The sequence below is a fragment of the Cupriavidus sp. 01L45 genome (genome assembly GCF_056399885.1).
The window spans coordinates 1-191249 of sequence record NZ_JBFTSG010000004.1 but is presented as its reverse complement, the minus strand read 5'-3'; the positions used below and the strand labels follow the sequence as shown (position 1 = coordinate 191249).

Here is a 191249-nt window from a genome sequence, read left to right as displayed (position 1 = left end):
ACACCGGACACGGAAGTGATGACGTTGTCCGGCTTGCCAGTGGATTCGACCCGGATGGCGTGGCCTCCGCACGCGCAGTGCTCACGCCAGATAGTGACCAGCGTTGCAAGGAAATAAGCTTTGATCCGCGCTCGCCCATTCCGGTCATCTTCCTGCCTGGCGTGATGGGCTCGCTACTGGCCAACAAGGACACCGGTGAAGAAGTGTGGTACCCGCCCAACATGGATGGCGTGGTTTCGGGCATTTCGGGTGCGATTTCTGTCATTGCAGGCTGGTTCGCCAGCGCCGCCGGGCGCGCGAGACGCTTCGACCCCGTACCGGCCGTGGTTGATCCCCGCGGTCCAGTCAAAGTAGGTAACAGCGGCTTGAGCGAGAAGGAGGCGAGGCGGCGCGGCTGGAGCACGGTGCACCGCTGGAGTTATCAGGCCACGCTGGCCTGGCTGGAGTACACACTCAACCACCCCATGCTCGATGGCAAGCTCCACGGCGAATGGGCACACGGTGATGCAGAGGGCGAGAAGGCCGCGCTGAAAGCCGTGCTTGGCACGCACCCATCCGATTACGGCGCCTATGGTCCTGGCGGACCGATTGACGCGTGCTCCGACGTGTTCAAGTCACTAATCAACTATCGCTATCCCGTCTACGCCATTGGCTACAACTTTCTGCAGTCGAATCAGGTCTCAGGCCAGCAAGTGCTGGACGGCATGGATTTCAAGGATCCCGAGAGCCAGGAGGTCACGCGCATCATGGGCATCCGGGAGATCTGCCGGGAAAACCGGACGGACAAGGCCATCATCATCACGCACTCGATGGGCGGCCTAGTGGCGCGCATGGCCTCGCAACTTTGCGGCGGCGCCAACGACATGCTCGGCGTGATCCACGGCGCGCAACCTGCCACCGGGGCGCCGCTGTTTGCCAAACGGTTCCGCACGGGGGGAGAGGATTTCATCAACAAGAGCCTGATGGGCCGCTGCGCGGCCGAGTTCGTGGCGATTGCCAGTAACGCGGAAGGTCCGATGGAGTTGTCGCCGATGCCGGATTACCACGATCGCAAGCCGTGGTGGATCTTTGTGGATAAGGCCGGCGAAGTACGTATGGCCTTGCCCAAGCAAAGCGCACTGGACGAGCTCTACATCAACGACGCGTGGTACGGGTTGTTGCCCGATAGTTAGTTGTTAGATCCGGCAGGGATTGTGAAGAAGCGCCTGGAAGAGGAAATGGATTCTTCCACTGTGCATGAACACTTTAAAAAAATGATGAGTAATGTAGTGGATCGGCAAAAGGAGCTGATGAACAACTACCACGCCAACACCTATGCGCTGTACGGAGACGGCGCGCTCGATCCACAACGCTCCGATGGCACGCATGAGCCTGACAAGCTGGAATTCAGTGAACCGGCGAAAAACCTGCAAACCTGGGGCAGGGTGGTGTGGCGGGGCGACCTTCCCGAAGGTGTCGGGGAAGCTGAGCTAAGAGCCGCTAAATGGGTGGGCGACGATCAGCACGGCGTACTCAGGATCGTGGTCGGGGGAAGAACTGTCACACTCACCGTGCAACAACAAGCGGTCGCGCCAAAGCCGGGAGAGAAAGACAACGGCATCATCCCAGGCGATGGCACCGTGCCGGCATGGTCTGCCGCAGCGCAAGGCCGTGGGGTGATACCGGATCTGTCGGAAACTAAAGCCACGGGCGTGCAGATGGCCTTTGTGCAAGGTGGCTATGAGCATCAGAAGTGTTTCGATCATCCCTGGACACGCTGGGCCACCCTGTACAGCGTGGCGCAGATTGTGCACAGCACCAAGGTGGCCTCCCAATGAATCCCAATCGGATCAGTTCACGCGTACTGCGCGCGGCCCTCTTCCTGTCGATATGTAGCCTGTCCGCCTGCGTGCGGACGGTTCCCGTGGAGCCCGAAATGACCAACAACCCCTTGCTTGCCGATCCGCGTCCGTGGTGCATTGGCCGACTTGTGATGGATCGCCCTGCTCGTAGCGGACTCAGCTACGAGAAATACGAATACTGGGGCAACAAGATTGATATTGCCAGAGATGTCAGCCCGGGAACGTTCCACTACAGAGTCGATGCGCGCGAAAGCGAGTTGCGAGCCAACAAGCGAATCATGTCCATCCCGCTCACCGATGAAATGATGAGAACGGGGGACAATGGTCTTCATAAGACCGATGCTCCTTGGCTGGAGCAAGCCGTTTCGCCCACACCCAATTCCCGTCTGTTGATTTTCAAAACGAAGGTGAGAGAGGATTACCCTTTCACCGCCGAGGGTTACGTGCTCGCCGGCAGCACGATGCTGACCATGAAGTTCGACGTTCAGCGCAGCAGCGGGATACAGAAGGTCACGCAACGCTCAACCGATGTATACCAAAATATCACTTACCGCGATGACTGGACGGTTCCAACGGAACGCGGCTTTTGCATTCCGGGTGCACTGATCGGCGGGCCTTCGCGCAACAGCGAACTGGCCGAGCAAACCATTGTCCTGCAACCCGGCCGAGCGTCCGCGTTTGTCATCAAGATGCGCGATGCGGTGGATGTGGATCAGCAATCGTCGCTGCTCAAAACCCTGCCCGATCTACGTCGGCAGTTGCGCGCGCAAGGCAGCGTCCAGATTCTGCGCGAAGGCAAGCGCCCGGTCGCGGGCATGGAGGCGGAAGAAGTGCTGTTTTCCATCAAGGAGGGTGGGAGCCAGCTATACCGTTTCTATCTTCTGGCGCCAGGGGTCCACCATTCGATGGCGCAACCGCACACCGAGATCCAGTTGAGGCTGGGAAGTGCACTGACCGATGCTGACAAGGATCGCGGGGTGAAGCCGGAAGAAGTATCTTCGCTCGTCGACGAGGCCGGCGCGATCCAGGCGTGGGATACGCTGCTCAACAGCATGCATTTGCGACCCGGGGCGATGTGATGAGTCGTCACGGAAAACCGGAGTATCGCTTCGATGCTGCCAAGGCTTGCAAACAGCAGTCGATTTAGTACGCAACGCATTCATCAAAGCCGTGAAAACAACATAGCAATGAGGCGTTACGATAACTCAAAGGGTGACTGGACAACAACGGTCGGCAGCAGCGTCGAGGGCCGTGACGCCAACAGGGGAGTGAGGCTTCGCGGCAGCGATTGATGGAACGTCTTCGGGAGCATCGCGGCTCCACTTCATGCGCCAACCGAGTTTTCAGCGAACAGGGGCTCGCGCCCATGTCACCCGCTTTCGCAGCTTGCCACCCGAGCGGTGACCTGAAGGGGGGCAGGCTACTGCGCTCAACTGGCGTGCGACCGGCCTTTTCTTGGCGGCCGGTCGACGCCTGCACACTAACTCGATACGAATCACGTTGCGGGCATGCCTGCCAATGGCCGCTGGGGTCACGCAGGACTTGGCGTGCCGACTGCAATTGATGCAGTTGAGTTTCTGAGACACGCTGTTCACGATCCGGCGCGGCCAGAAGATGCGCCGCCTCCTCGAACTACCTGCGGATGAGGTTACGCATGGAAGGCGAAAATAGCGCCGGCCCGTTCCCGGGCCGGCAGGAATCCCTTGCTACCTCTATTTCTCAGGGTCTTCGGCCCGAGCCGTGGTTCTCCCCCGGTCAGTCACGCATCGCCGGCATGGCGTTGCCCGTCAGCAGCACCGCCGCTTGTTCACCATACGTGACCACGTAACCGCCGTTGGACGCTTGCCATGCCTGGGCGCCTTGCCGGTCGGCGAACCAGAGTTGCTGGTAGTCGCCGAACTCGCCGAGGTCGAGACGGTAGCGGTCCAGTACCCTGGCGGGGCGGCCGTCGATGTCGCGTTTGCACGCGGACCAGCCGGCGTAGCCCAGTTCGGCCGCCAGCAGTTGCAGGCAGTGCTTGAGCTGTAGTGTGTGGCGCAGCCGGTAGAGTTCCGCGACGCTTTGCGCGCGTACCTGCTCGCGGTGGATGCGCCGGATTACCGGTAGCGCCTGCATGGCTTCTCCGGCGTGGAGCTGGCGCAACAGCCTGCGTGCATGGCGGCGCAGGAAATCGCTATTGGGAAGGCGGGATGGAGCGTTGAGCGTTGTGAGCCACATGTCATGTCCTTGCAATGCCGTTTCCCGCGGCGGCAAAAAAGGTCAACGTTGTGGTTCTTGCAACGAACTGGCGGTGCCGGGCTGGATCGCTCGGCGCCGTACGGTACGGGCAGGCAGGTGCGCTGGCTTTTGCGGGAGCGGGCGCCCTGCCGGCGCCCGGACGGGATTATATGCCAGCACCGGATGCCTTTGGCAAGCGTTGGCTGAATCAGGCTGCGCGTGCCCTTGGCCGGATGCCGGCCGGCTAGGCCGCCTGCGCCTCGGTCTCGGCCGTCAGTCCGAGTTCCTCCACCAGCCGTGCCGCCAGCGCTGCGGCCTGGTTGCGCACGTCGATGATGGTGCCCGACTCCCACAATGCCCCGCGCAGCGGTGCGCCCAGCGTGCTGAGGCCGGGCACGAGGCGGCCGCCGCGATCGAATACGCGGCCGCGCGCGTCGCCGTCGAGGCCAGACCCGGCTGCCGCCGGCCGCACCAGGCCGCGCGCCAGCAGGCTGCGCACCAGGGGCCGGGTGTTGCCTGCGTGCCAGCCGTACTCCGCGCCGGTGCAGTTGATGGCCGCGTCCACAGTGGAGGGCGCGGGCAGCGGGCGCGACAGGTGCAGGGCCACGCGGTGGCTTCTTCCCTCGCTCCCGTGACCGCCACGCYGCCAGCCGCTCGCGGTGTTCCCGTCATCGGCCGGCGCCAGTGCGGTGACGCGGGCGGCGTGTACGTGCAGGCGTCCCTGTGCGCGCACCGCCTCGAATACCGCATGCGTGGGCGGCGCGGCGCGGTGCAGCAGGTTGTCCCAGAAGGGCCGCACATGGCGCAGGAAGCGCTGGCGCTCCGGCACGCTGGCGGCCGCCCACAGCGGGCCGATGTAGGTACGCAGCGCGGGCGGCACGCTTTGCCAGTCGAGGCCTTGCGCCGTCAGTGCAGCGCTTTGCCGGCGCACCCGCCGGACCACGTCGCGCGCGGTGGGCGCGGCCAGCGCTACAGGTCCCGCTGCGGCCAGGAAGTCGTCGCAGGGGCCGGCGTTGTGGCGCAGCCAGGGTACCAGCGCACGCCGGGAGAACGCGTGGTAGGTGCCGGTGAAGCCGAGGCGCTCCAGCGTGGCGACCACGTCGAGCATGGTCAGGCTGGTGCCGATCAGGGCGATCTCGCGTGCGTTCGCGAGCCGGGCCAGTGCTTCGGGCTGCCAGGGGTCCGGCACGTAGCGGCCATCGGCTTCGAGCGCGTCGTCTTGCGCCAGCGCCGGCCGCGCGGGCTGCACGCCGGTGGCCAGCACGATGTGGTCCGTATCCCAGGCGCGGCCGTCGGCGCTGCGCACGCGGTGCGGCACGCCGATGGTCACGTCGGTGATTTCCGCTCGCACATGTTCCAGCGTGGCGTGCCCGGCCGCGCCTGCCAGCGCGCGCGCCAGGGTGTCTTGCAGGTAGTCGCCGTACACGCCGCGCGGAGCGAAGGCGTTGTCGGCCTCGGCGGGGGCGGCGTGACCATGGCGCACCAGCCATTGCGAGAAGTCTTCCAGCGCATCGGGGTGAAGGCTGAAGTTCAGCGCGGGCCCGTTGAGGTAGTGCGCCGGGTCTTGCGTGCTGTAGGCCAGCCCGCGCCCCGGCTCGGCACGCGGCTCGAACAGGTGGATGGCGAGCGGTGCGCTGCTGTCGCGCAGCAACCGGATGGCGGTCAGGGTGCCGGCCATGCCGCCTCCCACGATGGCGATGCGGCGTGGCTGGGAATCGGGTCGGGTCATGATGGTCTCAGGCGTTGGTGCCGGGCGGGTTGGCGTGTGCCGCGGCGCGCAGCGCCTGCTCGCCGGCGCTCACCAGGATGGCGTCGTTCTGCGGGGTATGGATGCGGCTGCACAGCACGTTGCGGTAATGGCGCTCAAGCGGGTTGCCGCGCGACAAGGCGGGGTTGCCGGCGAGCCTGACCGCAAGCTCGACGGCGGCGATGGCGTTGTCGGTGATGTTGAGCTTGAGCAGGTTGCTGTCCGTGGCGCTGGCCGGCGCGCCGGCATCGGCATCGGCGCTGAAGCGGTCCAGCAGGATGCGGTTGGCCAGCAGCCAGCTGTCGATGCGGCCCACCGCTTCCTGGAAGCGTGGCAGCGTGGCCAGCGGCGCGCCCAGGCTGCCGGGGGCGCGCAGGTTGAGCCACGCGACAAACCAGTCGCGGGCGCTGTGCGCCACGGCGTTGTACAGCGTGCCGAGCAGGGTGGATGTCCACACGGCCCAGGCCGGGTCATGGCGTTCCGCCCAGGCTTCGGGCAGGCGCAGGTCGACCGCATGGGCGGMGGACAGCGGGGTGTTGTCGAAGACCACGTCGTGGCTGCCGGTGGCGCGCATGCCGAGATGGTCCCAGGTAGGCAACACGGTGATGCCGGGCGCGTCGCGCGGCACCAGGAACACACCGGTGCGCGGGCTGGGCTCGTCGGTGCGGCCCCATACGGCCAGCCAGCTCAGCGCCGGGATGCCGGTGGAATAGATCTTGTGGCCCGACAGCAGCCAGCCGTCGCCCTGCCGGCGCGCCACCGTGGCCGGCAGGCCGCCGCGCGCGGGAGAGCCCAGCGCGGGCTCCACGCGCAGGGAATTGATCAGCGCGCCTTGTTCCACCGCGCTGCGTTGCACCTGTTCGCGGATGTCAGCCGGCCATTGCGTGTCCTGCGCCAGGTTGCGATGGCCGAGGATCTGCATCACCAGCACCAGTGCCGTGGACGGATCGCCCGCAGCCACGTGATGGACCACGCGGCGCGCTTCCGCCAGCCCGGCGCCGGCACCGCCGAGCGCGCGCGGCACGGTGAGGTCGAGCAGCCCGAGCTGGTGGAGTTCGGCGATGTTCTCGAAGGCAAAGGTGGCGTCGCGGTCATGCGTGGCGGCGCGTGCGGCAAAGCGCGCGGACAATGCGCGCAAGGCTTCGTCCGTGCGCAGGGGACGCGCCGCGCCGGCCGTACCGGTGGCATCGGGGGTTGGCGCGGCGGGCGTGAAGCCGCTTTCGCGATGCCACTCCGAAATCCGCTGCCGGCTGGTCGTGCCGGTGGGTTTCAAATGCATTCTTGCTCCTGTTTTGTCTGGTGGATGTTCAATGGCAGATCAGCCCGCTCTCGACCAGCATCATGTTGAAGGCGGCGTCGCCGGCGGCTGCATCTCGCAGCCGTGCAAGCCGCCCGTCGCGTTGCCAGCGCGCCAGCCAGTGCTCCAGGTAGCGCGCCGATTGCGCGTCAGGCTGGCGCAGCGTCAGCGTCGCGCCCTCGCCATCGAGCAGCAGCGGCGCCGCCGCGAAGAAGCGCCATTCCGGCAAGCGCATCACGCGCGCGATCAGCGCGGCATCTTCCGCCACCGCCGCGCACTCGCCACGGCGGAACGCCAGCAGCGACTGCAGCGGCGAGGGGTAGCGGCGAAGCCCGGCGCCAGCTCGGGTCAGGAGCGCCTGGAAAGGGCTGCCTTCGCTCACGCAGGCGGTCTTGCCGTCGAGCGCATCGAGCCGGCTTACCGGCGCGAAGCGCAGGGTCAGCAAAGTGCCGCGAGGCGTGCCTGGTGCCCGTACCGAGGCTGCGCGAGGATACGCGCCGTCCGCCGCCGCGCCAAAAGCGAGATCGATAGCGGGGTGCTCGTTGCCGCCGGCGCTGGCTACCGGCAAATGCCGCAGCCTGACCGGGACGCCCAGTGCACGGCCCAGTTCCGCGGCCAGCCCGGCTTCACCCGGATCGGGTTTTGCCACCAGCGGCCGGCCCGGCGGCGTCGGGCGCGGATACACATGCACGCCCACCACCAGTTCGCCACGCGCCTGGGCTTGGCGCAGCAGGGGACCGGGTTCGGCGTGCGATTGCCACGGCGTGCCGGCGAAGAGCCAAAGCGGCAGGGCGATCGCGCAAGCCGCCAGGGCGATCACGCCCGCCATGCGCCTTGTCGCCGCCGGGATGCCAGAGGGCAAGCGCGGCAGGCTACGCGTACGCATGCCGTCCGCCATGCCGCCTGGTAGCGGGTCGGGCCCCAGCCACCAGGTGCCGTGCAGATGCCAGAGCTCATCGGGCATGGCCGCCTCGCCTGCGTTGGCTTACCATCCCTGGCCCAGCCCCAGCAGGCCGAGGATCTCGCGGCGCAGCCGGATCAGTTCGGGGTCGTCGCGATGGCGCGGATAGTCGCGGTCGATCCTGAGTTCCGCCGTGATGCGGGCGGGGCGTTCGCTGAACACGATCACGCGCGTGGCCAGCAGCAGCGCTTCCTCCACGTCGTGCGTAACCAGCAGCGCGGTAAAGCGCGAGCGCTGCCACAGCGCTACCAGCTCGCCCTGCATGCTCAGGCGCGTCAGCGAATCGAGCTTGCCCAGCGGCTCGTCGAGGATCAGCAGGCGCGGCTCGTTGACCAGAGCGCGCGCCAGCGCGGCGCGTTGCGCCATGCCGCCGGACAGCTGGCGCGGATAGGCGCGGGCGAAGTCGGTCAGGCCCACGCGTGCCAGCGCATCGTCCACGCGGGCGCGCTGGCTGCCGAGCAAGCCGCGCGCTTCCAGGCCGAGCGCGGCGTTGTCCCATACGGTGCGCCACGGGTAGAGCGTGGGGTCCTGGAACACCACCACCCGGCTCGGGTCAGGCCCGCCGATCGGTACGCCATCCACCGCCAGCGTGCCGCGCCGTGGCGGCTCCAGCCCGGCCACCAGCCGCAGCAGGGTGGACTTGCCGCAGCCGCTGGGACCGAGCAGGGCAACGAACTCGCCCGGCTCCGCAGTCAGGCTGACGCGGCTGAGCACCGGCAGCACCTGGTCGCGCAGCGTGAAATGATGGCTGACCTGGTCGATGGTCAGGCGCACGCCGTTGCCGGCGGCGCCGGCCGTGTCGATGGCAGCTTGCGCAGGCTGGGCCCGGGCGGGTTCGTCGAGCACGGCGCTTACCATTTGACCACTCCTTTTTGCCAGGCCAGCAGGCGGTCCCGCGAGCGGAACAGCAAGGTGATGAGCCCTGAGAACAGGATCGCCATCACCAGCAGCGCGCCGTACATGCTGGCGTAGGCGGCCCAGCCCTGGGCCCATTGCAGGTACCAGCCCAGGCCGGACTTGACACCCAGCATCTCGGCCACCACCAGCACCGAGAACGATGCGCCCAGGCCCATGAACAGGCCGACGAACACGCTCGGCAGCGCCGCGGGCACGGCGACTTTCAGCACCAGGAAGCGCTCTTTGGCACCGAGGGTGCGGGCCACGTCGTAATACGCCGGGTCCACCGCCGCCACGCCAGACCACGTCAGCACCGTGACCGGGAACCAGGTCGCCAGCGCCACCAGGAAGGTGGCCGCGCTGGCGCTGCTGGGAAAGGCGAAGAACACGATCGGCAGCCATGCCGTGGCCGGCAGCGGCCCCAGCAGGCGCAGCACCGGGTGGACCCAGTAGCCGGCGCGGCTCGACCAGCCGATGGCCACGCCGGTCAGGAAGCCCGCCAGCGCGCCCAGCAGGTAGCCGGTGGCCAGCAGGCGCAGCGAGTGCGCCACCGCGTCGGCCAGCCGCGCATAGTCCTCGAGAAACACTTCAAGCAGCGCTTGCGGCGGCGCGAAGAAGGGGCGCGGCAACAGGCCCAGCTTGGCGGTCACCAGTTCCCAGATCAGCGTCAGCGCCGCGAGCACCAGCAGCCACGGTCCGGCACGGCGCAGCGCGGCGCCGATGCCGCCCAGCCGGTGCTGCACGAATGCCAGCACCAGCAGCACGGCGGCGATACCCGCGAACAGCGAGGCGGTTTCATGCGTCAGTGGCCAGTCTTCCGGCTCGGGCCAGAACTTCACCACGGCGGCGACGGCCAGCCAGGCCGCCGCGGCCAGTGCGCCGGCCAGCCAGACACGCGGGATCGCGGGCGCGGGCAAGGCCAGGAAGTCATCGGGCGCGTCGAAGGCATCGTGTCCGGCAAGCGCCTGTGCGCTGTCCAGCGCACCGCGCTGCCCGTCAGCCGAGAACGTTGGCATAGATGCGCTCCGCGAATTTGCTGGAATCGGTGCCGGGCCGGATCACCGACACCAGCTTGAGTTCGTCGGTGTATTGCGCCAGCTCCTTCTTCAGGTCCGCGCCCACCGGATGGTGGCCGTGCGTATGGCTCTTGAGCATGGCCACCACATCGGCCTGCGGCACCTTGGCGAACTCGGCGAAATGCCGCGCCGCGCCTGCGGGATTGGCCACCGTCCAGTCCTGCGCCTGCAGCACGGCGTGGGTGAGCGCCGAGGCGGTCTGCCTGTCCTCGCGGATCAGGCTGCCGCGAATGCCGAGCACGCAGCAGGCGCGGTTGGCGTATTCGTCCGACAGGTTGGTGGCGACCTCGACCAGGCCGCGCTCCTTGCGCAGCAGGTAGGTGCGCGGGTCGCCGTCGGCGGCGGCCTGGGCTTCGCCTTTTTCCAGCGCGATGCCGAGCAGGTCGGCCGGGTACTGGCGCCACTGCACATCGCGCACGGGGTCGATGCCGCGCTTGGCCAGCAGGATGGAAAAGAAGTTCTTGGCCGGGCTGGCCATGTCGCTGACGGCCACGGTCTTGCCCTTGAGGCTCTTCAGGTCGGTCACGCCCGAGTTGCTCAGGGTCAGCAGCCGCATGCAGCCGCCGTGGGTGGCCGCCGTCAGCTTGACGTCGAAGCCTTGCTCGAGCGGCTTGAGCCAGCGCAGCGCCATGCCCACGCCGGCGTCCGCTTTCCTGGTGGCAATGGCTTCGAGCAACTGGTCGGTCGAGCCGCCAAAGTTGATCAGCTCCACGTCCAGCCCGTGGTTGCGGAAGATGTTTTCCTTCAGCGCCGCGGCAACCGGCGCCAGGCACACGGAACTGGCGTTCCAGGCCAGCTTGACCGGCTTGAGCTGGCCGGTGGCGGCGCTGGCCCTGGAGGTCCAGATAAAGGGCGCGACGCCGCCGGCGATGGCGAGCGCGCCGGCGGCCTGCAGCCAGCCGCGGCGGTTCAGGGCGCCCGTGCTGCGCGGATTGCCCTCGGGCGAGGAACGGTTGACTGCGGACGGCTGCTCTGGCTCTTGGTGCATGACACTCCTCGGTAGGCTGCGGGATGTGGACGATATGCACCATGCTAAGAACTGGTTCACTGCAACAGAACGAATTTGTTGGCACAAGCTTGCACGCCCACCGACTAATGCGGCGGCTGCATATGCTTGTACCGGCGCGAGGGCGTGGCCGGCAGTGGGGTAAGATCGCCGCTTTCCATTCCGGTCAGATCGATGCAAGCGCAGGCAGTCGCCGCCCCACGGCGGGTGGATATCGTGGTGTACCCCGGATTCAAGGCCATGGAGGCGGTCGGCCCCATGACGGTGTTCGACTACGCCAATGTGCGCCTGGCCCAGCGCGGGCAGCCACCGGCCTACGCCACCCGGATCGTCGCGCTGGAAACCGGCCCGGTGCGCTCCGACACGCTGATGACGCTGGAGGCCACGGCCCGGCTCGATACCGTGCTGCTGCCGGACATCGCCCTGATCGTGGGCGCGCGCGATATCGAGCGCGCCATGGACGAAGCCCAGGGCATCGTGCCCTGGGCGCGCGCGGTGGCGCCGCGCATCGGGCGGCTGATTGCGCTGTGTTCGGGCACCTTCTTCCTGGCCGCCGCGGGCCTGCTCGACGGGCGCCGGGCCACCACGCACTGGGGCGTGGCCGCGCTGCTGCGCCAGCGCTTTCCGGCGGTGGAAGTGGATGCGGACGCCATCTTTGTGCGCCAGGGCAACCTGTGGACCTCGGCCGGGGTGACTGCGGGCATCGACCTGGCGCTGGCCGTGGTCGAGGAAGACCTTGGCCGCGAACTGGCGCTAGACCTCGCGCGTGAACTGGTGGTCTACCTCAAGCGTCCAGGGGGGCAATCGCAGTACAGCCTGCATCTGGCCAGCCAGGCCACCAGCCACGCCGGCATTCGCGGGGTGCAGGACTGGATACTCTCGGATTTGACGCACGACTTCACGATGGCGGAGATGGCGGGCCGGGTGGCGATGAGCGAGCGCAATTTCCGGCGCGTGTTCGCGCGGGAGACGGGTAGCAGCCCGATGGCGTTTATCGAGTCGGCGCGCATCGAAGGGGCGCGGCGGCTGCTTGAACAAGGCGAGCTGCCGCTCAAGTCCATTGCCGCGCGCACCGGATTTGGTTCGGACGAGGGGCTGCGGCGCGCGTTCCTGCGCCAGATGGGCATTACGCCGCGGGACTACCGCGAGCGTTTCGGGGTGGCGCAGCGATAGGCGCGGCTTTACTGGTTGCCTGAAGCCGCCGCGGCCGCCTGCGTAGCGCCCGGCGCGTTGGCGTGCAGCCCCGTATCCTGGCTTGCTGGCGTATCGGCCGCAGTGCCGCCCGGGCCGTTCTGGGCGCTGTCCTGCGAGCGCTGGCGGCCCCGGCCGCGGCTGCCGCCACGTCCGCTGGCGCCGATCGGCGCGGCATGGTTCTGCTTCAGTTCCTGATTGATGCTGTCCACCGTGCGCGGCGCAGGCGTCATGCGCGCAAAGTTGCTCTGGATGGCGTTCATGGCTTCGTCGCCAGCCGCGGGTGAACCCTGCGCGAAGGCGGCGGGTGACAACAATAGCGTGGCCACCACGGGAATCAGGCGAAAAGCGCGGGCGCTGCGGGTCATGTTGAAGTCCTTCGGCTGGCCGCAAGCCGCGTTCGGATGACGCGGTGACAGCGATCCAGGACACTACCAGCGCGGCCCGCCGCAACGCAAGGCGTCGCACGGCGGATTCCGTTTCATCGGGCGCCGGCGTGTTTCAACGTATTACCAGGCGGCGCCGCCTGCACCGGCGCTTACTCCAGGTTCTGCCCGATACGCCACAACACCCCGGACGGATCGAGCAGCACGAAGTCGCGCATCTGCCAGGGCTGGTCCTGTGGCGGCACGAGCCTGACGCCGTAGCGCCCGCCGATATCCTGTGCATTGACCTTGTCCCACCAGGCCTGCACATCTTCCACCAGCAAATGCATCATCAGGTTTTCGGCCAGCTCTTTCACATAGAAGTTCTGCAGCATGAAGCAGCACTTTCCGTGATGCAGGTAGGCCAGGTTGTCGTCGCTCCATGGCATGACGAAACCCAGGTCCTGGTAAAACTGCCTGGATAGCGCGAAATCCCGGGCGGGCACAAAGGCCTTGAGTTCGATGGTGGTCAGGTTGCTCATGATGCCTTGTTCAGGCGGACGGGCGGGGTCCAGCCCGTCCGCACATGGTCAGAGTTGCGCTACGTGATGCCGGATATGGTTCTCGATGAAGGTCGAGATGAAGTAATAGCCGTGGTCGTAGCCCTCGTGCCGGCGCAGCAGCAGCGGCTGCCCGACGGCGGCGCAGGCGGCCTCGAAGGCTTCGGGGTAGAGCTGTTCGGCGAGGAATTTGTCGGCCAGGCCCTGGTCGACCAGGATGCCGCGTGGGAAGGGCGCGCTGGCCTGGCGCCGCATCAGCGCCGAGGCGTCGTACTGCTCCCAGCTTGCGCGGTCCTCGCCCAGATAGCCGTTAAAGGCCTTCTCGCCCCACGGACAGCGCATGGGCGCGGCGATGGGCGCGAAGGCCGACACCGAGCGGAAGCGGCCGGGATGGCGCTGCGCCAGCACCAGCGCACCATGCCCGCCCATCGAATGGCCGAAGATGCCGACACGCTGCGGATCGGCGGGCAGCGCGGTGGTGACGAGGTCGAACAACTCCTGCGCCACATAGCTTTCCATGCGCCAGTGCTGGCTCCAGGGCGCCTGCGTGGCGTCCAGGTAGAAACCCGCTCCCGCGCCGAAATCCCATGCCTGCGCCTCGCCGGCGATGCCGGTGTCGCGCGGACTGGTATCGGGCGCCACCAGGATCAGGCCATGCTCGGCGGCAACGCGCTGGGCGCCGGCCTTGATCATGAAGGTTTCCTCGGTGCAGGTCAGGCCGGCCAGGTAGAACAGCGCGGGCAGGCGCCGTTCGGGCTGGATCAATGCCTGCGCCGGCAGGAATACCGAGAACCGCATCGGCAGGCCGATGGTCGTCGAGGCGTGCCGATAGAAGCGCTGCACGCCGCCGAAGCAGCCGTGCTCTGAGAGTAGTTCGAGCATGGCGGGCCTCAGTACAGGACCACGGAGCGGATCGACTCGCCGCGCTTCATCAGGTCGAAGCCCTCGTTGATGCGCTCCAGCGGCAGGGTGTGGGTGATCAGGTCGTCGATATTGAGCTTGCCGTCCATGTACCAGTCGACGATCTTCGGCACATCGGTGCGGCCGCGCGCGCCGCCGAAGGCCGAGCCCTTCCATTCGCGGCCGGTGACCAGCTGGAACGGGCGGGTGGAGATCTCCGCGCCGGCCTCGGCCACGCCGATGATGATCGACTTGCCCCAGCCCTTGTGGCAGCACTCCAGCGCCTGGCGCATGACCTTGGTGTTGCCGATGCATTCGAAGGAATAGTCGGCGCCGCCATCGGTCAGCTGCACGATATGGTCCACCACGTTCTCCACCTCGTTCGGGTTGATGAAGTGGGTCATGCCGAACTTGCGGGCCATGGCCTCGCGGCCSGGGTTCAGGTCCACGCCGATGATCTTGTCMGCGCCSACCATCYTGGCCGCCTGGATCACGTTCAGGCCGATGCCGCCCAGGCCGAACACCACCACGTTGGCGCCGGCTTCCACCTTGGCGGTGAACAGCACCGCGCCCACGCCGGTGGTCACGCCGCAGCCGATGTAGCAAACCTTGTCGAAAGGGGCATCCGGACGGATCTTGGCCAGGGCGATCTCCGGCACCACGATGTGGTTGGCGAAGGTGGAGGTGCCCATGTAGTGGAAGATCGGCTTGCCGTCGATGGAGAAGCGCGAGGTGCCGTCGGGCATCAGGCCCTTGCCCTGCGTGGCGCGGATGGCCTGGCACAGGTTGGTCTTGCGCGACAGGCAGAACTTGCACTGGCGGCATTCCGGCGTGTACAGGGGGATCACATGGTCGCCGGGCCTGAGCGAGGTCACGCCGGGGCCCACGTCGGTAACGATGCCTGCGCCTTCGTGGCCCAGGATGGCCGGGAAGATGCCTTCAGGATCGGCGCCGGACAGCGTGTAGTAGTCGGTATGGCAGATGCCGGTGGCCTTGATCTCCACCAGCACTTCACCGGCGCGCGGGCCGTCCAGGTCGACTTCTTCCACGGTCAGCGGGGCACCGGCCTTCCAGGCGATGGCGGCTTTGGTCTTCATGATGTTGTCCTTGGTAGTGGTGGCAACTTGCGTGCCGGCCCGATGTCTGGGGACGCATACCAGTGCCGTGCGGGACGAGCCAGGCACGGCACCGTTGGTCAGCGACGACTATACGCCCACGCGGTTGGCCGCGGATGCCCGAGGCGGCGGATTTGGCCTCGGGCGCCCCTTGTTTGGCCGAAATCGTGGGTTGCGCGGGGCGGGACGGCTGACCGGGCGGCTGCAGTCCGGATGCCGGYTCGGCCAGGGTTTTGGCATCGGCCCGGAGAGATTCCGACTGGCCGACGCGGCCAGCGCAGGGTCGACCAGCGCGCGCTGCCGCCCCTTGCCTGGATCGGGGCAGGGTCAGGGCAGGGTCATGGCAGGGTCAGGGCATATCGAATTGATCCGATGGCTTGCTCTGATCCAGCTCCGGCAAACCTGCGGAATACATCACCGCCCAGTTGTCCGGACCTAGCCCTCCGTCACGGCAGGGTAAGCTGCCGACGCGCTTGCCGTCCTTCTCGACGACAAGCCCTTCCTTTTCCCAGCCCTTGCCGCTGCCGGCGTAGACCACATAGTCGTAGCCCCCGTTGGAGAACCGGAAGTAATCGGTGCCGCCACCTGAGTAAGCGGTGACGCCCCACCGGAAGTGCTTGCGCGGATCATCCGTGAGTTTCGGGTAAGCAAGCTCGACGGCCCCCTTTTTTCCAAAGCGGTACTGCACGTACCCTTTCGTTTTGGAAAGATCCGGCGAAGCGCAAAGCGATACAACCTTGTTGCCTTTGACCGTGCATGAGAACGCAACATTCTCGGCCGCCGCGCACAGCGATTCATGTGCCAGTGCGGTAAGCGAAAACATCGAAAGCAGCAGGGCGCCAACGACGCGATGCGGGTGGGACATGAATGACTCCAGTTGAATGACTCCGGTCAATCGAGCAGGGCGCCCTGCTCGAACGCGACAAATTCGCAGCCGTAGTGGTGTACCGCATCGCCGTCGGTATGCACCGACTGGTAACGTACCACGCGAACCCCCATCTCCAGGCTTGCCAGCGTGCCAAAGCGCAGCCTGCCTTTGGGCAGCAACGTCCCGACGGCCAGGGCATTCGTACCTGGTGTGCGCGAGCGCAGGCCCACCCCGGACGCCGAAAGATCGGCAATGTCCAGGATGAGTCCGGTGCCGTCAGGCAACTCGGCCTCGAATGTGTACTGGTAATCCAGCGTCTCCGCCCTGTAGTCCCGCCGCCGTTGCACCTGGGACAGTTTTTCCGGGAACGGCACCGAGAACGCGGCGGCGCCGGAGAACAGGGAGCGGGCCGGGGCGCCCAGGCAAAGCGTGAGCGACACATCATCCAGGACAGTCGAAAGTTCGCTTTGCGCGCAGGCCAGTACTGCCTCATTGTCAGGCTCGCTGACGTATCCCTGGAGCGTAAACGTGCGGGCTGGCCCATCCACGGACAGTACTTTCGTGTGCAGTGTGCGCCCGTCCGGCAAGCGCAAGTCGAGGCTGCGCTCCTGCATGGCCAGGATGTCCAGTATCGCGTGGATCTCACCCTCAAGGGCGTACTGGAACCCGTCCGATGACGGCGGGTTGGTCGAAGCGGAGTCAAGTCTATTCATGGATTGGAATGGCTGGTGAACGATCTGACGCGAGGCGTCGGCCCGGCGCGGAGTCAGGCCCAGGCTGGCAAGCGAAAGCGGAAAGAAATGTGACCGCGAAACGACTCCTAACGGCGGGAGCGATCAAATCTTTAGCCCGCCGGGGAAGGGCGGAATGGCGCCGAATGGAAAAGATGGGGAAGAGAGCGCTGGATTTCTCAAGAACCTGTCTGGCAATGCCGTTAGAGCGGTCGGCATGCAACGGAACATGCGATGCAACGAATATGCCCTCGAAGCTGGAAAGTCGCGAGAAACGTCCGATCGAATACCTTGAATGAGTTAGTCCCGATGAATCGTAGCGCTAGCGCCGCAGTGTTCCCGGACCAGTCTGCAATACCATCATGGCCTCGAACGCCTTAGGCGCGCCTTTGCCGCTCCCGTGGGCTGCTGGCAGCCATATCGAACGGCTCAGCGATCCGGGCCGGATACTTCAGATCCTGCAGGATCTGGCCCGCGTGCGTACCCGGCTCCATCTTCAACCTGTGCAGGAGTGGCGGGTTGCTTCGTGCTTTCTGTCCGTCGACCCATCCAGAGGCACCTGCGTGCTTGCCTGGTGCCGCAACGGCCTGGAACTGGAAGCGATCCTGAACGCCAGCGAACTGGCCGCCTCGGCATCGCTGGGCGATATCACGTTCCACTTCCGGTTCGCCACGCCGGCAGTCACCCGCTTCGACGGCGGACCGGCGTTTCTCGCTTCCTTGCCGGCCGGGATCTATATGGTTCCGCGCCGCAGGCATTTTCGCGTCCGCCTGCAGCAGGACAGGGACTTTCGCTGCCAGATCCTGTTAAGCGACGGCCAGCTTGTGGAAATGGAAGTCGCGGACCTGTCCGTATCCGGGGTGGGCTTGCGCTCCATGCGCATCGGACCGGGTCAGTTGCCGGTCGGGACCAGCATCGCGCAATGCTGCCTGGATCTTGGCGACCTGGGTGCGATGAAGCTTGCGCTGCAGGTGGTGCGGCATCGAAAGGCATGGCACGGCAACGAGGCGTACAACCATTTCGGCTGCCGCTTTGGCCAGATGGATGCGCAGAGCGGCAAGTGGCTGCAGCGCATGGTGTTTGCCCTGGAGCTGGCGGGCCGCCCGTGAGCAAGGCGCCCGGCAGGATCGCCATGCCGCCCGGAGACGGGCCAGCCTGCGCCGGTCCCCGCAACAACGGCGCCACTGCATCCGGCACCGCCATCTCGAAACGCAGTTCCGCACCAGGGAGCGCCTGGCTCGGCTTTTGCGCCAGCGGGCGCGCGAGGATGCCGGTGGTGCCATGGCCCGCCGGATCTGACGGGCCGTCGCGCTCAGTATCCTGGGTATCGAGGCTGCGGCGCTTCCTGATAGTAATAGGGCGCCGGCTGTGGCGCGCATGGCACATAAGCGCGATCGTAATCGCGATAGCAATATCCCGGCGGCGGCCCATAAGCCGGCCCATAAGCCGGCGCGGGCGGGGCGGCCATGACGACCGGCTGGCTGGCCACGGCGGTACCGACCACGGCCAGCCCGACGAGGGCGCCGATGGCCAGCGCGACAGCGCCGGCTGAGTCGCCGTCACCGTGGCCGCGTCCGCGTGCGGAGGCAGGACCCGCGGCCAGCAGCGCGGCGGTGAGCAGGCCTGCGCCGACGATGCGGGCGGCACGATTGGGTTTGCGCATGACTGACTCCTTGTGGCTGCATGTGAGGGCCAGCGACAGTGACAGCGGCTGGCCTTGCAGGCATCTTAGGGGTCAGGCGTCGCCGGAATCTGTCCACACGGTTAGCAGATGTAACGCTGGAGCCATGGCGATCAGGGCGCCGGACTCGGCGGCGACGGAGGTGGCGAAGCGTCGGGTACCGGGGCAGCCTGCGGCGCCGGGGCCTGCCTGTCAGGAGCCTTTTGCTTGTGCTTCCTGTGTTTCTTGTGCCGCGGCGGCTGTGGCGGCAGGGGCTTTTGCGTGGCGCGCTCGCCTTGCGGCGTTTGCGGCTCGGGCGGCGGCAGCGCGGCGCAGGCCATGCCACTGATGGCCAGGGCGGTAAGCAGGGCGGCTGCCTTGTACATCGAAATTCCGGACTTCATCAGGACTCCTCGAAAAATAATCCGTCACAATCGTCACAACTCTCGGCAAATGCGGGGGCTGAAGTGCAGGAAAACACCTGAACCGTGTATCGCATTTGCCTCCCGGCGTATCTGGCGAGCGTACTCAGGCACCGCCCCGGTCGCGAGGCGCCGCCGCCAGGCGGGCGGTGGACGCCGGCGATGCGGTCCCGTGCTGGCCTTCATGCTGGCGGCCAAGCCACCATCCCAGCCAGGCCCATCCCAATGCCAGCGCAGCCCCGGTGAGCGCCACCACGGCCGGGTGGCCGGATAGCCCGTCAATGGCGGTCTTGATCCAGGCGCTGACCGCATCGCCGGCGCGATAAACGGCGGTGTCGATCACGTTCTTGGCCTTGTATTTGGTTTCGGCATCCACCACCGTGAACAGCATCTCCCGGCCCGGCCGCAGCAATGCATATTCGCCCACCCGGCGCAGGATCATCACGCCGGCCAGCACGCCGAAGGCTGGCCATAGCGCCAGCACCAGGAAGCCCGCCGCCACCGCCAGCGGCACCGCGCTGAGCAGGGAAGTCACGCCATAGCGCCTGGCGACACGGCCCGAGAAGAACACCTGCACCACAATGGTCAGTGCCTGCACGATGGCGTCGATGGCGCTGAAGACCTGCGTCTGCTGCGTGCGGCTGGGAAAGGTCTGTGCCACCAGCCTGGCCTGCTCGAAGTAGAGAAAGGTGCTGGCGGTGGCCAGCAGGATCACGAACAGGCTGATGCCCAGCAGGTAGCGCGAACGCGCCACCAGCGTCAGGCCGGCCCAAAGCCCGCCGCCTATGGGCCGGGCCGGGTCCTGAGCCGGGACCGGATCGTCCGCCGCCGGCACACCGGCACCGGCGCGCCGGCGCCAGCCGAACAGGTAGCCCACGCCGGGCAGCGTGGCCGCCAGCAGCGCGGCGGACAGCAGCATCAGCCCGGTCAGGCCGATGCGCGGCACCAGCCAGCCGCCGAGCAACGGCCCGGCGAGTCCGCCCGCGCTGGCGCCGGCGGCCAGCAGGCCGAACAGGCGCCGCGCCTGGCCGGGACGGAATACATCGGCCATCAGGCTCCACGCCACCGACACCACGAACAGGTTGAACACCGACAGCCAGACGTAGAACACCCGCGCCAGCCAGATACTGTCTGGCGCGGCGCGCGTGGCCAAGGCAAAGCCCAGCAGGTTGGCGATAAAGAACGCATAGACCCACGGCACAAAGCGCCGGCGCGGCAGGCGCGCGCTGCACAGGCCATAGCAGGGAATCGCCACCAGCATGACCACGAAGGTGGCGGTGAACAGCCATTGCAGGTTCTGCACACCACCGGCGATACCCATGGTCTCGCGCACCGGACGCAGCATGAAGTAGCTGGCGAACAGGCAGAAGAAGAACAGGAAGCCGGCCGCCACCGCGCTGCCTTCGCCGGGCTGGATGCCGAGGCCGTGCCGGGCCGCTTGCGTGGTGCTGGCCATGACCGGCTCAGGCCAGCAGCGCGGCGATGCGCTCGCGCTGGCGGGCATCGGGCATGCGGCCCAGGCCCGCGCCGAGGTTGTCGCGCATGTTCCTGGGCTTCGACGTGGCGGGGATCGCCGCCGTCACGGCGGGATGGCTGACAATGAATTTCAGGAAGAGTTGGCCCCAGGAGTCGCAGTCGATCTCGCCGGCCCAGGGTGGCAGCGGGCGGTCCTTGACCGCGCGGAACAGCCGGCCGTCCTGGAACGGGCGATTGACCAGCACCGCCACGCCGCGCTCCTGGCACAGCGGCAGCAGCGTGCGTTCGGCATTGCGCTCGGCGACCGAGTAATTGAGCTGGACAAAATCCACGCGTTCGCTGCGCACGATCTGGGCCAGCGCCTCGTGCGCGTCCTCGCGGTAGTGGGTGATACCGGTATAGCGCGTCTTGCCGCGTTCCTTCAACTGGCGGATAAAGCGCAGGTTGTCGCGCCAGTCGATCAGGTTGTGCACCTGCAGCAGATCGACGGTTTCGCTACGCAGGTCGCGCAGCGACTGCGCCCACTGCGCCGGCGCGTTGGCGGCCGACGCCGAGATCTTGGTGGCCAGGAAGACCTTGGCGCGGGCGCTGGCATCCAGCAGCAGGTCGCCGGTAACGGCCTCGGCGCTGCCGTAGCTGGGCGCGGTGTCGATCACCGGGCCGGCCGTTTGCAGCAGCAGGGCCATGACCTCGGCCAGCGGCGCGCGCTCGCCGGGCCCGGTACCCACGTTGAAGGTATCGGCGGTGCCCATGCCGATCACCGGCAGCGTTTCGCGGCCGCCGGGCAGCGCACGGCGCAGGGGGGGCGGGGAGGGCGGGGCAGCGAGCGCGGCGACGGGCAAGGCCAGGCCGGCGGCAAGCAGCATGCTGCGGCACAGGAAGCTGCGTCGATCAGATGGCATGACGGTCTCCTTGCTGGTGGGCACGGATTCTGGCGGCCGGGATTCCCGGTGCTGCGGCATATCGTCACGGCTTCGCATCGCGCACTCCGGCTGGATTAAGCTGGATGCCCCGGTCCGGGGCATCTTCTCACAGATAGGAATCCTGCTGCCATGGTCGCTTTGGTCGCTCTTCTGCTGGTCTGCATCTACCTGTTGCTTGCCGGCGTGCATGTCTACTGGGCGTTGGGCGGCTCCCTGGCCAAGGATGCGGCGGTGCCCCGCATTCCGCGCAAGGTATCCCCAGGCGAAGGGGCTGCCGCGGTGCCTGCGATGGTTCCCGCTTTCACGCCTTCGCGCACCGGCACGCTGATGGTGGCCGTCGGGCTGGCGGTGGTGGCATCGATGGTGGCCGCGCGCGCCGGGCTGTTCGCCGCGCCATCCACGGGGCCGCTCCTGCAATGGGCCATCGGCCTGGTGGCGGTGGCCATGCTGGCGAGGGCGGTGGGCGATTTCCGCCTGGTTGGTTTCTTCAAGCGCATCACCGGCTCTCCGTTTGCGCGGCTGGACACGCGGGTCTATTCGCCCCTATGCGCAGTCCTGGCCGCCGGCCTGGCGTACGTGGCGATCCTGCCAGCCTGATCGTCCTTCCTGCTTCCGCCGGCGGCCCGCGCGGTATCGCCGGAACCCCCGATTGCAAATTGGGGGCGAGCGCCTGAAAATGCCCCTCATCCAAGACCGGGCGCCGCGGCCAGGGGCCGTGGCAAGAGGCTGAACGGGAGACGGGAGACCACGATGCGCACCCAGGTAGCGATCATCGGTGCCGGGCCGGCGGGCCTGCTGCTGGGGCATCTGCTGCGCCGCGCCGGCATCGATGCCGTGGTCATCGAGGACCGCAGCCGCCAGCACGTCGAGGCGCGCATCCGCGCCGGCGTGCTGGAGCAAGGCACCGTGGACCTGCTGGTGGCCTGCGGCGCGGGCGAGCGCCTGCAGCGCCAGGGCCTGCGCCACCACGGCATCGACCTGCTGTTCGGCGGACGCCGCCACCATATCGACCTGTCCGGGCCGACCGGGGGCCGTGCCATCACCGTGTACGGCCAGCACGAGGTGGTCAGGGACCTGATCGCCGCGCGCCTGGCGGATGGCGCGCCGTTGCTGTTCGAGGCCAGCGGCGTGGCGCTGCACGGCATCGATGGCAAGGCGCCCGGCGTCACGTTTGCACACGGGGGGCGGCGCCACACGCTGCATTGCGATTTCATCGCCGGATGCGATGGCTTTCGCGGCGTCTCGCGTGGAGCGATTCCAGCATCCGCGCTGCAGGTGTTCGAGCGGACCTATCCCTTTGCCTGGCTCGGCATCCTGGCCGAGGCCGCGCCAGCCGCGCGGGAGCTGATCTATGCCAGTCATGCGCGCGGCTTTGCCCTGTTCTCGATGCGTTCGCCGCAGATCACGCGGCTTTACCTGCAATGCCGTCCCGGCGAGGATCTCACCCTGTGGCCAGATGCGCGGATCTGGCAGGAGCTGCACGCCCGCCTGGAGACCGGCGACGGCTGGCGGCTCAACGAAGGCCCGGTGCTGCAAAAGGGCATCACGCCGATGCGCAGCCATGTGGTGGAGCCCATGCAATATGGCCGGCTGTTCCTGGCCGGCGACGCGGCGCATATCGTCCCGCCGACCGGCGCCAAGGGCATGAACCTGGCGGTGGCCGACGTGCGCACGCTGGCACGCGCGCTGGCGGCACACTATGGTGAACGCCGCGAAGACCTGCTGGCGGCGTACTCCGCCACCTGCCTGCGGCGGGTCTGGCGCGCCGAGCATTTCTCCTGGTGGATGACTTCGCTGCTGCATCGTTTCCCTGACCAGACCCCCTTTATGGCGCGGCTGCAGCGCGCCGAGCTGGAATACGTTGCCGCTTCACCGGCCGCGGCCGCGTCTCTCGCGGAAAACTACGTCGGGCTGCCCTTTGCCGCCTTCGAGGGCGAGTGAACCCCATCCATCCCTTTGGAAAGACAGGAGACTTCATGACTCAGCGCAGTGGACGGGCCTCATCGCAACGCGGGGAGGGCCGGCGATGATCGCCAGCTTCCTTGGCGTGCTGTTCGACGGGCTGGCCTACGGCTGCCTGCTGTTCCTGATCAGTGTCGGGCTCTCTGTCACCATGGGCCTGATGAATTTCGTCAACCTGGCCCACGGCGCATTCGCCATGTTCGGCGGCTACGTCGCGGTGGTGCTGATGAGCCGCGCCGGCGTTCCCTTCCTGGCGGCGCTGCCGCTGGCCTTCGCGGGTGCCGCGGTGGTGGGCTGGGGGCTGGAGCGCACCTTGTACCGGCGTCTCTACCGCGCCAGCCATCTCGACCAGGTCCTGTTTTCCATCGGGCTCACCTTCATGGCGATCGCCGCCGCGACCTACGTGTTCGGGCCCGGACAGCAGCCGGTGGAGCTGCCCGCTTTCCTGCGCGGGCAGGTGCGGCTTGGCAGGCTGGATCTTGGCGCCTATCGGCTGTTCCTGATCGGCGTGGTGGTGGCGATCACCGCCGCGCTGGGCTGGCTGGTGGCCCGTACGCGCTTTGGCGCGCAGGTGCGCGCGGCGGTGGACAACCAGCAGGCGGCGCGCGGTCTCGGTATCAATGTGGAGCGCGTATTCAGCCTGACCTTCGCGCTCGGTTCTGGACTGGCGGGCCTGGGTGGCGGGCTTGGCATCGATGTGCTGGGCCTCGATCCTTCCTTCCCGCTCAAGTACATGGTGTATTTCCTGCTGGTGGTGGCGGTGGGCGGCGCGGGCACCATCCGCGGGCCGCTGGTGGCGGCGCTGCTGCTGGGCGTGGCCGATGTGGCCGGCAAGTACTACGTGCCGGCGGTGGGCGCCTTCGTCATCTATGCGCTGATGGTGCTGTTGCTGGTGCTGTTCCCGGCCGGTCTCTACGGGAGGCGGGCATGAGCGCGCTGGACAAGGTATCCGATGTGGCCAGCGCGGGTGGCGGCGTACTGCGCCCGCGCCTGCCGGACGGACGCTGGCGAGCCGGCGAGATCGTGTTCTGGCTGCTGCCGGTGGCGGCCTGGTTCCTGTTGCCCGGCTACCTGATACTCGGCAGCCAGGTGCTGATTACCGGCCTGTTCGCGCTGTCGCTGGATTTGTTGCTGGGGTACGCGGGCATCGTCTCGCTCGGGCATGCGGCGTTCTTCGGGCTGGGCGCCTACACCGCCGGCCTGCTGGCCGCGCATGGCTGGGGCGAGCCGTTGTCGGGTCTGCTTGCGGCGGGCGCGGTGGCCGGCGTGGCGGGCTGGCTGGCGAGTTTCCTGGTGGTGCGCGGCGGCGACCTGACCCGGCTCATGGTCACGCTGGGCATCGGGCTGATGCTGTTCGAGGCGGCCAACAAAGCGGCCTTCCTCACCGGTGGCGTGGACGGGCTGGCGGGCGTCACCATGTCGCCGCTGCTCGGGTTGTTCGAGTTCGATCTGTTCGGCAAGACCGCCTACCTCTACAGCCTGGTGGTTGTCTTCGTCCTGTTTGCGCTGGTGCGCAGGCTGGTGGACTCCCCCTTTGGACTGTCGCTGCGGGGCATGCGCGAAGGGGCGCGCCGCATGCCCGCGCTGGGCGTCAACGTGCCGCGCCGGCTCGGCGCGGTATTTGCCGTGGCGGCGGCGCTGGCCGGCGTGGCCGGCGGGCTGCTGGCGCAGACCACGCAGTTCGTCGGCATGGACGTGCTGGGCTTTCCGCGCTCGGCGGAGTTGCTGGTGATGCTGGTGCTGGGCGGCGCGGGCAGGCTGTACGGCGCCCTGGTTGGCGCGGCGGTCTTCATGATCGCGCAGGATGTGCTGGCGGGCATCAATCCGGTCTACTGGCAGTTCTGGATCGGCCTGTTGCTGGTGGTGACCGTGCTGTTCGCGCGCGGCGGCGTGATGGGCGCCGTTGACGCCTTGCGCGGCATGCGCCGCAAGCCGGACGGAGACCAGCCATGACGGCCATCTTGCGCACGGAAGGGCTGTCCAGGTCCTGGGGCGGGTTTGCCGCCAACAGCGAGATCTCGCTGCGTTTCCCGCCGGGCGCGCGCCATGCCCTGATCGGGCCGAACGGCGCCGGCAAGACCACCTTCATCAACCTGCTGACCGGCGCCTTGCCGCCCAGCAGCGGCACCATCTGGCTCGGCGACGAGGACATCACGCATCTGCCGCAGCACGCGCGGGTGCGGCGCGGCATGACGCGCACCTTCCAGATCAACACCTTGTTCCCTGGGCTGACCGTGCTGGAATCCGTGGTGCTTGCGGTGGCCGAACGCAGCGGCGCTACACGTATCTGGCATCGCACCGTGGCATCGCAGAGACCGCTGGCCGACGAGGCCATGGCGGTGCTGACCAGCCTGCGCCTCGACCGCGATGCCGATACCGAGACGCGCAACCTGCCTTATGGCAAGCAACGCCTGCTCGAAATCGCACTGGCGCTGGCCACCCGGTCCGCCATCCTGCTGCTGGACGAGCCCGCGGCCGGCATCCCGGCCGGCGAGAGCGCCGAGCTGTTTGGCGTCATTGCCGGCTTGCCGCGCGACATCACCATCCTGTTTATCGAGCACGACATGGACCTGGTATTCCGCTTTGCCGAGCGCATTACCGTGCTGGTCGGCGGCCGTGTGCTCACCGAAGGCACGCCGGCGGAGATCGGCGCCGATCCCCGCGTCAGGGAGGTGTACCTCGGGGAGGCCGCGCATGACTGAATTGCTGCGGGCAGAAGGGGTGTGCGCGGGCTACGGCGAGGCCGTGGTGATCGACGGGATCGACCTGACGCTCCGCGCCGGTGAGAGCCTGGCCCTGCTGGGCCGCAACGGCGTGGGCAAGAGCACGCTGCTGTTGACCCTGATGGGCCTGACGCGGCTGCGGCGCGGCAGCCTGCACTGGCAAGGGCGCGACCTGTCGCGGCTGGCAGCCCACCAGCGTGCCGCCGCCGGGCTGGGATGGGTCCCGCAGGAGCGCTGCATGTTCCCGTCGCTGACGGTGGAGGAGCACCTGACGGCGGTGGCGCGGCCGGGCTTCTGGAACGTCGCGCGGGTCTATGAGATCTTCCCGCGATTGCAGGAGCGCCGGGGCAATCTGGGCAACCAGTTGTCGGGTGGCGAGCAGCAGATGCTGGCAATTGGCCGGGCGTTAATGGTAAACCCGGTACTGCTATTACTGGACGAACCGATGGAAGGTTTGGCACCTATTATTGTTCAGGAATTGCAGAACGTGATCCGCCGCTTGATAGACGAAGGCGGCATGGCTGTGATTGTGGTGGAGCAGCACGCGCGCCTGGCGCTTGGCATGACCCGGCGCGCGATGGTGCTCGACCGGGGCAAGGTGGTACATGCTTCGACCAGCACGGAGTTGCTGGCGGACAAGGTCACGCTGGACAGGTTGCTGACGGTCGCCTGAGCCAGGCCACGGCATGGTCAACCGGGGGCTGGCGTTGGTTGGCGGCCGTTGATGAACCACGCCGGCACGGGCGGCAAAGCCGTGGCCGGCAATCGGGCTATGCCCATGTTTGCAGACGGGTAGTGACGGGGGACTATGGAAACCCATGAGCAGAAGCGGCTGGTCAGCGCCTATATCAAGCGTTACAGCCGGTACGACCCGGCCATCGGTCGGCACGAGGTACGCTCATTCTGGGTCTGGCAGGCCTGCGACTGGCTGTGCGTCAACGATCCCGAAGGGCTGTGGCGGCTGGTGCTGGAGGTCCTTGCCCATACGGAGAGTCCCCGCGTGCTGGGCGCGCTCGCCGCAGGCGAACTCGAAGACCTGATCGAATACCACGGCCCGGCGTTTATCGAGCGCATCGAGCGGCAGGCCGGGCGCGACCCGCGCTTCCGCCGCCTGCTGTGCGGCGTCTGGCGCAGTTCCACGCCCCAGGTCTGGGCGCGTATCCTGGCCGCCAGCGATGGCAATTTCAATGAAGTGCCGCAGCGCGCGATGTGGATGTGCTACGACCTGCAGGGCATCGGGCTGCCGGACGGGCCGGCGCCTGGCGGCGCCACGGCGGACCTTGCGCAGACGCAGCGTGCACCCGAGAAAGTGCCTGCCCGCATCGAGAAACCGCAGTCTCCCCGCCAGGAGCGCCAGGGCGCGCAGGGCACCATCACCACTAAGCCACCGCGCCCCGGCGCGCGGGCTACTTCCCCGGATCCTTGACGTTGTCGAACTTGTCGAACTCCACGTTGTAGAGTTCGCCACCGACCTTCTCCACGCGCCGGATATAGACCGTCTGCACCACGTCGCGGGTGTCCGGGTCGATCAGGATCGGGCCCCGCGGGCTGGCGATCTTCATGCCTTTGAGCGCTGCCAGCATCTTGTCCCCGTCAGTCGCGCCGCCGGTCTTTTTCAGCGCTTCGTAGATCGCGCGCATGCCGTCGTAGGCGGCTACCGCCATGAAATTAGGCCGGCCGGCGCCAGGGTTGGCTTCGGCGAACGCCTTCAGGAAGACCTTGTTTTCCGGCGAATCGTGGGCCATCGAATAGTGGAAGGACGTGATCACGCCCAGCGTGGCGTCACCCATGGCCGGCAGCACGTGGTCGTCGGTAAGGTCGCCGGTGGCGATCACGCGGATGCCCGCCTCGGCCAGGCCGCGCTCGCGAAAGCCCTTCATGAACGCCACGCCTTGCTCGCCCGCGGGCAGGAAGAGGAAGACCGCCTCGGGTCTGGCATCCTTGATGCGCTGGATAAACGGGGCGAACTCCGGGTTGCGCAGCGGCACCCGGATGGATTCGATCACCTGGCCGCCACCGCCGATGAAATTGGTCTTGAACGCGGTTTCCGCATCGATGCCCGGCGCATAGTCCGCAACCAGCGTCACCACCTTGCGGACCTTGTTCTTGATGGCCCACGTGGCCATCGGCGCCGAGATCTGCGGCAAGGTCATCGAAACCCGCGCGATATAGCCCGACTTGGTGGTCACCGAAGACGACGCAGCGTTGAAGATCACCATTGCCTTCTTCGCCTGCTCGGCCACCGGCGCCACCGCCAGCGCCTCCGGCGTGAGACCGAAGCCGGCCAGCACATCGACCTTGTCGCGCACCACCAGTTCTTGCGCCAGGCGCTTGGCCACATCGGGCGCGGGGCCGGTGGTGTCCTTGCTGATGATCTGCACCTTGCGGCCCGCCACGGTGTCGCCGTTGAGCTTCTGGAACGCCTTGATGCCACCCTCCATCTGCTTGCCGTAGTCGGCGAAGCTGCCCGAAAAGGGCGCGATCAGCCCGATCTTGACGGGGTCGGCGGCGTGGGCGAGCGTTGGCGCCACGGCAAGCACGCTGCACGCCGCAAGGGCGCGCAGCAAGGGGGCAAAGGTCATCGATGGTCTCCTGGTTGGGTGCGCCCTGATCCCGGCGCCAGGCCGGGCGCGTGCCGGCGCGGGCACTGGCTGTGGAGTTTAGGGGGATGGGGGATTTGGTGCAATCGGGGAGGGCCGCGCATTCATGGCGGCCGTCTCGGTCCGGCGTTGGCCAGCGGAACCTCGCGCAGAGGCGCCGGCTAACGCCGGTTGTCCGCGTCAGGCAGCAACAAGGCGGAACGAGGAAACCGCTTGCTGCAGGCGCTGGGCCTGCTCTTCCAGCGATCCCGCTGCGGCTGCGGCTTGTTCCACCAGCGCGGCGTTTTGCTGCGTCACCGTGTCCATCTGGGTGACCGCCTGGTTGACCTGCTCGATGCCGGCGCTCTGCTCGGCCGAGGCCGCGCTGATCTCGCCCATGATGTCGGTTACGCGCTTGACCGCGCCCACGATCTCTTCCATGGTGTGGCCGGCTTGCCCCACCAGTTGCGAGCCCTTTTCCACGCGCTCGGCGGAATCTCCGATCAGTGTCTTGATCTCCTTGGCGGCTGTCGCGCTACGCTGGGCAAGGCTGCGCACCTCACCGGCCACCACCGCGAAGCCACGGCCTTGTTCGCCGGCGCGGGCGGCTTCCACAGCGGCATTCAGTGCGAGGATGTTGGTCTGGAAGGCGATGCCTTCGATCACGGCGATGATATCGACCACCTTTCTGGACGCGCCGTTGATCTCATCCATGGTGTCGACCACCTGGCCGACCACTTCGCCTCCCCTGACCGCGATTTCGGAAGCATTGACCGCCAGCGAGCTGGCTTGCTTTGCGTTGTCGGCGTTCTGCCGGACGATGCTGGTCAGTTCCTCCATGCTGGAAGCGGTCTGTTGCAAGGACGACGCCTGTTCCTCGGTCCGCTGGGACAGGTCGGTGTTGCCAGCGGCAATCTGGCTCGTGCCGGAGGCAATGGACTCCGTGCCCGTGCGTACCTGGGTGACGATGCGCAGGATATTGCCGTTCATCTCGTTCAGCGCTTGCAGCAACTGGCCGGTCTCGTCCTTGCTATCCGCGTCGATGCGGCTGGTCAGGTCGCCGGCCGCCACTTTCCGGGCGAAGCCAACGGCACGATGGAGCGGCCGCGTGATGCCCATGGTCAGCCACAGCGAAAATGCCACGCCGATCGCCAGCACCAGCAGGCCAAGCACGATCAGGCGGTTCCGCGTGGTTTCATAAATCCCGTTGATGTGCTGCGCGGTCGCATCGATGCTGGTGCGCTGGATATCGAGCAGCTTCTGGATTTCGGCGAGATAGGCGTTGCCGGCAGGCACGAACTCGGCTTCCAGCACCCGGTTGGCTTCGTCCGTGCTGCCTTCTTCCTTGAGCTTGGTGATCTTGTCGCGGGAGTCGTTATAGGGCTTGCGCACGGTCTGGATCGTCTGGAATGCCGCCTTTTCCGCTTCCGAGGAGAGCATCGGCTCGATCTTGTCCCGCAATGCGGCGATGGCTTCGACGGAGCCCTTCGTCTCCGCGGCAAAGAACGCGCCGAGGCCCGGGTCCGCGCTCCGCGCCACCGCGGTCGTGCGCCGCACGCTCGTGTGCATCAGGCGATACCAGTCGCTGACGACGCGCTCCTTGGCCAGCGGCTGCTGCATCATGTCGTGCGTGCGTTGAGCGACTTCCTGCAAGCCCATGACGCTGAACACCGTCATGAACGTTGACAGCAGCAGCACCACGCCGAAGCCAATACCGAGACGTACCCCAATTCCAAGATTTTTCATTTCTTCTACCTGAATGGAAATAACAATGGTGGCGAAATACTGGCGCCTTGGGCGCCCATTCGCTCTTTTGTCTGCCGCACCGTGCTATCACGAACGCACCTGTAGGCAATGGTGAATAACGGCGGGCGGGAGACAGACTTGAGTGCCGATCATGCCGGCGGGATCGGGGAGGCACGGGCTGGATCGAAACGCTGTGCCGCCAGGCAGAATGCCTTGTCCGCATTTCCGCAAGCCCTGCGGGCGGGTGGCCCGGCGTTGGCAGGCGTAATTGCCGGGCGACGTCACAACGCTTGATCCAGCGCAAATCAAACACCTGACGCCATCGCAAAATTGAGTAAAAGCGCATCGGCGCGCTCGGGATGCCACGATGTCGGCACTGCCCCTGGAGCAACTCAACACGCGGGCCGTCTTGCTGGATAGGCCCGACGGCCAAGCGCTGCCTGCCGCGCCAGCGCAGGCAAGCGCACACGTTTTCATTGTCATCGGGCCTGAGCGCAGCCATCCTGCGCCGCCCGATGATGCCTGGAGATCAGCATGACCCATCCCATCGTGACATCCGACGCCGTGCCGGAGTATGTCGAACTGCTCGCTCCGCAGATGGAAGGCGGCATGCCGCTGATGCAGGCGCTGCGCATGCGGCACTCCACCCGGGCCTTCACCAGTGAGCCGCTGGCGCCGGAGTTGCTCTCCAGCCTGCTATGGGCGGCATACGGCATCAGCGAACCGGAAACGGGCCGGCGTACCGCCCCGTCGGCGCGCAACTGGCAGGAAATCGAACTGTACCTCGCGCTCGCCGATGGCCTCTATGTGCTGGAACCAGCGGCCTGGCGCCTGCGCCTGGTTAGCGGGGGGGGACGTGCGCGCAACCACCGGGCTGCAGGACTACGTGGTGCAGGCGCCGCTGGACCTGGTGTTTGTTGCTCGCCTGTCCAGGATGGACGAGCAGGCAAAACCGGTGCGCCAGTTCTACATGGGGCTGGACACCGGATACATCAGCCAGAACGTGTACCTGTTCTGTGCTTCCGCCGGGCTGGCGACGGTGGCGCGCGGCCTGCTGGACAGGCGCGCCATGGCGGGCGCGATGCGTCTCGATGCGGACCAGCGCGTGGTGCTGGCGCAAAGCGTCGGCTTTGCCTCGGCGAACGGGGCGGCCGGGCATCCGGCATGACGATCTGCAACGAGCGTCTGCGAGCCGGCTATCTATTGGAGCGCATGATGAGCACAACCTCGCAGCAGCAAATCGACATCGATCTGAGCGGTGTGGTGCTGCCCGGCGACCTGGTCTGTCCGCCGCTTGCTACCGGCCTGGTGCTGTTCGCGCATGGCAGCGGCAGTTCGCGGCTCAGTCCCCGCAACCGCTATGTCGCCGGCCATCTCAACCACGCCGGCATTGCCACCCTGTTGACCGACCTTCTGCTTGCCGAGGAAGACGTCGGGCTGGCGCGGCGTTTCGATATTGGCCTGCTGGCCGCGCGCCTGGAGGGTATCACCCGCGCCGTTCGCGGCATGGCGCAGCTTGGGCGACTGCGGCTGGGGTACTTCGGCGCAAGTACTGGTGCTGCGGCTGCAATCCGGGCCGCCGCGATGACTGGTGGCGGCTATCGGATCGACGCCGTGGTTTCGCGCGGCGGCCGCCCGGATCTGGCGGGCCATGACGCCCTCGCGGCGTTGTCCGCGCCGACCTTGCTGATCGTCGGCGGCGCGGATACCGAGGTGCTGCACCTGAATGAGCGTGCCTACGCATGGATGTCCTGCGAGAAGCACTTCGAGATCGTTGCCGGCGCGACCCATCTGTTCGAGGAACCGGGCGCACTGGAAGTGGCGGCACGGCTGGCTGCCGGGTGGTTCGCCACACACCTGGCAGGGCGGCGGGGCGCGGACCCGGCAACCGGTGAACAGGAGACATCATGATGTTCCAGGACAGGACCGAAGCCGCCACGCGGCTGGCGCAAGCGCTTTCGAATTACCGCGGCACGCATCCCGTGGTGCTGGCCGTTCCACGCGGGGCGGTACCGATGGGCAGGATCCTGGCCGACCAGCTTGGCGGCGAACTCGATGTGGTGCTGGTCAGGAAACTGGGTGCGCCATTCCAGCGTGAACTGGCAGTGGGTGCGGTGGATGAGAGCGGCTGGGTTTATGTCACGCCCTTCGCCGAACAGACTGGCGCCGATCCGGCCTATATCGCAGAGGCGCGCAGAGAGCAGCTGGAACTGCTGCGCCGGCGGCGTGCGCTCTACACGCCCGGGCGCACCGCAACTCCGCTGGGCGGCCGCACGGTCATTGTGCTGGATGACGGCCTGGCCACCGGTGCCACCATGATTGCCGCGCTGCACGCGGTGCGGCAGCAGCAGCCTGCGAGGCTGATCTGCGCCGTGCCCGTGGCCGCTCCGGATTCCCTGGCCCTGGTGGAGGACTATGCGGATGAAGTGGTCTGCCTGGCCGCGCCCGCTAATTTTCGTGCGGTTGGCGCGCATTACAGGGAGTTTCCGCAGATCGACGACGCCGAGGTGGTCGCCTGCCTGGCGGAGGGTGGGGGATGAATGTACCAGCCGCATCGGCGGCGGCCTGTGCGCTGAAAACCGCATTGCTGCAACGTGCTGCCGCAAAGGCCGGCGCCGTGCGTTGGGGCCTTCGGAGGTATGCGGCGGCGCGGCAACTATCGGGCGGTCGACGTGCGTCAACGCTGGGTATCAGGCGCCGCCAATATTGAAAACGAATCCATGCTGGCACGGTCAGCACCTGCGCGGTTTTGCCTGACGCTCTTGTGCGGAGACCCGCCCTCCATCCATGTGGGAGGCGTCTGGATTTTTATGCCCATCCGAAGTTTACTGAGTGGAATGACGCCTGCAAGGAAGCGATCGAAACGCGGGCGATGAAGTGGGGGTGCGAAACATGGAATTGAAATACAAAGGCCGAACCGTCTCCATCCACACACTCAAGGCCGCCCCCGATAGTTGGGATTGGTCTTACGTCATCCACGGCGTCGAAACCAGGCGGCATGCCGATGCGCTTGCCCGGTCGGAAGATGTTGCGGTGGAGTGCGCTTTTCAAGCGGCCCGGAAAGTCATTGATCGCTTGTCGGAAGAGGACAATGACTAGCGTCATCACAAGCCGGGATTGATCGACGGCAGCGGAGGCAGCCAATGGATCGCGACACCATGGAGTACAAGGGGTTCGTCATCCATGTCTTCTGCGAGATGATCAAGGATGGCTCGTACACGGCATCGTGCGAAATCTGGGAAGACGCGGCTGTCGTGCACGATGCCAGATCGATTGGCCGGAACTCCGCCACTGYCGCGGATGCGAAGGCGGCGGCTTACGGATGGGCGAGGCAGTGGATAGACAGCAATTCTTGAGCATGAGGCGGGGCCGGTACCTCGGCGGCGTCTGGCCGGATCTCAATGACATCCGGACGCACTGGCGGACAAGGGGTGGAAGCGCGCTGGCGCGGGACAGGCACCTGAAGGCAGGCTCGAACGATTGCGAGGGCCGCGTGACGTACAAGGCAGTGGCCACGGCGCTGGCCTACGAGTACATGCCTGCCGACCAGTTGCTGGACTGATTCCGTGCCGCAACAACGCCGCCGTCGGGTTGCTTCATTCGCTATCGGGGTGCGATGGAGGTGCGGTCCAAATTACCTCCGCCTGTTCCTGGCACGGCGCGGCGACCGGTGTCGCAAGCATGGCGCATCAGGACGGTCTTCCTGCCATATCCGGCCATATCGCCTCGTGAGCTCGGCTTCACTGCGCGAAGCCATCCGCTTTTTGTACGCAAGAGATGAGCGGCCGCGCGTATGCTGAGTATGCTGGATAAAGTAGACGCTCACCTGACCAACCGGAGGGAATCATGACCGCGCCTGTTACACCCCAGGTTATGCCCAAGTGCCCGTCATGCGGCGCGCAAGGGATGGATAAGATTGCCCACCGTCATCAGCTCTCGCACAGCAATGTTCCCCTCTTCGTTGTCGTTCACTGTAATGAGTGCGGGCATGTTTATGGGGTCCTGCCACACTCGCAGGCATAGGCAGGTCCGCGCTACGCAACGCCGCTTTTCCTAGTCGCGAGGAGGCAGCCATGTTCAAGCATCTTCTGGTACCCACGGACGGATCCCCGCTCTCCGAAACCGCAGTCAGAATGGCGATGCTGGTCGCCAGGGACTTCCAGGCGAAGGTAACAGGCATTCACGTCATTCCCGAGTTTCGCGTCTTTACCCATCGCGTCGACATGCTCGAGGATGCGCAGGAGCGCTTTGCCCAAAGGGCTGAACACCATGCGGCGCAATACCTGGGCGTGATCGCGCAAGCCGCGAAGGAAGCAGGGGTGGAGTGCGAAACGGTCTGTGTAACCGGCGACCATCCTTATGAGGCGATCCTCCTGGCGGTGGAGGAGCGGGGCTGCGACCTTGTCGTCATGGCCTCGCACGGCCGATCTGGCATTCAGGGGCTGCTGATCGGCAGTGAAACCCAGAAAGTCCTGACGCATGGCACGATCCCGGTTCTTGTGTATCGTTGAGGGATCGTGCCCGGTTGACAGCGCCTGAAGCGCACCGCCTTCAGGCGGCTTGGCGGGTACCGATTCCTTCGCTCACGCTGCCCTGCGCGAGCCGCCTCCAGTTCTTCGCTGCATAGGCATGGGCTTGCCTTAATGCTGCCCACAGACCGACCAGCCTGAGTCTCTTCAGCAAGCCTCTGGCTTCGAATTCCGTCGTGCGCCGGACCCGTGTCCTGCCATCCCCGAGCGATTCAAGGGTGAAGGTGTCGATCAGCCTGCCAACCCAGGCGCGGCACCAGACGGTACTTTCCAGCATCTGGTACTGCAGCAGCCGGTCCGGCTCCAGTTGCAGGATGCGCTGGTTGATCGTGCCGCGGTCCGTGGTGCATTGGCGCGTATTCCCGACCGCGGCGGTGCCTTCCAGGACCCGGCAGCTCACTGGCTTGGGAATTCCGAACCAGAACAGCAACGGGCGCGACGTATCCATGCGCGCATGCAGGAAGTGCGGCCAGACATGCCGCGGCTCGCATTCGAAAATCCACTCGGATTTGATCTCCATAACCTGTGCCCGATTGCGGATAGTGGTTGGAGGAAACAAAAGGGAGCCGCGCGGGCTCCCCTCGTTCAACAGGCCGGCACGGCTTACAGTGCGGCGTCTTTCAGCTTCTTCATCGGGCGTACCTTGACCTTGACGGTTGCCGGCTTGGCGGCGAACCACTGGTCTTCGCCGGTGAAGGGGTTCTTGCCGAAGCGCTTCTTGGTGGCGGGAACCTGGGTGGCGACGACCTTGAGCAGGCCCGGCAGGGTGAACTCGCCGGCGCCCTTCTTGTGGACAGCGCTGAGCACCGTGTTTTCGAGATGGGCCAGCACGGTCTTGACTGTCTTGGCATCCAGTTCGGTCTGGGCGACGAGGTGGGCGACAAGGCTGGATTTGTTGAAGGTGTCCTTCAGGGGTTTCACCGCCGGTGCGGCTGCTGCGACCTTCCTGGCCGGCGCGGCCTTCTTTGCCGGTGCTGCTTTCTTTGCCGGCGCTGCCTTCTTGGCGGCAGGCTTGGCGGTGGTCTTTACGACAGCATTTGCTTTGGTAGCCATGGGTCTTGAATCTTGTGTTCGTTGAATTGCCGCCTGCTGCCGACGGCAGCAGGCGCGCGGCGAGCATAGCACTCCGCGCGGCGCATGCCAAACGCGCGCCATCGGCGCGATTCAGGCTGACACGGCCGTCGATGGCCGCGCGGATCATGGCTTGCAGGCGCTCCGGTCCGCGGATGTGGTGAATAAGGCTATTAAAATGCGAACGATCCGACGCGGATCGCGGTGGTCAGGCGGAGCGGCTCCGCATGCCAACCACGGCGGCAGGTCATGCAACCGTTGGCAGTTGCTGGTCCGCTTTGGCGCCGAGGCCGAAGCGGCGACCGCGATTCTGCGCAAGCACTGCCGAGCCTACGACGGATCTTTGGTACGCGTACGCGAAACGGCTCCCATGATGCCCAGGCCGAGGGCGATGATACACACGATGCCCACATAGACCTGTGCCACACCAGCGGTAACGAGACCCCACGCTATGCCGCCGACGAGCAGCAGCAGTCCTACCAGGTAGAGCGCGAACGACATGAGGCAGCTCCTTGCAAAGCGCCGCGAACCGTCGCGGCATAGGAGCAATTTAGTCGGCGGGTCCGCTGTCGGCTATCGGAGGATCGCGGAGATTGACGTAGGCCGGTTCTGACTTGTCCAGTGTGGCAAGTCCAGTGGCGCCTGGTGCAAGGCAATGGTTTCGGGGCGCGTGCGTCTTGGTGTCGCGCACCCCGTAGCCCTTGAGGAGGACGATTTCGCCATCCTGGATTACGGCGTGCGCGAGACCTGGGGCTTTGCTGTCCTGCATCGACACTGCGATGAGCCGGCGGCACGCTTCGCATCGGAAGGGAGCGAAGGCGCGCATGCCGGGCAATGCGCGATCCGGTTACGCGCCTGGCAACCACGCGCGGCGGCGCGCCATGTGCACGCCATTGGCGCGGCAGGAAAGACGCCTTACTTGGCGGGCGCTTCCGCCGCGCGCTTGTCGGCGTCGCGCAGCCGCTTGACGGCTTTGCCCAGCAGGCCGCCTTCGCTATCGGATACCGCGGCTTCCAGCGTTGCCAGCGCTGCCTTGATCTGCGCGCCGTGGGCGGCGGAGAAGGCCTGGTCTTCAATCAGGGCGTCGGCCTCCTTGCGGGCGCGCTTGCCCAGCTTGCGGGCGAACTCGGGGTCGAGCTGGCCCTGGGCGGTGGCGTTGGCGATATGGTCGAGCAGGGCGATCAGGCCTGGCGCCGTAGTGGTGGCCGGCACGGCTTCCTCGGTCTTCCTGAGCTTTTTGGGCATAGTTCTTTTCCTCCGGTTGGGGCTCGATTCTATCGCTGGGGCAGAAGCGGGGCCTGCTTCCAAATATGAAAGATTCATGACAGCCGCGAGCAGGGCAGCCTCGCCACCCAGCGATTTGCTGCGGTGCACACCATAGCACATCGCGGCACGGAATCCCCGGGCCGGCACCACTGGCACCGGGGCACGGGGCATGAAAAAAGGGGAGGGGCACTGCGTGCGCCTCCCCTTTTCTGTGGCTGCCGCCCCGCGGATGGTCAGACCACCGTGGCCAGCGCCAGGGTCAGCAGCAGCGCGATCACCGAGATCAGGGTTTCGCAGACCGACCAGGTCTTGAAGGTCTGGGCCACGGTCATGTTGAAATACTCCTTGACCAGCCAGAAGCCGCCGTCGTTCACGTGCGAGAGGATCAGCGATCCGGCGCCCGTGGTCAGCACCAGCAGTTCGGGCCGGGTGCCCGGCACGCTGGCGGCGATCGGCGCGACGATGCCGGCTGCGGTGGTCATGGCTACCGTGGCGGATCCGGTGGCGATTCGGATCAGCACCGCGACCAGCCAGCCGAGCAGCAGCACCGACACATGCGCGCCGGTGGCCACGTCGACGATGGCGTTGGAGATGCCCGAATCGCGCAGCACGCGGCCAAAGCCGCCGCCGGCGCCGACCACCAGCGTGATGATGGCGGTGGGCGCCACGCACTCGTTGGTGAACTTCAGGATGTTTTCCCGGTTGAAGCCGCGGGCCTTGCCGAAGGTGTAGAAGCTCACCAGCGCGGCGATCAGCAGGGCGATCACCGAATTGCCGATCAGCTTGAGGAAATCATTGAAAAAGGTCTTGGGCGTGCTGATGACATCCGCCCAGCTGCCGATCAGCATCAGGAACACGGGCAGCAGGATGGTAAACAGCGTGATGCCGAAGCCGGGCAACTGGTGCGATGCCTTGACGCTCTCKTCTTCCTCGGTGAACTGTTCGGCCAGCGGATTGATATCCGGCAGCTTGACGTAGCGGTCCATCAGCTTGGCGAACAGCGGGCCGGCGATGGCGGCGGTGGGGATGCCGACGATCAGCGCGTACATGATGGTCTTGCCGATGTCCGCCTTGTAGGCGGTCACCGCCAGCAGCGCGGCAGGGTGCGGCGGGATCAGCCCGTGCACCACCGACAGGCCTGCCACCATCGGGATGCCCACCAGCACCATGGAGGTCCCGGTGCGCTTGGCCACGTTGAAGGCGATCGGCACCAGCAGCACGAAGCCCACCTCGAAGAACACCGGCAAGCCGACGATAAAGGCGATGGTGACCATGGCCCAGTGCACGTTCTTCTCGCCGAAGGCATCGATCAGCGTGCGCGCGATGCGTTCGGCGCCGCCGGATTCGGCCATCATCTTGCCGAGCATGGTGCCCAGGCCCACGACCAGCGCGATGTGGCCCAGGGTGCCGCCCACGCCGGCCTCGAACGATTTGACGATGTCGCCCATCGGCATGCCCACGGCAAAGCCGAGCAGCACCGACACGACAACCAGTGTGATGAAGGGGTTGAGCTTGAACTTCGCGATCAGCACGACCAGTGCGATCACGGCGATCAGCGCGTAAAGCAAGAGTGTGGTTCCGGTTACGGCGCCCATATTGTCTCCTTTGTGCGGGGTCCGCCGGTGGCCCGGCGGGGCTCCCCCGCGTCCGCTATGAAAAGGGCCGCGCTGGCGGCGGCCGGTTCAGGTTGTTCGTGGCAGGCTGGCCTGGGTTCAGGCCGCCGGCTTCTTGTAGGCGATGCAGTCCACTTCCACCTTGCAGTCGACCACCATGCTCGACTGCACGCAGGCGCGCGCCGGCGGGTTGGCGCCGAAGTATTCCTTGAAGATCTTGTTGAAGGAGGCGAAGTCGCGCGCGTCGTCCAGCCAGACGCCGCAACGCACGATGTGCTCGGTGCCGTAGCCGGCTTCGGCCAGGATGGCCAGTACGTTCTTGATGGCCTGGTGGGTCTGGGGCACGATGCCGCCGTCGATCACCTCGCCGGCCACCATCGGCACCTGGCCGGACACGTAGAGCCAGCCGTCGGCTTGCACGGCACGGGCAAAGGGCATGTGCTGGCCACCGGTGCCGGCGCCGCCTTCGACGCCAAATCGCTTGATATCCATGGGGAACTCCTGAAGCAAATTGCAGATTGGGTTTATTGCTGGCCGCGCGGCACGGGGCGCGCGGCCGGGATTCACCACGCGGATTGCCGGCCGCGCGGCCTCGTTACTGTGGCGTTGCGGCGTTCGCCCCTGCGGGCTTGCCGCGTGCAAGGAAGCGGCCCGCGCGCGTGCCGGTGGGCCGGCGCTGTTGCCACGACAACTCGCCGTTGACCCACACCGCGGCGATGCCCTCGGCCGGTTGCATGGGGTCGGTGAAGCTGGCCGCATCGCGAATCGTGGCGGCGTCGAACAGGACCAGGTCCGCCCAGTAGCCTTCGCGCACGAAGCCGCGTTCAGTCAGGCCGAAGCGTTCGGCCGACAGCCCCGTCATCTTGTGGATCGCTACCGTCAGCGGGAACAGCTCGCGATCGCGCGCGTAATGGCCAAGCACACGCGGAAAAGCGCCCCACAGGCGCGGGTGGGGCAGGGGGTCGTTGGGCAAGCCATCGGAACCCACCACGGTGGCGGGGTGGCTCAGGATGCGGTCCACGTCCGCGTCTTCCATGCAGTGATAGACCGCGCCGGCCGGCTGCAGGCGGCGCGCGGCGTCTTCCAGGCCGAGCTCCCACTCGGCGGCGATGTCGGCCAGCAGCCGGCCGCCCATGTCCGGGTGCGGTTCGGACCAGGTCACCWTGATGTCGAAATCGCTGGTSACCTGCTTGAGGTCGAGCGTGGAGGAACTGGCGGTGTAGGGATAGCAATCGCATCCCACCGGCTGCCAGCGCTGGGCCCGCTCCAGCGTGTCCAGCACCTCGGCGCTGCGGCCCCAGTTGTCGACGCCGGCGCATTTCAGGTGCGAGATCACCACGGGCACGCGCGCGTGCCGGCCGATGCGGAAGGCTTCGTCCATCGCTTCCAGGATCTCGGCGAACTCGCTGCGCAGGTGGGTGGCATAGAGCGCGCCGGCGCGGGCCAGCGGTTCGGCCAGCGCCAGCACTTCGTCGGTGGTGGCGGAGAACGCATTGGCGTAGGCCAGCCCGGTGGACAGGCCAAGCGCGCCATGGTCGAGCGCTTCCTCAAGCTGCGCGCGCATGGCGGCGATCTCGGCCGCGGTGGCGGTGCGGTCCAGCCGGTCCATATGGTTGCTGCGCAGCGCGGTATGGCCGACCAGGGCCGCCACGTTGACGGCCGGCTGCGCCGCCTGCACGGCTTGCGCGTAGGCGGCGAAATCGGGATAGCGGAAGGCATCGGCGGTGCCCAGCAGGTTCATCGGATCGGGCGGTTCGCCGCGCAGCGCGACGGGCGCCGCGCTGATGCCGCAATTGCCGACGATCACGGTGGTGACGCCCTGCGACAGCTTGGGCGTCATCTCGGGCTGGCGTATCACATTGGTGTCGTCGTGCGTGTGCACGTCGATAAAGCCAGGGGCCAGCACCAGCCCTTCGCCTTGCACCACATGCGCGGCGCTGCCGGGATCGATGCCGTCGGCACCGTCCTCGAGCATGGCGATGCGGGCGATGCGCCCGGCGCGCAGCGCCACGTCGGCCAGGCGCGCTTCGGCGCCGGAGCCGTCGAGCAGGGTCGCGCCGCGGATCAGGGTGTCAAACAGTTCAGGCATGGTCAGTCTCCGAGCGGCTGGCGGCTTTCCGGGGCATCCGGTCCGGCAGTGTTGCCGCGGTGCGCGTCGAGCACGTACTTGAGCCGCCGCAATTGCTCCTGGCTCTGGTCCTGCTGGAGCAGGGCGAGCTGGGTAGCCAGCACGTCCATCACCAGCAGCATCGCGTAGCGCGAGGCCGAGGGCTTGAAAATAAAATCGGTTTCCAGCGTGCGCACCGGCAACAGCACGTCGGCGCGTGCCGCCAGCGGCGAGCCCAGCGCGGTCACCGCGACCAGCTTCGCGCCGTATTCGCGGGCAATATCGCAACTGGCCAGCATCTCGGGCACATTGCCCGTGGCGGAGAAGGCAAGCACGACATCGTCCTTTTGCAAGGTGGCCGCCACCATCTTCTGCAGCAGCGCGTCCTGGTAGCTGGCCACGGGACGGCCCAGGCGGGCCAGGCGGTAACGCGCCTCGTCGGCCATGAAGGACGAGCCGCCACCCATGCCAAAAGCGTAGACCATGCGTGCCTCCAGCAACAGGCGCGCCGCACGCTCCATATGGTCGGGGTCGATCAGCTTGCGGTTGACCTCAAGTGAGTCCAGGATATCCGCATGAATGCTGTCGGCCAGCGTGGCCGGGGACGGCTCCGCCGCGCGGGCGACTTCCGCCTGCAGGAAACGCTGGCCCACCGCGGTGGCTTGCGCCAGGCGCAGCTTCAGGTCGCGCACGTCGCGGCAGCCGATGGCCTTGGCGAAACGGGTCACGCTGGCCTCGCTCACCCCGGCCTGGCGCGCCAGTTCGTTGATGCTGGTGGCCGCCGCGCCAGCCAGGTCCTGCAGGATCACTTGCGCGACCTTCTGCTCGGCCAGGCGCAGCGTGGGGCCACGCTCGGCAATGCGGGTCAGGATGTCGAAGGGCGYGGACATGGTTGGCAGGTCGGTGGTGGAGGCAAGCGGGTCCATCGGGCCGATGTTGCCCCGGAGCCAGCTTTGAATGTTACTTTATAACAAGGGTGAAATATCGTAATTTCAAGGCTATCATTACGTCAATCGGAATTTTTCAGGATGATGGCAACATGCGTGAAATAAAGTACCAAGCCGGCACGATCGATCCGCTCAACAAGGCGCTGGGCAAGCTCGAGGCGCCGCTGGCGCCCGATGACGCTGGCCAGGTAGGCTGGAAATTGCTGGCCGAAGACCTGAGCCTGCCGGCGGCGGTGCTGTATGAAGAGCGCCTGGTGCATAACCTGGAGTGGATGCGCCGCTTCATGGGCGAGTACGGTGTGCAGCTGGCGCCGCATGGCAAGACCACCATGGCGCCCAAGCTGTTCGCGCGCCAGCTTGCCGCCGGCGCCTGGGGCATCACCCTGGCCACCGCGCACCAGACCGCCGCCGCGTATGCGCACGGCGTGCGGCGCGTGATGATGGCCAACCAGCTGGTTGGCCGCCGCAATATGGAAATCGTGGCCGACCTGCTGCGCGATCCGGATTTCGAGTTCTTCACGCTGGTGGATTCGCCTGAACTGGTGGACCAACTCGGCGCCTATTTCAGTGGCCGCGGGCAGCAGCTACAGGTCTTGCTGGAGCTGGGCGTGACAGGCGGCCGTACCGGCGTGCGCGACGCGCGGCAGCAGGAGGCGGTGCTGGCGGCGCTGGCGCGCTGGCCCGGCGTGCTGTCGCTGGCCGGCGTGGAAATCTACGAAGGGGTGCTGAAGGAAGAGGCCGACATCCGCGCGTTCCTGCAACGCACCGTCGCGGTGACGCGCGAACTGGCCGCGGCGAGGCGCTTCGGCCGCAACCCGGTGGTGATGTCCGGCGCGGGCTCGGCCTGGTACGACGTAGTGGCGGAGGAGTTCGCCCGCACCGACATCGGCACGCCGATCGACATCGTGCTGCGCCCCGGCTGTTACCTCACGCACGACGTCGGCATCTACCGCGCCGCGCAGCAACGCATCCTGGCCAGCAACCCGGTCGCGCAGAAGATGCGCGAAGGCCTGCTCCCGGCGTTGCAACTGTGGGCCTATGTGCAGTCGATTCCCGAGCCTGACCGCGCCATCATCGGCATGGGCAAGCGCGACGCCGCCTTCGACGCCGGCATGCCGCTGCCCGCCCAGGTGTACCGCCCCGGCACGGAGGCCCCGGTGCCGGTGCCCGTGCACTGGGAAGTCACCGGCATGATGGACCAGCACGCATACCTGCAGATCCGGCCGGGCGACGATCTCAAGGTCGGCGACATGGTTGCCTTTGATATTTCGCATCCATGCCTTACCTTCGACAAATGGCGCCATATCCCGGTGCTCGACGGCGACCTGCGCGTGATCGACCTCGTGCAGACGTTTTTCTGAAACGGCATCGCAGGCAGCAGTGACGAGCAGCAACGAACAGYAACGACAGCAACGACAGGGGACGCTTGCACCATGAGCATCGACATTCTCGCTTTCGGCGAAGCACTGGTTGAATTCAACCAGCAGCCCGACGATCCCACGCGCTACCTGCAAGGGTTTGGCGGCGACACTTCCAACTTCTGCATCGCGGCCGCGCGGCAGGGCGCGCATGCCGGCTATATCAGCGCGGTGGGCGAGGACACCTTCGGCGAACGGCTGCTGGCGCTATGGACGCAGGAGCGGGTCGATACGCGCCACGTGCGCGTCGATGCCGGTGCGCCGACCGGCGTGTACTTCGTCACGCACGACGCGCACGGTCACCGCTTCGACTACCTGCGCAGCGGCTCCGCGGCCAGCCACTACAGCCACGAGAACCTGCCGCACCACGCCATCGCCGAGGCGCGCTACCTGCATGTTTCCGGCATCAGCCTGGCGATCAGCACCAACGCCTGCGACGCCGGCCTGGCGGCAATGGAGCACGCGCGCAAGGCGGGTTGCAAGGTCACGCTCGACACCAACCTGCGCCTGCGGCTCTGGACGCTCGCACGCGCACGCGGCATCATGCGCGAGGCCTTTGCGCTGACCGACGTATGCCTGCCAAGCTGGGACGACATCACGGTGCTGACTGGTCTCAACGACCGCGACGCCATCGTAGACTACCTGCTGGGCTGCGGCATCGGGCTGGTGGCGCTGAAGCTGGGCGAGGAGGGTGCCTATGTGGCGACCCCCGACGCCCGCTCGCTGGTGCCGCCGTACCCGGTGCGCCCGCTCGATGCCACCGGCGCCGGCGACTGCTTCGGCGGCAGTTTCGTCGCTCGCCTGGCCGCTGGCGACGATCCCTTCGAGGCCGCGCGCTATGCCAACGTCGCGGCCGCGCTGTCCACCACCGGCTACGGCGCCGTGGCGCCGATCCCGTTTATCGAAACCGTGCTGGCGCGAATGGCCCAGTCGGTTTCCGTGATTGCCTGATACCGCCTGGCGCCCGGCGCCGCCCAACGGGCGGCCGGGCAGGCCGGCTTGCAACCCCAAGCGCCAAGTCCCATCGTCCGACCTTACCGAACACCCACTGCCATGCAAACTCAATCTCCCTCGCTGATCGAACGCCTTGTTAACGTGCCGGTGATCCCGGTGCTCGAGTTTTCCTCCGTCGACGAAGCCCTGCATGTGTCCGAAGCCCTGGTCGGCGGCGGCCTGCCGGTGCTGGAGATCACGCTGCGCACGCCCGTGGCGCTGGACGCCATCAAGGCCGTGGCGGCTGCGTTTCCGCAGGCCTGCGTGGGCGCGGGGACGGTGCTGACAGCGGCGGACCTCAAGGCCGTAGGCGATGCCGGCGCGCAATTCGCGGTCTCGCCCGGGCTCACGCCGGCACTGGCCGTGGCTGCGCAGGGCGCCGGCGTGGCGCTGCTGCCTGGCGTGGCCACCGCCAGCGAAGCGATGGCGGCCATGGAGGCCGGCTTCAAGTTCCTGAAGTTCTTCCCGGCGGAAGCGTCGGGCGGGGTGCCGATGCTCAAGTCGCTCTACGGACCTTTCGCGCAGTTGCGCTTCTGCCCCACCGGCGGCATCGATCTCGCGCGTGCGCCAAGCTATCTCGCTCTGCCCAATGTGGTGTGCGTGGGCGGCTCTTGGGTGGTACCCAAGGACGCCGTGGCCAAGGGCGACTGGGCGCGGGTGCGTACGCTGGCGCAGGAGGCTGCCGCGCTGCGCAAGAGCGCCTGACGCCTGCCTGGGGCGTCGGACAAAGGCGGATAGCACGCCGCCTCGCCAGGTTCTAAGCTTGCCTTATCCGGACTGCTGGAGGCAGCATGTTTGCGCGATTGGCGGGAAAGGCGGCGGGTAGCGCGGCAAGCTCCGCGGGAAGCGGGGCCCGCCGGCTGCGCCGCGCGCTGGTTTGCGCGCTGGTCCTGTTCGCCGAGTCCTGCGCCAGCCTGCCACCGTCAGTTCCACGCGAGCAAACCGCCGCCCTGTCCGACCCTGCCACCACCGCCCTGGGGCGGTTGGTCGCGGAAAGCTCGCCCGACCCGGCCCTGTCCGGCTTCCACGTGATCGCTTCCGGCGAGGAAGCCTACGGCACCCTGATTTCGCTGGCGCAACATGCCACGCGCACGCTGGATCTCCAGTACTACATCATCGAGGCCGACGAATCCTCCCGCGAAATCCTGCACCAGGTGCGGGCCGCCGCCGAGCGGGGCGTGCGTGTGCGTGTTCTGGTCGATGACCTGCACAGCGATGGCGAGGACCGGGCCTTTCTGCGCTTCGCGGGACATCGCAATATCGAAGTGCGCATGTTCAACCCGTTCCCGGCGGGGCGCTTTTCCAAGTTCACGCGGATGCTCTCTTCCGCCACCGACGTCCGGCGCCTGAACCGGCGCATGCACAACAAGGCGTTTATCGCCGACAACGCACTGGCCATGACCGGCGGGCGCAACATAGGCAACGCCTATTTCGTGAGGGCGCCGGATACCAATTTCGTCGATCTCGACGTGATCGCGGCCGGGCCCGCCGTGCGCCGGCTCTCCGCTGCCTTTGACCAATACTGGAACAACCCGCTGGCGGTATCGGTGGAAACACTCGCGACCCCGGCCGAGACGGCGGACGCGGCCGCCAGCGCCGGTGGCGCCAGCGCGGCACGGCCCGAGCGGACCCTGGTCGACGCGGAAACCGAGCGCAAGCGCATCGAGGCACAGGGTATGACGCCGCCCGGCACAATCGACGCACGCGCCAGCTTCCTTGGGCGCCAGTTCGCGGGTGGTGGCAAGCTGGCGCTCGAATGGGCATCCGCCAGCGTGATGGTGGATGCGCCGAGCAAGGTGTCGCCGGACCAGGCGCCCGCCGCCCGCGAGACCATGGGTGAAGAACTGGGCCGCATGCTCAGCGGGGCGAACCGGGAGATCATCCTGATCTCGCCATACTTCATCCCTGGCGACCGCGGGGTGGCGTGGATGGCGGATCTGGTCAAGCGCGGCGTGAAAGTGCGCGTGCTGACCAACTCTCTGGCCGCCACCGATGCGCCCATCGTCCACGTCGGCTACCGGCGCTACCGGCCCGACCTGCTGCGCGCGGGCGTGGAACTGCATGAGCTGAAGTCGCGACCCGGCCGGCCGCAGAAAATCATCGGGGATTACACGTCGTCGCAGGCCAGCCTGCATGTGAAGGCCGCGGTCGCGGACCGTACCAACCTGTTCGTGGGTTCGATGAACTTCGATCCCCGCTCGGCCAGCCAGAACACCGAGACTGGCCTGATCATCCACAGCCCGAAGCTGGCGCAGCAAGTCGCACAGCTATTTGCCGGGGCGATCGATGACAACAGCTACCTGCTGCGCTTGTCCGGACAGGGCGCGGTGCAATGGGTGGATGGCAAGGGAGACAAGGCAGTGGTGTTGGATACCGAGCCGGATACCAGCTGGTCGAAGCGCACCTGGATCGACGTGCTCGCGCCATTCACGCCGGAGGAGCTGCTGTAACACCCCCGGCGCGCTGGCCGGGGATGACGAGCGAGGCGGCGGGTGGAGGCGGGCGGGTCGCGCCATGCCAGGCCCACGCCGCCAGGCACCGGAGCCGGTGCCGGCGACACATCCTATTTGCTGCGATCCGCCGCGCCTTCGAGCTTCTGGCCGCCCTTCTGAATATCCTGGCCGAGCCCGGCCATGGTGTTGCAGCCAGCCAGCAGGGTGGCAAACAGAATGCAGAAGATCCATCCTTTTTTCACGCCAGACTCCTTTCGATCATTGAATTCGCCGCAATTCTACCGTTGTCGCGGGGCACTATGAAGCGCGACTCCCGCCATTTTGTAACCGTTCGTGCCCGGCGAAACGTGCAACAGGACGCCGCATTCCGGGGACGAGGCGGCAGCAGGGGCGGCCTGGCTACGCCAGCAGCTCGCGCGCACGGGCGCAAATGGCCGCATGTGTCTGGGCCAGCCACTGGGCCGGGAAGGGCTGGGCCAGCAGGTAGCCTTGCACGGCACTGCAGCCCCAGTTGCGCACCTCGGCCAGTTGGTGCCGCGTTTCGATGCCCTTGGCGCAGACTGGCAACGCAAGGCGCTGTGCCTGCTCGCAGGCGGATTGCAGCCGGGCGGCGCCGGCGCTCTCCTGGTTTGGCTGCGCGGTCGTGCCGATGCAGCGCGCATCGAAGGTCAGCAGATCCGGGCGCAGGCGCTCCAGGGTCGCGCTGCCGCCAGGTGCGTCGGCAAAGTCGCTCAAGGCAAAGCGCACGCCGGCGCGCCGCAGCGTGGCCAGCTTCGCGGCAGCCACGCGGTCGGTGGCGAGCAACGCACCGGGGGGGATCTCCAGGCAAATCCTGGCCGGGTCCAGATGCCGGCGTTCCAGCGTGCGCAGCAGGGTATCGATCATGGGGGTACCGTGCATCTGCGCGCTGGACACCAGCAAGGAGAGTTCCACCGGTTCGCCGATGCCCGGGCAGTTCAGCAGGGGCAGGGCGTTTTCCATCAGCCACCGCGCGACGTCGCCCATCATGCCGAGCGATTCCAGCGCAGGCAGGAAGTCCTGTGGCGCAACACGCCCGAACTCGGGGCTCTGCCACCGCAGCCTGGCTGTATAGCCTGTCACGCAGCCCGTGGACAACGATGCCCGTGCCTGCAGGTTCAGAGCAAGCTGGCTTCGCGCCAGCGCGTGCGGGAGGGCAGCCAGCAGCGGCGTGGAAAGCGGCCGGGACGTTGTGGCAGCGTTGGCGGCAACGCCGTCACCGCCGCGCTTGCGCACACGCAGCATCGCGTCATACGCTTCGCGCAGGCTGCGCTCGGCCGGCTTGTCGGGTTCGTCAAGCGCCACGCCGACGCTGCTGGCCAGGAACAATTCGAACCCATCCTGCAGGAAGGGGCGTGCGAGGCCGGCGGCCACGCCGCGTGCCAGGCGCAGCGCGGCTTCCATGTAATCGGTCGCCGCCAGGGGTAGCGGCACAGCCGCGCCGATGTCGGCTTGCCCCAGCCACGTCATCTCCGCCGGGGGCGCCAGCGCGGCTACACGCGCCACTGCCTGCGCGCGCAACCGTCCGGCCAGATGCGCGCCGAGCATTTCGCTGGCGTGGGTAAAGCGGTCCAGGTGGATAACAAGGACCGCGAATCGTTGCGTGGCGGGCGATAGTTGCCGGCGCGCTGCCAGAGCGCAAGCGAAATCGCTTGTTTCCCGTGGGTCCACCTCCGCCGAGCGGACATCGTCGTCTGCGTCAGGATGCATGGGGGGTCCCTGTCGTGATCCGGGCACGATCCGGCCATGCCGTGACCGCACCAACCGCCATGCCATCCGTGCCCCGGCCTGGGGATCTTGTCCTCAAGCCGCAGTCAGGAGTGGCACGGCACAGCCAGATCATACGGCACGGCAGGCGCCGCCCGAAGAGCTGCGGATACAGGGATAGTGCGGATTCGCGGGGGCTTGACGGAGCTCAAAATCCGGCGCCTGGCGTAACCAGGCCTGGCGGGCAGGGTGATCAGCCGGTGGTTTCGGCGTCGGCGCCGTCCTCGGGCGGCACGCGCGAGGCCAATACCTTGTCGATGCGCTTGCCATCCATGTCGACGATCTCGAACTTCCAGTCGGCCCAGCGCACCGTGTCGCCGGTTTGCGGGAGCCGGCCCAGCAACAGCAACAACATGCCGGAGAGCGTGTGGTAGCGCTCTTTGTCCTCTTCCGGCACGTGGCGCAGGCCAATGCGGTCTTTCAGCTCGGGGATGGGGATCAGGCCATCGAGCAGCCAGGAGCCATCCTCGCGCTGCACCGCCCATTCCTCGCCGACGCCGTCCTGCTTGAATTCGCCGGTGATGGCTTCGATCAGGTCCTGCAGCGTGACCAGGCCCAGCACCTCGCCGTATTCGTCGATGACGAAAGCGATCTGGCCACCCGAGATGCGGAAATTCTCCAGCAATTCCATGCCGGTCACACTCTCCGGTACGAAAACCGGAGGTTGCACCACGGCGGCCAGGTCGGTGGGCTCGCCGCGCAGGCGGCGCGCAAGCAACTGGCGCGCGCTGACCACGCCGAGCATGTCGTGCATGCCGCCGCGCACCACCGGGAAGCGCGAGTGATCGGACTCCTCGATGCGGCGCAGGTTTTCTTCCAGCGGGACTTCCACGTCCAGGCAGACCACGTCGCCGCGCGGCACCATCAGCGAGGTGAGCTGGCGGTCGTCGAGGCGGAACACATTGCGCACCATGGTGTGCTCGTGCTGCTCGATGACGCCTGCCTCCGAGCCTTCCACCAGCAGCGCATGGATCTCTTCTTCGGTGACGGCCGGGCCACGGCCGCTCTTGACGCCAAGCATGCGCAGCACCAGCCGGGTCGAGCTGGAGAGCAGCTTGACAAAGGGCGTGGAGGCCAGCGCCAGGAAGGAAATCGGGCGTGACACCAGGCGGGCGATGGTTTCCGGCGCCATCTGGCCGAGACGCTTCGGTACCAGTTCGCCAAGCACGATGGAAAAGTACGTCAGGCCCGCCACAACGATGATGGTTGCCACGTAACCGGCGGTCGACGCCTGCAAGCCAAGGCCTTGCAGCCACACACCGAGCGGCTGGGCCAGGGTGGACTCGCCAACCACGCCGTTAAGCACGCCGATCGAAGTGATGCCGATCTGCACGGTCGAGAGGAAGCGGGTGGGGTCTTCGCCCAGCTTGATCGCCTCGATGGCGCCGCGGTCGCCTTCTTCGATGCGCCGTTGCAGGCGGGCCTTGCGAGCCGTCATCAGGGCGATTTCGGACATCGCGAACAGGCCGTTGATCAGAATCAGCGCCAGTAATATGGCAATTTCCATCAGGGTGCGCGCCCTGTGCGCGCAGGAGTTATCGAGGCCCAAAGCATAACATCGCTGTGTGTCAGGACCGCTTCCGGCCTTGCACAGAGTGGCTTATCCATCGCCCGGCGGTATCTGCGGCCGAACGGGCCGCCGCCCCCCGCGCAGCGCGAAAACCGAACGATGCGCCGTTCGAATTCACGACGTTCGAGACGGTGCAAGTCGCTTGTTCCCACTTTCCGTAGCCCGGGAATATTCGATATCCCATTGATATAAAAAGAAAAAACGCTTGTCTCCGCGGGCTGGCACAGCGGTTGCGATACAGACACCGGACCACCGTGCCACGCGGTGAGTCTGGCAACGGCGCTGCCTGGCAGCCGCCGTGAACGCTGTCAAAGCAAGGAGACAAGGATATGGAAGTGCAATCACAAGTCCAGGTGATGGGCATCGACGCCGGCGGCACGATGACCGACACCTTCTTTGTGCGCGCCGACGGGCGGTTCGTCGTCGGCAAGGCCCAAAGCAACCCGGAAGACGAATCCCTGGCCATCTTCAACTCCTCGGAGGACGCGCTTGCGCACTGGCAGCGCGGCGTCGACGACGTGTATCCCGAACTGTTGACCTGCGTGTACTCGGGTACCGCGATGCTCAACCGCGTCGTGCAGCGCAAGGGACTGGACGTGGGCCTGATGGTCAACAAAGGCTTCGAGCACGTCCATTCGATGGGGCGGGCCATCCAGAGCTACCTGGGCTACGCGCTGGAGGAGCGTATCCATCTCAACACGCACCGCTACGACGAACCGCTGGTGCCGCTGTCGCGTACCCGCGGCGTGACCGAACGCACCGACGTGCAGGGTGCGATCGTCATACCGCTGCGCGAAAACGAAGTGCGCCAGGCAACGCGCGAACTGGTGGCGGCCGGGTCAAGGGCCATCGTGATCTGCTTCCTGCAATCGCACAAGAACGGCACCAGCGAGCAGCAAGCTCGCGACATCGTGCGCGAGGAACTCAAGAAGCTGGGCGCCGATCTCCCCGTGTTCGCCTCGGTGGACTATTACCCGCAGCGCAAGGAAAGCCACCGGATGAACACCACGGTGCTCGAAGCCTACGCGGCCGAGCCCTCGCGGCAAACGCTCAAGAAGGTCAGCGACCGTTTCAGGAAGCACGGCGCCAAGTTCGACCTGCGGGTGATGGCCACCCACGGCGGCACCATCAGCTGGAAGGCCAAGGAACTGGCACGCACCATCGTCTCCGGCCCGATCGGCGGCGTGATCGGCTCCAAGCTGTTGGGCGAGACCCTGGGCTACGACAATATCGCCTGTTCCGACATCGGCGGCACCTCGTTCGACATGGCGCTCATCACCAAGGGCAACTTTGCCATTGCCGCCGATCCCGACATGGCGCGCCTGGTGCTGTCGCTGCCGCTGGTGACGATGGACTCGGTGGGCGCCGGCGCGGGCAGCTTCGTGCGGCTCGATCCCTATAGCGGCGCCATCAAGCTCGGTCCGGACAGCGCGGGATACCGCGTCGGTACGTGCTGGCCGGAGAGCGGGCTGGACACGGTGTCGGTTTCCGACTGCCATGTGGTGCTGGGCTACCTCAATCCCGACAACTTCCTTGGCGGCGCCATCAAGCTGGACGTCGAGCGGGCGCGCCAGCATATCAAGGCGCAGATCGCCGATCCGCTGGGTTTGTCGGTGGAGGATGCGGCAGCGGGCGTGATCGAACTGCTCGACCTGCAACTGCGCGAGTACCTGCGCTCCAATGTAAGCGCCAAGGGCTACAACCCGACCGAGTTCGTCTGCTTCTCCTATGGCGGGRCAGGGCCGGTCCATACCTATGGCTACACCGAAGGCCTGGGGTTCAAGGACGTGATCGTGCCGGCGTGGGCGGCGGGCTTCTCGGCATTCGGCTGCGCCTGCGCGGACTTCGAATACCGCTATGACAAGAGCGTCGACCTGGCGCTGCCGCAGGACGCCGCCGAGGCGGACAAGGCCCAGGCGGCCCAGACCATCCAGAAGGCGTGGTCGGACCTGGCCGCCAAGGTGATCGAGGAGTTCAAGATCAACGGCTTCAAGCCCGAAGACGTGATCCTGCGCCCCGGCTACCGCATGCAGTACATGGGCCAGCTCAACGACCTGGAAATCAGCTCGCCTATCGTCAGTGCCGCCACGGCCGGGGACTGGGAGCAGATCGTCGACGCCTTCGAGGAAACCTACGGCAGGGTGTACGCCAGCTCGGCGCGTTCGCCGGAACTGGGCTTCTCCGTCACCGGCGCGATCATGCGCGGCATGGTGATTACCCAGAAACCGGTGCTGCCGGAAGACCCGGAAGGCGGGCCGAAGCCGCCTGCGCAAGCCCGCCTGGGAACGCGCCCGCTGTACCGCCAGAAGCAGTGGCGCGACGCGGTGCTGTGGAAGATGGAGGCGCTGCAGCCCGGCAACATCATTACCGGACCGGCCATCATCGAGTCGGACGCGACCACCTTCGTGGTGCCCGAGGGCTTTGCCACCACGCTCGACAAGCATCGCCTCTTCCACCTCAAAGAAGTGAAGTAAGGAGACACGCCATGAACATGATGTCCAGCAAGGAAGTCGGCCTCGCCGACCTGCTCAAGACCGGCGAAACGCTCAAGCAGTTCCGCGACGCCATCCTGGAGCGCACAGCCAGAACCGGCCACTACAACGGGCTCACGCGCCTTGAATTCCGCGAGCGGGACCCGATCCGCTACGAAAAGCTCTTCTCCAAGCTGCGCGGCGGCCTGGTGCATGCGCGCGAAACCGCCAAGAAGATCGCCGCCAGCCCGATCGTCGAGCAGGAGGGCGAACTGTGCTTCACGCTCTACAACGCCGCGGGCGATTGCGTGCTGACCTCGACCGGGATCATCATCCACGTCGGCACGATGGGCGCGGCGATCAAATACATGATCGAGAACAACTGGGAGGCCAATCCCGGCATCCATCCCGGCGACATGTTCACCAACAACGATTGCTCGATCGGCAATGTCCATCCTTGCGACATCGCCACCATCGTGCCGATCTTCGCGCACGGCAAGCTGGTCGGCTGGGTGGGCGGCGTGACCCACGTGATCGACACCGGCGCGGTGACGCCTGGATCGATGTCGACCGGGCAGGTGCAGCGCTTCGGCGACGGCTACATGATCACTTGCCGCAAGACCGGGGTGAACGACACCCCGTTGCGCGACTGGCTGCATGAGAGCCAGCGCTCGGTACGCACGCCGAAATACTGGATCCTGGACGAGCGTACCCGCATTGCGGGCTGCCACATGATCCGCGACCTGATCGAAGAAGTGATCGAGGACGAAGGACTGGAAGCCTACGAAGAGTTCTCCTACGAGGTGATCGAGGAGGGGCGGCGCGGCCTGCAGACACGCATCAAGGCGATGACGTTGCCCGGCAAGTACCGCAAGGTCGCCTTCGTCGACGTGCCATACAACCATCCGGACGTGCAGACCTCATCGGCTTTCGCCAAGCTCGATTCGATCATGCATTCGCCGGTGGAAATGGAAATCCGTAAGGACGGCTCGTGGCGGCTGGATTTCGAGGGCGCGAGCCGCTGGGGCTGGCACTCGTACAACGCGCATCAGGTGGCCTTTACCAGCGGCATCTGGGTGATGATGACGCAGACCCTGGTGCCCACGCAGCGCATCAACGACGGCGCTTACTTCGGTACGGAATTCCATCTGCCCAAGGGTACCTGGATGAACCCGGACGACCGCCGCACCGGCCATGCCTATGCCTGGCATTTCCTGGTCTCAGGCTGGAGTGCGATGTGGCGCGGCCTCTCGCAGGCCTACTTCAGCCGTGGCTACCTGGAGGAGGTCAATGCCGGCAACGCCAACACCTCCAACTGGCTGCAGGGCGGCGGCATCAACCAGGACGGCGAGATCCACGCGGTCAACAGTTTCGAGGCGTCCTCGTGCGGCACCGGCGCCAGCGCCATCAAGGATGGGCTGAATCATGCCGCGGCGATCTGGAACCCGGAAGGCGACATGGGCGACATCGAGATCTGGGAAATGGCCGAGCCACTGCTCTACCTGGGGCGCAATGCCAAGGCCAATTCCGGCGGCTACGGCAAGTACCGGGGCGGCTGTGGTTTCGAGACGCTGCGCATGGTGTGGAAAGCGCAGGACTGGACCATGTTCTTCATGGGCAATGGCTATATGAACAGCGACTGGGGCTTGATGGGCGGCTATCCGGCCGCCACCGGCTACCGCTTCGAGGCCCACAAGACCGGCCTGAAGGAGCGCATTGCCGCCGGCGACAGCCTGCCGCTGGGCGGCGATGCCAATCCGGACCTGCCGGATTACGAGAACCACCTCAACGCCGGCGCGGTAGTCAAGCGCGACCAGCAGTGCATGACCACCGAGGACTGCTACGACAACTACGACCTGTACCTGAACTACCTGCGCGGCGGCCCGGGCTTTGGCGACCCGCTCGACCGCGAGGCGGAAGCCATCGAGCGGGACCTGAACAACGCCTTGCTGTTGCCGGAGTACGCGCAGAAGGTCTACGGCGCCGTGGCGACCAGGGATGGCAACGGCATCTGGAAGGTGGATGCCAGGGAAACGGCGCTGCTGCGCGTCGAGATCCGTAACCAGCGCCTGGCGCGCTCGCAGCCCGTCCAGGAATGGATGAAGGGCGAGCGCGAGCGGATCCTGGTCAAGCACGCTTCGACCCAGGTGCAGCACATGTTCGCCACCAGTTTCGGTCTGTCGAAGAAGTTCGAGCAGCAGTTCCGTACGTTCTGGGATCTGCCGGACTCGTGGACCCTGACCGAGGACGAACTGGACGTGCCGACCTATGGCTCCAAGTACCGCATGGACCTGTCCAAGATGCCCGACGTCAACACCGTGGTGCTGGTCGAGGAATGAAGCCCGGCCCACGCCAGCGAACACAGACATCAGGCAATACGCCACCAGAGAGGATTCAATATGTCCACCTACACCAGTGAACAGGTCAAGAACCTGGTCGACGGCAAGCTCGACTGGGACACCACCTTGCGCATGCTGTCGATGCCCAAGGATGCCGCGCGCTTCCAGCTTTACGTGGAAGCACTGCAGAAGAAGCTCGATTGGGACGATCGCATCGTGCTGCCGCTGAGCCCGCACATGTTTATCGTGCAGCAAGCCAAGACCAGGAATTGGGTGACCCAATGCGACTGCGGCCATGTCTTCTGCGACTATCGGGAGAACTGGAAGCTGCACGCCAACGTCTATGTGCGCGATACGGACGAAGCCATGGCCGAGGTCTATCCGCAACTGATGGCGCCGGATACCCAATGGCAGGTGTACCGCGAGTACTACTGCCCGAAATGCGGGACCATGCACGACGTGGAAGCGCCTACGCCGTGGTATCCGGTGATCCACGACTTCGAGCCGGATATCGATGCGTTCTACACGGACTGGGTGAAGTTGCCGCTGCCGGAGCGCGTGGATTGATGCGCGCATCGGCACGGAAGTAATTGTTTGTCCACTTTCTGGCCCGGGGATGGAGCGGCCATCCCCGGGCGGAAGGCCTGGCGGCCGTTCGATTTTCGGACGGCCGTTTCGTTTTCGGCCGGTCGCTGGCGGACGATCCGGCGCGCGTGCGGCCCGGCAGGGCGCGCGGCCGATGGCTGGCGCGTGGCCTGGAACTTGCACATAGGCAAGTCCCGGCTGGCTTTGGCGGCAGCGTCGGGAGTAGCATGCAGGAAGCGGGCCCTGGTCCCGCAAAGCAGACAAGACAAGACAAGACAAGACAAGAGAACGAGCCGGCGAACCGGCCATCCGAGCCCGCATCGAGCGGGCCCCCGCAAGGAGACACGGAATGCAAGAAGCCGGCACACCGATGGACTGGTTTTCTCATCCCGACCACGACGCCAGCATCATGTCCGCCTGGGAACACTTGATCGACGGTGGTGAGGCGAGTGCCGGAGAATTGCGCTGCGTGGTCGACGATTCCTGGCGCCGCTGTCTGGTGGGCCAGGTCGATCCCGGTGCCGGTGCCGCGCCGCCACCGCTTGACGAAGGGGCCCTGCGCGCCCGGCGGGAGAAGAACGATCGCCTGCTCAGCGCCAGCCTTCCGTTGATACAGCAGACCCGCGAGTTTCTCTCCCAGACCGGCACCATCATGCTGCTGGCCGATCCCGACGGGATGATCCTCCAGCAGGAGGGCGATATGCGCATCGTCGAGCCGGCCGGGGAAGTGGGCCTGATTCCCGGCTGCGACTGGACCGAGCTCAACTGCGGGACCAATGCCATCGGTACCGCGCTGGCCTTGCAACAGCCCGTGCAAATTCACGGCGCCGAGCATTTTTGCGCCGGCATCAAGCGCTGGACCTGCTCGGCCACGGTCATCCGCGATCCGCTGGACGGCGGCGTGCTTGGGGTCATCGATGTGTCCGGCCTGGCGCAGACCTACAGCCGRCATAGCCTGGCGTTGACGGTGTCGCTGGCCGGCCGTATCGAAAGCCGGCTGGCCAAGCTGGCCATGGAGCGCCGCCTGCGCCTGCTGGATCGCTGCATGAGCCATTTTGCCTCGGTGCGCAGCGATGGCGTGCTCGTCCTCGATGCGGGCGGGCGCCTGATCAAGGCCAATCCGCAGGCACCGGCCGCACTGGCACGGCTGGGTGTGCGCACGGCGCTGAACAGTGCGTTTTCCGTCCCCGGCCTGGACGCCCGCGCGGCGGGCGCGGGCTCCGGACCACTCCCCGAATGGCTGCGCCTGACCCGCTTCGAAGCGATCCGCGACAACGGTGAGATGCTGGGTTTCGTCGTGGTGATCCCTGCCGCGCCGCATCGTCTTGCAACAGGTGCTGTCGGCGTGCCGGCCGCCCGGCCGGGCCTGGCCCCGGCGTTTTCACGGATCGTAGGCAGCAGTGCTGCCTTGCGCTCCGCCGTGGAGAAGGCGCAGCACCTCGCGCCGTCCAGGGTGCCGGTACTGCTGCTGGGCGAGACCGGTGTCGGCAAGGAACTGTTTGCGCAGGGGATTCACCAGGCCAGCGCTTGCGCGGATGGCCCGTTCGTGGCGCTCAATTGCGGGGGGCTGTCGCGGGACCTGCTCGCCAGCGAGCTCTTCGGCTATGCCGAGGGGGCGTTCACCGGGGCACGCAAATCGGGCGCGCCCGGCAAGATCGAGGCCGCCAACCGGGGAACGCTGTTTCTGGACGAAATCGGGGAAATGCCGCTCGATATCCAGCCGCACCTGTTGCGCGTGCTGGAAGAGGGGGAAATTTACCGGCTGGGCGAAAACACGCCGCGCAAGGTCAGCTTTCGCCTGGTCGCCGCCACCCACCGGAACCTGCGCGACGATGTGGCCGCGGGAAAATTCCGCATGGACCTGTTCTACCGCATCGCCGTGACCAATATCGCGATACCGCCGTTGCGCGAGCGCAAGGACGATATTCCGGCCCTGGTCACGCACTGGCTGGGGCAGCTATGCGAGCGCTACGGCCTGCCGGTGGCCTCGTTCGATGACGACGCTTACCGGTGCCTGCTGGCCTACGACTGGCCGGGCAATATCCGCGAATTGCGCAACGCGCTGGAGGGCTCCTTGCTGATGGCCGAAGGCGGCGTGATCACCATGGACAAGCTGCCGCTCGAAATCAGCGCGGTGGGCATGCCGGGCGCCACCGGCTTGCCCAAGGGCCTTGCCAGCAGCGCGCCCGAGACGGTGTACTCGCTGGAAATGGCCGAATCGGAATCCATCCGCAAGGCCCTGGCGTACAGCGGCGGCAACCTGACCAGGACCGCGTCGCGCCTTGGCATCGCGAAGAGCACGCTGTACCAGAAGATCCGCAAATACGGGTTGAGCGCGGCCCTGAGCGAAACGCGCGGCAGGGTGACATAGGGCGGCGATACTCACCGCTTTCCGCACCTTCAGTCTTCCAGTTTCAGGCTGGCTTTCTTGACGAATGCATTCCAGCGTTCGTATTGGTCGCGGGCGTAGCGGTCCAGCGCCGGGCCATCGCTGGCCACGACCTCGAAACCCGCCTGGGTCAGCTTGCGGTGTGTTTCAGGGTCCGCCAGCGCGGCCTGGAACGCTTCGGTGAGCTTGCGCACCGTCGCCGGCGGGGTGCCGGCCGGGGCGAAGATGCCGATCCAGGAATAGGCCTCGAAGCCGGGAAAGCCGGATTCCGCCACGGTCGGAACATCGGGCAGGTCCGGCAGCCGCTGGTTGCCGGTGACGGCCAGCGGCTTGATCTTGCCTGCGGCAATCTGGCCCTTGAGCGCCGCGTAGCTCAGCAGCGTCAGGCTTGACACATTGCCGAGCACGGCCTGCACGGCGGGCCCGCCGCCGGCATAGGGGACATGCAGCAACTCGACGCTGGCCTGGCGCTTCAGGTCCTCGGCGACCAGGTGATTCATCGAGCCAAGCCCGGTGGAGGCGTAGCTGTATTTGTTCGGCGCCTGTCGGGCGGCGTCCAGGAAGGTCCGCAGGTCTTTGCCGGGCACGGTGGGCGAGGCGCCGATGACCAGCGGGAACCGTACCGCCAGGGTCACGCCGACGWAGTCCTTGAAGGTGTCATAGGGCAGCTTGGACTTGGCGATCGGATTGATGGCGTGGGTGTCGAAGCTCACCAGCACGGTGTTGCCGTCCGGGGCGGAGCGGGCCACGTACTGGGTGGCGAGCTGGCTGGCGGCGCCAGGGCGGTTCTCGATCACCACCGGCCTGCCGGCCGCCTCGGCCAGCTTGGGCTGGATGATCCGCGCGGCGATGTCGGTGCTGCCGCCGGGCGGGAAGGTCACGACCAGCTTCAGTGGCGTTGCGCTGTCCGCCAGCGCGGGCCGGATGGCCAGCGGCAGCAGGCAGGCCAGGAGCGCGACGCCGGCCACCAGCGCACGTCGGTTGACGGATGCTACACGTAGGCAATGCATGAATACCTCTCCCTTGGTCTGTTGGCGTCTGATGGCGTCCGTGACTTCCCGTGCGCGGTCCTTCCTGGCCGGCGGCCGCGCTTGCCGGCCCTGTGCCTCAGCCCATCCACTGGCTCACCGGCGCGGCGGAGTCCTGCAACTCCTGTGAAATCACATCGATCAGCGCCGGACCATCATGCTCCAGCGCAGCCCGGACKGCAGCATCCAGCAGCGCGGGATCTTCCACCCGCCAGGCCTTCACGCCAAAGGCTTCAGCCACCCGGGCGTGGTCGGTGCGGTTGAAGTCCACCGAGAAATAGCGTTTGTCGTAGCCGGCTTTCTGGCTGGCCTTGATCCAGCCGTAGACCGAGTTCGAGAACACGATCATCTTCAGCGGGATCTTGCGCCGCACCAGGGTTTCCATCTCGCCGCAGGTGAAGCCGAAGCTGCCATCGCCCATCACCGAGACGACCGTGGCGCCGGGGCGGCCGACGATGGCGCCGATGCCCGCCGACATGGAGAAGCCCAGCGCGCCATGCGCCCGGTTTGTGATGAAGTGGCGGCCGGGCCGGCTGGCATTGTAGTAGGCCGAGAAGTACGGGCAAGGCGTACCGGGGTCGGCGACCACGATGGCATCGTCGGGCAGGAGGCGGTTGAGTGCATCGACCACGCGCTCGGGCTTGATCGGCGTATCGTGCGATGCAGCCAGGGGGGCGAACGCGGCCAGCTTGGCGGCACGCGCCGCGCCAGCCAGCGCCACGCCGTCGGCGGCGTCCGCCGGGCGATGCGCAAGGCGGTCCCGCACGGCGGGGTTCAGCGCGCGCAAGGCCAGCAGCGCGTCGCCCACCATGCCGACCTCGGTCCGGTAATTGGCCGCGATCACCATCGGGTCGGCATCGATATGCAGGATCGGCACGCTGCGGGCGGGAAAGCGCCAGTGCTCGGTGGTGGTCGAACCGGCCCGGCACCCGATGAACAGCACCAGATCGGCCTGGGCGACAATCTCGCGGGTCGCCATGATGCCGCCGTTGGCGCCCACCACGCCGGCATTGAGCGGGTGGGTGTCGGCCAGGCTGCCCTGGCCGCTGACCGTGGTGCAGACCGGCGCGGACAGCATGACGGCCAGCGCGTCGAGTTCGCCGCAGGCGCCGGAAATCACCACGCCGCCGCCGCAAATGATGACCGGCGCGCGCGCTGCCACCAGCTTTTGCGCCGCGCGTTCGATTTCCGCGGGATCCGGGGCGTAGCGCATGGCGGGGAAACGGTCGTGCCCCTGCTGGGCCCAGACGTCGGCGGCATCGACCTCGTGCTTCTGCACATCGTACGGCAGGCAGATATGGGCTGAACCCGGCTTGCCCGTGGTCATGGCGCGGAACGCGCCGCGTACCGCATCGGGAATCTGGTCGGCACGGTCGACGGTGGTATTCCACTTGGTCAATGGCCGGTAGAGTGCCTCCTGGTCCAGCTCGGTCAGCGGGTATTTGCCGCGCGAACCCACCGAAACGTCCGACGTGATGCCCAACACGGCCACGGAAGATTCATTGGCCTCGACCAGCCCTGGTAACAGGTAGGTAGCCCCGCCGCCGCTCGGGCCTTCGCAGACGCCCACCTTGCCAGTGACGCGCGCATAGGCGTCGGCCATATAGGCGGCACTGCGCTCGTCCCGGGTCAGGRTGTGGTCAATGCCGTGGTCCAGGCGCGCCAGGGCATCGTAAAAGGGCAGGCTGGTGTCGCCGCACAGGCCGAAGACGTGCTTCACGCCGTTGAGTTGAAGCATCCGCACCATGGCTTCGGCGCCATTCATCTTAGTCATCCGGGGAATCTCCAAATCCAGGGGCCGCGCGCCGCCCTGGTTGCGGGCCGGGCGCATGCCTGTCTTCGTTGCAGTTGAGCAGGCATGCGCAAAGGATACACATTAGAATACAGTTAAGTATACTTAAAATTGCAGCGCCGGGCCGGACGTGCCACGGGCACGCGGTATGATCCAGCGCCCATCCTTTCGAAGCGAAGCAGACAACAGCATGAAGACGCCTATTTCCACCGTCAGGCGAAGACGCGGTTCCGACGTGTTCACCACGCTTCGGGAGATGGCGATTTCGTATGAACTCAGGCCTGGCGAGCGCCTCAACGAGATTGAACTGGCCGAGCGGCTGGGCGTGAGCCGTACACCGGTGCGCGAAGCGCTTACCCGGCTGGCCACGGATGGTTTCCTGGTGGAATCGAGCCGCGGCTATATGCGCCGCCCGCTCGAAATCCAGGAAATGCTGGATCTGTACGAGGCCCGTGTCGCGGTGGAGCGGGAATGCCTGCGCCTGGCGTTCGCGCGTGCCACGCCGTCCGCTATCGCGGAGGTTGGCGCCTATCTCGATCGGAGCAAATCGGTCCCGCCGGATACGCCGGTGCGCGAACTGGTCGAGCTCGACGAGGGTTTTCACATGCGCATTGCCGCCATGGCCGGCAATGCCGAGCTCAGGCGCATGCTCGCCAGCCTCAACGAGCGCATCCGCTTCATCCGGTGGATCGACATGGAGAACATCGGCCGCGATTCCACCCAGCGCGAACATGCCGAGATCGTGCGCGCCCTGGCGGACCAGAACTGGGAGGCGGGCGAGCGCTATCTCAGCGCGCATATCGCGTTGCGGCGCGAACAGATCGTCGAAGCCATTACCAAAGGGCTGGCGAGGATCTACTTGCCGGATGCCGCCGAGGACGCACGCTCGCCGGAGTCGCCCGACACGGGGCGTTGAACCTGCGATTACCTCGGAGGTAGCGGCATCGCCCGGAAACGCGCGCCAGTGCTAGGCCGTCTGGCATTCGTCTGGAATTCGTCTGGAATTCTCGCGCTACAGCTTGACCTCTACCCATTCTGCGCCGCGCACATCCCGGTACATTTCCGTCATGCTCGCGGTCTTGTGCCCGAGGATCGCCTGCGCGAAATCAGCGCCGTGCTGCTCCGCGTACAGGCGTGCGGCCAGGCTGCGGAGTTCGTGGAAGGTCGGCGGCGTCTTCCCGCTGTCCCAGGTAAGTTCTGCCTTCCCACGCACTTTTGCGAACGCCTTGGTCAGCGCGTCGGGGCCGACTTGGCTCCCCGGCAGGCGCGCGCCGATCTTCCTGCGGTGATGCAAAACCCACTTCGAAAGCACATCATCGCGGCACTGCTTGATCACTTCCTCCAGTGATAGATTGAGTGCTTCGAGCCTGACAGCGGTTGGGATGCGGATCTTCGCCCCGGTCTTCGACTGCGTAACGAACAGGAATCCGTCCTGCACGTCGGAGAACTGCATGTTCGAAATGTCCTCGCGGCGCTGGGCGGTCAGCATGGCGATTTCCATGCTGCGAGCCACCCATGGGTCCAGATCCTTCGCCTTCGCATAGATCGCGCGGAAGTGCTCCAGCGTCAGCCGGGACCGCTCGACCTCGATCACCGCGTTTTTCGTCACGGTCACCGGATTCATGCCGGTGTCGATGAGCCCCTTGGTTTCGGCAGTGCGGAACATGTCGTGCAGCGTCTTGCGGACCAGCTTCGCCATGGTGGCGCCGCGCTTTGTAACTGCTTCATCTAGGAAGGCGGCCACCTCGTCGGTCTTGATGGTGCGCAGGTGCTTGCCGGCGAATGGGGCCGAGCAGGCCGCCCGGATGCCGGACTTCACCGTCTTCATGGTGCTATCGGTGGGTTTTCGGTCCTTCAGGTAGAGTTCCTCATATGTCACCGACCATTCCGTCAGCGTCTTGCCGTCCGGTGCCGTGATGCGCTGCGCCAAGGAAACGTGTCCGCGGCGCTTCGCCACCTCAGCATTGGCTGCACGCGCCTCCTGAAAAGCCCGCGCCTGGTCGCGCCCCAGTCCGTAATCCTTCTTCGTGTCGGGGTCGCGATAGTAAAAGTACCCTGCGCCATTCTGGTTCAGGTTGGCAGGCCAGTTGCGCCTCTTTGCCTCCCGCTTCCTAGCCGCCATTTCCAGACCTCCGCGCCATTTCGCCTTCCGTGTCAGCATAGATTGCGCTCGGCTCGACAAAGTAGCGATGCCCAATCTTGACGGGGGCAGGGACGATCCACCCACATCGGCGCCAGTTGTACAGCGTGTTCTTGTGCGGCTTGGCGTCACCGAAGATGCGCTCGGCCCAAGCCTCCAGTGAAATCAGTTTTGGCATTTTAGTTGCTGCCATGTTCTTCTCCAATCTGCCAAGCCTGGCGGGTTGTCTCGATGATGTGTTGGGCTGCCGCGATCACGCCGACGGCTCCAACAGTTCAACAGCGGCGGCCATGATCTGGCCTATCTCCATCCTGGTCATACCAGGGTCGGAGCAGATTTCCTTTGCGGTCATGAGGACGTCCTTGCCCTTGCGTGCTGCGATTTTCTGGAGAGCGCTGCCGAGTTCGGTCATGCGCTCCTTGTACTTGTCGCCGAGCAGGCGCTTTACGGTATCGCGCGTCTCGTAGAGCTTCGCGGCGGTCTGGATGGCTCGTTGGTTCATGGCTCAGTCCTCCCTAGGCGATTCGGTGACCATCTTGTGAAAGTGCGTCAATTGCTCGTGGAGTTCTGCCGTTAGAGGAATATGCATGCGCCGTATGTTGGTGCTTTCGTAGTGGATCGAAGCAAGCACCGCGGCCTCGCGCATCTCGCTGGGTGTGAACTGGCTTTGATGGATCATCGCTTCCATCATGTCCACGAGCTTCCTGTAGCTCAGGTCGGTTCTGTAGCGCTCCGCAGCGCTCCCTCGCTCCCACATGGTCATTTCTCCTGCTTGGGGGATGCGGAGGCGCGGACTACGGCAGGGTTGATGGGTCGCACCGCGTATCGCGGAGCGCTCTCGAAGCCCTTAGCAATCATCGTCACCATGATGTTTCCGTCTCGCATCTGCTTCACGCGGACGTGCTCGCACTGGTAGGTCGGCGCCGGTGCCCCTGCGGTCGCTCTGCGGTTCCAGGCGGCGATGGCAGCTGCTTTCCAGTGCGGCCAATCGTAATAATCGGTTCGCACGTCCGGTCCTTGCGCGCCACATCCGCACACGATTCCACCGTATTTGTAGCCGCCATCACGTAAGGCATAGCTATCCTTTCCAGGTACTTCGCCGCACCAGGGGCACGGCTCCAGCCGCTCTGCGTCGTCAGTCATGGCGTCAGTCCCAGTAGGTCATGTCTTCGACAACGGCGCCCTCGGGGTCGTTGTCGTATCCAACGCCCAAGGCATCCGTGACGTAGGTGTCGTGCAGACTGTCTGCATAGTCCCACAGCGCCTGCTTGTCCCAGCCGGGAGACTGGCGTTCCAGTTCATCCTCGGCGCGCTTGATCCATTCGTCTTTGCTCACTTCCCCTCTCCTTTGGCGATTGCGGCATCGATGGCGTCATCGAATGACTGTTCTCTGTCGCGAAACATAGCGCCCAGCGTCCCGTAGCCATCGCGCTTTTCATTGTCATCACGAATCCACTGATACCTCTCCGCATCCTTACGCAGATCGTCAATCCAACCGCCCGGCGCATTGGCTGCGATCCACTCCGCCTTGTCGCGCTTGTCCTCGCTGGGCTGCGCGGCCAGGAGGGCGCGGGCGAGAGCGCGCATATCCGTGACAGGCCGTTCAGATGTACCGTCGTTGTAGGTCACGTAGTGCAGCGCCTTGCCGCTCAGATGCTTGACCAGCAGAGGCATTAGCAAATCCTCGATCTGCTCATCCGTCAGCGTCTTGGTGCTCGGTTGCGGATTGCGCTTGTGCCACTCGTCTACGCGCCATGCCAAGGACTTGTCCGATTCGTGCAGGAGCCGCGTCGGATAGTTGTCGGCCTTGCTGCTCGGCTCCCCCGCCCCGTCCTCCTGCGTGCTGGCTGCGGGCGATTCCGGCTGGGCGAGGAGGGCGCGGGCGAAGGCAAGAACGTTACGTTTGTCTGCATTCACATAGCAAACCTTTCCCCACGCCATATGAGAATCCGCAATGGATAGGATCTGCTCATCCGTCACCGCGCTCGCCCCCATTGCGCGGGTGTCGGGGCGGCGGTTCCAGACGGCGATGGCTCTCGCCTTAGCCCCCACATCAGACTCAATGTCACCCTGCTGTGGATAACCCCAAGGACCACAAACAGGGGCTGTAGACGCCAGGCACTCGCCATTTGAACAGCCGATGCTGAAAATACTCTGAAAGTCTCCACACTCATCGCGCCGCCGTTTGTGTATTTCTGCGTTGCCGCCACAAAACGGGCACGACTTCAGTTGCTCACTCATTGGCTCTCTCCCTTCTTTTCAGCCTGCGATGCGGCGAGGAGGGCGCGGGCGAAGTTCACCCAATCACGCGGCTCTGTATGAACCGTGAAGCCTTCGCGCAAATCCTCCGCAATCAATGGCTGGCCCAAGACTTCGCCAACCAGATCGAATATCTGCTCCTCCGTCACCGCGCTCGTCCCCATTGCGCGGGTGTCGGCGCTATCGTTGGTGGTGTTGGTCATGCTGCCTCCTTGGTGGTGTCACGTCGCTTAGGGACGAGCGGAATATCAAAGAACGCGCCAAGCCATTTGAATACAGAGGCCAAGCAATCGAACACAAGCGCGAACAGATTGGCGCACGGTGTTACTGACGCCAAAACGAACCACAGGATTGTCCCGATAGTTAGTTCCGGCGTGTAATAGCGCTCCCCGCAAGAGCCCATGTCTTTCTTGTACAAGCCAATGCACCGAAAGAAATACACGACGAAGCAGATTGCAGCCGGGACCCAATAAACGAGGATTGCAAGCGTGCTGGTGAATTCGAAACTTTTAACGTAATCAAGCATGGCTCTCTCCCTTCTTTTCGGCCTGCGATGCGGCGAGGGCAGCGCGCAGGCGCTTGATGTGCGCCTGAAGGGACTGCACGACAGGACGCTTATCCAAGAAATCACCCAGCGCACGCTCCGCGATCAGTTCAAGCTGCCGCTCGATGGTCTTGATGGTCACATCAACGGCATCCGTCAACGCGGCAGGCGGTGCGACCGGCTGCGGGGCGGCGTAGATGGCGCGGATTCGTTCAACGTTGCCGCGACTTTCGTTTGCACGTGCGATCATGCGGCCACTCGCATCGGCGTCATCGGGGAAATTCCCTGCCATCTCCTCCCATGCTGCTGCACTGGCTTCTAGCAGCGCAATGATCTTCTGCGCCACCGGCTCGCTGCCACCCTCATTGCTATCCGCAAACTTCTCGTGCCGGGCCGCTAGCTCCACGACAAGCCAGCCAATCGCGCCCTCGGGCGACATATCCGCCAGTTCAGGGAACGTCTCAGCATTGAACTTCACCGTCTTGCAGGCCTTCTCGAAATCTCGCCGGTATGCATCCGCGATTACGGTATCGCTGCCACCCTCATTGGGAGCGGACTGGGTGAGGTAGACGATGCGACGCTCCCACGATGCCCCATACGTTCCGGGCTTGGCTTCCGCGATACCCTGTCCAACGTACTCGTATTGCACTTTCGGGCAATCCCGCCACGCATCTGCAGAACTGCCGCGCCACTGGTAAATCGGTTCCGCCCGGCTGACAGGTGCCGGGGGAGCGGCGTGGATGGCGGCGATAGCAGCGTCGGCGATCTCGGCAACGCGCGCGGGGTCTTCGGAAACTGCGCGAAAGTCGTCCTCGCTCATGGTGCCAACCGACCAGGCATCCCATACGCGGGTGCAGTCGTAGGCATCGCCGAGCGCTTCGACCACAGCGGCGCAGACCGCATCGCGCACATCCTCACCGATGGGCGCAGGGTGGTTGCCGGGGAAGCCCGGGAGCGGCATCCAGTGGCTTGGCTCTACGCCTACCGGCTTGTTCGGGGTAAAGGCGCATTCCCGCCAGCCTTGGTCGTATGACCACCAGCCCACAAGGACAATGCAGGCGGAAGCGCGCAGGCTTCGTGCAAACAGCAGCAAGGGGCGGCCATCGAGTGGCGCGGTTTCGATGGGCCGCCAAGCCTGGGCGGCCGGCGTCAGTTCGCGGGTTTCAGCTTGCTGGCTCACTTCGGTTCCTTGTCTTTGCCTGCAAGCTTCTCAAGCAGGCGGTATTGGGCGTAGGCACTGATCACTAGGCTAATGAGCAAGCCGGCGACGGTGACGATTAGGGCGGTGTCGCAGTTCATTACCTGGTCCATCCCACCATTCCGGCTTGCGGGGCAGCGCGTGTATCGCGGTAATGCTCCGGCCGAACTGGCTCCGCATCATGTTTCGGTGGCACCTTTAGCCACACGGTTGCGGCATCCGGCCGGGTTAGCAGCCCCCGCTTCTCGCGCTCCCTGATCTTCTGGCGATTTCGCCAGATGTCGATCTGCTCGGGGCAATCCTTCATCATCCTGACTCGGTAGCGCTTGACGATCTGCTTGCGCGTCAGCGGCCTTGGCTTCCTGGCATTGACGCCTTGCCCTAGTGCCCAGATGCGCGCCGGGCCGCCCTTGGCAAACTGAGATGTCCAGGCGTACACATGGATCAAGCAGCGACCGTGGCTCTTGCGCAGCAGGTCAAGCGTGTACGTGTGGCTCAGGCCAACCGTCTCAGCTATCTCCATAGCCGTCTTCGGCCCCTTCTCCAGAAGCGCAACGATCTGCTTCCAGTTGAAGGTCTGCTGGAAGGTTTGCTGCACGCGGCGCTGGCCGAGCTTCAGGATCTTCTTGCCGTGGTCATAGATCGCGCCAGCGCTCCTACCAGGGAATAGATCTGCCATGCCATCCATCTTGATGTCGCTGTGCCAGAGATCGCGCAGGCGCGCGTCGTCTTCCGGGCTCCAGGGTTCGCGTGGCTTGCGGATCTTATTCATGCTGCCACTCCGATCACGCTCCTGGAGCCGTCGGAGGTCATGGGCGATACGACGCTGGCACCCTCCATTTGCTCGAGTAGACGCGCGGCGCGGTTGTAGCCAATCCGCAAGTGCCGCTGCACCAGCGAGATGCTGGCCCGCTTGTTCTTCTGGACGATCTCCACTGCCTGCGGGTAGAGCGGATCAGCGTCGCCCTGATCCGGCGATTCAGCGTCCTCTGCCGCCGATACCAGATCGTCCGGTGCTTCGGGCACTTGCTCGCCACCAAGCGCCTCCACTAGATCGGACAGCAGGCGCGCCAGCTCGCCGGTCATCAGCAGGAAGTCGCTATCGAATGCCTCGTCGGCACCTTTCTCGCCAGTTGCTGCCGTTTCCTTCAGGACGTCTAGCGGCACCACGCGCTTGATCGCCAGCCCATCAGTAAGCACCAAGGAAACCCGGTCATTCCATGTCATTGCCAGCCGTGTGCAGCGTTTGCCGGCTGCGATGTGGCGCGCGACGTCTTCGGTGTCCGGGGTCTGGTTAGCGATCCGGATGCTGGCACGGCTCTCGCCCGAGGACTGCAGCACGGTGTCCTGGTCGATCGTGAAGCCGGCCGGGGCTTCGTCGGTGGCAAGCCATTCCGTCATGGCGGCCACGGGCGAATTCTTGACGCGCAAGTGCGTCACATCCAGGCCGTCGATAGCGCGAAACATCTCGCCCATCACGGACTCAACCTTCGCGCCGACAGCCGCGTCTATCACCAGCCAGCCGTTCGCCGGGTCGATCCAGACGTGCGTCATGCTGCGGATGTTGAAGGCCTTGGGCATCAGTTCGTCGGTGACGGATTCCTTGAGTTCGCGCATTTGCTTCCGGCCTGGCTTGAAGCCTTGCTGCTCTTCAAGATCGGCGGCACGCACCTTCACGAAGTCACGGACCACGGACGCGGGCAACAGCTTCTTCTCGGTCGCGAGGGCGATCAGGATTTGCCCATTGACGCTGTGCACCAGCTCGCCGCCATCGCGCGGCGGGGCCCAGCCCTGCGTCTGCATCTGCAGGTCGCCGCACGGCACGAAGGCGTGCTTGGCCAAGGCCTGGCTCAGCGCCTCGACGGACATCTCAAAAGCCGCGAGGCGGAAGACGGTCAGATTTTTGAACCACATATTCTTCCTCAGTGGGTTAGGCGGCGATCTGGCAGAGGGCGGCCATGTTCTTCTGCACCATGGCCTCGAAGCGCATCAGGTCGGCTTCGAGCTCGTTGATGACGTTGTCGTCGCGCTTGATGCGGATGATGGTCAGGTGGCGTCCGATTTCTTCCAGGTCGGGGGCCCACAGCACCAGGTCAACCCACTGCCGGCCGAGCAGCCACATCGCGCCATTGCACTGGTCGATGTACTCGCTGATATCGCCATCCACGACGGCAGTGAACAGGGTGTCGGACGAAACCATGGTCTTAATCTCGACAAGTCCGTCTTCGCCTACCAGGCCATCTACGCTCACACCGAAGAGCGAATCGTCGGTGGTGATGAAGCCAGCCTCTTCGACGAAGTGGCCGGTGCGGGCCTCGTATGCTTGGCGCGCAAACGGCTCTTGCTCCTGCCCATCGCGCATCGCGCCGATCTGGAACTTGGAGGGCGCCTTGCCGCCGGCGCGCTCGCGGGCTACGTCCATCGAGTACACCAGGCAGGACTTTGCCGGCTCGCCATTCCTGAGCTTGGCGCGGCAGTCCTTGAATCGACTGGCGGTAGTCACGCCACGGCGGGCGGCGAACCAGGCTTCACTTTGTTGCGGGTCGTTATGGGTGATCATGGTCTGTGCTCGTAATGGTGTTGTCGGTGGTCAGGCTTCGGCGGGAAGGGGCTTTCCCACTGCGGTGGCGCGGAGCTTCATGCGGTGCGCGGCAATTACTTTCTTCAGTCGCGCGTGGTCGGTGCGCTGCTTCGCCAGCAGGCCGTTGTTCTTGCTCCAGTAGCTGAGCGCCTCTGCATCGGACGTTGTGGCCAGCGCCGCAGCAATCATCGGCTCGATGTCGATGTGGTCGGCGGGCGCCTCTGCCCGGGCGCCGGCACCGTGGCCGCCGCCGTCGTCGTCCATGCCCTTGGTGGACATGCCGGTGGCCGCAAGCAGGGTGTAGCGCTGCAGGTAGGTGACGGTCGACGCGGCCTGCTGAATCACGTTCTTCTTGCCGGATGCGTCCGGCGGCGCGACCATCGTGACCATCTCGGAGTGACCGAGGACGTGCGTCACGATGCAGTCGACGGTGATGGCGCCATTGCCCTGCTTGATGTCCCATCGGAAACTAAGCTGGTGCTTGGCCATGGCCGGTCCGATCGCCTCGGTGACGTCGGACAGTTCGGCGTGCATGTAGTTGGTCGTGTCGCCGTCGCGCGTCTTGAAATTCACTTCCTTGCGCTTGAAGATCTGGATCGGCTCAGCCTTGAAGGCGGTCATAGCAACCGTGAAAGCCTTGCGCGCCTCGTTCGCTTCCCAGCGCGCTTGAAGTTCCATCAAGCGCTCCAGGCGGTCCAGGTCGGCGCCGCTCTCGACGGCGATGCGGAGCAGGTCCGCCGGCGTGGCGCTCGGCGCGATGACGTTGCGCTGGATCTGCTGCACTTCGTGGTGGACTTCGGCGACCGAGTTCATGCTGCTTTCTCCATCTGCGCCCACGAATGGCGATTAAGCCAGCCTTGAGCGGCATCCTTGGTTACGCCGTAGTGAGAGGCGAGAACCTGAAGGATCTCGCCCGGATGCGGGCCGACAGTCTCGAATTGGATGCGGGCACGGCGCTGCTTCTCGGCCTCTTGTGCGTCCTTTTCTGACTGAATCCGGGCCGCCTCGATGCGCGCGGCCTCGTCTGCTTCCTCTTGCTTGCGGCGTGCCTCGGCGGCTTCTGCGTCAGCCTTCTCCTGCGCCATGCGCTCCGCCTCGCGGCGTTGGGCGTCGATGGCATCCTGCTGGCGCCGCAGCTCCGCGCGCTGGTCAGCGAGGGCACGCTCTTGGGCTTGGCGCTGCTCGTTGGCGACGCGGTCGGCTTCTACCTGCTTTGCACGCAGCTCGGCGAATTCTTTTTCCTGCGCCTCACGCCGCGCCTTCAGTTCCGCTTCCTGATTTTCGCGCTCGGCTGCTAGGCGGGCAGCCTCTTCGGCTTCGCGCTTTGCCTGCTCTGCTCGCAGTCGAGCCAGTTCCTCGCGCTCTGCTGCGATGCGGGCCTGCTCCGCTTCATGTGCCGCAGCGGCAGCAAGCATTTCGCGCAGCTTCGCCAGCGTCTCTTCTTGGGCGCGAGCGGCTGCGGTCGAGAATTCCTCGAATGATTCGGCGCTGACATCAGTGCACTCAAGATCCGCGATCGCGAGCTCGATAACGCTCACCCGCTGGCCGGCGGCGGCCATGGCGATATGGCGTATCGCATTGATGCGATCCTGATGAATAGCCACGCGCTGGCGCTCTGCCACCTCCCTGGCAGCCTTCTCTTCGTCCTTGCGCTTTTGCTCGGCGTCGACCAGTTCCTTGATGGGCTGCTCGATCGCTTTGACTGCCGCCACGATCTCGTCGCGCTTGTCGCGGTTGCGCTTCTGCCAGGCTAGGACCGGGCGATTCCAGTTCGTGTATGCCTCTTCGGTGGCGGTGCGCGTACCGACGCAGCGCTGCACGAATTCGCGAGCCGCTTTGTTGCCGGCTGTCGTCTTCACATCAAAGGCTTCGGTGCCAGCTTCACGCAACTCGGCAAGGCCTGCTTCGATCGGGTCGTACAAGGCGAGGGCGGTCGCCGACTCTGCCTGGACCGGATCCAGGACTTCAATTTGTGATTCCATGGTTTGCCTCAACGGAGGTGGATCAAGCGCCGGCGCGGATGGCGACGGTCAGGTACCAGATGCAGCCAGCAGCCAGGCCGAAGCCGATGGCGCCAGCCCACTGCCTGGCGGGCGAGCACTTCGCTGCGGCCAGTAGAGCGTTGGATCTCGGGTCGTAGGTCATGTCGAGTACCCCGGAAGGATCGAGATGGTGGTGTTGTCGCCTACAGCAGCAAGCAGCAGCACGATGGCGAGGGTCAGTAGGGCTGCGAATGCCCACGGGTGGTTGCGTTCGAAGCGGCAGAGGAAGTCGTCGTCTTTCATTGCTGGGCTCCGGAGGCCTTCGCGATAACGGCTTTCGCGGTGCGGTACAGGTCAGTCGACGAGTGGTCTTCGCCGCTCATGTCATCGACAGCGACGTATCGCTGGATCACGTTGGCCATCTCGCGGATCAGGTTTTCGCGATCAGCGGCGCGCGCGATGGCGCATTCCTGCGCGCGGGTCACGCCAGCACCTCGCCGAAATGGCGCGCAAGTTGCTGGTCCTCCATCGCCGCGAGGGTGTTGCGATCCTCGCGGTCGGCATCCCAGTCGCGGCTGGATTCAGCGATCTGCTGATCGAGGTCGGCTTGCTCTTGCTGATAGGCGGCCAGAGCCAGTCCGGCGATGTCTTCCAGGTCGGCGTCGTCGTGCAGGTGCATGACGTCGACGCCGGAATCGGAGACCGCGGCTACCTCGAAGACGTCCGGAGCGCCCGGCTCGTCCATCGAGTGGGCATAGCCGCCGAAGAATGTGCCGGAAACCTGGAGCGTGGCGGCGTTGTGGATGATGGTTACGGATGCCATGGCTCAGGCCTCCAGCGCGGCGAACATGTCGATGGTTTGGGTGTCTGGCGTGACTTCTTCCGCCGGCACGAGGTCCTTCAGTTGGGTTTCGCCGTCGCCGCCGTAGGGAAGGCTGTCTGGCGTCCAATCGGCAGGCAGGCGGTCGATTGACTTGATCTCGCCGTGCACGTCTACGTCGGGATCAATCTCATTCCAGATGTCGCGGGCATAGTCGATGGCCGCGGTATGGGCGTCGATATCGCTCTCGGCCATCACGATGGCGGTGACGGAAAGCTCTACGGTGTAGGGTTTCAGTGCCATGGCGCGCCCCTCAGTTCAAGCCGTAGTAGCGGACTTCGACCAAGTGATCGCCGGTAGCGGCGTCCACGCGCGGCGCGCTGATGGAGGGGCTGCGGTAGCTGTCGATGCCAGCCTTCAGCGCTTGGGCGCGCTCCTGCAGCGTCTTTTGATCCCTGCAGCGGAGGGTATGCACGCCGCCCGAGCCGACGGCGCGGTGCCGCACAGTGACGATCGCCGGCGCCTTGATCGCCTGCTCGTTCTCGACGCTGGTGTTGGCGGTAGCCACCATCAAGTCGTTCAGATCGGTGTAGTGCGCCAACTGAAGAACATCGCGGTCGGCGCGCGGAATTCCTGCGTAGCTCATCTTGTCGATGTGCAGGAAGGCCTTCAGGTACTCGTCGCGCTCAGTTGGCGAGAAGCGGCTGATTATTTCGGACGGCGTCATGGTTTGCTCCATCGGGTTGGGCGCTGACCGGAGAGGCTGGCGCCGTGCTGATGGAACAAACTATACACCAATGAATAGATAAAGCAATACGCAAATGAATAGATACGCTCATGCCCCAACTTTGGAGGGGTGCCGGCCTTGGGCCGTCTTATTTCGCAAAGGCGTTCACTTGGGCCGAAAGGGCGAGGCGTTGGATTGCACCGGCAAGGAGTTCCACGGCGACCGGGCGGTGCTCGGGATACCGCTCGGCGAACTCGGAAATGATGTCGCAGAGGGATCGCATCAGGAGCTCCGGCTCTTCTGCATAGATGCCATCAATGGCGGCGTGGTAGGCACCGAAGGGCAGGTGCTCGACTTCGATTCGACCGCTTGCTGGCGTGTCATTCTGCGGACCGCTTGGCGGGGGGCGACCCAGATTCTTTCCTCGTGCCCACCTCCCCCGATAGGCGGCTAGATCAATAACCTTGCTCATTAAGACCCCGCGATGCGGCCGGTGTGAAGTCCCAGCCCTTCGCGCTTATTACATGAGCGATACTCGTGGTATACCCCTAAAGAGGGGGAGGCAGACGCACTTGTCGCTTAATGACAAGTGGCTATGTAGGCATTTAGAGGGGATCGCCAAAAGCCCACCTAAGGCTCGACTTAGGCGCATGGAGGTAGGGCTATGCACCATAGCAGGGCACCCCCACAAAGAGGGGCAGACGAATCTGCGGGGATTGCAGCAAGCCAGCTCTATCACGCAGGAACGGCACTAGACTTAGCGGGCAAGGTAGAGCGAGCGGAGGTATGCCATGACCGTAGATGACGTGATCCAGGCATTCGAGTGCCTGGCGAGCGATGACAGCGAGGCTTTGCCGGTTGAGGACGCTATGGCAACCCTGGCAGCGATCATGGCCGACGAGAAGACACCAAACGACCTACGGCTAGAGCTGCTGGATGTGGGTGCAACGCTGTGGCGGCTAGGTCTGGCCGCCCGCATGGGTGAGTAGGCAACAAAAAGCCCGCCTCAGTGGCGGGCTTTGCGTGGGCTGGCGGGGCTATATCAGTGAATCAGCTTTGCTGCGGCGAAGGCGAGGCCGGTCAGGGCGATAGCTGTCCCGATGAACCATTTGAGCAGGGTGGATTCAAGTTGCGAAACATCCGCCTTCGTCGAGGTATGCTCAAGCCGCGTCTCGATTTTGACGAGGCGCTCTCGGATGTCGGGGATCGCTGCTTCCAGCTTGGCTACGCGGGGTTCCATGCGGTCATTATAGGGAGGTTCTCCGCCATTCGCTCCGCCTTCGTTGCCTTTGGCTTCTTTTGTGTAGAACGGGATGATCTCAGCCATGTTGAGCCTCCGCCGGCATCAGAATCCCGCTAAGCTCATGAAGAGCCACATATCCGCAGTTTAGGCATTTGCAGAAGACTAGCTCCTTGCCGGCCACTTCCACTGTGTAGACGGGCGACTCGAACTTGTCGTCGAGGGCGTCAGTCTTTGCTACCGTAACAAAGAAATCCACGTTTCCATTGGTACACCGAGGGCACTTTCGAGTGACCCCGCGCGCCTCAAAGAAGGCGGCCACATCTTTTGCTTTGGTGATTTTCTCACCCATCAGTCAGAACCCATAATTGTTCCGGCGCTGCCCGCTTGGTTGGATCGGCTGCTGGCCGTAGGACTGGTTGTATTGGGGCGGGTTGCTGTACTCATCCTTCTGGTGCCCGCGCTGGCCGGTATAGGGATTCACGCCGCCATACTGGTTGTTCTCGGCGTTGTAGTTGTTCGAGCGCAGCTGATCCGGGTTCGATCGCATATGGCCCTCGCGGTAAGTCCCGTTCTTGTCGACGCTGGGGCGCACATAGGTCTGAGCGCTCGCGGGCACGGCGGCCACGACGAGGGCTATCGCAATGATGGCTTTCATTTTTGGGGATCCTTTTGGGGGTGGTGGCCGAGAGTACCCCGGCAATGCTCTATGCCGCTCCCCGCTGAAGTAGGGCTACTTTGTCTTCTGGCGCCCCCCGGCGTGCGTCGGGTGCAGGCCGGTGAACTCGATGACCTTCCTCTTCCTCGAGAACAGGGGCTGCTCGGCTGGTGCGGGCGCAACTTGGCCGGAGATCTCGGCGCTCTTCAGTTCCTGAAGCCATCCGAGCGCCTTAGATAGAGCGCTATCGGACAGCGCCGTAAGAATGGCCGCTGCTTGGGCAACCTGCATTTCCCGCAGAACGGTGGCGCGCGCTGCGAACTCGTCCACTGGCTCAACGACGACCGCAGCCCCAGCCCCAGGCGCGCCAGCCTGGGCGATGCCCTCAACCAGGTATTCAACTGGATCATCCGGCCCCTCGATCAGCCAGGTAACCGTGACGCCCAAGGCTGCGGCTAGTTTCTTTACTGTGCCCAACTCCGGTGTATCCGTCGTGCCCTTAAGCACGCGCGCGATCGTCGGCTGCGGCACGCCCGATAGCCGGCTCAGAGCGCTTTGGCCTTTGACCTTGCGCTCTTTCATCATTCGATCAAGTCGTGTTGCGATTCCCATGGGCGTAGATATACGTGCGCGTATAGAAGGGCGTCAAACTTCTATTCAACGATGCATTGACAAGCTATTCATTCGCGTATAGATTTGTCGCATGGACAAATCACATCACGCCAAACTCGCTGAGATCAAAGCCCACGCCGGCCTAAGCGAAGTCGCGCTGGCCCGCCGGCTTGGCGTCTCACAGCCCACTGTGAATCGCATCCTGAACGGTCAGGTCGACTGCAAGGGGAGCACGCTGGTGGCCATCGATCATCTCTATGCCGGGGTCTTCGGCCCGGGCGCGCAGCAGGCCGYTGCGGCAACGACTGCGGTGCCGGCGTGATCAGCCTTTCTCGTCAAGCACCCGCGCAAGGCTCTGCAGATCGGCAAGCAGTTGCTCGGTCGACCGAATGCACGCCGCAACTGCCGCGCGCTGATCAAGGCTTGGCTCACCGCCTGGGTACGGCGTCCCAACGCCTGTCGCAAGCCATTCTGGCGAGACTCCAAGCGCTCTCGCAATCGACAGCGTGTGCCGGCTCCCCTTGGCATTCCGGTTCGGGTCGCACAGGTACCCGATGGACTGTGGGCGCATGCCGACACGCTGAGCAAGCGCGCGACCAGAGGTTGGCGGATGCGTCTGCGCCATTGCCCAACGGAGCCGTTCGCCAAGCGTGTACATGCGTCGGAGTTTGTCACCGGACCCATACAGGTTTGTCTGCTTTTTCGCATCAGAGCGCTCTGCTGCTGGTGGCGCCTTTGACACGAACCCCGCCGCTTGACTGACCCCCTTGCGGCTTCCCCCTCGCGTCTTGGCGCGGGGACTTTTTATACCCGTTGCTCGAAAGCCAAATGACCCCAACCCAGATTCCAGCGAATGCGGTACCGCGGACTGCGAGGCAGATGGTCTTCGGGTATGCGCCGTCGCGGCGCGCCATGTGCGACCAGTGCCAAGCAGGGCAGGTAGGTCCGGTGCCATTTACAGCGCGCCGGCCAGTACCAGCTCCATGTGCTCGTCCACATCGGCAAGCGCTTCGGCTGATTCATCTAACAGCATTGCGTGCTCGCAGGGGTGCAGCCCTTCTTCGTGCACGGACTCACGCATGGATGCTAGGCATTCCCGCACAAGTTCGGGTGCTCGGTCGCCGTGTTGAGTCGCATAGAGGCGCAGCACAAGCTGACGCACGAGAAAGAGCTGCAGCCGGAGGTTCCGGTGCTCCAAGTCGTGTTCGCCAATCGGCTTTGCCCGTTGGCTAGTTGCTTGTTGCTGCTCCATTTACCGCTCCTAAATCTGGTCCGGGGGGATCACCTAAATGCTTGAATTTGAAACCATGCTTATGGCCCGCGCCCCATACACACACCCGCTCGGCAAGTTGACCCACGAATCGAGAGCGCTCTTGCCGGAGTGCGTTGGCGAGAAGCTTGTGCAGACCGCGAGCCAGCACGGCATGACCGAGGCAGAGCTTGTCCGCGAAATCCTTTGCCAGTGGGGCTTCGGTGACCTGATGGACAAGATAGCTCAGGAACGACGCCGAATCACGGCGATGAATCCGGCAGGAATCGGCGAGCAAGACCAGTAAGGCCGCAAGGCACGCAAAAACACACCGCAGCGCCGAGCGCGCCGCAACATCCGGGGGCGGAGGAAATGGAACAGATCAGGTCGCGGGAAGCGATTCGAGAAGAGGGCGCGAAGGCCGCGCGCGAGGGCAAGTCGATCGAGGCTTGCAGCTACGAAGTCGGGACCGAGGCGCGCGAAGAGTGGGAAGACGGCTACTGCCAGGTGGCTGCGAGCGCTGTTCTCGCGCACGACTTCCGTACCAGCCAAGGCCGCCAGTTGGCCGGCATGCTTGAGAGGGCGGCAGCATGAGCGAGAACTCAAAAATTGAGTGGACCGACCACACATTCAACCCGTGGGAGGGTTGCCAGAAGGTCGGCCCAGGCTGCGACCGTTGCTATGCGGAGACGCGCAACGCGCGCTTTGGTGGCGGCCAGGCCGTGAACTGGGGTCCGGGCGCACCGCGCCGGCGCACGAGCGCAGCGAACTGGCGGAAGCCGCTCGCATGGGAGCGCAATGCCGGGGCGTTCTATGCCCAGAATCAGCGGCACCAGCGCGTCTTCTGCGCAAGCTTGGGCGACGTGTTCGACAACGCCGTGGATCCGGCTTGGCGCGCGGACCTCTTCGAGTTGATTCGAGCAACGCCGAACCTCGACTGGCTTCTGCTGACCAAGCGCATCGGGAATGTGCTCAACATGGGCTACCCCATCGGGGCCGACGGCCTGATGCTGCCCAACATCTGGCTTGGCGCGACGATCTGTAACCAGGAGGAGGCCGACCGCGACATACCAAAGCTGCTGGCCGTGCCGGCGCGCGTGCGGTTTCTCAGCATGGAGCCGCTGCTCGGGCCGGTGGACCTGCGCACCATCGATATCGATGGCCACAGCGAGATTTACCCGCTCAAGGGAACCGTCAGCTGCGAAGACGACGACGGGAATCCGGTGGCCAATCTTCCCGCCATCGACTGGGTGATCGTGGGCGGCGAAAGCGGCACGAACGCACGGCCAATGCATCCAGACTGGGCTCGGAGCCTGCGCGACCAGTGCTCAGCCGCCGGCGTGCCGTTTCTGTTCAAGCAATGGGGTGAATGGCTAGGCGCGGGACAAGACGGCAATCACAACCACGACCCGATCGAACTTAATGCCAGCGACCTACCTGTGCGCGTGGGAAAGAAGGCTGCTGGCCGCCTGCTCGACGGCGTACAGCACGATGGATTCCCGGGACCCGCAGCATGAGCGCAGCACACAACCCCACCTATTTCCCCATCCACCCGGGCGACACCCGCGACATGATCCCCTTGCGCGCGGTGCTGCGCCACCAAGCCCAGGCGGTGACCAACCACGGCCAGCCGGTGCATAGCCTGGCCGAGCGCGGCGGGTTGACGTGGCAGGAGCTGGCGGCGGTGCTGGAGGATCGGCCCTTCCGCCAGATGGATCCTGATGTCGCGCGCCTCGCCTGCTTGGGTGTTGTGGCGAGCGAGGAAGCCGCCTGCGCAGCCGCCACGGCTGAAGGGGGATAGCCTGCCATGCTGACTCGAAGCACAACACCTATGAAGAGAGGCGCGCCGCTCCAGCGCCGCACTCCGCTCAAGTCCTCCGTCTGGTTAAAGCAGACGGCAGGCTTGGTGCCCAGCCCCTTTAAGAAGAAGAGGCCGAAGCGCCGGCCGATGGCTGAGCGCCGCTATGCGCTGGCCTGCCGCGGTGAGCCTTGCTACCTGCTGATCCCGGGCGCGCCGGGTCACCGCCTGGATTCCGTCGTGCCTTGCCACTCCAACAGCCTGAGCGACAACAAGGGTATGGGGATCAAGGCAGACGAGGAAAAGACGGTGCCCGGCTGTGGCTGGTGCCACCACCAGATCGACCAGGGCAACCGCCTTTCCAAGGAAGAGCGCCGCGCCTACTGGGAGGACGCCTACCAGCGATGGGTGCCCGTACGCACTGTGAAACTGGCAGGAGCAGGGGAATGAGTTCAAAGCAATTGCCTTGGTTCCGCATGTACACCGAGGCCGTGGACGACGAGAAGCTGCGCCTGCTCGCGTTCGAGGACCGCTGGCACTTCATCGCGCTGCTGTGCTGCAAGGGGCAGGGTGTTCTGGATGACGACGGCCCGCTGATGTTCCGCAAGGTCGCAGTCAAGTTGGGGCTCGATGTTCGCACCCTGGAAGACGTTGCGCGGCGCCTTGCAGAGGTCGGCGTGCTGGACGAAAAGACGCTGCAGCCGATCGCATGGGACGAGCGCCAAATGCGCTCCGACTCAAGCACCGACCGTGTCCGCGCCTATCGAGAACGCATGAAACAGGCATGTAACGTTTCCGAAACGTTACTGGAACAGGAAGGAAACGTCACCGTAACGGCCCAAGAAGTAGAGGTAGATAAAGAGGTAGAGGTAGATAAAGAAGACTCAGTGGTTAAGAAAGGTCGTAGGCGTTCGGCTTCGCCGTCCACCGACGCCAGCAAGGCCACGCGTCTCCCGAAGGATTGGCTACTGCCTCGCTCATGGGGAGCATGGGCGATGGGTGAACAACCAACCTGGAGCGTCGAATATACCCGCCGCATTGGCGAGAAGTTCCGCGACCACTGGCACGCCGAGGGTGGTGCCAAAGCGCGCAAGGTTGACTGGGAAGCCACCTGGCGCAACTGGGTCCGCCGCGAAGGCCCGACGCCCGCCGGTGTAGCGGGAGGTGGTCCGCCCGGAGCGATGAACAAGCAGGAAGCCCTAGAGGCGCAGAACCGCGCCGTTGCCGAACGACTCGCCAAGAAACTCCAAGGGGAAAACCATGCAGACGAGTGACACCACCACATTCCTTGCCCTGATCGGCAACGTCTACGCCTTCTACCGTCAGGACTTCTCTGACTTCGCCGGCCAGGTATGGCTACAGGCCATGCGCCCATTCGACCTTGAGGCAATCTCCGAGTCCTTGAGTCGGCACTGCGTGAACCCAGATGCTGGCCAGTTCATGCCCAAGCCGGCAGACATCGTGCGCATGCTGCAGGGCTCGACGCAGGATAGCGCCCTGGCGGCCTGGGCGAAGCTGGACCGCGCCGTGCGCACCGTGGGTACGTATCGCTCCGTCGCCTTCGACGACGCGCTGATCCACCGCGTGGTGATGGAGATGGGTGGTTGGATCGAGTTCGGCCGCAAGACCGAGGACGAATGGCCGTTCGTGCGCAACGAGTTCGTCAACCGTTACCGCGGCTACCGCATGCGCAGCGAAACGCCGGAATTCCCGCCGCACCTGATCGGCATGACCGAGGCGCAGAACGCGAAAGCCGGCTTCGCCTTCGAGGCGCCGCTGCTGCTGGGCGACGCCGCCAAGGCCGCGAATGTACGTGCGTGCGGCTCTGCCGTGCCGCTACTGAGCGTCACGACCGTGGCGCAGCTGGCGGCGAATTCGGTGGCGGCCCTGCCTGACGCAAGGAGGCAGGCGTGAGCGGCCCGGGCCCCGTCCGCTGCATCACCTGCCAGCACTTCACCCTCAAGCCCAGGGCCGGGGAAGACGAGTTCTTGCGCCAATCGGACAGAGAGCATGCCCGTCTGGGTATGGGGCGTTGCCTGAAGGACGAACTTACGCGCCGGTGGCATCCGGCAGAGAGCGAGCGGCAGTGCGACATGCATGCCGCGATCAGCGAAGAGCAGGCGGCCGCGCGCCGCGATTGGATCAAGGGGAGGGCATCAACGTGACGAAGGACGAGCGCGAAATTATCGAGGCAGCAAAGCAACTTGTTGCCGTCAAGGGCCGCTACCACACGGAGCAAGCATTTCGGCGCCTCGCGGCAGCTGTTACCCGAACCAAGAAGGTCGAGCAGGTCATCGAGGCCGCGAAGCTCAATGAACAGGGCGTTGAGGTATGAGTGCCGCCATCCGCTGGTCACCGGAACAACTGGCCGCGCACCAGGCACGCCAACCCAAGCCTATCGCTTCGAAAGCCGATCGCGCGGCGGCGGCACTGAAGCGCATGCAGGCAAAGGGCCGGCTGCCGCGCGGCACGATGAACAAGACTGAGGCCCGATATTCGATCTACCTGGACCAGCAGAAACTGGCCGGCGCGGTCCTGTGGTGGAACTTCGAGGGCATCAAGCTGATGCTCGCCAAGAACACTTCGATCACGGTCGACTTCGCAGTGATGCCGGACACCGGGATTCTGGAGATGCGGGACGTGAAGGCCACGAAAGAGGCTATTACGGACGATGCGCGCGCCAAGATGAAAGTGGCGGCCGCCATGTACCCATTTGTTTTCAAGTTCGTCTACCCGGCAGGGAAGGGTAGCGAGGGCTGGATCGAGGAGGAAATCTGATGGACTGCAATCAATCTGTGCCGGCGGAGCCCATCGGAAAGCAGGTGCTGGTGGTGGGCGGGGAAAGAGAGCGCCGCGCGGCCCTGCGGATCGCTCAGGTGCTGGGCATGACCATGGCGATGGCCCCGGGCGTCAACCTGTTCGCCGCGCTCGGACCACCGCGCCGGCTGACCCGCGAGGAAGCGATCGAGGCATTCAAGCCCAGCGCCGAAGACCTGCGCCGCCAGGCAGCAGCCGATGCAAAGCGCGCCCGCCGTGCCGCAAAACTCATGAAGACGAGGGCGTGATGGCCGCAAACAAGAAGCGCCAGGGCAAGAAGTACCACCCGCGCGAGGTGCGCCGCGACATCGCCGTGCTGCTCTTCGAGGGCGATTCCCCGCTGCCGGACCACCAGCGCGCGAGCCTGCTCATGGCCGTGCACGGGAGCGCCCTGGCCCTCGTCCAGGGCGACGCCCCGCGCCAGGAATGGCACTCCATCGTGAGCGCGCTGAACATCACGCAGTTGCTCTGCGAGAAGGCCGGCAACTCGCACGTGGGCCTGGAGACAGTTGCGGCAGCGCAAAACGCCATGATCGCCGTGGGCGAGCGCTGCCACCGCGTGGGGCGGCTGGGCGTATCGGGCGACGAGATTCGGGCGATCAACAACGCGATCGCTCTCTACGAGCAGCTTCTGGAGACGGTCACCAAGCGCCAATACACCCGAGCAATCGAGGAAGGATTGCGGCGCCTGGAGGCGGGCGACGTGATCAAGTTGCAGCGCGCGGGCACGCCGCGCATGACACCGGCGGGGCTGGCCGCATGATCGCGGCGCTCCCGGTCCGCACCGAGCAGCGCGAGGGCGTGACCTATGCCCAGGCCATGGAGGTATTCGACAGGTACTTCACCGAGGGGCGCTGCCAAGCCGTTCCGACCATCGCGCATGAGATGGGCATCCCATACGAGACCGCGTGCCGAGTCTTGGGCGGCCATATTTGGCCGGCGGCGTATCGGTACTGGCTGGACAAGGTACTTCCATAAGAATCGGCGCCGTCTGGCGCCTCAACGGAGAAATTGATGAGCAAACTGTTTTTCGTGACAAGCCAGGCCGGACACGGCGAAACCCACTTCGGGATCGGCTTCCGCACGCCCGAGACCTTGCGCACGCAGGAAGAGGCGCAGGCCAAGGCGGACAAGCTGAACGAGGTGTGGGCGAAGCTGGACGCGCAGGTAAAGCGCGACAACCTGCGCCTGTCGCGCGTGATCTCCGGCGGATTCTGGGTGTCACCCGTGGACGAGTTCAACGACATGGCGCCTGCCGAGGTGCTGCACGGCACGTCGTTCAAGCAGCGCCGCGAGCCGCTGACGCGCTTCCAGCAATCCCTGCTGGACGAGCCATTCCAGAACCGCCTCGCCCGTGTCCTGGATCAGATCGAGGCGCCGGACGCCGCAAGCATTATTTCGTGATCGTGAAATTATCCCGGCGCCGCGCGGCGCCATAACGCAGCACCCAAAGGACACGTGATATGGAACAAAAGAGCGCACTGGCCGCATCCCTGCTCGCCGCCGAGCCGGTGCTTTATCCGAAGCGGAAATTCACCTTCATTTTCTCGCACGAGACCATGGGTGATGAGGTGCTAGGCGACAGATTGCAAGTCGCATTTACTGAATACCACGCAGCCGGGCAAGAGCATGACCGCAAGTTCTGGGAGGGGAGGCTTGAATCTGATTTCGACTGGACGGACTTCGCTGCCAGCAATGGCGTCCGTATTCAGGCGTTCTATGCCATCACCAAATTCCCCGATGAGGTGCAGGCTGATGTTCAGGCAACCCATGGCTGATCTCGACCTGATTGAGGCCGCCGCCCGCGCCGCCGGCTACGAGGTACGCCGGTACCGCGTGCGCGAGCTGGAGGTGGTGCACGTCAAGGTGGACGGCCAGTGGGCGCAGTTCGATTCCCTGCGTTGGGATGGCGACGCCTTCCGCCTGCTGGCCGACTGCAAGCTGTCTGTTCGGGTCGGCGAAGCGCTCGTCTTTGCCATCGCCTGCCCGGGCGGTGAGGCTCTGACTTGCATTGAGGAATTGGATGGCAACCCGGCCGCGGCCGTGCGCCTGGCAATCACTCGCGCCGCTGAGGCGCTGTATAGCTACCGAGCCGCCGCGCGGCAGGAGGAAACCAATGTTTGACCGCTACAGCATCAACACCAGCCCGCGACATGTCTCCGTGAGCGTTACCGAGCAGCGTGCCCCGACTGATGAATCCGTAAAGATGCTCCGCGAGATGGAGGAAGCGGTGCAGAAGCGGCTGCTGGACGCCGTGCGGGTAAATGATTCCGGCTTCGAGGCTGTGATCCACGTCAACAAAAATCCCTACAACGACACCACGGACCTGCTCGCCGTGTTTTCGCTGAATGGGAGGAAGCAGACGGCGACATACCGTGCTGAGCGGGGCTGCACCACCCAAGAGGCGGCTATCGGCCTGCGCGATGYGGTGGCGCAGCAGATAGCCAACGCGATCGCGCCGGCTTTCGCGGCTGCCAAGTTCCGGCTTTAGCCTGGGGGACTACCAGTATGAATGAACTCATCTCTGTAGTTGGGCGCATCATCGGCGCGGAGCAGGTCCAGGCCGTCAACGCGCGCGACCTTTACACCTTCCTTGGAATCGGGAGGGACTTCTCTACCTGGGTGAAGGTCCAGATCGAGCGCGCCCGCCTCCAGCAGGGGCGCGACTTTGAGGTTTTCACCCAGAAAGGGGAAAACCTATCTGGTGGCCGGCCGGCGACGGAGTACTGCCTCACGCTCGACGCGGGCAAGCATATCGCCATGATGAGCGGCACCGACAAGGGCTTCGAGGTGCGCGAGTACTTCATGCAGTGCGAGCGCCGCGCGCAGCTGCTGGCCCGGTCCGTGGCGATTCCTCAGACCCTGCCGGAGGCTCTTCGCCTGGCTGCCGACGAGGCGGAGAAGCGCGCCGCAGTCGAGGCGCAACTGGCTATCGCTGCGCCCAAGGTAGCCGCCCTGGATCGGATCGCTGGCGCGGACGGCATGCTGAACCTGACTGGCGCCGCCAAGGCCCTGCAACAGCAGCCCGTGAAGTTCTGCGAGAGCCTGCGGCAACTGGGCTGGATCTACCGCCGCGCCGGCGGAAAGAGCAACGTCGCCTACCAGGACAAGATCCAGGCGGGCTACCTGACGCACAAGACCACGACAGTCACGCGGAACGACGGAACGGAGAAGATCTGCGAGCAGGTGCTGGTGACACCGAAGGGGCTCACGAAGCTGGCGGTACTGATTGGCGCGGAGGTGTCGGCATGAAGGTATCGGAACTGGAAGGGGCGAAGCTGGATTTGTGGGTGGCTCGCGCTGAGGGCAAGTGCCACACCCAGAATCCTGGCGAGTGGGGGCTGGCCGGTATCAATGAGCTTGGCAGGCTGTCCATCGCAAAAGTGTCGTGGAATTGCGCTCGCTACTTTGAGCCGTCGAAAAACTGGGCGCAAGGCGGCCCGATCATCGAGCGGGAGCGTCCTGAGCTAGTCCCTTGCTGGCCGGCATCGTATGGAGGCTGGTACGCACGATCCCGGCACCGCCCCTGCGATGGGGATCAGTACTACGGTGAGACTGCGTTGATCGCCGCCATGCGCGCCTACGTGGCCAGCAAGTTCGGCGACGAGGTGTCGGCAGAATGAACCGGCCCGCGAAACCGGACCCGTGCATCCAGTGCGGCGCGCCCAGCAGCAGGCTGTGCGACTTCTGCATCGGGTGGCCCATTGCCGAGTATGTCCGCGTCGGCCAGCCCAGCGAGAATCGATTCATGGCGCTGGTCGGGACCAATGGGGCCGGCGAGGCCCCATTACCGTTCACCTGTGACGCGCCGCTGTGCGACCGCTGCACCAAGGAAGTCGGGCGCATTCACATGTCCGGCAAGAGCGGGATGGTCGATCCGATTGACCGCTGCCCGCAGCACGCCGGCGATATTGCGGGAGAGCGCATAGTTCCTATGACCGAGGAAGAGGCCGGGGTGATCCGTCGCGACGTCTGGGCGCGGTATCGGCGCCAGAAGTTCAGCAAGGTAGGGTGATGGAGCTTTACCGGGAATTCGTCCTTCGCGGCCGCGCCGACTGGGCCGAGGTGGTATCCACCGTCCGTGCGGCAGCTCCTTACATGGCGGAGCGCGGCCGTCCGCTAAGGCTGATCCTTGCGGATGAGGGCGCAGACCGCTTGGAAGAGCAGATCCGCGCCTACTGGAAAGCCGTCATTGAGCCAATCGCCGATCAGGTGGTGGTGGATGGCCAGCGCTTCAGCCCGCGCGCGTGGCATAAGCACATGAAGAGCCGATTCCTGCCTCCGGTCGAATTGCGCATGCCTGACGGCACTGTTGCAGAAATTGAACCATCTATTGCACGCGGCGAGATTACAATCGCGCGCATGGCGGAATTCACGCGGGAAGTCGAGGCGCATGCCGCGGCGGATCTCGGCGTGATCTTCGACTAGAGCCAGAGCGGGAAAACCCGCCGGGCATTGATGGGGTGTTTTGTTGATCCGGGTCCCTTTTTCGGGGGGGGCGGGAATGGGAGCGTATGCAAGGCGATATGCCGCGCTGGAGGCTGCGGGCCAACTAGCATTTCACTTTGAATGGCGGGCGCAGACCCACCGGGACAAGGTTCTGGCGGTGCTGGCCGAAGCCGATACCTTTTTGATCGGGCAGGAAGTGGCGCGCCGCGCCGGCCTGCCATACAAGGCAGCGCTTGATGCGCTGACCTACCTCTACAACGACGCCAAGATAGCGCGCTCGGGCCGAAAGTTCACGGCGCGTTGGGGACACATCAGTCTGCGCATGCGGGAGACTGGGCATACCGGGCTTGAGGGTTTTTTCCGCACACTCGCCCTTCGGTAGCGGGTGGGATGCATATAGAATTGACCCCTTACTGGAGAGATTATGGACGAGCAGACCTCGCTGGCCGTGCAGGCGTACCGGGATGGCTACGATACCGCTCGCAAGGAGCGCGACTACGATCCCATGGCAAGCGACGCGGTGTGCGCCCTAGAAGAAGAGGCGTGGCAAGCTGCGCGTCAAGCGCCCGCAGAGGTTGCGGTGCCCATCGCCTGGCGGGTCCGGATTGGAGATTCTGACCGATGGGCTTACGCTGAAGACGAAACGGATGCGGATTTCTGGGGCAAGCAATCTGGCATGAAATATGAAAAGCAGCCGCTCTATGCCGCCGCTCCCACACCAAAATAATCCCTCCTGACCTAGGCCGCCTCGAATAGTTCGCCGGCCCATACCATCGTCTCATTCCTAACCGAGTGAGGCGATCATGCCCCGATTCCCCAAGAGCTACGCACTACAGGACCGCCTGCGCATGGCGGTCTGGCTGCTGTTCGGCTTGGCTTTCTACGTTGCAGTGCTGCTGATCGACGGCAACCGCCTCCCGACCGTACAGGTCACGCTGCAGAAGCTCGGCCACGTCACCACCTTTGCGTGGGTGGGCTACTGGATCGCCCGAAACGCCATTGGCCGCGTACACGCTGCCAGCACTGCCCAAGATCGCCTGGCTCGCGCCGTAATCATTGCTGGCGTGATCATCGCTGGCCTGACGGGGCTTTGACATGACGCGAATCACTCCCGCCGACATTGAGGCGGCCATCGCCAGCGAGCACTATTTCACGGCGCAGGACGGAGTTCGCGGCGCGCATGGCGAGCGCGGCTCGGATCGAGGTCGCCCCGAACTTCGCCTGCTGACGTTCTGTGTACTCGTCCTGCGCAATGGCCATCGCGTCGTGGGCACCAACTACGGCCCGGTAGATCCGGCGCTGTTCAATGCCGAGATGGCGCAAGACGAGGCTCGCAAGGATGCCGTCAGCCAAGTCTGGCCGCTACTGGGCTATGAATTGCGCACCAAGCTAGCCGCGATGCCGACAGGGACCGTGCCCGCTGAAGCCGATAAGACCCGCTGCCAAGCCGACAAGACCTGGTGCGAAGCCGCCATCCCCTGGTGCGAAGCCGCTAAGGCATCAGCCGTAACGGCAGCGGCGAGCGCAGAGACCGCCGCAGCAAGCGTGCAAGAAGCATCCGCATCTGCCCGCAACGCCATTGGCAACGTGCAAGCGGCCATCCTGCGGGAGCCATTGACCCTGTCCGGCTACGCCGACACCAGCGCCCCCACAAGCGCACGCAAGGCCGCTGAGCCCCTGCCGCTCAAGGATTCGCCGCTCCACTGGAAGCCTCGCGTCGGCAACCAGGTCACGGTGAAGGGCTACATCGCCAATGGAACCGACGAGCACCCGGGCCTGATCACCCGCGTGCACGGCGCAGGGCAGGGCGCTTTCGCCAACGTGACGGCATTCCCCGACCTGCAATCGCCCAAGATCTTCAGCAGCATCCCGGTCTACAGCAGCCGGGCCGCCGCCGACGCCGATATCCCCGGCGCTACCCGCCGCCGGGACGGCTACGCTTACCTGCAGGCCGAGCAATGAGCACGCGCGCATCCCACGCCAAAAAGCAGGCCGCCCCCGCCAGCCCACGGGCAGGGATGCGCGGCGGTGCCCTCGCAGCCTTGGCCCTGATCCTCGCGCTGTACCTGTTCGCGCTGACCGCCGCCGCCCAGGTCCCGCCGGCTGCGAACCAGTACCGTCAGCTTATCGCCCGCGAGACGGCTTTCCGCTTCGGTGTGGCCGGCCCGGTGCCCGTGATCGCCGCCCAGATCATGCAGGAGAGCAAGTTCAACCCGCTGGCGCGCAGCCAGGTAGGCGCGCAGGGCCTGATGCAGTTCATGCCGGCCACCGCCACGTGGGCGGGCCAGGCTGGCGTCGATGGTCCCGTGCAGCCCCTGAACCCGCAATGGTCGATCCGCGCCGGGGTCTGGTACGACCGCTGGATCTACGACCGGGTGAGGACTGCAGCGAGCGAGTGCGACCGATGGGCATTCGTCCTGCAGTCCTATAACTCCGGCCTCGGCTGGGTCTACAAGCGCCAGAAGCTATCGAGCCAGCCCGGCAACTACGCCGCCACGGGCGTGATTAATCCCGGTGTGCACCCCGCTAGCCAGCGCGAGGCGCAGGGCTACGCGCCGGTGATCATGGGGCGCTGGCAGCCACTCTTTAAAACCTGGGGCCGTCCGGTCCCGTTTCCGTGCTGAAAAGGAGATTCAAATGAGCTACTCATTAGCAGTAAAAGCCGCCACCAAGGCCGAAGCCCGCGCCGCTGTCGAGGCCAAGTTCGACGCCGATGTGGTCGCCCACCAGCCGGTGCATGCCCGTGACAAGGCTGCCGTGCTGGCCAACGTGGACGCGGCCCTGGGCCTGCTGGCCGACGACCCAACCAAGGATGTGGCGATCAGCGTGAACGGCTACGTGTCGTGGCAGACCGCTGAGCCACAGGACGTCGTGCCGCTGACCTCCGTCGGCATCACCTGTGGCGTCGGTCTGGCCAACCGCGAGTAATGCAAATGTGGCGAGCGATCATTTCCGTCACGATCTGGCGCGCGGCGCTCTTGATCCTCGCTGCCTTCCTTGTTGGCACGGCCGGCGGCGCGCTGTACATGGCCATGCGCCAGTCCGCCCAGCAGGCGGCCGCCAAGCCGGTAGAGAAGGCGGTCGACAAGGCCGTGGCCGTCACCGACAACGCCCAGGTTAAGCAACTCCAGACCCAACTAGCCGCCGCGAAGAGCGAGGCGACCGCATTCAAAACCAAACTCGACGAGGCCGCCCGTGCGAATCCTGCTCCTACTCAGTGCCGTCTTTCTGACAGCCTGCGGGACGACCTTAACCGTTAAGTTCCCGCCCGTGCCGGCCGCTCTCAAAGAGCCGTGCGGCAGCTCTATTTTCAATCCGCTCACAACTGCCGACCAGTACGACCTAGCCGCGCGCTTAGGAGAGGCAAAGGAATACGGTAAGACCTGCGCCGCCAGATTCGACCGCCTGCTTGACGCTGTGAACGCCCGCGAGGCCATTGCCCTGGAGATTTCCCGATGAGCCCGCCGGCCACTACCCCCGAATCCGATCTGCTGATCGAGTACCGCCTGTCGCAGCTGGAGCGCGCTGTCACGAAACTGGTGGAGCAGAACGCCACCATCATCGCCATGGAGCAGCGCCACCTGGAGACGAGAGAGGCGCTGGAGCGCGCATTCAAGGCCATGAAGGAGGGGGACGAGCGGAACCGCAGGGCGGACGAGGCTCTGGACGGTCGAATCCGCGTCATTGAAACCGAGATGCCGACCATGCGCCTGGTTCGCGGCTGGGTGATCGCCGGCATGCTGGCCGTGATAGCCGCCTCAGGCACGGTCGTGCTGGACACGGTCCGCAAGTCCTATGCGCCGCAGTCAGTCGCCACCCAGCAGCCCCGCACCGGCTGAGCCCGAACCCCACCAGAAAGGAAGCCACCGTGAGCAATACCGGTTCGCCCTCCGATAAGAGGCGCGCTGTGGAACCCAAGGAAGCCGCCAAGCCGGCACCCAAGAAGCCTGCCGCCCGTAAGCCCGCAACGAAGAGGGCACCTGACACTCGAAAGCGCCCCGCCGGCAAGAAGGTACCCAAGGTCAGGAAGGCGACCAGCAAGCCCGCCAGCGCGCCGGAAGTCCTGACTGAGAAGGCGCAGCGCTTTGTCGACGAGTACATCATTGACCTGAACGGCACGCAAGCTGCCATCCGTGCGGGATACAGCACACGCTCGGCCAAAGCCATCGCGGCGGAGAACTTGACGAAACCCGTCATCGTGGCCGCTATTCAGGCTGCAATGGACGCGCGCGCCGAACGAACGCAGATCACCGCCGACCAGGTGCTCAAGCGCTGGCACCAGATCGCATTCGCCGACGTCAACGACCTGATCGAGTACCGCCGCGTCTGCTGCAGGCATTGCCACGGCGTCGGCCACCAGTACCAATGGGTCGATGAAGCCGAGTATCAGCGCGTGCTGGCCTGCATCGTGGCCGACGCAGACAAGGATGGCCCGCCGCCTGCGCTCCCCACGGTTGAGGGCGGCTTTGGCTTCAATCCCAAGGCTGACCCGCACGAAGGTTGTCCGGAATGCCACGGCGAAGGCCACGGCGCGCCTCACATCCACGACACCCGGAAACTAAAGCCTGGTGCACGCGCCCTATACGCCGGCGTCAAGATCACCAAGGATGGCATCGAAGTGAAGATGCAAGACCAGGGCAAGGCGCTGGAAAACATCGCTCGCCACCTGAAGATGTTCGTCGACAAGACGGAGCTCACCGTAATCACCGACCTTAGCGACGATGACCTTGACGCCCGAATTCTTGGCTACGCTGCCAAGGGCTGAGCGCATCGAGCTGCTGGCGCTTCTGGAGGAAAAGAAGCGACGGGCGGACCGGCGAAAGCTGTACTCGTACCGCCCCTACGGGAAGCAGAAGGAGTTTCACGCCGCCGGCGCCAGCTTCTCCGAACGGCTGTTCATGGCCGGCAACCAGCTCGGCAAGACCTGGTCCGGCGCCTATGAGACGGCCATGCACCTGACCGGGGAGTATCCGGATTGGTGGACTGGCCGCCGCTTCGATGAGCCGATCCGGGCAATGGCTGGCTCGGAGTCGGCGGAACTGACCACGAAAGGCGTGCAGCGCCTGCTGGTCGGGCCGCCAGAAGCGCAGGATCAATGGGGAACCGGCGCGATCCCGGGTGACAGGATCATCAGGATCACGAAGAAGCCGGGCGTGCCCAACGCCATCGACTCAATTTCAGTCAAGCACAAGAGTGGTGGCACGTCCGTCCTGAAGCTGAACAGCTACGACCAGGGCCGAACGAAATGGCAGGCCGACACCGTGCATCTGGTGTGGTTCGATGAAGAGCCGCCATACAGCCTGTATTTCGAGGGCATCACCCGGACGAACGTGACGAAGGGCATCGTTTTCCTGACCTTCACGCCCCTGATGGGCATGTCCGAGACGGTCCGCCGCTTCTATCCGAGGCCAGCATTCGATGGCTGCACCACCATTCGGATGACGATCGAGGATGTTGAGCACTACACGCCGGAAGAGCGAGCCAACATCATCGCCAAGTATCCGGCGCATGAGCGTGACGCGCGGACGAAGGGCATCCCGACGCTGGGCTCCGGCCGGATCTTCCCGCTAGCCGACGAGGAAGTGCAGTACGACGCCGAGCAGATCATCCTGCCAGACCACTGGCCACGCATCGGCGGCATCGACTTCGGTTGGGACCACCCGACCGCGGCCGTCTGGATGGCATGGGACCGCGACACGGACACGATCTATGTGTACGACTGCCACCGCCAGAAGGAAGGCACACCGGAAGTCCACGCACCTGCCCTCAAGCGCCAGGGCGACTGGATGCCGTTCGCCTGGCCGCATGACGGCCTACAGCATGACAAAGGCTCCGGCGTCCAGCTGGCCGAACTGTACCGCCAGCAGAAGATCCAGATGCTCTGGGAGCGCGCGCAGTACGAAGAAACGGGTACGGAAGGTGAGACGGAAGCCAGCCGGGTCAGTGTCGAGCGCGGCCTGATGGACATGTTGCAGCGCATGCGCAACGGGAAATTCAAGGTCGCTAAGCACCTGAACGACTGGTACGAGGAATTCCGGACGTACCACCGCAAGGACGGGAAGGTCGTCAAGTTGGACGACGACTTGATGTCAGCCACGCGCTACGCCATGGTCATGCTGCGCTTCGCCTCTGTGCCGCCGGTACCGACTCGAATTGATAACGCACGCCGAGAATACGATTGGCGCGCTGGTTGAGCGGCGCCATGGAGATTCCCGAATGCCGACTGGCGACACCCAGCTATCCAGCGATACCTTTTCCCCTGATGAGACCGTCAGCGGGAAGGGTGCCGGCCGCGTCGACGGCGACATCGAGCGCAGCAACAAGCAGCCGGATGAGCTAAAGGACGAGGCGCTGAGCCGCAAGCAGGTCGAGAACTTCCTGTTTGAACTCAAGCACCAGCCCAATTGGCGCCGCGAGGCGGACAAGTGCGCCGACTACTACGACGGTAACCAGCTTGACGCCGCCACGATGGAGATCCTGAAGGATCGCGGACAGCCGCCCCTGATCACGAACCTGATCAAGCCGACGATTGATACCGTCTTGGGTATGGAGGCGAAGACCCGCACGGACTGGCTGGTCCGCAGCGAGGACGACGGCATCACGAACCCGGAGATGGCCGAGGCCTTGAGCCTCAAGCTCAAGCACGCGGAGACTGAGACGCGCGCCGATCGCGCCTGCTCGGACGCCTATGCTGCGCAGTGCAAAACGGGCGTCGGCTGGGTGGAAGTCAGTCGCGAGAGCGACCCATTCAAGTTCCCATACCGCGCCAAGTACGTCCACCGCCGCGAGATCTCGTGGGACTGGCGCTCGCAGGAATCTGACCTCTCCGACGCCAAATGGCTGATCCGCCGGCGCTGGATGGATGTCGATGCCGCGATCGCCAAGATGCCCGAGTATGCGGAACTGCTGCGCCAGTGCATCAGCGGCTGGGCGGGCTTCGATCCGATCCACTCGCAGGACACCGGCCTGGTCAATTCCTGCATGACCGAGCGCGATACCAGCCTGGAGGATCAGGACTGGCGCGATACGGTGCGCCGGCGCGTCTGCCTCTATGAGATCTGGTACCGCAAGTGGGTGTCCGGCTACGTCATCCGCCTGCCGAGCGGCCGCGCGATCGAGGCCGACTTCAACAACCCGAAGCACTCCACCGCCATCCTGGCCGGCGTGGTCAAGGTAGAGAAGCGCGTCTTCGAGAAGATCCGCCTTGCCTGGTACTGCGGACCCCACTTCCTCTATGACGTGCCGAGCCCGTACAAGCACGGGATGTTCCCGTATGCGCCCTTTTTCGGCTTCCGGGAAGACCTGACCCTATCTCCCTACGGCCTGATCCGCGCCATGCTCAGCCCGCAGGACGAGATCAATGCGCGGAAGAGCAAGAATCTGTGGCTGCTGAACTCGCGCCGGGTGGTCGCAGACGCGGATGCTGTCGACGACCATGAGCAGACTCGCCGCGAGGTTGCTCGGCCGGACGCATACACGATCCTGAAGAGGGGGCGTGCGCCGACGAGCCGCTTCGAGGTGAGCTATGGCGGCGAACTCGCGGCCCAGCAGTTCCAGGCCATGCAAGAGGCGAAGCAGGAGATCGCCGAGAGCAGCGGCATCCACAAGACCATGATGGGCCAGCAGTCCGGCGCGAACTCCGGCCTGGCCATCAACTCACTGGTCGAGCAGGGCTTAAACACCCTCGGCGAGACGAACGACAACTACCGCTTCGCCCGCCGCATGGTCGGCGAAATGCTGTTCAGCATGATGCTGGAGGACATGGAGGGCCGCCAAGTCGCGGTGCAGGTTGGCGACGGCAAGCGCAAGCGCGTCATCGTGCTGAACCAGCAAGCCGTCGACGAGCAGACCGGCCAGCCGACCGTCATCAACGACACCTCCCGCGTGCGCGCCAAGGTGGTGCTCGACGATATCCCGTCATCGCCAACCTTCCGCCTGCAGCAGGGCCAAATGCTCACGCAACTGACGCAGGGCCTGCCGAAGGAACTGCAAGCCGTCCTGGTTCCATTCCTAGTCGAGCAGATGGACATGCCGAACAAGGCCCAGATCGTCGACGAGCTACGCCAGCGCCTCGGCTTGCTGGACGAAGCCGCGCAGGAAGAAGCCGCAAAGGCCAAGGCACAGCAAGAGCAGGAGATGCAGACCATGCAGAAGCGCCTCGCCACCCTTGAGGCAGCCGACACAGCCGCCGGCATCCGGTTCAAGAACGCCCAGGCCGACAAACTGGAAGCCGAAACCGCCCAGATCGGCATGAAGCCAGCCGAATACACCCAGTTCGCAACGAGTGAGCAGCAATGAGCATTCCAACCTGCGCAGTCAGCGTAAAGCTGTACGATCAGAACGCCCAGGCCGTAGCCGGGGCATCGATCACCGCTCAGCTTGACCGCTACGAGATCCACAACGGCTTTGTGGTGCCGCAGATCGTCGAGGCAGTCACCGATGCATTCGGGGAATGCACGCTGGCCCTGTGGCCAAACTCGCTTGGCTCCCAGTCCTCCAACTACAAAATCAAGGTTCAGCCGACCGACGCGAAAGGCTACAGCACCATCGCCATGGTGCCGGACGCGCTGACGGCCAACCTGTCCGATATCGCGCAACTCCCCGAGATCCCTGGCAAGTCGGACTTTCAGGACTTCTTCGAGCAAGCGGAAGGCCTGGCTACCGACCTGGTGAACAGCGCCAATGCCGCGAAGATCGCCGCCCAGGCCGCACAGACTGCCGCCGCCGGCAGTGCCACGGCCGCGGCTGCCAGCGCCACTAGCGCAGGAACAGAGGCTGCGGCAGCGCTTGCATCGTCTCAGTCTGCTCAGCAGAGCGCCAACGATGCAGCCGCTTCGCTGGTCAATGCCACTACCCAGGCAACCGCATCGTCCGCGAGCGCTACCGCAGCCGCCGGCAGCGCGGCCACGGCGACGACCAAGGCGGGTGAGGCTTCGGCCAGCGCTGGCGCGGCGTCGACGTCAGCTGGTGCGGCTTCTGCCTCTGCAACCTCCGCCGCGACCAGCGAGACCAATGCCGGCGCCTCGGCGACTGCTGCGGCAGGCTCCGCCACGTCTGCGTTGACCAGCGCGGGCACGGCCACCACCCAAGCCGGGAATGCCGCCACGAGCGCAACGGCAGCAGCAGGATCGGCAGCGACCGCCGGCACGCAGGCAGGCAATGCCTCTGCCAGCGCCACGGCAGCGGCTGGGAGCGCTACGGCGGCCAGCACCAGTGCAGCGAATGCAGGAAATAGCGCGACAGCAGCGGGCACAAGCGCAACGAATGCCGCGAATAGTGCAACAGCAGCGGCCGGCAGTGCGACGGGCGCAGCCACGGCCAAGACTGCCGCAGAGGCCGCGCGCGACCTTGCTCAAAGCTACGCCAGTTCGACCGCCCCCACGATCACCAAGCCCGGCGACGCAGCCGTCACGACGGGCCGCGTGGTCAATACGATCGTCATCTACGACGCGCCGATCTCTGCGACTCGCACGATCACGCTGAACGCTACAGATCCCGTGGCTGGCGATACGGTGCGCATCACCCGCACGGCAGCAGCTACCGGCGCTTTCAATCTCGCCGTCGGCGCGCTCAAGAATCTCACGCCAGGCCAGTTCGCTCACGCTACCTACGACGGCGCGGCCTGGGTACTTACCGCCTACGGCAGCCTGTAACGACACCCTCACGGAAACCAGATGGAAACTGATCACCTCATCCTCCGCGAAACTGTGCTGCGGACCGTTACGGTGCCAGAGCAGGAAGCCAACCTAAAGTACCTGGAGCGCACCGCGCAAGAAGTGGCGGACGCGGCAGCGGCGGCCGCAGTCGCAGCGGCTGCAGCACAGGGCGGTGCGGAGTCCGCCAAGTCCGTGGCCTCTTCGAGTGCCGCTCAGGCGGCGCAAGCCAAGAGCGATGCTGTGGCCAGCGCCACTCAGGCAGTGACCGCTCGCCAGATAGCCGAAGCGGCACGCGACACCGCATCACAGAAGGCGGTCGACGCTGCAACGGGCGCGGCGACGGCGGCAGCGCAAGCTGGGACTGCCACGGCGCAGGCCGGCACGGCGACAGCACAGGCAGTGGTCGCCACCACCAAGGCAGGGGAGGCCGTCGCTTCGGCTGCAACTGCCACCGCGCAGGCGGGCACGGCCACGACCCAGGCTGCGGCAGCGACGGCAAGCGCAGCCGCAGCGCAGACCGCAAAGACGGCTGCTGAGTCCGCGCGCGATGCGTCCCTGATCCAGGCCGGTGTCTACGCTACCGAAGTGGCGGGCCGCGCTGCTGTCGCAGATGGCGTCGCCTTCAAAGTGCAGGGTAGCGGAGCAGTGGCTGCCTACGAGTATCGTCGGGTCAATAGCGGCTCATCAACCCTCATTGGAAGCTACCCCTCTGCCGATTTCGCCCAAAAGATCGGCAGCCCGTTTCTGAAGTCCATCAGCGCTACTAATGCCGCTGCTGATGCGACGCTGTACGGAAACCTGCTGCGCGGCGTGATTGATGTGAAGCTTTATGGACTCCCCCCGACAGACTCATACTATATCGAGAGAGTGCGGCGGAATCTCGCCGGCAGTTGGCACATAGTGATCAAGCGCGCCAGCGACAATGCATCTGTCCTCCAGTTCCTGGGGGCGCTGACCGAGCCGTCCGACCCGACTGCCGAGCATCGTGTTCTCCTGCCGTCCGTGGTGACTGGAGCCATTGGCTACATCGTGGTGCGCTGGTCGGAATTCACTGCCGGCGCGACGAACAGCGGCCTGACGATGACCCTATCACCCGATTGCGTGAATCGAACGCTGGCTACTCCAGAGAGCGCAATGCCGCGCACGGCCGCGCGAGTGGGGCAGGTTCCGCTAACAGCAGACCCAACTGCCTTTGTGACGGTCGACGAGGCTGCGCGCACGGTAACATGGCCGGAACTTCGCATCGTTGACGGGCGGAGCAACAACTTCGGCTACTTCAAGCTGGCGGCTGGCTCGGTAACCTTCACCGCCCCACTTCAGGTCGCTTACTTGGACCTCGTGCAAGCCGCCACTTATGCGGGCGGCGCGGCCATTCCTGCCAGCGCGGTGGTCTTGGGCACCTACGGAATTGAAGACCCGAGCGGCGCAGGCTACTACGGGTCAGCGCACCAGTTCCCGATTGCCTGGTCGCCTGGGGTAGGTCGCGTTGACTTGAACCCGATGTTGCGTGTCGCGCCACCCGCTGCGACAACAGTGTACCGAGATGACATCGTTGTGAAGCGCGACATTGCCAATAATGTCATTTCGATCTTCATGCGTGCCAGCGGGAATGACCTCACCTCGCTGACCTACATCCGGTATGACCTGTTCCATTACGTCTCAGCCTCACTGGCTGATGTCTGGACGATCTATGGCGTATTTGAGGTGCAGCGGACCGGCTATGAGTCGTTCAGCGGAGGTAAGGAGTTGCTGACCCCGGTTAGCGAGATTCTCTGTGCGCTCCAAGAGCAGGGTATGGGCGATTTCATGGGGGGTAGGGCGCATGGAAATGAGGCGGTCACGCAGACCCCCACGCTGCTAATTGACGGTCGTAGCGTGGATCTGGCAAGTACTACGCTGGCCTACTTCCATGGCGCTGAAGTTTCGTTCTTCCAGTCGTCAGTTCTGTACCGATATGGCACTGCACTGGGCACACCACTTGCCAATCGCCATCTTTGGCTGCGGTTCAATCAGCGGGACATGTATGCAGATCAACGCATTGAGCACGTTGCATCCTACACGCTCCAAGCAGGGTACATGGCCATGCTCGCGCCGCACCGCTACTCGGTCTACACTGGGTCATCCGAGGATAATACTAGCTCGCAGATCAGCGGCAAGTTCATAGACAACGCCAGGACGATCCCAATAGACATATCCAGTCAGGCCGCAGCCATTGGGTCGGACTACCAGATGCTCACGCCTCCGATCACTAAGGTTAAGATGTTCGGGACGTATGGCATTGAGTGCGAGATGGAATCGCTTGGCACGAGCGATCCGTCCATCCAGAGTGTGTTCTTCATGCAGAGAGCGCAGTATGCCTACAACAAGGCTTACATTGGATTTATCGGCTCCATCTCCGGCAACCAAGCCGTGACGCCAACGACAAAATGGCAGGTGAAGACGCGCTGGCGCTTCGCGTCCAAGAACTAGCTCGAAGTCAAGGCCGGCTCCTACCGGTCAAAGAACTGAATGGCTCCAGCGGTAGCTGTATCATCTCGTGATTGCCATTTCGGAGAGGGCCGTGCAGGTCAAGGTAAGGGGGTATTTGAAGGCTGCCACAATCGCCGCTGTCCTGGCATTAGTCGCGGCGGGGTCGGCGGTTTTCGGCATGAATTCAGCAGCAACAGCTGGTAGCGCTTACCAACTGGTGAAGAAATTCAAGGAATCGGTGACGGGCCGGAAGGCAGAGCCAAGCGCGCAGCACATCGCTCGCGAGTCTCTTTTCTCGCTTTCAGTCGAGCATCACAAAGTGGTCTTCCTTGGTGACAGCCACACCGAGCGCGCTGAATGGGCCGAGTTCTTCCCCGCATCCGATACGGCCAACCGTGGGATTGGCGGGGATACGACAGCATTGATCGATGCGCGGATGGAATCCGCTTTGCTCCCGGCGCCAGAAAAGGTGTTCCTCATGGCCGGCGTGAATGACATTGTGAATGCGGGATTGGGTGACGAGGATGTATTCCCCCAATATGAGGGGATCGTTCGGAAAGCTAGATCAGCCGGCGCGAAGGTCTACGTGCAATCCACGCTGTATGTTGGAAAGGCCGTCGCGCGATTCGAGCGACACAACACCGAGATTGCAGAACTGAATCAGCGGCTCAAGGCGCTCTGCGGGACTGGTGCGTGCCAGTTCATTGACCTGAACGCATCTCTCGCACCGGATGGCTTTCTGCCGGAAGAGTCTACGGCCGATGGGGTGCATCTGCTTGGCCCTGCCTACCTGATATGGGCCGATAGGATTCGCGGGCTAGTTAGCTGATTGTCAGCGCTCACGACAAGCCACCCTCGGGTGGCTTTTTTACGCCAATAACCACAACTCGAATTGCTCCCCACCCCCTAGCATCCACACAACCCCCAAACACGGTTCCCGTGCCGCCCGGATAGGCGGACCGTGTAAGGGATTGAACCTCGCAGCCAACGCGATACGTGGAGTGGAGTGGAATGGACATCGATCTGAACGCAGACCCTGAGGCAATGCTGAAGGCTTTCAACGCCGCTGAATTGGGGGAACTGGCGCCATCCGGCGACACGGCGAATCCCGAGAAAGAGGCAGAAGCCAAGGCAGCGCAGGAAGCAGCCGCCGCAGCAAAGGCAGCCGAAGAGGCAGCCGCAGCCGCGAAAGCCGCCGAGGCTGCGAAGGTCGATACGACGCAGGAGAACGAGAGCAACGTGGAAGGCGTGCTTGCCCGCGACGGCAAGAATGTCATCCCGTTTTCGGTGCTGAAGAGCGAGCGCGATCGCGCGGCCCGGGCTGAGCAGGTAGCCAAGGAAGCCGCGGAACAGGTCGAAGCACTCAAGGCGCAGCTGGCCGCAGGGAATCAAGGGGCGAAATCTGGTGAGGGCGCCCGCACCACCGAGGCAGCAGCCGAAGCCGTTGAAATGACGCCCGAAGAGTTGGAAGCCTTCAAGGAAGACTTCCCGACCCAATACAAGGTGTACATGGCGCAGCAAGCGACCATCAAAGCCTTGACGGACAAGCTACAGCCGGTGGAAGAGGACCTGGCCAAGCAACAGGAAGAGCAGCGCATCGCCCGCGAAACCATGGTGAACGACGCGATAGATGTTACTCCCAAGCTTGCGCACATCCGCGCCACCAACAAGGAACTGTACGCAGCGGCTCAGCAGTTTGATGCCGTCCTGCGGACCCAGCCCAAATGGGCCGGCAAGACCCTGGCTGAACGCTTTGCCCGCGTGGTCGAACTCGTCGAAGGCGAGCACGGTGCAATCGAGATCCCTGGCGCGAAGCCTGATCCCACCCCACAGAAGACGCCGGCAGAGTTGCGCAAAGAGGCGGAGGCACTGGCCAACAAGACGGCCGTCAAGGCAGTGCCCACGTCCATGTCCGACTTCCCGGCAGGCGAACCGCCTGTATCGAGCGAGCAGGACGCACTGGAGAGCATGACGCCCCTCCAGTTGGCGGCCAAGCTCGGGAAGATGACGGCGGAACAGCAAGAAGCCTATTTCAACAGCATCTAAAGAGGCCTAAGCCATGTCCACCAATATCCCGTTTGGTAGCCCCCTCGCCCGGAAAGTCTATTCGGTCGGGCTCTTCTCCCGCGTGCAGACCGCGCCGGGCTTCATGAAACTCATCTCCGGCGAGATGCCGAAGGAAGGCAGCTTCGCATCCGCAGGCAAGGGCCAGACCAGCGAGGGTTATCCCGTCGTCAAGGCGGGTGATCTGACCAAGGGCGCCGGCGACACCGTCACGGTCGACCTGTTCAACATCCTGCAGGGCAAGCCCACCATGGGCGACAAGCGCATCGCCGGCCGCATGATGGCGCTGACCAACTCGACCATGGAAGTCTCCATCAACCAGTATCGCGGTGGTGCTGATGCTGGTGGCCGCATGGCTCAGAAGCGCACGGTGCACAACCTGCGCAGCATCGCCACGACCGGCCTGCAGTCGTGGATGACCCGCCTGGAAGACCAGCAGACCCTGGTGCACCTGGCCGGCGCGCGCGGCACGCAGCAGACCGCCGACTGGGTGGTGCCTGACCAAGCCGATACGGACTTCGCCGAGATCATGGTGAACCCGGTCAAGGCGCCGACCAAGAACCGCTACTTCGCCGCCGGCGATGCGACGGGCCCGGACGACATCGGCACTAATGATGCGCTGACCCTGCAGGACATCGACCGCATCGTGTCGCAGCTGCGCGAAGCGCCGATCCCCCTGCAAGCCGTGAAGGTCCAAGGCGATGACCGCGCCTGGAATGATCCGCTGTGGGTTGCCTTCGTGACCGAGCGCCAATGGCTGTACATGCAGTCGCGCACCACCCAGACCCAATGGCGCACGGCGATGCAAAACGCCTTCGAGCGCAAGGCTGCCGGCGTAAAGCATCCGCTGTTCGATGCCTACGAAACGATCATGTGGAACGGCGTGCTGATCAAGCGCATGAATCGCTATGCGGTGCGCTTTGCCACCGGCGCCAATGTGATCAAGGACACCGGCGGTTCGGACGGCTACACCTACACGGAATCGACGGTGCAAACCGCCGTTGACGTGGACCGCGCGATCATCCTGGGCGCCCAGGCTCTGGCCAAGTGCTACGGCAAGAATGGCAAGTCGGATTACTTCTACGACTGGTCGGAAAAGGAAGAAGACCACGGCAACCAAATCGAGATCGTGGCGGCCGGCATGGGCGGTTGCGCCAAGACGCGCTTCAAGATCGACGGCCAAGACACCGACTACGGCGTCGCGGTGGTCGACTCCTACGCGCCGGACCCCGCTCAGGCTGCTGGTCGCTCGCTGCTGGGCTCGTAATGGGATGGGGCGGCCTCCGGGCTGCCCCTCCTGCCACGTCATCGAATACAGGAGAAGTTCATGGCTACCATCCTTGCCAAGACCCTGCAGGACACGCAATACAGCGGTCCCGCTCCCGCCGCGCACGCGCACGGCAAACACACCCTGGCCGCCGCGGCGATCGCCGACAAGGTCCGCCTGCTCAGGCTGTACGCCGGCACCAAGGTCTACACCGGCCGCCTGATCAATGCCGCGCTCGGCGCCAGCACCACGCTGTCGCTCGGCTTCGAGTCGGCGGACGGCACGGCACTGGGTAACGGCGTGGGCGCCACCAGCCTGATCAACGCCCAGGCAACGAATGCCGCGGCTTCGACCACGTCGAACAATGCGCCGTTCGTGCTGGACCGCGACGCCTACCTGATCGCCACCGTAGGCGGCGGCGTGGCCACCGGCCAGATCGACGCTGTTATCAACTTCGAGCACCGCGGCGTCTAATCGGCTCCCGACCGATGCGCTGAGACCGGAAAACAGGGCGGGCGACTGCCCTGTTTTTCATTCAGGAGAATCCATGATCCCGATTATCTATGTGGGCAAGAAGCCCTGGACCCGCGACAACGTGGCCGGCTCCGGCAAGGCGTGGGACGGCCCGGGCGACGTGCAGGAAGTGACCGAGAACCAGGCGAAGACTCTGCTCAAGTATCCCGACCAGTGGGCGCTGGAGAATCCGGACGACGCCGAGTTGCTTACCGGCCCGGTGACCGTGACCGTGGTAGACCCGGGGGGCGGCGCATCGACAGAGGTGACGGCAGATAGCCTGCGCAAGCCGATCGAGGCAATGAGTAAGGCCGAATTGACCGTCTTCGGTACGACGCTGAATCTCAAGCTCGCCCCAGCGCTGTCGAAGAAGCAAATGATCGACACGATTGAGGAGGCCCAGAAGGGCCCCGARCCCATGAAGGCTGGCGAGGTAGCGTAAGCCATGGCGACCGTTCAGCAGGTCATCGACAAGGGGCGCGTGCCGCTGAATGACGCGGATAAGGTCCGTTACTCCGACGTCACGCTGCTGGGCTACGTGAACGACGGCGTGGCCGAAGTCTACGCGCTCCGGCCTGACCTGCGCTTTGGGAAGTTCGGTCAGCCGGTGCCAGATCTGGCACTTTCCGACGCCTTCCCCCTATCGGCCCAGCATGCCGTGGCCATGCAGCACTACCTCGTCTACCGCGCCGAGATGAAGGACGACGAGCACGTCAACACCAACCGCGAGGTCAAGGCCTACAAGCTGTTCCAGACCCTGGTATCTGCCACATGACCAAATACACCGACGTGTTCGACGAGGTGCTACCGGAGGTTCCGGGCGCCTCGCCTGAGCTGGCCGTCAACGAGATCCGCAACGCGATCATCGAGTTTTGCCAGGGATCCTGGTGCTGGCGCTACACCATGGATCCGGCGCCGGTGCTGGCCGGGCTCAATGGCTACGAACTCGACCCGCCGCCGGGCGCCGAGGTGGCGCAGGCGCTGATTGTCTCCGTGGAGGGCAAGCCGCTCGACCCGAAGGGGCAGGGCGACCTGGTGGCACTGTGCCCCGATTGGGCGACTAGGCGCGACACGCCGAAGTGGTACCTGACCGACGACCCCGCCCAGTTGACCCTGGCGCCAGTACCGGATCGCAAGATCCCCGGCGGTCTAGTGGTGACGGTAGCGCTGCAGCCCACGCGCGCATCCACGAGTTTCCCGACCTGGATCTGGTCGCGCTACTTCCGCGCGCTGTCCGCCGGCGCCAAGGCGGAATTGATGGCCATGCCGAAGAAGCCCTGGACCAGCCCCGAGCTTTACTCGCTCTACCGCGGCCGCTTCGAGGCAGCCATGGCTAGCGCCAAGGTAGAAAGCCAGCAGAGCCTGTCGCGCGCGCCGATGCGCACCACGTCTTACCACTGACCCAATGACGACGCTTTCTATCGCCCAGTTTTCCGGCATCTTCCCGCGAGTGCCCGATGCGCTCCTGCCGCAGACAGCCGCCACGGTCGCGGAGAACTGTGACTTCGGCTATGGCGAACTGCGCGGCATGAAGGGCGGGGCGCTGGTGACGTCGGTCAGCAATGCGGTGAAGAGCCTCTACACCGAGGATGGAACGACCTTCTACACCTGGGATGTGGATGTCGACGCCGTGCGCGCGCCGATGTCGAATGATCAGTACCGGCGCGTCTACTACACCACGCCGACGGACTTTCGTGTCACGGACAGCCTTGGCACTCGAGCGAATGGCGGGCCGCCGGGATCGAGCTACCGCGTGGGCGTGCCGAAGCCAACCGCCGCGCCGACCTTCTCTGTGTCTGGCACGCCGACCAGCCTGGCCGAACTCAGTATCGCCGCGAAATTCCACTATGAGTATGGTGGCGTCAAGTATCAGGAGCAGGACTTCGGCTTGACGGTGGTGCAGGACAAGAGGAAGTGGACCTTCACCCCGCCGACGAAGAACACGGGCGCCGCGTTCGGCCCGGTCGATGAATCCTTCATTGCCACCGCCTACAGCATGTGGGTTGGCGGCGTGGATGTCCCGGCCTACGAGGTCTGGGACAATTTTCCGGCCGGCACGCGCGTCATCGCGACCGATGCCACCACCCTGAAAAAGGTGGCGGACAACAGCCTGATGACCAACATCTACCGGATCAAGGATGATGGCGGGCGTATTCATGAGGTCACGGCGCTTTACTCACTAACCCGATTCTCCTACCTGAATGACAATGCCTCAGCGCCCGGCAACCTGACGCCAGAACAGGCCTTCCCGGTAATCCGCCTGATCGGCACCAACACCGCGACCGGGGCGGCGGCATTCGACATCTACTCGAACAACTCGAGCTTCTCGGCGACGGGGGACTGGACCGCGTCGCTCACGCGCAACGATGGCGCGGAGAGCTATACCCTCGTTCTGGACTCGAAGTCCGCGGCAGCCGCCACCGAGACGCGCGCCTACGTCTACACCTACGTCAACACCTACGGAGAAGAGGGCCCGCCCAGCCCGGCCGGGACGCTTACCCTCATCAATGGGCTGGCGGTCGATGTCACCGTGGCCCGCGACGCCCTGGTTGCTGACTATGCGCCGATCAAGGAAATCCGCCTGTACCGGACTCAGTATGGCAGCGACGTGATCGAGTATTTCTATGCTGGCTCCGCCCTAGTGCTGAACCAGCCCGGCACCACATTCGTTTACCACGACACGACGACGGCCGCCGGCCTGAACGAGATGCTGGCTTCGGATGAGTATTACCCGCCGAACCCCGCCCTGGTCGGCTTGATGAGCCTGAAGAATGGGATTCTCGCGGCCTGGAAAGGGAATGAACTCCACTTCTCCGAGCCATACAAGCCTTGGGCCTGGCCGCCGGCTTACGTCAAGATATTCCAGCACAACATCGTGGGCGGCGTGCCATATGGCTCCGGCCTACTGCTGACGACCACGACCGAGCCAGTCCTGGTCTCCGGCATTACCCCGGCCGGGATGACAGAGACGGGCATGAACGTGGGGCAGGCTGGCGTCTCGAAGCACTCGATTGCGCTGGTCGACGGGTTCCTGGCCTACGCCAGCCGCGACGGTATCGTGGTGGTGCAGGGTGGGCAGGCCTCGCTCACCCTGTCGCAACAGTTCTTCACCCGGGACGTCTGGCGCGCGCGTTACGGCGGGCACCTGGGCGTCATGCGCTTCTCTGTGTGGGATGGCCGGCTGACGGTCTACGCGGAAGACGGTTCCTTCCCGGCCTTCATGATCCGACTGGATGAGGCGGCCGGGACCATGACGGACCTGCCGGCCTTCCAGGCGGCGTGCTCCTTTGCCAGCGAGTTCGCGGATGGGGTGTATTACGGGTTAGGCACGAACCTGTATCTATTCAATGCGGGCGCGGCGCTGGCCACTACATGGCAGTCGCGCGAGATGGTTATCCCGGCGCCGGTGAACTTCGGCTATGCCAAGGCGCTATGCAGCGGCAACTGGACGATTGATCTGTACGCCTACGACGAGAAGAACGACGTCTGGGTATTGCGCCACACCAAGGCGCTGACGCGGTCCGATGGCTTCCGCCTTATTGATGGCTACCTGGCGCAGCGCTACAAGATCCGCATCTCCGGCAGTGGCGCCTACTTCAAAGACCTGCGCTTGGGTACCACAGCGCTGGCGCTCAAGGAGGTCTGAGCATGGGCAAAGTCCCATCCATCCCAGATGTGGCGATGGACAGCATCACAGACCGCAACGTCTACGCGGTGCTGCGCGCGATCGCCGACATCCTGAATGTGCGCAACGGGCAGACTGGCGACTCGGACAACGCCTTCGTTACCCGCGGCGAACTGGGTAACCTGGGGCGTGCCGGCTCGGGCGGCGGCATCGGCGTGGCCGGCGGGCAGCAGTCGCAGGGCTTCGCCTTTCCGGTGATCCGCCCGTCCGATATCGCTCGGGTGATTAACGACCTGCAGGCACAGGTAATGGAATCCCCCTTGTTCAAGCGACTGGGGGAGCGCGTCAACCTGATCGACGCCCCAGGGACTGGGGTAATCGCACAGATTGACGACGAGCGCACCACGCGCGCCAACGATGTTTCGGCGCTCGCCAACACAGTCACGACCCTGCAGTCCTCGGTTGGCGAGAATACCGCGGCGCTCGCGATTGAGGCAGAGACCCGTGCCAACGCCGATGGTGCCTTGTTCGGCCAGTACACGGTTAAGGTCGACATCAACGGCTATGTGTCCGGCTTCGGGCTAGCCAGCACGGCGAACAACTCGACGCCGTTTTCCGAGTTCATCGTCCGCGCTGACCGGTTCGCCATCAGTTCACCCTCCGGGCCCGGCGTGCCCACGCGGATACCCTTCATCGTGGTCACCACACCCACGGTGGTCAATGGCTACACCGTGCCTGCCGGGGTCTATATCGATGCTGCCGCGATCGCCGTGGCCAGTATCGGCGAGGCCCAGATTGATTTCGCGGCGATCCGGCGCGCCCATATCCAGAACGCGGCGATTGGTAATGCGCAGATCGAGAATGCCGCGATCACCTACGCCAAGATCGGCGACGCGGAGATCGACACGCTCAAGCTGAGGGGCGAGACGGTCACCATCCCGCGCGCGGCGAACGGTGGCAACGTTACCTCCAGCGGCACGCTCGTATCGGTATATGTCCCTGGCGGCGCAAGCGCGGTGGCCGTCTCCGCTGTCATTTCGGCCAACGGGAATTTCACGCCAGGGCACACATACAGCCTGTACCGCGACGGTACTTTGTTGCAGACGTGGCCATTCACCACCACGCCCGGCATCGACGGACAGGTGCAGCTACCAGTCTCGTGGCATGACCCATACAGCGGCGGTGGCACCTATTCGGTTTCCGTCAGCGTTCCGTCTAGCGCGGTTTCATCCGCAACTATCACCTGTATTGGATGCAAACGATGATCATCATCTACCGCGCCGACAGCGGCGAAATCCTTCGCATCGCTTCTGCCCCAGAGGTTGAGGCGGAGCGCAATGTGCTCCCGGGCGAAGCATTCATCCTGAGCGATGTCTTGCCTGATCCGCGCGCGCAGTATGTCGTCGATGGCGCGTTGGTATCGCGGCCGGCCGGCCCGGCGGCTCTGGTGGGCAATGAACTACAGAACCTACCGGTGCCGGCGCTGATCGTTGTCCAGTCGACGCTTTCCCGCCGGGTCTTCTATTCCGGCGAGGCCACCCAGGCGCTGTCGTTCGATTTCCCGGGAACGTACCGGGTCTGGGTCCAGGCCTTCCCGTATCTCGATACTGAGTTCTCCCTGACGCAGGCGTAATCATGGCCCTTCACTTTTCAGAGGACGGCGGCGCGAGGCGCGCGGCAGAGTATCCATCGGTGGGCGACCAGCTCGACGCCATCTGGAAGGCCTTCGCCGCGATGGATCCTGCTGCCGTGCCAGCGCCAGCGCGCGACATGCTGGAGCGAATCCAGGCGGTAAAGGCCAGGTACCCGATTCCGCCGGCGGGCTGAGCCTCGAATTGGATGGGGCGGCATAGGATCAAGCATTCTCCCGATACGTCCGCCCATGAAGCATTTTCAGAAGATCCTCTCCGGTGTCGATGTCGTGCCGCTCCTGCTGGCGCTCAAGCAGCACCCGGAGTTGTGGGACCAGTTCACACCGCGCAAGACCGCGCCCGAGTCGCCACATACGGCGATGTCGGACATCTGGGTCCGCTACAACGACATCCGCAAATTCCCGGATGGTGACCTGACGCACTTCAACGACCCGCATTACCCGATCTGGTATCCCGCCTACGACGCGCTGCCGCAACTACGCCCGATCATCTTCGGCCTGATGGCGCAGGTTGAGGCAGTGCAACTCGGCGGCGTGCTGATTACCAAGATCCCGCCCGGCGGCCGGATCGAGCCGCACACGGACCACGGCTGGCACGTCGAGCACTACAACACCAAGCTGTACGTCGTGCTGCAGTCCAACCCGCAGTGCTCCAACCGGGTTGAGGACGAGACGGTCAGCATGCAGGCCGGCGAGGTCTGGTACTTCGACAATACCCGCGAGCACGAGGTGATCAACGACGGCGACGACGATCGCATCACCCTGATCATTTGCACGAGGCGCGACGGATGATCGCCGACCGCATGCGCGAACTCGCGAAGCAGGATCAGACCGACCTGCGCACCGTGCACCACTTCTCGGATGGGGTCTACGCGAAGCAGATGCACCTGCCCAAGGGGCATATGGCTGTGTCGCACAAGCACGCATACAACCACCTGAGCATTCTGGCGGGCGGCGTGGCCACAGTGGAGACGGACGAAGGCAGCCGAATCTACCGCGCGCCCGCCTGCATCGAGATCAAGGCTGGGGTGAATCACGCCATTACGGCACTGGAAGACGTGACCTGGTTCTGTGTTCACGCGACGGACGAAACCGACCCGGACAAGGTCGACCTCGTCTTGATTCAAGGAGAGTGAGATGCCATGGGGCGTGGTTTCAGCAGGCATTGGCCTGGTAGGGTCGTTGGCCGCCGGTGATAACGGCGCAGGTGATGCCAACGCAGCGTCGGCTAGCGCCACGAACTTGCAGGCGCAGATTTCCAAGGATCAGTGGGACCGGTACAAAACAGTCTACGCCCCGCTGGAGGATTCCATGGTCAGCGCGGCGCAGAGCTATGACACGCCGGCCCAATACGAGCGGGCCGCCGGTGAGGCCTCTGGCGCCGTGGCCCAGGCTTACGGTAATGCGCGCGATCGCCTGACGCGCACGCCCGGTCTAGATCCGACGTCGGCGGCGTACACATCGAGCGTTGCCGGACTGGATCGCTCCCAGGCGGCGGCCGATGCCGTTGCGCAGAACACGGCGCGCAAGCAGGTGGAGGATAAGGCGTGGGCGCGCAAGTCTGACATGCTGAGTCTCGGCAAGGGCCTGCCGGCGCAGGCGAGCGTGGGCCTGGCCTCCGTGGCAAACAACAGTCTGGCTCAGGCGAAGAACGACTACGCCACCGCGGCTAACGAGGCGGGGGCGATCAATGCCACTGCTCGGGGCGTCGTGGGCGGGCTGCAGTCGGTGTGGAATGGCTTCAATACGCCAAGCGTCGGCAATCAGGCCACGGCCACACGCTACGGCACCAATGCCGGCTCCCAGCAAACCAACATGCTCGCCGAGCAAGATTTCGGCCTGTAAGGAGGCAACATGTCAGGACTTGGACTAGCCGCCGTTGGCTACCAGATGGGCAAGCAGATTGATTATGAGAACCGCCAGCGCGACTACAGGACCGCTGAGATGGATGCAGAGCAGCCAGGGCTGCAGGATGCTGCTGCTGCCCGCGCGTCCGGGAATCAGTTGCGCACCTCACAGAACACCGCCGAACTTGGCCTGGTGCCGCAGCGCGCAAAGCTCGCCGGCTCGCAGCTTGGTCTGCAGCAAGGGCAGGCCGATCTGCAAACCGAACTGCAGCCGCGCCAGCGGCAGACCGCGCGCCAGACGGTGGGCATGCAGGGCCAGGCATCGGACCAGGAATTCAAGGACTTCGGCGAGAAGCTGCGCCAGGATCGCGTCTCCAATGCTATCGGCACGCAGGAAGTCAACGACAAGGCCCTGACCAAGCTGGCCGACATCCTGCATACCTCGCAATCTCCGGAGGCGGCAGTGAGTTTCTATAACGCCATCGTCGACTCCGGCGCGCTGGGTGACATGCCGGGCCCCAAGGCCACCGCCGTGCGCATGGGTAAGGGGCCGAATGGGCAGGAGGAGATCACCTTCCTGTCCGGCGACAAGCGCATCTTCGGCATGGATCAGGCGACCATGGGTCGGTACCTGTCGCGCGGACAGAAGGCAGACCTCAAGATCCTCAAGAGCGGGGAAAGCCTCGTTGGCGTCAATCCGCGCACCGGGCAGCCAACCGAGATGTACCGCGCGCCGGAGAGCGCGGTGGAGAAGTTGTCCAAGCAGCCGGCAGAGGTCTCCATCATGAAATACATGGTGGAGACCGGGATCGCCAAGGATCCAACGGAGGCCTTCAACAAGATGCGCACCGCGCGCGGCAAGAGCAAGGCGGAGTTCATCGCCGATTTCATGAAGGCCACCATCCTGCCGGGGATGTCGCAGGATGCCATGCGCGAGCAGGAATCCAACCTCGGCGCCATGTACGACCGCCTCAACGGCGGCGGGCGCGCGGCAGGCTCGAATACCGGTGCCGCCAATACACTCGACCCAAAGGTGCAATCCCTCTTCGAATAGCGAGTTAATCCCCCATGGCGCTCCAGGACTTCGGCAGTCTCTCTTTCACGAACACCCCTGGAGCGCAAGACAAAGCGCCGGGACTTGGATCCCCGCGCCGCGGCGGCACCAAGCCGCTCGACGCCGCTACCATTGATCGCATCGTGGCGGAAGAGGGCGCGGGCGCGATCAAGCCCGTTGTCATGGGCATCTACGGTCAGGAGTCCAGCGGCGGCACAGATGCCCGCGTCTCCGTTGATAACGCCCATGGCGGGATGCAGGTCATCCCGGGCACGTTCGACCGGGTCAAGAAGCCCGGCGAGGACATCAACAACCCGGAGGACAATTTCCGGGTTGGCGTGCGCTACCTCAAGACCATGAGTGACAAGTTCGGGACCGACCCGGCTCGTCTGGCCGTCGGCTATTTCTCGGGCGAGGGCAACGTCAACGCTAAAGGCGACACCCCGTACAAGGAAGACCGCAAGGACGGCAACGGCAAGTACGTTTCCTCCTACGTGCGCGACCTGCTGGGCCGTGTCGGCAATGCTGTAGTCCCGGACGCCAAGGCTGCCGAGCCTGCCGCCGACATCAGCAAGGCCCCCAAGTACCGCGATTTCATCGGCAAGCCCCAGTGGGGCAGTCTCGACGACGCGCAGAAGGATCAGGCGCGCAACGCCTACTTTGACCGCTATGTGGCGCCGCACCTGGCGCCGGCAGACCGCGACGGCCAGCGCGCTGCATTCCTCGATCGCGCGGCACAGATCGAGGGCACTGGCACGGCCAAGCCGGAGAAGCCGGGGCTGATCGACCGCGCCGTGGGCGCCATCAATTCCGGCCTGAACGCCGTTCTGCCCACCGGCGGCACGGGAGTTGCCGACCCAATGGGCACTGGCGCGGCCGAGATCACAGCTGCCGCTGGCCCGGAGTCCAGCAAGATCGGTGTGATGGGCACCCAGGCCGCGCCGGTGGCGCCGGGCGCATCGCGCGCGCCGGTAACGCCTGAGTTCCGCGCCGAACTGGGCCGGGCCTTCGACGCGGCCACGCCCGAGCAGCGCGCGCAGATGCAGAAAGCAGATGGCGTGGTAGGCCAGCTTGCGCGTGAGCGCGCGGGCCAGTTCGCCGCCGCGCCGCAAGTCGACACCGCCAAGAAGTTCGATACCCGCGCCGAGGCGCGCGCTGACCGCATGCGCGCCGATGGCGTCGACCCGAAGGTGGCCGAGAACTTCGCGCAGTACGGCGCTGCCGCCGGCCAGGCGCCCGGGTCCGAACTGGGCACCATGGGTGCCAGCAACTTCGACTTCGAGGCGCAGCAGCGCTTCAACAAGGATCCCGTCTTTTCCAACCCGGTGATCCGCGCCGCAGTGAAGGGCTACCATGGCTACCGCCAGGGCTCGCTGGGGCTGGCGCAAGCACTCTTCGACGCCACCGGCAACCAGGAATATGCCGACATCGCCAAGCAAGGGATCGCCGATGCGCAGCGCACCACGACCGCCATGGGCGAGAAAGGCGACGGGCTCCAGCGCAACTTCGAAGGCGCCGTATCCTCGATCGYGCAACAACTACCAGCACTGCTGGCGGGCGTGGCCACGGGTACCGAGGCGCTGCCGCTGGCAGCCATGTTCACCCAGACGTTCGGTCAAGAGTACGGCAACGGACGCTCTCTGGGGTTGGACGGCGGCCAGGCTGCCGCGCGCGCCGGGATCTTTGGCGCCTTCGAGGTGATTGGCGAGAAGTTCGGCCTGGGGCAGACCCTCCGGGCGCTCAAGTTGGCCACCAAGGGCGCACCGACGCAGGATATCGCCACCGTGCTGTCGAAGGCGATGCTGCGTGAACTTCCGGGCGAGCAAGTCACCACGCTGGGCCAGTTCCTGACCGACAAGATTCCGGGCATCGGCACCAACCTGGAGGCCGGGCTGGCGCAGTACCTGCAGCAGGCGGGCGACACGCTGGCGCAGACCGTCATGCAGGGCGGTCTGATGATGGGCGGCACTACCGGCGTATCGGCCGGTGTGCGCCACCTGCAGGGCGCCCCGACCCAGGCGACGCAGGATCTCGCCGCCGAGCAGGCGCGCGAGCAGGCGCTGAGCAAGTCCGCAGCCTTCTTCCAGCCGCCGGCGCGGCCGAAGCATACCAGCACCGTGGCCGCCGAGCAGGTAGTGCGCGAGATGGCGGCCGAAGCCGGCATTGACCCTGCCGAGCTGCTGCCCGCCGAGAAGCCCGCGCCCGTAGCGCCGGTGGCGGCCGCCCAGCCTGCGCCGGCTGCGCCCGCTCCCCAAGCCCAACCCAGCGCCGCGCCGGCCGAGCAGGGCGCCGCGCCCGCTGGCCAGCCCGCCTACGACCCGCGCGAGGTGATGGACTTCGCCCAGACCCGTTACGAGCGCCTGCTCGCTAAGCGCGACGGCGAGGCCCTGGTGCAGACAGGCGAGGACGGTCGTCCGGTAGACGGCGAAGTCGCCGGCCAGGCCCTGACGCCCGGCGAACAGCAGGAGATGGCCGTGATCGAGCAGAGCCGCGGCGATGTCGCCACCCTGGCGCAGTTCTACGGTTTCAATGAGGGGAGCGCCGATGCCGTCCCAAGCACTGTTTCGCCCGAGCCTGTCGATTCACGAGGCGCTACGCCGAATGCAGGAATGGCGGTTGATCCGTCCGCTGGACGTCCCGGACCTGTACCGGGCAGTGACGCAGCCGGAGCCGGTACCGGCCCGGCTGCAGTCACTGGTCCTGATGCTGTTCCTGGTGCAGACGGAGCCGTTGACGGACAGCCGGCACTGATCACCTGGGACAACATTCAGCGCGGACAACAGGTGACGCTGTACCGCGGGGAGAATGCGGAGAATGACGCCGGCGGCCAGTGGTGGACGACTGACAAAGCCAAAGCCGCACGCTACGGTACGGTACAGAGTGTCACTCTGCCGTCCGAGATGATCGGTGCGCACGCCGCTCGCGGACACAATGGCGCAGACGAGTTTGTGTTTGCCGGCAAGAGGCCTCCAGATCTGGCTGCACCCAGAGAGCAGTCTGCCATCGAGGCTCCAGTCGCCTCTGCCGACCCCGCCTCTATGAGTGATGAGGATCTGCGTGCGCGGCTCGACTATATGCGGGCGCAGGCCCGCGCCAACGGCGGCTGGAATAAGATCGGTGCCGAAGAGCGCAATCGTATCGACGCGGAACTGGCACGCCGCGCCGCCGCTGCCAGCCCGCCGGCGGCAGATCCCGTCCAGGCGCTGGACGCTGCCGCGCACGAAGCAGCCACCTCGCCCGCGAATGATCTGCCGGAGCCGACTGAGGCCCAGAAGCAGGCTGGCAATTACCGCATGGGGCACGCCACGCTTCATGGCCTGGACATCACCATTGAGAACCCGCGCGGCTCCACGCGCAGCGGCACGGATGCCGACGGAAAGGCCTGGTCGGTTGATATGGCCAACCACTACGGCTATATCAAGCGCACTGAGGGCGCTGACGGCGACCACGTGGACGTCTTCATCGGCCCGGCACCGGAGAGTACGAAGGTCTTCGTGGTCGACCAGGTCGATCCGCGCACCGGCAAGTACGACGAGCACAAGGTGCTGATGGGCTTTCCGTCGCTCGCCGCCGCACGCGCGGGCTACCTCGCTAACTACGAGCAGGGCTGGAAGGGCGCCGGCGCGATCACGCCCATGTCCATGGACGAGTTCAAGGCATGGCTGAAGGATGGCGATACTACCAAGCCCCTGAACCCGAGGGTAGGCAAGCCAAAGACGGAAAAGCAGGCCAAGGCCGCACGCGAGGCAGCAAAGGCAGAGCAGGCGCCGAACGGTGCCATGCCTGCCGACAAGCCGAAGGGTGAGCCAGAATTCGGCAGCGAGGCCTACTGGCAGGCTAGAGCAGATGCGGCCAAGCCCAAGACCGAGAAGGGGGCGCGCCAGCGCCGCGGCAAGAAGGCCGCCGAGGAAGCCGCCACCCGCCTGAAAGCCTACTTCACCCCCGGCAACATCGTGAGGGGCTACGGCGGCACCATGGATGAGGTGATTGCGTTCCATCCGGCCGAAGGCGACAACGGCCGGTGGGGCGTGACTGTGCACGAAGTGCGTAAGGTGGGCGACGAGTGGGCGCGCGTCGGCAAGCCGCAGGACGCACGCACGCACACCACCATGCCGAGCCAGCGCGAACTGGAGGCTGGGCCCGTGGGTCACGTACCGGATGGCGATGCCACCTACACCTCGCCGCGCGCAGATGGCAAGCCATTCCCCGAAGCGCCGCGCCGAGGCCCTGAGCCGGCTGTCACAGAGTCTGGCCGCGACGCTGAGCCGATCGAGCGCAACCGAGACGGCCGTGCCGAGCGCCGCGCTCCGCTGACCGGTAACGACCGATACGAGTACAACGCCAACTCATTCGAGAAGCCGGGCAATGCCGCACCCAAGGGCATCGACGCAGCAATGCGCAAGGTTGTCGATTACATGAACGGCGACATCGGCCGCGCCGAATTGATGACGCACCTGGAGCAATCCGGACTACCCCAGGGCACCATCTACTCGATTACGCAGCGCCTGGTGGACGATGGCCCCTCGATAGGGGAGGTCGATGCCATGCTGGAGCGCCGCGAGAAGGGTCAGTCGGCGCCTGGCGCGCGCGCCAAGCCCAAGACTGAAAAGCAACTCCGCGCGGAGCGGCTGAAGGCCAAGGCTCTCGACCATGGCGAGTTGAACATCCCTGGCCGCACGAAGAGTATCGACGCGGAACTTGACCGGTTCAAGGCGCAGCAAGCCGCAGAAGGGAAGAAGCAGGCTAAGGCCAGTGCCGCCGAAAACAAGGAGGCCAAGGACCGCGCAAAGGCACTCTTCGCGGAGCATGGCGAGGCGATCATTGCTAAGCACGGCGAGAAACTGGGCGCGAAGGAACTCCGGAATACGCTCGACCAGATGGTGAAGTGGGAGCCCAAGAAATTCATTGCGCTGGTGGAGAAATTCCAGAAAGAACATGGCGCCGAGGCTGAGCCTGTCCTGTTCAAGCGCACCCCTGCTGCCGGCAAGGTGTCGGCTGAAGACCTGCGCGCCCAGTTTGCGCCCATCATCAAGCAATGGCAGAACGGCCCCAAGGGCGGCGTCGAAGTGGTCCAGTCTGTCGATGACCTTCCTCCGCACCTGGCGGAATCCCTGCGCTCTGCCGGCGAGGATGGGCGCGTCGAGGGCTTCTACCTACCCAAGTCCGACAAGGTCTACCTGATCGCGGACAACCTGCCCAGCGCCGAGCGCGCGCAGGAGGTCGCATTCCACGAGGTCTACGGCCACAAGGGCTTGCGTGCCATCCTGCCGGCCGAGCAATACGCCGCGATGATGGACCGGATCCGCAAAGCCAACCCGAAGATCGCCGCGGCGGCTGATGACTGGTTTGATGCCTATGGCGGCGACACCATCCGAATGAACCGCGCCGCCGGCCAAGCCCCCGCCGAGGCACGTCGCAATGCGGAACTGCTGGCCGTCGAAGAGGCGCTGGCCGACATGGCGGCCACGGTACCGGTGGCGGGCCCGGTGCGCAAGCTGCTCGCCGCACTGCAGGCAGGCCTGCGCAAGATCGGCCTGCACGGCGCCGCCGACTGGCTGGAAGGCAAGACTGAGGCGGAAACCTTCGCTCTGCTGCGCGACGCGCGCGCCGCGGTGTTCAGCAAGACCAGCAGGGGTGATGCGCAGGTGTCTGCTTCCGGTCAGCCCGCATTCAAGCGTGCGGCAGCTGTAGGATCCGAAGCTTTCCGGCGCTGGTTTGGCGACAGCAAGGCGGTAGATGCCACGGGCAAGCCACTGGTCGTGTACCACGGCACGGCCTGGGACTTCAGTAAGTTTGGCGAGGACGAGGACGTCGCCAGTTGGCAGGGGATGACTGGCACAGATGGCGAGTTCTTCTTCACGAGCGATGCGGCGCTGGCCAGCGACTACGCCAAGGAGCAAAACACCGGGGGAGAGGGCGCGGCCGTGATGCCGGTCTACCTTTCCCTGCAGAATCCGTTGATCGTGGATGCCGGCAGCCTGGCTGGTCGGCGCGAGACGATGCGCTTCATTCGGGGCAAGCTCGGCGACGCGGCGGAAGCCGGTAATGACGGGCTCATCATCCGCAATATCGTCGACGCGATCGGCGACCATTCCGAGCCGGGCGACATTTATATTGCCCGCCACCGGGGGCAGATCAAGTCCGCCACAGGGAACAACGGCAGTTTCGACGGAAGCAACCCCGATATTGTCTTCAGCCGCTCGCGCGACGGCGCACAGATGAACCTGTTCCGCCTCTTCCAGAAGAATGAAGGCTCCGTCGACACCATGGGCAAATGGGATAGGTCCGTGGGCACCCAGTACAACAAGGCACTCAAGGACCAGCACTTCGGCAAGGTGTTCGGCTACGCGCTGGCGATGCAGAACGAGGTTTCCATGGCGTCGATCCGGCCTGCCGAGTTGGCGCCCGGCCTGCTGCACAGGGTGGATGGCTTCAAGCCCGCACTGCGCGCGCTGGTGCTGGGCCGGAAGCGGGACAAGGAACTGGAGGGCGCCACGCAGGCGATCTTCTCCGGAAGCACTGCGGGCGCGACGGTAGCGCAGGGCAGGGTCTGGACGGATGATGACCTACGGTCGAAGTTCGGCCTGACTGACCGCGGCATCAGGCTGTACAAGCAGGCGCGCTCTGCCATTAACGCATCGCTCGACGAGGTGGCCGCTGCCGAGGCCTATGCCATGTCCCAGGGCTTCGTGCCCAAGGGGCTACGCCGTACCGTCATGGACGATCCCGCCAGCGCGCGCGGCGTGCTGCTGGGCTCGCTGGATCAGCAGATCCGCATGCTGGAGCGGGCGACGAAAGCCGCCGCGCGCGGCAAGAGCGAGGCGGAGCGGGCCTCGACACTGGAAACCGTGCTGGAGCCATACATCGCAACGCGCGACCGCCTGGAGGAAATCTTCGAGCGCGCGGCCAGCCTGAAGCTGGCGGGCTACGCGCCGCTGATGCGCTTCGGGAAATACACCGTCTATGCCAACGAGGTCGGGCCGAACGGCGAGGTGCTGCGCGACGAGAACGACGACGCGAAGTCGCTGTACTTCGGAATCTTCGAGACGGAGGCCGAGGCTATCCGCAAGGCGGACGAACTGCGCGCGAAGTACGCCGACCAGGGTAACGTGCGCGTCTCCCGCGGCAAGAAGGACCAGAAGGGTCACGAGCTATTCAGCGGAATCTCGCCGGAGACGGTCGCGCTGTTCGGCGACGTGGTCGGTCAGGACGAAGCCACGAAGCAGTTCTACCAGAAGGCGCTGTCCGAGCGCTCCGCCCTGAAGCGCCGGCTTGGTCGCCGCACTGTGGACGGCTACAGCACGGATCTCCCGCGCGTCCTGTCGAACTTCATCACCTCCAACGGCCGCTTCGCCGCGCAGCGCTACTACCTGCGCGACCTGAACAATGCGATTCGCACGATTCCCAAGGCCAAGGGAGACGTGAAGGACGAGGCGATCGAGCTTCGCAACTACCTGATGGACGCCAACGATGCCGGCTCGGGCGCCAGCTCAATCATGTTTGCCTATTTCCTTGGCGGCTCGGTGGCGTCGGCCGTGGTCAACCTGACGCAACCCTTCATGATGACGGCGCCGTACCTGTCGCAGTGGGGCGCGGCGCGCACGACCGCCGCCATGGCGAAGGCCATGCCGTATGCCCTGGGCAAGAAGCAGATTTCCGATCCCGAACTGCGTGCGGCGCTGAAGCGCGGCAGCCAGGAGGGCATCGTCGAGGCGCAGGAGATCTTCCATCTGTACTCGCAGGGCGCACAAACTGTCTCCGCCTCGATCGCCAGCAAGCTGGCGCGCGTCCCGAAAGTTGGCAAAGGCCTGCAGTCCAGCACGGAGAGCGCCCGCGCTCGCCTGGAAGGCTTCTTCACCCTGTGGGGCTCGATGTTTGCTGCGGCCGAGTCCTTCAATCGCAAACTGACCTTCGTGGCGGCCTGGGACGTGGCCAAGGCCAGCAACCAGCCGGACCCCTACGATTTCGCCGTGCGCGCGATCAACGAGACGCAAGGGATCTTCAATAAGGTCAACCGCCCCAACTGGGCGCGAAGCACGACGGGCCGCCTGCTCATGACGTTCAAGCAGTACAGCATCATGTATCTGGAACTCACCCGGCGCATGTGGCGCGCCGGCCCGGCGGGCAAGCGGGCAGTGCTCATGATGATGGCGGTTCTGTTCCTGGCCGCCGGCGAAGAGGGCCTTCCCTTCGCGCAGGACATCAACGACCTGGTGGACACCATCGGCCAGTCGTTGGGCTATGACACGAACCTGCTGCGCGACAAGCGAAAGTGGGCGCACAAGATCCTGGGCCAGACGGGCGGTGACTTCGCGCTCTATGGCCTGTCATCAATGCTGCCGCTGGACTTCTCTGGCCGGCTTGGCATGGGCAACCTGATCCCGGGTACCGGCCTGCTGAAGCCAGCAGAATCCGCCGACCGCACCCGCGAGGTCACGGACGTGATCGGACCCGCCGGCGCGCTTGTCTCGGCAGGGATGGATGCCTATGATGCCTTCTCGGCAAAGCAGCCCGGGCGCGCCGTGATGGCGCTGATGCCGAAGGCAATCAACAATGCGGCCGCCGGCCTGGAAATGGCCATGACCGACAAGGCCGTCGACTACAAGGGGCGGAAGGTCACGGACGTGGGCCTGGGCGACGCGATCATCAAGGGGGTGGGGTTCACGCCGACGAAGGTGGCGGAAGACACCCGCCGCCGCATGCCGGCGCGCCAGGACATCTCACTGGTCAAGAAGGTGCAGGCCGATATCGTCGATCTGTGGACCCGCGGGCTGGCCGAGGGCGACAAGGACATGCAGGAGAGGGCTGCCGCATGGTTCCGCGACTGGAACGAGAAAAATCCGGACTCGCCGATCCAGATCACAAACAAGCAGCTGATCGGCAAGGTCAAGCAGATGGCGACGCCAAGCGCAGATCGGATGCTCAAGGCAGCGCCGAAGGGGTTGCGCGGGCGACTGGCCGGGCAGTTGTCTGCAGCAGAGGAAGAGTAGGGCCAGCGATCCCTATTGCCTCACCCAGCCCATACGAGCGTATGCTGCGCCGCAATTATCGATCTCGTTCTGCGCAGTGATGGGGAAGATGCCCGGGGTAGTCGCATTGCACTGGGCGACCTGGCCACTTGCGGGGTCACGATAGACGGCCGGGGTAGCGCAACCTGCGAGTGCAATAAGTGAAACTACGATCAGTCGACGCATGCTGTGCCCAATGCCGGTAGAGATGCGCGAGCGTAGCGTGGGCAGACTGGAACTCCAACCCCTCAGGAGGTAGGGGTTGCGTTGTCCCTACGAAAGCGCTGGGCTGTGACGGCGCCGGGTCGCTTGATTTTGATCCAGTCGGGCGAGCGCACCCCGGCCTGGTAGGTGCTGCCGGCCCGCTTCCCCACGATCCCCTCCAGCTTCAAGGCAAGCGCATTGTCATAGAGCCATTCCCCATCATCGACGTCCTGGACATACAGCAGTCCGGGCGGCGGGTCGGCCAGCAACTTCTTGAGCGCGGCCTTGCGCCTCTCAATGGGCTGGGCCCGCAGATCCCGCCCGCCGCCGACGATCAGGTCGAAGATGCAATAGGCGACTTGGTCCGCCCCTACATACCAACCCCGGCGCAAGGCGCGGCGGTGCATCCGGTTGAAGTCGCTGATTCCCAGATCGGTGAGAACGCAGACCTCCCCGTCCACGATGTTCTCTGCGGGCAGTGCGGCCAGCGCGTCTCCCAGTTCGGGGAACCACTTCGTCGCATCTACCCCGCCGCTCGACTGCAATTCGACTTGGCCGGTAGAGGCCAGCATCCTGTACCCGTCGTACTTGATCTCCCACCGCCACTGGCTCGTAGCGGGCAGCGTCTTGCGCTCAGTGAGCAGCATGGGCGACAGTTCGGCGAGGGTCGGGGCGGGCGCGCGCGGCGGCATACTGGTCTCCGGAAGGGCTCCTACATCCGTTGTAGGCGCGCGCACGACCGGCCGCCATCAGGCAACATCCCACAGACTACTTGACGCCGCGCGCCTCATCCAGCGCCGCGGCCCATACCGCCTCAGCGATTCCGCGCCAACCATATCGCTTACCCGCCTCCTGCACGGCATTTGACGCCCATATCGCATGGAAGGCATCGGGGTCGAAATCCGCTCCGGTGAGGTTTCGGGCTGCCGACGGCGTGGCAGCCAGGAGCACACTGAGTTCGTGCCTGGCTTCTGTCACCTCGATCTCGGAAAGGTCGTCGCTGCTGTCTAGCCGTTCCAGCGCATCCAGGAGTCGCTGGGCAGCCTGGCGAACGGTGGGCCGCTGGGAAGGCAGATCAGGTTCTGCGACCTGGCAGCCGGCGGCGGATTTCTTGTTGCCCATGGTGGCACCTCAATACACTGTACATCCATACAGTGTATCCCATGCTTACCGCCTGACGCCTCAGCGCATTGACGCCACGAGGCGTCGTCTGGAATGGCGTTGTAACCCATTGTTTTTAAATGTGATGCGTTGTTGAAACTAGGGTATCCGTCAACCCCCTCATTTTCAGCATAACCCATTGATATTATTGATGAAATTTCGTTTTTTGATTATTACCTCGGAGGTAGTCGCCAGGTGGCCATCGCCATGCTGTAATACGGCCATGGACACCCTGACCCCCAGCTCCGAAACCGCACTCGACTTCCCCGGCCTGCTGCGCTACTGGCGCGGCAAACGCGGCTACAGCCAGCTCGCGCTGTCACTGGCGGCAGGGGTCTCCCAGCGGCATATCAGTTTCCTTGAATCCGGCCGCGCCCGGCCCAGCCGCGAGATGGTGCTGGCGCTGGCCGACCGGCTCGGCGTGCCGCTGCGGCAGCGCAACCGCCTGCTGCTGGCCGGCGGGTTTGCGCCGGCCTACAGCGAGCACGGGCTGGCCGCGCCCGCGCTGCAGATGGTGCAACAGGCGGTCGCGCTGATCCTGTCCAAGCAAGAGCCGTATCCGGCGGTGGTGCTGGATCGCTTCTGGAACATGCTCGATGCCAACCAGGCATACCGCCGCATGATCGGGGTACTGCTGGGCGATCGCGCGCCATCCGTGCTGGAGGAGAACAGCGGGCGCATCAACCTGATGCTCACCGTCTTCAATCCGGATGGCCTGTGGCCGGTCATCGAAAACGCGCGGCAGGTGGGGCGTTACCTGTTGCGGCGCGTCTGGCAGGAATTGCAAACGCAGGCGCAGGACCAGACCGCGCGCGAAATCTTCAACCGGATTGCCGGATGGCATCCCGACATGGTCGGCCCGGCCGGCGTCCCGCTGTTCGATGACGAAGCCGCGGAACGCACGCCACCGCCGATGTTGCCGGTGGCGCTGGCGGCCGAAGGTTTCCGCGCCTCGCTGTTCTCGACGCTGACCACGCTGGGCATCCCGCAGGATGTCACGCTGCAGGAAATGCGCATCGAGTGCTTTTTCCCGGCCGACGATGCCTCGCGCGCCGCGCTGGAGGCGCTGTCGAAGCGGACGTCCGAAAGCCCGCCCTCCAGTGCCCACCGGGGCGTGGCTGTTGGCAGCGCATGAGGTAGCGCGTGGCATAGGGTCATGAAAGGGGTGAAAGTCAGTGGCTATGGTCTATTGCCATTGAGAAATTCCCCAAAATCCCATGGCTTTTTCGATTTGAGGATTTTCCTAATAATCGGGATTGAGCGATTATTGATTCAACTCTCCGGGCAGAGTGCGTGCCGCTATCGCGCTGCATCCATGATGCGGCAACGCACCTTCGATGGGGGGGGGGGCTGAAGCGAGGGGCTAGCTGCCTGCCGGAAGGCGGCCGCGGCACGGTATGCGACAATGCGGGCTGTTTTTTGGTCTACACGAGGGTCCGTCCATGTCCTTGCGCGCCTTATTCCATGCTGCCGCCGTGCTGATCGGCAGTAGCATTTGTCTTGCCGCGTATGCCGAACCGGTTACCGCAACGGTTCGCCCCGCCGCCGCGGGTTTATATGAGTGCCAGGCTCCCAATGGGGGCACGGTGTTCCGTTCCACGCCGCGCGAGGGTTGCGCGATGGTGGCCGCGCCGGATCCTTCGGCGCCCGACCCGCAGCGCTGGCTGCCCCTGACGGGCGCAAACGGGGTGGTCTCCTACTTTGACAAGAGTTCGGTGCGCCGCCGGGGGCCCGAGGTCGGCGTGGCCGTCATGCGTAACGCGCCGGCCGGCGTGATTCGCACCGCCAGTGGCGAACCGATCCGCTCCTCGCTCAGGCGCATGGTCTTCAACTGCGCCACGTCCATGTACGCGGTGGTCGAGCAGACGCTCTATGCCAAACGCTACGCGCGCGGCGAATCGCTCTACACCATCAGCGCGCCACAAGCCGGCATGCCGCAGCCGGCCAACGCCGGCACCATTGCCGGCGAACTGCTGGGCCGGTTGTGCCATTGAGGCCTTTGCCGGCGCACCTGGATGCATCCAATGCTGCGCCGCAGTGTCGATGGGCGTGCTGATGCGTCAACCCATCCCGACCTTGTGCCGTTGTTGATGGTGATGAAGCGGGGTGCCTGTGGCCGCCAAGGGCCACGGCCAGGCTTCTTTCCACAGCTGACCAGGAGGCTGATATGAAGAAGTGGATCGTGATGTTGTCGCTGGCCATGTTTGGCGCGGGTGCATATGCGCAGGCGTCGGCTCCCGCCGCCGGCGATAAGCCTGCCGCGGCAAGCTCGAGCAAGGCGACAAAGCCCGCCAAGACGAAAAAGAACCACGCACCTCCCGATAGCGACAAGATGATGAATAAAGGCGCCTGAGCGCCGATAGCGAAAGGCGACAGGCAGCCCTTGCGTCATTGCGCCACCGCGCGCATGCGCTGGCCGGGCTAGTTCGCCACGCCGCCCGCGTCCGCCGCACCGCGCGTTGCATCACGCGGTGCGGCGTGCCCGGTACCGATGTCCAGCGGCGCCATGCGCCATTCCGGGGGGACTGGCATCGAGGCGGAACCTGATCGAGAGGCTGCGGCCTCTCTTTTTTTGCCCGGATGTATTCACACCGGCTTCCCGTCGCACAACGCCAGCTGACAGCTGGTCCGACTTTCCCGAACGTCTGCTTCAAACGTTCGCAGGCCTGATCCGGGTGCAGTGCACGATTTCGCAGGTGCGCCATGCGCCGTTCCAGTGCCGTACGGGGCCACGCCGCGCGCATTGACGGCGTCCAATCCATGTCCTAGCGTTGCAGATTCGGACGTCGGCCTCAAGTAGCGAAGCGGGGTGCAGCGGCATGCGAGACGACGGCGAGATGCTCGCCCCGGCTATCAGACCTGGCGGCAGCGCCAGGGAAGGGGCTGTAGAAATGGCTGCGTACACAACGTGCCCTGTGCGGCACCGCGCGCTGATCCAGCGATGTTGTCCATGTGACGCCCCAGCACGGGATCGGCACCGAAAGCGGCGTCCGGACGACCGGGGTTTCAATTTGTTGCAAACGTTGCGTGATCGAAACGTGACTTCCCAGGCTCGAATTGTTAAGGTTCTTTTGCGCATTGCAACAAGCCCGATATACGCTTGATCAAGTGAAAACAATGCGCCGCAAGATCCTTATCCGTGCTTCCCGGTATCTTCGCGGCCAGCATCCCGCCGTTGCTTTTGTCATCGCGGCCGCATGGTGGCCCGCCTTTTGCTGCGGTGACTGATCGACCCCGATTTTCCAACTCTGCCTGTCACTGGCATCCATGTCCGAAACCGTTACCCTGCCAACCATCCAATCTGCCCAACCCCATACAGCGGCACGCGCCAATGCGGGCGCCATGCGTCTGGGCAGGTGGTTGTGCGGCGGCATGCTGGCGGTGTGCGCGATGGCCGCGCACGCGTTCGACTTCGATACCGTGGCGGCGCGCGCGCGCCAGCTGGCCGGAACGCCTTACAAGGCGCCTGCGCAGAACCTGCCTCGCGAACTTCGCGAACTGTCCTACGAGCGATATCGCGAGATCGAGTACAAGCCCGAGCGATTCCAGTGGCGTAATGCCAAGCTTCCCTTCGAGCTTTCGTTCTTCCATGAGGGCATGGTGTTCGACCAGCCCGTGCGCATCAACGAAGTGGTGAGCGGCAGCGCGCGCGAGATTCGTTTCGATCCGGCCGCCTTCAACTATGGCCCGCACAAGGTCGATGCCGCCAAGCTCAAGCCGCTGGGCTTCGCCGGCTTCCGGGTGCTCTATCCCCTCAACAACGCCAAGAGCAAGGACGAAGTCGTTTCCTTCCTGGGCGCCAGTTACTTCCGTGCGCTCGGCAAGGACCAATGGTATGGCCTGTCGGCGCGTGGCCTGGCGGTGGATACCGCGCTCAATTCGGGCGAGGAGTTCCCGCGTTTCGTCGAATACTGGATCGAGCGGCCTTCACCGGCGGACAAGCAACTGACCATCTATGCCCTGATGGATTCGCGCCGCATGAGCGGGGCTTATCGCATCGTGATCCGGCCGGGCGCGGAAACCGCCATGGAGGTGAAGTCGCGCCTGTTCATGCGCGAGAACGTCACCAAGCTTGGCCTGGCGCCGCTGACCAGCATGTACCTGTTTGGCGAGAACCAGCCTTCGGCGGTGCAGGACTACCGGCCCGAGGTGCATGACTCCGACGGTCTTTCGGTGCAACTCGGCACAGGCGAATGGCTGTGGCGGCCGTTGAGCAACCCCAAGCGCCTGCTGGTGACCTCGTTCGCGGCGACCAATCCGCAGGGCTTCGGCCTGATGCAGCGCGACCGCAATTTTGGCAATTACCAGGAAATCGGCGCGTGGTACGAGCGCCGCCCGAGCGCCTGGGTGGAGCCCAAGGGCAACTGGGGTTCGGGCCGGGTCGAGCTGGTGCAGATCCCGACTCCGGACGAGACCAACGACAACATCGTGGCGTACTGGGTGCCCGATAACCCACCCAAGCCCAAACAAGCTTTCGATTTCGAATATCGCCTGCTGTGGCAGAAGGACGGCGAAAAACAGCCGCCGCTGTCGTGGGTGACACAAACGCGGCGTGGYCAGGGGCTGAGCCGCAAGCAGGACGACACCAGTTTTTCGCTGGTGGTGGATTTTGAAGGCCCAGTCTTCAAGAAACTGGCTGCGGATACCCGGATCGATCCGGTGATCTCGGCCGACAGCAACGGGGAGCTGCTGAACACTTCGACGCAGCGCAATGAAGCAACCGGCGGCTGGCGCATGACGATGGTCGTGCGCCGCAAGGACGAAAACAAACCGGTCGAATTGCGCGGCTATCTTCGCAACGGCAATACAACCCTATCCGAGACGTGGAGCTACATCTTACCCCCAGGCTAAAGCAGCGCACGGCCCCGGCGGCATGCGAGCGCTATCTCGATCGCGTGCCGGTCTCTCCAGACCTGCGCCGCGAGCTTCTCAACAATGTCGCTTGCGGCGATGACGCGGATCCCGAATCGGCCATTCATTCGCTGCAGCAAAAACTCGCGGCTAAAGACGCTGGCCAGTCGCCGGCGGGCGCTACCTACGGTTCGGTAGGGCGTCGCCTCAATCTCGCGTACGGCGCCCCGCAAGCGGCGGGCGAGCCCCTGGTGCAACGCCGCGCCGATGGCACCGTGCATATCGACACCGGCCCGGCCCCCGAGCGCGGCTCGATGGTGCCGCGGGCATGGCCCCCGCACATCGTCACCGGTTTCCTTCGCAACCTGGGCCGGCGCGTGCTTGGCCGCCCACCCGTGCCTGAAACCTGGGACACCTTGCACGATGGTCCCGACGCCGAGGGCAAGTGGCATCCCGCGGGCGCGCATCGCCGCTGGGTGCTGCTTGGCCTAGTGGCCGGGCAGACCACACTGGCCACCTACTTCATGACAAAGGTGCTGCCTTATCACGGCACCGACCCGCTCGAGATCGCCGTGCTGGCGCTCTTCGCTATCCTGTTCTCGTGGGTGTCCGCGGGTTTCTGGACCGCGATGATGGGTTTCCTTGTGCTGGCCAAGGGCGGCGACCGCCATCTGATTTCGCGTTCGGCAGCGGTGGACGGACCCATCGCGGAAGAGGCGCGCACGGCAGTCATCATGCCGATCTGCAACGAGGACGTGAACCGGGTCTTCGCCGGGCTGCGCGCGACCTATGAGTCGATGGAGCGCACCGGCGAACTGGCGCGCTTCGATTTCTTCGTGCTGTCCGACAGCGGCGACCCGGACCTGCGTACCGCCGAGACCGATGCGTGGATGGAAACCTGCCGCGCGGTCAATGGCTTTGGCCGAATCTTCTATCGCTGGCGCCGTCACCGCGTCAAGCGCAAGACCGGCAACGTGGCCGACTTCTGCCGCCGCTGGGGCAGTGCGTACCGCTATATGGTGGTGCTTGACGCCGATAGCGTGATGAGCGGCGAATGCCTGACCACGCTGGTCAAGCTGATGGAAGGCAACCCCGGCGCCGGCATCATCCAGACCGCACCGCTGGCAGTGGGGCGCGAGACCATGTATGCGCGGGTGCAGCAGTTCTCCACGCGCGTGTACGGTCCGCTGTTCACCGCAGGACTGCACTATTGGCAGCTTGGCGAATCGCACTACTGGGGCCACAACGCCATCATCCGCATCCTGCCCTTCATGGAGCACTGCGCGCTGGCGCCCTTGCCCGGCAAGGGGCCCCTGGCGGGGGAAATCCTATCGCACGATTTCGTCGAGGCCGCCMTGATGCGCAGGGCCGGGTGGGGCGTGTGGATTGCCTATGATCTCGAGGGTTCCTACGAGGAACTGCCGCCGAACCTGCTTGACGAGGTCAAGCGCGATCGCCGCTGGTGCCAGGGCAACCTGATGAACTTCCGCCTGTGGATGAAGCAGGGCTTCCACGCGGTGCACCGCGCCGTGTTCCTCACTGGCGTGATGGCTTATCTTTCGGCGCCGTTGTGGTTCCTGTTCCTGGTGCTGTCCACCATCATGCTGGCCAAGCACGCACTGGTACCGCCGGAGTATTTCACGCAGCCTTACCAGTTGTTCCCGACCTGGCCCGAGTGGCATCCGGAAAAGGCGCTGGCCTTGTTCTCGGCTACCGCCACGCTGCTGTTCCTGCCCAAGGTCGCCAGCGTGCTGCTGCTGATGAAAGACTCGCGCAACTATGGCGGGCCGCTGCGCCTGGTCGCTTCGATGCTGATCGAGGTGGTGATGTCGGCCTTGCTGGCCCCCGTCCGGATGCTGTTCCACACCAAGTTCGTGGCGGCGGCATACAGCGGTTGGGGGATTACCTGGAAATCGCCTCCGCGCGAGGATGCGGAGACGACCTGGGGCGAAGCATTTCGCCGTCATGGCATGCATACCTTGCTAGGGCTTGCATGGGGCGGACTGGTGCTGTGGCTGGATCCAAATTTTGTCTGGTGGCTGCTGCCGATCGTCGGCTCGCTGGCCTTCTCGATTCCGCTCTCGGTGTGGCTGTCGCGGGTTTCGTTTGGCCGTGCGCTGCGCCGCGCCAGGCTGTTCGTGACGCCGGAGGAGGCCACGCCGCCGCGCGAAATGGCCGCCATGCAGAAGCACGTCGAGGCCGCGGGCGAACCGCCGGCATTTATCGATGCCGTGGTCGATCCCGTGACCAATGCATTGATGTGCGCCACCGGCTCGCCCCGCGTGGTACAGCCGCAGGCCACGCAACAGGAACATGCCGCGCTGGTGCACCAGGCTCTCACCGCCGGGCCAGATGGCCTCAGCGCCGCCGAAAAGCACGTGCTGCTGGGCGATCCCTTTGCGCTGGCCAGTCTGCATGAACTGGTCTGGGGTTCGCCGCTGGCGCATTCGGGATGGAAGGAAACCCGTGTGTTGCCCCGGCGCGCTGCCAATGTGGTGCCGCTGCGGCCGCGGCTTGCCTGAGTCTTGCGAGGGGAGCGGGTGCCCGCAACGGGCGCCCGCCGGCCCCGGCACTCCAGGGTGTCGCGGCAAGGAAATCAAACGGTTTAACGCAGCGCCGAAGAGCAGATGGGCGCGTTGATGTAGACGTCGCCCACGCGGCGCTCGCCCCGCTCGTTGCGCGTCATATAGCGGAACATCATGCTGATGCCCAGCTTGGTCAGGATTTCCACATCCCGGTTGGCGCAGATATTGCGCTGCAGGGGCGCGGCATAGCTGAGCTCGAAGCTGGCGAGGTCCAGCATGGGGCCTCGATACTTGGTCAGCTCAAGCTGGAAGAGGATGTGTTTGCCCGGTACCGACTGGCAGCGGCGCAGGCGCGTCTCGCCATCGATTTCGATGGGCAGCGCATCGTTGAGTTGTCGGCAGGCCCGCGACAGTATGTTGTCCGGCCGCGCGGTGTTGCGCAGCAATTCCGGTACGCCCGCTGCGCCGGTGTTCTGGCCAGTGGCCGCGCCCTTGAGCATTTGCGCCAGCGCATCGGCTTCGTCCACCACGACGGGTGCGGAGGCGGCGGCCCTGACTGGCGGCGTTGCCGCGCGCGCTTGCTGCGCCCACGGCAAACCGGCCGCGCCGGCGGCCAGGGTAAGTAAGACAGAAAGCAGTGTGTATCTTGTTCTCATGCAGGAAAACGTTGCCGGAAGCCGTTTCGGTGGCCGGGCTTCCGCGGTGCGTCGGGCTGCGCGATCGTCCGCCCGGGGCGTCCGACAGGCTGGCATTGTACCCTTGGCGTTACTGCGGTTGAAAGCCACGCACTCCTCCGATCCGCGGCGAAGCGAGGCCCGTTGCCGCCGGCATGTCCCGGCACCGTCGGGCCTGTCATCACAGTTGCGCGCGTCCAGGCGGATGCGCGCCTGCATCATCGCCGCGCGGCGTGTCGGGTGCGCGGCTTGTTACGCTATGCAACAATTACGCTTCTTACCGCTCCCGCGCCGCTCGCGTCGCTGACGCATTGGCGCAGGTGGCCATTCCGGCCGCCCCGTTGTTCCTCAGGATGTTTCGATGACTCGCTCCGCCCGCGCCCCACAGTCCGCGCGTTTCCCGCTTTGGCTCCTGGTATGCGCTTCGCTCACTGCGCTGGCGCCCCTTTCGATTGATATGTACCTGCCGAGCTTCCCTGCGCTGGCCGGCGATCTTGGGGTCGATATCGGGCGTGTGCAACTCACGCTGGGAACCTTTCTGGTGGGACTGGCGGTGGGGCAGGCCTTCTATGGCCCGATCAGCGACCGCTTTGGCCGCAAGCCGCCGCTGTACATTGGCCTGCTGTCCTATGCGCTCGCAGCGGCCGGATGCGCGCTCGCGCGCGACGTCGAGGCGCTGATGCTGTGGCGCTTCTTGCAGGCCCTGGGCGGCTGTGCGGGCATGGTAATGGCCCGTGCCGTGATCCGCGACCGGCTGGAGGCGCACGAATCCGCGCGCGCCTTCTCCTCGCTGATGCTGGTGATGGGCCTGGCGCCGATCCTGGCACCCATCATTGGCGGGGCCGTGCTCGCGGCCTTCGGCTGGCGCGCCATCTTCTGGCTGCTTTGCGCCAGCAGCCTGTTGATCTTGTGGGTGGTCCACCGGTACATGGAAGAATCGCTCGACACCGTCAATGCCATGCCACTGCGCCTTGGCCGCGTACTCGCCAACTACGGCGAGCTGCTGCGAGACCGGGGCTTCGTCGGCTATTCGCTGTCTGCCGGCTGTGCGCAAGCCGGGATGTTCGCCTATATTGCGGGGTCGCCGTTCGTGCTGATCGAGTTGCATGGCATCGATCCCTCTTATTACGGCTTCGTATTCGGTGCCAACGCGTTGGGCTTGATTGGCATGTCGCAACTTAACGCGCGCCTGGTGCGCAACCGCACGCTTGACCACGTGCTGGGGGGCGCCCTGGTTGCGCCGTGCGCGGCAGGCCTGGCATTGGCCGCCGCGGTGCTGGCCGGACTGGCGCCGTTGCCGGTGTTGCTGGCCGGATTCTTTGTGTTTATCGCCAGCCTTGGATGCATCCTGCCGAACGCGTCGGCCCTGGCCATGGCCGAGCAGGGCCAGCGGGCCGGCACAGCGTCCGCGTTGATGGGGACGCTGCAATTCGGGCTGGGCACCCTGGCCGGCGCCGGGGTCAGCTTCTGGCGCGACGGCAGTGCATTGCCGCTGGCGGTAGTCATGGGTATTTGCGGTACCGGTGCGGTACTGATGCGCGTCTTCGGCCGTTCAGGCAAACCGGCGCACGGCGCCGGCTGACTGCTGCCGCCGTAGCGTAGCGGGGCGGCCTGGTTCCACGCTTCCGGCGCCTCCTTTCTCGGCACGGTTACGTGGCCGCGCTGTTTTGCAGCACCACCAGCTGGGCTGGCATCGGCGCGGAGAATCCGGCCTCGCCGAAGCTCTCGCGGATCACGCGGTTGGTGTCGAAATACACCTGCCAGTAATGATCGGTATGGCAGTATGGACGCACGGCAAGGACGGGGCCGACCAGGTTGAATTCGAGAATCTCCACGTCCGGCGGCGGTTCAGTCAGCACGTTGGGCAGTGCGGCCATGCGTTCCTTGAGCAGCGCGGCGGCGGCGATGTGGTCGGTACTGCCGGCCAGCTGCGCCTTGAGTTCAACGCGGCGGTAGGCGTTGGCGCTGAAGTTCTGGATGGTGTCCGCGAAAATCTTGTTGTTGCCGACCACGGTCAGGACATTGTCGGGCGTATCCAGCGTGGTGCAGAACAAGCCGATCTCCCTGACCGTGCCGGTGATTCCACCCACCGTGACGAAATCGCCGACCTTGAATGGCCTCAGCACCACGAGGAAAGCCCCCGCGGCAAAGTTGGACATCAAGCCCGACCAGGCCATGCCGATGGCAACGCCGGCCGCGGCGATCAGCGCGGCGAAGGTGGTGGTCTGGATGCCGAAATAGCCCAGGATGCCGATCACCAGCACGACATTGAGCGTGACCGTGACGATGGACCCGACGTAACGCAGCAAGGTCGGATCGACCTTCTGCTTGGCCAGCGCCCCCTGCACCAGCCGCACCACGAAATGAATCAGCGACCGGCCGATCACCCAGAAGGCGAGGGCAGCAAGTATCTTGATCCCGAATTCGGTCGCATAGGCAATCACTACGTCCTGAAGCTTCTGCAGCGTTGTAGCATCCATCGCGGTTCTCCCTTGCTGGCTCGGCAGGTACACGGGCAACGAACATCGTGCAGCGGATTCCCGGGCGCATCGGGGGCAAGACACGAGTGCGGGCAACGCATTATTGCTACGCCGCGTGCGGAAGTTCAAGCACAAAATGGCCGCCACGAGCGCAGCGCGCCACTGGCCGCCAACGGCCGGGGATCCGCGGCAGCGGATGGCGCGGGGGGGCAAGCCCCCTGCGCGCCGCGGCTTACCAGTTGGTTTCGCGCTCCGGCGTGGCGGAGATGCGATGCAACGACAGGTCCGCGCCGTTGTATTCCGATTCGGCATCGAGCCGGATGCCGACCAGCTTCTTCAATGTGCCGTAGACCACGGTGCCGCCCACCAGGGCGATGACGATGCCAAGCAGCGTGCCGATCGTCTGCGCGCCCAGGGAGACGCCGCCGATGCCGCCCAGCGCCTGGCTGCCAAAGATACCGGCGGCAATGCCGCCCCAGGCACCGCACAGCCCATGCAACGGCCAGACGCCCAGCACGTCGTCGATATGCCATTTGTTCTGGGCCAGCGTAAACAGGTAAACAAACAGCGCGCCGGCGATGGCCCCGGTCACCAGCGCACCCAACGGATGCATCAGGTCCGAGCCCGCGCAGACCGCCACTAGGCCGGCAAGCGGGCCGTTGTAGGCAAAGCCGGGGTCGTTGCGGCCCGCCGCCCAGGCGGCCAGGGTACCGCCCGCCATGGCCATCAGCGAATTGATGGCGACCAGCCCGCTGATCTTGTCGACGGTCTGCGCGCTCATGACATTGAAGCCGAACCACCCCACCGCCAGCACCCAGGCGCCCAACGCCAGGAAGGGGATATTGGAGGGCGGGTGGGCGCTGATGCGGCCGTCCTTCTGGTAGCGTCCGCGGCGCGCGCCCAGCAGCAGGATTGCCGGCAGCGCGATCCAGCCGCCCATGGCGTGAACCACGACAGAGCCGGCGAAGTCGTGGAAGGGCACGCCCGCGACGGAGGTGATCCAGTCTTGCACGCCGAACCGGTTGTTCCAGGCGATGCCTTCGAAGAAGGGATACACCAGGCCAACCAGGACGAAGGTTGCCACCAGTTGCGGATTGAAACGCGAGCGCTCGGCAATCCCGCCGGAAATGATGGCGGGAATGGCGGCCGCAAAAGTTGCCAGGAAAAAGAACTTCACCAGTTCATAGCCGCTTCGTTGCGCCAGTTCATGGGCGCTGGTAAAGAATTCGACCCCATACGCCACGGTGTAGCCGATGAAGAAATAGGCGATGGTGGAAATGGCGAAATCCACCAATATCTTGACCAGGGCGTTGACCTGGTTCTTCTTGCGCACCGTGCCTAACTCAAGAAACGCAAAGCCCGCGTGCATAGCGAGCACCATGATCGCCCCCAGCAGGATGAACAGGGCGTCGGTGCCGCTTTTCCAATTGTCCATACATTCCTCGTGCTCAAAATGGGAGCACTGGTATGCAAAAAGCATTCCAGTGTGGGGCATCCTGGCGGGGAATCTGCACCGTGTTGGGTGCTTTTGCACCGGATTGTCGCGCCTGCGGGGGCTGCCCCGTTGATAGCAGCGAGGGCGATCGCCTTGCAGTCCCTGTGGGGACAGGCAAAAGCCTGCGCCAAAATGATGCACCGCATTGATTTGGGGCGTAGCCCTCTCACACCCATGCACCATAATGGGAGATTGCACCGCTCTTGCCCAGAATCGGGGCATGCCGCCGCCTGTGATCCGCGCATCGCACCGGCGGTGGTAGCGAGCGGACGAAGCAAAGCCGCATCGCGCCACAAGGGATGCGCGTCGCCCGTACGCGCGTTCGAATTCTGCCTAGCCTCAACGGGCGCATTTGAAAGGGCGGAAAAGGGGGGTAAATTCCCCGCAAAGGCGCTTGACTCAAGGATTTGCGGCTTTTTTCGTTGCATTGGTGCCACTGGGGATTGCCCAATGCGTAAAGCGCGGATTAGACTGCGCCGATCGGTAATTTGCCGCGTGGCAGACACTCCGATCAAGACGACCAACAAGGGAAATCAGCCATGAATAAAGGTGAACTGGTATCTGCCATCGCCGCGGACGCCGAATTGAGCAATGCAGCGGCAGAGCGCGCACTGAATGCGGCTCTGGACAATATTAAGAAGGCGGTTGCCAAGGGTGATTCGGTAACGCTGGTGGGTTTCGGCAGCTTCAGCTCCGGCAAGCGCGCCGCGCGTACCGGCCGCAATCCGCGTACCGGCGAGACCATCAAGATTCCGGCCGCAAAGACGGTCAAGTTCTCTGCCGGCCAAGGGTTCAAGGACGCTGTGAACAAGAAGAAGTAAGCAGTCCGCGCCTTGAGCGCTGATAAGAAGGCGGCCCGAAAGGCCGCTTTTTTGTTGGCGCCGGGGTGCGCCGGGACGTGCTCCGCCACAAGGCAAGGGGCCCGTTCCGGGTTAAACTGCCGATCGTCGGCACCAGCCTTTCGACCCGCTTCGCGGGTCCGCCCGGCCGCTTCCAGATTCCGGATTTCATCATGAACGACCTGTCCCACCAGCTTTCCATGACCGTGCTGATGACGCCGGACATGGCCAATTTCTCCGGCAATGTGCACGGCGGCACCATCCTCAAGTATCTCGACATGGTGGCTTATGCCTGTGCCAGCCGCTACGCGGGGCGCTATGTCGTGACCTTGTCGGTCGATCAGGTCGTATTTCGCCAGCCCATCCACGTGGGAGAACTGGTGACCTTCCTGGCAGCAGTCAATTTCACCGGGCGCAGCTCCATGGAGATCGGCATCAAGGTCATCACCGAGAACATTCGCAGCAAGCTGGTGCGCCATACCAATAGCTGCTATTTCACCATGGTGGCGGTGGACGATAATGGCGCCCCGGCCGAGGTGCCGGCGCTGGTGCCGCGTGACGAAGTCGAGCGCCAGCGCTTTGCCGCGGCCCAGCTGCGCCGCCAGCTTCGCCAGGAAATGGAAAAACGGCACGACGAAATCACGGGCAAGGTGTCCTGAGGTGGAAGGGGCACGCATGCATACCAGCCTGATGCGCCTGCTAGCGGCGCTGGCGCTGCTGGCGCCGGCCGCGCATGCCGAGGAGATCGGCAGCGTGAGCACCAATTTCCGCATGACCGGCTCCGACAAGGTGGTGATCGAGGCTTATGACGATCCGATGGTGCAGGGCGTGACGTGCTATGTCTCGCGTGCCCGCACCGGCGGCATCAAGGGATCGCTGGGCATGGCCGAAGATCCGCCCGAAAGCTCGATCGCCTGCCGCCAGGTCGGGCCGATCACGTTCAAGGGCCCGCTGCGCCAGCAGGACAACGTATTTTCCGAACGCATGTCGATCCTGTTCAAGACCTTGCACGTGGTGCGCACGGTCGACCGCAAGCGCAATACCCTGGTCTACCTGACCTACTCGGACCGCATCGTTTCCGGCAGCCCGCAGAACAGCGTGACCGCGGTGCCGGTGGCGGCGGAAACGCCGATTCCGGTCAAATAGTCGGCAACCAAGAATCCCATCCGGAGAACACAGCATGAGTCAGCAAGGCAAGGTAGCGCTGGTCACGGGCGCCGCCCGCGGCATCGGCAAGGCGGTGGCGCAGGCGCTGCTGGTGGCGGGCTACCGGGTGGTGTTCGCCGGACGTACCGCCGAACCGCTCCAGGCGCTGGCCGCGCAAGCCCGGGCCGATGGCCATACGGCGCTGGCGGTGCGGTGCGATGTGAGCGATCCGGCTTCGGTGGATCAACTGTTCGCGCAGGTCCGCGAACAGTTCGGCCGGCTCGACGTGCTGTTCAACAATGCCGGCATCAATGCGCCGGCGGTCTCGATCGACGAACTGTCGGTGGAGCAATGGAAGGCGGTGCTGGACACCAACCTGACCGGCGTCTTCCTGTGCTCGCGCGCCGCCTTCGCGCTGATGAAGTCGCAGAGCCCGCGCGGCGGCCGCATTATCAACAACGGCTCCATCTCGGCGCATGCGCCGCGCCCCAATACGGTCCCGTACACGGCCACCAAGCACGCCATCACCGGGCTGACCAGGAGCCTCTCGCTGGATGGCCGCGCCTTCGATATCGCTTGCGGGCAGATCGACATCGGCAACGCGGCCACCGACATGGCTTCGCGCATGGCGCGCGGCGTGCCCCAGGCCAATGGCGAGATCGCGCCCGAGCCGCTGATGGACGTGGCGCACGTAGCGAGTTCGGTGCTCCATATGGCCAACCTGCCGCTCGATGCGAATGTGCAGTTCATGACTGTGATGGCCACCAAGATGCCCTTCGTCGGCCGCGGCTGAACATCGCCCCGGCCGCCTTGCCCGCCTGCCGCGGGCAAGGCGGCTTGCTAGTTGGCAAGCGGCGCCAGCGCCTCGCTTTCGGCCCGGCAGTCGCCGGTGGGCTTCAGGCCCTTGGCGCGGACGTCGGCAAGCTCCGACCTGGCAGCCGCCAGATCCGCAAGGAAAGCGGGGTCGGCATGCAGCCGCGCCACGGTGGCTGCGCCCATGATGCGGCCCTGCATCGCATCGCTTTGCCAATGCACATTGCAGACCAGCCGGCTCTGCCCATAGGCCAGCCCGCGCGCCAGGATCGCATTCGACTGTTGGGGCGCGATTTCCGCCAGGATCAGTGCCCATGCCCAGCCAACGGCGTTATGCCCCGACGGGTAGGAGCCGTCCTTGGAAAGCATGGGCTCTTCGGCGGACGTGCAAGTCGGCTGATGGTTCACCCTGAAGGGCCGGGCGCGCGCATATTTGTCTTTTACGCCGTAGGTGGATAGTCCCGCATCGGCCAGGGTCCGGCGCAGCAGCAGGTAGAGCCTGGGCGTCTGCTCCTGCGATACCGGTGCGTCCAGGGCGCAGGAGAAGACATCGGCGGCCTGCGGGAATTTCAGGTTGGCGTCCTGGACCGCCAGCCGCCAGCGCGCCGTACCGCGCAGGGGCAGGTTGGCACGCGCGATCTCGTCGTCCAGCGCCTGGGCGGCTGAGCCGGGGGCGGGCGGTGGCGGTACGAGTGCCAGGCTGTCGGGCCGTGCCTGCGCCGGCAGGTAGCCGGCAAGAATCCCGGGCCGGATCTCCGGCACCGGGGCCGCGGCACTACCTTGCCCCTGGCTGGCGCATCCGGCTGCGATCAACGCGCCGGACAGGACGGACAAAGTCGCGATCCGGTTGATGAATGGCGAAAAATGCCTGGATGAATGGCTTGTCTGCATCTGATAGGTGTTTCCCTGTTATTCCCGTCGGACCGGCGTGGCACCGGCAAGCCTGGCCGACGTGCCCCCTTTCACGGCGACCGGGTTGCTATGCGTGCCTGGCTAAAGCCCGGCCTCAGGCCGCCGCGTCGAACATCTTGCGCAGAGTCGATTTCAGGATCTTGCCATTGGCATTGCGTGGCAGCATGTCGGGGCAGAAGACGATCCGCACCGGTACCTTGAAGGCTGCCAGCCGCTCGCCCACGAACGCCTGCAGCTCGGCCTCCGTCGCTTGCGCACCCGGCTTGAGGCTGACCACCGCCGCCGGTTCTTCGCCCAGCGTGCGGTGGGCGATGCCCACCAGCGCCGCGTCCATCACCGCCGGGTGATCGTACAGCGCGCTCTCGACCTCGATGCAATAGATGTTCTCGCCGCCGCGGATCAGCATGTCCTTCATGCGGTCGACGATATAGACGAACCCTTCCTCGTCCAGCCGCGCAATGTCGCCGGTCTTGAGCCAGCCGTCGATGAACGTCTGCGCGGTGGCTTCCGGCTTGTTCCAGTAACCGCGCACCACATTGGCGCCTCGCACCATCAGTTCGCCGGTTTCGCCGGTGGGCAAGCTGCGGCCGCGTCCATCCACCACCTTCATCTCGCCGATGGGCAGTGCCGGCCCGCCGCTTTCCGGGCGCGCTACATATTCCTCGGCGCTGTGGCTGGTGAAGGTGGCCGAGGTCTCGGTCATGCCCCAGCCGATGCCGGGCGCCGAGTGCGGGAACACCTCGGTGATGCGGCGCACCAGTTCGGCCGACGCGGGTGCGCCGCCGTAATTGACGTTTTCCAGCGAGGACAAGTCGAAGCGCTCGCGCTCCGGATGCTCGATGATCTGCCACGCGATGGTGGGGACACCGCCAGCCGCCGTGCAGCGCTCGCGTTCGATCAGTCCCATGGCGCGCACCACGTCCCAGCGGCGCATCAGTACGATCTTGGTGCCGCTGGCCAGCGCGCCGTTTAGCACCGCCATGCAGCCGGTGACGTGGAAGAAGGGCACCGACAGCAGCATGCCTTTCTGCGGTGCGGCAGGGTCAGGGGCCGGGATGGCTTCGCCGCGGCGCAGGCAATTGCGCATCGGGCTGAACGCGGCGGCCACCGCCACGTTTGTGGCATTGCGGTGGGTGCCAAGCGCGCCCTTGGGCTTGCCGGTGGTGCCCGAGGTGTAGAAGATGGTGGCGTCGTCGTCGGCGTGGAGCGGGATGTCCGGCACAGGCAACCCGGGCAGCGCGGCCCATTGCGCGGGCGTGCCGATCAGGCCTTCCAGCGCCGCGATGCGCGCGTCGGCCTGTGGCGCGGTGGCGCGGCTGACGTAGATCTTTTGCAGCGCGGGGCAGCCCGGCAGATGCTCCAGGATGCGGCCCAGGCGCTCGTCATCCACGATGGCGATCTTGCTGCCGGAGTCGGCCAGGCCGTATTCCAGTTCGGCGCCGGTCCACCAGGCATTGAGCGGCGTGACGATGGCGCCGGCCAGCARSGCGCCRWAGAASRCCRCCGGCCATTCSGGCAGGTTGCGCATGGCCAGCGCAACGCGATCGCCCTTGCGCACGCCGTCGCGGATCAGCGCATGCGCGATGGTCAGCGCGGCACGGCCGAACGCGTCATAGGACACGCGTTCGTCTTCATAGACGACGAAGGTCTTGTCACCCAGCGCGCGGGCTTGCAGGAAAAGGTCGCGCAGCGTGGCCGGCGCGTTTTTCCAGACGGTGGTGGAGATGCCCCGGATCACGCGCGTTTCGGTTTCGAAAGGGGCGCCGGGAGCGGTAAGGCGGGCGTGCGCTTCGGCCAGGCTGATGGCCGGCCAGGACTTAGCGGTTTGCGGGTTGTTCGACATCGATGCCTCCCTGACTGCATGGCAGGATGGGCAGCGCTCTGGCGTGCCGGCGAGGCACGCGTGCCCGCGCGCATCGCCCACCCGGAGAGCCGGGCGGCAATGGGTGCGGGCACGGTGCGCCCCGGCTCAGGCCTCAAGCTTCAGGCTTGGAGCGAGCCCGTAAAGGGAACAACGGGTGCGGCGTGGCTCAGATCGTGACGCCGCCGTCCACCACCATGGCCTGGCCGGTCATGAAGGTGCTGGCAGCCGAGGCCAGGAACACCGCGGCGCCGGCAATTTCCACCGGTTCGCCGATGCGGCGCAGCGGCGCGCCCTGCGTCGACAGCTTGTAGCGCTCCGGATCTTCCCACAGCGCCTTGGCAAAATCGGTACGGATCAGGCCCGGTGCGATGCAGTTCACGCGCACGTTGTGCGGACCGAACTCCACCGCGAGGTTGCGCGCCAGCTGGAAGTCGGCCGCCTTCGAAACGTTGTACACGCCGATGGTGGGCGAGCCGCGCAGGCCGCCGATGGACGACACGATGATGATCGAGCCGTCCTTGCGCTCGATCATCTGCGGCGCGACCATCTGAATCAGCCAGTGGTTGGAGATGACGTTGTTGTCCAGCACCTTGCGGAACTGTTCGTCGGTGACCCCGCTCATCGGGCCGTAGTAGGGATTGGAGGCGGCGTTGCAGACCAGCACGTCGATCTTGCCGAACGTGCTGTTGGTTGTGTCGACCAGGTGCTGGAGATCTTCCTTGGAGGAGATATTGGCCGGTACGGCGATGGCGGTGCCGGCACCATGCCTGGCATTGATGGCATCGACGACTTCCTGGCAGGCCTCGGCCTTGCGCGAGGAAATCACCACTTTGGCCCCTTGTACCGCCATCTGCTCCGCGATGGCACGGCCAATGCCGCGTGAAGAGCCGGTGACGACGGCAACCTTGCCGGTCAGGTCGAACAATGACATGCGTGTCTCCTGGTGTCCTGGTCCTCGCGGGGCGGGACCAGATGTTCTGTAAAGGGCGCTATCGAAACTTCCTATTGGCAGCATCGCCGGATGCGTGTTCTGCACAGCGGATCATGCGGCGGTGCCGTGCGGCCAGGCCGCTGATCGCGCGTCCGGCAATCCTACCGCCCGGTACATTATGGTTGGGCGCTATCGCGCAGTCCACACACAAATCCGCGCCTGGCCCGGCTTATCAGCGTTTTTTCTTTTGGCAATGAGCGCGGTGCATAACGTGCGTGCGATGCGCGCGCAAGGGTATGCTTGCAGCGTGCCCGGCGTGCAACGCGTCGCCCGGCCATACCAATCATTCAGGACAAGGCAAGCGCCACATGCTCTGGCAAATCAGGAATACCGAGGTCTACCTGCTCGGGGCGATCCACGTGCTGGATGCGCCGTTATCGGCCCTGGAGCGAGCCGCTGAGCAAGCCTGGCACGCGTCGGCCCGCATCGTCTTCGAGGTAGCGCTGGACCGGCAACCGGATTTCGGCGCGGCGTATTTCCCGGACGGCGATGGACTCAGCCAGCATCTGCCGCCTGCCACGTTCGAACAGGTGCGGGCGCTATGGCTGGACTTCGGGCTGCCCGGTGCGGAACTGGAACACCTGCGTCCCGTGTTTGCTGCAATGCACCTGCAGTTCGCGCTGGCCGCGCGGCACGGCATCCTGGCGCAGCATGGCGTCGATCGTTTCCTGTGGACGCGCGCCACGGCGGAAGGACGGGCGACGGATGCGCTGGAAGACGGTACCGAAGCGCTGCGCATGCTGCAGGGCGTGCCGCTTGATGAGCAGATGTCGATGCTGGCCTTCTTCGCCGAGCAACCCGAACTCGCCGCCGCGGAGCCGGCCGACATGGTGCGATGGTGGCGGCAGGGGCAAGCCGAACCGTTCGCCAGGCTGCTTGCGCAGCGCCGGGCACAGTGGCCGTGCTCGCTGGCGGTCCTGGTCGACGCGCGCAACCGGCAATGGATGCCGAAGATCCGGTCGCTGATCGCGGACCGCGTGCCGACCCTGATCGTGGCGGGCGCGCTGCATATGGTCGGGGACGCGGGCCTGCCGGCGCTGCTTGAGGCGGCAGGCTTCGAGGTACGCTCTGAATCTGGCTGAAGCCGGCTGAAGCGCGCCTAGCTTGATCGCCGCGCTGCGATCAACGCGGGCAGCATCCGCGTTAGTTGATCCCGGTCGGCAGGATCCAGCGCGAGGCCGAAGCTGTCCGCCAGCGCTTCGATGATTGCCGCCGGGGTTTCCAGGCGCTGGCGTTGCGCGCTGCCATCGCCAGCGCGTACGGTAAGGTCGTCGTTGACCAGCGTCAGCCGGCTGCCGCCCTGCGAGCGCGCCATGGTCAGTGCGTTGCGGAACAGGCTGTCGGGATGGGTTGAGGTGTACCAGTTGCGCGGTTCGAAATCGATCGCCTGCTGCGGCGAAAGATCGAATCGGTAGAGCTTGAGCCAGCCATTTGCGCCGCCGACTTCCAGGTCGTAGAGATGAAACGCGGCGCCTGGCGTATCCACCGCTGCCAGGCGGTAAGGGAATGCTGCATCGGCTCGCTCCGTCTGCGGCAGCGGCATCGCGCGATACGGGTTGGGGCCGCCGAAGCCCACGTCCACGATATAGCTGTGATGTGCCGCTTCCACGCGCAGCAGCATATGCGATTGCATGGTGGGCACATCGTCAGGGACATTCCACCGCACCCGCGCGGCGAGCGCTGTAACGCCATAGCCAAGCGTTCGCAGCACGGCGGCAAGCAAGGTGTTCTGCTCGAAACAGTAGCCGCCGCGCGCCTGCGTGACCAGCTTGTCGAAGACTGCGTCCAGGCCAATGCGGATCGGGCGCCCGAGCAGCACGTCGACATTTTCAAACGGAATATGCTCCAGGTGCGCGGCAATCAGGCTGTCGAGCGCCGCAAGGTCCGGCTGGCCGGGCTGCGGATGGCCGATGCGCTCGAGATAAGCGTGCAGGCGGATGTCGTCTAGCGTAGTCATGTGGTCATGTCGATGTTTGCCTTGCGCTAGCCGCGCAGGCTGAAGTGTCGGGAAGTCATGGCGGGCTCATTCCAGCGCCAGCAGCGCCGGCAGGTCGAGCAGCTCGATGTCCGCGTAATGCAGGCGCAGGAGCCCTCGCGTTTCGAGCTCGCGCAGAGCCTGGTTGACCGTCTGGCGAGACAACCCGAGCATCTGGCCAAGCTGTTCCTGCGGGATGTGTACGGAGCGGCGCTCCAGTCCGGGCTGGTTGCCGTAAGCCTGCGCCATGGCCACCAGCCGGCGCGCGGTGCGCGCGAGCGGGGGCAGCAATTGCGTTTCTTCCACGTAATGGAACGCCTCCCGGGTCTTGGCTGCGAGCAGCTTGCCAAATTCGCGCCACCATTCGGGATGCGCGGACAGCATCGCATAGAGCCTGTCGCGCTGCAGGTGCAGCACGGTGGCCGCGCTGGTGGCGTGGGCATCGTGCGTGCGGGCCAGTCCGTCGAACAGGCAGATCTCGCCAAACCAGTTGCCCGGTTCCAGCAGGCCGAGCAGGGCCGCCTTGCCCGACTCGCTGTGGGTGTCGATCTGCACCGTGCCGGCCACCACGGCGTAGATGCCATCAAAGGCGTCGCCACGGGCAAACAGCAACTGGCCGGCCGCGAGCTTGCGGCTGACGGCGTCCCGCAGCAGGGTGTCCTGCAGAGCCGCCGGCAAGGTGCCGAACCAGCTGCCGCCACGCAGGACGCGCAGCGGATCCGGGGACGGCTCCTGCCGTTCGCGGGGCGCCAAGCGCATGATGATCTCCTTTTATCGGCGCCATGCCGGATTGTCAGAAACCGGACAGACGGGCTTTTCCCTGCCTATTACTATACGGCCACAACAGGCGGCCACCATAAAGCAGCCGCGATAACGATGCCCTGGCAGGAGGAGCCCCGTGAAGACCCTGATCGACCACTTGGCCAACTACGCAGCCTATCACCGCAACGCGCGCAACGTGTTCACCCATTTCATCGGCATTCCCATGATTGTGCTGGCCGTGACCACGCTGCTGGCCCGCCCGGCCATGACGCTCGGCGAAGGCCCGGCGTACCTGACCCCGGCCATGGTGGTGTACGGGTTGTCCTGCCTGTTCTACCTGCGCCTGTCGGCGGGTTTCGGGCTGGCGATGACACTGATCCTGGCCGGTTTCGTGTACCTCGGCGACGCGATCGCGGCGCTATCCACCGGCGTGTGGCTGGCCTGGGGCGTCGGCCTGTTCGTGGCGGGCTGGCTGATCCAGTTTGTCGGCCACTATTACGAAGGCCGCAAGCCGGCGTTTGTGGACGATCTGGCCGGACTGCTGATCGGGCCGCTGTTCCTGGTGGCGGAAGCCGCCTTTGCCGCAGGCCTGGCGCGGGAGACACGCGAGGCCGTCATCGCCCACGCGCAATGACAGGATCCCCCTGCGCGCCGCACTCCAGCAACCAGCCGCGTAGCTGCAGGACCTTGTCGTCGGGTGCCAGGCCGCGCCGGTGAGCGAAGTAATAGGCCTTGCGATTGTCGATGCCGGCCGGCAGCGCGGTGAATGGCACCACCAGCCGGCCCTGCGCCAGTTCCTCGGTGATCAGGATGCGTGGGATCAGGGCTACGCCGACGCCGGCCGCCGCCGCCTGCGCCAGCATGGTGTAGAGGTCGTAGCGCGGGCCGCGCAAGGCTTGCGCCGGCTGCGCCGCGCCCGCGGCGGCAAGCCAGTCGCTCCAGGCGCGCAAGCGCGTGTTCAGGTGGAGCAGCGGAAGGTCAAGCAGTTGATCCAGGCCCAGTTGCTTGCGGCGTCCCAGCAGGGACGGACTGCACACCGGGACCGAAGGGCCTTCTTCCAGGATGCGCTCGCCTTCGGTCCCCGGCCACAATCCCTCGCCGTAATAGATCGCCGCGTCGAAAGCGGTATCGCTAAGCTCGAATGCCTCGGTGCGCGCCGACAGGTGCAGCGTCAGGTCAGGCAGGGCGCGGGCGAGCAGCGGCAGGCGCGGGATCAGCCACTGGCTGGCAAAGGTGGGCCCGATCGCCAGCTCGATGGCGCGCCCGCGCGGACGCTGGGCCATCACATCCAGCGTGACCTGCTCGATCTGGTCGAGCCGCTCCCGCACTTCCTCGGCATAGGTCCCGCCCGCTGGCGTCAGCACGATGCGCTTGCGGATGCGGTGGAAAAGCGGCACGCCCAGCCGCGCTTCCAGGCCGGCGATCTGACGGCATACCGCGCTTTCCGTTACCGCCAGTTCGTCCGCGGCGCGGGTAAAACTGCCAAGCCGTGCCGCGGCCTCGAACATCTGCAGCGCCGTGAGACTGGGAATGCCTTTGCGCATAATGCGTTTTTGGAAGGAAGTTGGTGCGAAGTTATCAATTGTACGAAGTCTGCCGCGGTCGCACAATAAGACCCGCCCGGGGGCCGTCGGCTCCCGCTATCCCCTGAAAACAAACGAATTCCAGCGCATTGACCATGACGAAGCCGAATCTGCAACGCCTCCTCGAGACCGTTTGTGGCGAGACACAAGCAGCACAGTTGCTGCAATTGATGAATGTTTCGCCGCAACTGCTGTCTTCCAGCAGCCAACAAGCCAGCCGTGCCGAAGTAGCGCAGGCGCTCAATATGGTGCTGTTCGCTGGCATCCTCGAACGCGTGCCGACGGGCATGGCCTATACGCGCGACGTCATCGAGGCGGGCGGCCAGGTAGTGTTCGACCACGGCGCGCTGCGCACGGTCAAGTGGGAATGCGGCGACCTGCCTGCGGGCGAGATCGCCTTCACCCGCATCCTCGCACCGCTGGGCTACCGCCTCAACGGCACCTATCCGCTCGATCGCATCGGCATGACGGGCCGCTCCTACGCGCATGCCGACCTGCCGGACGACATCGCGCAGTACTTCCTGAGCGAACTGCACCCCGAGCGTTTCAGCGCGGCATTCCAGGCCGCGGTATCGCGCGTGGTGTCGGCGTCCGCCGACCCCCTCGATGACGATGCCGTGGCGCAGCTGGCCGTGCTGGAGCGCGATGCCAGCCTGCCGATGGCCGACGCGGCTCGGCTGGTGCCCAAGCTGGCCGCCTGCTTCGACCGTCATCATGCCGAGCCGGCGCTGGCCGACTATGAATTGCTGCTGAAGGAATCGGCCGAGATGGCCTGGATTTCCACCGAGGGCAATGCGTTCAACCATGCCACCGACCGCGTGGCGGACGTGCGCGCCGTGGCCGACGCGCAACGCGGCCTGGGTCGTCCGATCAAGGATACGGTGGAAGTGTCGCGCTCCGGGCGGGTCTTGCAGACGGCGTTCAAGGCGGACCCGGTGGAGCGCCGGTTTGTCGGTGCCGACGGCACCGTGGTAAAGCGCACCGTGCCGGGCTCGTTCTATGAGTTCATCACGCGCGATTTCGTGCCCGCCTCGGAAGCCGCGGGCGGCACGCTGGACCTGTCCTTCGATGCCGGCAATGCCCAAGGCATCTTCAAGATGACGGCTGCCTGCTGACAGGCAAGGGCGGGCCTGTCATGCCTGGCCCGCCGGCAGCCGCAGGCGGGCCAGCAGCCCGCCCAGGTCGCTGCCGCCTAGCGCCAGTCCTCCCTCGTAAAGGGCTGCCATCTCGCTGACGATGGCCAGCCCCAGTCCGCTGCCGGCAGCGGACTCATCCAGGCGCCCGAAGCGGGCCGTAGCCAGTTCGCGCGCTTCGGGCGGCATGCCCGGACCATCGTCTTCCACCACGATTTCGAGCATGCCTGCCTGCTCCGCGAGCCTGACGCGAACGCGCGAGCGGGCCCACTGGCAGGCATTGTCGAGCAGGTTGCCGAGGATCTCGATCAGGTCCTGGCGGTCGCCGGCAAAGTGCCCGCTGCCTTCCACTTCGATGACGATCTCGCGCCCGCTGTGCAGGCGCGTAAGCGCGCGCGCCAGCTCGGCCGCCGCCGGACCGGCCTCGATACGGGCACCGCGAGCACCGGCCGCACCGGCCGCGCGTGCGCGCGCCAGGTGGCGATCCACCTGCCGGCGCATCGCTTCGACCTGCGCGGCGGCGGCGCGGGCCGCCTCGCCGGGCAACCGCCCGGCTTCGTTGGCAAGGATGGCAAGCGGTGTCTTGACCGCATGGGCGAGATCGGCGGCCTGGCGCCTGGAGCGCTCCAGCGCATCGGCGTTGCGCGCCAGCAAGGTATTGATTTCATTGACCAGCGGCACCACTTCGGTCGGCCACGTCCCCCCTAGCCGGGTCTCGCGGCGTGCCTGTAGCGCGGCCAGCGCCCTGCGCAACCGCGCCAGCGGCGCCAGGCCGAATTTCACCTGGGCCGCCACCGCCAGCAGCAGTCCGGCGCCGAGCGCCGTCAGCGACCAGCCCAGCAACCGGTTGAAGGCCTGGCGCGCGGCGCGCAGCTCGGTGCGGTCCAGTGCGACCGAGAGCGTCACCGGCGTGTCCGCCGACGCCAGCACGATCGGGCGCGATACCACCAGCAACGATTGCCCGTTGGGCCCGGGCCGGATTTCCGCGTGACTGCCCGCCACCTGGTTGCCCACCGTGGCAGGCATCTCGGCATCCCAGAGCGAGCGCGAGCGCAACGTGGCACCCTTTGCCTGCGCCTGCCAGTAGGCGCCGGAATAGGGCAGTTCGTAGCGCGGATCGGCCGGCGCGCGCGTCAGCGCGAGCTTGCCGTCGGGACTCCAGTCGAGCGCGGCGGCCAGGCTGGTGAGCTGGTTGTCGAGCTGGCGCACATAGGTCTCGTTGACATGGCGCGCGAACAGCGTGGAGAGCAGCCAGCCGGTGCCGCCAAGCGCGGCGGCCAGCCAGATAGCCGCGACCGCGAGCAGCCGGATGGCTAAGGAGTGGCGCATGGATCAGGCGGTGGGCGGGCGCAGCCGGTAACCCTGGCCGCGCACCGTCTCGATCACGTCGACGCCGAGCTTGCGCCGCAGCCGGCCGACGAACACTTCGATCGTATTGCTGTCGCGATCGAAATCCTGCGCGTAGATGTGCTCGGTCAGCACCGCTTTGCTGATGATCGCGCCCGGGTGGTGCATCAGGTAATCGAGCACCTTGAACTCATGCGCGGTCAGCACCACGGCGGCGCCATCGACCGTCACCACGCCCGTGCGTGCGTTCAGGCGCACCGGTCCGCAGGCGAGTTCGGGCGCGGCCATGCCGTGGGCGCGCCGGATCAGGGCGCGGATGCGCGCCAGCAACTCTTCCATGCGGAAGGGCTTGGCGAGATAGTCGTCGGCCCCGGCATCGATGCCTTCCACCTTGTCGGTCCAGCTATCGCGCGCGGTCAGGATCAGCACCGGCAGGTTCACCTGCGCCGCGCGCCAGCGGCGCAACACGGATAGCCCGTCAAGGCTGGGCAGGCCAAGATCGAGCACCACGGCATCGTAGGGCTCTTCGGCGCCCAGGTGCCAGCCATCGATGCCGTCGGCCGCCGTATCGACCGCGTAGCCCGCGTCGACCAGGCTCGCATGGATCTGCGCGGCCAGCGTGGGTTCGTCTTCTACCAGGAGGATGCGCATGGGGATCAGGATTTCTTGCGGGCCTGCTCAAGGCCGTGTCCCTTGGCCTTGAGCAGCGTGGCGGTCTTGGCGTCGTATTCCAGCTTGGCCACCGAGCCGCCCGGCAGCAGCAGCTTGACCTCGTATTGCCAGACGCCGTCGTCGCGGTCGAGCTTGACGCCGATCACATCGCCCGCGTATTGGGCCGATACCGCTTCCAGGATGCGCGTGAGCGGCAGGATTTCGCCGGACTGCACGGCCGCCCGGGCGCGGTCGGCATCCTTGTCGGCATGGGCTGGCGGCGCGGCCGCCAGCAGCAAAGCCAGGGCCGCCGCCAGCGGCAGCAGCGCACGCGCCGCGCGCGGCGGCCAGGTGGGCGAGGAGGCAGTGCGCGCAGGACGCGCGCCGCGGAATGGAAGCAATGGTGTAAGGAAGCGGGGCAATACGGGAGCGGGCAAGCCTTGGTCGATCGGAGCAGTGTGCCGGGGCCTGCCTGAACGGAAGCTGAACGGCGTGCTCAGCCTCGGTTCAGGCTGGGGTTACCACAATGGACGCCGTTCATCGTCACGCTCACCGCTAAACAGGAGTCAGGCCATGCAAAGCGTCCGCATCCCCAATGATAGTCCTTCCGGCATCGACCACCGCGCCACGCGCGATGGTCTCGCGCTGGCCGCGGCCGTGCTGGTCGTCCTCGCGGGCGTTGTCGCGCTGTTCTGGGCGCAGGCCGATGCCCGGGCTGTGCTGCACGAATGGAAGCACATGGACAGCGGCCTGTCGATGATCGTGCTTGGCGCGCTGGTGCTCGGACCACTGCTGGCTTTCGGGCTGGACGACTGAGCGCGCACCCTTGGGATTCCCTGGATTTCCGGCGGGTTTTCCATGTATGGACAACGTTCGTTCCCTGGTCCTACACTCGACCCACAATAAAAACGCACGACCGTTCGCATTTATTGGCTCCGAGCATGATGGACCATGCACGCCGGGCATGACCGCGAAGTGCGATTCCACAGGGTCAATCCACCAAGGAGACATGGCATGGAATCAAAGAACGTCCCGCTGGTTGCCGAGCTGTTGCGCGATGCGCCGAAAAACTGGGGCAAATGGGGCCCGGACGACGAGGTCGGTTCGCTGAACTATCTCACCCAGGCGGAGGTGTTGCGCGGCGTGGCCTCCGTGCGCTCCGGCAAGACCTTCACCCTGCAGATCCAGATGGGCAATCCCGCCGGCGACCCCGTCTGGCCGGGGCGCTCGCAGGCGCGCCGCCTGAACGTGATGGACAAGGGCCATTACCTTTGCGGCAAAGGTCCGAAGTTTCCGGGCGAAGGCGAGTACGCTGACGACATGATGATCATGTACCTGCAGGGCTCGACCCAGTACGATGCCCTGGGCCATGTCTGGTACGGCGACCAGCTGTGGAGCGGCTACGATGCCAGGTCCACCATCGGCGGGCTGGACAAGGCCAGCGTCCTGCCGATCGCGGAGCGTGGCGTGGTAGGGCGGGGCGTGCTGATCGACATGGCGCGGCATCGCGGCAAGGATGTGCTCGACCCTGGCGAAACCTTCACCCACCACGACCTGCTGGCCGCCGCCGAAATGCAGGGCGCGCGCATCGAGAAGCGCGACATCCTGGTGATCCGCACCGGCTGGATCGGCTCTTTCTACAAGCGCGACCAGGCCGAGTTCTACCGCAATTTCGTCGAGCCGGGCCTGACCTATAGCCCGGAGCTGGTCGAGTGGTTCCATCGCATGGAAATCCCCAACCTCGTCACGGACACCATCGCCAACGAGGTAACCGTGGACCCGGTATCGGGCGTGACCCTGCCGCTGCACAACGCCCTGATGCGCAACCTGGGCGTCACGCTGACCGAGATCGCCCAGCTCGATCCGCTGGCGACGGATTGCGCCGAAGACAAGCAGTGGGCCTTCCTCTATACGGCTGCACCGCTCAAGGTCGTAAACGGGAGCGGCGCACCGGTCAACCCGGTGGTGATCAAGTAAGGCCCGGCGGCCTGCCAGGCGGCGGTGCCCAACGGGCATCCCACGCCGGGCGGCCGTCAGTTCCGTTCCGGCCAAGCGCTATCCTGACACTACCCGCCGCGCATATCGAGGTGCCTCATGACGCCCTATGAAGAAAAGCCCTGGCTTTCCAGCTACAACGCCGGCCAGCCGCACATCATTACCCCGCAATTTACCGATGCGCTGACCATTTTCCGGGCTGCCGCAAGCCGCGCGCCGGCAAGCCCGGCGATTCACTATTTCGATGCCACGCTCACTTATGGCGAGCTCGATTCGCTTTCCGACGCGCTGGCAGTAGCGCTGTCATCGCGCGGCTGCACGCGTGGCGAGCGTATCGCGCTGTACTTGCAGAACGTACCGCAGTTCGTTATCGGCCTGGTCGCCGCGTGGAAACTCGGCGCCATCGCGGTGCCGGTCAACCCCATGAACCGCGCGCGTGAACTGCGTTTGGTGCTGGCGGACTCCGGCGCCAAAGTACTGATTTGCCACGAATCCCTCTACGCGGACGTGGTCAAGGGCCTGTTCGAAGCGGAGCGCGGCGGCCAGGCCGATGCCGGCATGCCCCTTGCGCTGCCGGCGGTGATCACCACCTCCGAACTCGATTTCCAGACGCGCAACGATTCCCGCCTGTTTGCCGCATCCAGGCGCCAGCCCGCCGAAGGCGTGCCCGACATGCTGGCGCTGGTGCAGACGCATCACGGCCAGCGTCCGGCGCCGCTCACGCCGGCGGCCAGCGATATCGCGATGCTGGTGTACACATCCGGCACCACCGGGGTGCCCAAGGGCGCGATGAACACGCACGGCAATGTCGCTTTCAATGCGCAGGTGTACCGCGACTGGATCGGCTTGCGCGAAGGCGGTCCGATCCTGGGCGTGGCGCCGCTCTTTCATATCACCGGCCTGGTGGGCCACATCGCCGCGGCTTTCATCTGCGCCGCGCCGCTGGTGCTGGCCTGCCGCTTCGAGCCGGGCGTGATTCTGGAAGCCATCCGCGACCGGCGGGTGGCGTTCACGATCGGCTCGATCACGGTGTTCATCGCGCTGATGAACCATCCCGATGCCACCCGCGCGCATTTCGCCACGCTGGACAAGATCTATTCGGGCGGCGCACCGATCCCACCGAGCGTGGTGGCGCAGTTCCGCGGCAAGTTTGGGCACTATATCCACAACGGCTACGGCCTGACCGAGACCAATTCGCCCACCCATGTGGTGCCGCTGGGCCGGGAGGCACCGGTGGACCCCGCGTCCGGCACGCTGGCGATCGGCTTGCCCGCCTTCAACGTCGATTCCTTTATCGGCGACGACGCGGGCGAACCGGTACCCGTGGGCGAAGTCGGCGAGATCATCTCGCGCGGGCCGATGATCGTGCCGGGGTACTGGAACAAGCCGGAAGAGACGGCCAAGGCCATGGCCGGCGGCTATTTTCACACTGGCGACGTCGGTTTCATGGATGCGCAAGGCTGGTTCTACCTGGTCGACCGCAAGAAGGACATGATCGTTGCCGGCGGCTACAAGGTCTGGCCGCGCGAGGTGGAGGATGTTCTGTACACCCATCCCGCGGTGCGCGAGGCGGCCGTGGTGGGCATGCCAGACGCCTATCGCGGCGAGACGGTGAAGGCCGTCGTCAGCCTCAAGCCGCAGGCGAGCGTCACGCCGGAAGCACTGCAGGCCTGGTGCAAGGAGCGCATGGCGGCCTATAAATACCCGCGCGTGGTGGAAATCATCGACGAGTTGCCGAAGATGGTGACCGGCAAGATCCTGCGGCGCGAGCTGCGCGGTTGAGGCCGGAGCGCGCGTGGCAAAAAAGATAAAAACACGCGTTTAGCCCTTGTATATAGGGTCCGGCGACCTATCCACTGCTGCGTCCGCGCGACAGAACGGCAGGCCGCAAGAGACAAAACCTCAAAAAACCCCGGGGAAAACCCCGGTTTTTGCGTTGGCATGTGCGAAAACCCCTTGACGTCCCGTAGTTTCCGCTATGATTCAGTCGATGCCGCACGCCGATAGTCGATCGACGAAGCGTCGAGCGACATCGGATGCCACATCCCGTGCGACATCATTCTGTTCAACTCATCTTTATAGATATGGCGACCAAAGCGAATCCGACCGCGAAGACTGCAACCAAGACCGCTGCCAAGAAGGCACCGGCAACCAAAGCTGCACCTGTAAAGGCTGCTGCCAAGAAGGCCGCGCCGGCCAAGAAGGCTGCTCCCGCAGCTGCCGCGGTAACCCCGCGTCCGCTGAAGGAAACCTTCAACAAGTCGAGCCTGGTCGCTCATCTGGTAGCACAGACCCAGTTGGAGGCCAAAGCCGTGAAGACGGTGCTGGCTCATCTGGAAAACACCATCGTCAGCGCGCTGCACAAGAAGGGCGCAGGCGAGTTCACGCTGCCCGGCCTGATGAAGGTTACGGCCCAGCAAGTGCCCGCCAAGAAGAAGCGCTTCGGCAAGGACCCGTTCTCCGGTGAAGAGCGTTGGTTCCCGGCCAAGCCCGCCAGCGTCAAGGTCAAGGTGCGCCCGCTGAAGAAGCTGAAGGACGCAGCAGCTGCCTGATCGGGGCCTGTTTCCAGCTTGAAAAGGAGCCGCTAGCCGGCTCCTTTTTTGTATCTGGCGTTTGCACTGCGGGCATGCCGTGTGCATTCGCAGGTGCGCCGCGGCGCCTCAGCCGGCAGTGAATGAAGCCGGTGCAATACTCCGGGAGATCGTCATGCCAAGCATCCAGTACCGCCTGTGGCGGCTAGCCCTGCGCCTGGTCCGGCGCAAACACCGTTTTTCCAGTGCGCAGGCGCTGCACGAAGAGATTCGCCGCCGCCGCAAGATCGGCCGGGCGGATCCCTCGCCGCGCTTGCTGGCGCGCCATGAAATCAGCATGGAACTGGTTGCCGGCGTGGGGGTCTACACCGTGCGCCCGCGGGGCGCCGACAGCGGCCGCCAGATTCTCTACCTGCACGGCGGCGGCTACGTATTCGATATCGTCAGCCAGCACTGGGACTTCATCGGCAAGCTGGTGGATGCCCTTGGCGCGACGGTGATCGTGCCGATCTATCCGCTGGCGCCGGAACATACCTACCGCGACGTGTTTGCCGGGATGCTGCCGCTCTACGACCAGATCGTGCAGCGCCAGCCGCCCGCCAGCCTGACCGTGATGGGCGATTCGGCCGGCGGCGGCATGGCGCTCGCGCTGGCGCAGATCGCGCGCGATTCCGGGCGCGCGCTGCCCGGCAGGCTGGTGCTGATGTCACCGTTCGTGGACGCGACAGGGAGCAACCCGGGCATCGATGCGCTCGAACCGCTGGACCCGATGCTGTCCAAGCCAGGCGGCATCGAGTGCGGCCGGGTCTATGCCGGCGGTGATCCCGTCACGCTGCCGCAGGTCAGCCCCATCTACGGCAGCCTGCGTGACCTGCCGCCGGTGACGCTGTTCATCGGCACCCATGACGTGTTGCTGCCCGACTGCCGCGCCTTCCGCCTGCTCGCGCAGGAACAGGGATTGCCGCTGCGGTACTACGAATACGAGGGCATGTTCCACGTGTGGATGCTGTTGCCGATGCCGGAAGCCGACGCAGCGTTCGCGCAGATCGTAGCCGCCGTGCAGGCCGACGACAGCGCACAGCGGCACCCGCCGGGCCTGGCCCCGCTCTGCGCGGAAGCGGAAACCGCGGACCACGCAGGGCAACGGTAGCGCCCGGGGTGCAACCCGGCGGGAGCGCAGGCCGCGAGGAACGGCGATAATCGCGGGGTTGCCGGCCAACTGCCGGCCTTTAGGAGTCCCCATGTTTTCTCGTCGTTACGGCGCGGTCTGGCTGACCGTGCTCGCGTTGCTCGCGCTGGCGGCGCTCGCCGCCATGCAACGGATTTCCCCGGCATGGCTGGCGGCGCCGGTCGCGCTGCTGTTGGTCGGTTTGTACGACATTGGCCAGTCGCGCCACTCCATCCTGCGGAACTATCCGGTCTGGGGCCACCTGCGCTTCTTCTTCGAGTTCATCCGCCCGGAGATCCGCCAGTATTTCATCGAGGACGACACCAACGAGATGCCGTTCTCGCGCCAGCAGCGCAGCCTCGTCTACCAGCGCGCCAAGAACGAGGTCGACAGCCGGCCCTTCGGCACCGAGATCGATGTGCGCCTGGCGGGCCACGAGTGGATCAGCCATTCGCTGGCGCCGACCCGCATCCCCTCCGCCGACTTCCGCATCACCGTGGGCGAGGGCCGCGCCCAGCCTTACTCGTTATCGATCTTCAACGTCTCGGCGATGAGCTTCGGCGCGCTGTCCGGCAACGCGATCCGTTCGCTCAACCGGGGCGCAAAGCTTGGCGGCTTTATCCACGACACCGGCGAAGGCTCGATCTCCCCGTACCACCGCGCCGAAGGCGGCGACCTGATCTGGGAGGTGGCCTCCGGCTACTTTGGTTGCCGCCGCGCGGACGGTGGCTTCGATCCCGACAAGTTCGCCGAGCAGGCGCGCTCGCCCCAGGTCAAGATGATCGAGGTCAAGCTCTCGCAAGGCGCCAAGCCGGGCCATGGCGGCGTACTGCCGGCGGCCAAGGTCACGCCGGAAATTGCCGCCACGCGCGGCATCGCCATGGGCGAGGACTGCATCTCGCCGGCCACGCACAGCGAATTCTCCACGCCGCTGGGCCTGCTGCAGTTCGTCGACCGGCTGCGCACGCTGTCCGGTGGCAAGCCGACCGGGTTCAAGCTCTGCATCGGGCACCCATGGGAGTTCTTCGGTATCGTCAAGGCCATGCTGGAATCGGGCATCCTGCCGGACTTCATCGTGGTGGACGGCGCCGAAGGCGGCACCGGCGCGGCGCCGCTGGAGTTCGTCGACCATATCGGCGTTCCGCTGCAGGAGGGGTTGCTGCTGGTCCACAACACGCTGGTCGGCGTGAACCTGCGCGACAAGATCCGCATCGGCGCCAGCGGCAAGATCATTACCGCGTTCGACGTGGCACGCACGCTGGCCACCGGTGCCGACTGGTGCAACTCGGCGCGCGGCTTCATGTTTGCGCTCGGCTGCGTGCAGGCGCAAAAATGCCATACCGACCGCTGCCCCGTGGGCGTGGCCACGCAGGATCCGGTGCGCCAGCGCGCCATCGTGGTGCCGGACAAGGCGGATCGCGTAGCCAGCTTCCACCGCCAGACGCTGCATGCGTTGCTGGAAATCCTGCAGGCAGCCGGCCTGCATCATCCTGCCGATCTCAAGCCGCACCATATCGTGCGGCGTATCTCGCCCAACGAAGTGCGGCTGATGTCCGAACTGCTCAAGTTCCTGACGCCGGGAGACCTGATCAACGGGAATTTCCGCTACCAGCTCTACGAGAAGTATTGGCCGCTGGCGCGCTCCGACAGTTTCTCGATGTAAAGCGCCGCGCTAGCGCGCGGCTTGCGGCGCCGGCAGGCGGGCGCGCCCGTGCTGGCGGAATGCGCTGGGCGCCTGCCCAACATGCTTGGCAAAGAAGCGCGCGAAATACGCGGCATCCGCAAAGCCCAGCGTCGAGGCGATCTGCTTGATATCGAGATCGCTATAGAGCAGATCGCGCTGCGCCTCCACGATCAGGCGCGAATGGATCAGCTGCAGCGCGCTCCTGCCGGCAAGCTGCTGGCAGATGCGGTTGAGCTGGGTGGGCGAGATGCCGAGCGTGTCGGCGTAGCCCGCCAGATCCTGGTGGTTCCGAAAACGAGCCTCCACCAGTTGCTGGAACTGCTGAAAATGGCGTGCGGTCCTGCCTGCCGGCTGCGCCCCGGTTGCACCCGCGCCCGAAGCGCGCCGGGCAATACCCACCAGCAGCAAGGACAGCAGCGCCGACAAGGCCGCGCCGCGCCACAGCGAGACCGCGTTCATCTCCGCACGAAACAGTTCCAGCGCTCCGGCGAGCACGGTGGCGTCATCGCGCTCGCCGCGGGCCGGGTCACCGAACTGGTCGTGGTAGGGCCGCTCGAACAGCGGCAGCGCATCCGGCACGCCAGCCAGCAGCGTGTGCAGGTAGTGATCGGTCATGGTGATCACGATGCCGTCCACGTCAGGCGTAAACCGAAAGCCATGCACGCAGCGCGGCGGCACCGTCACCACAGTGCGCGAGCCCAGCGGGTACTCGCGGTCGTCGAGCAGCGCGCGGCCGCCCCCCTGGTGCACGTAGAGAACCTGGAAGAAGCGCTCGTGGCGGTGCGGCTTGATTTCCCAGTCGTTGATTCCGCTGCGCTCCGGGATCGACTCGAAATGCAGTTGTTCCAGCAAGGGCTCGTTGGAGTTGACCCCGTAGAGCGAGTAGGTCGGGACGGTTTTCATGGGGCAGGGGCGGCACCGGGGTGCCAATTGTCCCGCCAGGGGGCGGATCTGTCCATCCGCGCTGCCGCTTGCCATGGCAGCGCAGCGATGGCTACTGATCCGCCTTGGCGCCCGACTTGCGTACGATCTCGGCCCACTTGTTGCCCTCCGCCACGGTGTAGCGCGCGAACTCGGCGGGGGAGGAACCTACCGGCTCGGCGCCCATGTCGGCGTACTGGCGCTGCACATCGGGCTGCCGCAGCGCCTGCGCGGCGTGGGCCGCCAGCTTCGCCACGATCGGGGCCGGCGTGCCGCGCGGTGCCCATAACCCGTACCAGGTGCTGATATTGAAGCCAGGCAAGCCCGACTCCGCCACCGTGGGCACGTCCGGCAGGGCACGCGCGCGCTTGAGCGTGGTGACGGCCACGGCGCGCAGCTTGCCGGCCTTGATAAACGGCATGGCCGATGGCATGGAATCGAACATCAACTGGATCTGGCCGCCCATCAGGTCGGTCAGCGCGGGCGAGCTGCCCTTGTACGGCACGTGCTGCATCGAGACATTGGCGGCGAACTTGAACGACTCGCCGGCCAGTTGCTGGGCCGACGCATTTCCCGCCGAACCAAAGTTGATGCTGCCACCCTTGGCCTTCGCATAGGCAATCAGGTCCTGCACGGTCTTGACGGGCGAATCGTTGTTGACCACCAGCACCAGTGGCACTTCGGCCAACTGCGTGATGGGCACAAAATCGTGAAACGCGTCGTAGCGCATCTTGGGGTAGATGCTCGGGTTGATCACATGCAGCGAGGCATTGGCGAGAATCGTGTAGCCGTCGGGCGCGGCCTTGGCGACCACTTCCGCGCCGATCATGCCGCTGGCGCCCGGCTTGTTGTCGATCACCACCGTCTGGCCGAGCGTGTCGCCCATCTTGACGCCGACCACGCGCGCCAGCAAGTCGGTTGGCCCGCCCGGCGGGTAAGGCAGCACCATGCGGATGGGGCGTTGCGGGAAATCGTCGGCGGCACGGGTGGGAGATGCGCCCAAGGCGGCAATGGCAGCCGTGGCGAGAGTCGCGAGCAAGACCAGATGGCGTGCGCAACGGCGATGCTTGGTGCGGTGTGTACCGTGTTGCGTGTTCAGGACCCTGAATCGGAATGGCATGAATTTGTCTCCTTGATTTTTATCGCGACTTTGCCGACGATCTGCCTGGCTTCCAGGGCGCCCAGCGCCTCGGCCAGCCCGCTCATCGGGTACACCTTCGACACGGTCGGTCGAATCTTGCCCTCGCTGGCCCAGGCACACAGCGTGCGCATGACGGCCTGCAGCGCAGGCGCATGCTGTGCCCGCTCGTTGGCGGGGGTCCAGCCGATATAGCGGCCAACAAAAAATCCATGCAGCGTCAGGTTCTTCACCAGCAGCAGGTTCAGCGGCGCTTGCGGGATGCGGCCACTGGCAAAGCCGATGCTGAGAATCCGCGCATTGGCAGCGGCCGCGCGCAGCGCCTGGTCGAACAGGTCGCCGCCTACCGGATCCACCACCACGTCGGCACCATGCCCGCCGGTTACGCGCTTGACTGTGGCGGCCAGGTCTTCCGGGGCCAGCGCATGCTGAGCGCCGCGCAGCAGGGCTTCCGCGCGTTTCGATTCGGTGCTGGCGCAGGCGATCACCCGCGCGCCCAACTGGTGGGCGATTTCCACCGCGGCCAGCCCCACGCCGGCGCCGGCGCCGAGCACCAGCACCGTTTCTCCCGGCTGCACGGCGCCGCGCCACACCAGGCCGCAGTAAGCGGTGCCGTAGGAGAGCGGGACCGGCAGGGCTTGCAGCGCGTCAAGCGTATCGGGTATGGGGTAGACGGTGTACTCCGGCAGCGTGACTTCGTCGGCAAAGCAGCCCCAGTCGGCAATGGCCACCACGCGGTCGCCGGGGCGCAGGCGCGTGACGGCCGCGCCGCAAGCCACTACGCGGCCGACCGCCTCGGTGCCGGGCACGAACGGCAACGGCGGCTTGGTCTGGTAGCGTCCCGCGACCATCAGGCCGGTGGCGTGGCTCACGCTGGCATATTCCACGGCAAGCGTGACCGCGTGCGGATCCGCAAGCGCCGGCCGCGGGATGCTCGCCAGGCGGACGTCTTGCGCTTTGCCGAAGTGCTCGCAGAGCAGGGCGCGCATCATGCCGTGGCTCCCGCCGTGTTTTGGCCAGCCAAAGGGCTAGCCTGCCTGACAACACCACACTCCAGCAATCGGGCGAGCTTGTCAGGCGCTATGCCGCATTCGCGCAACACGGCTTCGGTGTGTTCGCCGACACGCGGCGCTGCGGTGGGCACGCGCCGCATGCCCTTGGCCGGGATGCCGGCAAACGGCAGGGTAGCCAGGCCAGGCTGCGCTACCGTCTGGAACGTCTCCTGCTGCGCGGCTTGCGGGTGGTCGAGCACTTGCCGGTAGTCGCGCACCGGCGCATGGAGGATATCGTGCGCCTGAAGGATGCGCAGCCAGTGCCCCGTGCTCTTGCCGGCAAGCACCGCAGCCACGGCGTCCTGCAGCCACGCCGCGTGCGCCATGCGGCTGGCATTGTCGGCAAAGCGCGCATCGTCCGCCCACGCCGGGCGATCCAGCGCCAGGCACAGCCTGCCGAACTGCGCGTTGTTCAGCGCCAGCAAGGTGAGGCTGCCGTCGCTGGTCGCAAACACGCCATTCGGCGCGCTCACCGGCCCGGCGGCCACGGCACCCTGGATGGCGTACTCGAGGATATTGTTGGCCTGCAGCGCTACGCAGGCGTCGAACAGGTTTAGCTCGACATGCGCGCCGAGGCCGCGGCGAAAGCGCCTGCACAAGGCAGCGGCGCAGGCTTGCGCCGCATACAGCCCGGTGGCCGCGTCCGCCAGCAGCATGCCGATGCGGCGCGGCGTGCCGTCGGCCATGCGGTTGGTGTGCATGAGGCCGCTGTCGGCCTGCATCACCGAGTCCGAGGCCGGATAGTCGGCATAGGGGCCGTCCGCGCCGTAGCCGCTGATCGACACATAGACCAGCGCCGGATTGCGCGCGCACAGCGCGGCATAGCCCACGCCGAGCCGCTCGGCAACCTGCGGCCGGAAGTTCTGCACCACGATATCCGCTTGCAGCGCGAGGTCGAATAGCAGCGCCTTGCCGGCGTCGGTGGCCGCATCGATGCAGACGCCGCGCTTGCCTGCGTTGTACGCGATCGACAGCGCGCTGTGCTCCCCGCGCACCACGCCCACATGCCTGCCCCAGTCGCCCGCCGGCGGATCGACCTTGATGACCTCGGCGCCTTGTTGCCAGAGGATATGCGCGCAATACGGGCCCGCAATGCCCTGGCTGATATCCAGGATGCGCAGGCCAGAGAAGGGCAGTTCGTCAACCGCTTCGGATGAAGAGGCGGTAGGTGAAGCTAATGCGGATTGCAGGTCGGTCTGGGCCATCGGCAGGGATCTGAGAGTCGTAAGGTGGCGTCGGATGGCTTATGCTAGGGCGTACTCCTGGCCGTGACAATCCGTCGGCCTGTGCCACCCGTGTTGACTCATGATTGACAATAATCCCAGCTTCGACCTGAACCTGATCCGGCTGTTCGTCACGCTCGTGGAATCCAGAACGCTCACGGCCGCCGCCGCGCGCGGCGGCATGACCCGCTCCAATGTCTCGCGCCGTCTCAAGGCCCTTGAGCAGCATATGGGCGCGCAACTGATGCGGCGCACCACCCGCCATGTGGAGCTGACCGAGGCCGGGCGGCTGCTGTATGCGCACGGCGTTCGCATGCTCGATGAACTGCAGGCGGCGGGCACCTCGATCGACAGCCTTGGCCAGACCGTGCGCGGCGACGTGCGGATCCGCCTGCCCACCGGACTCGGGCATCTCTACCTGGCGCAGGTATTACTGGAATTTGCCCGGCAATACCCGGCCATCTCCTTGCGCGTGCTGATCAACGACTACATCGGCGACCTGATTTCCGCCGAGGTGGATGTGGCGCTGAAGATCACCTCCCTGCCGCCGGAGGACCACGTGGCGCGCAGGATTTGCGGGGTAGGCTGGTGCCTGTGCGCAGCGCCGGCCTTCCTGGCTGAGCATGGGCCAGTGAGCCGCGCCGAGGATCTTGGCCATTGCGACCTGATTGCGCCGGCATCGCTCGGGCGGCGCTTTGATCTCAAGCTGAGACTGGCCGGCACGCCGCTGATCCTGCGGGTCGCCCCGCGCATCCAGTCCGGCGATTATCCCTTCCTGTTCGAGTCGATGATGGCTGGGCTTGGCGTTGCTCTGTTGCCGCGCTATGCGGTGTGGCAGCAGATCGGCCGCGGCGAAGTGGTGGAGGTGTTGCCCGAATACGAACCCGAAGGCGTGGGCGACAGCATTTACATGCTGACGGCGCCGAACCGGTTTCCCACGCTGGCCACCCGCACCCTGATGGATTTCATCCGGGCGCGGCTGGAGAGCCAGGCGGGCAACTGGGTTGGGCGTGGGGCCGGTGGGGAGGCCGCGGCCGCTCGATAGGTTGGCGGCTCACACCAGCGAACGTGCACCGGATGGGTTGCCCTGCTGGCGCCTTGCGGCGCCCAGGAAGGCCGGCGCCACGCCAGATCCGCCTGCCGGCGGCGTCGCGCAGCGCCGGCAGGCGGATCTGGCGTGGCGAGCGGCGGATGCGGTGGCGCGGGCGAACATAACATGGAGGTCCTGGCGGAACTGGGCCTGGCCGGGGATGCGATCTTGCGCTGGCACGCCACAGGCGTGGTCAGGTCCGCTTCCCCGGCATCGCCCGGGTGACTGGCATGACTAACGCCGGCGCTGACGCGCCGGCGTAGCTCTGCGGTCCTCTTACTGCGGGCCCAGCTTCTTGATCAGCGCGTCCAGCATCGCCAGTTCCTGCTCGTCCAGATCGGTCAGCGGCGCGCGGACCGGGCCGGCGTCGTGCCCGACCAGCTTGGCGCCGGCCTTGACGATGCTCACCGCGTAGCCTGCGCGGCGGTTGCGGATGTCCAAGTAGGGCAGGAAGAACTCGTCGATCAGGCGGTTGGTGGTGGCGTGGTCGTCGGCCGCGATCGCGCGGTAGAAGTCCATCGCCGTCTTGGGGATGAAGTTGAACACGGCCGAGGAGTACACCGGCACGCCCAGCGCCTTGTAGGCAGCGGCATAGACTTCGGCGGTGGGCAGGCCACCCAGGTAAGACAGGCGGTCGCCCAGCTTGCGGCGGATACGTACCATGTTCTCGATCTCGCCCACGCCGTCCTTGAAACCGATCAGGTTGGGGCAGCGGTCCGCCAGGCGTTCCAGCATTTCCGCGTTGATGCGGGAGTTGCCGCGGTTGTAGACGATCACGCCGATATGAACCGACTTGCAGACTTCCTCGATATGGTTGGCAATGCCTTCCTGGCAGGCTTCGGTGAGGTAGTGCGGCAGCAGCAGGATGCCCTTGGCGCCGAGACGCTGGGCTTCCTTGGCGTAGGCAATGGCCATGCGGGTAGGTCCGCCGGCGCCGGCCAGGATCGGCACCTTGCCCGCACAGGTTTCCACGGCGGTGCGGATCACATTGGAATAGTCGTCCGGCGTCAGCGAGAAGAACTCGCCGGTGCCGCCGGCGGCGAACAGGGCCGTGGCGCCGTAGGGGGCCAGCCATTCGAGGCGCTCGACGTAGGTCTCGGGACGGAAGTTGCCTTGCGCGTCGAAGTCGGTCACGGGGAAGGAGAGCAGGCCTTGCGAGACGATCTGCTTGAGTTCTTGTGGTGTGGTCATGGTGGCTGGTCCTGAGCGCCGCAAGGGCAGGGTTTAGGGCAGTGGCTCTGGTGCTTTCCGGAGGTCCGCACATTTTCGAGATACGTCATCGTACAAGTAGGCTGGCGATTGTGCAAGTGGATTTGTTTGGCACCAGCAGGGCGCCGCACGAAATCCCGATGGCCTGCCCATGAGCGCCGGGGTCATGGCAAAACGCTGCAAAATACCTGGGCCGGCCTGAAAGCTGCTTGAAAGCTAGCTTCGAACAGCGTGCGGCCGACATACCGTTGAACGCGCAACAAGAGCGCGCATCGATTTTCCACAAACACTTCACCTCGGGTAAACACTGAATGCTGCGTGAGAAACCCGTTGCCTATAATCCGAGTCATACGACGACATATCACGCGGCCATGAAAGCTTCGGGATGGCCGGTAGCCGGATAAGGGTGCCGCCCATATCCGTCGCGGCCGGCGCCGGAGACCCCATGAATCCAAGCAATACCCTCAGCGTGGCCGGGCAGGCCACCCGCCGCAGCAATGTCCGCTACTGGATCCTGCTGATGATCTTTGTGGTGACGACGGTGAACTACGCCGACCGCGCCACGCTTTCCATCACCGGTCCCGCGATGCGGGCGGAGTTCGGCTTCGACGCCGTGCAGATGGGCTTTATCTTCTCGGCTTTCAGCTGGGCTTATGTGATGGCGCAGATCCCCGGCGGCTGGCTGCTCGACCGCTTCGGCGCCCGCCGCATCTATGCCTGCAGCATCTTCCTGTGGTCGTTATTCACGCTGCTGCAGGGCTTTATCGGCGCGTTCGCCACGGTTGGCGCTGCCGTCACCACGCTGTTCGTACTGCGTTTCGCGGTGGGCCTGGCCGAGTCGCCGGCGTTTCCGGCCAATGCCAAGGTGGTTGCCAGCTGGTTTCCCACGGCCGAGCGCGGCACGGCTTCGGCCATCTTCAATTCCGCCCAGTACTTTGCCGCGGTGCTCTTCACGCCGCTGATGGCCTGGCTGACCCACGCGCTGGGCTGGCACCATGTCTATCTGTGGATGGGCGCGCTGGGCATGGTGCTGGCCGGCCTCTGGCTCAAGGTGGTGCGCAGCCCGGCTACCCATCCGGGGGTGAACCGCGCCGAGCTGGAGCATATCCGGCAGGGCGGCGGCCTTGTCGAGATGAGCGGCGACGCCGGCAAGAAGGAGCAGGAACCCGCGGGCGCCCGCTGGTTCTATGTGCGCCAGTTGCTGTCCAACCGCATGCTGCTGGGTGTGTACCTGGGCCAGTATTGCATCAACGTGCTGACGTACTTCTTCCTGACGTGGTTCCCGGTGTACCTGGTGCAGGCGCGCGGCATGTCGATCCTGAAGGCGGGCTTCGTCGCGTCGCTGCCGGCCATTTGCGGCTTCCTCGGCGGCGTGCTGGGCGGCGTGATGTCCGACGGCTTCCTGCGCCGCGGCTATTCGCTGACGGTGGCCCGCAAGGTGCCGATCGTCGCCGGCATGCTGCTGTCGGTCAGCATGGTGGCCTGCAATTATGTGGATAGCGAATGGCTGGTGGTGGGCTTCATGGCACTGGCCTTCTTCGGCAAGGGCATCGGCGCGCTGGGCTGGGCCGTGGTGGCGGATACGGCACCGAAGGAAGTGATCGGCCTGGCCGGCAGCATCTTCAATATGTTCGGCAATATCGCGGGTATCGTAACGCCAATCGTGATCGGTTATATCCTTGCCACCACCGGTTCCTTCAATGGCGCGCTGGTGTTCGTCGGCGCCAACGCGCTGGTGACAGTGATCAGCTACCTGGTGATCGTCAAGGAAATCAAGCGCGTAGAACTCAAGCATCCCTGATGGCCATGCCGTGTTGCGTGGCCAGGCTACCGGAAGCGTTTCGCAAGGAAAGAGAACATGTCGGTTATCGATATCAAAGTAGAGCAAGTAGGGCAGTCCGCCGGTTCGCAGCCTGGCACGCAGGCGCAAGGCACCCCGCTGTATATCCGCATCCATGAGCTGGATAACGTGGCCATCGTCGCCAACGATGGCGGCCTGCCGGCGGGAACCGTGTTTCCCTGCGGACTGACGCTGCGCGAGCGGGTACCCCAGGGCCACAAGGTGGCGCTGGCGGACCTGGCGGCCGGCGATGCGGTGGTGCGCTACAACGTGGTGATCGGTTATGCGCTGCATGACCTGCCAAGGGGAAGCTGGGTCAATGAGCGAGTGATCGAGATGCCGGTGGCGCCCGGACTGGACGACTTGCCCATCGGCACCCGCGTGACGGCGCCGCTGCCGCCGCTGGAGGGCTACACCTTCGAAGGTTTCCGCAATCCGGATGGCTCCGTCGGCACCCGCAACATCCTCGCCATCACCACGACCGTGCAATGCGTGTCGGGCGTGGTGGAGCATGCCGTGCGCCGCATCAAGGCCGAGTTGCTGCCGAAGTACCCCAATGTGGATGACGTGGTGGGCCTGGAGCATACCTATGGCTGCGGCGTGGCCATCGATGCGCCGGATGCCATCGTGCCGATCCGCACGCTGCGCAATATCGCCCTCAACCCCAACTTCGGCGGCACCGCGATGATGGTGAGCCTGGGTTGCGAGAAACTGCAGCCCGAACGCCTGATGCCGCCCGGCACCATGCCGGTACAGACCGGCGCGGGCAGCGTGGAGGTTGGCGTGGTGTGCCTGCAGGACGACCAGCATGTGGGCTTCGAGAGCATGATCGACGCCATCATGGCCATGGCGCACACCCATCTGGCCAGGCTCGACCAGCGCCGCCGCGAAACCTGCCCGGCCTCCGAACTGGTGGTTGGCGTGCAATGCGGTGGCAGCGATGCATTCTCCGGCGTGACCGCCAATCCCGCCGTGGGGTTTGCCACGGACCTGCTGGTGCGCGCGGGCGCCACCGTGATGTTCTCGGAAGTCACCGAGGTGCGCGACGGCATCGACCAGCTCACCGCGCGTGCCGCCACGCCGGAAGTGGCGCAGGCGATGATCCGCGAGATGGACTGGTACGACCGCTACCTGGAAAAAGGCCGCGTCGACCGCAGCGCCAATACCACGCCGGGCAACAAGAAGGGCGGTTTGTCCAATATCGTCGAGAAGGCGATGGGCTCGATCGTCAAGTCGGGCAGCACCGCCATCACCGGCGTGCTCTCACCCGGTGAAAAGCTCAGGCAGAAGGGTCTGATCTACGCCGCCACGCCGGCCAGCGACTTTATCTGCGGCACCCTGCAACTGGCCGCGGGCATGAACCTGCATGTGTTCACCACCGGCCGCGGCACGCCGTACGGCCTGGCCGAAGTGCCGGTGATCAAAGTCGCCACCCGCAGCGATCTCGCACGCCGCTGGCACGACCTGATGGACGTGAATGCGGGCCGCATCGCCACTGGCGAAGCCACCATCGAGGACGTGGGCTGGGAGCTGTTCCGGCTGATGCTGGATGTAGCGAGCGGCCGCAAGAAGACCTGGGCCGAACACCATAAACTGCACAATTCGCTGGCGCTGTTCAATCCGGCGCCAGTGACCTGAGCGAAGGGCGCTCCGGGACATCCGGGCGGGCGGCGGCTATCTGTCAGCCAAACCAATTCGCTGGGCAATTCGGTCGATTCGCTTTATGACTCGAAACCCAGCGATTTGCTTTATTTTTGTGCCATTGGACTCACTTCAATCCCGTGTTAGTGGCCTGAAACCGGCAAGCCAGGCTTCAGCCAATGAGATCGGCACCTGTCGTAAGGACAATCTTCCCAAAGTGTGTGCCGGAATCGATCAGTTCGTGAGCGCCGCGAGCGTCGGCAAGCGCAAAGGTCTTGTAGACAACCGGCTTGATCTTGCCGCTCTCGATGTGCGGCCAGACCTGCCGCTCCAGTTCATTGATGATGGCCGCCTTGTCCGCGGATGTGCGCGATCGCAATGTCGAGCCCATATGCGTCAGACGCTTCGTCAACATCGGCAAGACGTTGAGATCCTTCGCCGGCCCCTTGATCACGCCCACCTGGAGGATCCGTCCGTCCATGGCTGCGGCGTCATAGTTTCTAGCCACGTAGTCGCCGGCAATGATGTCGAGGATCACGTCGACGCCTCTTCCATCGGTAAACCGCTTCGCCTCGGTGACGAAATCTTCCTCGCGGTAATCTATCGCGAGGTCTGCACCTAGCTCCAGGCTTGCCTCCCGATGCGCCTGCGAGCCAACTGTCGTGATGATTTTCGCTGCGCCGAAAGCCTTCGCCAGCATGGTCGCCGTGGTACCGATACCTGACGCGCCGCCATGGATCAACACCGATTCGCCGGCAACCAGCTTGCCGCGCTGGAACAGGTTCAGCCATACCGTCATGAACGTTTCGGGCATTGCCCCCGCTTCCACCAACGTCAGGCCTTTGGGGATATGCATCGTGTTGCAGGCGTGCGCGACTGCATATTCTGCGTAGCCCCCACCGGGAATCAATGCACACACCAGTTCGCCGATCCGGAATTGGGACACGTCGGGGCCAACGGCAACCACTTGACCTGCCACTTCCAGCCCTGGAATGTCCGAAGCGCCGGGGGGCGGATCATACAGCCCTTTGCGCTGGAAAACGTCTGGACCGTTCACGGCAGCTGCGTGGATGCGGATCAGAACCTGATCGGCGGCCGGCATCGGCACCGCGCGCATGGTCGGAACCAGGACCTCAGGACCGCCGGGCTGTTTGATCTCAACGGCCGTCATGGACGGCGGCACATGATAAGTTGAAGCAGACATGGATACCAATCCTTCTATAGATGAGGCTCGATTGATCCGGGCGGATCATTGAACGAGGAACTCTTGCGTTCAGTTTAGGCCTCGACGCTGATGAATATGTGCAGCATTATTCAATCTGACAGATGCAAATTTGCATCATGAGGGCGGCACGATGAACTGGGATGACGCGCGAGTGTTTCTCGCGGTGGAGCGCGAAAAAACGCTCCGTGGAGCGGCCAGGACGCTCAACCTCGATCAGGCGACGGTCGGCAGACGGATCGCGGCACTAGAGCATGCCCTACGTGCAACGCTCTTCCTGCGCACCTCTGGGGGTTACGCGTTGACCGCCGCAGGCGAGGCCGCGTTGAGATCGGCGGAGAAAATGGAACACTCCGCACACGAACTCGTCAGACGAACTCAAGGCACGGATACACGGCTTGCGGGGGACGTAAGAGTCACCAGCACCGACTCGATTGCGCTCGAATTCCTGCTTCCCGCCATCGAACGCCTGCATGCTGCGCATCCCGAAGTGCGCATCCTGCTGGACACGTCGACGCGCATGCTAAATCTGGCAAAGCGTGAAGCGGATATCGCGGTCCGGTCAGTCAGGCCGGAAAATCCCGATCTAGTCGCGCGGCGCCTGGCTCGCTGGCCCATGGCGCTCTTTGCATCGAATGCTTATCTCGAGCGCCACGGCAAGCCCGCTGCTGGCTCCGCCTTCGCGGGCCACGATCTTGTCTGCTATCAGGGAAACTGGACCGGTAATCGATCACCGACGCTTGCTGGCGAACCGATACACGCGGGGCGCATCGTATCGACCTTCAATTCCAGCCTCATGCTGCGTACCGCGGTAAAGGCAGGCCTCGGCATCGGTGAGCTTCCGATCCATCTGGCTGAACACGACGGCCTCGTGCAGGTATGGCCGGAACCCGCACGTGGGGCGGTCTACGAAATCTGGCTCGTCACGCATCAAGACCTTCGGCATACCGCGCGCATCACAGCAATGATTGACGGCATCGTCTCCGCGTTCGAAGATCACACAACCCACACAAAATGGTCGCGCACGACTTAGCTGCGGCTGCTGCGTGTCGCGCTACCTGCCCGAGCGGCCGATTTATGCGGAATGTCAGCCGTTCAATGCGAGCCGCAGCCGGGCCCATTCAAGTCGGTCAGGTCGCTGGTGCCACGGATAACGGCCTCTTTGAGGCCGACGACCTCAATTGCCTGATCTTTACCGCCATCACTGCGCACTAACTCGAACAGCCGCAGCTTGTGCCAGGCACGTCGCCAACTTCGATGATGTGCTGTTGCGAGTACTTGTTGCCGCTCGCTGGCGCGTCGAATGCGGCGATACGCTTCTCCTGCGCAAGTGTGATCGTCGAAGCGAGAAGCGACTATCGGGACCAGTGTCCCGGTTGCTTTACATTACCCGGGGATCAACCTTAAATGAGGAAGGATTCGGCCCCTCCCAGCCTTCCTCAAGCCAGCCGGCAGCCGCTTTTCCCCCTTCAGTCCGCCATGCCGTCCTCCCTGGAGACATGACGCCGGAGACGGATCAAGCCGTGCTTTGTGGCACCTTGCCGGTAACGCGGCCGAACCCGTAGCCGGGGATTCCGTCGCGAGGTGCATCATGGCTGATCTGTCCAGCGAGCTGGTCGAAGGCTTGAAGTCGAAATTGAGAGGCCAGGCGCTGCAGCCTGGCGATGCGGGCTATGACGAGGCCCGCAGCATCTGGAACGCCATGATTGACCGGCGCCCCGGGCTCATCGTCCAAAGCGCGGGCGCAGCCGATGTCATGCATACCRTGGCGTTCGCGCGAGACAACGGCCTGCTGCTCTCGGTACGCGCCGGTGGCCATAATATCGGCGGCCTGGCGATATGCGAGGGCGGGATCACGCTGGACCTGTCTGCCATGAAGTCGGTGCGAATCGACCCTACCGCGCTGCGCGCCTATGTCGAGCCTGGCGCGACGCTTGGCGATTTCGACCACGAGGCCCAGGCCTTTGGCCTCGCCACGCCGCTGGGCATCAACTCGACTACCGGTGTGGCCGGCCTGACGCTGGGCGGCGGCTTTGGCTGGATCAGCCGGAAGTACGGTTTGTCGGTCGACAACCTCGTCGGGGCGCAGGTCGTCACCGCCGACGGCAAGCTGGTGCGCGCCAGCGCCTCCGAGCATGCCGACCTGTTCTGGGCCATCCGCGGCGGCGGCGGCAATTTTGGCGTGGTCACGCTGTTCGAGTTCGCGCTGCATCCGGTCGGCCCGGAAGTGTTCGGTGGCCTGATCGTTTATCCCTTGTCACAGGCAGCTACGGTCTTGCAGGCACTGCGCGACCGTTTCGCCGGCATGCCGGACGAACTGACCGTCTGGGCCGTGATGCGGCTGGCGCCGCCCCTGCCGTTCCTCCCGCCCGAAGCGCATGGGAAGCCCATCGTGGCGCTGGCTATCTGCTATATCGGGCCGGTGGCGGACGGGCCGCGACTGGCCGAGCCCCTGCGGAAACTGGGCACGCCCTACGGCGAGCACGTAGGGCCCATGCCATTCACCGCGTGGCAGCAGGCGTTCGATCCCTTGCTGACGCCCGGCGCCCGCAATTACTGGAAATCGCACAACTTCGCCGGGCTCGACGACGGCCTGATCACGCTGCTGACGGACTACATCAACAAGCTGCCTTCCCCGCACACAGAGATATTCATCGGCTCGCTGGGCGGCCAGACCAACCGGGTGGCGGTGGATGCCACGGCCTATCCCAGCCGCGATGCCAACTTCGTCATGAACGTGCACGGACGCTGGACCGACCCGGCCGACGACGATGCCTGCATCGCCTGGTCGCGCGAGGTCTTCCAGGCGGCGGCGCCGTACGCGCAGGGCTCGGTGTACGTCAACTTCCTGACGCAGGAAGAGGGCGATCGCGTTGGCGCGGCCTACGGGCCGAACTACGCGCGGCTGGCCGACGTCAAGCGCAGGTACGATCCCGACAACCTGTTCCGCCACAACCAGAACATCAAGCCTGCGTAGCGGGGGGAACCTGGCCTTGCCGCCGGCTCGCCGCCGACAGCATGGCCGACCGCCAAAGGGGTTCCGCGGGCCTGCGTCTGGCAGACGACGCAGTAGCGCTCCGTCAGGCGCAGCAGGGTCTAGACCTGCTCGACCGGAGCGTCCGTATCCAGTTCAAGACGCAGCCGGATCGCCTGAAAACCCACGGCAGTTTCCTTGCTCACGCCAAGCGTGCCGCGGAAATCGAGGTCGCCTTCCACGAGCACGCGCGCATCGCGCAGCGCGACCGAGGCGGCCTCGGGGTGCTCGAGGTACTCGGAGCCTGGATGGTACGGAATTGGTCGGCGTTCATGGATAGTCTCCTCGCGTTTGGCATTGCCCATGGCCTTGGCGGGCTTTGATGCCGGTCAAATCAACCGCGCCCCCGGCCACGCCCCCGACATCACGATATTCCGCACCGACTGCCTGACCGTCTGCATGATGTCCCACAACTCAGGCACCGGCGTGCGGTTTCGCGCGGTGGCAAGCGCCACCTGCCGCGTCACCACCGGATCCACCAGCCGCGCCGAATGCAACCGACCTTGCGCCACGCGGTCGGCCACCGCGGCAAAGGGCAGCAGGGTGGCGCCGCAGCCATCTTCCACCAGCCGCATCGATACGGTATTGGAGGCATCGCATTCCAGCGCCAGTTGCAGGCTCGTGCCGGCCCTGGCCGCCAGCGACTCGGCCAGTACGCGCAGGCCGTGTCCGGTGCTGGGCAGGATCAGCGGCACTTCGCCCAGCCGGCGCACCGGAAAGGTGGGGCCGAGATGGCTCCACGAGGTTGGCGTGACCAGGGTCAGGTCTTCTTCCAGCAGGATGTCGACCTTCAGCGCGCCTTGCTGCTCGGGCAGATAGAGCAGAGCGACGTCGATCTCGCCCGCCGCCAGCCAGGCCAGCAACGGGCTCGCCAACCCTTCGACAAAGCGAACCCTGGTGGCGGGAAAGCGCTGCTTGAGCGCGGTGCCGATGCTGGCGAACGCAGTGTTGGCAATGGTAGGCTGCGCCGCGATCACCAACTGCGCCGGACCCTGCGCCGACGACGCGCGAATGGCTTCGCGCGCTTCCGCCAGCGTGGCCGCTACCTGGCGCGCGTAGACGATCAGGGTCTGGCCGGCTTCGGTCAGCACCACGCCGCGCCCGCTGCGGTGGAACAGGCGGGTGTCCAGCGCCGCTTCCAGCCGGGCGATCTGTCGGCTGACGGTGGACTGGTCCGCGCCCATTTCAAGCGCCGCGCGCGAGATGCTTTGCGTGTTGGCGACGCAGACGAAGCAGGCGAGGTCCTCGGAGTTGAGCGCGGTCATGCGGTGTGTGCGGGCAAGTTCAGGCCTTGGCGGCGGGCTTGTCGCCGATGGCGTGCCCGGACATGTGTTCCAGCGCCCGCACCAGGCCGGAATGGTCCCATCTGGCGCCGCCAAGCGCGCCGCACACATTGAACAGTTGCTGGCACGAGGCGGTATTCGGCAGGCTCACGCCCAGCTTGTGCGCGGTCGACAGCGCCAGGTTGAGGTCCTTCTGGTGCAGTTCGATGCGGAAGCCCGGATCGAAGGTGCGCTTGATCATCCGCTCGCCATGCACTTCCAGGATGCGCGAGCTGGCAAAGCCGCCCATCAGCGCTTCGCGCACGCGGGCCGGGTCGGCGCCTGCCTTGGCGGCCAGCACCAGGGCCTCGCCCACGGCCTCGATGGTCAGCGCGACGATCACCTGGTTCGCCACCTTGGCCACCTGCCCGTCGCCCACGCCGCCCACCAGCGTGATGTTCTTGCCCATCAGTTGCAGCAACGGCAGCACGCGGTCGAACACGGTCTGCTTGCCGCCGGCCATGATCGACAGCGTGGCGGCCCTGGCGCCGACTTCGCCGCCGGAGACGGGGCCGTCCACGTAGTCGCAGCCGAGCGCTTCGATTCTTCCGGCGAAGACGCGCGTTTCTATCGGAGAAATGGAACTCATGTCGACCACGACCTTGCCTTTGGAGAGGCCTTGCGCCACGCCGTTTTCACCAAACAGCACGCGCTCCACGTCGGGCGTGTCGGGCAGCATCAGGAAGATCACATCGCTCTGCCGCGCCACTTCGGTGGCATTGGCGCAGGCCTGGGCGCCGGCATCGAGCAGGGCCTTTGGCGGCCCGCTGCGGGAGTGGACATAGAGCGTATTGCCGCCGGCCAGCAGGTGTTGCGCCATGGGCGTGCCCATCACGCCCAGTCCGATAAATCCGATCTTGCTCATGTCAGTCCCCTCGTCTGTCGTCTGTCGTACGTTGGGGCCGCGCGCGGCGCGGCTTCGGGCGGATGCCGCGCCTAGCCGGCGAAGCGATCGCGCAGCGCCTGCGTGGCGCTGCGGAAGATATTCTGGTCCAGGCCCACCGCCACGAAGCTCGCGCCCATATCCAGGTAGCGGCGCGCATCGGCTTCCACCGGCGTCAGCGTGCCGACCGCCTTGCCCGCTCGATTGGCGGCGTCAAAGATGCGCGCCACCTGCGCCTGCACCTCGGGATGGTTGGGGTTGCCGAGATGGCCGCAGGCTGCAGCCAGGTCCGACGGGCCGATAAAGATGCCGTCCACGCCTTCCACGGCGCAGATGGCATCGGCGGCATCGACGCCTTTCCGGCTTTCGATCTGTACCAGCACGCAGATATTGTCGTTGATCTGGCTGAAGTACTCCGGCACGGTGCCGTAGCGGTTACTGCGCTGGACCATCGACACGCCGCGCACACCGGCCGGCGGGTAGCGGGTGGCGCTGACGGCGCGCCCGGCCTGTTCGGCGCTTTCGACAAAGGGAATCAGGAAATTATAGAAACCGATGTCCAGCAGGCGCTTCATCACCACCGGATCGTTTACCGGCGGGCGCACCACAGGCGCGCTCACGCTGCCTTGCAGCGCCATCAGCTGCGGAATAAAGGTGAGCACATCGTTGGGCGAGTGCTCGCCGTCGAGCAGCAGCCAGTCGAAGCCGGCCAGGCCGAGGATCTCGGTGGTAGTGGGATTGCCCAGCGAGCACCAGCAGCCGATCACGCGCTTGCGCGCGAGGATGTCGGCACGGAAGCGGTTGGGCAGCGGGGAGGGCAAGTTCGAATTCGGCAGCGTTGACATGTCGTTTAGTGTTCCTGTTTATTGAGGCGCGGCGCGCGATAGCGGATGGGGGCTGCGTCAGCCGGTGATGCCGATCTGCCACGGCGCGAACTCATGGTCGCCCAGGCCGAGCAACTCGCTCTTGGTGCGCTGGCCGGAGGCCGCCGCCAGGATCCGCGCGAAGATGTGTTCGCCCATGCTCTGGATGGTAGCGGTACCGTCGAGGATCTCGCCGCAATTGATGTCCATGTCTTCTTCCAGGCGCTGGTACATCGGCGAGTTGGTGGCGAGCTTGAGCGATGGCACCGGCTTGGCGCCGAACATGGAGCCGCGCCCGGTGGTGAAGCAGATCAGGTTGGCGCCGCTGGCGATCTGCCCGGTGGCCGATACAGGGTCGAAACCGGGCGAGTCCATGAAGACGAAGCCCTTTTGCGTGATCGGTTCGGCGTAGCGATACACGCCCATCAGCGGGCCGGTGCCGCCCTTCATCGACGACCCCAGTGATTTCTCGAAGATATTGGCCAGCCCGCCGGCCTGGTTGCCGGGGCTGACGCGGCCATTGATCTGCACATCGCGGCCGGCGGCGTAGCTATCCTTCCACCAGCGGATGCGCTCGACCAGCTTCTCGCCCACCTCGCGGCTGGCCGCGCGGCGCGTCAGCGTGTGCTCGACGCCATAGATCTCCGGCGTTTCCGACAGGATGGCCGTGCCGCCGTGGCGCACCAGGATGTCCATGGCCGCGCCCAGCGCCGGGTTGGCCGTGATCGACGAAAAGCTGTCCGAACCGCCGCATTGCAGGCCGATGCTGATGTGGCTGGCCGGCACCGGCTGGCGTACGGCCCGGTTGGCATCCGGCAGCAGTGCCTGCACCGCGGCCACGCCGGCGGCGATGGTCTTGCGGGTGCCGCCGGTGTCCTGCATGGTGAACGCATGCAGCCGGGGCCCGGGCTCCAGTCCTTCGGCCTTCAGCAGCGCATTGATCTGGTTGCGTTCGCAGCCCAGCCCGACCACCAGCACGGCTGCCAGGTTGGGGTGGCGCATATAGCCGGCCAGGGTCCGCTGCAGCATGGCCATCGGCTCGCCGCTCATCTCCATGCCGCAGCCGGTGCTGTGGGCGAAGGCCACCACGCCGTCCACGTTGGGATAGTCGGCCAGCCGCTCGGGCGTGAACCATTCGGCGATCTTGTGCACCACGGTGGCCGAGCAGTTGACGGTGGCGACCACGCCGATAAAGTTGCGCGTGGCCACGCGGCCATCCTCGCGCACGATGCCGTCGAAGGTGGCTCGTTCCGCTTCGGGCAGCAGCGCTACCGGCACGAAGTCGCGCGCATGGGCGTAGTCGCGGTCGAACTCGCGGAACTCGATATTGTGTCCGGATACCAGCGCGCCCGGCGCAATGTCGGCACCGGCAAAGCCGATCGTGGTGTTGTACTTGAGGATGGGCTCGCCCCTGGCGATGGCGCGCGCCGCGATCTTGTACCCGGCCGGCACCTGGCTGCGGATGCTGAACGCCTCGCCGGGCACTGGCGTGCCGATGCTGAGTTCGGTACGCGCGATCAGTACGTTGTCCTGCGCGTGCAGGCGGATCACCGGGGCGGCGGGTTGGGTAGCGGACACGTTATCTCCTGGGGGCTTCTTCGCGATTGGATATGGCGTGGCCTTTCGTTGCCGCCCGCCGCTGGTGCGGCAGGCGTCGAGGCCATCGTTGTTGCCGGTTCCCGGCGGGCCGCCGCGGCGGCCCTGGCGCAGCCTCAGCGTGCGCCGCTGACGATCTGCTTGGCAAAGCTGGCGCGTTCCATCTCCACGACTTCCACGCTGACCTGCACGCTGTCTTCGGCGTCGCCCGGCCGTACGGCTTCGGCGATGACGTCGCAGACCGCCTTGCTGAGCGCCTGGCGCACCGCCAGTTCGCGGCCGTCCAGGATGTGCAGGCGCGCATGCACGAAGGCGCGTTCGCGTGCTTCGGTGCCCTGGCGGAAGGAAGTCAGCGTAATGCAGCGCGACTTGATGTCGGGTTCGTTGAACTGGCCGGATGCCAGCAACGCGGCATTGGCTTCGTCCAGCAGTTCCTCCTGCGAGCAGGTCAGGCGCGTGTTTTCGGTGATTTCGATAATTAGGTGCGGCATGGTGGCTAGGCCTTGGGTTGTCGGTTTATCGCCCGGAACAGGGCGGATCAGTCCACCGCCAGCCGCGATAGCGGGCCGGGCGATTTCCCTCGCGCGGCCTGCACGCGTGCCGCGGCATCGTCGAGCTGGGCGAGCGTTCCGCTGTCCACGGGCATGAACGCCGCGCGGGCGCGGCGCCATGCGCGCTCGGGCTCGCCGGGCAGGAGGATGGCATCGGTGCCGGGCTGCAGTTGCGAGGACCGCAGCCAGTCGACGAAGGCCTGCACCTCATGGCCAAAGGTGGTGCTGCTGCCCAGGCGCGCCGGGTCGAACACGATGGCCAGCATATTGTTCCAGACCGCATGCTCGTGGGTCAGGGTCTCCGGGCGGATGGTGTGGCCGCCCGTCACGGCAGCGCCCAGCAGTTCGCACATGACCGCCAGCACATAGCCCTTGTGCTCGCCGAAGGCGCGCAGCGCGCCTTGCGGATCGCCTGCGGGCGGGAACATCACGGCGGGGTCGTCGGTGGGCTGGCCTTGCGCATCCAGCAGGCAGCCCGGCGGCACCGGCACGCCCTTGTTGTTGGCCACGCGCACCTTGCCCAGCGCGATCGCACTGGTGGCGAAGTCCATCACCAGCGGCTCGGCGCCGGCCACCGGCACGCCGATGGTGAACGGGTTGGTGCCATAGCGGGCCTCGTAGCCTCCGTGCGGGGCCACGATCGGCTTGGACAACACGTTGACGAAGTGGATGGAGATCATGCCGGCCGCGGTGGCCTGCTCGGCCCAGTGCCCGACCCGGCCCAGATGGTGCGAGCGGCGCAGGCCCAGCACGCATACGCCGTGCTCGCGCGCGCGTTCGATCGCCAGGCCCATGGCCTCCTCGGTCACCGCCTGGCCCATGCCGCGGTTGCCGTCCAGGCTCAGGATGCCGCCGGCCTCGTGCACCACGCTCACGTGCTGGTTCAGCTGGAGCTGCTCGCCCAGCCAGGACAGCACGTACTTGGGGATCATGCCGACGCCGTGGGAATCGTGGCCGGACAGGTTGGCGCCGACCAGGTGATCGGCGGTGAGGCGGGCCTCGCGCGCGTCGGAACCGGCGGCGAGCCAGAGATCGACTACCCACTGGTGGAGGGCGGCGGTCGGAATGCGGTGTTCACTCATGGGCTTCGGGGGGGAAGAGGGAAGGGGTCACAGGCAAAATCAATTGGCCATCATAAGCCGCCGGGCCCCGCTTGGGTACCCGGCAAGGCACGCGAGCCATGCGCTGGCGTCATTCCGGCCGGATATTCGCGGTCTTGATCAGTTGCGCCCATTTGGCCACTTCGCTCTTCTGGAAAGCGCCCAGTTCGGCCGGGCCCGCGCCGGACGGCTCGATCCCCAGCGCGGCGAGGCGGGCGCGCATGTCGGGTTCCTGGATGATCTTGCCTATGTCGGTGGCAAGGCGGTTGACGATGGGCGCGGGCGTGCCGGCGGGGGCGAACACGGCTTGCCAGGAAACAATCTCGTAGCCCTGCAGTTTCGGCCCGCCGGCCTCGGCCACCGTTGGCACGTCCGGCAACTCACGCGCGCGCTTGGCGGCGGTGGTGGCCAGGGCGCGGAATTTGCCGGACTGGATCATCGGCATGGCGGCCACGCTGTTTTCGAACAGCACGTCCACCTGGTTGCCCAGTAGCGCCTGCACTGCCGGGCTGCTGCCTTTGAATGGCACATGGAGCAGCTTGACGCCTGCCATGTTGGCGAACAATTCGCCGGCGAGGTGCTGCGAGGTGCCATTACCCGCCGAGCCGAAGGAGACCGTACCGGGCTTGGCCCTGGCCGCCGCAATCACGTCCTGCACGTTCTTCCACGGGCTGTTGGCATTGACCACCAGCAGGTTGGGCAGTGTGCCGATCAGGGCCACCGGCTGGAAATTCCTGATCGGGTCGTAGGGCATCTTCGGGTACAGGCTCACATTGATCGCGTGCGAGCTGATGGTGCCGCCCACCAGGGTGTAGCCGTCAGGCGCCGCCTTGGCCACGTAGTCCGAGCCGATATTGCCGCCCGCGCCGGCCCGGTTTTCCACCACCACCGGCTGGCCGATCATCTGCGACAGGCGCTGGCCGATCAGGCGCCCCAGCACGTCAGTGGTGCCGCCCGCGGCGAAGGGCACGACGTAGTTGACCGGCCTGGTCGGCCACGCGTCCTGCGCATACGCCGGCAGGACGCTGGCCAGGGTGCCCAGCGCGGTAAGTGCGGCCAGTGCGCAGGTCCAAAGCCTGGCGAAGCGGCGGGAAGGCTGGAGTGACTGGCCGGGTTGCGGGCGCATGGGCATATCTGGGTCTCCTGATCGTTTTTGTCGAAGCCATCTTCCTTTCCGCTGCCTCGCCGCACCGCCATGCATGGGCAAGGGACGCGGGGGCAGGGCGAGATCGCCTGGCAACAATCTACACGCGCCCGGCAAGCGCAGCCTTGCGTTTTACGCATAGCAGAAATGCGGCGTATGCCAGGCGCACAAGGCACTCGCGGCATAACAATCCATGCAGTCCCGGCTTTTCCGGATTCGCCGGACGCTTTCCGATGCGCTCGTGCCAAGGCAGCGCCCGGCATCTGTCCGATTGCACCGCACCATTCCGTATCATCATGACCAGCCAATCCGTTGCAGCCACCGCGCTTTCCCCGTCATCGCCCGCCAGGCTGGCCCGTTCCGGTGGCCACGTGCTGGTGGACGCCCTGCGCATCCATGGCGCCGAGCGCATCTTCTGCGTGCCGGGCGAGAGCTTCCTCGACGTGCTGGACGCCTTGCATGACCAGCCCGCCATCGACCTGATCGTGTGCAAGCACGAGGGCGCGGCGGCCAATATGGCCGAGGCCGACGGCAAGCTCACCGGGCGCCCCGGCATCTGCTTCGTCACCCGCGGGCCGGGCGCCACCCACGCCAGCATCGGGGTGCATATCGCCGCCCAGGATTCCACGCCGATGCTGCTCTTCGTCGGCCAGATCGCACGCGGCCACAAGGGGCGCGAGGCTTTCCAGGAGGTGGACTATGGCGCCATGTTCGGCTCCATCGCCAAATGGGTGGTGGAGATCGAGGATCCGGCCCGCATCCCCGAACTGGTAGCCCGCGCCTTCCAGTGCGCTACCTCCGGCCGGCCCGGTCCCGTGGTGATCTCGCTGCCGGAGGACGTGCTGGATGGCCTGTGCGAAGTGGCCGATACAGGATGTTATTGCCCGGTGGAGGCCGCGCCGCACGCGGCCGACGCGGCAGCGCTGGCCGTGGCGCTGGCCGGCGCGCAGCGTCCGCTGGTGATCGCCGGCGGCGCCAACTGGAGCGCGCGCGCGGCGGCCGATTTCACCGCCTTCGTGCAGCGCTGGAACCTGCCGGTGGCATGCGCCTTCCGCCGCCAGGACGTGTTCGACAACCGCGACCCGCACTACGTCGGCCACCTCAGCCTTGGCGTCAATCCCGCGCTGGCGGAGCGCGTGCGCGACGCCGACCTGATCCTGGCCTTCGGCACGCGGCTGGGCGACATCGCCACCGATGGCTACACCTTGCTGGAAGTGCCGCGCCCGCGCCAGCGCCTGATCCACCTGCATGCCGACAGCGCCGAGCTTGGCCGCGTGTACCAGCCCGAGCTGGCCATCCATGCGGGCATCGAACCCGGCGCCGCCATGCTGGCCGCGCTGACGCCGCCCGCCGCCGTGCGCTGGGGCGAATGGACCAGCGCCGCGCGCGCCGCGCATACCGCCTTCGCCATGCCGGCCAGGCCGCACCCGCAGCTCACGGGCGTGGACATGGGCGCGGTGATTGCGCACCTGGACCGCGTCTTGCCCGACGACGCCGTGCTGAGTAACGGCGCGGGCAACTACACCGTCTGGCTCCATCGCTTCTACGCCTACCGCCAGCCGCGCACCGAGCTGGCGCCGACTTGCGGCGCCATGGGCTACGGCCTGCCCGCGGCGGTTGCCGCCAAGCTGCGCGACCCGCGGCGCACCGTGGTGTGCTTCGCCGGCGACGGCTGTTTCCTGATGTATCCGCAGGAACTGGCCACCGCCGCGCAGTACGGCGTCAACCTGATCGTGGTGGTGGTCAACAACGGCATGTACGGCACCATCCGCATGCACCAGGAAAAGCGCTATCCGGGCCGCGTCAGCGGCACGGCGATCCCGAGCCCGGATTTCGTGGCGATGGCGCAGTCGTGCGGGGCCTGGGCCGAACGCGTGACGCAGACGGAGGACTTTGCCGCGGCCTTCGCGCGGGCACAGGCGGCGGGCAAGCCTGCGTTGCTGGAACTGGTGACGGATCCGCGCCAGATCACGCCGGCGATGCGCATCGCCGATTAGCACCGCCATTAGCACTGCCATTGGCACTGCCAGTACGAGAAGACACCCCACATAAGACAAAAACAGGAGACACGCCATGACCGATGCCACGCTGGCCGACCTGCGCAGCCGGTTTGCCGGCCGCTTGCTGACCGCGCCCGAGGACACAGCCCCGTTCCTCACCGACTGGCGCCGCAGCTGGACCGGCCGCGCGCTCGCGGTGGCGCAGCCGGACACCACCGGGGATGTGGCTGCGATCGTGCGCTGGTGCGCGGCGCGGCGGGTGCCGCTGGTGCCGCAAGGCGGCAATACCGGCATGGTGGGCGGCGCCATTCCCGATGGCGGCGGGCGCGCGCTGGTGCTCTCCACGGCGCGGCTGAACCGCATCCGCGAGATCGATCCGCTCAATAACACGCTGACCGCCGAGGCCGGCTGCATCCTGGCCGCCGTCCAGCAGGCGGCGCAGGAGGCGGGGCGCCTGTATCCGCTGTCGCTGGGCGCGGAGGGCAGTTGCACCATCGGCGGCAACCTCGCCAGCAACGCGGGCGGGGTGCAGGTGCTGCGCTATGGCAATACGCGCGAGTTATGCCTGGGCCTGGAAGTGGTCACGCCCGACGGCGAGACCTGGGACGGCCTGCGTGGCCTGCGTAAAGACAACACCGGTTACGACCTGAAGCAGCTCTTTATCGGCGCCGAGGGCACCCTGGGCGTGATTACCGCCGCTACCCTCAAGCTATTCCCCCGGCCGGCCGCGCGCATGACCGCGCTGGCCGCGGTGAGCAACCCGCATGCGGCGCTGCGCCTGCTGGAACTCGCGCAGCGCCGGCTGGCTGCCACGCTGACCGCGTTCGAACTGATGAGCGGCGTGTGCGTGGCACTGGTGGCACGCCATTTCCCGGACTGCCGCGCGCCGTTCGACCAGGCGCATCCCTGGTACGTCCTGCTGGAAAGCAGCGACCCGCACAGCGAAGCCCATGCCACGCAAGCCTTCGGCGAGTTGATGGAGGAGGCCTTCGAGGCCGGCATCGTGGCCGATGCAGCCATTGCCGCTTCGCTGGCGCAGTCCGATGGCCTGTGGCGGATCCGGCATCACCTGCCCGAGGCCCAGTCGCAAGAGGGCGACAACCTCAAGCACGATATCTCGGTGCCGATCTCGGCCATCGGCGAGTTCATCGCCCACACCAGCGCCGCCATCGTGGCCGCGCATCCGGGCGCGCGCGTGCTGGCCTTCGGCCACCTCGGCGACGGCAACCTGCACTACAACGTCAGCGCGCCGCAGGGCATGCCGCAGCCGGAGTTCGTGCGGGCCAACGGCGCGGCGATCAGCGCGCTGGTGTACGAGGCGGTGCACCGCGCGCGCGGCTCGATCTCGGCCGAGCATGGCATCGGCCAGCTCAAGGTCGACAAGAACGCGCACTACAAATCCGCCGTGGAAATGGCGCTGATGCAGAAAATCAAGCACGCCCTGGACCCGCACGGGCTGATGAATCCGGGGCGGCTGCTGCCGGATCCGTCTCATTGAGCGCACTTCGCATGATCCTGGGGCCGGCAGCATGGCCACTACAAGAACCACAAAGGAGACAACCATGCATCAAAGCTTCAAGCCTTCGCGCCGCGCGCTGCTGGCGGCACTGGCTGCGGCCACCGCCTGCGCGGCGTTGCCCGCGCAGGCGGATACCTATCCCTCCAGGCCGATCCGCGTGGTGGTGCCGTTTGCCGCCGGCGGCAATACCGATATCGTGGCCCGCCTGATCGGGCGCGACCTGCAGAAGGCGCTGGGCCAGCCCGTAGTGGTGGAGAACCGCCCCGGCGCTTCGGGCAATATCGGCGCCGACATTGTCGCCAAGTCCGCGCCGGACGGCTACACGCTGCTGATGGGCACGGTCGGTACCAACGCCATCAACGCCAGTTTCTATCGCAAGATGCCTTACGATACGGCGAAGGATTTCACGGCCGTGGCGATGGTCGCTTCGGTGCCGAACATCCTGGTGGTCAATCCCTCGGTGCCGGCCCGCAACGTCAAGGAGCTTACGCAGTTCGTGAAGAGCGAGAACGGACGCGCCACCTTTGCCTCGTCGGGCGCGGGCAGCTCGATCCACCTTTCGGGCGAGCTGTACAAGGTGATGACAGGAACCGCGATGGTGCACGTGCCATACAAGGGCAGCGCGCTGGCGGTGACGGACCTGATGGGCGGCCAGGTGCAGATCATGTTCGATAACGCGCCGACCTCGCTGCCGTTCGTCAAGTCCGGCAAGCTCAAGGCGCTTGCGGTCACCGGCGCCAGACGCATGGCCGCGCTGCCTGACGTGCCTACCATGGAAGAGGCCGGCCTGCCGGGCTTTGTCACCGGCTCCTGGTTCGGCCTGTTCGCCCCGGCCGGCACGCCGCGCGAGATCGTGGCGAAGGTCAGCGACGCCGTGATGGCAGCCATGCGCCGGCCCGAGTTCCGCGAGCAGCTGGTCAATGCCGGCGCCGAGCCCGATCCCAGGCCCAGCACCGAATTCCAGTCCTTCGCCCTGGCCGAGAAGGTGCGCTGGGAAAAGGTGGTCAAGGCCGCCGGCGTATCGGTCAACGAGTAAAACCAGAGGCGTGCCCGGCACGCCCGACCTGACGGAGCCACTATGCAAAGCCAATCCACAGCCATTGCGCGCCATGATGCCGCTGCGCTGCGCAGCATGGCGCAGGCCATGTTCGAGCGCGCGGGCATGCCCGCCGAGCGAGCCGCCGACGTGGCGGACATCCTGGTCGAAGGCGACCTGATGGGCCACGATACGCATGGCCTGCAATTGCTGCCTACCTACCTGGCCGAGATCGAAAGCGGCAGCATGGCGGTCAGGGAAGACTACGAGGTGCTGGCCAATCGCGCCGCCGTGGCCACCTGGGACGGCAAGCGCCTGCCAGGGCCGTGGCTGACGCTGCGCGCCATGGAAACCGCGATGGCCCGGGCACGCGACTACGGCACCGGTACGGTCACGATCCGCCGCTCCCACCATATCGCCTGCCTGGCGGCTTACCTGGAACGGGCAACCAAGGCCGGCTTCGTCATGCTGCTGTTTTCCTCGGCGCCCGGCGCGGCCACCGTGGCGCCCTTTGGCGGTATGCGCCCGGTGTTTTCCCCCAGCCCGCTGGCGGTGGGATTTCCCACGCCGGAGGGCCCGGTGCTGATCGATGTCTCCACTTCCATCACCACCAATGGCCTGACCGGCCGCTTGTACAAGGAAGGCAAGCGGCTGCCGCACCAGTGGCTGATCGACGAACACGGCAATGCCAGCGACGATCCGGCGGTGCTGTTCCCGCCGCACTCGGGTTCGATCCTGCCCCTGGGCGGACTCGATGCCGGCCACAAGGGCTTTGCGCTGTCGCTGATGGTGGAAGCGCTGACCGCCGGGTTGACGGGCCATGGCCGCGACGATCCAGGCAAGCGCTGGGGCAATACCGTGTTCCTGCAGATCCTGGATCCGGCAGCCTTTGCCGGCGAGGAGGCCTTCGCCACCCAGATGGGCTGGGTGGCGCGCGCCTGTACCGGCAACCCGCCGCGGCCCGGTGTGAAGCGCGTACGGTTGCCAGGGCAGGGCGCGCTGGAGCGCAAGGCGCGCCAGTTGCGCGATGGCGTGGCGCTCAACCCCGTCATCCTGCCGCAGCTGGCGCCGTGGCTGGAAAAATACGGCATGGCGGCACCCGCGCCGTTGGCTTGATGCGGGCGGGCGGCTGCCTGGGATGGAGGACAGCCAAGGCAACGCCGGGGCCGTGGCTTAGCGGTCCTGTGCGCGCAGCACCGATTCGATCTCGCGAATGCGCTCGACCAGTCGCGGGCGCACCTTCTCGAGCAATTGCGTGGCTGGCAGGATGGCCGTCGGGCCGCTGCAGGACAGCGTCATCGGCGGCAGCGCCGGGCCGGGGCGGAAGGCGGCGGCGATCGAGTTGATGTCTGGCAGCCATTCGCCGAAGGATGTGGTGCAACCCAGGCGCAGTACGTCCGCGCGGCTGCGCGCGACGATGGCCTCGGCACTGGCGGCATCCATCCCGTCCTGGTGCCGGAAGGCAGCGAGGGCCTGGCGTTGTTCGCCAGCGGGCAGGGCCTCCAGATAGGCGCGCCCGGCAGCCGAGGTCAGGCCGGAAATCCGCGTGCCGACCGCTACCCGCAACGTCAGGTATGACTCGGACTGGCAATTCTCGTAGATCAGCATCTGCGCGCGGTCGCGCACGATCAGTGAAGTCACGCCCTGTGACAGGTCGGCCAGCTCCTGCATATACGGCCGCACCACGGCGAGCACGTCGACGCCGCGCTGCGCCGCAGGCGCCAGCGCCAGCGCCGAACTGCCGAGCTGGTACTTGAGCTGCTCCGGGTCCGGCCGCAGGTAGCCAAGCTCGGTCAGCGTATGCGTAAGGCGCGACACGGTCGACTTGGGCAGGCCGCAGCGTTGCGCCAGCTCGGCATTGCCCAGGCGCGTCTCGAAGCTGCGGAAGCAGGCCAGCACGTCCAGGCCGCGCGCCAGCGCGGTCACGAAATGCCGGTCTTCCTTGTGCTGGTGCGCCTCGTCGGTCTGCGGTTCGCTCTGCGGTTCGGACATGCGGTGGCCTCGGCGGCGTCAGGGTTGTGCTTCAGCCCGCGCTGGCCAGCAGCTCGCGCAGCCTGGCCTTGAGGATCTTGCCCGACGGCGCGGCCGGCAAGTGGGCCACGACCCTGACCTCGGCTGGCATCTTGTAGGGCGACAGACGCTCGCGCAGGAAAGCGCGCAGAGCGGCCTGGTCCACTTCCATGCCGTCGCGCACTTCGATAAAGGCGATGACCTCCTCATTGCCTTCCACCGCGCGCCCGACCACCGCGGACTGCAGCACGGCCGGGTAGGCGTTGATCGATTGCTCGACTTCCTCGGGGTACACGTTAAAGCCGGAATGGATGATGATTTCCTTGGAGCGGCCCACGATGGACACCGCGCCRTCCGCGTCGATGCGGGCCAGGTCGCCGGTATGCAGCCAGCCGTCGGCATCGATCACCTGCGCCGTCAGGTCGGGGCGGCGGTAATAGCCCTTCATCACATTGGGGCCGCGCACCTGCAGTTCGCCGCTGCCGTCGGGCAGCGGCTCGCCCAGGCGGATCTCTACGTCAGGCACGACCGGGCCCACCGAGCAGTCCGTGCGCGGGGCTTCCACCCGGGTCTGGCAGACCGTGGGCGAGGTTTCGGTCATGCCGTAGCCGTTGTGCAGGATGATTCCGAAGCTGGCTTCGAAGGCGGCCTTGAGCGAGGCCGTCAGCGGCGCGCCGCCGGATTGCGCCATGCGCAGCGCGGGCGCCTGCAGCGGCGTGGCCTGGGCGCGGCTCCATTCGATCAGCTTGGCGTACATGGCGGGCACGCCGTGCAGCACGGTGAGTTGCTCCGTGACCAGCGCGTGCGCGAGTTTTTCCGGGCGGAAGCGCGGCTCGTAATAGACGGTGGCGCCGTTCGAGAGCGGGCCGACCAGCAGCACCGACAGCCCATAGACATGCGAGATCGGCAGCACGCCGTAGACCCGGTCACCCGGCTGCACGCGCGCCTGCAGCCGGTTGGAGCGCCCAATGAACATCAGGTTGGCATGCGTCAGCATCACGGCCTTGGCGGCGCCGGTGGTGCCCGTGGTGTAGATCAGCGCCGCGACCTGGTCGCGCGCCGCCGCTTCCACCGGCTCGGCCACGGCGGCCTGGTCGGTCGCGCCCAGCAGCAGGCGGCCCACGTGCGGCCATTCGGCCGGCTGTGCGCCGCGTGCCAGGCCGTGCTCGCGCGCTTCGGGATGGGCGCTGTCGAGGTACAGCGCGATGCGCGCCCCGCAATGCTCGACGATGTTGTCGATCTCGCGGGCGGACAGGCGGGCGTTGACCGGCACGGCCCATGCATCGAGTGCGCTCAGCGCCAGGATCAGCACCGCGCAGCCCACGCTGTTCTCCGTCACCAGCACCACGCGATCGCCGCCGCGCACGCCCTGGGCCGCAAGGGCGCGGGCAGTCTCGGCAATGGCGCCGTCCAGTTCGCCGTAGCGCAGCGACCGCTCGGCATCCATCAGCGCCACGCGCTCGGGATGGCTCTGGACCCAGGGGCCAAAGGTCTGGTGCAGGCGGGTAAACGAGGAGGAGGGGGCGGCAGCCGGCGCGTGCGCGCCGGGCATGGGAGTGCGACTCATACAGTCTCCGTGTAAGGCTTCCGGCGTGGGCCGCCGGATTGTTCGATCGCCGGATATTCCCACCGATCGCCTTGCGCGTCAACTGCAGGGTGGAACTGCAGTTCTGCATTGCAGAACTGCAGTTCGATTGCCATGACACCTGCTACGCTGACCGCCGCCTGATAGCCACCCTCAGAACCGGAAGCGAGCCACCCCGGCCGCCAGCCCGGCCGCTTGTTGATCCAGGCTGGCGGCCTGCGCCGTGACGGCTTCCACGAGTTCGGCGTTCTGCCGGGTGGTCTGGTCGAGCTGGGCCACGGCCTCTCCGACCGAGCGGATGCCGCGTGCCTGTTCGTCCGCCACGCCGCACAGCCGCTCGGCCAGCGCATGGCTTTGAGCCACCGCCTGCTCGATGCCGCCCATTGCGCTGACCACTTGCCCGCTCAGGCGCGCCCCGCGGGCGATCTCCTCGCCCGCGTGGCCAATGGTGGCGCGAATTTCGCGCGCGGAGGTTGCGCTGCGCTGCGCCAGCCCGCGCACTTCCTGGGCCACGACCGCGAAGCCGCGCCCGGCCTCGCCCGCGCGCGCGGCTTCCACGGCAGCATTGAGCGCCAGGATATTGGTCTGGAAGGCGATGCTCTCGATCACCTCGACCATTTCCGTGATGCTGCGCGAGTGCTGGTTCACCGCCTCCATGGCGCCGCTCATCTGGCCGACCACCGCCATGCCACGGTCGGTGGCTTCGCGTGCCCGGAGCGCCATCGCGCTGGATTCGGTGGCCTGTGCGTGGGCCTGCCCGACCAGCGCGGTAAGGCGCGCCACGCTGTCGGCGGCGGCGGCCAGCGCCGCAACCTGCAGTGCGGTGCGGCGGGACAGATCCTGGTTGCCATGGGCAATGCCTTCGCTGGCCGCGGCGATTTCGGCGCCGGAAAGTTGGATGCCTTCCAGTACGCCGGCCAACTGGTCGCGCATGCGTGCCAGCAGGCACATCAGGCTGTGCTCGTCGCCCGCCCGCACGCGCACCGGCTGCTGCAAATCCCCCGAGGCGATGCGGCTCGCCACCTTGGCCGCGTCGGCCGGTTCGCCGCCCAGCTCCGAGAGCAGCAGGCGCGAAGCAAACCAGGCCAGCGCGGCCGCCGCCGCCAGGCTCGCCACCAGCATGGCCGCCATCACGGCCTGGGCCCGCAACTGGCTGGCGGCCACCGTGGCGACCGTATCGGCGGCCTGCCGCTCCTGCTGCTTGCGGGTGACTTCGACCAGCTCGGCCAGCTTTTGCAGCTGTTCGCCCAGGAAATGACCATCGACCGAGACCGAACTGTCGAACTGCAACGCATCGAGCGGCTGCTTGCGCAGCAGGGCGACGTAATCCCGCAGCATTGCCGCGGCACTGTCGCGCTCCTGCTGCAACGCCTGAGCCTGCGCGGGCGCCGCGTTGCGAACGATCGACAGGGCCTGGTCGAGGCCACCGAGAGCGCTATCGATATCGGCCACCGCGCCATCGCGCTCGCTGCCGCTGGTGGCCATGGTCAGCGCCAGCTGGGCACGGCCAAGCCGGGCCAGCGCCGATTGCGCGCGTTCCGCGGCGATGGCGCCCTGCATATCCCGCTGGTAAAGCGTATCTGTCATCTGCTTGACCGAAACCAGACTGAAGATGCCCGTCAGCCCGACCACGGCACCAAACACATAGACCAGCGCGAACGCGGCGCACATGCGCGCGGCAAGCGGAAGCCGGCCCAGCCAGGACGGGATGCGCCAGCCCGTGCGGCGTGGAAAACTGAGTTTGATGGTTTGCGACACGTTGAGACTCCGATGGACCAGGCGGCCCACTTGCTGACCCTGGGGTACCGCCATCCCGCGCTTGCGGCGGGCGACGGCATGAATTGGATTTTCCCCGCATGCTGGCCGGCATCTGTGACGCATCCATGACATCCCGGCCGCGCGAGGGGGTAATCGATTTTGTCATCCGGGCGACACATTCCTGACATGAAATAGAGGGCGAGTCACTTTGGCTCACCGGCTTTTCGCGCCTGGCGCCGCGCTTTCCCCACGTCACGTTCACTCCGTCCATGCAATTTGCCTCTCCCCTGGCCGGCGCGCCCGTGCCGCGGCTGCGTTTGCCGCCGCTGCACGCCGTCTTCCAGCCTATCGTCGCCTTCAGCACTGGCGAGATCCTGGGCTATGAGGCATTGGTTCGCGGCCCGTCCAACTCGCCGCTGGCCATGCCGGACGCTTTGTTCCGTCTCGCCCGCAACGAGGCCGAAACCGTCCAGATCGAATTGCAGGCGGCGCGCACCGGACTAGCCAGCTGCCTGGCGCGCGGCTTGCGCGGCAAGCTGTTCCTCAACTTCAGCACCATGGCGCTGCGCTACCTGCTGGCCGAAGACGGCCGCGCGATGCGGACCCTGATAGCGGACAGCATCGCGCCGGAACGGGTGGTGATCGAGGTCACCGAGCAGACGCCCATCGAGGACGCCGAGCGCTTTGGCCAGGCCATGGCTGTGCTGCATGCGTTGGGCATGCAATGCGCGCTGGACGATTTYGGCACCGGCCACGCCAATCTCGACCGGCTGATTCTTCTCGCACCGCACTTCACCAAGCTGGACAAGTCGCTGGTGCGCGGTATCGGCACCTGCTCGCGCCGGCTCGAGGTCGTGCGCACGCTGCTGGCCCTGGTGAAGGCAATGGGGGGCGCGGTAATCGCCGAAGGCATCGAGGACGCCGACGAACTGGCGGTGCTGCGCGACCTGGGCGTGCCCTTCGGCCAGGGTTATTACCTCGGACGGCCGGAGCCGCAGCCGCTGCGGGAAGTCGGGCAGCAGGCCCGCCAGGCGCTGGTGTCCAGGCAGATCGCCGTGTTTCCGCAGGCCGTGCGTTCGGCGCATCCCGGGGTGTCGGCGGGCAAGCTGCTGCGGTCCGCTCCCGCCGTGAGCCCGGCCACCAGCAACAATGAACTGCTGGCGCTGTTTCATGCGCATGCGGGACTGCATGCGGTGGCGGTGGTGAGCGAGGACGACACACCGCTGGCCATCGTCAACCGGCACTACTTCATCGACCGCTTCGCGGTGCCGTTCCATCGGGAGCTGTATGGCAGGAAAGCCTGCATCGGCATGGCCAATCGCGCGCCGCTCTGTTTCGACTTGAGCGCGAGCATCGAGGAAATGGCGCAGGCGCTGTCGGGCGAGGACCAGCGTCCGCTGGCCGACGGCTTCATCATCACCGAGCGGGGGCGCTACGCCGGCCTTGGCACCGGCGCCGACCTGATCCGCGCGGTGACCGAGATCCGCATGAAGGCGGCGCGCTACGCCAACCCGCTGACCTTCCTGCCGGGCAACATGCCCCTGAACCGCCATATCGATCGCCTGATCGAAGCGGGCGCGGAGTTCCATGCCTGTTATGTGGACCTCAACCATTTCAAGCCCTACAACGACCAGTACGGCTACTGGAAGGGCGACGAAATGCTGAAGGGAGCGGCCGCCATCCTCACGCAAACTTGCGATCCCACGCGAGATTTCCTGGGCCATGTGGGAGGAGACGATTTCCTGGTGCTGTACCAGAGCCCCGACTGGGCGGAACGCACGTGCTCGGCGATTGCGCGTTTCAATCGTGCGTCACGCGAGATGTACGACGACGCCGACCGCGCGGCAGGCGGCATCCATGGCGAAGATCGCGGCGGGCAGGCCGTGTTCTTCCCCGCCGTGTCGATGGCTGCTGGCGCGGTGCGGGTCGGGCCACGGGTGCTGGAAGGTATTGCCGGGCTGCCCCGCCTGGGCAGCAGCCATATCGGCGCGGCCGCGGCTATGGCCAAGCGCGAAGCCAAGAAGGCCGCCAGCGGTTTTGCCGTGATCGACCTGCGCGACCTGATGCCAAGCAGCCGGCCGGGGACCTGACGGGCGCCGCCGCGGCAGCGGTCAGCCGAACCCTTGAGGGCTCGGCGCGGCCAGGCCCGGACCGGTTTGATCGAGGCGATAGCCCTGGGCATAGATCACGGTGAGGACCAGGCCGTTGCGGGGACAGAGCCGCAGCGTGCGGCGCAGGCGCGAAACCAGGCTCGCCAGCGCGCGCGACGACGGCGGCAGCGGGTAGCCCCATATCGCCAGCTCGATATGCGTGTGCGATAGGACGCGTCCTACATTGGAAAACAGCAGCGAGGCGAGATCGAACTCCTTGGGCGTCATCGGCAGCCGCCGGCCCTGGAATACGGCCTGGTGCGAGAGGCAATCCAGTGCGTAAGGGCCGACCTTGACGACACGGTCAAGCGATTGCCCGCGCGAGGCAGTGCGGCGCTGCAGCGCATACAGCCGGGCCACCAGTTCCCGTGAGCGCAGGGGGCGGATCATGTAGTCATCGGCGCCGGCCTGCAGGGTATTGACGACGGAGTCTTCGTCTCGCCGGCTGGATAGCACCATGACGGGCACCTCGCAGCGCCAGGCGCCACGTACCGCGCGCACGGCATCCACGGCGGGCATGTCCGCCAGTTCGTGGTCGATCAGCAGGACGTCGTATCCGGACTGGTCGATGCCGTGGAAGAGTTCCTGGCTTGCGTGGTAGGTGTGGCAATAGACGCCGGCGCGCGACAGGGAGTCTGCAAAGGCCTTGGCCTGAACCGATAGGTCCGCTAGCAGTGCGATCTTCATAGAAGTGTCATAAGCGTTATGCAGGTTTGATGGTGGCGAACCGGTCCGCCTCAGGCGCGGCCTGCGCCTGGTCGAAGAGAAGTTCTTCCAGGCGCAGCTTGGCGACCTGACGCTTCAGGTGCCCGATCCCGGTCGCCGAGGCCAATAGCCCGGACTCGAGCAAAGCGATACGCTCGTCGAGTTCGCCTGGCATTTCGGCATACGCGCGCCCCATCGCCTGCAAGGCATGGATGTTGGTGGGAAGGAATGCGGCGGCGAAAAGCATGTCGGGAGTTTACTGGCGGCATGGCGCCAATAAAATCGGACCCGTCCTAAATGAAGGGGGTAAAGCCCATGCAGCGTGAATCCACAAGCTCTCGCGCACGCTTCCCGATGCGGGATTGGCGTGATCCCAACGTCTCCCGGCATTGCGCATGGCCGCGCAAACGCAGCGCGGATTGCTGCGACGCACGTACACAATTTGTCCACAATTGCCAGATCGCGTTATCCACAGTTTGTGTGGATAACCAAGTCCGGTGCGTCGCGTTCGCCCAATAGTGGCGGTTATGTATCGGTCTGCCTAATTTTTGGACAGTGCCGTGGCAGACGGCCAACGGGTGACAGTTGCCGGGGGCGAGCTCAGCGCGCTTGCGCGCGCAGCAGCGATCGGGGCAGGGTGGCCATGCCATGCAACAGCAAGCCCAGGTAAAGAAGGGCGCCGAGCCAATCGGGGCGGGGTTCCAGCAGTGGGCCGGCCAGGCCGATCAGGAGGTCCGGCATGGGCCGGCGCCGCGCGGGATTCCCCGCATCCTTGCCGGCAGCACCACCATGCCGAAGCCGGCGCGGCCGCTCCGTGCATGCCGTTATTCATGCGTCGTGCGTGACCGAGCGCAGACGCACGATGCGGCAGCGCTTGGTGGTGAAATCGGCGGGTGGCGGCGCGGCGTCGTATTGCCAGTCCAGCCCGACAACGGCGACCCCAAGCTCCGCAAGCACCGTCTCCAGCCGTGAGCGGCAGGCCGCTTCCACGACGCTGCCGCCCTCGGCATAAAGGGATAGCGCGTTCGACCCGGTCTGGCGCAGCCGGTAGTCCGCGGCCAGCGGCAAGGCCTGTGCGAAGGCACGCGACAGCACGTCGGCAAAGACCTTGACCGGCTCCCCGTTCCTGCCCGGCAGTACCAGCATGTCGTCGCAGCGGCCTTCGATGCGGGCCAGCGCCAGCGCTGGGCTGCCGCACGGACAAGCGCCGGCGCGCCGTACCAGCACATCGTCGAGCCGGTAGCGGACGATGGGCTGGGTGGTGCGGGTGAAGTCAGTCACGATGGGAACGAAGCGTTCGTGATCCAGCCATTCCGGCTCGACATGGACAAACTCCTCGTTGAGGTGCAGCGTGCCGTGGGCACAAGTCACGCCGAGAAAACCCTCTGTGGCCTGATAGACCTCGCCGGGCTCGCCGAACACGCTGGCCAGCAAGGCGCGGTCGCGGTCTTCCAGCACTTCGGCTACCGAAACGACGCGTGCCGGCCGCAGCGCGCTACGGCCCGCCTGCCGCGCCAGCGCGAGAGCCCGCAGCACCTGCGCGGGCGCCACGACGATGGTGGGCGCATAGCGCTCCAGCCGCGCAAGATGGTCCTCGAACGGCGTGAACAGGTCGAAAAACGCGAACGAGAGCCAGGGATTGCGCACCGCGGTGTAGAGGTTGCTGTTGGTGCGCAGGAACAGCGCCACGCGCTCGCCCGCCAGCAGCCCGCGCGGCAGCAGCCTGGCCAGCAGGGTGCCGGCCCATTGCGCCTGTTCCGGCCGGCTCACCACAAAGGCGCCACGGCCGCCGGAGGTGCCGGAGGACAGCCCCACGCTATAGCCCTGCAAGGTGGGACTGAAATCGCGCGATGCCTCGGCGCGCCGGGCGCACGCCAGGACATCGTCAAGGCGTAGTCCGGCGGTGTTGATCCGGTCGAAGTTGGCCATCAGCACAGCCTTGTCCATGCGTGGCCAGTCCTGCATCGGCCGCGAAAGCCAGGGCGCGAAATAGGGGCTGCGGACCAGCACGCGCTGGCGGAAACGGGTCATCTGCCGGGTCTGGTGCGCCTCCAGTTCGGCGCGGCCGGCAAAGCGCAACCGGCGCGCGTGCCAGTAGGCCCCGAGCATGCGTGGCAACTGCATCAGAGCGCCCCCTCATGAGTCAGCCGGATTTCCACCTGTCCGTTGCGATGCAGGGCATGCAATTGCCTGAGCGTGGCATGGTAGGTCCGTGGGTTCTCCATGATCAGGTTGGCAATCGGCGACGGACCGATCAGTTCCCGGTAGCTGGTCGGCGACCATGCCGCGTCCGAGGCCAGCAGCACCCAGCCTTCAGGCGTGTGCACGAAGGCGCCGAGATGGCCGGCGGCATGTCCTGGCAGTTCCACCAGGAAGACTTCGCCGGCGCTGTCCGGCAAGGCATAGCCCTGGTGGAACGGCGTCAGCGCCGCGGGCAGCGGCTGGCGCCCGAAGACCTCGACAAAGCCAACGCGTTGCTCGAAATCCGCCGGCATCAGTCCCGGTACGAAGCCCCGGCGCAGCGCGCCGATACCGCGCAGCGAGCGCGTGGATTGCCATCCGGCGCCGGAGCAGTAAAACCGTGTATCGGGAAAATCGCGCAGGTGATGGATGTGATTGGAGGTGCGTATTGTAATGAGTCGGCGGCGAGGGGATGGCTTTTGGCGGCAAATGCAGGAATTTGACTTCACGGCAACGGCTCAAAGGCCTGAAATCAAAGGCAGTTTCACCTCCCCCGCAAGCGCGGCAGACGGCGACCAGTCATTGCTTTTGGCGGACTAGCTCTCGCGGCCCCCTAGTCGCGGATAGCGACAGGAGACAGGAGACAGGAGACAGGAAGTTTAAGCCCTCAAATTCCAGGGCCCTGCAACGTCGTCAAACTCCCGATTTGGTGTAGCCGTGTTTACCGCCCGTGGGGCGGCAAACACCGACCCGCGATGCGAAGCGAGCCGTGAAGGTGTACCAGGCCGTATGGGGCGCCTCGGGATCCGGCGAAAAGAGCGGAAAAGAGGGACCCATGTTTGAGT

The 191249-nt window shown here is 65.5% G+C and carries 203 protein-coding genes and 3 pseudogenes; 109 read left to right on the top strand and 97 right to left on the bottom strand.

The window, feature by feature from the left end:
- The 3 genes from AC1DT6_RS04620 to AC1DT6_RS04610 all read left to right on the top strand — a co-directional run.
- Positions 1-1172: esterase/lipase family protein (locus tag AC1DT6_RS04620; RefSeq protein WP_477114523.1), on the top strand; the 1172-nt coding region annotated here is incomplete at its 5' end.
- Positions 1173-1817, top strand: coding sequence for a hypothetical protein (locus AC1DT6_RS04615; RefSeq protein ID WP_441627864.1), 645 nt, complete (start codon positions 1173-1175; stop codon positions 1815-1817). It begins immediately after the preceding gene.
- A 98-nt stretch (positions 1818-1915) separates the two neighbouring features.
- Positions 1916-2920 carry a T6SS immunity protein Tli4 family protein gene (locus tag AC1DT6_RS04610; RefSeq protein WP_441627862.1) on the top strand — a complete coding sequence of 335 codons (1005 nt, stop codon included), beginning with the start codon at positions 1916-1918 and terminating at the stop codon, positions 2918-2920.
- Between the two features lie 676 nt (positions 2921-3596).
- Here AC1DT6_RS04610 and AC1DT6_RS04605 read toward each other — a convergent pair.
- From AC1DT6_RS04605 to AC1DT6_RS04575, 7 genes are all read right to left on the bottom strand, one after another.
- Positions 3597-4058, bottom strand: coding sequence for a hypothetical protein (locus tag AC1DT6_RS04605; RefSeq protein ID WP_441627860.1), 462 nt, complete (start codon positions 4056-4058; stop codon positions 3597-3599).
- Positions 4059-4302: 244 nt separating this feature from the next.
- Positions 4303-5787 (bottom strand): FAD/NAD(P)-binding protein, encoded by a 1485-nt coding sequence (locus tag AC1DT6_RS04600; protein WP_477114522.1) that lies wholly within the window; start codon positions 5785-5787, stop codon positions 4303-4305.
- A 7-nt stretch (positions 5788-5794) separates the two neighbouring features.
- Positions 5795-7084, bottom strand: coding sequence for an acyl-CoA dehydrogenase family protein (locus AC1DT6_RS04595; protein ID WP_477114521.1), 1290 nt, complete (start codon positions 7082-7084; stop codon positions 5795-5797).
- A gap of 28 nt (positions 7085-7112) precedes the next feature.
- Positions 7113-8066, bottom strand: a complete 954-nt coding sequence (locus tag AC1DT6_RS04590) for a substrate-binding periplasmic protein (RefSeq protein ID WP_441627854.1) — start codon at positions 8064-8066, stop codon at positions 7113-7115.
- Positions 8067-8087: 21 nt separating this feature from the next.
- A complete protein-coding gene (locus AC1DT6_RS04585; protein WP_441627852.1) occupies positions 8088-8921 on the bottom strand; it encodes an ABC transporter ATP-binding protein in 834 nt (277 codons plus the stop codon).
- Complete coding sequence (locus AC1DT6_RS04580) at positions 8915-9976, bottom strand: ABC transporter permease (RefSeq protein WP_441627850.1); 1062 nt, start codon at positions 9974-9976, stop codon at positions 8915-8917. Before AC1DT6_RS04580 ends, AC1DT6_RS04585 begins: the two co-directional genes overlap by 7 nt.
- Entirely contained in the window at positions 9957-11024 is a 1068-nt protein-coding gene (locus AC1DT6_RS04575) for an ABC transporter substrate-binding protein (protein WP_441627848.1), read from the bottom strand. The genes AC1DT6_RS04580 and AC1DT6_RS04575 overlap by 20 nt, the downstream gene beginning before the upstream one ends.
- Before the next feature lie 192 nt (positions 11025-11216).
- Between AC1DT6_RS04575 and AC1DT6_RS04570 the strand changes: the two genes are divergently transcribed.
- The gene (locus AC1DT6_RS04570) at positions 11217-12215 is read left to right on the top strand and encodes a GlxA family transcriptional regulator (RefSeq protein ID WP_441627846.1); all 999 of its coding nucleotides are present in this window, start codon (positions 11217-11219) and stop codon (positions 12213-12215) included.
- Between the two features lie 8 nt (positions 12216-12223).
- Here AC1DT6_RS04570 and AC1DT6_RS04565 read toward each other — a convergent pair whose 3' ends face one another.
- The 6 genes from AC1DT6_RS04565 to AC1DT6_RS04540 all read right to left on the bottom strand — a co-directional run bounded on the left by AC1DT6_RS04565 (position 12224) and on the right by AC1DT6_RS04540 (position 16754).
- Positions 12224-12601, bottom strand: coding sequence for a hypothetical protein (locus AC1DT6_RS04565; protein WP_441627844.1), 378 nt, complete (start codon positions 12599-12601; stop codon positions 12224-12226).
- A 170-nt stretch (positions 12602-12771) separates the two neighbouring features.
- Positions 12772-13140 (bottom strand): VOC family protein, encoded by a 369-nt coding sequence (locus AC1DT6_RS04560; protein ID WP_441627842.1) that lies wholly within the window; start codon positions 13138-13140, stop codon positions 12772-12774.
- 48 nt (positions 13141-13188) lie between these two features.
- Positions 13189-14040, bottom strand: a complete 852-nt coding sequence (gene fghA, locus AC1DT6_RS04555; protein ID WP_441627840.1) for an S-formylglutathione hydrolase — start codon at positions 14038-14040, stop codon at positions 13189-13191.
- A gap of 8 nt (positions 14041-14048) precedes the next feature.
- Positions 14049-15155 (bottom strand): S-(hydroxymethyl)glutathione dehydrogenase/class III alcohol dehydrogenase, encoded by a 1107-nt coding sequence (locus tag AC1DT6_RS04550; RefSeq protein WP_477114520.1) that lies wholly within the window; start codon positions 15153-15155, stop codon positions 14049-14051.
- A 367-nt stretch (positions 15156-15522) separates the two neighbouring features.
- A complete protein-coding gene (locus AC1DT6_RS04545) occupies positions 15523-16038 on the bottom strand; it encodes a hypothetical protein (protein WP_441627836.1) in 516 nt (171 codons plus the stop codon).
- 26 nt (positions 16039-16064) lie between these two features.
- Complete coding sequence (locus AC1DT6_RS04540; RefSeq protein WP_441627834.1) at positions 16065-16754, bottom strand: flagellar brake protein; 690 nt, start codon at positions 16752-16754, stop codon at positions 16065-16067.
- A 407-nt stretch (positions 16755-17161) separates the two neighbouring features.
- Between AC1DT6_RS04540 and AC1DT6_RS04535 the strand changes: the two genes are divergently transcribed.
- Positions 17162-17881, top strand: coding sequence for a flagellar brake protein (locus AC1DT6_RS04535; protein ID WP_477111213.1), 720 nt, complete (start codon positions 17162-17164; stop codon positions 17879-17881).
- 203 nt (positions 17882-18084) lie between these two features.
- Here the strand turns inward: AC1DT6_RS04535 and AC1DT6_RS04530 are convergent, their stop codons facing one another.
- From AC1DT6_RS04530 to AC1DT6_RS04515, 4 genes are all read right to left on the bottom strand, one after another.
- Positions 18085-18435: a mechanosensitive ion channel protein MscS gene (locus tag AC1DT6_RS04530; protein ID WP_441627830.1), complete on the bottom strand. Its 351-nt coding sequence runs from the start codon at positions 18433-18435 to the stop codon at positions 18085-18087.
- Positions 18436-18566: 131 nt separating this feature from the next.
- Entirely contained in the window at positions 18567-18836 is a 270-nt protein-coding gene (locus tag AC1DT6_RS04525; protein ID WP_441627828.1) for a hypothetical protein, read from the bottom strand.
- A gap of 124 nt (positions 18837-18960) precedes the next feature.
- Positions 18961-20310 (bottom strand): NTP/NDP exchange transporter, encoded by a 1350-nt coding sequence (locus AC1DT6_RS04520; protein WP_477111212.1) that lies wholly within the window; start codon positions 20308-20310, stop codon positions 18961-18963.
- 7 nt (positions 20311-20317) lie between these two features.
- A complete protein-coding gene (locus AC1DT6_RS04515) occupies positions 20318-21232 on the bottom strand; it encodes an aldo/keto reductase (RefSeq protein ID WP_441627824.1) in 915 nt (304 codons plus the stop codon).
- A 150-nt stretch (positions 21233-21382) separates the two neighbouring features.
- Between AC1DT6_RS04515 and AC1DT6_RS04510 the strand changes: the two genes are divergently transcribed.
- From AC1DT6_RS04510 to AC1DT6_RS04480, 7 genes are all read left to right on the top strand, one after another.
- Positions 21383-21850: a DUF3995 domain-containing protein gene (locus AC1DT6_RS04510; RefSeq protein ID WP_441627822.1), complete on the top strand. Its 468-nt coding sequence runs from the start codon at positions 21383-21385 to the stop codon at positions 21848-21850.
- 153 nt (positions 21851-22003) lie between these two features.
- Positions 22004-23194 carry a 4-hydroxybenzoate 3-monooxygenase gene (gene pobA / locus AC1DT6_RS04505; RefSeq protein WP_441627820.1) on the top strand — a complete coding sequence of 397 codons (1191 nt, stop codon included), beginning with the start codon at positions 22004-22006 and terminating at the stop codon, positions 23192-23194.
- Between the two features lie 85 nt (positions 23195-23279).
- Positions 23280-24146 (top strand): branched-chain amino acid ABC transporter permease, encoded by an 867-nt coding sequence (locus AC1DT6_RS04500; RefSeq protein ID WP_441627818.1) that lies wholly within the window; start codon positions 23280-23282, stop codon positions 24144-24146.
- Complete coding sequence (locus AC1DT6_RS04495; RefSeq protein WP_441627816.1) at positions 24143-25168, top strand: branched-chain amino acid ABC transporter permease; 1026 nt, start codon at positions 24143-24145, stop codon at positions 25166-25168. The genes AC1DT6_RS04500 and AC1DT6_RS04495 overlap by 4 nt, the downstream gene beginning before the upstream one ends.
- Positions 25165-25917 carry an ABC transporter ATP-binding protein gene (locus AC1DT6_RS04490; protein WP_441627814.1) on the top strand — a complete coding sequence of 251 codons (753 nt, stop codon included), beginning with the start codon at positions 25165-25167 and terminating at the stop codon, positions 25915-25917. Before AC1DT6_RS04495 ends, AC1DT6_RS04490 begins: the two co-directional genes overlap by 4 nt.
- On the top strand, positions 25910-26611 hold the full coding sequence (locus tag AC1DT6_RS04485) for an ABC transporter ATP-binding protein (protein WP_441627812.1): 702 nt from the start codon (positions 25910-25912) through the stop codon (positions 26609-26611). Before AC1DT6_RS04490 ends, AC1DT6_RS04485 begins: the two co-directional genes overlap by 8 nt.
- A 135-nt stretch (positions 26612-26746) precedes the next feature.
- Complete coding sequence (locus tag AC1DT6_RS04480; protein WP_441627810.1) at positions 26747-27364, top strand: DUF6869 domain-containing protein; 618 nt, start codon at positions 26747-26749, stop codon at positions 27362-27364.
- On the opposite strand, the gene AC1DT6_RS04475 is transcribed toward AC1DT6_RS04480, so the two are convergent.
- Positions 27345-28520: an ABC transporter substrate-binding protein gene (locus tag AC1DT6_RS04475; protein WP_477102100.1), complete on the bottom strand. Its 1176-nt coding sequence runs from the start codon at positions 28518-28520 to the stop codon at positions 27345-27347. The two genes, AC1DT6_RS04480 and AC1DT6_RS04475, sit on opposite strands and share 20 nt — an antisense overlap.
- 198 nt (positions 28521-28718) lie before the next feature.
- Positions 28719-30263 (bottom strand): methyl-accepting chemotaxis protein, encoded by a 1545-nt coding sequence (locus AC1DT6_RS04470; protein WP_441627806.1) that lies wholly within the window; start codon positions 30261-30263, stop codon positions 28719-28721.
- Between the two features lie 534 nt (positions 30264-30797).
- On the opposite strand from AC1DT6_RS04470, the pseudogene AC1DT6_RS04465 reads away from it, so the two are divergent.
- From AC1DT6_RS04465 to AC1DT6_RS04430, 8 genes and pseudogenes are all read left to right on the top strand, one after another.
- Positions 30798-31034, top strand: a pseudogene (locus AC1DT6_RS04465) (nitroreductase family protein); the annotation flags it as partial.
- A gap of 85 nt (positions 31035-31119) precedes the next feature.
- Positions 31120-31431, top strand: a complete 312-nt coding sequence (locus AC1DT6_RS04460; protein WP_441627882.1) for a nitroreductase family protein — start codon at positions 31120-31122, stop codon at positions 31429-31431.
- Between the two features lie 44 nt (positions 31432-31475).
- Entirely contained in the window at positions 31476-32174 is a 699-nt protein-coding gene (locus tag AC1DT6_RS04455) for a dienelactone hydrolase family protein (RefSeq protein WP_441627880.1), read from the top strand.
- Positions 32171-32803 carry a phosphoribosyltransferase gene (locus AC1DT6_RS04450; RefSeq protein ID WP_441627804.1) on the top strand — a complete coding sequence of 211 codons (633 nt, stop codon included), beginning with the start codon at positions 32171-32173 and terminating at the stop codon, positions 32801-32803. Before AC1DT6_RS04455 ends, AC1DT6_RS04450 begins: the two co-directional genes overlap by 4 nt.
- Positions 32804-33155: 352 nt before the next feature.
- Complete coding sequence (locus AC1DT6_RS04445; RefSeq protein ID WP_441627802.1) at positions 33156-33362, top strand: hypothetical protein; 207 nt, start codon at positions 33156-33158, stop codon at positions 33360-33362.
- A 44-nt stretch (positions 33363-33406) separates the two neighbouring features.
- Positions 33407-33619, top strand: coding sequence for a hypothetical protein (locus AC1DT6_RS04440; RefSeq protein ID WP_477114519.1), 213 nt, complete (start codon positions 33407-33409; stop codon positions 33617-33619).
- Between the two features lie 2 nt (positions 33620-33621).
- Positions 33622-33825, top strand: a complete 204-nt coding sequence (locus AC1DT6_RS04435; RefSeq protein WP_441627798.1) for a hypothetical protein — start codon at positions 33622-33624, stop codon at positions 33823-33825.
- Between the two features lie 511 nt (positions 33826-34336).
- Positions 34337-34774, top strand: coding sequence for a universal stress protein (locus AC1DT6_RS04430; protein ID WP_441627796.1), 438 nt, complete (start codon positions 34337-34339; stop codon positions 34772-34774).
- 40 nt (positions 34775-34814) lie between these two features.
- Here the strand turns inward: AC1DT6_RS04430 and AC1DT6_RS04425 are convergent, their stop codons facing one another.
- The 8 genes from AC1DT6_RS04425 to AC1DT6_RS04390 form a co-directional block, all read right to left on the bottom strand.
- Positions 34815-35312 carry an SRPBCC family protein gene (locus AC1DT6_RS04425; RefSeq protein ID WP_441627794.1) on the bottom strand — a complete coding sequence of 166 codons (498 nt, stop codon included), beginning with the start codon at positions 35310-35312 and terminating at the stop codon, positions 34815-34817.
- An 83-nt stretch (positions 35313-35395) separates the two neighbouring features.
- Positions 35396-35845 (bottom strand): HU family DNA-binding protein, encoded by a 450-nt coding sequence (locus AC1DT6_RS04420; RefSeq protein ID WP_441627792.1) that lies wholly within the window; start codon positions 35843-35845, stop codon positions 35396-35398.
- 348 nt (positions 35846-36193) lie between these two features.
- Positions 36194-36364 carry a hypothetical protein gene (locus tag AC1DT6_RS04415; RefSeq protein WP_441627790.1) on the bottom strand — a complete coding sequence of 57 codons (171 nt, stop codon included), beginning with the start codon at positions 36362-36364 and terminating at the stop codon, positions 36194-36196.
- A 414-nt stretch (positions 36365-36778) separates the two neighbouring features.
- Positions 36779-37108 carry a hypothetical protein gene (locus tag AC1DT6_RS04410; protein ID WP_035861420.1) on the bottom strand — a complete coding sequence of 110 codons (330 nt, stop codon included), beginning with the start codon at positions 37106-37108 and terminating at the stop codon, positions 36779-36781.
- A gap of 254 nt (positions 37109-37362) precedes the next feature.
- Entirely contained in the window at positions 37363-38724 is a 1362-nt protein-coding gene (locus AC1DT6_RS04405; protein ID WP_477114518.1) for a GntP family permease, read from the bottom strand.
- Positions 38725-38841: 117 nt separating this feature from the next.
- Positions 38842-39234: a RidA family protein gene (locus AC1DT6_RS04400; RefSeq protein ID WP_035861414.1), complete on the bottom strand. Its 393-nt coding sequence runs from the start codon at positions 39232-39234 to the stop codon at positions 38842-38844.
- 103 nt (positions 39235-39337) lie between these two features.
- On the bottom strand, positions 39338-40831 hold the full coding sequence (locus tag AC1DT6_RS04395; protein WP_477114517.1) for an N-acyl-D-amino-acid deacylase family protein: 1494 nt from the start codon (positions 40829-40831) through the stop codon (positions 39338-39340).
- A 2-nt stretch (positions 40832-40833) separates the two neighbouring features.
- Positions 40834-41739: a MurR/RpiR family transcriptional regulator gene (locus AC1DT6_RS04390; RefSeq protein WP_477114526.1), complete on the bottom strand. Its 906-nt coding sequence runs from the start codon at positions 41737-41739 to the stop codon at positions 40834-40836.
- A gap of 149 nt (positions 41740-41888) precedes the next feature.
- Here AC1DT6_RS04390 and AC1DT6_RS04385 point away from each other — a divergent pair, with 149 nt between their 5' ends.
- From AC1DT6_RS04385 to AC1DT6_RS04370, 4 genes are all read left to right on the top strand, one after another.
- Positions 41889-43157: an amino acid deaminase gene (locus AC1DT6_RS04385; RefSeq protein WP_441627785.1), complete on the top strand. Its 1269-nt coding sequence runs from the start codon at positions 41889-41891 to the stop codon at positions 43155-43157.
- Positions 43158-43229: 72 nt separating this feature from the next.
- Complete coding sequence (locus AC1DT6_RS04380) at positions 43230-44165, top strand: sugar kinase (RefSeq protein ID WP_441627783.1); 936 nt, start codon at positions 43230-43232, stop codon at positions 44163-44165.
- Between the two features lie 102 nt (positions 44166-44267).
- Positions 44268-44912, top strand: coding sequence for a bifunctional 4-hydroxy-2-oxoglutarate aldolase/2-dehydro-3-deoxy-phosphogluconate aldolase (gene eda, locus AC1DT6_RS04375; protein ID WP_441627781.1), 645 nt, complete (start codon positions 44268-44270; stop codon positions 44910-44912).
- An 86-nt stretch (positions 44913-44998) separates the two neighbouring features.
- Positions 44999-46657 carry a phospholipase D family protein gene (locus AC1DT6_RS04370; protein WP_441627779.1) on the top strand — a complete coding sequence of 553 codons (1659 nt, stop codon included), beginning with the start codon at positions 44999-45001 and terminating at the stop codon, positions 46655-46657.
- 113 nt (positions 46658-46770) lie between these two features.
- Here the strand turns inward: AC1DT6_RS04370 and AC1DT6_RS04365 are convergent, their stop codons facing one another.
- From AC1DT6_RS04365 to AC1DT6_RS04355, 3 genes are all read right to left on the bottom strand, one after another.
- On the bottom strand, positions 46771-46902 hold the full coding sequence (locus AC1DT6_RS04365; protein ID WP_035861400.1) for an entericidin A/B family lipoprotein: 132 nt from the start codon (positions 46900-46902) through the stop codon (positions 46771-46773).
- 157 nt (positions 46903-47059) lie between these two features.
- Positions 47060-48388, bottom strand: coding sequence for a GGDEF domain-containing protein (locus AC1DT6_RS04360; RefSeq protein ID WP_441627777.1), 1329 nt, complete (start codon positions 48386-48388; stop codon positions 47060-47062).
- Between the two features lie 250 nt (positions 48389-48638).
- Positions 48639-49952: a hemolysin family protein gene (locus AC1DT6_RS04355; protein WP_441627775.1), complete on the bottom strand. Its 1314-nt coding sequence runs from the start codon at positions 49950-49952 to the stop codon at positions 48639-48641.
- A 392-nt stretch (positions 49953-50344) separates the two neighbouring features.
- Here AC1DT6_RS04355 and AC1DT6_RS04350 point away from each other — a divergent pair, with 392 nt between their 5' ends.
- The 4 genes from AC1DT6_RS04350 (at position 50345) to AC1DT6_RS04335 (ending at position 57781) form a co-directional block, all read left to right on the top strand.
- Complete coding sequence (locus AC1DT6_RS04350; RefSeq protein ID WP_477114516.1) at positions 50345-52489, top strand: hydantoinase/oxoprolinase family protein; 2145 nt, start codon at positions 50345-50347, stop codon at positions 52487-52489.
- 11 nt (positions 52490-52500) lie between these two features.
- A complete protein-coding gene (locus AC1DT6_RS04345; RefSeq protein WP_441627771.1) occupies positions 52501-54825 on the top strand; it encodes a hydantoinase B/oxoprolinase family protein in 2325 nt (774 codons plus the stop codon).
- A 60-nt stretch (positions 54826-54885) separates the two neighbouring features.
- Positions 54886-55392, top strand: a complete 507-nt coding sequence (locus AC1DT6_RS04340) for an acetone carboxylase subunit gamma (protein ID WP_441627769.1) — start codon at positions 54886-54888, stop codon at positions 55390-55392.
- A gap of 367 nt (positions 55393-55759) precedes the next feature.
- Complete coding sequence (locus AC1DT6_RS04335; RefSeq protein ID WP_441627767.1) at positions 55760-57781, top strand: sigma-54-dependent Fis family transcriptional regulator; 2022 nt, start codon at positions 55760-55762, stop codon at positions 57779-57781.
- 29 nt (positions 57782-57810) lie between these two features.
- Here AC1DT6_RS04335 and AC1DT6_RS04330 read toward each other — a convergent pair whose 3' ends face one another.
- Both AC1DT6_RS04330 and AC1DT6_RS04325 read right to left on the bottom strand, forming a co-directional pair.
- Entirely contained in the window at positions 57811-58809 is a 999-nt protein-coding gene (locus AC1DT6_RS04330; protein ID WP_477114515.1) for a tripartite tricarboxylate transporter substrate binding protein, read from the bottom strand.
- Positions 58810-58906: 97 nt separating this feature from the next.
- The gene (locus tag AC1DT6_RS04325) at positions 58907-60601 is read right to left on the bottom strand and encodes a thiamine pyrophosphate-binding protein (protein WP_477114514.1); all 1695 of its coding nucleotides are present in this window, start codon (positions 60599-60601) and stop codon (positions 58907-58909) included.
- A 208-nt stretch (positions 60602-60809) separates the two neighbouring features.
- Between AC1DT6_RS04325 and AC1DT6_RS04320 the strand changes: the two genes are divergently transcribed.
- Positions 60810-61535 (top strand): GntR family transcriptional regulator, encoded by a 726-nt coding sequence (locus AC1DT6_RS04320; RefSeq protein ID WP_441627761.1) that lies wholly within the window; start codon positions 60810-60812, stop codon positions 61533-61535.
- Positions 61536-61631: 96 nt separating this feature from the next.
- On the opposite strand, the gene AC1DT6_RS04315 is transcribed toward AC1DT6_RS04320, so the two are convergent.
- From AC1DT6_RS04315 to AC1DT6_RS04200, 24 genes and pseudogenes are all read right to left on the bottom strand, one after another.
- Entirely contained in the window at positions 61632-62741 is a 1110-nt protein-coding gene (locus AC1DT6_RS04315) for a tyrosine-type recombinase/integrase (RefSeq protein ID WP_477114513.1), read from the bottom strand.
- Positions 62731-62952 (bottom strand): excisionase, encoded by a 222-nt coding sequence (locus AC1DT6_RS04310; RefSeq protein WP_477114512.1) that lies wholly within the window; start codon positions 62950-62952, stop codon positions 62731-62733. The genes AC1DT6_RS04315 and AC1DT6_RS04310 overlap by 11 nt, the downstream gene beginning before the upstream one ends.
- A gap of 60 nt (positions 62953-63012) precedes the next feature.
- Positions 63013-63261 (bottom strand): hypothetical protein, encoded by a 249-nt coding sequence (locus tag AC1DT6_RS04305; protein WP_477114511.1) that lies wholly within the window; start codon positions 63259-63261, stop codon positions 63013-63015.
- Positions 63262-63264: 3 nt separating this feature from the next.
- Positions 63265-63522 carry a hypothetical protein gene (locus tag AC1DT6_RS04300; protein WP_477114510.1) on the bottom strand — a complete coding sequence of 86 codons (258 nt, stop codon included), beginning with the start codon at positions 63520-63522 and terminating at the stop codon, positions 63265-63267.
- Entirely contained in the window at positions 63519-63902 is a 384-nt protein-coding gene (locus AC1DT6_RS04295; RefSeq protein ID WP_477114509.1) for a Lar family restriction alleviation protein, read from the bottom strand. Before AC1DT6_RS04295 ends, AC1DT6_RS04300 begins: the two co-directional genes overlap by 4 nt.
- A 4-nt stretch (positions 63903-63906) precedes the next feature.
- On the bottom strand, positions 63907-64095 hold the full coding sequence (locus tag AC1DT6_RS04290; RefSeq protein WP_477114508.1) for a hypothetical protein: 189 nt from the start codon (positions 64093-64095) through the stop codon (positions 63907-63909).
- Complete coding sequence (locus tag AC1DT6_RS04285) at positions 64092-65000, bottom strand: Lar family restriction alleviation protein (RefSeq protein WP_477114507.1); 909 nt, start codon at positions 64998-65000, stop codon at positions 64092-64094. The genes AC1DT6_RS04290 and AC1DT6_RS04285 overlap by 4 nt, the downstream gene beginning before the upstream one ends.
- The gene (locus AC1DT6_RS04280; protein WP_477114506.1) at positions 64997-65221 is read right to left on the bottom strand and encodes a hypothetical protein; all 225 of its coding nucleotides are present in this window, start codon (positions 65219-65221) and stop codon (positions 64997-64999) included. Before AC1DT6_RS04280 ends, AC1DT6_RS04285 begins: the two co-directional genes overlap by 4 nt.
- A complete protein-coding gene (locus tag AC1DT6_RS04275; RefSeq protein ID WP_477114505.1) occupies positions 65218-65544 on the bottom strand; it encodes a hypothetical protein in 327 nt (108 codons plus the stop codon). The genes AC1DT6_RS04280 and AC1DT6_RS04275 overlap by 4 nt, the downstream gene beginning before the upstream one ends.
- Positions 65537-66742 (bottom strand): hypothetical protein, encoded by a 1206-nt coding sequence (locus AC1DT6_RS04270; protein ID WP_477114504.1) that lies wholly within the window; start codon positions 66740-66742, stop codon positions 65537-65539. Before AC1DT6_RS04270 ends, AC1DT6_RS04275 begins: the two co-directional genes overlap by 8 nt.
- Complete coding sequence (locus AC1DT6_RS04265) at positions 66739-66861, bottom strand: hypothetical protein (protein WP_477114503.1); 123 nt, start codon at positions 66859-66861, stop codon at positions 66739-66741. The genes AC1DT6_RS04270 and AC1DT6_RS04265 overlap by 4 nt, the downstream gene beginning before the upstream one ends.
- Positions 66861-67532 carry a hypothetical protein gene (locus tag AC1DT6_RS04260; protein ID WP_477114502.1) on the bottom strand — a complete coding sequence of 224 codons (672 nt, stop codon included), beginning with the start codon at positions 67530-67532 and terminating at the stop codon, positions 66861-66863. Before AC1DT6_RS04260 ends, AC1DT6_RS04265 begins: the two co-directional genes overlap by 1 nt.
- A complete protein-coding gene (locus tag AC1DT6_RS04255; protein ID WP_477114525.1) occupies positions 67529-67786 on the bottom strand; it encodes a DNA translocase FtsK in 258 nt (85 codons plus the stop codon). The genes AC1DT6_RS04260 and AC1DT6_RS04255 overlap by 4 nt, the downstream gene beginning before the upstream one ends.
- A pseudogene (locus tag AC1DT6_RS04250) lies at positions 67787-68674 on the bottom strand (recombination-associated protein RdgC); the annotation flags it as partial.
- Between the two features lie 16 nt (positions 68675-68690).
- Positions 68691-69320, bottom strand: a complete 630-nt coding sequence (locus tag AC1DT6_RS04245) for a lambda exonuclease family protein (protein ID WP_477114501.1) — start codon at positions 69318-69320, stop codon at positions 68691-68693.
- Positions 69321-69350: 30 nt separating this feature from the next.
- Positions 69351-70154 carry an ERF family protein gene (locus AC1DT6_RS04240; RefSeq protein ID WP_477114500.1) on the bottom strand — a complete coding sequence of 268 codons (804 nt, stop codon included), beginning with the start codon at positions 70152-70154 and terminating at the stop codon, positions 69351-69353.
- Positions 70151-71323, bottom strand: coding sequence for a hypothetical protein (locus AC1DT6_RS04235; protein ID WP_477114499.1), 1173 nt, complete (start codon positions 71321-71323; stop codon positions 70151-70153). Before AC1DT6_RS04235 ends, AC1DT6_RS04240 begins: the two co-directional genes overlap by 4 nt.
- 22 nt (positions 71324-71345) lie before the next feature.
- Entirely contained in the window at positions 71346-71486 is a 141-nt protein-coding gene (locus AC1DT6_RS04230) for a hypothetical protein (protein WP_477114498.1), read from the bottom strand.
- A complete protein-coding gene (locus tag AC1DT6_RS04225) occupies positions 71483-71626 on the bottom strand; it encodes a hypothetical protein (protein WP_477114497.1) in 144 nt (47 codons plus the stop codon). The genes AC1DT6_RS04230 and AC1DT6_RS04225 overlap by 4 nt, the downstream gene beginning before the upstream one ends.
- The gene (locus AC1DT6_RS04220) at positions 71623-71808 is read right to left on the bottom strand and encodes a hypothetical protein (protein WP_477114496.1); all 186 of its coding nucleotides are present in this window, start codon (positions 71806-71808) and stop codon (positions 71623-71625) included. The genes AC1DT6_RS04225 and AC1DT6_RS04220 overlap by 4 nt, the downstream gene beginning before the upstream one ends.
- Positions 71805-72146 (bottom strand): hypothetical protein, encoded by a 342-nt coding sequence (locus AC1DT6_RS04215; protein WP_477114495.1) that lies wholly within the window; start codon positions 72144-72146, stop codon positions 71805-71807. Before AC1DT6_RS04215 ends, AC1DT6_RS04220 begins: the two co-directional genes overlap by 4 nt.
- 3 nt (positions 72147-72149) lie before the next feature.
- A complete protein-coding gene (locus tag AC1DT6_RS04210) occupies positions 72150-72446 on the bottom strand; it encodes a hypothetical protein (RefSeq protein ID WP_477114494.1) in 297 nt (98 codons plus the stop codon).
- Positions 72447-72456: 10 nt separating this feature from the next.
- A complete protein-coding gene (locus AC1DT6_RS04205) occupies positions 72457-72870 on the bottom strand; it encodes a hypothetical protein (protein WP_477114493.1) in 414 nt (137 codons plus the stop codon).
- A 148-nt stretch (positions 72871-73018) separates the two neighbouring features.
- Positions 73019-73342, bottom strand: coding sequence for a hypothetical protein (locus AC1DT6_RS04200; RefSeq protein WP_477114492.1), 324 nt, complete (start codon positions 73340-73342; stop codon positions 73019-73021).
- Between the two features lie 319 nt (positions 73343-73661).
- Between AC1DT6_RS04200 and AC1DT6_RS04195 the strand changes: the two genes are divergently transcribed.
- A complete protein-coding gene (locus AC1DT6_RS04195; RefSeq protein ID WP_477114491.1) occupies positions 73662-73859 on the top strand; it encodes a hypothetical protein in 198 nt (65 codons plus the stop codon).
- 53 nt (positions 73860-73912) lie between these two features.
- On the opposite strand, the gene AC1DT6_RS04190 is transcribed toward AC1DT6_RS04195, so the two are convergent.
- The 3 genes from AC1DT6_RS04190 to AC1DT6_RS04180 form a co-directional block, all read right to left on the bottom strand.
- Positions 73913-74197 carry a hypothetical protein gene (locus AC1DT6_RS04190; protein WP_477114490.1) on the bottom strand — a complete coding sequence of 95 codons (285 nt, stop codon included), beginning with the start codon at positions 74195-74197 and terminating at the stop codon, positions 73913-73915.
- A 268-nt stretch (positions 74198-74465) separates the two neighbouring features.
- Positions 74466-74768, bottom strand: a complete 303-nt coding sequence (locus AC1DT6_RS04185; RefSeq protein WP_477114489.1) for a hypothetical protein — start codon at positions 74766-74768, stop codon at positions 74466-74468.
- 75 nt (positions 74769-74843) lie between these two features.
- Complete coding sequence (locus AC1DT6_RS04180) at positions 74844-75353, bottom strand: helix-turn-helix domain-containing protein (RefSeq protein ID WP_477114488.1); 510 nt, start codon at positions 75351-75353, stop codon at positions 74844-74846.
- Between the two features lie 118 nt (positions 75354-75471).
- Between AC1DT6_RS04180 and AC1DT6_RS04175 the strand changes: the two genes are divergently transcribed.
- Positions 75472-75702 (top strand): helix-turn-helix domain-containing protein, encoded by a 231-nt coding sequence (locus AC1DT6_RS04175; protein ID WP_477114487.1) that lies wholly within the window; start codon positions 75472-75474, stop codon positions 75700-75702.
- A gap of 633 nt (positions 75703-76335) precedes the next feature.
- Here the strand turns inward: AC1DT6_RS04175 and AC1DT6_RS04170 are convergent.
- Positions 76336-76632, bottom strand: a complete 297-nt coding sequence (locus AC1DT6_RS04170; protein WP_477114486.1) for a hypothetical protein — start codon at positions 76630-76632, stop codon at positions 76336-76338.
- Between the two features lie 37 nt (positions 76633-76669).
- Between AC1DT6_RS04170 and AC1DT6_RS04165 the strand changes: the two genes are divergently transcribed.
- From AC1DT6_RS04165 to AC1DT6_RS03925, 49 genes are all read left to right on the top strand, one after another.
- Complete coding sequence (locus tag AC1DT6_RS04165) at positions 76670-76936, top strand: hypothetical protein (RefSeq protein ID WP_477114485.1); 267 nt, start codon at positions 76670-76672, stop codon at positions 76934-76936.
- Between the two features lie 65 nt (positions 76937-77001).
- Positions 77002-77223 (top strand): Rmf/CrpP family protein, encoded by a 222-nt coding sequence (locus AC1DT6_RS04160; RefSeq protein WP_477114484.1) that lies wholly within the window; start codon positions 77002-77004, stop codon positions 77221-77223.
- On the top strand, positions 77220-78146 hold the full coding sequence (locus AC1DT6_RS04155; protein ID WP_477114483.1) for a phage Gp37/Gp68 family protein: 927 nt from the start codon (positions 77220-77222) through the stop codon (positions 78144-78146). The genes AC1DT6_RS04160 and AC1DT6_RS04155 overlap by 4 nt, the downstream gene beginning before the upstream one ends.
- Positions 78143-78430, top strand: coding sequence for a hypothetical protein (locus tag AC1DT6_RS04150; protein WP_477114482.1), 288 nt, complete (start codon positions 78143-78145; stop codon positions 78428-78430). Before AC1DT6_RS04155 ends, AC1DT6_RS04150 begins: the two co-directional genes overlap by 4 nt.
- Before the next feature lie 147 nt (positions 78431-78577).
- Positions 78578-78877 (top strand): hypothetical protein, encoded by a 300-nt coding sequence (locus AC1DT6_RS04145; protein WP_477114481.1) that lies wholly within the window; start codon positions 78578-78580, stop codon positions 78875-78877.
- Positions 78874-79701, top strand: coding sequence for a hypothetical protein (locus tag AC1DT6_RS04140; RefSeq protein ID WP_477114480.1), 828 nt, complete (start codon positions 78874-78876; stop codon positions 79699-79701). Before AC1DT6_RS04145 ends, AC1DT6_RS04140 begins: the two co-directional genes overlap by 4 nt.
- On the top strand, positions 79688-80341 hold the full coding sequence (locus AC1DT6_RS04135) for a DUF6475 domain-containing protein (RefSeq protein ID WP_477114479.1): 654 nt from the start codon (positions 79688-79690) through the stop codon (positions 80339-80341). The genes AC1DT6_RS04140 and AC1DT6_RS04135 overlap by 14 nt, the downstream gene beginning before the upstream one ends.
- Positions 80342-80588: 247 nt before the next feature.
- Positions 80589-80762, top strand: a complete 174-nt coding sequence (locus AC1DT6_RS04130) for a hypothetical protein (protein WP_477114478.1) — start codon at positions 80589-80591, stop codon at positions 80760-80762.
- Positions 80759-81205: a hypothetical protein gene (locus tag AC1DT6_RS04125; protein ID WP_477114477.1), complete on the top strand. Its 447-nt coding sequence runs from the start codon at positions 80759-80761 to the stop codon at positions 81203-81205. Before AC1DT6_RS04130 ends, AC1DT6_RS04125 begins: the two co-directional genes overlap by 4 nt.
- Positions 81205-81492, top strand: coding sequence for a hypothetical protein (locus tag AC1DT6_RS04120; protein ID WP_477114476.1), 288 nt, complete (start codon positions 81205-81207; stop codon positions 81490-81492). Before AC1DT6_RS04125 ends, AC1DT6_RS04120 begins: the two co-directional genes overlap by 1 nt.
- Entirely contained in the window at positions 81492-82007 is a 516-nt protein-coding gene (locus AC1DT6_RS04115) for a hypothetical protein (protein WP_477114475.1), read from the top strand. The genes AC1DT6_RS04120 and AC1DT6_RS04115 overlap by 1 nt, the downstream gene beginning before the upstream one ends.
- Positions 82004-82222, top strand: a complete 219-nt coding sequence (locus AC1DT6_RS04110) for a hypothetical protein (RefSeq protein WP_477114474.1) — start codon at positions 82004-82006, stop codon at positions 82220-82222. The genes AC1DT6_RS04115 and AC1DT6_RS04110 overlap by 4 nt, the downstream gene beginning before the upstream one ends.
- 36 nt (positions 82223-82258) lie before the next feature.
- Positions 82259-82648 carry a hypothetical protein gene (locus AC1DT6_RS04105; RefSeq protein ID WP_477114473.1) on the top strand — a complete coding sequence of 130 codons (390 nt, stop codon included), beginning with the start codon at positions 82259-82261 and terminating at the stop codon, positions 82646-82648.
- A gap of 59 nt (positions 82649-82707) precedes the next feature.
- Entirely contained in the window at positions 82708-83022 is a 315-nt protein-coding gene (locus AC1DT6_RS04100; RefSeq protein ID WP_477114472.1) for a hypothetical protein, read from the top strand.
- Positions 83015-83368: a hypothetical protein gene (locus AC1DT6_RS04095; RefSeq protein ID WP_477114471.1), complete on the top strand. Its 354-nt coding sequence runs from the start codon at positions 83015-83017 to the stop codon at positions 83366-83368. The genes AC1DT6_RS04100 and AC1DT6_RS04095 overlap by 8 nt, the downstream gene beginning before the upstream one ends.
- Positions 83361-83735, top strand: a complete 375-nt coding sequence (locus AC1DT6_RS04090; protein WP_477114470.1) for a hypothetical protein — start codon at positions 83361-83363, stop codon at positions 83733-83735. Before AC1DT6_RS04095 ends, AC1DT6_RS04090 begins: the two co-directional genes overlap by 8 nt.
- A gap of 17 nt (positions 83736-83752) precedes the next feature.
- Positions 83753-84496 carry a phage antirepressor KilAC domain-containing protein gene (locus AC1DT6_RS04085; RefSeq protein ID WP_477114469.1) on the top strand — a complete coding sequence of 248 codons (744 nt, stop codon included), beginning with the start codon at positions 83753-83755 and terminating at the stop codon, positions 84494-84496.
- Positions 84493-84867, top strand: coding sequence for a phage protein NinX family protein (locus tag AC1DT6_RS04080; RefSeq protein ID WP_477114468.1), 375 nt, complete (start codon positions 84493-84495; stop codon positions 84865-84867). Before AC1DT6_RS04085 ends, AC1DT6_RS04080 begins: the two co-directional genes overlap by 4 nt.
- A complete protein-coding gene (locus AC1DT6_RS04075; protein ID WP_477114467.1) occupies positions 84864-85259 on the top strand; it encodes a hypothetical protein in 396 nt (131 codons plus the stop codon). Before AC1DT6_RS04080 ends, AC1DT6_RS04075 begins: the two co-directional genes overlap by 4 nt.
- Positions 85256-85672: a hypothetical protein gene (locus AC1DT6_RS04070; protein ID WP_477114466.1), complete on the top strand. Its 417-nt coding sequence runs from the start codon at positions 85256-85258 to the stop codon at positions 85670-85672. Before AC1DT6_RS04075 ends, AC1DT6_RS04070 begins: the two co-directional genes overlap by 4 nt.
- Before the next feature lie 178 nt (positions 85673-85850).
- Positions 85851-86075: a hypothetical protein gene (locus tag AC1DT6_RS04065; RefSeq protein ID WP_477114465.1), complete on the top strand. Its 225-nt coding sequence runs from the start codon at positions 85851-85853 to the stop codon at positions 86073-86075.
- A 42-nt stretch (positions 86076-86117) separates the two neighbouring features.
- A complete protein-coding gene (locus AC1DT6_RS04060) occupies positions 86118-86420 on the top strand; it encodes a hypothetical protein (RefSeq protein ID WP_477114464.1) in 303 nt (100 codons plus the stop codon).
- A gap of 76 nt (positions 86421-86496) precedes the next feature.
- Positions 86497-86787 carry a hypothetical protein gene (locus AC1DT6_RS04055; RefSeq protein ID WP_477114463.1) on the top strand — a complete coding sequence of 97 codons (291 nt, stop codon included), beginning with the start codon at positions 86497-86499 and terminating at the stop codon, positions 86785-86787.
- A gap of 1 nt (position 86788) precedes the next feature.
- Positions 86789-87655 carry a Gp49 family protein gene (locus tag AC1DT6_RS04050; protein ID WP_477114462.1) on the top strand — a complete coding sequence of 289 codons (867 nt, stop codon included), beginning with the start codon at positions 86789-86791 and terminating at the stop codon, positions 87653-87655.
- Positions 87652-88317, top strand: a complete 666-nt coding sequence (locus tag AC1DT6_RS04045) for a transglycosylase SLT domain-containing protein (protein ID WP_477114461.1) — start codon at positions 87652-87654, stop codon at positions 88315-88317. Before AC1DT6_RS04050 ends, AC1DT6_RS04045 begins: the two co-directional genes overlap by 4 nt.
- A 13-nt stretch (positions 88318-88330) precedes the next feature.
- On the top strand, positions 88331-88621 hold the full coding sequence (locus tag AC1DT6_RS04040) for a hypothetical protein (protein WP_477114460.1): 291 nt from the start codon (positions 88331-88333) through the stop codon (positions 88619-88621).
- A gap of 5 nt (positions 88622-88626) precedes the next feature.
- Positions 88627-88953 (top strand): hypothetical protein, encoded by a 327-nt coding sequence (locus AC1DT6_RS04035; RefSeq protein ID WP_477114459.1) that lies wholly within the window; start codon positions 88627-88629, stop codon positions 88951-88953.
- A gap of 195 nt (positions 88954-89148) precedes the next feature.
- Positions 89149-89532 carry a hypothetical protein gene (locus AC1DT6_RS04030; protein ID WP_477114458.1) on the top strand — a complete coding sequence of 128 codons (384 nt, stop codon included), beginning with the start codon at positions 89149-89151 and terminating at the stop codon, positions 89530-89532.
- Positions 89533-89561: 29 nt separating this feature from the next.
- On the top strand, positions 89562-90458 hold the full coding sequence (locus AC1DT6_RS04025; RefSeq protein ID WP_477114457.1) for a terminase small subunit: 897 nt from the start codon (positions 89562-89564) through the stop codon (positions 90456-90458).
- Complete coding sequence (locus tag AC1DT6_RS04020) at positions 90415-91887, top strand: terminase large subunit domain-containing protein (RefSeq protein ID WP_477114456.1); 1473 nt, start codon at positions 90415-90417, stop codon at positions 91885-91887. The genes AC1DT6_RS04025 and AC1DT6_RS04020 overlap by 44 nt, the downstream gene beginning before the upstream one ends.
- A gap of 22 nt (positions 91888-91909) precedes the next feature.
- Positions 91910-93991 (top strand): portal protein, encoded by a 2082-nt coding sequence (locus AC1DT6_RS04015; RefSeq protein WP_477114455.1) that lies wholly within the window; start codon positions 91910-91912, stop codon positions 93989-93991.
- The gene (locus tag AC1DT6_RS04010) at positions 93988-95346 is read left to right on the top strand and encodes a hypothetical protein (protein ID WP_477114454.1); all 1359 of its coding nucleotides are present in this window, start codon (positions 93988-93990) and stop codon (positions 95344-95346) included. The genes AC1DT6_RS04015 and AC1DT6_RS04010 overlap by 4 nt, the downstream gene beginning before the upstream one ends.
- A 21-nt stretch (positions 95347-95367) precedes the next feature.
- The gene (locus AC1DT6_RS04005; RefSeq protein WP_477114453.1) at positions 95368-97818 is read left to right on the top strand and encodes a hypothetical protein; all 2451 of its coding nucleotides are present in this window, start codon (positions 95368-95370) and stop codon (positions 97816-97818) included.
- A gap of 91 nt (positions 97819-97909) precedes the next feature.
- Positions 97910-98647 (top strand): GDSL-type esterase/lipase family protein, encoded by a 738-nt coding sequence (locus AC1DT6_RS04000; protein WP_477114452.1) that lies wholly within the window; start codon positions 97910-97912, stop codon positions 98645-98647.
- 182 nt (positions 98648-98829) lie between these two features.
- On the top strand, positions 98830-99864 hold the full coding sequence (locus AC1DT6_RS03995; protein WP_477114451.1) for a hypothetical protein: 1035 nt from the start codon (positions 98830-98832) through the stop codon (positions 99862-99864).
- Positions 99865-99877: 13 nt separating this feature from the next.
- Positions 99878-101149 (top strand): N4-gp56 family major capsid protein, encoded by a 1272-nt coding sequence (locus AC1DT6_RS03990; protein WP_477114450.1) that lies wholly within the window; start codon positions 99878-99880, stop codon positions 101147-101149.
- Positions 101150-101209: 60 nt separating this feature from the next.
- Positions 101210-101623, top strand: a complete 414-nt coding sequence (locus AC1DT6_RS03985; RefSeq protein ID WP_477114449.1) for a hypothetical protein — start codon at positions 101210-101212, stop codon at positions 101621-101623.
- A gap of 73 nt (positions 101624-101696) precedes the next feature.
- Positions 101697-102104 carry a hypothetical protein gene (locus AC1DT6_RS03980; protein WP_477114448.1) on the top strand — a complete coding sequence of 136 codons (408 nt, stop codon included), beginning with the start codon at positions 101697-101699 and terminating at the stop codon, positions 102102-102104.
- A 3-nt stretch (positions 102105-102107) separates the two neighbouring features.
- Positions 102108-102437 (top strand): hypothetical protein, encoded by a 330-nt coding sequence (locus AC1DT6_RS03975; protein ID WP_477114447.1) that lies wholly within the window; start codon positions 102108-102110, stop codon positions 102435-102437.
- Positions 102434-103063 carry a phage adaptor protein gene (locus tag AC1DT6_RS03970; protein WP_477114446.1) on the top strand — a complete coding sequence of 210 codons (630 nt, stop codon included), beginning with the start codon at positions 102434-102436 and terminating at the stop codon, positions 103061-103063. The genes AC1DT6_RS03975 and AC1DT6_RS03970 overlap by 4 nt, the downstream gene beginning before the upstream one ends.
- A 4-nt stretch (positions 103064-103067) precedes the next feature.
- Complete coding sequence (locus AC1DT6_RS03965; RefSeq protein ID WP_477114445.1) at positions 103068-105308, top strand: hypothetical protein; 2241 nt, start codon at positions 103068-103070, stop codon at positions 105306-105308.
- Positions 105309-105343: 35 nt separating this feature from the next.
- Positions 105344-106552: a phage tail tip fiber protein gene (locus AC1DT6_RS03960; protein WP_477114524.1), complete on the top strand. Its 1209-nt coding sequence runs from the start codon at positions 105344-105346 to the stop codon at positions 106550-106552.
- On the top strand, positions 106549-106920 hold the full coding sequence (locus tag AC1DT6_RS03955; RefSeq protein ID WP_477114444.1) for a hypothetical protein: 372 nt from the start codon (positions 106549-106551) through the stop codon (positions 106918-106920). The genes AC1DT6_RS03960 and AC1DT6_RS03955 overlap by 4 nt, the downstream gene beginning before the upstream one ends.
- A 2-nt stretch (positions 106921-106922) precedes the next feature.
- Positions 106923-107114 carry a hypothetical protein gene (locus tag AC1DT6_RS03950; RefSeq protein WP_477114443.1) on the top strand — a complete coding sequence of 64 codons (192 nt, stop codon included), beginning with the start codon at positions 106923-106925 and terminating at the stop codon, positions 107112-107114.
- A 55-nt stretch (positions 107115-107169) separates the two neighbouring features.
- Positions 107170-107730, top strand: a complete 561-nt coding sequence (locus AC1DT6_RS03945) for an aspartyl/asparaginyl beta-hydroxylase domain-containing protein (RefSeq protein ID WP_477114442.1) — start codon at positions 107170-107172, stop codon at positions 107728-107730.
- Positions 107727-108074 (top strand): hypothetical protein, encoded by a 348-nt coding sequence (locus tag AC1DT6_RS03940; RefSeq protein WP_477114441.1) that lies wholly within the window; start codon positions 107727-107729, stop codon positions 108072-108074. The genes AC1DT6_RS03945 and AC1DT6_RS03940 overlap by 4 nt, the downstream gene beginning before the upstream one ends.
- Before the next feature lies 1 nt (position 108075).
- Positions 108076-108783 (top strand): hypothetical protein, encoded by a 708-nt coding sequence (locus tag AC1DT6_RS03935; RefSeq protein WP_477114440.1) that lies wholly within the window; start codon positions 108076-108078, stop codon positions 108781-108783.
- A 9-nt stretch (positions 108784-108792) separates the two neighbouring features.
- The gene (locus AC1DT6_RS03930) at positions 108793-109839 is read left to right on the top strand and encodes a hypothetical protein (protein WP_477114439.1); all 1047 of its coding nucleotides are present in this window, start codon (positions 108793-108795) and stop codon (positions 109837-109839) included.
- Between the two features lie 14 nt (positions 109840-109853).
- Positions 109854-118829 (top strand): PLxRFG domain-containing protein, encoded by an 8976-nt coding sequence (locus AC1DT6_RS03925; protein WP_477114438.1) that lies wholly within the window; start codon positions 109854-109856, stop codon positions 118827-118829.
- A 266-nt stretch (positions 118830-119095) separates the two neighbouring features.
- On the opposite strand, the gene AC1DT6_RS03920 is transcribed toward AC1DT6_RS03925, so the two are convergent.
- Together AC1DT6_RS03920 and AC1DT6_RS03915 are read right to left on the bottom strand one after the other, a co-directional pair.
- Entirely contained in the window at positions 119096-119743 is a 648-nt protein-coding gene (locus tag AC1DT6_RS03920) for an ATP-dependent DNA ligase (protein WP_477114437.1), read from the bottom strand.
- A 76-nt stretch (positions 119744-119819) separates the two neighbouring features.
- On the bottom strand, positions 119820-120173 hold the full coding sequence (locus AC1DT6_RS03915; protein ID WP_477114436.1) for a hypothetical protein: 354 nt from the start codon (positions 120171-120173) through the stop codon (positions 119820-119822).
- 262 nt (positions 120174-120435) lie between these two features.
- Here AC1DT6_RS03915 and AC1DT6_RS03910 point away from each other — a divergent pair, with 262 nt between their 5' ends.
- From AC1DT6_RS03910 to mdoH, 5 genes are all read left to right on the top strand, one after another.
- Positions 120436-121347, top strand: a complete 912-nt coding sequence (locus AC1DT6_RS03910; protein WP_035861378.1) for a helix-turn-helix domain-containing protein — start codon at positions 120436-120438, stop codon at positions 121345-121347.
- Between the two features lie 307 nt (positions 121348-121654).
- Entirely contained in the window at positions 121655-122206 is a 552-nt protein-coding gene (locus AC1DT6_RS03905; RefSeq protein ID WP_441627759.1) for a surface-adhesin E family protein, read from the top strand.
- 173 nt (positions 122207-122379) lie between these two features.
- Complete coding sequence (locus AC1DT6_RS03900; protein ID WP_441627757.1) at positions 122380-122565, top strand: hypothetical protein; 186 nt, start codon at positions 122380-122382, stop codon at positions 122563-122565.
- A 914-nt stretch (positions 122566-123479) separates the two neighbouring features.
- Positions 123480-125063 (top strand): glucan biosynthesis protein G, encoded by a 1584-nt coding sequence (locus tag AC1DT6_RS03895; RefSeq protein WP_441627755.1) that lies wholly within the window; start codon positions 123480-123482, stop codon positions 125061-125063.
- Positions 125036-127585: a glucans biosynthesis glucosyltransferase MdoH gene (gene mdoH / locus AC1DT6_RS03890; RefSeq protein WP_477114435.1), complete on the top strand. Its 2550-nt coding sequence runs from the start codon at positions 125036-125038 to the stop codon at positions 127583-127585. The genes AC1DT6_RS03895 and mdoH overlap by 28 nt, the downstream gene beginning before the upstream one ends.
- An 83-nt stretch (positions 127586-127668) precedes the next feature.
- Here mdoH and AC1DT6_RS03885 read toward each other — a convergent pair whose 3' ends face one another.
- Entirely contained in the window at positions 127669-128244 is a 576-nt protein-coding gene (locus AC1DT6_RS03885; protein ID WP_035861368.1) for a hypothetical protein, read from the bottom strand.
- Positions 128245-128623: 379 nt separating this feature from the next.
- On the opposite strand from AC1DT6_RS03885, the gene AC1DT6_RS03880 reads away from it, so the two are divergent.
- The gene (locus tag AC1DT6_RS03880) at positions 128624-129844 is read left to right on the top strand and encodes a Bcr/CflA family multidrug efflux MFS transporter (RefSeq protein ID WP_441627751.1); all 1221 of its coding nucleotides are present in this window, start codon (positions 128624-128626) and stop codon (positions 129842-129844) included.
- A 67-nt stretch (positions 129845-129911) separates the two neighbouring features.
- Here AC1DT6_RS03880 and AC1DT6_RS03875 read toward each other — a convergent pair whose 3' ends face one another.
- Positions 129912-130742 (bottom strand): mechanosensitive ion channel family protein, encoded by an 831-nt coding sequence (locus AC1DT6_RS03875; RefSeq protein ID WP_441627749.1) that lies wholly within the window; start codon positions 130740-130742, stop codon positions 129912-129914.
- Positions 130743-130974: 232 nt separating this feature from the next.
- On the bottom strand, positions 130975-132177 hold the full coding sequence (locus AC1DT6_RS03870; RefSeq protein ID WP_045239764.1) for an ammonium transporter: 1203 nt from the start codon (positions 132175-132177) through the stop codon (positions 130975-130977).
- 599 nt (positions 132178-132776) lie between these two features.
- On the opposite strand from AC1DT6_RS03870, the gene AC1DT6_RS03865 reads away from it, so the two are divergent.
- The 4 genes from AC1DT6_RS03865 to AC1DT6_RS03850 all read left to right on the top strand — a co-directional run bounded on the left by AC1DT6_RS03865 (position 132777) and on the right by AC1DT6_RS03850 (position 135015).
- Positions 132777-133058 carry an HU family DNA-binding protein gene (locus AC1DT6_RS03865; protein WP_017226623.1) on the top strand — a complete coding sequence of 94 codons (282 nt, stop codon included), beginning with the start codon at positions 132777-132779 and terminating at the stop codon, positions 133056-133058.
- Positions 133059-133249: 191 nt separating this feature from the next.
- Entirely contained in the window at positions 133250-133735 is a 486-nt protein-coding gene (locus AC1DT6_RS03860; RefSeq protein ID WP_035861498.1) for an acyl-CoA thioesterase, read from the top strand.
- Between the two features lie 16 nt (positions 133736-133751).
- Positions 133752-134222, top strand: coding sequence for a CreA family protein (locus AC1DT6_RS03855; protein WP_156177204.1), 471 nt, complete (start codon positions 133752-133754; stop codon positions 134220-134222).
- A gap of 34 nt (positions 134223-134256) precedes the next feature.
- Positions 134257-135015 carry an SDR family oxidoreductase gene (locus AC1DT6_RS03850; protein ID WP_441627745.1) on the top strand — a complete coding sequence of 253 codons (759 nt, stop codon included), beginning with the start codon at positions 134257-134259 and terminating at the stop codon, positions 135013-135015.
- Between the two features lie 47 nt (positions 135016-135062).
- Here AC1DT6_RS03850 and AC1DT6_RS03845 read toward each other — a convergent pair whose 3' ends face one another.
- The 3 genes from AC1DT6_RS03845 to AC1DT6_RS03835 form a co-directional block, all read right to left on the bottom strand.
- Entirely contained in the window at positions 135063-135869 is an 807-nt protein-coding gene (locus AC1DT6_RS03845; protein ID WP_441627743.1) for an acid phosphatase, read from the bottom strand.
- A 172-nt stretch (positions 135870-136041) separates the two neighbouring features.
- On the bottom strand, positions 136042-137790 hold the full coding sequence (locus AC1DT6_RS03840; RefSeq protein ID WP_477114434.1) for a class I adenylate-forming enzyme family protein: 1749 nt from the start codon (positions 137788-137790) through the stop codon (positions 136042-136044).
- Positions 137791-137977: 187 nt separating this feature from the next.
- On the bottom strand, positions 137978-138742 hold the full coding sequence (locus AC1DT6_RS03835; RefSeq protein ID WP_035861350.1) for an SDR family oxidoreductase: 765 nt from the start codon (positions 138740-138742) through the stop codon (positions 137978-137980).
- Between the two features lie 368 nt (positions 138743-139110).
- Here AC1DT6_RS03835 and AC1DT6_RS03830 point away from each other — a divergent pair, with 368 nt between their 5' ends.
- On the top strand, positions 139111-139884 hold the full coding sequence (locus AC1DT6_RS03830; protein WP_441627739.1) for a TraB/GumN family protein: 774 nt from the start codon (positions 139111-139113) through the stop codon (positions 139882-139884).
- Positions 139885-139901: 17 nt separating this feature from the next.
- Here the strand turns inward: AC1DT6_RS03830 and AC1DT6_RS03825 are convergent, their stop codons facing one another.
- Positions 139902-140759: an arylamine N-acetyltransferase family protein gene (locus AC1DT6_RS03825; RefSeq protein WP_477102082.1), complete on the bottom strand. Its 858-nt coding sequence runs from the start codon at positions 140757-140759 to the stop codon at positions 139902-139904.
- A 66-nt stretch (positions 140760-140825) separates the two neighbouring features.
- Positions 140826-141536: a Crp/Fnr family transcriptional regulator gene (locus AC1DT6_RS03820; protein ID WP_441627735.1), complete on the bottom strand. Its 711-nt coding sequence runs from the start codon at positions 141534-141536 to the stop codon at positions 140826-140828.
- 139 nt (positions 141537-141675) lie between these two features.
- Here AC1DT6_RS03820 and AC1DT6_RS03815 point away from each other — a divergent pair, with 139 nt between their 5' ends.
- Complete coding sequence (locus AC1DT6_RS03815; protein WP_441627733.1) at positions 141676-142173, top strand: Mpo1 family 2-hydroxy fatty acid dioxygenase; 498 nt, start codon at positions 141676-141678, stop codon at positions 142171-142173.
- Here AC1DT6_RS03815 and AC1DT6_RS03810 read toward each other — a convergent pair.
- Positions 142154-143083 carry a LysR substrate-binding domain-containing protein gene (locus tag AC1DT6_RS03810; protein WP_441627731.1) on the bottom strand — a complete coding sequence of 310 codons (930 nt, stop codon included), beginning with the start codon at positions 143081-143083 and terminating at the stop codon, positions 142154-142156. The genes AC1DT6_RS03815 and AC1DT6_RS03810 overlap by 20 nt on opposite strands.
- A gap of 134 nt (positions 143084-143217) precedes the next feature.
- On the opposite strand from AC1DT6_RS03810, the gene AC1DT6_RS03805 reads away from it, so the two are divergent.
- A complete protein-coding gene (locus AC1DT6_RS03805; RefSeq protein ID WP_441627729.1) occupies positions 143218-144237 on the top strand; it encodes a DUF1338 domain-containing protein in 1020 nt (339 codons plus the stop codon).
- 18 nt (positions 144238-144255) lie between these two features.
- Here the strand turns inward: AC1DT6_RS03805 and AC1DT6_RS03800 are convergent, their stop codons facing one another.
- The 3 genes from AC1DT6_RS03800 to AC1DT6_RS03790 are packed head-to-tail and all read right to left on the bottom strand — an operon-like array spanning position 144256 to position 146654.
- Positions 144256-145584: a sensor histidine kinase gene (locus AC1DT6_RS03800; protein ID WP_477111211.1), complete on the bottom strand. Its 1329-nt coding sequence runs from the start codon at positions 145582-145584 to the stop codon at positions 144256-144258.
- 3 nt (positions 145585-145587) lie between these two features.
- On the bottom strand, positions 145588-146253 hold the full coding sequence (locus tag AC1DT6_RS03795) for a response regulator transcription factor (RefSeq protein ID WP_441637713.1): 666 nt from the start codon (positions 146251-146253) through the stop codon (positions 145588-145590).
- A 5-nt stretch (positions 146254-146258) separates the two neighbouring features.
- The gene (locus tag AC1DT6_RS03790; protein ID WP_447430857.1) at positions 146259-146654 is read right to left on the bottom strand and encodes a PepSY domain-containing protein; all 396 of its coding nucleotides are present in this window, start codon (positions 146652-146654) and stop codon (positions 146259-146261) included.
- 172 nt (positions 146655-146826) lie between these two features.
- Here AC1DT6_RS03790 and AC1DT6_RS03785 point away from each other — a divergent pair, with 172 nt between their 5' ends.
- The 6 genes from AC1DT6_RS03785 (at position 146827) to AC1DT6_RS03760 (ending at position 153610) form a co-directional block, all read left to right on the top strand.
- Positions 146827-147069, top strand: coding sequence for a hypothetical protein (locus AC1DT6_RS03785; protein ID WP_441636707.1), 243 nt, complete (start codon positions 146827-146829; stop codon positions 147067-147069).
- Positions 147070-147267: 198 nt separating this feature from the next.
- Positions 147268-148230 carry a cyclase family protein gene (locus tag AC1DT6_RS03780; protein ID WP_441636709.1) on the top strand — a complete coding sequence of 321 codons (963 nt, stop codon included), beginning with the start codon at positions 147268-147270 and terminating at the stop codon, positions 148228-148230.
- Between the two features lie 117 nt (positions 148231-148347).
- Entirely contained in the window at positions 148348-150030 is a 1683-nt protein-coding gene (locus AC1DT6_RS03775; RefSeq protein ID WP_441636711.1) for a class I adenylate-forming enzyme family protein, read from the top strand.
- Positions 150031-150332: 302 nt separating this feature from the next.
- Positions 150333-150800 carry an HU family DNA-binding protein gene (locus tag AC1DT6_RS03770; protein ID WP_035861317.1) on the top strand — a complete coding sequence of 156 codons (468 nt, stop codon included), beginning with the start codon at positions 150333-150335 and terminating at the stop codon, positions 150798-150800.
- A gap of 154 nt (positions 150801-150954) precedes the next feature.
- Complete coding sequence (locus tag AC1DT6_RS03765; RefSeq protein ID WP_441636713.1) at positions 150955-151929, top strand: alpha/beta hydrolase; 975 nt, start codon at positions 150955-150957, stop codon at positions 151927-151929.
- A gap of 91 nt (positions 151930-152020) precedes the next feature.
- Positions 152021-153610 carry an FMN-binding glutamate synthase family protein gene (locus AC1DT6_RS03760; RefSeq protein WP_441636715.1) on the top strand — a complete coding sequence of 530 codons (1590 nt, stop codon included), beginning with the start codon at positions 152021-152023 and terminating at the stop codon, positions 153608-153610.
- A gap of 9 nt (positions 153611-153619) precedes the next feature.
- Here AC1DT6_RS03760 and AC1DT6_RS03755 read toward each other — a convergent pair whose 3' ends face one another.
- The 4 genes from AC1DT6_RS03755 to AC1DT6_RS03740 form a co-directional block, all read right to left on the bottom strand.
- Positions 153620-154534 (bottom strand): helix-turn-helix domain-containing protein, encoded by a 915-nt coding sequence (locus tag AC1DT6_RS03755; protein WP_441636717.1) that lies wholly within the window; start codon positions 154532-154534, stop codon positions 153620-153622.
- Between the two features lie 91 nt (positions 154535-154625).
- On the bottom strand, positions 154626-155672 hold the full coding sequence (locus tag AC1DT6_RS03750) for a tripartite tricarboxylate transporter substrate binding protein (protein WP_441636719.1): 1047 nt from the start codon (positions 155670-155672) through the stop codon (positions 154626-154628).
- Positions 155648-156679, bottom strand: a complete 1032-nt coding sequence (locus AC1DT6_RS03745; protein ID WP_441636725.1) for an NADPH:quinone oxidoreductase family protein — start codon at positions 156677-156679, stop codon at positions 155648-155650. The genes AC1DT6_RS03750 and AC1DT6_RS03745 overlap by 25 nt, the downstream gene beginning before the upstream one ends.
- Positions 156679-157947 (bottom strand): CaiB/BaiF CoA transferase family protein, encoded by a 1269-nt coding sequence (locus AC1DT6_RS03740; protein ID WP_477102075.1) that lies wholly within the window; start codon positions 157945-157947, stop codon positions 156679-156681. Before AC1DT6_RS03740 ends, AC1DT6_RS03745 begins: the two co-directional genes overlap by 1 nt.
- A gap of 100 nt (positions 157948-158047) precedes the next feature.
- On the opposite strand from AC1DT6_RS03740, the gene AC1DT6_RS03735 reads away from it, so the two are divergent.
- Positions 158048-159010: a LysR family transcriptional regulator gene (locus AC1DT6_RS03735; protein ID WP_441636723.1), complete on the top strand. Its 963-nt coding sequence runs from the start codon at positions 158048-158050 to the stop codon at positions 159008-159010.
- Between the two features lie 321 nt (positions 159011-159331).
- On the opposite strand, the gene kdgD is transcribed toward AC1DT6_RS03735, so the two are convergent.
- Positions 159332-160246: a 5-dehydro-4-deoxyglucarate dehydratase gene (gene kdgD, locus AC1DT6_RS03730; protein WP_441636065.1), complete on the bottom strand. Its 915-nt coding sequence runs from the start codon at positions 160244-160246 to the stop codon at positions 159332-159334.
- A 463-nt stretch (positions 160247-160709) separates the two neighbouring features.
- On the opposite strand from kdgD, the gene AC1DT6_RS03725 reads away from it, so the two are divergent.
- On the top strand, positions 160710-162065 hold the full coding sequence (locus tag AC1DT6_RS03725) for an MFS transporter (RefSeq protein WP_441636067.1): 1356 nt from the start codon (positions 160710-160712) through the stop codon (positions 162063-162065).
- Between the two features lie 57 nt (positions 162066-162122).
- Complete coding sequence (garD, locus tag AC1DT6_RS03720; protein WP_441636069.1) at positions 162123-163742, top strand: galactarate dehydratase; 1620 nt, start codon at positions 162123-162125, stop codon at positions 163740-163742.
- A gap of 175 nt (positions 163743-163917) precedes the next feature.
- On the opposite strand, the gene AC1DT6_RS03715 is transcribed toward garD, so the two are convergent.
- On the bottom strand, positions 163918-164949 hold the full coding sequence (locus tag AC1DT6_RS03715) for an NAD(P)H-quinone oxidoreductase (RefSeq protein WP_441636071.1): 1032 nt from the start codon (positions 164947-164949) through the stop codon (positions 163918-163920).
- 151 nt (positions 164950-165100) lie between these two features.
- Between AC1DT6_RS03715 and AC1DT6_RS03710 the strand changes: the two genes are divergently transcribed.
- Entirely contained in the window at positions 165101-166000 is a 900-nt protein-coding gene (locus tag AC1DT6_RS03710) for a LysR family transcriptional regulator (protein ID WP_441636073.1), read from the top strand.
- A gap of 558 nt (positions 166001-166558) precedes the next feature.
- Complete coding sequence (locus AC1DT6_RS03705; protein WP_477114433.1) at positions 166559-167944, top strand: FAD-binding oxidoreductase; 1386 nt, start codon at positions 166559-166561, stop codon at positions 167942-167944.
- Between the two features lie 119 nt (positions 167945-168063).
- Here AC1DT6_RS03705 and AC1DT6_RS03700 read toward each other — a convergent pair whose 3' ends face one another.
- From AC1DT6_RS03700 to AC1DT6_RS03665, 8 genes and pseudogenes are all read right to left on the bottom strand, one after another.
- Positions 168064-168306: a hypothetical protein gene (locus AC1DT6_RS03700; RefSeq protein WP_441636077.1), complete on the bottom strand. Its 243-nt coding sequence runs from the start codon at positions 168304-168306 to the stop codon at positions 168064-168066.
- Positions 168307-168330: 24 nt separating this feature from the next.
- On the bottom strand, positions 168331-169266 hold the full coding sequence (locus AC1DT6_RS03695) for a LysR family transcriptional regulator (RefSeq protein WP_035861286.1): 936 nt from the start codon (positions 169264-169266) through the stop codon (positions 168331-168333).
- 19 nt (positions 169267-169285) lie between these two features.
- Positions 169286-170212: pseudogene (locus tag AC1DT6_RS03690) on the bottom strand (2-hydroxy-3-oxopropionate reductase); the annotation flags it as partial.
- A gap of 47 nt (positions 170213-170259) precedes the next feature.
- A complete protein-coding gene (gene garL, locus AC1DT6_RS03685) occupies positions 170260-171051 on the bottom strand; it encodes a 2-dehydro-3-deoxyglucarate aldolase (RefSeq protein WP_441636079.1) in 792 nt (263 codons plus the stop codon).
- A gap of 57 nt (positions 171052-171108) precedes the next feature.
- Positions 171109-172647 carry a UxaA family hydrolase gene (locus AC1DT6_RS03680; RefSeq protein ID WP_441636081.1) on the bottom strand — a complete coding sequence of 513 codons (1539 nt, stop codon included), beginning with the start codon at positions 172645-172647 and terminating at the stop codon, positions 171109-171111.
- Between the two features lie 134 nt (positions 172648-172781).
- Positions 172782-173156, bottom strand: coding sequence for a 5-carboxymethyl-2-hydroxymuconate Delta-isomerase (locus tag AC1DT6_RS03675; protein ID WP_441636083.1), 375 nt, complete (start codon positions 173154-173156; stop codon positions 172782-172784).
- Between the two features lie 47 nt (positions 173157-173203).
- Positions 173204-174298 (bottom strand): malate/lactate/ureidoglycolate dehydrogenase, encoded by a 1095-nt coding sequence (locus AC1DT6_RS03670; protein ID WP_441636085.1) that lies wholly within the window; start codon positions 174296-174298, stop codon positions 173204-173206.
- Positions 174299-174407: 109 nt separating this feature from the next.
- Entirely contained in the window at positions 174408-175448 is a 1041-nt protein-coding gene (locus tag AC1DT6_RS03665; RefSeq protein ID WP_441636087.1) for a Bug family tripartite tricarboxylate transporter substrate binding protein, read from the bottom strand.
- Positions 175449-175756: 308 nt separating this feature from the next.
- Here AC1DT6_RS03665 and AC1DT6_RS03660 point away from each other — a divergent pair, with 308 nt between their 5' ends.
- The 4 genes from AC1DT6_RS03660 (at position 175757) to AC1DT6_RS03645 (ending at position 181131) form a co-directional block, all read left to right on the top strand.
- Entirely contained in the window at positions 175757-177457 is a 1701-nt protein-coding gene (locus tag AC1DT6_RS03660) for a thiamine pyrophosphate-binding protein (protein ID WP_477111210.1), read from the top strand.
- 76 nt (positions 177458-177533) lie between these two features.
- Positions 177534-178958 (top strand): FAD-binding oxidoreductase, encoded by a 1425-nt coding sequence (locus AC1DT6_RS03655; RefSeq protein WP_441636414.1) that lies wholly within the window; start codon positions 177534-177536, stop codon positions 178956-178958.
- Between the two features lie 64 nt (positions 178959-179022).
- Complete coding sequence (locus tag AC1DT6_RS03650) at positions 179023-180015, top strand: Bug family tripartite tricarboxylate transporter substrate binding protein (RefSeq protein ID WP_035861276.1); 993 nt, start codon at positions 179023-179025, stop codon at positions 180013-180015.
- A 42-nt stretch (positions 180016-180057) separates the two neighbouring features.
- Complete coding sequence (locus AC1DT6_RS03645; protein ID WP_441636411.1) at positions 180058-181131, top strand: Ldh family oxidoreductase; 1074 nt, start codon at positions 180058-180060, stop codon at positions 181129-181131.
- 57 nt (positions 181132-181188) lie between these two features.
- Here the strand turns inward: AC1DT6_RS03645 and AC1DT6_RS03640 are convergent, their stop codons facing one another.
- The 4 genes from AC1DT6_RS03640 to AC1DT6_RS03625 are packed head-to-tail and all read right to left on the bottom strand — an operon-like array spanning position 181189 to position 185368.
- A complete protein-coding gene (locus tag AC1DT6_RS03640; protein ID WP_441636409.1) occupies positions 181189-182007 on the bottom strand; it encodes an IclR family transcriptional regulator in 819 nt (272 codons plus the stop codon).
- A 31-nt stretch (positions 182008-182038) separates the two neighbouring features.
- Positions 182039-183592: a class I adenylate-forming enzyme family protein gene (locus AC1DT6_RS03635; protein WP_441636407.1), complete on the bottom strand. Its 1554-nt coding sequence runs from the start codon at positions 183590-183592 to the stop codon at positions 182039-182041.
- Positions 183589-183726, bottom strand: a complete 138-nt coding sequence (locus AC1DT6_RS03630) for a hypothetical protein (RefSeq protein WP_441636405.1) — start codon at positions 183724-183726, stop codon at positions 183589-183591. Before AC1DT6_RS03630 ends, AC1DT6_RS03635 begins: the two co-directional genes overlap by 4 nt.
- Positions 183727-183763: 37 nt before the next feature.
- Entirely contained in the window at positions 183764-185368 is a 1605-nt protein-coding gene (locus AC1DT6_RS03625; protein ID WP_441636403.1) for a methyl-accepting chemotaxis protein, read from the bottom strand.
- Between the two features lie 269 nt (positions 185369-185637).
- Here AC1DT6_RS03625 and AC1DT6_RS03620 point away from each other — a divergent pair, with 269 nt between their 5' ends.
- Complete coding sequence (locus AC1DT6_RS03620; RefSeq protein WP_441636401.1) at positions 185638-187458, top strand: phosphodiesterase; 1821 nt, start codon at positions 185638-185640, stop codon at positions 187456-187458.
- Between the two features lie 21 nt (positions 187459-187479).
- Here the strand turns inward: AC1DT6_RS03620 and AC1DT6_RS03615 are convergent, their stop codons facing one another.
- From AC1DT6_RS03615 to AC1DT6_RS03595, 5 genes are all read right to left on the bottom strand, one after another.
- Positions 187480-188205 (bottom strand): response regulator transcription factor, encoded by a 726-nt coding sequence (locus AC1DT6_RS03615; RefSeq protein ID WP_441636399.1) that lies wholly within the window; start codon positions 188203-188205, stop codon positions 187480-187482.
- A gap of 16 nt (positions 188206-188221) precedes the next feature.
- Positions 188222-188470, bottom strand: coding sequence for a hypothetical protein (locus AC1DT6_RS03610; protein WP_441636397.1), 249 nt, complete (start codon positions 188468-188470; stop codon positions 188222-188224).
- A gap of 353 nt (positions 188471-188823) precedes the next feature.
- Positions 188824-188964, bottom strand: coding sequence for a hypothetical protein (locus AC1DT6_RS03605; protein ID WP_441636395.1), 141 nt, complete (start codon positions 188962-188964; stop codon positions 188824-188826).
- Positions 188965-189051: 87 nt separating this feature from the next.
- Complete coding sequence (locus AC1DT6_RS03600; protein WP_441636393.1) at positions 189052-190347, bottom strand: F390 synthetase-related protein; 1296 nt, start codon at positions 190345-190347, stop codon at positions 189052-189054.
- Positions 190347-190718 carry an MBL fold metallo-hydrolase gene (locus tag AC1DT6_RS03595; RefSeq protein ID WP_441636391.1) on the bottom strand — a complete coding sequence of 124 codons (372 nt, stop codon included), beginning with the start codon at positions 190716-190718 and terminating at the stop codon, positions 190347-190349. The genes AC1DT6_RS03600 and AC1DT6_RS03595 overlap by 1 nt, the downstream gene beginning before the upstream one ends.
- Positions 190719-191249: the final 531 nt, after the last annotated feature.

What these genes read in the sequence shown, in the direction of transcription:
- AC1DT6_RS04610 (WP_441627862.1), top strand. Translation starts at nt 1,916, where the DNA reads ATGACCAACAACCCCTTGCTTGCCGATCCGCGTCCGTGGTGCATTGGC.
- AC1DT6_RS04605 (WP_441627860.1), bottom strand. Translation starts at nt 4,058, where the DNA reads ATGTGGCTCACAACGCTCAACGCTCCATCCCGCCTTCCCAATAGCGAT.
- AC1DT6_RS04590 (WP_441627854.1), bottom strand. Translation starts at nt 8,066, where the DNA reads ATGCCCGATGAGCTCTGGCATCTGCACGGCACCTGGTGGCTGGGGCCC.
- AC1DT6_RS04585 (WP_441627852.1), bottom strand. Translation starts at nt 8,921, where the DNA reads ATGGTAAGCGCCGTGCTCGACGAACCCGCCCGGGCCCAGCCTGCGCAA.
- AC1DT6_RS04580 (WP_441627850.1), bottom strand. Translation starts at nt 9,976, where the DNA reads ATGCCAACGTTCTCGGCTGACGGGCAGCGCGGTGCGCTGGACAGCGCA.
- AC1DT6_RS04575 (WP_441627848.1), bottom strand. Translation starts at nt 11,024, where the DNA reads ATGCACCAAGAGCCAGAGCAGCCGTCCGCAGTCAACCGTTCCTCGCCC.
- AC1DT6_RS04570 (WP_441627846.1), top strand. Translation starts at nt 11,217, where the DNA reads ATGCAAGCGCAGGCAGTCGCCGCCCCACGGCGGGTGGATATCGTGGTG.
- AC1DT6_RS04565 (WP_441627844.1), bottom strand. Translation starts at nt 12,601, where the DNA reads ATGACCCGCAGCGCCCGCGCTTTTCGCCTGATTCCCGTGGTGGCCACG.
- AC1DT6_RS04560 (WP_441627842.1), bottom strand. Translation starts at nt 13,140, where the DNA reads ATGAGCAACCTGACCACCATCGAACTCAAGGCCTTTGTGCCCGCCCGG.
- fghA (WP_441627840.1), bottom strand. Translation starts at nt 14,040, where the DNA reads ATGCTCGAACTACTCTCAGAGCACGGCTGCTTCGGCGGCGTGCAGCGC.
- AC1DT6_RS04545 (WP_441627836.1), bottom strand. Translation starts at nt 16,038, where the DNA reads ATGTCCCACCCGCATCGCGTCGTTGGCGCCCTGCTGCTTTCGATGTTT.
- AC1DT6_RS04540 (WP_441627834.1), bottom strand. Translation starts at nt 16,754, where the DNA reads ATGAATAGACTTGACTCCGCTTCGACCAACCCGCCGTCATCGGACGGG.
- AC1DT6_RS04530 (WP_441627830.1), bottom strand. Translation starts at nt 18,435, where the DNA reads ATGCGCAAACCCAATCGTGCCGCCCGCATCGTCGGCGCAGGCCTGCTC.
- AC1DT6_RS04525 (WP_441627828.1), bottom strand. Translation starts at nt 18,836, where the DNA reads ATGAAGTCCGGAATTTCGATGTACAAGGCAGCCGCCCTGCTTACCGCC.
- AC1DT6_RS04520 (WP_477111212.1), bottom strand. Translation starts at nt 20,310, where the DNA reads ATGGCCAGCACCACGCAAGCGGCCCGGCACGGCCTCGGCATCCAGCCC.
- AC1DT6_RS04515 (WP_441627824.1), bottom strand. Translation starts at nt 21,232, where the DNA reads ATGCCATCTGATCGACGCAGCTTCCTGTGCCGCAGCATGCTGCTTGCC.
- AC1DT6_RS04510 (WP_441627822.1), top strand. Translation starts at nt 21,383, where the DNA reads ATGGTCGCTTTGGTCGCTCTTCTGCTGGTCTGCATCTACCTGTTGCTT.
- pobA (WP_441627820.1), top strand. Translation starts at nt 22,004, where the DNA reads ATGCGCACCCAGGTAGCGATCATCGGTGCCGGGCCGGCGGGCCTGCTG.
- AC1DT6_RS04500 (WP_441627818.1), top strand. Translation starts at nt 23,280, where the DNA reads ATGATCGCCAGCTTCCTTGGCGTGCTGTTCGACGGGCTGGCCTACGGC.
- AC1DT6_RS04495 (WP_441627816.1), top strand. Translation starts at nt 24,143, where the DNA reads ATGAGCGCGCTGGACAAGGTATCCGATGTGGCCAGCGCGGGTGGCGGC.
- AC1DT6_RS04490 (WP_441627814.1), top strand. Translation starts at nt 25,165, where the DNA reads ATGACGGCCATCTTGCGCACGGAAGGGCTGTCCAGGTCCTGGGGCGGG.
- AC1DT6_RS04485 (WP_441627812.1), top strand. Translation starts at nt 25,910, where the DNA reads ATGACTGAATTGCTGCGGGCAGAAGGGGTGTGCGCGGGCTACGGCGAG.
- AC1DT6_RS04480 (WP_441627810.1), top strand. Translation starts at nt 26,747, where the DNA reads ATGGAAACCCATGAGCAGAAGCGGCTGGTCAGCGCCTATATCAAGCGT.
- AC1DT6_RS04475 (WP_477102100.1), bottom strand. Translation starts at nt 28,520, where the DNA reads ATGACCTTTGCCCCCTTGCTGCGCGCCCTTGCGGCGTGCAGCGTGCTT.
- AC1DT6_RS04470 (WP_441627806.1), bottom strand. Translation starts at nt 30,263, where the DNA reads ATGAAAAATCTTGGAATTGGGGTACGTCTCGGTATTGGCTTCGGCGTG.
- AC1DT6_RS04455 (WP_441627880.1), top strand. Translation starts at nt 31,476, where the DNA reads ATGATGAGCACAACCTCGCAGCAGCAAATCGACATCGATCTGAGCGGT.
- AC1DT6_RS04450 (WP_441627804.1), top strand. Translation starts at nt 32,171, where the DNA reads ATGATGTTCCAGGACAGGACCGAAGCCGCCACGCGGCTGGCGCAAGCG.
- AC1DT6_RS04445 (WP_441627802.1), top strand. Translation starts at nt 33,156, where the DNA reads ATGGAATTGAAATACAAAGGCCGAACCGTCTCCATCCACACACTCAAG.
- AC1DT6_RS04435 (WP_441627798.1), top strand. Translation starts at nt 33,622, where the DNA reads ATGAGGCGGGGCCGGTACCTCGGCGGCGTCTGGCCGGATCTCAATGAC.
- AC1DT6_RS04430 (WP_441627796.1), top strand. Translation starts at nt 34,337, where the DNA reads ATGTTCAAGCATCTTCTGGTACCCACGGACGGATCCCCGCTCTCCGAA.
- AC1DT6_RS04425 (WP_441627794.1), bottom strand. Translation starts at nt 35,312, where the DNA reads ATGGAGATCAAATCCGAGTGGATTTTCGAATGCGAGCCGCGGCATGTC.
- AC1DT6_RS04420 (WP_441627792.1), bottom strand. Translation starts at nt 35,845, where the DNA reads ATGGCTACCAAAGCAAATGCTGTCGTAAAGACCACCGCCAAGCCTGCC.
- AC1DT6_RS04415 (WP_441627790.1), bottom strand. Translation starts at nt 36,364, where the DNA reads ATGTCGTTCGCGCTCTACCTGGTAGGACTGCTGCTGCTCGTCGGCGGC.
- AC1DT6_RS04410 (WP_035861420.1), bottom strand. Translation starts at nt 37,108, where the DNA reads ATGCCCAAAAAGCTCAGGAAGACCGAGGAAGCCGTGCCGGCCACCACT.
- AC1DT6_RS04400 (WP_035861414.1), bottom strand. Translation starts at nt 39,234, where the DNA reads ATGGATATCAAGCGATTTGGCGTCGAAGGCGGCGCCGGCACCGGTGGC.
- AC1DT6_RS04385 (WP_441627785.1), top strand. Translation starts at nt 41,889, where the DNA reads ATGCGTGAAATAAAGTACCAAGCCGGCACGATCGATCCGCTCAACAAG.
- AC1DT6_RS04380 (WP_441627783.1), top strand. Translation starts at nt 43,230, where the DNA reads ATGAGCATCGACATTCTCGCTTTCGGCGAAGCACTGGTTGAATTCAAC.
- eda (WP_441627781.1), top strand. Translation starts at nt 44,268, where the DNA reads ATGCAAACTCAATCTCCCTCGCTGATCGAACGCCTTGTTAACGTGCCG.
- AC1DT6_RS04370 (WP_441627779.1), top strand. Translation starts at nt 44,999, where the DNA reads ATGTTTGCGCGATTGGCGGGAAAGGCGGCGGGTAGCGCGGCAAGCTCC.
- AC1DT6_RS04360 (WP_441627777.1), bottom strand. Translation starts at nt 48,388, where the DNA reads ATGCATCCTGACGCAGACGACGATGTCCGCTCGGCGGAGGTGGACCCA.
- AC1DT6_RS04355 (WP_441627775.1), bottom strand. Translation starts at nt 49,952, where the DNA reads ATGGAAATTGCCATATTACTGGCGCTGATTCTGATCAACGGCCTGTTC.
- AC1DT6_RS04345 (WP_441627771.1), top strand. Translation starts at nt 52,501, where the DNA reads ATGAACATGATGTCCAGCAAGGAAGTCGGCCTCGCCGACCTGCTCAAG.
- AC1DT6_RS04340 (WP_441627769.1), top strand. Translation starts at nt 54,886, where the DNA reads ATGTCCACCTACACCAGTGAACAGGTCAAGAACCTGGTCGACGGCAAG.
- AC1DT6_RS04320 (WP_441627761.1), top strand. Translation starts at nt 60,810, where the DNA reads ATGAAGACGCCTATTTCCACCGTCAGGCGAAGACGCGGTTCCGACGTG.
- AC1DT6_RS04315 (WP_477114513.1), bottom strand. Translation starts at nt 62,741, where the DNA reads ATGGCGGCTAGGAAGCGGGAGGCAAAGAGGCGCAACTGGCCTGCCAAC.
- AC1DT6_RS04310 (WP_477114512.1), bottom strand. Translation starts at nt 62,952, where the DNA reads ATGGCAGCAACTAAAATGCCAAAACTGATTTCACTGGAGGCTTGGGCC.
- AC1DT6_RS04305 (WP_477114511.1), bottom strand. Translation starts at nt 63,261, where the DNA reads ATGAACCAACGAGCCATCCAGACCGCCGCGAAGCTCTACGAGACGCGC.
- AC1DT6_RS04300 (WP_477114510.1), bottom strand. Translation starts at nt 63,522, where the DNA reads ATGACCATGTGGGAGCGAGGGAGCGCTGCGGAGCGCTACAGAACCGAC.
- AC1DT6_RS04295 (WP_477114509.1), bottom strand. Translation starts at nt 63,902, where the DNA reads ATGACTGACGACGCAGAGCGGCTGGAGCCGTGCCCCTGGTGCGGCGAA.
- AC1DT6_RS04285 (WP_477114507.1), bottom strand. Translation starts at nt 65,000, where the DNA reads ATGAGTGAGCAACTGAAGTCGTGCCCGTTTTGTGGCGGCAACGCAGAA.
- AC1DT6_RS04280 (WP_477114506.1), bottom strand. Translation starts at nt 65,221, where the DNA reads ATGACCAACACCACCAACGATAGCGCCGACACCCGCGCAATGGGGACG.
- AC1DT6_RS04275 (WP_477114505.1), bottom strand. Translation starts at nt 65,544, where the DNA reads ATGCTTGATTACGTTAAAAGTTTCGAATTCACCAGCACGCTTGCAATC.
- AC1DT6_RS04265 (WP_477114503.1), bottom strand. Translation starts at nt 66,861, where the DNA reads ATGAACTGCGACACCGCCCTAATCGTCACCGTCGCCGGCTTGCTCATT.
- AC1DT6_RS04260 (WP_477114502.1), bottom strand. Translation starts at nt 67,532, where the DNA reads ATGAATAAGATCCGCAAGCCACGCGAACCCTGGAGCCCGGAAGACGAC.
- AC1DT6_RS04245 (WP_477114501.1), bottom strand. Translation starts at nt 69,320, where the DNA reads ATGATCACCCATAACGACCCGCAACAAAGTGAAGCCTGGTTCGCCGCC.
- AC1DT6_RS04240 (WP_477114500.1), bottom strand. Translation starts at nt 70,154, where the DNA reads ATGAACTCGGTCGCCGAAGTCCACCACGAAGTGCAGCAGATCCAGCGC.
- AC1DT6_RS04235 (WP_477114499.1), bottom strand. Translation starts at nt 71,323, where the DNA reads ATGGAATCACAAATTGAAGTCCTGGATCCGGTCCAGGCAGAGTCGGCG.
- AC1DT6_RS04230 (WP_477114498.1), bottom strand. Translation starts at nt 71,486, where the DNA reads ATGACCTACGACCCGAGATCCAACGCTCTACTGGCCGCAGCGAAGTGC.
- AC1DT6_RS04225 (WP_477114497.1), bottom strand. Translation starts at nt 71,626, where the DNA reads ATGAAAGACGACGACTTCCTCTGCCGCTTCGAACGCAACCACCCGTGG.
- AC1DT6_RS04215 (WP_477114495.1), bottom strand. Translation starts at nt 72,146, where the DNA reads ATGGCATCCGTAACCATCATCCACAACGCCGCCACGCTCCAGGTTTCC.
- AC1DT6_RS04210 (WP_477114494.1), bottom strand. Translation starts at nt 72,446, where the DNA reads ATGGCACTGAAACCCTACACCGTAGAGCTTTCCGTCACCGCCATCGTG.
- AC1DT6_RS04205 (WP_477114493.1), bottom strand. Translation starts at nt 72,870, where the DNA reads ATGACGCCGTCCGAAATAATCAGCCGCTTCTCGCCAACTGAGCGCGAC.
- AC1DT6_RS04200 (WP_477114492.1), bottom strand. Translation starts at nt 73,342, where the DNA reads ATGAGCAAGGTTATTGATCTAGCCGCCTATCGGGGGAGGTGGGCACGA.
- AC1DT6_RS04195 (WP_477114491.1), top strand. Translation starts at nt 73,662, where the DNA reads ATGACCGTAGATGACGTGATCCAGGCATTCGAGTGCCTGGCGAGCGAT.
- AC1DT6_RS04190 (WP_477114490.1), bottom strand. Translation starts at nt 74,197, where the DNA reads ATGGCTGAGATCATCCCGTTCTACACAAAAGAAGCCAAAGGCAACGAA.
- AC1DT6_RS04185 (WP_477114489.1), bottom strand. Translation starts at nt 74,768, where the DNA reads ATGAAAGCCATCATTGCGATAGCCCTCGTCGTGGCCGCCGTGCCCGCG.
- AC1DT6_RS04180 (WP_477114488.1), bottom strand. Translation starts at nt 75,353, where the DNA reads ATGATGAAAGAGCGCAAGGTCAAAGGCCAAAGCGCTCTGAGCCGGCTA.
- AC1DT6_RS04170 (WP_477114486.1), bottom strand. Translation starts at nt 76,632, where the DNA reads ATGGAGCAGCAACAAGCAACTAGCCAACGGGCAAAGCCGATTGGCGAA.
- AC1DT6_RS04165 (WP_477114485.1), top strand. Translation starts at nt 76,670, where the DNA reads ATGCTTGAATTTGAAACCATGCTTATGGCCCGCGCCCCATACACACAC.
- AC1DT6_RS04160 (WP_477114484.1), top strand. Translation starts at nt 77,002, where the DNA reads ATGGAACAGATCAGGTCGCGGGAAGCGATTCGAGAAGAGGGCGCGAAG.
- AC1DT6_RS04155 (WP_477114483.1), top strand. Translation starts at nt 77,220, where the DNA reads ATGAGCGAGAACTCAAAAATTGAGTGGACCGACCACACATTCAACCCG.
- AC1DT6_RS04150 (WP_477114482.1), top strand. Translation starts at nt 78,143, where the DNA reads ATGAGCGCAGCACACAACCCCACCTATTTCCCCATCCACCCGGGCGAC.
- AC1DT6_RS04145 (WP_477114481.1), top strand. Translation starts at nt 78,578, where the DNA reads ATGGCTGAGCGCCGCTATGCGCTGGCCTGCCGCGGTGAGCCTTGCTAC.
- AC1DT6_RS04140 (WP_477114480.1), top strand. Translation starts at nt 78,874, where the DNA reads ATGAGTTCAAAGCAATTGCCTTGGTTCCGCATGTACACCGAGGCCGTG.
- AC1DT6_RS04135 (WP_477114479.1), top strand. Translation starts at nt 79,688, where the DNA reads ATGCAGACGAGTGACACCACCACATTCCTTGCCCTGATCGGCAACGTC.
- AC1DT6_RS04125 (WP_477114477.1), top strand. Translation starts at nt 80,759, where the DNA reads ATGAGTGCCGCCATCCGCTGGTCACCGGAACAACTGGCCGCGCACCAG.
- AC1DT6_RS04120 (WP_477114476.1), top strand. Translation starts at nt 81,205, where the DNA reads ATGGACTGCAATCAATCTGTGCCGGCGGAGCCCATCGGAAAGCAGGTG.
- AC1DT6_RS04115 (WP_477114475.1), top strand. Translation starts at nt 81,492, where the DNA reads ATGGCCGCAAACAAGAAGCGCCAGGGCAAGAAGTACCACCCGCGCGAG.
- AC1DT6_RS04110 (WP_477114474.1), top strand. Translation starts at nt 82,004, where the DNA reads ATGATCGCGGCGCTCCCGGTCCGCACCGAGCAGCGCGAGGGCGTGACC.
- AC1DT6_RS04105 (WP_477114473.1), top strand. Translation starts at nt 82,259, where the DNA reads ATGAGCAAACTGTTTTTCGTGACAAGCCAGGCCGGACACGGCGAAACC.
- AC1DT6_RS04100 (WP_477114472.1), top strand. Translation starts at nt 82,708, where the DNA reads ATGGAACAAAAGAGCGCACTGGCCGCATCCCTGCTCGCCGCCGAGCCG.
- AC1DT6_RS04095 (WP_477114471.1), top strand. Translation starts at nt 83,015, where the DNA reads ATGGCTGATCTCGACCTGATTGAGGCCGCCGCCCGCGCCGCCGGCTAC.
- AC1DT6_RS04085 (WP_477114469.1), top strand. Translation starts at nt 83,753, where the DNA reads ATGAATGAACTCATCTCTGTAGTTGGGCGCATCATCGGCGCGGAGCAG.
- AC1DT6_RS04080 (WP_477114468.1), top strand. Translation starts at nt 84,493, where the DNA reads ATGAAGGTATCGGAACTGGAAGGGGCGAAGCTGGATTTGTGGGTGGCT.
- AC1DT6_RS04075 (WP_477114467.1), top strand. Translation starts at nt 84,864, where the DNA reads ATGAACCGGCCCGCGAAACCGGACCCGTGCATCCAGTGCGGCGCGCCC.
- AC1DT6_RS04060 (WP_477114464.1), top strand. Translation starts at nt 86,118, where the DNA reads ATGGACGAGCAGACCTCGCTGGCCGTGCAGGCGTACCGGGATGGCTAC.
- AC1DT6_RS04055 (WP_477114463.1), top strand. Translation starts at nt 86,497, where the DNA reads ATGCCCCGATTCCCCAAGAGCTACGCACTACAGGACCGCCTGCGCATG.
- AC1DT6_RS04050 (WP_477114462.1), top strand. Translation starts at nt 86,789, where the DNA reads ATGACGCGAATCACTCCCGCCGACATTGAGGCGGCCATCGCCAGCGAG.
- AC1DT6_RS04045 (WP_477114461.1), top strand. Translation starts at nt 87,652, where the DNA reads ATGAGCACGCGCGCATCCCACGCCAAAAAGCAGGCCGCCCCCGCCAGC.
- AC1DT6_RS04040 (WP_477114460.1), top strand. Translation starts at nt 88,331, where the DNA reads ATGAGCTACTCATTAGCAGTAAAAGCCGCCACCAAGGCCGAAGCCCGC.
- AC1DT6_RS04035 (WP_477114459.1), top strand. Translation starts at nt 88,627, where the DNA reads ATGTGGCGAGCGATCATTTCCGTCACGATCTGGCGCGCGGCGCTCTTG.
- AC1DT6_RS04030 (WP_477114458.1), top strand. Translation starts at nt 89,149, where the DNA reads ATGAGCCCGCCGGCCACTACCCCCGAATCCGATCTGCTGATCGAGTAC.
- AC1DT6_RS04020 (WP_477114456.1), top strand. Translation starts at nt 90,415, where the DNA reads ATGACCTTGACGCCCGAATTCTTGGCTACGCTGCCAAGGGCTGAGCGC.
- AC1DT6_RS04015 (WP_477114455.1), top strand. Translation starts at nt 91,910, where the DNA reads ATGCCGACTGGCGACACCCAGCTATCCAGCGATACCTTTTCCCCTGAT.
- AC1DT6_RS04010 (WP_477114454.1), top strand. Translation starts at nt 93,988, where the DNA reads ATGAGCATTCCAACCTGCGCAGTCAGCGTAAAGCTGTACGATCAGAAC.
- AC1DT6_RS04005 (WP_477114453.1), top strand. Translation starts at nt 95,368, where the DNA reads ATGGAAACTGATCACCTCATCCTCCGCGAAACTGTGCTGCGGACCGTT.
- AC1DT6_RS03995 (WP_477114451.1), top strand. Translation starts at nt 98,830, where the DNA reads ATGGACATCGATCTGAACGCAGACCCTGAGGCAATGCTGAAGGCTTTC.
- AC1DT6_RS03990 (WP_477114450.1), top strand. Translation starts at nt 99,878, where the DNA reads ATGTCCACCAATATCCCGTTTGGTAGCCCCCTCGCCCGGAAAGTCTAT.
- AC1DT6_RS03985 (WP_477114449.1), top strand. Translation starts at nt 101,210, where the DNA reads ATGGCTACCATCCTTGCCAAGACCCTGCAGGACACGCAATACAGCGGT.
- AC1DT6_RS03975 (WP_477114447.1), top strand. Translation starts at nt 102,108, where the DNA reads ATGGCGACCGTTCAGCAGGTCATCGACAAGGGGCGCGTGCCGCTGAAT.
- AC1DT6_RS03970 (WP_477114446.1), top strand. Translation starts at nt 102,434, where the DNA reads ATGACCAAATACACCGACGTGTTCGACGAGGTGCTACCGGAGGTTCCG.
- AC1DT6_RS03965 (WP_477114445.1), top strand. Translation starts at nt 103,068, where the DNA reads ATGACGACGCTTTCTATCGCCCAGTTTTCCGGCATCTTCCCGCGAGTG.
- AC1DT6_RS03960 (WP_477114524.1), top strand. Translation starts at nt 105,344, where the DNA reads ATGGACAGCATCACAGACCGCAACGTCTACGCGGTGCTGCGCGCGATC.
- AC1DT6_RS03955 (WP_477114444.1), top strand. Translation starts at nt 106,549, where the DNA reads ATGATCATCATCTACCGCGCCGACAGCGGCGAAATCCTTCGCATCGCT.
- AC1DT6_RS03950 (WP_477114443.1), top strand. Translation starts at nt 106,923, where the DNA reads ATGGCCCTTCACTTTTCAGAGGACGGCGGCGCGAGGCGCGCGGCAGAG.
- AC1DT6_RS03945 (WP_477114442.1), top strand. Translation starts at nt 107,170, where the DNA reads ATGAAGCATTTTCAGAAGATCCTCTCCGGTGTCGATGTCGTGCCGCTC.
- AC1DT6_RS03940 (WP_477114441.1), top strand. Translation starts at nt 107,727, where the DNA reads ATGATCGCCGACCGCATGCGCGAACTCGCGAAGCAGGATCAGACCGAC.
- AC1DT6_RS03935 (WP_477114440.1), top strand. Translation starts at nt 108,076, where the DNA reads ATGCCATGGGGCGTGGTTTCAGCAGGCATTGGCCTGGTAGGGTCGTTG.
- AC1DT6_RS03930 (WP_477114439.1), top strand. Translation starts at nt 108,793, where the DNA reads ATGTCAGGACTTGGACTAGCCGCCGTTGGCTACCAGATGGGCAAGCAG.
- AC1DT6_RS03920 (WP_477114437.1), bottom strand. Translation starts at nt 119,743, where the DNA reads ATGCCGCCGCGCGCGCCCGCCCCGACCCTCGCCGAACTGTCGCCCATG.
- AC1DT6_RS03915 (WP_477114436.1), bottom strand. Translation starts at nt 120,173, where the DNA reads ATGGGCAACAAGAAATCCGCCGCCGGCTGCCAGGTCGCAGAACCTGAT.
- AC1DT6_RS03910 (WP_035861378.1), top strand. Translation starts at nt 120,436, where the DNA reads ATGGACACCCTGACCCCCAGCTCCGAAACCGCACTCGACTTCCCCGGC.
- AC1DT6_RS03905 (WP_441627759.1), top strand. Translation starts at nt 121,655, where the DNA reads ATGTCCTTGCGCGCCTTATTCCATGCTGCCGCCGTGCTGATCGGCAGT.
- AC1DT6_RS03900 (WP_441627757.1), top strand. Translation starts at nt 122,380, where the DNA reads ATGAAGAAGTGGATCGTGATGTTGTCGCTGGCCATGTTTGGCGCGGGT.
- AC1DT6_RS03885 (WP_035861368.1), bottom strand. Translation starts at nt 128,244, where the DNA reads ATGAGAACAAGATACACACTGCTTTCTGTCTTACTTACCCTGGCCGCC.
- AC1DT6_RS03880 (WP_441627751.1), top strand. Translation starts at nt 128,624, where the DNA reads ATGACTCGCTCCGCCCGCGCCCCACAGTCCGCGCGTTTCCCGCTTTGG.
- AC1DT6_RS03875 (WP_441627749.1), bottom strand. Translation starts at nt 130,742, where the DNA reads ATGGATGCTACAACGCTGCAGAAGCTTCAGGACGTAGTGATTGCCTAT.
- AC1DT6_RS03870 (WP_045239764.1), bottom strand. Translation starts at nt 132,177, where the DNA reads ATGGACAATTGGAAAAGCGGCACCGACGCCCTGTTCATCCTGCTGGGG.
- AC1DT6_RS03865 (WP_017226623.1), top strand. Translation starts at nt 132,777, where the DNA reads ATGAATAAAGGTGAACTGGTATCTGCCATCGCCGCGGACGCCGAATTG.
- AC1DT6_RS03860 (WP_035861498.1), top strand. Translation starts at nt 133,250, where the DNA reads ATGAACGACCTGTCCCACCAGCTTTCCATGACCGTGCTGATGACGCCG.
- AC1DT6_RS03855 (WP_156177204.1), top strand. Translation starts at nt 133,752, where the DNA reads ATGCATACCAGCCTGATGCGCCTGCTAGCGGCGCTGGCGCTGCTGGCG.
- AC1DT6_RS03850 (WP_441627745.1), top strand. Translation starts at nt 134,257, where the DNA reads ATGAGTCAGCAAGGCAAGGTAGCGCTGGTCACGGGCGCCGCCCGCGGC.
- AC1DT6_RS03835 (WP_035861350.1), bottom strand. Translation starts at nt 138,742, where the DNA reads ATGTCATTGTTCGACCTGACCGGCAAGGTTGCCGTCGTCACCGGCTCT.
- AC1DT6_RS03830 (WP_441627739.1), top strand. Translation starts at nt 139,111, where the DNA reads ATGCTCTGGCAAATCAGGAATACCGAGGTCTACCTGCTCGGGGCGATC.
- AC1DT6_RS03825 (WP_477102082.1), bottom strand. Translation starts at nt 140,759, where the DNA reads ATGACTACGCTAGACGACATCCGCCTGCACGCTTATCTCGAGCGCATC.
- AC1DT6_RS03820 (WP_441627735.1), bottom strand. Translation starts at nt 141,536, where the DNA reads ATGCGCTTGGCGCCCCGCGAACGGCAGGAGCCGTCCCCGGATCCGCTG.
- AC1DT6_RS03810 (WP_441627731.1), bottom strand. Translation starts at nt 143,083, where the DNA reads ATGCGCAAAGGCATTCCCAGTCTCACGGCGCTGCAGATGTTCGAGGCC.
- AC1DT6_RS03805 (WP_441627729.1), top strand. Translation starts at nt 143,218, where the DNA reads ATGACGAAGCCGAATCTGCAACGCCTCCTCGAGACCGTTTGTGGCGAG.
- AC1DT6_RS03800 (WP_477111211.1), bottom strand. Translation starts at nt 145,584, where the DNA reads ATGCGCCACTCCTTAGCCATCCGGCTGCTCGCGGTCGCGGCTATCTGG.
- AC1DT6_RS03795 (WP_441637713.1), bottom strand. Translation starts at nt 146,253, where the DNA reads ATGCGCATCCTCCTGGTAGAAGACGAACCCACGCTGGCCGCGCAGATC.
- AC1DT6_RS03785 (WP_441636707.1), top strand. Translation starts at nt 146,827, where the DNA reads ATGCAAAGCGTCCGCATCCCCAATGATAGTCCTTCCGGCATCGACCAC.
- AC1DT6_RS03780 (WP_441636709.1), top strand. Translation starts at nt 147,268, where the DNA reads ATGGAATCAAAGAACGTCCCGCTGGTTGCCGAGCTGTTGCGCGATGCG.
- AC1DT6_RS03775 (WP_441636711.1), top strand. Translation starts at nt 148,348, where the DNA reads ATGACGCCCTATGAAGAAAAGCCCTGGCTTTCCAGCTACAACGCCGGC.
- AC1DT6_RS03770 (WP_035861317.1), top strand. Translation starts at nt 150,333, where the DNA reads ATGGCGACCAAAGCGAATCCGACCGCGAAGACTGCAACCAAGACCGCT.
- AC1DT6_RS03765 (WP_441636713.1), top strand. Translation starts at nt 150,955, where the DNA reads ATGCCAAGCATCCAGTACCGCCTGTGGCGGCTAGCCCTGCGCCTGGTC.
- AC1DT6_RS03760 (WP_441636715.1), top strand. Translation starts at nt 152,021, where the DNA reads ATGTTTTCTCGTCGTTACGGCGCGGTCTGGCTGACCGTGCTCGCGTTG.
- AC1DT6_RS03755 (WP_441636717.1), bottom strand. Translation starts at nt 154,534, where the DNA reads ATGAAAACCGTCCCGACCTACTCGCTCTACGGGGTCAACTCCAACGAG.
- AC1DT6_RS03750 (WP_441636719.1), bottom strand. Translation starts at nt 155,672, where the DNA reads ATGCCATTCCGATTCAGGGTCCTGAACACGCAACACGGTACACACCGC.
- AC1DT6_RS03745 (WP_441636725.1), bottom strand. Translation starts at nt 156,679, where the DNA reads ATGCGCGCCCTGCTCTGCGAGCACTTCGGCAAAGCGCAAGACGTCCGC.
- AC1DT6_RS03740 (WP_477102075.1), bottom strand. Translation starts at nt 157,947, where the DNA reads ATGGCCCAGACCGACCTGCAATCCGCATTAGCTTCACCTACCGCCTCT.
- AC1DT6_RS03735 (WP_441636723.1), top strand. Translation starts at nt 158,048, where the DNA reads ATGATTGACAATAATCCCAGCTTCGACCTGAACCTGATCCGGCTGTTC.
- kdgD (WP_441636065.1), bottom strand. Translation starts at nt 160,246, where the DNA reads ATGACCACACCACAAGAACTCAAGCAGATCGTCTCGCAAGGCCTGCTC.
- AC1DT6_RS03725 (WP_441636067.1), top strand. Translation starts at nt 160,710, where the DNA reads ATGAATCCAAGCAATACCCTCAGCGTGGCCGGGCAGGCCACCCGCCGC.
- garD (WP_441636069.1), top strand. Translation starts at nt 162,123, where the DNA reads ATGTCGGTTATCGATATCAAAGTAGAGCAAGTAGGGCAGTCCGCCGGT.
- AC1DT6_RS03715 (WP_441636071.1), bottom strand. Translation starts at nt 164,949, where the DNA reads ATGTCTGCTTCAACTTATCATGTGCCGCCGTCCATGACGGCCGTTGAG.
- AC1DT6_RS03710 (WP_441636073.1), top strand. Translation starts at nt 165,101, where the DNA reads ATGAACTGGGATGACGCGCGAGTGTTTCTCGCGGTGGAGCGCGAAAAA.
- AC1DT6_RS03700 (WP_441636077.1), bottom strand. Translation starts at nt 168,306, where the DNA reads ATGGGCAATGCCAAACGCGAGGAGACTATCCATGAACGCCGACCAATT.
- AC1DT6_RS03695 (WP_035861286.1), bottom strand. Translation starts at nt 169,266, where the DNA reads ATGACCGCGCTCAACTCCGAGGACCTCGCCTGCTTCGTCTGCGTCGCC.
- garL (WP_441636079.1), bottom strand. Translation starts at nt 171,051, where the DNA reads ATGTCAACGCTGCCGAATTCGAACTTGCCCTCCCCGCTGCCCAACCGC.
- AC1DT6_RS03675 (WP_441636083.1), bottom strand. Translation starts at nt 173,156, where the DNA reads ATGCCGCACCTAATTATCGAAATCACCGAAAACACGCGCCTGACCTGC.
- AC1DT6_RS03670 (WP_441636085.1), bottom strand. Translation starts at nt 174,298, where the DNA reads ATGAGTGAACACCGCATTCCGACCGCCGCCCTCCACCAGTGGGTAGTC.
- AC1DT6_RS03665 (WP_441636087.1), bottom strand. Translation starts at nt 175,448, where the DNA reads ATGCCCATGCGCCCGCAACCCGGCCAGTCACTCCAGCCTTCCCGCCGC.
- AC1DT6_RS03660 (WP_477111210.1), top strand. Translation starts at nt 175,757, where the DNA reads ATGACCAGCCAATCCGTTGCAGCCACCGCGCTTTCCCCGTCATCGCCC.
- AC1DT6_RS03655 (WP_441636414.1), top strand. Translation starts at nt 177,534, where the DNA reads ATGACCGATGCCACGCTGGCCGACCTGCGCAGCCGGTTTGCCGGCCGC.
- AC1DT6_RS03650 (WP_035861276.1), top strand. Translation starts at nt 179,023, where the DNA reads ATGCATCAAAGCTTCAAGCCTTCGCGCCGCGCGCTGCTGGCGGCACTG.
- AC1DT6_RS03645 (WP_441636411.1), top strand. Translation starts at nt 180,058, where the DNA reads ATGCAAAGCCAATCCACAGCCATTGCGCGCCATGATGCCGCTGCGCTG.
- AC1DT6_RS03640 (WP_441636409.1), bottom strand. Translation starts at nt 182,007, where the DNA reads ATGTCCGAACCGCAGAGCGAACCGCAGACCGACGAGGCGCACCAGCAC.
- AC1DT6_RS03630 (WP_441636405.1), bottom strand. Translation starts at nt 183,726, where the DNA reads ATGGCAATCGAACTGCAGTTCTGCAATGCAGAACTGCAGTTCCACCCT.
- AC1DT6_RS03615 (WP_441636399.1), bottom strand. Translation starts at nt 188,205, where the DNA reads ATGAAGATCGCACTGCTAGCGGACCTATCGGTTCAGGCCAAGGCCTTT.
- AC1DT6_RS03610 (WP_441636397.1), bottom strand. Translation starts at nt 188,470, where the DNA reads ATGCTTTTCGCCGCCGCATTCCTTCCCACCAACATCCATGCCTTGCAG.
- AC1DT6_RS03605 (WP_441636395.1), bottom strand. Translation starts at nt 188,964, where the DNA reads ATGCCGGACCTCCTGATCGGCCTGGCCGGCCCACTGCTGGAACCCCGC.
- AC1DT6_RS03600 (WP_441636393.1), bottom strand. Translation starts at nt 190,347, where the DNA reads ATGCAGTTGCCACGCATGCTCGGGGCCTACTGGCACGCGCGCCGGTTG.
- AC1DT6_RS03595 (WP_441636391.1), bottom strand. Translation starts at nt 190,718, where the DNA reads ATGCCGGCGGATTTCGAGCAACGCGTTGGCTTTGTCGAGGTCTTCGGG.